Source organism: Bartonella sp. B17, from assembly GCF_053795755.1.
Genome location: NZ_CP200032.1, coordinates 230,686 through 461,371 on the forward strand (window position 1 = coordinate 230,686; position 230,686 = coordinate 461,371).

Below are 230,686 nucleotides of genomic sequence, written 5' to 3' on the forward strand. Positions count from 1 at the left end.
TTCATGGTTTATCCCATCAAGACAACTTATTGGCTACGAATATAAAGAAGGTATTCCCAAACATGCACGCACAATGATTGTTGTGCCAACTTTAATTACATCACGCGACTATATTGATGAACAAGTGCACAATCTCGAAGTACATTACCTTTCTAACCCAAAGGGTGCCATTCATTTTGCACTCATCACAGACTGGGTAGACTCTTCATTCGAAGAAACACAAGATGATCTTGATCTTTTTTACTATGCGCAAAAAAGTATTGATAAACTTAATCAACGTTATCATTGTGATGATATCCCTCTTTTTTTTCTTTTGCACCGCCGGCGTCTTTATAATCCCAGCGAAAATTGCTGGATGGGGTGGGAGCGTAAACGCGGCAAACTTCATGAGCTCAACCTGTTATTAAGAGGTGATAAAAACACCAGCTTTTATCCTCCAAATCCACATCTTCCCATGGATTGCCGCTTTGTTATGACGTTGGATTCAGACACACGCCTCACCCCAGAAAGCGTTACAAAGCTTGTTGGAAAACTTAATCATCCACTCAATTACCCTGTTGTTGATCCACAAAGTGGAAAGATTATAAGGGGCTATAGCATTTTGCAACCCCGCGTTACACCTTCTCTTACAACGGATCAAAAAACATCAATTTTACAACGAGTTTTCTCTACCAATCGTGGCATTGATCCTTATGCCTTTGCTGTTTCTGATACTTATCAAGATCTTTTAGGTGAAGGGACTTTTATTGGCAAAGGTCTTTATAACATTGATACGTTTAAACAGGCACTTGATGGAAAAATTAAAGAAAATACTGTTCTTAGCCATGATCTTTTAGAAGGAGGCTATGCACGTACTGCATTCATCAGTAGCGTAGAAATCATTGAAGATTATCCAATAGCCTATAATATTGATGTTATTCGTTATCATCGCTGGATTCGCGGTGATTGGCAATTATTGCCTTATCTCTTTTTTCACCGTCAAATTAGTTCTGTAACGCGTTGGAAAATGCAAGATAACCTACGCCGCTCTCTCACACCACTCATGTGGTTGATTGCAACAATTATAGGATGGTCTTTTTTACCGTTAAAGACAGCACTTATTTGGCAAATATTTTTGCTGCTCAGCCTCTTCATATCACCAATTTTAGGTATATTACAGGCTTTTCTTTCATTCAATGCTGATCACTCTTGGCGCGGACAATTTCAATCAATTTTGGGCAAGATTACCCTTACGCTGGCAGATATATTTCTTAAAGTCACGTTTATTGCCCATTCAGCTTATTTTATGACTGATGCAATCATCCGCGCACTCTATCGCATGACAATTTCAAAACAACATCTTCTTGAGTGGAAAACCTCAGCTGCAACAAAATCGATTCCCAACAGTCTGAGTTTTTATATCCTGACAATGTGGCCAGCGTCACTTATCGGTGTGATTGCTACCATACTACCCATATTTTTTCATACTCTTACAAGTTTTATCGCTTTGCCTTTTGGGTTGGCATGGTTTTTTTCCCCTTTGATTGCATGGATTATCAGCCAACCTTCAACATTTCAAGACACTCTTCACATATCTTCACAGGATAACAAAGCACTACGATGTATTGCACGACGGACATGGCTTTATTATGCAACTTTTGTCAATGCACAAAACAATTATTTACCACCTGATAATTTTCAAGAAGATCCAAAACCTCTTGTTGCTCAGCGCACATCCCCTACAAATATTGGAGTTTATCTTCTTTCCATTATTGCTGCTCGTGATTTTGGTTGGATTAGTGCCGAAGAAGCCATCACGCGTGTTGAATACACATTAAGCACCCTGACAAAAATGGAAAAATTCCGTGGTCACCTCTATAATTGGTATGAAACAGATACACTTAAGCCTCTCTTGCCAACTTATGTGTCAACGGTTGATTCAGGAAATCTCGCTGGTCATTTAATAACACTCTCCTCAGCCTTAAGTGAATGGGCTAAAACACCTCGCGTTTTTTTGCAAAATGATCAAGCAGCTTTATGTGATGTTAGCACTATTCTTAAAGAAGCTCTCAAAGAAATTCCAGATAATCAATGCACCTTCCATCCTTTACGCCAACAAATAGAAAAGTGCATTGCGCATTTTCACTGCAAGGCTGATGCCCTTCTCATGGAAAAATCAAATATTATCAGAAACCACAGCATTCTTGAACTTTTGCATACTGCCCATGATATCGTACGTTTAATTAATGAACTTGATCAAAAAATTCAAACATCAGAATCCGCTCATGCTCTCTCTTGGGCCAAATGCCTTGTAGAAACCTGTGAGGCTCATCACCACGATATCATTCATAATTACGACACTAAAAAACTTTGCAGACAATTAAACACATTAGCTATACAAGCTCGACAAATAGCTTTTGACATGAAATTTGATTTCTTAGAGCAACCTGAACGGCATCTCTTGTCCATTGGATATCGTGTTCAAGAAAACAAACTCGATGAAAGCTGTTATGACTTACTTGCTTCAGAAGCGCGTCTCTCAAGCCTTTTTGCAATTGCAAAGGGAGATATAAAATCCAAACATTGGTTTCACCTCGGACGATTGCTCGTTCCAATCAACTGGAAAGGTGCTCTCTTATCATGGTCTGGATCTATGTTCGAATATCTCATGCCATCTCTCGTTATGCACGAACCTTTAGGATCTATACTGGACCAAACTAATCGATTGATCATTCATCATCAAATAGAATACGCTCATAAACGGGGGTTACCATGGGGTATTTCAGAAGCTGCATTTAACGCCCGCGATCACTTAATGAATTATCAATATGCCAATTTTGGTGTTCCAAAACTTGGACTTCAACGAGGTCTCTCACGCAATACCGTTATTGCTCCCTATGCAAGTCTTTTAGCTGCTCAATACGCCCCTGCCCAAGCAGTAGCCAATTTAAAACGACTGCGTAACCTTGGAGCCTTAGGAACATACGGTTATTATGACTCTGTTGATTTTACCTCTTCGCGTGTACAAGCGGGAAAAGAATATGCCATTGTACGTAATTATTATGCGCACCATCACGGCATGTCCATTCTTGCTATTAATAATGTTCTTTTTCAAGGACGAATGCGCGATCGCTTTCACCGTGATCCGGTCATTGAAGCAGTACAATTGTTATTACAAGAAAGAGCTCCGCACCAAATTCCCATTATTCATACCAAAGTTGCTAATCCCATACGCAATAATTTCCAAAAATTTGACGATGCCCCTTTGCGCATTATCACAAACCCACTACTCAAACCACGTTCAACCCTGCTCTTATCCAATGGTTCTTATTCTACAATGTTGACAGCTAATGGTTCTGGTTACAGTCGTTGGCACGATTATACGATTACACGCTTTATTCCTGATGTAACAGAAGATCAACAAGGGACTTTGTTCTTCTTACGTGATATGCATAGTGGACATTGGTGGTCTGTAACAAGTGAGCCAACACGCGTTGTCGAAGAAGAAACAATCAGTGTTTTTACAGATGAAAAAGCTGAATATACGAAAGTGGTTGATGGCATCAAATCAACACTTGAATGTCTTATTACTTCTGAAGGTAATGGCGAAGGCAGACGTATCCAACTTATGAATACAACAAGCACAGCTCGCTTTATTGAAGTTACCTCTTATAGTGAATTAGCGCTCGCAACAATGGATATGGATTGTGCTCATCCTGTTTTTTCACGCATGTTTATAGAAACAGAAATTACTGAGGGAGGGAGAACAATTTTTGCCAAAAGACGCAAACGTTCTCCCCATGATTCTGATATCTACATTGCTCATTTCGTCACCGATACAGATAATATTATTCAAGAAACAGAAGCTGAAACAGATCGTTATCTGTTTATTGGTCGGGGTCGATCCATTCATCAACCCGCTGCATTTGACCAAAATGCACGTTTTAGTAATAGTCAAGGTTGCGTTCTTGATCCAATCATATCTGTGCGATGCCGTATAAAAATTCCAGCACATAGAAAAGTAGAACTTGTTTTTTGGACTTTTGCTGCCAATGAGAAAAAAATCCTGCATAATTGTATAAAACATTATAAACAATCTAATGTGTTCCAGCAGGAACTTTCAATGGCATGGACACGCTCGCAAGTTTCATTATATCAAAGCGGTATTCATCTTAGAGACGCTATTACTTATCAAAAATATGCAACATCATTTATTTACCCTAACCGGACGTGGCGTCTTCCTTCCGAAATATTAGCAAAAACTCTCGGAAAACAATCTGATCTTTGGCCAATGTCCATTTCAGGTGACTTTCCTATCTGTCTTCTCAGATTAGACAATGAAGGAGATGTAAGCGTATTACGCGAACTGCTTAAAGCTCATGAATATTGGCGCATACGTGGTCTAATCGTTGATCTTGTTGTTTTAAATGAGCAAGCATTTTCCTACACACAAGACACGCAATGTACTATTGAACGGATATGCGAACCTTACCGCCAACACACTAACAAAATTGATAAACACCAACATATTTTCACACTTCGGCGCGATCAAATGAACAAGCAAAGCTTTAAGACGCTTCTTGCATCAGCTCGCGTCATTCTTCATGCTCAAAATGGATCATTGTCTGAACAGCTCAAACATATTGATAATAGCGACTTTGATCTGGCAACTCGCAGTTGTCTTCAAGAATCTTATTATAAATTAAATTATAAAAAACACGACAAAAGAAAGCAAATAACAACATCAACTGAACAAGATCTCTTTGCTTCTGTTGATTTTATAAATCAACAAAAACCATCCATCCTTTCTACTAATGAAAAAGATCTAAAATATTGGAATGGTTATGGTGGTTTTAACCATTATAACCATTATGTGATACGTCTTAATGGGCACACCACAACACCACATCCATGGATCAACGTCATTGCTAACCACAACTTTGGCTTTCACGTATCTGCGGAAGGCGCAATTTTTACTTGGGCTCACAATAGTCGTGATTACCAATTAACCCCTTGGACAAACGATCCTGTTTCTAACCGTCCAGGAGAAGCGCTTTATCTTGTAGATCGTCTATCTTTAGACTGCTTCTCACCCGTTTCTGCTGTAGAATGTAACAAAGACGCTCTGTATGAGGCTTACCATGGTTTTGGATTCTCATCCTTCAAATCTACACATTCAGAAATTGAATTAGAACTCACTCATACGCTCGATCAAGAAAAACCAGTTCGCTTTTCTCGTTTCACACTCAAAAATAAAGGAAAAACACCACGCAGCTTACGTCTTTATAATTATGTTGAATGGGTTTTAGGCAATATTCGCGCAAAATATGCACCCTTCATTATTCCCTATTATGATTTTAAACGTGGTGCACATTTTATTCAAAATCCCTATCATATAGAAAAATCTCAACAAGTAGCATTTTTATCAGCATCCAAAATGCCAACTAGCACCACCACCGATCGCACAGAATTCATCGGTTCAACAGGAACCGTTACACATCCATATGCTATTCGTAAAGCTGGTGTACTTTCAAATAGAGTTGAAGCGGGATGCGATCCCTGCTCTGCATTTACCTATGATATTGATCTATTGCCAGGACAAACAAAAGAAATAATCTTCTATCTTGGCAGCGCTGAAAACATGCAAAAAGCTAAAAAATTGCTAGATCAAGCACGTACAAATGATTTTGAGGTTCTGTTAGCAAAACAAAAACAGCAATGGAATGATTTCGTTTCCCCATTTCAAGTCAAAACGCCCGACCCTTCTTTTGACATTATGGTGAATCATTGGCTTCCTTACCAAATCTATGCATGCCGCATGATAGCACGTGCAGCTTTTTACCAAGCCAGTGGTGCATTTGGCTTCCGCGACCAATTGCAAGATAGCTTATCATTGTTATTGCTAAAACCACAGCTTGCACGTGAACAATTGCTAAACGCTGCGACCCATCAATTTCCTGAAGGCGATGTGCAACATTGGTGGCTTCCTGACACCAATGCCGGTGTTCGTACACAAATTTCTGATGATATCGTCTGGCTTGCATACGGAACAGCTCTTTATGTCAATGCCACTGGTGACCACGCATTTCTTGACACCCCAATTGCTTTTATTGAAGGAGCATCTCTCAACATAGGACAACATGATGCTTATTTTCAACCCACACAATCTTCAAAAACTGCAACACTTTATGAACATTGTGCTTTAGCTTTAGATCTTGCCATTAAACGCTGCGGGCCGCATGGGCTTCCACTTATTTTAGGTGGCGATTGGAATGATGGCATGAATTTAGTAGGCATTAAAGGAAAAGGTGAAAGCATTTGGTTAGGGTGGTTTCTTGGCACTACATTACAGGCATTCATCCCTCTTGCAAAAAAACGTAATGACGACAGCCATGTAGAAACATGGAGTACACATTTTAAACATTTAACCAAAGCGCTAGAAAAAAATGGTTGGGATGGCGCTTGGTATCGACGTGGTTATTTTGATGATGGAACTCCCCTTGGCTCTAAAATAAATGATGAATGCCAAATTGATACCATTGTGCAATCTTGGGCTGTTATTTCTAAAATGGCATCACCTCAACGCCAAAAACAAGCAATGAATTCAATGTTTGAGCATCTGTATGATGAAAAAAGCGGCCTTATACGTCTTTTTTGGCCACCTTTTGATAAAAGTACTCTAGAACCTGGTTATATAAAAGGTTACCCTCCAGGAGTACGAGAAAATGGCGGTCAGTACACTCATGGCGCCATCTGGAATATTTTAGCGCTTGCTGAAATGGATGAAAGAGATAAAGCGTATGCTTTATTTTCTATGATTAATCCAATTACCCATGGACAAAATCCTGAAATTTATCGTGTTGAACCTTATGTAATGACTGCAGACATCTATGCAACTAAATCACGCCGTGGGCAAGGTGGTTGGACATGGTACACAGGCTCAGCAGGCTGGTTCTATCATGCCGCAACACAAGCTATTCTTGGAATTCATCGTCAAGCCAATCAAATATTTTTACATCCAAACTTGCCCTCTTGTTGGCCCGAATATGAAGTGAAAATGAAATTTTATAACGCTGTTTACACGATTAAAGTCAAATGGGGATCTCAAAATATGCTCAGTGTTGATGGTAAAGAGTATGTAGAAATGGATACAGGTATAGAATTAAAAAAAACAGGAAATCATGAAATCATACGTACTCTTAATTCTAAAAACAGAAAAAATAACAAGATTTTTTATTCTTGCTCAAAATCATAAAGCTGTTATATCCTTCGTGCTCTCTATTGTAATTAAGTTTAGTGCATCATAAACTTAAATTTTACTTAGCTGAAAGAAAAAAGATCATGGATCATACGGATCTTGCTAAACGTGTCTATAATCACACTTGGAAACTTGATCCAATTATTCGTTCACTTCTCGACACAGATTTTTATAAGCTTCTTATGGTACAGATGATTTGGGGACTTTACCCAAATGTAAATGTCACCTTTTCTCTCATAAATCGCACTAAAAAAATACATCTTACCGATGATATTGACGAGGGTGAGCTGCGCGATCAACTTGATCACGCTCTTAGTTTGCGCTTTACAAAAAAAGAAATGATCTGGCTTGCCGGTAACACATTTTATGGACGTAAACAAATTTTTGAACCAGATTTTCTTCATTGGCTTGAAAATTTTCAACTACCAGAATATGAACTAACCTGCAAAGATGGCCAATATATCCTTCATTTTCATGGTCCATGGACTCACAGCTCGATGTGGGAAATCCCTGCTCTTGCCATTATAAGTGAACTACGTTCACGTGCTGCTATGAAAAATATGGGGCGTTTTGCACTTGATGTGCTTTATGCCCGTGCTAAAGCAAAAATGTGGAGTAAAGTTGAACGTCTCAAAAAGTTACCTGATATTAAAATATCTGACTTTGGTACAAGACGTCGACATTCTTTTTTATGGCAACGTTGGTGTGTAGAAGCATTAAAAGAAGGCATCGGCAATTCTTTTATGGGAACTTCTAACGTCCTACTCGCCATGGATACAGATTTAGAAGCTCTGGGTACAAATGCACATGAATTACCCATGGTCATTGCGGCTCTCACAAATAATGATGAGGAATTACGCAATGCTCCCTATCAAGTCTTGCAAAATTGGAACCGTTATTATGGTGGAAATCTTTTAATTGTTTTGCCTGATACTTTTGGTACAGAAACATTTTTACGCAATGCACCAGATTGGGTAGCTGATTGGACAGGTTTCAGACCTGATAGTGCTCCTCCTATTGAAGGTGGAGAACGCATTATTAAGTGGTGGAAAGACAAAGGAAAAGACCCACGTGAAAAATTATTAGTCTTTTCTGATGCGCTTGATATCAATACGATTGAAAAAACCTATCGCCACTTTCATGATAAAGTACGTATGAGTTTTGGCTGGGGAACAGATTTAACTAACGATTTCTTAGGCTGCGCACCCCGAGAAATTGCGGCTTTTAATACTATTTCTCTCGTTTGTAAAGTTACACATGCCAATGGCAGACCCGCTGTAAAGCTTTCAGATAATCCTGAAAAAACTATTGGTGACCCACAAGAAGTGCAATACTATTTAAATTTTTTTGGTAACGAAAAACGCACTAGTAAATTTGTAAAAACTTGATCATTAGTTAGCTTATAAAAACAAATAGCCATAACATCGGTAACTAATCGATATTAACAAGTAAATAGCATCTTTAAACCCATAGAAATAACAATCTCTATATAAATTATCATTTTTAAAAATATTTACACATAATATTTTTTACTAAGAACATTGCCTCACAAGTATATTATTTTATTTAAGAAACTTGCAATCTTATAACATTTTAAAAAAATTTATCTGCACCTCTATAAATGCTATCATAAAAATTTGAAGCAAAATTTCTCTACCAATAGAATAACTCCAACAAATCAGCAAAAATAAAAAGAGCACTCAGTCAATAAAAACTTTTATTTTTATCATTACGAAGATGGACGTGTCATAATATAAATGACAATCAAAAGCAAAATAGCCGCACTCAATAAGGTAAACCACAAAGGGGGGTATATAATCACCCAAAACGACAAGAAGCCACCAGTCATGCTCACTACCACAAAAATTTTAACAAATATTGGAATAGCCCTCTTTTCTTTCCATTTCTTAATAAATGCACCGAAGATGCGATGATTATTCAACCAATTGTGAAAATATGGAGAGGAACGAGAAAAGCACCATGAAGCGACTAATAGGAAAGGAATGGTTGGTATAATAGGCAAAATTATCCCGATAATACCCAATACAATCATTATCCAACCCACAACAGAATAGCAAATACGCAAAAAGTGAGGTGTGTTAAAATCTTTTTTCATCCTCTAGCGCTATTTTCCTTTACGAAAGTTCACTATATATCACACTGCTTTTTATATACTTTAGCACACAACTACCAGCAAATATTACTTGGATTAATAAGTGCATTTTCTATGATGAATTCTCCCAAAATATAGAACAGCTTACAAAATATGATGGACATTTCGAAGTTTTCAAGTAATCAGAGAAAATTCTTCAAAAAAACCAAAATAAAAAGGCTGAAGAATAAATTAATGCAACTCTTTAACTATAAATATAGTTTTAAAGGAGGAAAGAAAATACTGCATTTATTTGCTAGAAATTAAAAGATTTCTGTTTAGTGTACATCCTTTTTAATTCAAGTAAGAATAAGAAATAATATACAAAAAATGCATTTCTGATATGCATAAGTTTTTCATACTCAAATCTCTTGAATTGTGGTTTGGCGAAAAAAACTTGATATAAAAATAGTAATAAAGATAAGTGTTAAAATCAACACAATCGTGGAAGCAGAATCAGAACCAATAAATAAGCTTAGATAAATTCCTAAAAAACCAGAAAAAGCTGCAACCAGTACGGCGATCACCAACATTAAAGAAAATCGCTTAGTAACAAGATAAGCAATCGCTCCTGGTGCTATCAGTAAAGAAATAACCAAAACAATACCAACAGCTTTTAAAGCAGCCACAATAGTAAGAGAAATCATCGTTAAAAGAGTATAATGGAGCACTGATATTTGCAACCCTATTGCGCGACCCTGAACTGAATCAAAAATATACAGCATAAAATCACGCCATTTAGCTCCTAAAATAAAGGTAACGACAACAGCAATTATCGCTGTTTGCGTAATATCAAGCCAATTAACGCCCAAAAGATTACCGAATAAAATGTGATTCAAATCTAAGTTACTATAAATAGCCGTTGCTAAAACAAGTCCTAGACCGAACATAGATGAAAAAACAACACCCATCACTGTATCCTGTTTGATACGGCTATTGTTTCCTAAAAAACCCGTTATGGTAGCACAAATCATACCTGCAACAAAAGCACCAAAAGCAATCAAAGCCATCGTAACATTAGCTGGACGAACATACTGAAACCAAGCAAATGGTAAAGAAGTCAAAAATGTTATCACCCATGGCGTTGCCATATAACCAACAACTACTCCAGGAAAAACCGCATGAGAAATTGCATCGCCTAAAAGCGCCCATCCTTTCAAAATAAGAAAACAAGAAAGCATCGCCATTGGAACAGAAAGGATTATGACAATAACCATGCCTTTAAGCATAAAAGAAAACTGAAAAGGAAGTAGTAAATTATCAATCATGATACCACCGCACCTTTTTTTGCTGCTTTTATACGTAAGCGCGCAACAATAAAGCCGTACTTAGGAGCAAAAATAAAGGCCATAATAAATAAAAATGCTTGAAACAATACAACAATACCGCCAGTTTGTGCATTCAAAAAATAACTTACATAAACACCAAATACACTTGTAAATGTTCCAATCACAACTGCAATAACCAAAATATTTACAAAACGGTCACTTAAAAAATAAGCTGTTGCCCCTGGCGTTACGACGAGACAAATAACCAAAAAAGCTCCAACTGTCTGCATAGCAGCAACAGTACAAGCAGCAAGTAATGTAAAGAAGAGAATCTTTAAAAACTTTACGTTTAATCCAATGGCACGTGCATGTGTCTCATCAAATAAAGAAACGAGTAAATCTTTCCATTTTAAAAGCAATATAAGCAAAGAAAAAAAACTAATAAAAGCTAATTGTAAAATATCTAATGAACTAACTGCTAAAATATTTCCCAAAACAATCGTATCAATATTAACAGCCATCGGCTTTAAGGATTTAAGAAACAATCCAAAAGCAAAAAAGGAAGAAAAAATTAAACCAATAATGGTATCTTCTTTAAGTTTTGTTCGGTTATTTAAAAAAAGCATCGCTGCCGCAGCGAGCCCACCAGAAAAAAAAGCGCCAAGCGAAAAAGGCAACCCTAAAAGGTAAGCTCCCGCTACCCCAGGCACAATTGAATGAGAGAGTGCATCACCAATCAATGACCAACCTTTCAACATCAAAAAAGCAGAAAGAAAGGCACAAACACACCCAACTAATCCTGAAACCCACATCGCATTAACCATATATTGGTAACTCAGCGGTTCAAGCAACCAAGAAATCATGCAATGTTCTCCACTCTTTGAATATTTTCAAGTGCAACAGATTGTTTCCCCTTGGTGAAAATATCATTTTTTTTTTACGGCTTGAAGATCAAAAATATGATGATGCAAAGCACCACCAAAAGTTTTTTCAAGATTTTGTTGTGTAAAAACGACTTCTGTTAAACCAGAAGCTAAAACGGTCCCTTTTATTAAAACCGTATGATCACAAAATTCACGAACAGAACCTAAATTATGGGTAGAAACCAATATTACAGCACCCTCTTCACGCAAATCTTGCAATAAAGCAATGATTTTATCTTCTGTTGTAACATCAACCCCAGTAAATGGCTCATCTAATAAAATAGCTTTTGCTTGCTGTGCAAGAGCACGCGCTAGGAAAACACGCTTTTTTTGCCCTCCTGAGAGTTCACCAATTTGGCGTTTGGCAAAAGACAACATATCAACACGTTCCAATGCAATACGAACAGCTTCATAATCGCAAGCCCGTGCATAGCGAAAAAAATTCATGTGACCATATCGCCCCATCAAAACAACATCTTCCACAAGAACAGGAAAGTTCCAATCGACATCCTCACTTTGAGGAACATAAGCAATAAGGTTTTGTTTTAAAGCCACGTCAACTGGCAAATCAAAAACGCGAATTTTTCCTTTTGAAGGACGTACAAATCCCATAATAGCTTTAAATAATGTTGATTTGCCTGAACCATTTACACCAACTAAAGCCGTAATGGAACCTGTTGGGCTGTTAAAATTCACTTCACGCAAAGCTGTGTATCCATTACGATAAGTTACCGTTACCCCTTGGGCAAATATTCCGGTTCCAATCATTACTTCTTCATCCCATCTAATAAAGCATTCGTAATCCGTGCACTTGTAACGCGTAATAAATCAATGTACGTTGGGACTTCACCATTTTTCTCACTTAGGGAATCAACATAAAGAACGCCACCATATTTAGCTCCTGTTTCTTTTGCTACCTGCTTCGCAGGTGCTGGAGAAATAGTGCTCTCAGAAAAAACTGCATGGATATTATATTTGCGAACTATATCAATAACATGTTTAACTTGCTGTGGTGTTCCCTGCTGATCAGCATTAATTGGCCATAAATAAAGTTCTTTCAAATTAAAATCACGAGCCAGATAACTGAATGCGCCTTCACTGGTCACAAGCCAGCACTTATCCTCTGGCAAGACTTCCAATTCAGCTTTAATTGGATCAATCATTGCGCGAATCTTCTGTTTATAAATTTCAGCATTTTCTTTATATATAGCAGCATGTTCAGGATCATATTTTACAAAAGCATCGCGAATATTATCAACGTAAATTAAAGCTGAAGTCGGTGACATCCATGCGTGTGGATTCGGCTTTCCACTATAAGGCCCCTCACCAATTTTAATTGGTATAATACCTTCTGAAATGACAACACTTGGAACATCTTTGATATTTTGAAAAAATTTTTCAAACCAAAGCTCTAATTCTAACCCATTCCATAATATGAGGTTTGCTCCTTGTGCACGCATAAGATCTCTAGGTGTAGGCTGATATTCATGAATTTCAGCACCTGGTTTAGTGATAGATTCCACATCAGCAACATCACCTGCTACATTGCGCGCCATATCAGCAATGACAGTAAAAGTTGTAACAGCTTTAAACTTGCCAGCACCCAAAGCAAAATTGGATGTAAAAAAAATAGCACTTCCCAAAATTATAGAAAAAAACGTTTTTACGTTCATAACTTCTCTCTTTATTGCCAATGATTTGCATTACTATTTAGCAATAACAGTTATCTTTCATCTTTGCAACGAAGGATTTTTACAAAAAAATTACTTTAAAATATTCTTTCTCGCCATTAACAAAAACTAATTTTTAAGAAGCGCATGTTTGGCATGAATGTTTATTTTGCGTAGCTTTATAAATCTTGAATATAAAATAGGGGAACACTTTTGAGTGCTCCCACTGCGTATAAATAATTCTATAAGAAAGAGTGATACTCAACAGCGCAAACATGCGCCCGTTGCTTTAGTGACATTTTTTATGACCTTCAAAGCAAGATTTTCTAAATCTTCATCAGTCAAAGTTCTCTCAATAGGCTGAATAGAAATCTCAACTGCAATAGATTTTTTATTTTCGCCAAGCATTGAATCTTCAAAAAGATCAAAAACCTGTACTGAGTGAATAAATTTCTTATCAGCTTCCCTAGCAGCGCGAACAATAAGAGAAGAAGCGACCGTTTTATCAACTATAAATGCAAAATCACGATGCACCATTTGAAAAGGCGATAACTTCAAAGGAGAGCGGCTTTTCGTTGCCTTTTTTTTAGACATTGGAATCTGATCAAGAAAAATTTCAAAACCGCACAAAGAGCCGTTGACATCTAATTTCTCTAATGTAGCAGGATGAAAAACACCAAAAAAACCAAGAATTACTTTTGACCCAAGCTTCATGACTCCTGAACGACCAGGGTGATACCAATCCGGTGCTCCAGCCTCAATTTGAATTTTGTTTATATCTATACCGCACGCTTCTAAAACAGCCAATGCATCTGCTTTAGCATCAAAAACATCAACTGCTGCCGCATTACCATTCCAAAATCGTCCTGCCCCTTCAAATCGTTCTGTTCCACGACGAACACCACCAGCAACACGTTGCTGTTTATCAGGTGTATCTCCTTCATAGATGCTGGCAACCTCAAACAAAGCAAGATCTGGAAAACCACGATCAGCATTTCGCTGCGCCGCCACAAGCAAACTAGGTAAAAGAGAAGGACGCATCACTGACATATCAATAGCAATAGGATTTACCAATTTAAGCTCTTCTTGGCCACCTCCAAAAGCAAGCGCCTGACTTTCAGAAATAAAGGACCACGTTACAGCCTCTTTCATACCGCGGTGTGCTAAAGCTAAACGAGCAATACGTGAGCGCATCTGCGAACATGCTAAAGCTTGACCTTTAGCTTCTGCAAAATTTTCCAATGGAATGGGCTCAATTTTATCCAGCCCGTAAATCCTCATCACTTCTTCTACTAAATCAGCTTTACCGAAAATATCAAGGCGCCATGTTGGCACATTAACCGTAACTATATCTCCTTCCTCTTCAATGTGAAATCCAAGGTGCGTTAAAATAGCAATGACTCGCTCACGTTCTATTTCCAAATGTGTTAAACGCTTAATTTCAGAAAAAGGAAAGGTGATATGTTTAATTTCTGGCTGCTGATAACCAACAATCTTCGTCTTTGATACTTCACCACCACAAAAACGTAAGACTAATTCTGTGGCAACATCAAGCCCTGTTTCCATAAAAGCCGGATCAACACCCCGTTCAAATCGATAACGTGCATCACTTACAAGCCCCAACACGCGCCCCGTCTGTGCAATACTACGTGCATCCCAAAGCGCTGACTCAATGAGAACACGACGTGTTGTTTCATCACAGCCCGTTCTCTCACCACCCATAATACCAGCAATCGAAACAACACCCTCATCATCCGCAAGAACACAATCTTTAACGCTCAAATTATAAACTTTTCCGTTAAGCGCCTGCAGCTGTTCACCTTCACGTCCACGACGCACTATTAAATCCCCTTTAATCTTATCCGCATCAAAAACATGAAGAGGACGACCAAGATCAAAACTCATGTAATTCGTCATATCAACCAGCGCATTAATTGGTCTCAAACCAATGGCACTCAAACGCTGCTGCATCCATTGTGGCGACGCATCATTTTGAACATTGCGAACTTCACGCCAAGCAAAGCCTAAACATAATGATGTATCTTGTGAAAAATCTAAAGAAACATTTACCGGCGTTTCAAAGGAAGCCGCAAATTGTGGCACTGACAATTCTTTTAATCGCCCAATTCCAGTGGCTGCAAGATCACGTGCAATACCGCGAACACCAGTGCAATCAGAACGATTGGGAGTCAGACCAACGTCAATGATTGGATCATCTAAACCTGCATAAACTGAAAACAAACCTCCAATAGGCACATCTTCTGGGAGCTCAATAATCCCATCATGCTCATCCGATAATTCAAGCTCAGCTTGTGAGCACATCATTCCAAAACTTTCAACACCACGGATTTTGCCTACAGATAATGTCACATCAAGTCCAGGTATATAAGTGCCAGGCAATGCAAGAACACCAATAAGCCCAATACGTGCATTTGGTGCTCCACAGACAACTTGCATAGGCATACCAGACCCTATATCTACAGACAAAATCTGGAGTTTATCTGCATCAGGATGTTTAATTGCTGTTAAAATTTTTGCAATTACAAACCCTTTTAAAGAAGAACGGTCATCAACATTTTCAACCTCAAGACCAATAGCCGTTAGTTTATCGCAAATTTCATTTAAAGACGCATCCGTCTCTAAGTGATCTTTCAACCAAGACAATGTAAATTTCATTTTAAAACCTCACATGAAAGCTATGAAAAGATCACACATTTCTTAAACCAGAAAAAAAGGCAGGCATATCAAAGCAGCGAAAGCCATAATGATCTAACCAACGGAGATCAGCATCAAAAAACGCCCGTAGATCAGGCATACCGTACTTCAACATAGCAATACGATCAATGCCCATTCCCCACGCAAAGCCCTGATATTCATCAGGATCTAAGCCAACATTCTTTAATACATTAGGATGCACCATTCCGCATCCTAAGATTTCTAGCCAATCCTGTCCTTCCCCGAACTTTACTTCTGAACCAGAACGATCACATTGAATATCCACTTCCATCGATGGTTCGGTAAAAGGAAAAAACGAGGGGCGAAAACGCATCTTCACAGAAGAAACTTCAAAAAAAGCTTTACAAAAAGTCTCATGAAGCCACATCATATGCGCAACAGTTGAGGTTTTATCAATCACAAGACCTTCCACTTGATGAAACATTGGTGAATGAGTCGCATCTGAATCCATACGGTAAGTTTTTCCAGGAATAATGATACGTATCGGTGGTTGTTGCTTTTCCATTGTACGAATTTGTACAGGTGATGTGTGAGTGCGCAATAACTTCCGTTCTTGTGTTTTATCAGCATTAAAAAAGAAGGTATCATGCATTTCGCGAGCTGGATGGCCTTCAGGAAAATTCAATGCAGTAAAATTATAATAATCTGTCTCAATATCTGGTCCCTCTGCAATAGAAAAACCCATATTTGTATAAATAGCTATAATTTCCTCAATCACTTGTGAAATAGGATGAATGCGCCCCCTTTCAACAGGAGAAGAACGAACAGGTAAAGTTACATCAACTGTTTCGCTAGAAAGGCGTGCATCCATTGCTTGACGCTTAAGAAAATCGCGCTTTTTCGCCCATAATTCTAAAACACGATTTTTTAATCCATTAAGAACTGGCCCTACTTTTTGGCGTTCTTCAGCGTTCATCTTTCCTAATGCTTTTAATTTTTCAGAGATACTGCCTTTTTTGCCTAATGCTGCAACACGCACTGTTTCAAGTGCCTGCTCATCACTTGCTGCTTCCAAAGCTAAACAAATTTCTTGTTCCAGATGCTCAATATCGCTCATATTTTTGCCTATTTTTTTAATAAAAAAACCCCGCACTAGCTAAAGAACCAGTACGGGATCCTGAATAAATAAATGCTTTAAGAGGACGTTACTGGCTTACTTGACAGCGCCTTCAAAAGCATTAGGCGTTGTGTCCTTTAAATACTCCAAAGCCTTCTTTGCGGAAGCTACTAAAGCAGAAAATGCCGCAGCTTCATGAATTGCTATGTCTGAAAGAACCTTGCGATCAACCTCAATACCAGCTTTTGATAAGCCATCAATAAAGCGTCCATAAGTTAAACCTTCTGCCCGAACAGCCGCATTAATTCTTTGAATCCACAAAGCACGGAATGTGCGTTTTCTATTTTTGCGATCACGATAAGCATACTGCTTTGAGCGATCAACTGCTGCTTTAGCTGCACGAATAGTATTTTTACGTCGACCGTAAAAACCTGCAGCTTGTTTCAAAACTTTTTTATGCTTAGCGTGCGCTGTAACACCTCTTTTTACGCGAGCCATATGATATTCTCCTCAAAATCAAAAACGCGAAGCTTAAAGGCCATTCGGCAAATAACAATGGATGATTTTTTTAGCATCTGATTCCGTCAAAACCATTGTTCCACGAGCATCACGAATAAATTTATTGGAACGCTTAATCATACCATGACGTTTGCCTGCAGCAGTTGCTTTAACACGGCCTGATGCAGTGATTTTGAACCGCTTTTTAGCGGATGATTTGGTCTTCATTTTGGGCATTTTGCTACTCCACATCTAAAAAATCGATCAAGCTGACCAAAGCTTGAACAAGCACCTGAACGGCCACGGCATGCCCTGCCGGGCGGCTCCAATGACATTTTCATAAGTCACTATACAAAAAATAGCAAGGCTACATCAAAAAAAAATCGGAGCCCCATTGCCTTGAACTTCCACTAAAGGTGCTGGAACTGCATTTGTTTTGATTTCTGCTTTACATAAATCGGCAATAATACATTGCATACATTGCGCTTTGCGTGCTTGGCAAATATAGCGCCCATGCAAAATAAGCCAATGATGCGCATAACGAAGATAACGGATAGGTATAATTTTCAGCAACTTTTTTTCAACAATCTCTGGTGTTTTTCCAGGTGCTAAACCAATACGATTACCAAGGCGAAAAATATGTGTATCCACCGCCATCGTTGGTTGTCCAAAAGCAATATTCAAAACAACGTTAGCAGTTTTACGCCCTACTCCAGGAAGTGCCATAAGCGCTTCACGATTATCAGGCACTTGACCACCATATTGATCAACTAAAACGCCGCAAAGCGCATAAACATTACGCGCTTTTGCACGCCAAAGACCAATTGTACGAATATGGCGTGCAATTTCTTCTTCTCCTAATGCAACCATTTTTTCCGGTTTATCAGCAAGACGAAATAATTCTTCTGTCGCTTTATTAACACTAACATCTGTAGCTTGTGCTGAAAGAATAACCGCAACCAAAAGAGTAAATACATTTGTGTAGACAAGATCACTTTTGGGATGAGGGCGTTGAACAGAAAAACGACGAAATATTTCTGCAATTTCATCTTCCTTATACAATATTTCAGCAGTTTTTCTCGCTTTTGGAAATTTTATTATTTTTTGAGTCATCAAGCTCTCTCATCTTTTCCCTTGAAGTTTCCCTTGAAGTTACCACTCACGCTCGCCATATGAGAGGAACGCAGCAAACACTTTTTTAGAGTTTAATAGTAGCCGCTTTGAAGAGGAGATTCACAATGGCACATGTGACGCCTTTCTCCAACCCCCTTCTTTTAGGATTTGAAACCGTGGAGAAAACATTGCGACGTATCGGTAAAGCGGATGAAGCCTACCCAGCCTATAATATTGAGCGTTTACACAAAAATGATGATGGAAACCATATGCGTGTTACTTTAGCCGTTGCTGGATTTAAAGTTGATAACCTCAATATTTTGCTAGACGACAACCAACTTATCATTCATGGTAAGCAAACAGACAATCAAAATCATCAATATTTATATCGCGGTATAGCTGCACGTCAATTTCAACGTATCTTTGTTCTCGCTGAGGGGATGCAGGTCATAAACGCCGAATTGAAAAATGGTCTCTTATCGATTAACCTGCATCAACCAAAACCTAAAAAACAGACAAAGCAGATTCCGATTAAAGTCAGCAGTAGTAAGTGATACAAAGTTAGGACATAAAGGAACAACAAAATGGGAGAACATAAACAAAATGTATTGTTACAAGATGCGACTCATTCTGATGCAAGACAAATTGCTTATTTAAAGAAGGTTTGCACAGATGACCTCGCTAAAAATTTTCCAGATCTTCCACCAATGACCCCAGGCATTACTATATGGGCTCTCTTTGGTGAAACGGGCTATCCAATCATTTTATCCGATGAACGTTCTGTCGCCCTTGCAGGAGCCAGTGAGCATGAGATACAAATTGTTACTCTGCACTAGATTTTTTTTATAAAAATAGTGTCTCCACCCCTGTAGGTTTTGTCAATTTAGCTTAATAAAGTAAAGGAGCCCTTTGTTTTAGAGAGATTGAAAAAAATGCTAACTTTAAGAAATTGTAATTATTTTCAAATAGGAAATCGCTTACTCTTAGCCTTAAGCTATTCTTGTTATGTACTATAAATCTTTTCGAACAATAGCGCTTGTTTTTTTCTCTTTCAACAAGACAATTCTTCACTTATCGGCGCTATTTGATAGATTTTGTTGTGGATCCTTTATGCTAAACTTTTTAACTATTGAGTCAATTTTAAAATCAATCTAATGATTCTGGTCATATATTCTTACAATTCTCCCTAACGCCGCCCACATGCTTTTAATTGCTGCTCATAATGTTTAGACATTATGGCCATGCGCTCTGCCGCCTTCAAAACTGTTGTAGTTGCATAACCTTTACTACGTGCATAAGCACCATGTCCCATATGGTAATTTAAATACAGGTTATACGCATCATCAGGCCTAACACCATTACGTTGAACACTTTGGCGATGATACCAAGCAACAAAATCAACGGCATCTTTAAAATTGGAACGCCGTGCAAAAGACCTTCCTGAAGAGCGTATATACATTGCCCACGTATCATCAAGTGCTTGAGGATAACCATAAGCCGTAGATGGACGCTTCCATGGAATAAAACCAAGTAATTTTTTGCGTGGAGGACGTGCATTATGACGAAAGCTAGATTCCATATTAATGGTAGCAAGAATGATAGGCATAGGAATCCCATAACGCATTTCTGCTTTTTTAGAAGCCTCCCTCCAATTGTTAAAAAAACCATCTTTTTGAGCTAAAATAGCGCAAGCATTGTTTGTATATAGGGGCGGTTTTGTTGCACATCCTCCCAGAAAAAATACCAATGCTCCTAAAGATAAAAAGCGCTGCATATTTTTTATCCCTCTTAAATTTTGAAAATTAAGTGAAATATAGATATCAAAAAAATCTTCCAACAAATAAAAAATATAACCACATTCTATTATACAGAAAGTTTTGCTTTACTCTTCATCTATTAAACGTAATTTTTGCGACTGAGCAGGAATTGACTGCGGCATGGAGTCATTTTCTTTTAATTCAAAAGCTTCAATGCGACCAGCCCGTTTCATAATTTTAGAGGATGATATCAAAACTGCATCAATATCTTCACCAACTTTGTAAAAATGCTTCTGCAAAGCGCGAACACGCGTATCCATTCGTCCAAAATCTTCCATCAATTTTGCTACTTCTGACTGAATCAAATGCGCTTGTTCGCGCATTTTTGCGTCTTTCATAATAGTTTGTACAACCTGAACAGATAACATCAATAGAGACGGAGAAACAATAATTACATGCACCCGATTAGCCTTTTGTACCAATTGCTCAAAATCTTCATAGATTGTTGCAAAAATCGATTCCGATGGCACAAAAAGAAAAGCAGTGTCATGCGTTTCTCCGGGAATTAAATATTTTTGCGCAATATCACGAACATGCGCCTCCATATCAGTGCGAAATTTACGCTCTGCTTCTTGGCGTTCTTGAGATGATGATGCTTTACGCATCGCATTCCAAGCTTCTAAAGGGAATTTAGCATCAATAACAAGAGAAGGTGCTTTATTAGGCATATGAATGAGGCAATCTGGTCGCTTTCCATTTGAAAGAGTTGCTTGAAAAACATAAGAATTAGCTGGTAAAGCATCAGCAATAATTGCTTCCATGCGTCCCTGACCAAAAGTTCCACGCGTCTGTTTATTGCTTAAGATTGCCTGCAGCTGAACAACTTGCCCTGTAAGCGACTGAATATTATTTTGCGCAGCATCTATCACCGCTAATCGTTCTTGCAAACGAGTCAAATTGTCATGAGTTGATTTGGTTTGTACCTGAAGAGTTTGTCCTAAATTGGTTGTCATTACATTGAGCTGTTCACGAATAGACTGATTAAGCTCAGCCTGTCTTTGACCAAAAATTTCAGCCATTGCTTGCATACGTCCTTGCATTTCAGCTTGTGTTTTCAACAATGCTGCCATTTGCGTTTGCGCTTCACAAGCACGTTCAACACTTTCACTTTCCAAAAGTATTCTTTTTCGATAATAATATATCAGTATAAAAATAAAAAATACCAAACAAATGAGTAAGCACAAAGTCATCAATTTAGAAAAAGACTCACCAAAGAGCGTAAAAAAAAACGAATCAAACATAAAAGAATAATATAACTATCTTATCGTAAAAAAGCGCAAAAATCTGTTATTCAATATTGACCCATAACAAACCATTGATTAACTTATACTTATGTCAATTAGATCTTTAGTTACCTTACCTGATCCAGTTTTACGAAAACTATCCGAACCTATAGAGCGTGTCGATTCGGCAATTCAGAAGCTTGCCGATGATATGTTAGACACTATGTATGATGCTGAAGGTATCGGCCTTGCTGCTATTCAAGTTGGAATCCCCTTACGTATGTTAGTCATAGATATCTCGAGAGATGATACTACAAAAAATCCACTTGTCATCATCAATCCAGAAATTTTATGGTTTTCAGATGAACGAAATATCTATAAAGAAGGATGTCTTTCTATTCCTGACTATTATGCAGAAGTCGAACGTCCCAAACGCATCCGTGTTCGCTATAATGATTGTCAAGGGAAACAAAGAGAAATTGAAGCAGATCATCTTTTAGCGACTTGCTTACAGCACGAAATTGATCATCTAAATGGCTGTCTTTTTGTTGATCACATTTCGAAGATAAAGCGCGATATGGTGATACGAAAATTTAAAAAACGATCAAGAGAAAAAAAAGCACAGGAAACAATTTTGTAATGGCATTACGGTTAAGTTTTATGGGAACGCCTGATTTTTCTGTTCCCATGTTACATGCTTTATTGGATGCTGGTCATGATATTGTCGCTGTTTACAGCCAACCTCCTCGCCCAGCAGGACGTCGTGGTTTAAAATTGATCCCTTCACCTATTCAAAATGCTGCAAAAGAAAAATCTATTCCTGTATTTACACCCCAAACACTTAAAACAGCTAAAGAGCAAGAGCGATTTGCAGCGCTTTCCGTTGATGCCGCTATTGTTGTCGCCTATGGATTGATTTTACCGAAAGCTATTCTTGAAACACCGCGTTTTGGTTGTTTTAATGCTCATGCTTCATTATTACCGCGCTGGCGTGGCGCTGCACCTATTCAGCGGGCAATTATGGCTGGTGATAAGCAAACAGGTATAATGATCATGAAAATGGATGAAGGACTTGATACAGGGCCAATCGCTTTATCTCGATCCACCTCTATCACTGACAACATGACAACTCATGAACTTTCAGATAAGCTTTCACATATAGGAGCAGAACTTATTGTAGAAGCTTTATCAGCTCTTGAGAAAGACCAACTTACATTAACACCACAATCATTGGATGGGGTAACTTATGCCTCAAAAATAAAAAAAGAAGAAACGCAAATTGATTGGACAAAATCAGCAGAATTGATTCATAAACATATTTGTGCCCTCTCTCCTTCTCCTAGTTGCTGGTGCGAAATGACTATAGGAGGAAAACGGCAACGCGTAAAAATTCTCAAAAGTCGTTTAGCAACTGGCCCTTCTCTTGAAATTGGTCGGATAGAACCAAATAGCTTGATTATTCATTGCGGACAGGGACGCCTTGAAATAACCCACCTCCAAAGATCAGGTGGAAAAGTCCTTGATAGCACAACATTTTTGCATGGATCTCATATTTCTGCAGTTTTTTGATATGCCACGTTTTAAACTTACTATTGAATATGATGGATCAAATTATGCTGGCTGGCAACGTCAAGAAGGGCTTCACACCATACAAGGAGCTCTTGAACAGGCTAGTTTTTATTTCAGTGGTCAACAATTGACCATTACGACAGCCGGAAGAACTGATGCAGGAGTACATGCAACTGGACAGGTTGCTCACATTGATTTTGAAAAGAACTGGGATCCTTATACTATACGTGATGCGCTCAATGCTTACTTGCGGCAACAAGGAGAAAATATTTCGGTCTTAAATGTTCAAAATGTCCCTGACAGCTTTAATGCACGATTTTGTGCAATAAGACGTCATTATCTTTTTAAAATTCTTAATCGCCGCTCACCACCAGCTCTAAATGCCAAACGCGTGTGGTGGTTCCCTAAACCACTCAATGCAGATGCTATGCATGAAGCTGCCCAAAAACTTGTGGGACGGCATGATTTTACTACTTTCCGATCAGTTCACTGTCAAGCCAAAAGCCCTATTCGCACCCTTGAGCGTCTAGATATTTTGAGAGAAGAAGAAGAAATTTTCTTGTATGCGCAAGCCCGCTCTTTTCTTCATCATCAGATCCGCTCATTTGCAGGAAGCCTAATGGAAGTTGGAATCGGGCGTTGGACAGCTCAAGATCTTGAAGCAGCTCTTCATGCAAAAGATCGTGCCCGCTGCGGCATGGTCGCACCTCCTTCAGGACTTTATTTAACAAAAGTTGACTATTAGCTGTCTTTTAAAATGGATTTTCTAAAAAGCTGTCAAGCAAGTTTATAAAAAGAGCGAATAGCTTCAAAAGCTTCTGCTGCTGTATCAACAAATTTTACAAGTGCAACATCAGAATCAGAGATCGTACCTTGCTCAGACAAATAATCAAGGTTGATAACATTTTTCCAAAATTCCTTACCAAACATTAAAATTGGAATCTGCTTCATACATCCTGTTTGCACTAAGGTTAAAGTTTCAAACAATTCATCTAGAGTACCAAATCCTCCAGGAAAAACAACAACTGCTTTTGCTCGCATTAAAAAATGCATTTTGCGCATCCCCAAATACTGAAAATTAAAACACAAATGCGCAGTAATATAATTATTGGGTATTTGCTCATGAGGTAAAATAATATTCAAGCCAATCGTTGGTGCGCCAACATCAGCCGCACCGCGATTTCCTGCTTCCATTATCCCAGGACCTCCTCCCGTGGTAATCACAAATTCACGATATTCTGTAGTAGCAGAATAACCTGAGCATAGACGTGCAAATTCCCTTGCTTCATCATAATAATGTGACATAGCTTGCAAATTTTTCTTTTGTGTTTCGTTCTTAGCAGCCCATGCCTCTTGTTCAGATTCCGGAATGCGTGCCCCGCCAAACAAAACAACCGTTGATTGAATTCCATGTTTTTTAAAAACCATTTCTGCTTTTAAAAACTCAAGATTCATGCGTTTTGAATGCAATTCAGGGCGCATTAATTCTTTATCTATATAAGTTAAAGAACGATTTAGGGAATGCATTTGTGATGTATCAGATACTTCATTCATTTTTAGCCTTCTCTCTATGCAAAGAAGATGTAGAATCTAACTCTTTTTTTCTTTTCTTATCTTTATTTATAGCGTTTTTCCATACATCTATCCCACGCTTATCCAGTCATTTGATTGACTACATATATGCCTTCGTGTAAATCATAAATAATAATTTATGCTTTCAATTTGTTTAACGGAATGCTTTAGAATGACCAATTACACACAACCTGAAATGATTATTGAAGAAGCATTTAACAATCGTGATTCTATTAATACCACTACAAAAGGAGAAATCCGTGATAGTGTTGAACATGCTCTAGATCTTCTAGATAAAGGGAAAATTCGTATAGCCGAACGTCAAGCAGATGGACAGTGGCATGTACACCAATGGTTGAAAAAAGCTGTACTGTTGTCTTTTCGGCTCAACCCTATGCATATCATTGCTGGCGGAGCAAATGAATCATATTGGTGGGATAAAATACCTTCAAAATTTTCTGGTTGGAAAGAAGATGATTTTAAAAAAGCAAATTTCCGCTCAGTTCCTGGAGCAATTGTGCGTCATTCTGCCTATATCGCACCTAACGTCATATTAATGCCCTCTTTTATTAATCTTGGCGCTTATATCGACGAGGGAACAATGGTTGATACGTGGGCCACTGTTGGTTCCTGCGCACAAATCGGCAAGTATGTTCATCTTTCTGGTGGCGCTGGTATTGGAGGCGTTTTAGAGCCATTGCAAGCAAACCCAACAATTATTGAAGACCACTGTTTTATCGGTGCACGTTCTGAAGTCGTTGAAGGTTGCATTATCCGTGAAGGTGCAGTTCTAAGTATGGGAGTTTTTATTGGAAAATCCACGAAAATTATTGACCGTGCAACAGGTGAAGTTTTTGTAGGAGAAGTTCCCGCCTATTCAGTTGTTGTTCCAGGTTCGCTTCCTGGAAAATTATTGCCAAATGGTGAGGTTGGTCCTAGTCTGTATTGTGCTGTCATTGTTAAACGCGTTGACCAAAAAACACGGGAAACAACATCGATTAATGATCTCTTACGCGACTGAAAAATATTGTTGAAAGATCTTGCTTCATATATGTGGAAATTAAACAAAAAAAGAAAGTTTTCTTTCTTTTTTTGTTATTTATTCATTTTAAGAGCTTGGATGAAAGCTGACTGAGGAATTTCTACTTTCCCAAACTGGCGCATACGTTTTTTACCTTCTTTTTGTTTTTCCAAAAGTTTGCGCTTACGGGTAATATCACCACCATAACATTTAGCCGTCACATCTTTACGTAAAGCACGAATTGTCTCACGAGCAATAATTTTACCACCAACTGCCGCTTGAATTGGAATTTGAAACATGTGTTGAGGAATAAGATCTTTAAGTTTCTCACACATAGAGCGTCCTCGTTTTTCCGCTATACTGCGGTGCACAAGCATAGATAATGCATCAATAGGTTCTCCATTGACCAAAATAGACATTTTAACCAAATCACCTTCAGAATAGTCAATCATCTGGTAATCGAAGGAAGCATATCCTTTTGAAATTGATTTCAAACGATCATAAAAATCAAAAACAACTTCATTTAAGGGCAAGTCATACGTGACCATAGCACGTGTCCCAACATAGGATAAACCAACTTGTTGTCCACGTCGCTCTTGGCAAAGCTCTAAAATTGCACCAAGATAATTATCAGGCGTCATAATTGTTGCCCGAATCCATGGCTCTTCAATAGAACTAATCTTAACAAGATCAGGCATATCAGCAGGATTGTGCAATTCTTTAACAGAACCATCAATCATATTCATACGATAAACAACAGAAGGTGCTGTCGCAATTAAATCTAAATTAAATTCACGCTCTAAACGCTCTTGAATAATTTCAAGATGCAGAAGTCCTAAAAAACCACAGCGAAAACCAAATCCCAAAGCAGCTGATGTTTCCACTTCAAAGGAAAAACTAGCATCATTTAATCGCAATTTCCCCATGGCTGCGCGCAAATCTTCAAAATCAGCTGCATCAACTGGAAAAAGACCACAAAAAACAACGGGCTGAGCAGACCGAAAACCAGGCAAAGCTTCTTCACAAGGACGGCGCTCTTCAGTAATGGTATCCCCAACCCGTGTATCAGCAACTTCTTTAATAGAAGCAGTTATAAAGCCAATCTCTCCTGGTCCCAATTCATCAATCTGTATCATTTTAGGAGTAAACACTCCAACCCGCTCAACAGGATACTTTGCTCCTGTATCCATCATGCGAATAATTTGACCCTTTTTCAAAACACCATCAATCACTCGCACCAAAACGATAACACCAAGATAAGTATCATACCAGCTATCAACCAGCATTGCTTTTAAGGGTTTTGAAACATCACCAGTGTGCGGAGATGGCAATTGCATCACAATTGCTTCTAAAACATCCGCAACACCCAAACCTGTTTTTGCTGATATTTCTACTGCATTAGATGTCTCAATACCAATCACATCTTCAATTTGTTCTTTAACACGCTCAGGTTCAGCTGCTGGAAGGTCAACCTTATTGAGTACAACAACCAACTCATGAGAATTATCAATAGCTTGATAAACATTCGCTAATGTTTGCGCTTCTACTCCTTGGCTTGCATCTACCACTAACAATGAGCCTTCACAAGCTGCTAATGAACGCGACACCTCATAAGCAAAATCAACATGGCCAGGCGTATCAATAAGGTTGAGAATATAGGTTTCACCGTTCTTTGCTTTATAGCGCAAACGTACAGTTTGCGCTTTAATAGTAATTCCACGCTCGCGCTCAATATCCATCGAATCTAGCACTTGCTCTTTCATTTCTCGCGTCTCAAGACCGCCAGTCATTTGAATTAAACGATCAGCCAAAGTCGACTTTCCATGGTCGATATGTGCTACAATGGAAAAATTACGTATAAAATTGCGATCTATAGTCATAAAGGGCGATTTAGCAAAGAATAGCAAAAAACGCAAAGACCAATTATCATCTTCTTAAACATCTTAAAAAAAATAAAGAAAAAAGCACTCTGTAAACAACAAACCCTCTTTATTTGGCTTTAATTAGCCAAACCATGTAAAAGACCTTTTCAAATATCCAAATATTTTTTTACTTTTCTCATATTAACTCAAAGTCTCATGCTACTTTTTGATAAGATCAATAAGAATCGTCCGCAGTTTTATTTGTTAATCAAAACCTGTGTATATATGCAATTACAATGCTTTTTCTGTTTTGTATATTATAGCTTGCTTTGTCAACTTTACAAAAAACCTCAAAAGTGTCATCCCATCGATCAAAATCTTGAAGACAAGTTCCTTCCTTAAAAAACAAAACTTTCACTTTGCTCAAAGAGATCGAGACGTTGAAAATTCTGTCTTAATTTTCAGCTTTTTTACCACATATAAATTTTAAAAAATTTATATGGATATCCTCTGTTGAAAAAAAGCATCATCTAAACTGCTGTTCTTAGGGCAGCAAGCTAATCTTTTACAATTATTTTATCTTTTTTCGCCATTGTGAAGGTTGTAATTCCGCTACAATAATTCCGATTAAGATTAGCAAACCACCTAATAAAGCTAAAGGAGATAAATGTTCGCCAGCCAAACGCCCAACAATACCAGCCCATACAGGTTCACCTGCATAAATAAGTGTTGCACGCGTAGGAGAAACAGATTTTTGTGCCCAATTCATAGCTAATTGAATCACCGCACTCATGAATGCCAATCCCATACCAACACTCAACCATACCCATGAAAATTCAGGAATACTTTCTCCCGTAAGCGACATACAAGAAAATGAAAAAAAACTAGCAAAAAATAGCTGTATAATTGTAATGCGATAACTATTAACTTTACTAGCAAAAAAACTAATAAGAATAATTTCTGCAGCAATCGCTAAAGCACCCAGCAAAGTAAAAACTTCACCTTTCGAAAAATTAATTCCTCCTATCCCTTGCCCTGAAATAAATATAAGTCCAAAGAAAGCAAAAATAATACCAATCCAGCTGGTTAAACGAGGTGGTTTTTTAAAAATAATCCATTGCAATATTGGAACCATAGGCACATAAAGCGCTGTAATAAAAGCCGATTGACTGCTAATAATCGTTTGGAGTCCAGATGCTTGAAAAGCATAACCGAGAAACATTGCAAAACCAATTACCACACCAGCAAAGATCTCATAAACAGTTATACCTTTCATAGAACGCCAAAAAATCAACCCGCACATAAATGATGCAACGATAAAACGAAATCCTACAAAAAAGAGAGGACCACTATAGTGTACCGCAATACGCGTTACCAAAAATGTAATCCCCCAAAGTACTGTTGCAGAAAACAGCGCCAATTCCTGTTTACTGAATGAAGGGCATTTCAACTGTTTTACGACAGCCATAAAAATTCTATCCTCCGATTTATTTTATGTGTTTTAAGAAATGATAAGCGTTCCAACCCCTTGTTCGGTGAATAATTCAAGTAAGACAGAATGGGGAGTTTTGCCATTCAAGATAACTACACCTTCTACACCATTTCGAAGAGCATTAATACATGTTTCCACTTTTGGAATCATGCCTCCTGAAATTGTTCCATTCTTGATAAGCTTTTCAGCTTCAGAAATTGTTAATTCTTTTAAAATTTTTCCCTCTTGATCCAATACTCCAGGAACATCGGTCAAAAACAAAAGACGTTTGGCTTCTAGAGCTCCAGCAATAGCTCCAGCAAAAATATCAGCATTTATATTATAGGTTTTTCCATCACGACCTGGAGCAACAGGAGCAAGAACTGGGATCATCTCAGAACAAGCCAAAAGATCAAGCAATGTTCGATCAACTTCAACAGGCTCACCAACAAATCCTAAATCCAAAACGCGTTCAATATGCGAATCAGGATCAATTACAGTCTTATAAGCCTTTTCAGCAAAGACCATATTGCCATCCTTTCCGCAAAGCCCTATTGCCCATTCACCTTCAGCGTTGATAAGAGCAACAATTTCCTTGTTTATGGATCCAGCCAAAACCATTTCAACTACTTCAACGATCCGTTCATCGGTTACGCGCAAACCATTTTCAAACCGCGATTCAATCCCCATTTTCATTAAAATCTCAGCAATTTGAGGACCACCACCGTGAACCACAATGGGATTAATGCCTGATTGCTTCAATAGAGCAATGTCACGCGCAAATGCCCGCCCCAAATCCGGATCCCCCATAGCATGACCACCATATTTAACGACAACTGTTTCATTTTCATATTTTTGCATATAAGGTAAAGCAGACGACAAGAACGCTGCTTGTTTTTCAAAAACATCTGCAGCACCTTTTCCAATATCATCAATCAAAAGAGCCTCCTCATCATTTTTCACCATCTCTTAATGAAGTTTAGAAAAAATGAAAATAAATTTTAAAATAAGTTTCACTCTACCCATCCTCTTAAAAGTCGTCAAATTATCTTTAAACTACGACAAAAGTGACAATGAAATGAGACAAAAGCAGCATCCTTAACAATAATTGGTACCAAAAAGTGAACATTAAATAATGTCATTATCTTGTAATCTCATACGCAAAGCTTTGGCAGCAAAATTTTGAAAAATAATAATTGACGCATTTTTCATTACTGTAACCTTAACGAAGATGCGGATATATGCCAGCCGTTGATTTTTGAACGCTAAAATAAAAGTTTTTTGTCATGTCATAAATCGCAATATCAACCAGTACAAGAAACTTAAGTTGTAGATATTACTTAAACCATGATTTGAGCCTAAAAGTTCATTTTTTTCAATCAGTAAAAATCAGAAAGCACCACTTAAATGGTCTATCATATTTCACGAAAAACAAAAGCACATTAAAAACTGTAACATGATTTAACATCAAATCTTGCTAAATCGTGCATATTTTCTCAAAATAACTCACAAAACGCTGGTATTTGTTAATAGCTCTCTTCACATATGAATAAAGACATACACCATTAATCGGATAAAGAAAATTTTGCTACCAAAATTCTTCTACACCATGAACTGTATTTTTATACGCATCAATTTTCGTATTTAATCGAGTTATCTTAAACTAAGCGCAATTTGAATTTGAATAATAGACTACTGATTATAAAACGCAAAATAAGATAGATTTTTACTAATAGCAAAAGCACAAAAAATTATAGATATGTAGAATGTATTCAGATAAAATGGTACTATATACATCATAAACTCACCCGCTTCCCTGCTGCACAGAAGCGCCTTCATTAAATTTTATAAAGCATTGGGAACAAAACTTACCCATAAAGAGTTATAAAATAAAATACACGAGCTAACTGGCAACAGGAACCTGTTAAAAAGGATAGCTAATTTAAAATTAAGCTATAACGAGTAAAAATCCTTATTTTTAAAACAAAAGAAAATACTAATTACTTCAACGATTTTAATGAAATAAAAATTTCATTAAAATAATCTGTTATGTGTATCTTTCTTATACTTATTTACTAACTTTGACCGGAAATATTTTCAAAAAACTCCTTCATACGTGAAAAAAAGCCATGTGATTGTGGCGAATTTTCGTGATTTGAAAGTTTATCAAATTCTTGCAACAATTCGCGTTGCTCTTTTGTTAATTTCTGTGGTGTTTCAATAGTAATATGAATATAAAGATCACCTCTAGCTTGTTGGCGTAACATGGGCATTCCTTTGCCTTTTAAACGGAATTGGCGTCCATTTTGTGTACCTTCTGGAACCTTAACACGTGCTTTGACACCATTAAGATCAGAAACTTCAAATTCACCTCCTAAAACAGCTGTAATCATTGAAATAGGAACACGACAGTGAAGATCTGCTCCATCTCGCTGAAAAAACTCATGCGGTTTAATAGAAAGAAAAATATAAAGATCGCCATTGGGACCGCCACGAATACCAGCATCACCCTCACCAGAAAGGCGAACACGTGTACCATCTTCAATACCAGCCGGAATGTTTACGCTCAACGAACGATTTTTTTGTACACGCCTTGTACCATGACATTTTGGACATGGATCCGTAATGGTTTCACCGCGTCCATGACACACAGGACATGTGCGCTCAATGGAAAAAAAGCCCTGCGCAGCACGCACACGGCCAGACCCATGGCAAGTTCCACAAGTTTGCGGCTTAGAACCTTTTTTTGCGCCCGATCCATCGCAAAGATCACAAGTAACAGAACTTGGAATATTAATTTGCGCTGTTTTTCCTGAAAATGCCTCTTCCAAGGTCACTTCCATATTAAAGCTCAAATCTGCGCCTCGCTCACGACCATCACTGCGCTTACGGTGCCCACTATCCATGATATCGCCAAAAAAATCTTCAAAAATATCGGCGAACCCACCGCGAGCAGCAAAACCACCAAACGGATTTGCTCTATCCTGACCACTGCTTTCGAATGCCGCATGACCAAAGCGATCATAAGCAGCTCGCTTTTGAGGGTCTTTAAGAACTTCGTAAGCTTCACCAATTTCTTTAAATTTCCGTTCTGCTTCTTTATCTCCAGCATTACGATCAGGATGATATTGCATCGCCAATTTACGAAAAGCAGATTTTAGCTTTTTATCGTCACAGTCGCGGGTTACACCAAGAATTTCATAATAATCAACTTTCATCATGTATTCCTGATTCATTGTTATCCATCTTAGGACAACATTTATTTTTAATTTATGTCTTTAGCAACAAAGTTGCAACTAACCTTTCAACAATAAAGCCCTGCCTTATATTTCAAAGGCTGGGTTTTATCGATTAATCAATACATTTTGCTTACGCTATTTTTTCTTATCATTAATTTCTTCGAAATCAGCATCAACAACATCATCATTCTTTGTATCTGTTTCAGTGTTATCAGCTGTTTGTGAAGCTTCATACATAGCCTGTCCAAGCTTCATACTGACTTCTGCTAATTTCTGCATCTTTGCTGTTACCTCTTCTGTATCGGTACCATCAAGTGCAGACTTCAAGTCAGATATTGCCGTTTCAATCTGGCCTTTATCTTCAGCTGATACTTTATCACCATACTCCGTTAGAGACTTTTCCGTTGAATGGATAAGAGCTTCTGCCTGATTTCTAGCTTCAACACCTTCTCGGCGCTTTTTGTCTTCAGCCGCGTGCTCTTCTGCATCTTTAACCATTTTTTCGATGTCAGCATCACTCAAACCACCTGATGCCTGAATACGAATCTGATGTTCTTTACCAGTTCCTTTATCCTTGGCTGAAACATTCACAATACCATTCGCATCAATATCAAAAGTAACCTCAATCTGAGGCACACCACGTGGTGCAGGTGGAATACCAACAAGATCAAATTGCGCTAATAACTTGTTGTCGTTAGCCATTTCGCGTTCACCTTGGAAAACACGAATAGTCACAGCGCTCTGATTATCATCAGCCGTTGAAAAAACTTGTGACTTTTTAGTCGGAATAGTAGTATTGCGTTCAATTAAACGCGTAAAGACTCCACCCAACGTTTCAATACCCAAAGACAAAGGCGTTACATCCAAAAGTAAAACATCTTTTACATCGCCCTGCAATACGCCCCCTTGGATGGCAGCCCCCATCGCCACAACTTCATCAGGATTAACACCCTTGTGCGGATCTTTACCGAAGAAGCTTTGCACGACTTCCTGAATCTTGGGCATACGAGTCATACCACCCACTAAAACAACTTCGTCAATTTCACCAGCACTCAATCCCGCATCTTTTAGTGCAGCCTTACAAGGCTCGATAGTACGCTGAACTAAATCATCAACTAAAGATTCAAATTTTGCCCGCGTTAATTTCATCGTTAAATGTTTAGGACCCGATTGATCTGCTGTGATAAATGGCAGATTAATTTCTGTTTGTTGTGAAGAAGAAAGTTCAATCTTCGCTTTTTCTGCTGCTTCTTTTAAGCGTTGCAACGCCAATTTATCATTTTTCAGATCAATTCCTTGCTCCTTTTTGAATTCATCCACAAAATAACCTACCAAGCGCATATCAAAGTCTTCACCACCTAAAAATGTATCTCCATTGGTCGACTTAACTTCAAAAACACCATCTCCAATTTCAAGTACCGAAATATCAAATGTACCACCACCAAGATCGTAAACAGCAATAGTTTTTCCGTCTTTTTTATCTAGACCATAAGCTAAAGCAGCAGCTGTTGGCTCATTAATAATCCGCAAAACTTCAAGACCAGCAATTTTACCAGCATCTTTAGTAGCTTGGCGTTGTGCATCATTAAAGTAAGCAGGAACAGTAATAACCGCTTGCTCAACCTTTTCACCAAGATAAGATTCGGCAGTTTCTTTCATTTTTTGCAAAATCATAGCTGAAATTTGTGATGGGGAATATTTTTTACCCCCTTCTTCAACCCACGCATCGCCATTATCGCCTTTAACGATTTTGTAAGGCACAAGCGCTTTATCCTTCTCAACCGTGGGATCATCAAACCGACGCCCAATCAAACGTTTAACCGCAAAAACTGTTCCTTCAGGATTCGTAACAGCTTGTCGTTTAGCAGGCTGCCCAACAAGCCGCTCTCCTCCATCAGTAAAGGCAACAACAGAAGGCGTTGTCCGCGCTCCTTCCGAGTTTTCAATGACCTTTGCATTTTTACCGTCCATAACGGCGACACAAGAGTTAGTCGTCCCCAAATCAATACCAATTACTTTTGCCATATTATTAATCTCCATTCAGCAAGCTGTCTCAACCTTTATCAAGCATCTTTCTAAAACAGCTCCTTATAACACTCAAAGCCTGCCTTTAATTTCAAATTATAAAAACAATAAACTGAAAACCGCAACAAGCCTCGTTGCTTGGTATATAAGAACAAGCCTTTATCCCTACAAGAGAATAATTAAGAAACATTTCCAAAATACAATTTTTCTGTTAAAATGGTACCATATTTACGCACAAATATTATGCACAAATACCACACCTTCATTAAAAAAATACGGATATAACAGCGCATTTTCCTTTGATTTTTTATGACATAAAAATTTTGGTCTACAAAAATTGAAAAAATAAAGGGAATTATTGAGCACCTTCTTTGATACCTCTATTCTTAATTCCCATGATCACGTAAAGGCTTTTTAAAAATACAGCTCAAACATAACAATTTTATATCAAGACTGTTACAGCTTTTCTTAGCAAAATCTCTATGAATAGCATATTATTTGGTGTATTTTATAGGAAGAAGTGCCTCTGCATCATTTTATAATGTTAAGCCTAATCTCACAAATACTCATTTGTAAAAGGTGTTATCTGTAAACACAATCTCAGCAACTAGCCCTTTTTTCGAAAAACTTAATTTCACTACTTCTTTAGGAGCTGCATTTTGGATATATTTAGCATAACTTTTCTCTTAACCTATATACCAATAGAGATGTTTTATAAAAACAAACCTCTCCCCTCTAAATGCACTAAGATCTTAAAACTTATTTAGGCTTTTGTTCAAAATCAATAAATCTATGCATAATTCCTCTTTCGCATCTAATTAGTATCTTAGTATCATTCGGGAAATTCTCTCTTTTATTTTGAACAAAAACTTTCTAAAACAAGTAAAAGACATCAAAAAATAAATCTAGCGTAGGAGGGTTAAACAATGATAACATTTATCGCTGGAAAAATGAAAAATCTTACGTCTAAGAATTCTCATTATACACAATATTTACTTAAAAAAATTATCACAAATCTTGTGTGGGCTTTTATTTTTGCTTTCATAACTCTACCCGCAACTGCTCACCAATATAAAGTTGGTAACATAGAAATTATTGATCCTTGGACGCGTGAAACCCCTAAAGGCATAAAAGTTAGTAGCGGTTATCTCTATATTATTAATCATGGTAACACTCCAGACCGTTTAATTGCTGTTTCAGCAAACAATGTAGAGACAACCGAAATCCATTCCGTAGCAGTCGCTAACAATATTATGAAAATGAAAAAGATGCATGAGGGCATAGAAATTCCCGGAAATGGCGAAGCCACACTTAAGCCTGGTGGTAATCATATCATGTTTATGGGGATTTCAAAACCGTTTAAAAAAGGTAACAAAATCAGCGCAAAACTAACATTTGAGAAAGCTGGTACAATTGATATTTATTTTGAAGTAAGCACTCTGGGGGCAACATATCCTCCCAAATCACCCCCTTCTCAATAAGTTCTTTTATTACTACCTAGAATCGGCGTGTTAATATAGGAAGTGTGAAAAAATTTTTACACTTCCTGTTTTTATTCAGCGTTACAAAACATACTGTAAAACCATAAGGGACTCATCCCCTGCCGGATTATGCTCAATCAATTTCAGAAAAGTACAAAACCCATTCAAGATAAAGTTTATGAAACGATTTTAGCATCGCTTATTGTTTTTTGACTTAAAAGATGAATATGTTTTTATCACCTAGCTCTTTTTGATTAACTTCTTCGGTAATTTTCCAAAAACCATGATCAGACTCTGTCTCATACAAAGCGAAAAAACTTTATAAACCTAATATTTGCTGCTTTTAATAGTCAATATCAAGAGAATAAACATCCAACAAACGCTAAAAACTAAAAACATTTTACTATTTTCAATCTAGATATTCACTTTTTATACTAAACTTGCACATTATCGAATGTGGTCTTAAAATTTTTTACTTTTTATTTATTATCCCAATATCACATTTTTTGTAAATCATTTCAATAAATTAAACCTTCTTCAATGCAACTAAAGTTCATTTTGTGTCTAAAATTACATTATTTTCCTTTCTATTTAAGCAAAAAGGTAGACTTCTTAAACTTCAATGATACAGAATAAATCTGTATATTTCTTGGACATAGAAAACAGAAAACCTTAGTAAAAAACTTTAATGAAAATTCTGTTCTAAAAGAAGGGATCTTAATGCGTGCAAAAGCATTATAAAATTGCAAAGACAAAACAACTTTTAATAATGATATGAAAGGTTTTTTGCTCTGCTACAATTTGTATCATATTTGTTTTGCAAAAAAAATGTGAACTCCCATATAAATAGCGTAGGCGATTTACTGCTAGGGCAATAGAAAGGTCTGAGAAGCTATGAAGGATACTCCAACAATCACACAGACGATTGTACTTGTTGATGATGACCGCAATATTTTAACATCTTTATCTTTTGCACTTGAGACAGAAGGCTATCGGGTTGAAAGCTACACAGATGGAGCATCTGCACTCAAAGGCTTAACGCTACATCCCCCACATTTAGCTATTTTTGATATTAAAATGCCTCGAATGGATGGTATGGAGCTTTTGCGCCGACTTCGTCAAAAATCAGATATTCCAGTTATTTTTCTTACCTCTAAGGATGATGAAATTGATGAGTTGTTTGGCCTTAAAATGGGTGCAGATGATTTTATTACAAAACCTTTCTCTCAACGCCTTCTCATTGAACGCGTAAAAGCTATTTTGCGTCGTTCAAGCGCTCGGAATCAACCGCTTGCAGCAGGAGCCTCGCCCGCATCCTCTCTTAAACGTGGAGATCTTGTTATGGATCAGGAACGCCACACCTGTACATGGAAAGATAAACCTGTTATCCTAACTGTGACAGAGTTTCTGATTCTTCAAACTTTAGCACAACGGCCAGGAGTTGTAAAAAGTCGTGATGCTTTGATGGATGCTGCCTATAGTGATCAAGTATATGTAGATGATCGCACCATCGATAGTCACATTAAGCGTTTGCGTAAAAAGTTTAAACAAGTGGATGATGATTTTGCAATGATTGAAACACTTTACGGTGTAGGTTATCGTTTCCACGAAGTCTAATGCTATTTTGTCGCAAAAATTTGAACGGCGATCAAATCGATGACAAAAAATACTCAACTGGAAACTTTGCCTCCAAAAACACAAAGCACTAACCCAACAACACAGTTTTCTATGTTTGTCCATTTATACTTTCGGGCACAGCGTCTATTCAGACAATTATTTTTTTCTAGTCTTACACGCCGCATTGTCATTTTAAATCTTGCAGCCCTTGGTATTTTGGTTACAAGCATTTTATATCTTAATCAATTTCGTAATGGATTGATTGAAGCAAAAATCGAAAGTTTACGTATCCAAGGAAAAATTATCGCTGGAGCCATTGCTGCTTCTGCAACGATAGATACAGATTCTATACTCGTTGACCCAAAAAAACTTTTAGAATTACAGGTTGGAGAAAGCATTACACCAACACTTCAATCAACCGACTCTTGGGATTTTCCTATTAACCCTGAACAAGTTGCTCCACTTTTTCGGCGCCTTATTACACCCCAAATAACCAGAGCACGTATTTATGATCGTGACGCTACTTTGCTTCTTGATTCGCGTGTTCTTTATTCCAGCGGTGAAGTTTTCAGCTATGATTTACCCCCTATCAAAACTGAACAAAACCTGTGGAAACGCTTCTATTCATGGTTTTTAAAACTACTCTATGGCAATGGCATTACCCTTGATAAAAAGAAAGCAAAAAACAATGATATTGCTTACCCAGAAGTTTACCAAGCATTAAATGGGTCTACCTCTACCTCCAAACGACGAAACAGACAGGGTCAATTAATAGTTTCTGTTGCCGTACCTGTTCAGCGCTATCGTGCGGTAGTGGGTGCTCTTCTTCTTTCAACCACAGGTTCAGACATTGATAACATTGTAAAGGGCGAAAGATTGGCTATCTTTAAGATCTTTGCAGTTGTCGGTAGCGTGTTTTTGGTGCTTTCCTTATTTTTAGCTCACACGATCGCTCATCCATTGAGCAAATTGTCAGCTTCTGCCAATCGTGTACGCCGTGGAAATAATAAACGCGTGCAAATTCCTGATTTTTCCACACGCGAAGATGAAATTGGTCACCTTTCAGCTTCTATTCGTGATATGACAAACGCCCTTTACACACGCATTGAAGCCATTGAACGCTTTGCTGCTGATGTAAGCCATGAATTAAAAAATCCACTCACCTCACTACGTAGCGCTGTTGAAACGCTACCGCTGGCTAAAAATGAAGAAGCTCAGACAAAATTGTTTGAAATTATTCAACATGATATATGCCGTCTTGACCGTCTAATTACCGATATTTCTGATGCATCGCGACTAGATGCAGAGTTTGCTCGAGAAACTGCTAAGATCGTTGATATGGAACAACTTTTAGAAAATCTTGTTCCTGCTGTTAATGAAATATACCGTAAGAAGCAAACTATTGATATCAATCTTAATATTATTCCACGCCCTCATGGAAAAGCCTATACCGTATTAGGACATGAACTTCGTTTAAGCCAAGTTATTTCCAACCTTATTGAAAATGCACGCTCCTTTATTCCTCATGATAATGGTCAAATTTCTATAACGATGAAAAGTAAAACTTCAAACCTCATCTTAACTATTGAAGATAATGGTCCTGGTATTCGTTCAGAAAATATTGAGCGTATTTTTGAACGTTTTTATACTGACCGTCCAAGCGAAGATGCATTTGGACAAAACTCAGGACTAGGTCTTTCTATTAGTCGACAAATTATCGAAGCGCATAATGGAACATTAACTGCCGAAAATATTATTGACCCTGCAATCGCAAATAGTAAAATCGGCGCACGATTTATTATTGTGCTTCCTCTCGCAAAATGAACCCTTTAAAAGCGCAAAGCATGACAACAAAAAATAAAATATTGCATGCAAATTGTCTCCAAATTGAAGGCAAGGGGCTACTCATTATAGGTCCATCAGGATCAGGAAAATCAACAATCACTCTTTCTTTGCTCGACCGCGCTGAATGGTCGAAACGCGAAGCAAAACTTATTAGTGATGATTACACAATGCTTTGTGTAAAAAATCAGAAACTCTACGGACACACTCCAGAAAATTTGCAAGGTGGCATTGAAATTCGTGGCGCTGGGCTTTACACGATAGAGTTTGAAAAACAAACAGTTATCGACTGCGTTATTCTTCTTGGTTCTGGATATGAACGATTCTCAACAAATCAAACTTTTAAATTTGCTAATTTACACATTCCTCTTTTAAAACTTTCTAGTCTTCAAGAGGCAGATTGTATAGTCATTTGTCAAGCCATCGAAGCATTTCTTTTTAGAAAAAAATGGCATAAATCTGTCTAATTCTTTTCAAAAAATATAAAATTATTATTTTTGCCTTTTTTTTGAAAATTTTCCTTGGCAGTACAGTAAAGCTTTGTACAATGATGATTCTGCTCATGCGGTTAGGGCTTTGGTAACAGGAGTTTTTATAAAATGATTGGACTCGTGCTTGTAACGCACGGTAGATTGGCTGTTGAATTTCTACATGCTGTGGAACATGTTGTTGGAACGCAAGAGAAATTTGCTACAATATGTGTCTACCCTGATGATGATTTGGACCAGCGCCGAAGTGATATTGTAGCCGCAGTTTCCTCCACAGATACAGATCAGGGCGTTATTATATTAACAGACGCATTCGGTGGAACACCATCAAATATGGCTATTCCTGTTATTAAAAAAGGACATGTTGAAATGATCGCAGGTGTTAATCTGCCTATGCTCATTAAACTGATTTCTATTCGCCAACGTCCTGATGTTTCACTATCAGAAGCTTTAAAAGTAGCACAAGAAGCAGGACGTAAATATATTAATATACCCAACATGATTTTAGCGGATAATTAAACACTAATGCTTTCTAAAAACACTTCCCAACATATGCTAAGTCGCCATCTTAACATCTGTAATAAACGTGGATTGCACGCGCGAGCTTCTGCAAAATTTGCACAAATTGTTAATAAATTTAACGCCATTGTTGAAGTTGAAAAGGATGGAAAAACCGTTATTGGCTCATCAATTATGGGACTTATGATGTTAGCAGCTTCACCTGGTTGTAACGTCACTATTCACGTTTCAGGACCGGAAGCAACAGATGCTCTCGATGCTCTTGAAAAGCTCATTAAAAATAAATTTGGAGAAGAAAGTTAAAATCTTCTGCTAAGAAATATTTCTATTATCTTTATAAGATAGAAAGCTTTTTTTATAATTATTTTGATTAATTTCTTTGTTTTTTTCTTAAATTATATAATAAGCACTCATGTTCCTTATGGATATGATGTTTTTATGTTATTGATATTGCAGTCATAAATAATTGTGATAGCGGTGTTTTGAAAATATTTTTCTCTATATTAGCTTCATTTCTAACAACAAACTCGATTGTTTGTTGATCATTTAACTATTGCCATCTTAATATTAATAATCCAAAAAAGAAAACATAAAGCTTTTAACAATTATGTTAAATATTTTTGAATCTATTTTTAGAAAATATAAAAACTATTTCATTATCAAAAATCTATTCCCTGCCTTTATTTTAATAAAATACATAGATCTTCTAACCACGTTATCTTTTGCCATAAAATTTTTGCAAATGAGGTTTCTTGTTTGCATCAAAACTACTTCATTTAAATCAACAAGACTTATAAATCTAACTTTGTAACTCAGAATAGGCTTCTTTTAGACATCTTTATCTATACCATTGCTTTTTTAGTAGTATAATCGGCTACGGATCAATCTGCTGTTTTGTTTGCGATAGCGTCTTTTAATCGTAAAATCGTAAAAAAGTATCATGATGTTACGTCTGTTTAGTGCTCTTCAAATTCCTCAACAAACAACACAATCCCTCATATCGTTGCAAAATGGCTTATCTCAAGCGCGGTGGATGAACCCGCAAAATTTTCACATCACTTTGTATTTTTTTGGTGAAGTTAAATGCTCCGTAGTAGACGAGATCATTTATGCCTTTAACACAATAAAACTTTCTCCTTTTAAACTACAAACTCTTAATCTTTTACACGAACAAATACAATGTATTCGAAAACATCTAAAATTACCTCCTGATAAAAGAAAATTCACTCCGCACATCACCATTGCACAATTTCTCGACGCTAAACCTGAAGATATTTCTTCATATGTGTCTTCTCGACGTGATTTTGTACTTCCTCCCTTTGAGATTGATCATTTTGTTTTATTCTCATCTCCCTCTCTCGATGATAATGTTCCTTATATTGAGAGAGGAAGCTGGACACTCCAAGCATAAAAGAGTGTTAAAAACACCTTAAAAACTTTCTCTGATGAAATATTCTAAAATGTGAAGTTGCACATAATGTTGCAACTTCGCGCAGAAATTATTGTTAATGGTATATTATTTATGCTGGATCAGACTCAATAGAAGCTTCTTTCGCTCCTCCTTTTGCCACGCCAACTATCGCTGGACGTAAGACACGCTCACCAATAATATAACCTGCCTGAACCACTTGCTGAACAGTGTTATCTGGAACATCAGCATTGGGAATTTCGAACATAGCTTGATGAAAGTGAGGATCAAACTTTTGCCCTTCTGGATGAATTTTCTTCACTCCATGACGCTCTAACGCTGCCATCATTGCACGCTCAGTCATTTCAACTCCCTCAGCTAAGGTTTTCAGACCAGCGTCATTTTCCCGCGCACCTTCAGGAATAGCCTCCAAGGCACGGTTAAGATTATCAGAAACAGATAGCATATCGCGTGCAAAATTCGCAATTGAATAAGCTTTCGCATCAGCTACATCACGCGTAGTACGACGCCGAAGATTTTCCATCTCTGCAGCAAGACGCAAAAGCTGATCTTTCAATTCCTTATTTTCATCCTGCAAAGCAGCTAAGGGATCAGAAAGCTCATTTTCTTCTCCTGCATCTGTACACGCTTTTTCTTCATGCATTTTCAAAAATTCATCAGCAGCTTGTTTGAGTTTATTGTGGTCAGCCGGATTTTTTAAATCGCAATTTTCAAATGAAGCGTTAGTAAATTTGTTTTTTTCATCAGACATAAAAATTCCATTCCTTCATAAGATTTATTATCCTCGATATTGAAATTTTATAGACAAAAATCAAGGGATATTTGTATTTACGTGTTCTAGCGTAACAACTGCGACACTAGTTGAGCCGTATAATCGACCATAGGCACGATTCTTGCATAATTGAGCCGTGTTGGTCCAATAACCCCCAAAGCACCAATGACCCTTTGTTGTGAATCACAGTAAGGCGCTACAACTAAAGAAGAGCCAGAAAGCGAAAATAATTTATTCTCTGAACCAATAAAGATACGAACTCCTGAACCTTCATCAGTTAAATCGAGTAATTGCGCCATACTTTCACGTGTCTCAAGATCATCAAACAGGTGTCGTAACCGCTCTAAATCTTCTTTTGCTTTTACATCTTCAAGCAAATTACTCCGCCCGCGAACAATAAGATGTATTTTATGATCAGAATCTTCTCCTCCCCAAAGAGCTAACCCAGTTTCAACAAGATGATGAGATAAATCATCAAGTGCAGCTCGTGTTTCTAAACATAAGCGGGCAATTTCTCCTTTAGCTTCCCGCAACGTACGACCTTGAATATGAGCATTAAGAAAATTGGTTGCCTCTGTTAATTGTGCATGGGTAACACCTTCTGGTAATTGAACAATACGGTTTTCAACTTCACCTCGTTGAGTTACTAAAACTGCAAGAGCGTGTTCTCCATCAAGACGCACAAATTCAATGTGCTTTAATGTTCCTTCATGTTTTGTCGATAAAACTAATCCTGCCCCACGTGAAAGATCTGAAAGAACTTGACTAGCTTGAATGAGAAAATGTTCAACTGACTTTGTATGCCCTGCTTCCTTAACTTGATTTTCAATGCTTTCGCGCTCCTCTGTTGGCAAATCACCCGCTTCCATAAATGTATCAACAAAAAATCGTAAACCTGATTGTGTCGGCATTCGCCCCGCAGATACATGAGGTGCATAAATCAATCCAAGATGCTCAAGATCACTCATCACGTTACGAATCGTTGCAGGTGATAATGTTTGTTGTAAAAGCCGAGAAAGATTTCGTGATCCAACAGGTTCACCATCATTAAGATAAGCTTCAACAATATGGCGAAAAATATCACGCGAACGTTGATCAAGATATTTTAATTCATCATCAATGGGTTTATACTTCATCACAATTGTTTCACTACTTTAAAAATACTTTCTTCTTATATAATTTTTGTTAAAGTCTGGTCAAATAGTCTAAAACAGTGCAAAATATATAGCATATTTATCACCTAAAATGCCATTATCAGAAAGAAAAGTACCTCCATGCATCTCTCCAATTATGATTTTCATCAAATTTAAGAGATCTTCTTTGAACTCAATAGCAGCAAACATGCAAAAAATCGTATTTCATGAAACCTGTTAATATCCATATCATATGGTCATGTTAGTTTTAAACACAGAAAATAACTACTTCCCCTTTAATTTTTGGAGAAATCTATATGAGAAGCATAACAATCAAAAAACTCGTTATTGCCACACATAACGATGATAAATTGCGTGAAATTACCACACTGATCGCTCCTTTTGGTTTAACAACACAATCAGCAAAGGAACTTGATTTACCTGAACCAGAAGAGACAGGAACAACATTTGAAGAAAATGCCTATATCAAAGCCTTTGCAGCTGCAAAAAATACAGGGCTTCCGGCTTTATCTGATGATTCCGGCATAGAAGTAGATGCATTAGGCGGAGCACCTGGTGTTTATACAGCTAATTGGGCTCTTCAACCAGACGGCACACGTAATTTTTCAAAAGCTATGCAAAAAATAGAAGAAAAACTCCAAAGAGCCAAAGCGCACGAAAAAAGTCAACGAAAATGCCGATTTATATCAGTCATCTGTATTGCATGGCCAGATGGCTATGCAGACTATTTTCGTGGCAGTGTTGAGGGTACATTCATTTGGCCTCCACGCGGAGATAAAGGTTTTGGCTTTGATCCAATTTTTTTACCTGATGAATATGAAAATACCTTTGGTGAAATGTCAACGGAACAAAAGCATGGTTGGAAACTCGATGATAAAACACCCCTTTCGCATCGCGCACGCGCTTTTAAACTTTTGGCAGAAAGTCTTTTGGCACTCTGATGAATAAATCCTTCGGAATTTACATTCATTGGCCCTTTTGTGCTGCAAAATGCCCCTATTGTGACTTTAACTCACATGTTCGCGTAAATGGAGTTGATCAACCACGTTTTGTAACCGCCTTTGAACGCGAAATGGAAACACAATATTGTAGAATAGGTCCACGTCATGTTACGAGTATTTTTATCGGTGGGGGAACTCCCTCTCTCATGACGCCTCAGACAGTTTATGCCTTGCTGCAAGCTATTGCAAAAAAATGGACGGTCGATGATAAAGTTGAAATCACACTAGAAGCCAACCCATCCAGTGTAGAAGCAGAGCGCTTTCGCGGATACCGCACGGCAGGTGTTAATCGCTTATCCTTAGGCGTACAAGCACTCAATGACAAAGCACTACGAAAACTTGGTCGCCTCCATGATGTAAAGCAAGCTCTTTACGCTATTTCTTTAGCAAGAGAAATTTTTCCACGCCTGTCTTTTGATTTAATTTATGCCCGTCCTGAGCAAACACTAGAACAATGGAAATATGAACTTTTTCAAGCTATTGATTTAGCCGCAGACCATCTTTCTCTTTATCAACTAACTATAGAGGAAGGAACCGCCTTTAAACGACTTCACGCCGCAGGAAAGCTTATCCTTCCTGCATCAGAGCTCGCAGCAGATTTGTATCATCTTACCCAAGAAATAACTGCTATGCATGGGCTTCCTGCTTATGAGATTTCAAATCATGCAATTCCTGGTGCTGAATCAGCTCATAATCTTCTTTATTGGCGTTATCATGAATATGCAGGTTTTGGTCCAGGAGCACATGGACGCTTTATTAAACGCCCAACAAGTTATTTCTCTACCTCTTCAAAAACACCTTCATCTCAAACTAAAATCTATGAGCGTTGTGTCACAATAAATGAAAAACATCCCGAACATTGGCTCGAATTAGTAGAAACAATAGGGCATGGCTGTATTGAAACAGAACAATTAACCCAAGAGCAACAGGCAAATGAAATGCTTATCATGGGCTTGCGTCTTTCAGAAGGTTTGGATCTTACGCGTTATGAAAACTTAAGCTCCAATGGTTTACCAATGGAAAAACTTCTCGATTTACAACAACAAGGTCTAGTAGAAATGGTAGGAAACCAGCGCTTAAAAGCCACAACCACAGGACGCGTCGTTCTTGACCATATTATTAACCAATTGGCAAATTGAAATTTCTATGGCTCCCTGCCATCATAACAAAAGTAATTTGTTTTTTATGCAAAAAAATCAACAATGAAACGCTCATAAACAGAAGTAAGGCTTTCCATTGCATCGAGAGTCACACACTCATCCACCATGTGCATAGTTTGTCCTGGTAAACCAAACTCAACAACTGGACAATAATCTTTAATAAACCGCGCATCTGAAGTACCCCCCGAAGTTGAGCATTCTGGTATATTTCCTGTCACGCTTTCAATTGCATTTGACAAAGTTTTAATAAGTTGATCATTTTTAGTCAGAAAAACACCGCCCAAACCTTGTATCCATTCAAGCTGATAACAAGGTAATTGATCACAATTGTTTTTAGGCTGTACAAAAGCAAGACGTTTTTCGATTTCCTTAATAAGCGTTTCTCTCGTCCACAAATCATTGTAGCGTATATTAAAACGAATTATTGTCTGCTCTGGAATAACATTCACTGCAGAATTATCTGCATCAATGGTTGTTAATTCCAAATTACTGGGTTGAAAATTCTTTGTTCCTTGATCCAAAGGATCCTGTATCAATGCTTGAATAAGCTTACCTGCTAAAGGCAATGGATTGGCTGCGCGCTCAGGAAAAGCAACGTGACCTTGACGACCTTTAATTGTAATAATGCCAGAAATTGAACCACGGCGTCCAATTTTGATAACATCACCAACAGTTTTTACGCTCGTTGGCTCTCCGACAAGAGCTGCAGTCCATTTTTCGCCTTTTTGCTCTGCCCATTTTAAAAGTTTTACTGTCCCGTTAATTGCAGGACCTTCTTCATCACCCGTGATCAAAAAGCTTACCATTCCTTTAATAGGCCGTTTTTCAAGAACCCGAGCCAGTGCCGCAACAAAACATGCGATCGCACCCTTCATATCAACAGCGCCTCGCCCATATAATTTTCCCTGATTGATTACACCTTCAAAAGGAGGATACGTCCAATTTTCCAGTCTACCTGGTGGCACGACATCCGTGTGTCCAGCAAACATAAGATGCGGACCATCTTTCCCCATTTTTGCATAAAGATTTTCAACATCTTCCGTATTTCCATCTGTAAAAATGGGACGTTCAACACTAAACCCTACTTTTCTTAAAAACTTCTCCAAAGTTGATAAAGCACCCGCTTCATGAGGCGTAACAGAAGGACAACGAATAAGCTCCTGTAATAACTGAATAGGATCTGTAAGGATAGGCATGAGCGCTCTTTCAATTTAGACTTAAGAATTACAGAAAATTATTAAGCTTAATTATAAAGAAGATAAAGCAAAAACATTTAAGATACTCAATAAACTAAGCAAAAAAGCCAACCATGCTGAAATTTTAATAGCTTTCTCATCGTAAAACGAAGCACTCAAATCATGGAATACACAACTCTATAAAATATTGTCTTTATTCAAAGACTTTTTCATATCTCTGACCAATGTGAATGAAAATTAATCGCGTGTAGCATATAACCATTTTTCTTCAACCAAACACGGCTAGTTTTACTTTTAGGACACAGTTCTTCACAAAGAGCCCAAAATTTTGGTCCATGATTCATTTCAATAAGGTGAGCTACCTCATGAGCAACAACATATGACACAACATCCTTTGGTGCCATAACAAGACGCCAAGAAAAAGAAAGACATCCATTTGCGGAACAAGACCCCCAACGACTCTTCGTATCTTTATAAGAAATTGATCGAATTTTACACTCTACTTTACGCGCATAATATATCACCATCGGTGTTATAACAAGTGCAGCCTGTTTTTTTAAAACATCAGCAATACGTCTTGGTAAGTGTTCTAATCGTCCGTAAACGATAATTTTTGGCTCTTTTCCCATACCGCCTGCAACAATTTCAGTCACTCCGCGTCCTGCTTTATGTTTTATGGTATGCGCAACACCTAATAAAGGAATTGTCGTACCATCTTTAAGATACGGATTTTCGCGAAAAGCTTGTATGTGAGTAAGACGCGCCTCAATCCAAGACCGATGTTTTTCAATAAATTCCTGAACTGAACAGAAGCTCACCAACGGTGGTATTGTTACACAAATCCCTCGGCCACCTGCATCAATGCGCAATGTGAAACGACGAGCACGCTTGTGCTCACGCACCCGCAGAGGCACAACCCGATCAGAAAAAACAAAGCGCTGTTCATGAACCATCATGCATTTATGTCTTTATCATCAATGAATTTGGCTCTTCTCATCCTGCATTAATCCGGTCAATCAACGATCTTAAGACCGTTTCAAGACAATCCAAATCTTGCGGACGTGAAAATCTATGATCAGCATCACGCACAAGTGTCAATGTTACATCATGTAAGGGCAAATGATTAAGCAAAGTCAATGTATGCTGATAAGGTATATCTTCATCTTGCATTCCTTGCAGAATATGAATTGGACATCCAACATCAATACATCCGTTCATAACACAATTGTCTCGTCCATCTTCAATTAGCGCTTTTGTAAATGGCATCGGCTCCGCATCACCAACAGTAGGTCGTTCAATATATCCTTTTTCTTCCAAAATTTTCCATTCTGCTGGACCCAGTGCTGATTCTACCAATGTTTGCGTAAAATCAGGAGCTGGTGCAATCAATACCATACCAGCAAGCACCTTACTTTTTTGTGCGAGCATTATAGCAAGCCTTAAAGCAATCCACCCTCCCATAGAAGAACCAATTAAAATTTGAGATCCTTCACAATAGGTTTCAAAAACCGCTAAACTTTCCTTAACCCAACGAGAAATCGTTCCTTGAAAAAAATTACCCCCAGATTCTCCATGGCCAGAGTAATCAAAACGTAAACAGGACAAATCATTCTTTCGAGCAAAACTATCAATCATCATCGCCTTGCTACCCAGCATATCGGATTGGTAACCAGAAAGCCAAACCAAACCAGGAGAACCATTACCTTTGCGATGACGTACTGCAAGAGCTGTATCCTCAAACGAAAAAAATTGGCACGGAATATTTTGGTTCATTCTTTTTCCTCCATTCGATAATGTGAACCACCTTATGCGCAACATTCCATAAAAAAAATCGTTGCAACTCTTTGAAAAAAACTTAGTGAAAAATTTGTACGCAAGTAAGAAACATTTCAATTCAAGATAGGTATTTTTCAACAAATCCTTAGAAAAAATAATTGCCAACAATAACAAAATTCTATTGTTAGCAATGCTATTACACAAATTCCTTAACTGCCTGCACAAATACATAACGCGAAACGATCGATGCATGCGCTTATGGCTTCACATACTATAATACAAGCCATACCACAAAAATATATATCTTTGTCATTTATATATCTTGTCATTAATGAATTTGCCCCTTCTTACTCTGCATTTTACTTTACATTAATCTGGTCAATTAATGACTTTAACGCTGTTTCAAGACAAACTAAATCCTGTGGACGCGAAAATGAATGATCTGCATCACGAATAAGTGTCAAAGTTACATCATGCGAAGGCAAATGATCAAGCAAAGCTAATGTATGCTTATAGGGAATCTGTTCATCTTCCATTCCGTGCAAAATATGGACTGGACATCCAACATCGATACACCCTTTCATAACATAATTATTTCGTCCATCTTGAATAAAGACTTTTGAAACAGGCTTCGGCTCTACAGAACCAATTGCACCAATTGCAGGCACTCCAATATATCCTTTTTCTTCCAAAACTTCCCATTCTAATGGACCCAATAATGGATCCACAACAGTTCGCGTAAAATCAGGAGCCGGCGCAACTAATATCATGCCAGCAAGCATATTCTTTTTCTGCGCTAACATCGTAACAAGTTTTAGAGCAATCCATCCTCCCATAGAATTTCCAATGAAAATTTGTGGACCTTCGCAATAGGTTTCAATAATTGCTAAACTCTCTTCAACCCAACGTGAAATCGTTCCCTGAAGAAAATCCCCTTCAGACTCTCCGTGACCAGAGTGATCAAAACGTAAACAAGACAAATTATTTTTTTTAGCAAAAGCATCAACCATAACTGCTTTGCTACTCAACATATTAGCTCCATAACCAGTAATCCAAATCAAGCCAGGAGAAGAATTACCTTTGCGATGACGCACTGCAAGAGCTGTATCCTTAAACGAAAAAAATTGACAAGGAATCTCTTGATCCATTACTTCCCTCCCTAAAATATTCTTCTCTTTGTTGTATAAAAAAATCTTCATTACTCAAACCAAACTTAAAAAATAATCAACAAAATTGAAAAAGTACGAATTTTAGTTGTTTTTTTATGAATAAATTCTAGTTGTTTTTCTGTACATAATTATATATTAAATTCGTTATAAGTGAATCAGAATTAGGGAGCATAAGCCATTCGCAGACCGTTTAAAATGACACCTACCCAAAAAGATGGGCCACGTTCAAATCAGGATATTCGAGTTCCTCGTGTTCAGCTTATTAATGATGAGGGACAGAATCAGGGTATCGTTACAACGCAAGAAGCGCTTGCTATGGCTGCGGAACTAGGGCTTGATTTGGTTGAAATTGTACCAAACGCAGAGCCGCCTGTATGTAAAATTATCGATTTGGGTAAATTGAAGTATCAAACCCAAAAGAAAGCTGCTGAAGCACGAAAAAAACAAAAAGTCATCGAAGTCAAAGAGATTAAGATGCGCCCAAATGTTGATGTCCATGATTATGAAGTCAAACTCAGAGCTATGCATCGCTTTATAGATAATGGTGATAAAGTGAAAGTTACTTTGCGTTTTCGTGGTCGTGAGATGGCACATCAGGATCTTGGATTAAAGCTTCTTCAGCGGGTTAAGGAAGATACAAGTAGCATTGCCAAAATCGAGTCTGAGCCAAAGCTGGAAGGTCGTCAAATGATGATGGTGATAGCGCCTAAATAATTTCTAAGAAAAACTCCGAAGCACACAAAAAATAAAAATTACTGGAGTCAAAGGGATTAGTTTTTGGTATGTGACTTATTTAAAGTGAGTGCGTGAGTGTAATTTTAAGAGCACCGCAAGTAAATGTTATATTGATTTTTAAAAGTGATGAATAGTGTGCGATAATCCCGTCTCCCTATAATAGAAATAATTCTTTATTAAAAAGACTAAATGTCTCTAAGTGAAAAGTGCTTCAATCTTGCATAAAACAACGATAAAATATAGAAGCGCTTTATGGGTAAAAAACAAATTTCTTCTTTTGATAAACATCTTATTCTTCGTCTTTTACGAGAAAATTTTCATAAACATGCGTATTGGTACAGTGCAGCCATTTTTTCAATGATAGTTATTTCTTGCACAACTGCAGCTAGCGCATGGATTATGCGTGATGTTGTCAATTATATTATTGATGCGCAAAATTTTAATATGATCGTTTTGGTTTCTAGTGTCATCGCTTTAATTTTTATTCTTAAAGGCATTGCAACTTTTGCCCAAACTTATTTTCTAAGCAAAGCAGGCAATAGTATTGTTGCTGAACAACAGCGCAAGATTTATGCACGTCTTATGCAACAAGGAGTCTCTTTTTATCAAAATAATACATCATCCGATCTTCTTGTTCGCGTGACTCACAATGCTACAGCTGCCCGTAATATCATTGATATTATTATCACCACTTTTGTACGTGATCTGCTCTCTCTTAGTGGTTTATTACTTGTCATGCTTATTCAAAATTTTATGTTAATTACTATTACCTTAACAGTAGGACCACTTGCTTTTTTAGGAGTTCGAATGGCCTTAAAACGCGTTCGCGGTCTCATGGAAAAAGAACTTCTGTCACTTGGTGAAATTATCAAAATTATGCAAGAAAGCACCATTGGTATTCGGGTTATAAAGGCTTTTTCACTAGAAGAATTAATGCAAACACGTATGAATAAAGCTATTCGTGATGTTGAAAAACAAGCAAACAGTATTGCAAAACTTGAAGCTATTACAAACCCCATTATGGAAACACTTACTGGTATCGCCATTGCGGGTATTATCTGCTTTTCCGGCTATCTTGCAAGCCAACGCGCAGGTGTGCAAGGTGAATTAATGTCTTTTATTGTAGCTTTACTTCTAGCTTATGAGCCCGCAAAAAGACTAGCAAATGTACGTGTAAAAATTGAATCTGGGTTAGTTAATATCCGTACGATGTATGAAATACTTGACCATCCCCTTACGGTGACAGAATATAAAAAAGCTAAAGATCTGAATAAAACACAAGGGCCAATTCGTTTCGAACATGTTTCTTTCGCGTATAATACAGATGATCAAATGGTGTTGAAAGACATCAACCTAGAAATAGAACCTGGAAAAATGACCGCATTGGTTGGATCATCAGGTTCAGGAAAATCAACTTTTATCAACCTGATTATGCGTCTTTATGATCCAACACAAGGACGTATCTTAATCAATGGTCAAGACATTCGCTACATCACATTTCGCTCTCTTCGAAATCTCATGTCCTATGTAGAACAAGATACTTTTCTCTTCCAAGGAACTGTCAAATATAATATCGGTCTTGGAAAAGAAGGAGCTAGCGACGAAGATATTATAAAAGCAGCAAAAATAGCTAATGCCCACAATTTTATTATGGATCTGCCAAATGGGTATGACACACAAATAGGTGATAATGGTAATAATCTTTCAGGGGGACAAAAACAGCGGCTAGCTATCGCTAGAGCAATGCTTCATGATAGTGAAATCTTGATTCTTGATGAAGCAACAAGCGCATTAGATTCACACACTGAGGCACAAATTAATGAAGCTCTTCACCACATCACCAAAGGGCGCACAACCATTATAATTGCCCATCGCCTTTCAACAATTTCTCACGCTCACAAAATCATCGTAATGCAAAATGGACAGCTGGTTGAACAAGGCACTCCAAAAGAATTATTAGCAAGAAAAAACGGCTTTTACAAAAGACTTCATAATATACAATTTAAAAAGCAATAATTTTAAGTAAGTTTTATCTTACAAGTTTTACTTCTTAATAGTATCTTTCATAAAATAAGCCGACACTAGAATTCTTTTCATTCCCTATAGCACCTTTAGCTTTGAGATTACGTGAAATGTCTAAATTAATTGTTCCTTTCGTCGTTCCATCCGATTCTGCTTCAAAGCCTAAATAAATGTTATTGTGTACATAGCGTCCAATTCGTAAACCTGTATTGCCCTTTTCATCAACAGTAACATCAAGATCATCAAGTCCTATTTTAGCTCGTAGGGTGTTCAACAAAGATGTGTTAGAAGCGCCCGCAAGATCAGCCGCTGCAGTCGCAAGCTGAGCAATCTGAAAGGGAGATAATTCGCTAAGAGAGCGATTAAAAATCAAACGCGCTAAAACTTCATCCTGTGGTAAATTAGGCTGTGAGGAAAAATTAACATCAAGATTATCAATCGTTCCACTTACAGTTACTGTAACATGAATATCACCACTGTTGTGATTGGTTACAAAATGAATCGTAGGATTAAGATTACCGCTAAAGCTTGCTTGTCCTTGATCAAAATTGAGACGCTTTGAAAGGATATCAAATCGTCCACGAATCATCTGAAATTCACCAACTGGATGCACATCAGACAATGGCCCCGTCAAATTAATGCGTCCTCCCAATTCAGTATCTAAACCTCGACCACGAACAAAAAACTGATTTTGCGCAGTAATACGCATGTTTAATCGTATAATAGATGAAGATTTTTGAGAAACATCATGGCTTTTGCTGTAGCTTTTAATATCAGCACGTTCGAGCGTTTTTTTAATTGGCTTGGTCAAATTCTTATTTTGAATATCAAGAAATTTTGCATTTCGAAAATAATCTGGCACAATAATTTCAGCTTTTTCAACTTTAATATCACCCCCAATAACAAGTTCACCAAGAAAATAACCCGCCATTGTAACTTTGCCTGACAAAGTTGCAAGAATCATAGAACCATCATTATAATTGGCTTGATTGAGATTAATAATCAGATCTGTTTGCAGATTATTAGAGATACGACCTGAAGCGGAAAGAGATCCCCCATTAGACGAAAGAGCAGAAGCTTTCTCTATCAAAATGTGATCGCCATTTAACTTGCCTTCAAGCGTTATATCATTCAATCTTAAATTTGTTTGTGAATCAAAAAAGCTACCATCAGCTACAGAAAAATGTCCCATTAGCTTTGGCTGAGATAATGTACCATTTAAAGTCGTATCAATTGTTGCTGTACCCGTTGCATATGCACCACGCTTAGCCAATAATAAGTCAATAACAGAAAGAGGCATTGTCCCTTTAATATTCAATTGACTTTCTGAATTATTTAGAGAAATAGGCCCTTTTATAAAGATATCTAACTCTTTTTTTCCAGTTGCTGCCAAGCTCTCTATATGCAATATTGATTTTTTGTAAGAACCACGGGCATTCATATTTATTGGCATGGATCCTTTGTGTGTTATAATAGTCATGCTTTGACTAGAAAGATCAAAATGAGCAGAGGGATCCTTCACTGTTCCAGCAATATCGACCTTGCCCATAATCATTCCTTCAAACGCTTGTTCTCCAATAAATCCATCAGCCAAACGTGCAGATAAATTTTTCAAGTTAACGTGTAGATCAAGCTGGTTTTTATCTAAAAACACATTACCTTGTGCCTGTGCTTGTATTCCTTCCCCTTTTAAATCTGCATTTAAAGTAAGGATTTTATCGGCTGTTTTCCCTGTAGCAGAAAGTGCAAAAGGCATTATTTTTTTATCTTGAAGAGCAACAGTTGTCAGGCTTTCACCTTTTATATCATAGATCACATCAGGTTTTTTAAAATCACCACGAATCTTAATCTGCCCTGTTAAAGTACCAGAAGCTCCAAGATTGGGTTTCCAAAGATTAGCCAAAGCAACAGGAAAAGCATTCATTGTAAGGTGAAAATTGAGAGTATCGTAAAAATTACCTGCAAGAAAAACCTTACCTCCATTAACAGAAAGTCCTAATTCGCTTATCACCACCCCATCTTTATCAAAAACAATTGTAGCCTGTTTAGGTAATACCGCACGAAGATTAGATTGTTTTATATCTATGGTCTCAATCTGAACTTCTCGCTTTATACCTTCTGGAAGCCCCATTGTAATTACATGGCCAGAAAGCTGCGCATTTGTATTATTATACAACATCGCTTGAACAGTAAAAGTCGTTTGATCATTATCAAAATTAGCGCGAGCATTAAAACGATTGATCATCATAAAAGGTGTTTGAACATGTTCTGCATTGATAAAACCTTCAAATTGCGTCATGCTAAAAAGGTCAAATATGTCAGCTTCTACTGTCAACTTTTTAATTTTATTATTTGCAAAACTTAAGCGATCAACATGAGCTTTCAGATTGGCTCTTTGTTTGCCATTTTGTTCATCAAAAATAAAATCCCCTTTTAACTGTCCACTGCCTTTCTGCAAAAATAATGCAGCAAGCACTGAAATATCATCAGCATCAATATGCAAAGCTCCTTTCACAAAACCTTTAAGTGGTTGAGAAAGACTACCGATTATTTGCGCATTTCCTGCTCTAATATTGATATCCTGAAGATTTCGAATTTGCTTAGAACTCTTAAAAGAAGCAAACAAATGCAATGGTTGCTTAGCAAAAGTTCCTTCACCTTCTACAGATCCTGTTAAATAAGGAGTAATCGGTGATGTATTATCCATAAGTGCATTAATAGAAAATGCTGCATTTTGGAGTTTTTTTCCAACAAAAAATGCTTCAACAATATGGGCACGTGTATCGAACTTTATAAGATTATTGCGTCCTCTTACGGTACTTTTAATTGTAAGCGCACCGCTCATCCTCGGATCCAGCAGAATAAGATCGGGTATTTGAGCAACCAAATCCATCTTAGCGTTCTCACTTAAAAAATGTCCATCAGCATTTATGTTTACATATTGGCTTTTCAAACCAAAACGATGCAAAACTAAACCTGTCCTGCTCCAAGTAGCTCCACCTGAAAGAGTAAGGTTTCCTTTGAATAATCGATCAAAAGGCTCCATACCTATTTTCATGTCGTTAGCCATACCTGATAATTCAAGATCAAAAACGCCGCTTAATAAACCTATAGTTCCCTTGGCTTTAATGTCTGCACCACCAGAAAATGTTTGTTTACTCAAAAAGCCTAAAGGAGCTAGAGTTTGTGCTTTTAAACCAAAATCACCTTTAAAAACTAAACGATTCATTTTTCCTTTTGACCAAGCATAAAAACCTTGAGATGTAACGCTAAAATCATGAATGAGAACTGGTTTTCTCGAAATAATGTCCGTGTCTAGATGCACATGGATGGTTTGACTTACATCTTCTTTCAACGATCCCTTAGCCTTTGTAACCCCCTGAAGCTTCCCGTTAACCTGAATACCAACATGACGAGAGACTATATTATCAAGATTTTCGCTCACTCCCCCCATATCAAAAACCGCATCATGAATATGGACATTTTTATTGCTCAAGTTATGTATAATGAGCTGTCCCTTCCAAGATTTCTGCCCTTCACGACCATAATCAATTGTCAAAGCAAGATTACCCGCGCGCGTTGACGCTTCTAATACAGATGAACGATCAGATTCACTTTCCTTATCAAGAGCTATTTTTCCATCAACAAAAAACCGCCGTAAAAATTTATCTGCTGTTATTTCAGCATTGGCTACAAGATTTATAGCTTGCCCCTGAATAGTCATATGATCAAGGTGCATTACACCTTCTTTTGTCACCCTTGCTCCTGCTTCCAATATTACATCATTTTCAAAGAGACTACGATATTGAGAAGGCATCAAAGAGCCAAGCTTGCCCACAAGCTTGGTAGAAAAACTATGTCCTTCTGAAACACTAGAAAAAAGAATATTACCATTTAAAATAGTCTGATGATCAGCTTCCAAAAAAAGTGTGACAATCAAATCATCAAAATTGCCATCACCTTTAATGGTAAGGTTTAATTCAGGACATTTTTCAATGTTAAGAATATTAGCCACAATGCCATTTTGCGGTTCATAAGTAGAAATATCAATTTTGGCTGTGCGATTTTTCTTGGATACCTTTGTTAAAACAGAAAAAGAACCCTGTCCATCTAAACGATGGGCTGCTATATCGACATCAAAATCACCATTGGCCAAAATTAAATGTCCTTTTAAGGATAGATCAGCAGAAAAACCCCAAAAATCCTGTTCAAAAGCCACATGCTGCGCCGTAAGCGCATTAATAGAAACGGCAATAGGCAATTTTGGTAAAGAAAATTCCTTTGATTCAAGAAAAGATGAGCCACTACCTTGCGATTTACGTAAAAATGTAATCTGTTCCACAGAAAGCTGATTAATCTCCATACGTCCTCTTAGCAACGCTAGGCGATTCCAATCTATTTTAGCATTGGTCATCTTAAGCCAAACACCTTTTTTATCACTAATAGTGATGGCATCAATTGATATTTGAGATGACAGCATTCCGTGTACACTATGCAAACGAATTTGACGGTTTGGTGCTGAAAGTTTGCGTTCAATAAAGGAAACAAGCCATGAACTATTATCTTTTGTCACTTCACTGGACGATAAACTACTCTCCTGCGCAAAAACAAAAACGCTCATAAAAAGAAAAAAAAGCCCAAATAAGAAAGCCCATAAACGTACTATTTTTTTCATCAAAATGCTTGCCCTATACCCACATAAAAACCAATGCGAGGATCACCTTTTTCTCGACTTAAGGGAAAAGCTAAATCAACACGTAAAGGGCCAATACCTGTCATATAGCGGCCTCCAATACCAGCTCCCCATTTAATTTTTTGAGAAAAATTAAAAGACGATTTTTCTCCTACGACACCCCCATCAATAAAACTGACAAATCCTATCTTATCATTTAAAGAAAAACGTAATTCTGCTGAACCTTCAACAAGCGTACGTCCACCAACAACAGCATTATTTTCCGTTTTAATACCAATATTGCGATAAGCATAACCGCGAACAGACCCACCACCCCCCGCAAAAAAGAGCGTATCTGAAGGTACGTGTTCTTGATCACTTCCAATAATTGTACCAAGCTTTGCCCGCGCAGCAACAATGAAACGATCTTGTTCACCTAGCGCCCAATAAGAGCGACCTTCCACGGTCATTTTCGACACAAGATTTTTAAAGCACATTTCATAAAAAGGTTCAAAAGTCACTTCACTATACAAACCTTTTTTTGCATCGAATTTATTATCACGACTATCGTAAACCAAACCGCTAGGGAATCCAATTGTTGTAAAACTACGATCTCCAAAATAGAAATCACGTGAATAACCCTTAGAAATCTCTACAGCAACCTGTCCCGAGAGATCATCATTGAAGATATGTGTAATACCTAACTTTCCTTTTGCAGCTTGCGTCATATAATTGTCTAAGATATCCCGTTGTACTTTCAGTTCTGCCATAAAATCCGTATCAGGAGTGAATGTACCTGGTCTTATAAATGTGCTTGCGAAAAGATAATCAAAATTTTTAGGATCGTACGACTGCTCTTTATTGCTGCCAATGCCGCTTATTTTAGTCTCGATTTTAAGGCGTTCTGCATGACCAAAAAGATTATTATGCACCCAATAAGCTTCAAAACCCGCACCATCTAATGTTGAATAGCTACCACCAGCGCCAAAACGCCGTGGTTTACGTTCTTCTAAGACGAGTGTCAGCGGTAGAGTTCCATCAGAGTTAATTGTATTAGCTTCACGCAAATTTACAGAACGAAAAACACCAAGTCGTGCAAGTCGTTCATTCGCCTTGATTAACGCATCAGAATCATATTTCTGACCAGGTTTTAGTTTTGTCATCCATGCAATATAGTCTGAATCTACGCGTGGCTTTTTACTTACATTACGCACACTTATAGGACCATAATAAGCTTCTCGTCCAGGATCGACCGCAATCCGCGCATCAATGAGACGTGCAGCATGATCAGCAACAACCTCATGATTAATAACTTTAGCTTTAGCATAACCTTGTTGACGCCACCCTTTAATTGCCCACATTTCTGCTTTAAGAACAGTATCAGACTTAGCCACATCCCCAACCTTATAACCCAAATCTTCGATTGAAGGCATTCTATTGGTTTTATATTTCGCAAACGGAGCGACTTTATTAATACTTGCGACACTGAAAACATATTGTGGACCAGCATCAATTGTAATAACAATATTAGATCGTGCAGGGAGTGGCGTTACAGGACTCAAATCAGCAACTTCTAGACCATTAACCTTAATATTAATAACACCGCCGTAGCGTCCATCAGCATAGAGAGCAGAAAGAATTGCACGATAATCTGAACGTGCTTTAGCTAATAAGCCAGAAGAGCTGGATAACGCTTTGTTTTGATCAGCAACAAGAGAAGATACATCCTTAACTATTTTAATGCCTTCTGCTGGCGCACCTACTGGTGCAACAACCTCAATTTTATAAAACTTCTTTTTACTACTCTCACTAACATTAAAAGAAGAATTTGTCTTTTTTTGACTAAAAAGCTCAAGTGCCACAAGCGGCTGCGAAAAAGCAAAAACACAACATAAACTTATAAATACGCTACGCATAATCCCTGATTTTAACAAAATTGTTACCTGATATATCATCAAATCAGATGCCTTTAGTACACTTTACATCACTTTTTACAAACGATACCGAAAAAGGAAAGTAAATATACCTACTCCGGATATTCTACATGATCATATATCACTTTTTACTAAAATGTATAATACCATCCCCCCCTTTGTATTCACAGAAATCCTCATTATTACTATGTAATACAAACAGTCCACTTTTTTATTTTAGCACATTCACTTAGTGCATTATAAATGTTTTATTCAACTGCATGCCATCATAGTTAAATTTATGCAAATTACTGTTCAAACCTATGACCACATAACAAAAGTTTATACGTATATGGTAGAATATAGATCTCTCTATTCAAAAGACTATACAGACACTTCTTGATTTTTATGTGCAGATATGATTGTCTTTTAGCAATGAAGGGGGAAGGATAAACAATGATCGCGCGTGTCACAACTGTTGCTTTTCGCGGTCTAGACGCAATACCTGTTGATGTGCAGGTTATGGTTTCCCCTGGTAAAATAGGAATGGCAATTGTTGGATTGGCAGATAAGGCAATTGCAGAAAGCCGCGAGCGCGTGCAAGCAGCCATTCATGCTTGTGGACTTTCTATGCCTAATAAACGGATTACCATTAACCTTGCACCAGCTGATTTACCTAAAGAGGGATCACATTATGATTTGCCAATTGCTGTAGGCTTAATGCTCGCTATGGAGCTTCTTCCTTCTCAAGTAGCGCAAGATTACATCATTTTAGGCGAATTATCACTTGATGGATCTATTACAGCTGTTAATGGTGTCCTACCAGCTGCAATGACAGCTTTATCATTGGATAAAGGGCTCATTTGTCCTTATAAATGTGGACCAGAAGCGGCATGGGTAAATGCAGAGATGGATATTTTCGCACCTGAGACTCTTCTCATGATGGTCAATCATTTTAGAGGAACTCAAATTCAAAAACGTCCGCAACCACGCGAATATAAAATACAAACTGAGCTTCCAGATCTTTCCGAAATTAAAGGACAAAAAACCGCCAAACGTGCATTAGAAGTTTGCGCCGCTGGGCGACATAATCTTTTATTTGTAGGTCCTCCTGGTGCAGGAAAATCTATGTTAGCTCAACGTTTACCCTCCATTTTACCACCCCTTGATAGCTCTGAGCTTTTAGATGTTTCTTTAATTGCTTCTATCGCAGGAGAAACAGTACATAATACCATTTCAACCCACTGTCCTTTTCGTGCTCCACATCATTCAGCCTCCATGGCAGCCATGATTGGCGGTGGTCTTAAAGGACGACCAGGAGAAGTCTCTCTTGCGCATAATGGCATTTTATTTCTTGATGAATTTCCTGAATTTTCTCCGCAAGTTCTCGATTCTCTTCGCCAACCTTTAGAGAGTGGAGAATGTATTATTGCCCGTGCTAACCACCATATCAGCTATCCTGCCCGAATCCAGCTTATTGCTGCAATGAATCCTTGTCGCTGCGGTATGGCAGGCGAAAAAAACCATGTTTGCGCTAAAGGAATACGTTGTCAAATTGATTATCAGTCTCGTATTTCTGGTCCTCTTCTCGACCGAATTGATTTACGGATTGATGTTCCTGCTTTAACAGCTATGGATCTTATGCAACCAGAGCAATCAGAAAAAAGCTGCGATGTCGCAAAACGCGTTGCACGCTGCCGTGCTATTCAAATTAAACGTTTTACGACACTGGGCTTTAACCATATTCGCACAAACGGTGATTGCCCTGCTAAAATCATCGAACAAATTGCTATCCCTGATCAAAATGCCACAACATTATTACGAGATGTCAGTGAAAAAATGCACCTTTCCGCACGCGCTTATCATCGCATTCTCAAAGTCGCACGCACCATTGCTGACCTTGATGAAGCAGACCTTATTTCACGCCATCATCTTGCAGAAGCCATTTCTTATCGATTAGGAAATGAAAGATTAACCGCTCTTACCTAAAAAATATTTATTAATAAAAACTAATTGGAAAATACCGCAAATAAAGCTCTGCAAGCTTGCCATCCTCTTCTAAAGATTTCAGAGCATAATTGAGTGTAACGGCCAATTTTGCATTCTGCTTTGCAACGGCCATTTGCATTCCTTTTCCCAATAACTGTGGAGCTATATAAGCACCACCAACAAAATGACAGCAATCAGCAGATTTTGGATTATTTAACCATAAAGATAAGGCAAATCCATCATCAAAAATAAGATCAATTTTACGATCTTGTAGTGCTTTATAAAGCTCTGCTCTATCTTTAAATCCTTGCCATTTGGCTTCAGGAAAATAATTATGAAACAGCTCTTCATGAGCACTATTTAACAAAAGTCCACTGTTTAAATGTGCAAGCTTATCGCTTATTGGCTCATCAAAATTCATAAATCGAGAAGCAACAAACCGAGCAGGAAAGCGCAAATAAGTTTTAGTAAAAACAAGATCTTGACGCGTCTTTACTGTTTCTTTTAAACCAGCAATAATCACTTCTGCGTTACCATTTTTGACGTGATCTACTAGCTCTTCCCAAGGAACAACTTCTACCTCACACAATGTTTCAAGATTTAATTTTAAGCAAATAGCGCGCAATAAATCGATATTATAACCCGCAAGGCGCCCTGCTCTGTCAAGAAAATTAAAAGGAGGAAAATCAAAAGTTGTTACAAAACGCAAACGGGTTATATCTGTTGTATCAGGTTGCACTAAACGTCTATGCGAATCAAAAAAGAAAGGCAGTCTTCCAGACATTTCAGCTTTTGCCAAAGACGAAAAAAGAATCCCCCATGTAATTAATAAAACTCCAATAAAAACATTTAACATGTCTATAGGTTTATTCATTTTTAAAATCTTTTCCCCTTAATTTTTTGAAGCCAAAATGTAACTACTCTTATCAGTTACAGTCTTAATGCGCTTAGCTTAAATAGCTAGCTTTTAATAAAATAAAATGCTAAGGTTATCTTCTAAATTATTAAAAAGCTTAACAATTTCCATATATTCTCAAAATACATTCTAATTTTGTTATTCGTATCAGCTATAAGTCATAAGTTTCTTAAGTATCATTATATAACTTCATCAAAATATTCTAAAAAAATAACGCAAAAAGAGAGATTACCAGTTTATAGCGTGTAAAAATATAAATAAAATGAAGTCTCGTAAAAGTAAAAGAAATTGATTTCTCGTTTTCTCCTACAACATTAACAATTTACAAAAATTAATTTCATAAAATTAATTGTGAATATTTTTTTACATCCAAAATGCAACATAACAGTACAATATTGTTTGCGTGCACAAAAATCATCCTATCTATTGTCTACTGACAGATGTTGAATATAAATTTGATATACGGTAAACATTTAATGTTGTTATTCCATAAATAACTGGCCAAAACATAAAGCTAAAAAAGGCTGATAAAATATCGCAAATTGAACACTGAAATGGATTAACTTATGAGTGATGAAAAAACTTCACCAGTATATGGTGATGACTATGATGCCGCCTCTATCAAAGTTCTTAAAGGTCTTGATGCTGTGCGCAAACGTCCTGGTATGTATATCGGCGATACGGATGATGGCTCAGGTCTGCATCATATGGTCTACGAAGTCGTAGATAACGCTATTGATGAGGCTTTAGCTGGTCACGCCACTCTCGTAAATGTCACACTCCATGCTGATGGCTCCTGTTCCGTTCGTGATAATGGACGCGGAATCCCTACAGATATTCACCCAACAGAAGGCGTTTCAGCAGCCGAAGTCATCATGACCCAGCTTCATGCTGGTGGAAAGTTTGATCAAAATTCTTATAAAGTTTCTGGAGGACTGCACGGCGTTGGAGTCTCTGTTGTTAACGCACTATCAGTTTGGTTGCAACTACGAATCAGACGTAATGGTAAAATTCATGAAATGTCATTTACGCATGGGGTTGCTGATTTTCCCCTAAAAATTGTTGGTGATTGCAATGCAGAAAGCGGAACAGAGATCAGATTTTTACCAAGCCCTGAAACCTTTACTATGGTTAAATTTGATTTTGAAACCTTAGAACGCCGTTTACGGGAATTGGCCTTTTTGAATTCTGGTGTGCATATTCTTCTTGTTGATCAACGCCATGCAGATATTCACTCTGTTGAATTGCATTATGAAGGCGGGTTAACTGAATTTGTCAAATATATTGACCAATCAAAAAAAGCGCTACTTGATGCTCCTATTTATATTGCAAACGAAAAAGACGGGATGAGCGTTGATGTTGCTTTATGGTGGAATGATTCTTATCATGAAAAAGTTTTGTGTTTTACCAACAATATTCCTCAGCGTGATGGTGGAACCCATTTAGTAGGTTTCCGTAGTGCTTTAACGCGCCAAATTAATGGTTATGCCGAATCTTCAGGAATTGCAAAAAAGGAAAAAGTTAATCTAACCGGAGATGATTGCCGTGAAGGATTAACAGCTATTCTTTCTGTAAAAGTTCCCGACCCAAAATTTTCTTCACAAACAAAAGATAAACTAGTTTCCTCTGAAGTACGACCTGTTGTTGAAAATTTAGTAAATGAAGGACTCTCTGCATGGCTAGAAGAACATCCGAATGAAGCAAAAATTATTACAAGTAAAGTGGTAGAAGCTGCAGCAGCACGCGAAGCAGCGCGCAAAGCACGAGAGCTTACACGGCGGAAAGGTGCTCTCGATATTACGTCTTTACCAGGAAAGCTCTCTGATTGTCAGGAACGCGATCCAGCAAAATCAGAAATCTTCATTGTCGAGGGTGATTCAGCTGGTGGCTCAGCAAAAAGTGGACGTTCACGTCAAAATCAAGCAATTTTACCCCTACGTGGTAAAATTTTGAATGTTGAACGAGCGCGCTTTGACCGAATGCTCTCATCTGATATGATTGGAACACTTATCACTGCTCTTGGAACCTCCATTGGTAAAGATGAATTTTCGCCAGATAAATTACGTTATCACAAGATTATTATTATGACCGATGCGGATGTTGATGGTGCACATATTCGCACTCTGTTACTTACGTTCTTTTTTAGACAAATGCCTGAATTGATTGAGCGTGGACATCTCTATATTGCTCAACCACCCCTTTACAAAGTAACACGTGGGAAGTCTTCTCAGTATATCAAAAATGAAGTGGCATTCGAAGAATTTTTGATTGATTCTGGACTAGAAGAAACAACATTAGAATTATCAACAGGCGAAGTTCGTGCAGGTACGGATTTGCGTCAACTCACCGAAGATGCTCGTATACTACGCCAACTGTTAAATGGTCTTCATACCCGCTATAATCGCAATATTGTTGAGCAAGCAGCAATTGTTGGAGCTTTTAATCCTGAAGCCTTTGCTACACCAGAAAAAGCTCAAAAGACTGCCGATAATATAGCGCGTCGCCTCGATTTGATAGCTGACGATATGGAGCGCGGTTGGAGTGGTCAATATACATCAGAGGGCAATTTGCATTTTGAACGTATTTTTCGCGGAGTTAAAGATATTATTACTCTTGATGCAGGGCTTATAAATTCAGCTGATGCACGCCAAATTGATCGCATTTCGCAAAATTTTACAGAAATATATAATCCTCCTCCCCTTCTGCATCGCAAAGATAAATCAGAGCGCATTTTAGGACCTGTCAACTTATTAGAAAGCATTTTTACAAATGGTAAAAAAGGCATCACTTTACAACGTTATAAAGGTCTTGGAGAAATGAATGCTGAACAGCTTTGGGAAACAACCCTCAATCCTGATGCACGCGCTCTTTTACAAGTAAAAATCAATGATGCAACCGATGCAGATTCACTCTTTTCTCGTTTAATGGGTGATGAAGTTGAGCCTCGACGTGCTTTTATTCAAGATAATGCTTTAAGCGTTGCCAATCTTGATATCTAAAGGTACTCTTTCGTTTACGGCTGTATAAACGTTGCGGTTTTGTACATTACTTTTTCGTATTTGAACATTCTTTCTATACTTCATTTACGATAAAAAATAAGGAAGATCATACATATGACAGCTGAAACAGAGCGTGTAGGAACCAAAGGAGGCATGGAGCACTCTTTTGGCTTTAAAAGAGTTGATGAAGCACAAAAACAATCCATGATTGATGATGTATTCCACTCTGTTGCTGAAAGCTATGACAAGATGAATGATATTTTGTCGCTTGGGCTACACCGTGTATGGAAAAATGCCATGGTTACATGGCTCTCTCCACCAGCACTTCCCAATTGGAAAATTCTTGATGTAGCTGGAGGTACTGGTGATATTGCCTTTCGCGTTCTTAATGCTTCACACAAACAAGCCCGTGCTACAGTGCTTGATATCAATGGCTCGATGCTTAACGCTGGAAAAAAACGCGCGCAAAAAAATGGTCTCGCTTCCCTGATTAACTTTGTTGAAGCCAATGCAGAACATTTGCCTTTTGAAGATCAAAGTTTTGATGCTTACACAATTGCTTTTGGAATTCGCAATGTACCGCATATTGATAAAGCTCTAAGAGAAGCTTTTCGTGTTTTAAAACCAGGTGGACGTTTTTTATGTTTAGAGTTTTCAAATGTCGAGGTACCTCTGCTTGACAAAATTTATGATCTTTGGTCTTTTCACGTCATCCCAAAACTTGGCCAACTTATTGCAGATGATGGAGATGCTTATCGTTATTTAGTTGAGTCTATTCGAAAATTTCCAAAGCAAGATGATTTTGCCCATATAATTAATAATGCAGGTTTTTCGCGAGTATCGTATCGTAATCTCACAGGTGCAATCGCAGCGCTACATTCAGGCTGGAAGATTTAAAAATGGCGCAAATCTCCTCTTACTTCCGATTAATACGTGCAGGATGGATTTTAACACGTGAAGGTGTTTTTAGTTCTCTTCCCAGCGATCACCTTCAAGGATTTCCAGCGTTATTTCATAAAATAGCAAGCGCATTAGCGCGACGCAAAACGAAAATGAAACAACGATCTGAAAATATTTCGTATGCCATCAATAAACTCGGCCCTTCTTACATAAAGCTTGGCCAGTTTCTTGCGACGAGACCTGATATTGTCGGGCGTAATGTTGCTGAAGATTTGGCACAATTACAAGATCGTGTCCAAACATTTTCCTGTACCTCTGCTATTGCCCAAATTGAAAGTTCACTTGGCCGCTCTATCAACGACTTATTTGTAAATTTTTATCCACCTATTGCCGCCGCTTCTATTGCTCAAGTTCACCCAGCTGAATATTATGATGAAGTAGGTAATAAAAAGAAATGTGCTGTCAAAGTCATTCGTCCCAATATCAGAACACGCTTTGCCAAAGATCTTAGAAGTTTCTATCTTGTTGCTCATTTGCAAGAGCGTTATGTGCCCGCCTCTCGACGCCTGCGCCCTGTTTGTGTCGTTGATACTTTGGCACAAACTACACGAATTGAAATGGATTTACGGCTAGAAGCAGCTGCCATATCAGAAATGGCTGAAAATATTCAACATGATACAGGTTTTCGAGTCCCACAAATTGATTGGGAACGAACAGGACGCAATGTTTTAACAATGGAATGGATCGATGGCATTAGAATATCGGATATTTCCGCACTTAAAGAAGCTGGCTTTGATTTACAAGCGCTAGCCATTACGCTTATTCAATCTTTCCTTCGCCATACACTGCGTGACGGATTTTTTCATGCCGATATGCATCCTGGTAATTTATTTATAGATAAAAAAGGATGTATTGTTGCTGTCGATTTAGGAATCACAGGACGACTTAGTAAAAAAGAAAAGCATTTTCTTGCCGAAATTCTTTATGGTTTTATTACCCGCGATTATCATCGGGTGGCGCGCGCTCATTTTGAAGCGGGATATGTACCTTCTCATCACAGTATTGAAAGCTTTGCTCAAGCTAATCGTGCCATTGGTGAACCAATTCACGGACAATCAGCGCAAAGTATTTCCATGGCAAAACTGCTTACATTATTGTTTGAAGTTACGGCATTATTTGATATGCAAACGCGACCTGAGCTTTTATTACTACAAAAAACTATGGTTGTTGTAGAAGGTGTTGCCCGCACATTGGATCCAACTTTTAATATGTGGAAGGCCTCAGAACCCGTTGTGAAAGAATGGATTAGCAAAAACTTAGGCCCTGTGGGCATCGCAAAAGATTTTAGTGAAGGAGCACAAGCACTTCTTTCACTTGCACGAAAAACACCACAATTGATACAAAATTTTCAACGTATGGAAGAAGATCTTGAGCAAATGATAAAAACAGGATTTAGTCTTTCTCCCGCTACACTCAAACAACTTGCTATTGAGCAAAGTCGCACAAACCGCTATGGTCGTTATAGCCTATTTATCATTGCATTTTGTTGCGTTTGTCTAACTTTTTACCTTTTTCATCTTTTCTAATTTGCTCAATATGCTAAAAAATATTGATTATGAAATCATTGCAATCATTTTATTTTTTGGATCAATTTTATGGCCAGTATTACCATTCGTAATCTTTCACCTGAAGCTAAAGAAGCTCTACGTATACGTGCGGCAAAAAATGGTATTTCTATGGAAGAAGAGGCTCGTTGTCTTTTAAGCAATCCAGTTTCTTCAGCTATATTACCCTCCCAAGTAAGCACCATAGAAGAGCAATCATTGCAATCAAAATCTATCCTGCTTATTATTGGTGGTAGTATTGCAGCCTATAAAGCGCTTGATCTTATTCGTCGTTTGCAAGAACGTGGAGCACACTTAAATGTCATTATGACACAAGCAGCTCAAAAATTTATTACTCCCTTAGCAGCTGAAGCTTTAAGTAGAGGTAAGGTATATAGCGATTTATTTTCACGTGAAGAAGAACATGATATTGGTCATATTAGACTTGCACGTGATGCCGATTTGATTATTTTTGCACCAGCCACAGCTAACCGTATTGCAAAAATAGCTACCGGTATAGGTGATGATCTAGCCAATTGTGTACTTCTAGCTGCGCGTTGTCCAATTTTGATTGCACCAGCTATGAATCCAGCCATGTGGACACATCCTGCGACCATTCGCAATGTTGCACAATTACGCGCGGATGGCGTTCATATAATTGGACCAGAAATTGGAAAAATGGCTGAACGTGATGAGGCTGGTTGTGGGCGTATGAGTGAACCCTTAACCATTGTGGCTTCAATAGAAACTCTTTTGAGTATGCAGCAAGAAAAACCACTTTCTGGCCGTCATTTTATTGTTACTTCTGGTCCTACTCATGAACCAATTGATCCAATCCGTTATCTTGCTAATCGCTCTTCAGGCAAACAAGGTCACGCCATTGCAACAGCTCTCGCGCATTTAGGTGCTAAAGTAACGCTTATTTGTGGACCTGTTAATCTTGACGACCCACAAAGTGTAAAAACCATTCATGTTGAAACAGCATGTCAAATGCTAGAAGCCGTTCAAACAGCATTACCAGCCGATGGGGCTATTTTTGTTGCTGCCGTTTGCGATTGGCGCAGTCAAACACAATCTTTACACAAAATTAAAAAGAGCGCGAATAAAACGCCACCATTCTTTTGCATGGTCGAAAACCCTGACATTTTAGCAACAATTGGAAATGCTTCAAATCGTCCCCCACTCGTGATTGGTTTTGCTGCAGAAACATGTGATGTCATTGCCAACGCGCAAAAAAAATGTATCGAAAAAGGAGCCAATTTCATTCTTGCTAATGATGTTTCTCTTCATGTTGATGGCACAAGCGTTATGGGTGCTGATACAAATCAAGTTTATCTCATTAGCAAAGAAAACATTGAAAAGTGGTCACACATGAGTAAAAAACAAATCGCTCACAAATTAACAAACGTTATCGTATCATTTTTCTCCTCCCATATTCCCGCCCATTAAAATCAATAAGAGATTCTTTATTTCGAATAAAAATAAAAGCTCTTCAGACAATTTGATGTTATTAAAAACATCATAAGGAGTAAATTTCATCTTCAAATAAAGATAAAAGTATCTGTTGTTCATAAACAAAATAGATCGATCCAATGATAACAATTGCACCAAATGTTTTACCCAAAAGTCCATCACATGCATAACACAAAAATAACGGCGTACTCTCCCATCTAAATTCAATAAAGCTTACAAATAAAGGAGCGTACAAAATAAGTTTGATCTTTTAAAAGATCGCTTTTACTTTTCTCATTAGGGGAAAATCTTTAAAAAAATCTTGCTCTAGTATTAGCGTTTCGCTAACATAGCTCATCATATCCATTATATTCATGGAATATTATGACCTTATTCATGCTTACAATTGTTAAACTTTTTCAGATTCACATAATTGGCATTAAAAATTTACTAAATGTTGGTTTTGTACCAACAGCAAATGAAGAATTTGCTAACCAGCATCAGGAGTGGGATTTAGTATTAAAATAAAAAATACAAGTTATTGAAATAATTAACAAATTTATTGCAGAAAATGCTTTTAATTCAGATTATCGCTGCAATATGTGAAAGACAAAAAAATTAAAGGATAACGGGGTTAGAGCTTGTACATACATGGACAAAGTTATTAAATGGATCCATCTGTTTAACCAGCAAAGTGTTTCTGGCAATTTGATTTTGTATTCCTTTTAAGCATCCCAAAAGTGAATAATATTTAAAGAGAGGCTATTAAAGATGAACTGGATTACAAATTATGTTCGTCCTAAAATCAACTCCATACTGGGGCGTCGTAACATTCCAGACAATCTGTGGATCAAAGACCCCACGAGCGGTGAAATGGTATTCCATAAAGATTTAGAAATGAATCAATATGTAATGCCCACTTCTGGCTATCATATGCGCATCAGCGCCAAAAATCGTCTCATGTATTTTTTTGATGATGGCGTCTATACCCCTCTTGAAAATCCAAAAGTTGTAACAGATCCTTTAAAATTCCGTGATGAAAAGCGTTACATTGATCGGTTAAAAGATTATCGTTCCAAACTTGGGGTTGATGACAATATTTTAAGTGCGCAAGGTACCATTGAGGGATTACCAATTATCGCAACTGTTCAAGACTTCGCTTTTATGGGTGGATCACTTGGTATGGCTTCAGGAGAAGCTATCATCAAAGCTTTTCATACAGCCATTGCCAATAAATGCCCTTTGGTCTTTTTTGTCGCTTCTGGCGGAGCACGCATGCAAGAAGGAACACTTTCACTGATGCAAATGCCTCGCACAACAGTAGCAATTGAAATGATGAAAGAAGCTAAACTACCCTATATTGTAGTTCTTACCAATCCAACGACGGGTGGTGTTACAGCTTCTTACGCCATGCTCGGAGATGTCCATATTGCTGAACCTGGCGCTATGATTGGTTTTGCTGGACCGCGTGTGATTCAACAAACCATACGCGAAACCTTACCAGAAGATTTTCAAAGTAGTGAATATCTGCTTAAACATGGCATGATTGATATGGTTGTATCGCGTTTGGAAATGAAAACAACCATTGCACGACTTTTACGTTTGATGATGAAATATCCTGAAACTGTCAACCCTTCCAACCCATCCCCAACAAGCTCTCAGGCATCGCTTTCCAAAACTGAGGCTGCCTAAATTATGGAAAACAACCAAGTAAAAAGGATAATGGATGATTTCTTAAAAAATTATCCCAAAAAATTTGATCTTTCTTTAGAACGTATTTTACGCCTTTTAAAACGTCTTGGTAATCCACATTTAAAGCTTGCTCCTATTATTCACGTTGCTGGAACAAATGGCAAGGGATCTGCTTCCGCCATTTGTCGCGCTCTGTTGGAAAGCGGAGGTTACCGTGTTCATGTATATAGCTCACCTCATCTGGTATACTGGAATGAACGTTGTCGATTAGGTCAAAAAGGACAGGGAAAATTTGTCACAGATAGCCAATTAGCTGAAGTAATTCAACAAGTTATAAAAGTAAATCGTCAAGAACCAATTACAATTTTTGAAATTTTTACAGCAGCTGCCTTTATGCTATTTAGTACACATCCAGCTGATGTATTGATTTTAGAAGTTGGTTTAGGAGGACGTTTTGATTCCACAAACGTTATAGAAAAACCAGCTCTATCCCTTATTATGCCCATTGACTATGATCACGAAAACTTTCTTGGAAAGACCATTGCACAAATTGCCTTTCAAAAAGGGGGAATTATCAAACCAACAGTTCCAGTAGTCATTGGTAAACAGAATCATGATGAGACCTATCCTATTTTAACGGCCATTGCAGATAAAAATAAAGCGCCTTATTCCTTATTTGGTCAAGATTACCAAAGCTATACAGAACATGGGCGGATGGTATTTCAAAACAATCAAGGCTTAATGGATCTTCCCCTTCCTAACTTGATTGGAGCGCACCAAATTGCCAATGCTGGAGCTGCTATTGAAGCGATTTATCAAGCTGGTTTTCGACTTTCAGAACAAGCAATAAGCCATGCTCTACAAAATATTTATTGGCCAGCACGGATGCAGCACCTCACCCATGGCCATTTAGTTGATCAATTGTCTCCTGATATTGATTTATGGTTAGATGGTGGACACAATCCCGCTGCAGGAAAAGTTGTTGCAGCAGAACTTACGCGATGGAAGAAAAGATCAAACCGGCCTATTATTATGATTGCCAGCATGCTTAATACTAAAGACCCTGTTGGTTATTTTCATCCTATAGCAAACCTTGTAGATAAAGTATATACGATTTCGTTGACCAACAACAATATAAGTATTTGCCCAACGATTTTGGCTGAATCCGCTAGAAAAGTCGGACTTTCTGCCAGCCCACAAGCTAGTCTACAAGATGCTTTGCGCAAAATTAATTCAGAGCATAAAAAGGCAACTGTCCTTATTGGAGGCTCCCTCTATCTTGCAGGCGATATTTTGCGTGACAATAAAACACTACCGTGTTAAGAACTAACCATTTATAGAGCTTTAAAAGATAGACCTTTTGATTATGCAGCTTAATAGTGCACTTTATCAACATCCTAAGCTTATTACTGTTTTCGGCGGCTCTGGTTTTGTAGGACGATATGTCGTTGAAACCTTAACCAAACGTGGTTATCGCGTTCGCATCGCTGTTCGTTGTCCACAAAAAGCTTATTACATGCTACAAATAGGAGAAGTGGGACAAACTCAAATGCTTCAAACCGATGTAAAGCACCGTGCATCTGTTGCACGTGCATTACGTGGAGCAGAGGGTGCAGTGTTTCTTCCTGGTAGCTTAGCACAATCAAATCAATCAAATTTTCAAAATACACAAATCAATGGTGTAAAAAATGTTTCTGAATTAACAGCAGAAGTTGGTATCCCTCTTATCCATATGTCAACACTTGTAGCGGATGAAGATGCTTCATTTCTTTATGCACGCGTGCACTCTATGAGTGAGAAAATTGTTCATAGTAAACATCCTCAAGCAATTATTATGCGTCCATCTGTTATTTTTGGACCAGAAGATTGTTTCTTTAACACCTTAGCAAAATTGTCTTGCTTTTTACCGATCATACCTCTTTTTGGAGGTGGACAAAGTAAATTGCAACCCGTGTATGTTGGTGACATTGCTGAGTTTATTGTACGTGCTCTAGAAAAGCATGCTGCTCTTGGAACAAGCTATGATCTTGTAGGTCCACAGATTATCACATTCTCAGATGCCCTTGAGAATGTATTAAAAATTATTCACCGCAAAAAAATAATCTTACCTATGCCTCTTTTTTCCGGACTCTTTATTGGAGGTATTTTAGGAATGATTGGTAAATTACCTCTTTTGCCAAGCTTGGTAACTGCCGATCAAATACGCTTTTTGCAAGCGGATAATATTGTTTCTCAAGAAGCAATAAAGAATGGACACACTTTAGAAGGAGTAGGAATTACTCCAAGAGCAATGGCTGCTATCTTGCCAAATTATTTATGGCGCTTCCGCCCACAAGGTCAATTTTCCAGAAATTTGCCAGCTTAGTGCATATTCTTTTTAGGGCATCTTTTTTTATGTAATAAGCTGCGTTTTACTTCACAAAAAAGATAAGATCTATATTGGTGGAATTGATACGTCTAATTCTTTTTTCAAAAGTATAATCTCGTAAAAACCTTCTTTGCCAACCCATATTCTTCATAGCTTTTAAAATGTTAGCAAGCTTTGTTCATTGAATAAAATTTTACGAATCTTTTTATACCTTGCCTATAATAGTTACCACATAAGCAAATATATATCTATCATATAGATTTATGAAAATTTGAAAAAATTTTCATATAAATAGGCTTTTCTATTCTCTTGCATTTTTTTTTAATTTCTCCTACCGTCTCGGAAAATTTACTTTTAAAGGGATAAAAAATGGCAGCTCAAGATTATGTTGTCAAAGATATCGCGCTTGCTGCTTATGGCCGCAAAGAACTTGATATCGCTGAAACGGAAATGCCTGGTTTAATGGCTTGTCGTAAAGAGTTTTCTTCTAACCAACCTTTACGCGGAGCGCGCATTTCTGGTTCATTGCATATGACCATTCAGACTGCTGTTTTGATTGAAACCTTAAAAGCAATTGGCGCCGATGTACGATGGAGTTCTAGCAATATTTTTTCTACGCAAGACCACGCAGCAGCAGCTATTGCGGCTACAGGTACTCCTGTTTTCGCAGTTAAAGGTGAAACACTTGAAGAATATTGGACTTATATAGATGCAATTTTTCAATGGCCTGATGGCAACCCCTCCAATCTTATATTGGATGATGGCGCTGATGCAACAAACTACATTTTAATGGGATCTCGTGCAGAAGAAAATAAAGATATTTTGTCATATCCAAAAACAGAGGAAGAAGGATTTTTTTTCAAACAAATCCAAAAGCGTATGGATGCAACACCAGGATTTTTCACACGCCAGCGCGCAGCAATCAAAGGCATAAGTGAAGAAACCACAACGGGCATAAACCGTCTTTATCAGTTACAAAGGGAAGGACTTTTGCCTTTTCCAGCTATTAACGTCAACGATAGTGTTACGAAATCAAAATTTGACAATAAATATGGATGTAGAGAATCGTTGGTAGACGGTATCCGACGTGGAACAGATGTAATGATAGCTGGCAAAACGGCTATCATCTGCGGGTATGGTGATGTAGGTAAAGGTTCAGCAGCATCTCTTTCAGGCGCTGGAGCACGCGTTAAAATAACAGAAATTGACCCGATATGTGCTCTTCAAGCCGCTATGGATGGTTATGAAGTTGTCACTTTAGAAAATGCAGCCTCCAGTGCTGATATTATTATAACTACAACTGGCAATAAAGATGTTGTCTGCTTGGATCATATGCGACAAGTAAAAGATATGTGTATCCTTGGAAATATAGGTCATTTTGATAATGAAATTCAAGTATCAGCTCTTAGAAATTTTTCATGGACAAATATTAAACCACAAGTGGATATGATCACTTTTCCCGATGGAAAACGTATAATTTTATTATCTGAGGGACGTTTACTAAATCTTGGCAATGCTACGGGTCATCCTTCTTTTGTCATGTCAGCATCATTCACCAATCAGGTTTTAGCGCAAATTGAACTTTTTACCCATGCGGAAAATTACAAAAATGAAATCACTGTTTTGCCAAAACATCTTGATGAAAAAGTTGCACGCCTTCATCTTGATCGGCTAGGAATACAATTAAGCGTTTTATCAGAAGAACAAGCCGCCTATATTGGAGTCTCACCACAAGGCCCCTATAAACCAAATCATTACCGTTATTAAAACGTTTTCTTGAGTTAAAAGAAAAAGGAAAGCGCGTCGTGCTCAGCTTTGGTGATTATAACTCCAAAGAAAAAGCTCAAAAAATGATCCGAATCTGCATCGGTATTTTTTGTTTTTTTTTCCTTTTTTCTTCAACACACACTGTAGCTCAATCGCTGGAAATGCAACCATCTTACTTCGCTTTTTTAGATGGGTCATGGCTTATTTTAGCACTCTGTGGAGGGATTTCTTGCGCCTCACTTCTCATATGCATGATAGTTATTATGAGCGCAAAGAAATCTTCATGGCAGCGTTTTAAGATGATTCAAGCGGATTTTTCTGAAAAACTTACGTATTATGAAAGGCTTATGGAAGAAACTGCGCAGTGCCTTCTCATTTGGGAAAATCCAACATCCTTACCACGTATAGTTGGAAACATTCCTGCATTGCAAAAAACAGGAATTCACCAGAAAGATTTTCAACGTTTTGAGCTCTGGCTTGAAGAAATGTCCCTGCGAGAACTTGATTACGCATTGACTCAATTGCGTTGTAACTGTCACCCTTTTGAACTTTCTATTACCACCACAAACAATATACTGTTACAAGTTACAGGTATCATAGCAGGAACAGCAGCCATTGCACGTTTTCAAGATATCTCAAAACAGCAAAGCGAAAATGCACGTTTACAGAAAGATATCACTCGCATTCTTACCGAATTAAGAATGCAGCGCAATCTTCTTGATTGTATTCAAGAACCGGTATGGATACGAGATTGTGAAGGAAAAATCTGTTTTATTAATCGTTCCTTTAAAGAAATGACAGGCTTTAAAGAAAAGTACAATAAAATTGATGACCTTTTCAATGAAGCAACACAACGCAAGACAAATGAAACAGAAACAGTTTTTCAAGAACATGTTCACACAGTTATTAATGGAGAGAGGCGCCGTTTTCATCTCACACGTATTACAACAGCAGAAGGAATGGCAGCTTTTGCCCGTGATGATAGCGCGTATGAAAATCTTGCCCATGAAATGGGACGCGTTCTTCAAGGACATTGTGAAACGCTTGACCAAATATCAACAGCTGTAGCGATTTTTGATAAAAACCAAAAATTAAAATTTTGCAACCACGCTTTCAAAATTTTATGGCCATTGGAGAATTCTTTTCTCGAAAGTGAACCAAGTCATACATTGCTTCTTGAACGTTTGCGTGAAAAGGGACTCATTGGTGAACACCCTGATTGGCGTGCGTGGAAAGAAAAACTTTTTAAAGCCTATCAGCAATCAGAATCAAATCAACAAATTTGGAATCTTCCAGACGGGCGTACAGTGCGTGTCATTTCTAGCCCTCATCCACAAGGAGGTGTCACTTGGCTTTACGAAAATCTCACAGAAAAAGTTGATCTTGAACGACGCTATAATACATTAATTAAAATACAAGGCGAAACACTTGATAAACTTTCAGAAGGTGTGGTGGTTTTTGGTACTGATGGACGTCTGCGTTTATCAAATCCAGCCTTATCAAAATTGTTGTCTTTACCTTATAATTTGCTAGTAGAAGGTACCCACATTACACAATTACAAAGCCATTGTTTAGCCTTAACTGTGGGGGAAGAATGGAGCAAATTTACCAAATTCATTACAGGTTTTGCTGAAAATCGTGATACATCTTCAGGTCGTATGGATCTAAAAAATGGAATGATTATTGATTACACATTGGTACCACTTCCCGATGGACAGACGATGCTCACCTTTGCTAATGTTACCGACACTGTTCATGTAGCGCGTGCTCTTCAAGAAAAAAATGAAGCCTTGGAAAGTGCTGACCGTTTGCGCAATGAATTTGTTCAACATGTTTCCTATGAATTGCGTACCCCCCTCACCAATATTATTGGATTTTCAGATATTTTACGCGATCAAATTTTTGGCTCTGTCAATGAACGCCAACAGGAATATCTTGGACACATTCATTCAGAATCTGGCACTCTTTTGAATATTGTTAATGATATCCTTGACTTAGCGACCCTTGATGCTGGCATTATGGAATTGGACATAAAGCCAGTTAACATTGCAGATGCTATGGTGCAAGCAGTAGCACGTGTAGAAGAACGTCTTAATGGACGCTACATTACGCTTTTACAACAAATTTCTCCTTCCCTAAATTTCATTTCTGCTGATGCAACACGTCTGCATCAAATCTTTGTTAATATTCTTAGTAATGCCATTAATTTTGCAACAGAAGCAAGCACGATTGAATTTTGTGCTGATGAACAAAATAATAATATTATTTTTAGTGTTCATAATGAAGGATCTGATATTCCAAAAGATATTCTTGATCGAATTTTCAAACGCTTTTCTTCTCATGCTCATCATGGTGGGCGTGCAGGAGCGGGTCTTGGTCTTTCTCTTGTCAAAAGCTTCGTTGAACTTCACGGTGGGCATGTTGAAATTTTTACTGGCACTGGACAAGGAACAACAGTTAAATGCTTTTTCCCAATCCCCAAAGGAGACAAAGTTTTTTAGTCTTGCTTTTTAATCCTCACAAAACTTTTTCTCACCCATTTTGTGGAAATCTTAATGAACTTTAGTTTTTTTCTTGAAAATGAAGAAGCAACCAAGCTTTTTGCGCAAGATCTAGCTCTCGCTTTAAAGCGAGGGGATCTTGTAACGCTTCAAGGCGATCTTGGAACAGGAAAATCAACCATCGCACGGACACTCATCCGCACACTTGCCAACGATAATACATTGGATGTGCCAAGTCCAACTTTTACTCTTGTCCAAAGTTATCAACTTTCACAATTTGAAATTATTCATGCTGATCTTTATCGTCTTTCTATGGAAGAAGAAATTGATGAATTAGGGCTTCATGAAGCCCGTGAGCAAAGCATTTTACTCGTTGAATGGCCGGAAAAGGGTGCAGATCTTTTAGGTCCTGTTACCTTTGCAATCACGCTACAATATGAAGGTTTTGGGCGTCGTGTGCATCTTACGTCAGCAGAACATTCTATTGAGCACCTGCAGGATCTTTTGCAATTCGCACATTTCTAACAACTCATAAACATGGTCATGTTTACCGTCGCCTTTTAGCTTGTAATGCCTCAGCGCGTATTTATGAAATTTTAAGTGATGGGCATCATCAAGAAGTCCTTATGGATGTGCAAACCATAGAAATGACACAAAATACAGATCCTTCTTATGCAACAATGGCACATCTTGCAAAAGATATCCGTCAATTTATAGGAATTAACAAACTCATTTTAGACAATGGATTTTTTGCTCCTCATATCTTTGTTAAAGACCTTGAAAAAGATCTTTTTATGTTAGAAGATCTAAGGCGCGAAAGGCTTTTAGATAAAACTGATAATCCTCTAAAAGAGCATTACACTGCCTGTAACGAATTGCTAGCTTCCTTCCACCAAAAATCGTGGTCTTCAGAAAAGCAATTTGCAACATTTTTGCTTAAAATTCCCTCTTATGATTGCCAAGCTATACAATCAGAACTCTCTTTATTATTGCTGGATTGGTATCTTCCCTTTAAAACACAAAGAACCTTAGACCAACAACAACGTAAAGATTTTTTTACTTATTGGCAGTCCTATCTCGATAATCTGATCTAGGGAGAACAGACTTTTGTCATGCAAGACTATCACTCTCCTAATATTCTTCGGTGTGCGCAGAAAGAAGGAACTGCCCGCATTGGTCTCATTGATTTTCAAGATGGCTTAAAAGGTTCAACAGTCTACAATCTTGCCTCTTTAGCACAAGATGCACACCTGTTTATTTTACCAGCGCTCGAAACAAAAATTCTTGACAACCTATTGCAATGCACGCCATCAAGCACCACGCCTCTTTGATGAAGATGAATTACGAAAACTTTATGGCTTTGCAGGAGCGTAATGGATTCCAAAATTTTAGAAATTTTTGTACGTTTCCACAAGCGAGATAGAAAATATTCTTATCTCAAATTTTTACCCCATATGCAGAATTATCTTTCCCGTAATCTTTTTCGTCCAACTCTTGCACCTCTACAAAGCTTTTATCAAGAACTGGAGCTTCTCTCAAAAGCATAATAGATGCTTTACTATTAACTTCTGTAAGATCATCTTCACAAAGTAATCAACTTTTGCGCAATATAAATATATAGATATCTATTTCCGTTGTGTTTCTAAATCTTTAATTTTAATTCATAGATATTAGCTGCTAAAGATTATCTTAAACCCAAATCAAAAATTTCTGCATAAATCCAGCTTTTCAGTTTTTCTCTACATGAAAATTGTATACAGTAAAAAAATGCGAATAATCAAAAGGCGAGAATGTCTTCCATGCATCCCAAATGAAATCTCATGAATCATAATCCGCGTGTTTTTTCCATTTCTTTTGGAACTCCTTTTTTGTCGTATTTTGTTGATGCACTGCTTTCAGGCGCTCTTATCGATGACTTTGCGCCTAATGGGGATATCCAAACAGCTCTTGCTGACACCCTCATTTACGTTCCGACACGTCGTGCTGCCCGCGCTTTGCGCACAGCTTTTGTTGAAAGAAGTGGCAAACAATCAACCTTTTTGCCAACCATTCGCCCCTTAGGAGATTTGAATGAGGATAGCTTCCTTTTTGTTGAAAACCATACCAGCATCCTAAATCCTCCTATTGGAGAAAGTGAACGCCTTCTGCTTTTAGCACGCCTCATTCGTCCTTGGCGTGAAAATTTACCTGCCCATCTGCGTGCCATGTTTGGTACAGAGGATGTTATTATTCCTGCTCATACTGCAGATGCAATTTGGCTTGCTCAAGATTTAGCACAGTTGATGGATGAAATTGAAACAGAAGCAGCAGATTGGTCAAAACTTAAAGAAATTGCACCTGATATGATCGCAGAATGGTGGCAAATAACGCTTAATTTTCTTACTATTGTTACCCAAAGCTGGCCGCAAATTTTACAAGAAAAACAACGAAGCAATCCGACTTTATGGCGCAATACAATACTCAAAATGCACGCGGAAACCCTACACCGCACGCGACCAAATAAGCCCATTATTGCCGCTGGTGCAACCGGTTCTATTCCCGCAGTTGCACAGCTTTTAAAGGTTATTTCCTATCTGCCTAAAGGTGCCGTTGTTCTTCCAGGACTTGATCTTCATATGGATGAAGCACAATGGGATGCATTAGGCACAATAAATGCAGAAAATGCAGAAAAAACAACTTCTGATTTTTTTGATCATGCAACTAACGCTTTTAGCCATCCTCAATACCATTTAAAAAAACTTTTATCCCTCATGAAATGCCATCGTGTTCAAGTTCGCGAAATTGGCCAACACAGCTCAATGGAAAAAAAGCGTGCAGCTCTTTTATCAGAAGCACTTCGGCCTGCCTCAACAACAGATACATGGGCGCAAATTGTACGCGATGATTATGAAAGTCTTTGTGAAAATTTGTCCTTAATTGAAGCCATAAATGAGCGTGAAGAAGCCCTCGCCATTTCTGTTGCTTTACGAAATGCCATTGAAGAACCTCAAAGAACCGCAGCTCTTATTACGAATGATCGTAATTTAGCACGCCGTGTTGTGGTCGAATTACAACGATTTGGCATTGAAGCAAATGATTCAGGAGGAATACCCCTTGCACAAACACTGCCTTCAACTCTTTTACGGCTTATTTTGGAAAATGTGTTTCAACCAAATGATCCTGTTGCTTTTCTTTCCCTTCTAAAACATCCGCTCACAACACTTGGACAAAACCATCATCGCTTACGCGAAATGGTAGAAAACTTTGAACTCTTTGTTCTTCGCGGAAGCACTGGTCGTATTGATCTTTGCGCGTGTGATCAGTTTTTTGAAACATGGATGAAAACACATCTCCACAATAATTCTGACAACAACACTTCTGATCAACATAAGAGCGAAGAAGCACGCCTGCTTTGTCATCTTTTGGTCAAAGCTGTTGAACCTTTAACATCTCTCATAAAACAGCAGAAAGAATGCACCATCAATGAAGCAGCAATAGCAACTGTTGAGGTTTTTGAAAATTTTGGATGTGATGAAAACAATTCTCTTATAAGCCTTTATCAAAATGAAGCTGGACAAGCCTTATCAACTTTCTTGCGTGAATTGGTAAGTGATCAATCAGGGTTAAAATTTCATCTGCACGAATGGTCTGCTATGTTTTCAGCTCTTATAGCAACCCGTTCCGTAACGCCTCCTCCTGGAGGACATCCACGCTTATTTATCTGGGGCGCTTTGGAATCACGTCTACAAACGGTTGATACAATGATCATTGGCGGCCTTAATGAAGGATCATGGCCTATAACAACCCGTAATGATGCCTTTTTATCACGACCAATGAAAATAATGTTAACCCTTGAGCCACCAGAACATCGTATTGGTCTTTCTGCGCATGATTTTCAATGGGCCATGGGAATGAATAAAGTTGTGATGAGCCGAGCTAAACGAGTCAATCATGCTCCTTCTATCCCTTCACGTTGGCTACAACGCCTAGAAACAGTTGTAGGAAAACAGGTTTGGGAGAAAATCCGCGCACGAGGCGAAATTTTGCTTCATTGGGCAAAAACGCTTGACAATACAAATCTCATTGCTCACGTGCAGCGCCCTTGCCCTGTTCCTCCCCTTAATATGCGTCCACACCATTTTTCTGTCACTGAAATAGCAACACTGCGGTATGATCCTTACGCTATTTATGCGAAAAAAATTCTACGTCTCAAACCACTTAAAGCTCTCATTTATAATCCTTCTGCTACTGAGCGCGGAATACTTTATCATGCTATTCTTGCTGCTTTTTGCACACAAGTAAAAGATCCCAATTCTACAAATGCATTAGATGCTCTCCTGACTATTGGACGTAAAGAGTTTAATAAATTAAATTTGCCTCGCGATATTGAAGTAATCTGGTGGACTATTTTTGAAAATTTTGCCCCATTTTTCATCCAATGGGAAAAAAGTCTTGGATCCCGAGAACGACATGCCGAAGTGGCATCTAAAAAAATACCCATAGGCACAACAGGTATAACTCTTTCAGGGCGTGCTGACCGTATTGATGTTTTGCCAGAAAAAATAATTGAAATTCTTGATTTTAAAACCAATACGCCCCCCTCATCAAAACAAGTCCGTAACTTACTTTTTCCGCAGTTAGCATTAGAAACTGCTTTGTTAATGCAAGGAGCTTTCACAGATTTTCAAGATTTTACTCCATCAAATTTGTTTTACATCCCTCTTAACAAAAAAGGAGAAATAAAATCCCAATCAGTTTTTTCAGACGAAGCAATAGATAAGAGAAATACAATCAGTCTTGGTAAAAAAGCATGGGAACATCTTATTTCATTAATGGAATATTACCAAAATCCACAACAAGGCTATCTTTCACACGCCGTGCCCTTACAAAAACCATATGAAAGCGACTATGATCATTTGGCACGATTATGGGAATGGTCAAATGGTTCTCATAAGGCAGATCAATCATGACTTTTTTTTCCATTCCTGAAGCAGCTCTTGATGCACAAGCAACGGCAACTCACCCGAAAACAAACGTATGGGTTTCTGCAAATGCAGGATCTGGAAAAACACATGTTTTAAGTGAGCGCGTTATCCGTTTACTTTTAAATGGCACTCCTCCAGCACGCATTTTATGCCTTACTTATACAAAGGCAGCTGCTGCTGTTATGCAGGCGCGGATTTTTCGCACACTTTCCAGTTGGAATGAACTTAATGATGAGGAGCTCCAAGTCATTTTGACGCGTCTTGAAAATAAACCCACTAACACGCAAAAACTAACATCAGCACGCCAACTCTTTGCTCATGCTCTCGAAACACCTGGCGGCTTAAAAATTCAAACGATTCACGCATTTTGCGAATCTTTATTGCATCAATTTATGTTGGAAGCCAATATTGCTGGGCATTTTGAACTTCTTGATGATATTAATCAAAAAAAATTACTACAAGAAGCCCGCCGCCAACTTCTAATACATAATGACGCACAAACAGCTTTAAAACAACTTCTTGAAGTTATCAATGAAAGTGCTTTTGCTCAATTATTAGATGAAGCAACCCAAAAACAACATAAACTATCTCATTTTTTAGCTTTTATTCTGTCTGAAAATGGAGAAAAAGAGCTACGTGCGCTTTTTAATTTAACGCCTGATGAAACACGTCAACTGCTGTTGAAAAAAATTCAACAAACAGCTTTACTGTCTTCTCATGCTCTTAGGCACTATCAAACCTATGGCAACAAAAATGCCGAAGGTATGATTGCACAATTTTCTCAATTATCTGCCGCTTCTGATGAAACAAGCATTATCAATATTATTTCAAATATTTATTTCACAACCACAGGAAAACCACGTAACTTTGCACGTTTATCTTCTAAAAAATCAGATGAAATTTGGCCTTTTATTAAAAAGGAAATTGAAGAAAAACAAAATCAACTTTCTATTCTTTTAGATAAATATCAATGCGAAAAAGTCGTTACACTCAATATGGCTGCTTTTCAGCTTTGCTCCATTTATCTTAAAATTTATGCGAACTTAAAAAAGATCAACGGCTTGTTAGATTTCGATGATCTTATTGAACGCACACTCCACTTGTTACAGCGTAAAGGTGCAAGCCAATGGGTACAATATAAACTCGATCGTGGTCTTGATCACATTTTGCTTGACGAAGCACAAGATACAAATCCTGAGCAATGGAAAATCATTCAACTTTTAGCCGAAGAATTTTTTACAGGTCACAGTCAACGCACAAATACACGTACTCTTTTTGCTGTTGGAGATGAAAAGCAGTCTATTTATTCTTTTCAAGGTGCTGTACCAGAAAATTTTGCTACAAATGGACGAATAATTCAAAAAAAAGCGCAGCAAGTAAAACAGAAATTTGAAAAAGTACAACTGAATTATTCTTTTCGCTCTACAGCTGATATTCTAAAAAGTGTTGATCTTGTCTTTGAAACACCAGAAAATTACAAAGGACTTTCAGCAGACAACACAAAAACTGTGCACGAAGCCATTCGTGTCCATAGTCCTGGTGATGTTATTTTATGGGATACTATTTCCAAAGAAACAAATGAATTTCCTGATGATTGGCATTTAACTGTTGATCATTTAGATACACCTGAAGTCCGCTTAGCAGAAAAAATTGCTGAAACCATCACAGACTGGCTACAAAAAGGAGAAATGCTTCCAGCCAAAGGGCGCTTATTACGCGCGAGTGACATTATGATCTTGGTTCGTAAACGTGATCATTTTGTTTCTGCCCTCTCTCGTGCACTTAAGCTACGCGATATTCCCGTAGCGGGTGCTGATCGTTTACAGCTCACAAATCATATCAGTATACGTGATTTAATGGCACTTGCACGCTTTGTTTTACAACCACAAGATGATCTTTCTCTTGCTTGCATTTTAAAAAGTCCACTTTTTGCGTTTACAGAAGATGAACTTTACCAGCTTGCAGCTGAGCGTACAGGATCACTTTGGCAAAGTCTTGGTGTGCACGCACCATCGTATAAGCCATTTCAAGACGCCTTTGAGCATTTAAGCAATTACCGTGCTTTAGTTGACAAAATACCAGTTTTTGAATTTTATAGCCATATTCTTAATAATGATAAGGGGCGACAAAAAATTTTGGCTCGCTTAGGGTCTGAAGCAAACGACGTGCTTGATGCTTTTCTGGATTATACACTTACTATTCAAAAAACTGGCTTACCAGGGCTACAAGCTTTTTTAGAAACATTAAGTGCAAGTGAACCAGAAATTAAACGTGAGCTTGATCAAAATCACGAAGAAGTCCGGATCATGACTGTTCATGCTGCTAAAGGATTGGAAGCTGCAATTGTTTTTCTAATTGATCCTGGTAGTGCAATTTGGCATCCTCAGCATGCGCCCCATTTTCTTAATGTTTCTTTGTACAATACAAACTTGAGCGACCAACAGGGTTTTATTTGGTGTCCCAATGCAAAATTTAACACAAAACTTTCTGAAAAAGCGCTTTTGCATTTAAAAGAGCGCGCAGAAGAAGAATATAGACGCCTTCTTTATGTAGGGATGACACGTGCCGAAGACCGATTATTTATTTGCGGATATAGCGGCGCACGAACATCCCCTAATACATGGTTACAGTTGGTAAAAAAAGCGCTCACACCGCATGCAGTTCCTCTAGAAAGTTCTACAGAAGATATTGCAGTTTGGCGCTATTGCATCACGCCCTCTTCCACTATCCCAATAAATCAAGAGACATCTTGTGCAAACAAGAACCAAATACTCCCATCTTTGCCCAATTTTTTCTCTCATAAAGTACCAACAGAATCCCCTTTACCAAAACCATTAAAGCCTTCCATTGCTAGTCTTTCTATTGAATCTGATACTGAGCTCTTCCCTAATCAAAAACAACTCAGTATTTCACCTGTTTTAGGAGAAAAAAATACCAACAAGGCTTTTTCTATTGAATATGGAAATCTTGTGCACCGATTGCTGCAATATCTGCCCGATTGCGCTCCACAAAATCGCCAATATCATGCTCGACACTATCTCAACACCAAAGCTTCTCACTGGCATGAGAGCCAAAGAGAAGATGCGTTGCGTCACGTTTGGCAAGTTTTGGACAATCCGTATCTCAAACCTCTTTTCTCTGACCTTTCACGCGCTGAGGTTTCTTTGATGGGCATTGTAAAAATTCGTGGAAAAGAACAAGCAATTTCTGGTCAAATTGATCGTTTATATATCACGCAAAATAGTATTGTTTTTGCCGATTTTAAAACTGGAACGCCGCCTGAAGATGAAGCTTCTATCACACCATGCTATTTGCTGCAAATGGCTCTTTATCGAAAATTACTGCAAACTATTCATCCCGAAAAAGACATCCAAGCTATCCTTATTTACAGCAAAGAAGCAAAAATTTTTAAACTTAACCCTGAAAAACTCGATGCACTTCTTGGTGAAGTTGCTTTATAAATCAAGAAAACTCTTTTCCAAAAGGCTTTCTATAATTTATCTTTCAATAACTTGATATAAGTTACTATCGTACCGATGTGTAAAAGCAAAACATAAAGGATAAATCAATGACATGTATAAAAGTTAATAATAGCAATTTCGAAAGCGAAGTTCTCACTTCTCCCACCCCTGTTGTGGTTGATTTTTGGGCAGAATGGTGTGGTCCTTGCAAAATGGTTGCTCCGATTTTGGATGAAATTTCGACAGAAATGCACGCCCAAGTCAAAATTGCCAAAATAAATATTGATGAAAATCCAGAACTTGCTACCAAATATGGAGTACGCTCAATTCCAACTTTATTAATATTTAAAAATGGAACTGTTTCATCGAATATGGTTGGTGCTGCTCCTAAAGGACGCATTTCTGAATGGATTAAAAACTGTCTTCTTTAAATCTGCCCATAACGATTTTTTATAAAGAAGAGAGGTTCTTTCCTCTCTCTTTCATTTAAATTTTTTAAGAAAAATTTTCCCTCGCAAAGAAAAATATCTCTTTATTTAGAGCGTATTTGATAATCTTTAAAAGTTGCAAATTTTATTTTTGGTGCCCGTTCTGCTTCATAATTCAATGAAAAATGGTTTTCCGCTAAAAAAACTGGATCACCTTCTAGATCATGAGCAATAGAAGATCGGTGATTAGCCAAAAATTTTTGCAACTCATCTTTACTCTCTGCAAAAATCCAACGGCATATACTAAAACGCGCCGCTTCAAAGCTCACTGGCAAACCATATTCTACTTTAAGCCGTTCCCTTAAAACATCAATTTGCAAAGCGCCAATAACGCCAATAAGAGAAGGAGATCCATCATCGGGGATAAATAATTGTACCACCCCTTCTTCAGCCATTTGTTGCAAAGCCTCTTTAAGTTTTTTTGCTTTCATCGGATCGCCTAAGCAAACACGACGCAAAATTTCTGGCGCAAAATTAGGCATACCTTTAAAGAAAATATCCTCACCTTCTGTAAGTGCATCTCCAATACGCAAAATTCCATGATTTGGAATACCTACTATATCACCAGCATAGGCTTGATCTGCAATTTGACGTGAACGAGCAAAGAAAAATTGTGGTGTTGAAAGAGTCATCGGTTTTCCAGTTCGTACCAACTTTATCTTCATACCACGCTCAAGTGTTCCAGAACACACCCGAAAGAATGCAATACGATCACGATGATTGGGATCCATATTTGCTTGAATTTTAAAAACAAATCCTGTCATTTTAGATTCAGTAGCCACAACATTGCGTTGATCTGCTACCTGATCACGAGGACTTGGACCAAAATCAACTAAAGCATTGATCAAATCACGAACACCAAAATTTCGTAAAGCCGAACCGAAATAAACTGGTGTCATATGCCCTTCACGAAAAGCTTGAAGATCAAAATTTTTACAAGCAGTATGGGCAAGACTTACGCCTTCAATAAAGGAGGCGCGCTGGTTTTCAGGAAGCAAATTTGCAACCTCATCAAGTCCAGAAACTGTCTTTTGCGTTACTTCATCATCTCGTTGACGAAAACGATTATGATGAATATCAAAGGTTCCAACAAAGTTCTTTCCCGCACCAATAGGCCATGTAATTGGTGCAGTATCAAGCGCAAGCTTTTCTTCAATTTCATCTAAAATTTCTAAAGGATCACATGCTTCACGATCCATTTTGTTCACAAAAGTCACTATAGGGATGTCCCGCATTCGGCACACTTCAAAAAGCTTTAGTGTTCGAGGTTCAATTCCGCGTGCACCATCTAGTACCATAATAGCGCTATCAACAGCCGTAAGGGTGCGATAAGTATCATCCGCAAAATCCTCGTGACCTGGAGTATCTAATAAATTAAAGATGTGATTTTCGTATTCAAACGTCATCACCGATGTCACAACGGAAATACCACGATCACGTTCAATATTCATCCAGTCAGAGCGGGTTTGAATACGATCTTTTTTTGCCTTTATTTCACCAGCAAGCTGAATAGCACCACCAAACAACAAAAGTTTTTCTGTTAGCGTTGTTTTCCCCGCATCAGGGTGAGCAATGATAGCAAATGTACGACGCCGCTTTACTTCTTGCGCTCTCTTTTCCATTATTCCTCCACAGGCCGCGCAAGCGCTTCAGCAATAAGTGCACGCATTTCATTAATTCCATAAAGCGCAATAAATGACCCCAACCGTGGTCCTCGCTCTTGCCCTAAAAGAACCTCATATAACATTTGGAAAAAAACATTCGAAACACCTGGCCCCCCTTCGGGACTTTTTTTGTTATGATCCTGATAACGCTCTATTAAACGAGCAACATCAAGGAGAGCATTTTGAAGGATATTTTCATCCGCATTTTTAGGCAAACTTGCTAATTTTGCATCGATATTTGCCAATGTTGAACGCTCAACTTCATCAGGAGTTCGAAACTTTTTGTTTGGTTTTACAAAAACATCAAAATACTTAATGGCAAATTTTACCAACTGATCAAGTTCTGGATAAGTTTGCGCATTTATACCTTTAGCATAGCGAGAAATAAATCCCCAAAGCACTTGCTCATTCTCCGCGTTTGAAGCGCTTACCAAATTCAATAGCATAGCAAAGGATACCGGTAAATTAATCTGTGGAGGACAGCCATTATGGATATGCCACACAGGATTATTAAGTCGTTCTTGCCATTTCTGACGTCCATAAGCTGAAAGATGCGCATAATAATCGTCAACAGCTTTTGGAATAACATCAAAATAAAGCCGCTTTGCTGTTTTTGGCTTTAAAAACATGTAAAGCCCTAAACTCTCTGTTGGCGCATAAGTTAACCACTCATCAATGGTTAAGCCATTTCCTTTTGATTTGGAAATTTTCTGTCCCTTATCATCTAAAAAGAGCTCATAATTAAATCCCTCTGGTGGATTTCCACCGAGCACTTTGCAAATTTTAGAAGAAAGATTTGTGGAATCGATGAGATCTTTTCCCGCCATTTCATAATCGACCCCAAGTGCCTTCCAGCGCATTGCCCAATCCACTTTCCACTGGCACTTAACTTTTCCCCCTGTAACTTCGGTTTCAATAGTTTCTCCTGTTTCAGGTTCAATATAAGTTATTGTGCCTTTTTGAGCATTATAAGCAATCATTGGTACCTGTAATACCTTACCAGAAAAGGGAGAAATAGGTAAAAAAGGTGAATAAGTAGCCCGCCGTTCTTCACCCAATGTTGGCAAAACAATTGCCATCACCTTGTCATAACAGGCAAGTATTTTCATAAGTGCGTCGTCAAAACGACCAGAATTGTAATAGTCTGTGGAACTTGCAAATTCATAATCGAAACCAAAACGATCTAGAAAAGCACGCAAGCGCGCGTTATTGGCCGCCCCAAAGGAAGGATAAGCATCTCCAAAAGGATCTGGTACACGGCTGAGTGGTTGACCAAGGTATCTTGCCATTTTTTCACGATCAGGCACATTCTCAGGAACTTTACGCAAACCATCTACATCATCAGAAAAGCAAAGCAGTTTTGTTTTTATCTTGTTCTCAGTTAAAATATGAAATGCATGACGCACCATGGTCGTACGAGCAACTTCCCCAAAAGTTCCAATATGCGGCAAACCAGAAGGTCCGTAGCCTGTTTCAAATATTACAATTTCTGGATAACCTGTTTTTTCATATCGTTTGATAATTTTACGTGCCTCTTCAAATGGCCAAGCTTTTGATTGAACAGCCGCATCTCTTAATTCTGGCGTAAGGCTAAAGGCATTACATTGGTCACGCATCATTATCTTCATCCTAAAAAACAAAACTTTTTAACAACATGGTGTATGGTTATTGAATTTATTCGTCAATAATAGCAAGCAAAAAGCCCAAAATTCTTATTATCTTATCACGATATAGCTTTTGCCATCGCTATATCCGTAGCTTTTCTATTTTTCAATAAACAAATTGAATATTATGACCCGTAATTTACCCATTTTAATTATTAGCGTTTTGGTCACTATTCTTACCAATATTCCTTATTATACTTACAAGTAAGAAACTAAATCTTCTAGTATCGCGCTAAAAATAAACAAAGGGCGTATCTACTAACAAAAATCGGCTACGAAAATATTTTCATGTGTTTAAACAAAAAAGCTTGTTGTTAGCAAAATGAAGCGCAGTGTTTGTTTAACAAAAACACCACTAACATGCATGAGCATTATTGAATAAGCTAATGCTATCCTCTTGATCATCAGCACTTTAAATTTCCTTCGAAAATTTATAATTCATCTGAACAAAGCGAATTTTTGCAAAATTTATTATTTTCACATCCATAATTCTTAAATTAAACGAGAAAAACAGAAAGGAATGATAAAACTCACCCATTATCCCAAACACAAGCATCTTTTTAAAAATTAATAATTATTACAGCCACTTTATCTCGATCAGCTTTCAACAAAAAGAATATGCATATATACGTTTTCAGAAAGCAAAAATAAATGAATTTTCAAACACCTGCTCTCTAATTACAAGAATAAATTTGTATTCATAAAAAAGGTATGCACCCTACCTTCTCTACCTTTATTGAAATTTTATGCGCGTACATAAATTCAATCAAATTTGTTTAACTTTTAAAGACTTCATCATGCCACTAAGTAATAATTTTAATATCATAATTGAAAATATAAGCAAAAAACCTAAAATCTGTTTGATTACTTCTTTTTTCTGTTTTTCCTTGGACAATCATATCTACGTTTACCTCCTCGGCAATTTCAATAAGGCATTCTCAAAAAAATAGACAGACCAATTATACCTCTCTCTCCAAAGATATCCATCTTTGTAGACTGTTTATTGACTTTAAAAATTGGAAATATAAAATCACGCACAAATTTTTTACATAAATCTTAAATGTGAATTTCTTTAAATTAACATTTCAGTTTTACAAAATGCAAAATCTTCAACTCTTCCCATTAACTAACAACTGTAAAGGTTGTACTCTTGTTGTCCAGTTTACTTTTGTAATCGTGAGAACACATTTGAGCGTTCTTCGTAGTATGTTAAGATGATTTTTAATTTCTCTTTTTAACTTATTTAAAACTCTATATTGTTTGCTTTTTTTGTATAAGAAATCTAAACGAAATGAATAGGGAAAATAGGTTTTCTTTAAACAACATTAAAAGATACAAAAATAAAAAAGTGTTAATAAAATATCTTTGCGAAAAATGTGAATTTTGGAAATCTCTTGCAAAGAAGGAAGAGTTTTGTATCGTTTTGACCTGAATGGTCTATCATTATACAATTTGCTTTAGCGTCACTGGTTTTAGCTCTCATTCTAGAACCTAATATTATGTTATCAGTAGGGCATACTCATCGCACAAAACAAAAAAGCTGGAATTATATGTACTTTTGAGAGCGCAACCGATTTTGCTCTCCATTACTGCTGTAGCGCTCTTGGTTTGTCAGCACTTATTTTTGTATCACCACACGATTTTTTCTCCTTAAAGTTGCAGTTGCCTTTTATTATCTTCTGTGGATTTCTTTGCAAACACTGTATAAAAATTCTACATTTTTTCTCAAATAGACATCCTAAAAGCACTAAAGCCTTAGACGTAATTATTTTACTGATGTTGGAATTAACCTGTTAAATCCTAAAATCATTCTTTATTAATATAACTTTTTGCCAAAATTTATTGATGCTAATGGCTCGATGGCTATGCAAAAATTATTTGTTTGAGGACTTTCTTATATCCAAATTTTTCTGCCAATTACAATTTTTATGTTTTTTATAGCTGATAAGCTTGCTCAAAATCTTATGCAAAAACTCTTCTTATACCCGCTTTTATTGGTTTATTGCCAGCATTTTACAAGCTTTGCTTAACATCTCCTTATTAGCCCAAAAGTAAAACTATTGGTTGCCAACAGATTCCAGTTGCAAACGTTCAAACTTTCGTAAACGTTCTGAAGCGGATTTAAGCTGACCGCACGCTGCTAAAATATCGCGTCCGCGTGGCACTCGAATAGGCGAAGCATAACCCGCTTGATTAATTACTTCAGCAAAACGCTCAATTTGTTCCCAATCAGAACATTGGTAATTACTTCCTGGCCATGGATTAAAAGGAATTAAGTTTATCTTAGCAGGAATACCTTTAAGCAATTTAATTAGTTGCTTAGCATCATCCAAACTATCATTTACATCTTTCAGCATCACATATTCAAATGTAATTCGTCTAGCATTGGAGAGACTAGGATAATTGCGGCAAGCATCCATTAACATAGCAAGCGGATATTTTTTATTGATTGGAACAAGCATATCCCGTAGCGAATCACGAACAGCATGAAGTGAAATAGCCAACATAACCCCAATCTCTTCCCCTGTTCTTATAATTCCAGGAACGATGCCACTAGTTGAAAGGGTAATTCGACGTTTTGATAAAGAGAGCCCATCTCCATCAGAAGCAATTAATAAGGCTTTTTTAACTGCTTCAAAATTATAAAGTGGTTCCCCCATCCCCATCATAACGATATTGGTAACTTTTCGCCCCTCAACTGGAACAATTGCACCATCAGGAGTATTCTTATCAGGAAAATCACCTAAACGATCACGTGCGACCAATAATTGTGCTAAAATCTCTTCTGCTGTTAGATTGCGAACAAGCACTTGTGTTCCCGTATGACAAAAAGAACAGTTTAATGTACACCCTACCTGAGATGAAATACATAAGGTGCCACGCCCTTCTTCAGGAATATAGACGGTTTCGATTTCAACAGGCTTCCCAGCTCCATGCGCTGGAAAGCGCAAGAGCCATTTACGCGTACCATCTTTTGATATTTGTTCTCCAACAATTTCTGGACGCGCAATAGAAAAATGATCTTTAAGCATTTGCTGCATTGGCTTGGAAATATTCAGCATCTCATCAAAATTTGAAACACCACGCACATAAAGCCAATGCCAAAGTTGACGTACACGCATACGCGTTTGGCGTTCTGGCACACCAATTGTCTTTAAAGCTTCCACCATTTCATTATGTGATAAGCCAATTAAAGGTAACTTAAGCCCATCCTTCACTAAAACATTATCTGGTTTTAGTGTTTGGCACGCATCAATTGGTTTGAGATCATATGAAATGGCCATTACTTTTCGATTTATCTTACTGTTTTTTAGTTACGTGCGCCTTAATGGCATTTTTGTGCCGTATTTAACGCAGCGATCACTCCTTTTAAAGAATAAGTATAGGTGGTGTGCGTTCCTCGCTTTGAGATCGCTCTTACTGTCATGTGGTTCCCCGCACGCATAGCAGAAACAAGCTGCTTTTCTAATTCTGATGATGCTAACCAAGCTGATGAATCCTTCGTGAAAAAATCAAAGTCCTTATCTCCAACGGTCACAATAACTTTTGACCCTTCTTTAAGTGTATAACCAGCCATAAATTGTGGTTCAAATGAAACGGGTGAATTAGAACGTTTCGTAACCAAAAAGAAATTATCGCCATGATTAACTGTTGTTGGAAGCGATTCCAAAGGTATCGACAATACGTAACAAATTGTATTTTCTGGTGATTTATAAGAATAAGCTCCCCAAGCATAAAATTGATCCAGACGTTTTGGTGTCTGCGGCCACGCCATTCCAGCAGTAGCAAAAACCATTGTAAATGCAGCAATAAGAGTCTTTTTCAACATTTTCATTTAGCTCACTTCTTTTACTCTTTAAAAAGTTTTTTCATTGGCAAGGTCTAACAAAAGCTCGGTTGATGCTTAATGTTGTTGTCCCAATCTTCTCAACAAGCAAAATATTGTCGCTCAAATTAAAACAAACCTTTATATTCAATTGTGATCGTTTAATTGTTATTAAAACATGAATAATATGAATTTTTTATTCACAAATCAGATTTTTAAAAAAAATAACAACTTTGCCTTATTCCACAAAAAAAATATAAACACATTATTAATAAATTAAACGAATTTTCATCAGTAAAAAGCGTAAAATACCTTATACTCTAATAAATTGTTGCTTATCTATGCCTTAATTTCTAAAGTTATATTGTCAGAAGTTACTTTTTCGCTATTTCAAAGCAATTTTTTAAAAAATTACCAAACATTATTAGCATTACTCCCTGCCTTAACTACAATTTTATTGCTTTGATACCATTAACTCTCACTCTTCACTATTTCAAATTTCCAATTTCTAAAGCTACGCGAGCAATTCAAGCCGGTATAACCGTACTGTTTGTTATCCGACATACTGAATAATTCTCTACTCTTTTTCATTAAAAAATTTTACATACGCAAAAGATCTCTGTTTAATCGAAAATTTATAATTTTCGTTTTTTATCATCAAAACTAACTTTTTTAGTACTAGCTCTGCATAAAAAATCTGACATTAACAATAAACTTGTCCTTGAAAATTTATTTTTTTCATCATCCTTAAAGAGAATCACCCTTTATTCCTTTTGAGGGTCTAAACTGCAACGTTACTAAAAAGCAATAAGAATTCATTTTATAAAGAAATTTAATTCACGAATAGATAGCTTAAGTAAATAGGTCTAACAGCAATAATAATTAAGTTTCTTATATGAAAATAAAGATTAGCAATTAGCCCTATTCTCTATTCTTTAAAGCAGATATCTCTTTAAACGTAAATTATATCACTTCCTATCCTGCTTTCAATTCAAATACCGCAACGTAGAATATCAGAGTGTTTTTTAAGCTGCATTTGATGCTGAATTTTGAATTAATAAAGCGTAAAGCGCATTAGCATCATGCGTATTGCGCAATTTTTGAATAACATCAGAATGACGTAAAACACGTGCAATCTGTGATAAAGCTTTTAAGTGGTCTGCCCCAGCATTCTCAGGTGCTAAAAGTAAAAAAACAAGATCAATCGGCTCGTCATCGAGAGCTTCAAAATCAACTGGATTTTCAAGGCGTGCAAATATACCAATGATTCGGTTAATATCTGGCAATTTTCCATGAGGAATGGCAATGCCACCGCCTAACCCCGTTGATCCCAATTTTTCACGTTGTAAAACAATATCAAAAATTACACGCTCATCAAGACCTGTCAATTTAGCTGCTTTTTCAGCTAAAATTTGTAAAACTTGTTTTTTCGAATTCGCTCTAAGAGCCGGAATAATTGCTTCCGGCGCAATTAACTCACTCAAATTCATATTTTAATTTTCCCTTTGCATGCTCAAATTCCCACTCATAAACCAATAAAAATATAGGAACCAAAAGATCGTGATTAAATGTATCTCTTTTCAATTCACAACAGGAGATGATCCAATTCATCTCATATCACTACCAACTCAATGATAAGCAATAGTATTCAGCTTTTGATTAACAGCATAAGAAAAAAAGATATGGAGTTCTCCATAAAATTAACTTCGCTCCAAGACCAGTAATAGTTACCGTTTAAGCCCTTTCAGCCATAAAGTTAGTGCAAATACTTTGTTAGACCTTCCTCTTTTCTTTAAGTAGTTCTCATAAAGACACATAGAGACAAAGTACAACTCTTACACTTACCACATAGCTTAAGACGCAAAACTATAACATTCTAAACAGATTTTAATACGATTAATGGACATCTTTAAAATTACCCACACACTTGACCTCATATTCGCCACTCATTCATACACAACTCTTGATGCATCATGGAGCAAATAAAACACCCCCTAATACTTACAATATAGTTTATGGTGCCACAATAAAAATGTCCCAAAAGAGTATCATCTATAAATTTGTTTTAACGAAAAAATATTACCAATATTTATACACCATACAGAAACACGTGACTTCATCTCTTGTCTCGTTTATCATTCATCATAAGCTTAATCTAGTGGTATCTTTTTCATGCTGCAATAAAAAGCAAACTAAACCGAAAAGTATAACGAAACCACCTCCTCCTTATGAAGAATTTTTCTCACCAATCAGTCAAAAATCAGCCTAAAATTGTAATATAAGAGAAGTTCTGGCAGAAATAAGGTACCTTTCAGAAGTAACATGATGAAAGCAATCGTTATAGAAGGTTCATTGCATAGCCAAACTTAAGAATACTTCTTTTTCTTCACTCTTGCCCACAAATAATCAATCACACTTCTTAAATTTATTTATTTAAAGAGCCTAACACTATCCATCATGGCTTACGCATTGTATCAATATATAACTGTTCTCAGTTAAATCATAAAATACGCATCAACAATGACTATTTTTAAATCAAAATAAAATTTGTACTCGCAGAACTGTTTCTGTTAAAATTTCAATGAAAAATTAGAGAGAAAACTGATTGCCCAAGTAAATTTTGCGCACATCAGCGTTGTTGATAATATCATTAGGACAGCCGTGAATTAACACTTTCCCCGCATGAATGATATAAGCACGATCAACCAGATCCAATGTCTCACGCACATTATGATCAGTTATCAAAACACCAATACCACGTTGCGTCAAATGACGAATAAGCTGCTGAATATCAAAAATGGCAATAGGATCGATTCCTGCAAATGGCTCATCAAGTAACAGAAAACTAGGGCGAGAAGCTAAAGCGCGCGCAATCTCGAGTCGCCGACGTTCTCCTCCTGACAAGGAAATTGCAGGCATTTTTCGTAAATGCTCAATTTTAAATTCATATAAAAGTGCATCCAACTCCTCACGTCGTTTAAGCCGGTCTTTCTCGACTATTTCCAAAACAGCTTTAATATTATTTTCGACGGAGAGACCACGAAAAATAGATTCTTCTTGCGGGAGATATCCAACACCTAAACGAGCACGTCGGTACATAGGAAAATGCGTAATATCAAATCCATCAATTTTAATTGACCCTCCATCAGATTTAATGAGACCTGTAATCATATAAAAACAAGTCGTTTTTCCAGCACCATTGGGACCTAAAATACCAACAGCTTCTCCAGTACGAAGACCGAAAGAAACACCATTAACAACCTGTCTTCCTCGGTAAATTTTCATCAAATGACTGGCAATTAAGGTTCCTTTTAAACGATTTTTTGAGGCTTCATTTTCAAAATCGCACTCACCCATCTGTTTTTCTTTTTTGATTCCAAACATGAAATCTTAATGGCCACTTTTTTGACTTTGTTTTAAAATAATTGAAACGCGGCTCTTTTTTTCAGGCATATCACAACCTTCTAGTAAGGCTTTTCCGGTTTTCATATCTGCTATCAATTTGCACCCCGTTGCCACATTCTCACCATCAATTAATATAACGTTATTACCTGTTAAAACCATCATATTTGACTTTCCATCAAAAATACCTTTATCACCTGTAGCAACTTGTGTGGCTACTTTTATATAAACCTTTCCTAAAGCTTCCATTTTTTTAACACCCGTTGAACCAAGCCATGCAGGCAATACTGCTTTTGTATTGACCTGATATTTATCAACTGTTTCACGCACTCTATCATAATAGATAACCAATTTTGACGTTCGCAAAAGACGGTTACCCTGAACCACTGAAACATTTCCGTTGAAGAGCGCCATTCCCTCTTTATCACGGATCTCTAGAGAATCTGCATAAAGTTCCACCGGCTCCTTACCATTTGATAAATTAATTCCGAAATTAGCAACTTCAGCATATCCACAAACGGATCCCAATCCTAGCATTTCCATACTCAAAGCCAAGCATATACTCATCCATTTTCTGTATGATGCTTTCGGCTTCATTCTATAATTCTCAATTTTTTTTATTAACACACTGACATACTTCTTTGTCATAAAAATCGTTCAAATTTTGTATTGGTTATTATCTCATTGCTTGTCAATCACCAAATGCACCCCACCCTGGAAATACATAATTTGTCTTTTTTCTAGAATTTGCAAAGCGTTTGCTACAAGACGCAGACCTGAACGCTTAATATTGACACGTTCATTTGTACTTAATTGTCCCTCAGACAAATTAATATCTGCTGCCATAAATCGTGCAACTATTCCATCACTTGTTGTAATCGTGAATGGTTTATCTAATTGTAAACGGCCATTGATATTATCATAAATACCTCCTTGGGCATTGAGAAAAATCTGTCCATGTTGGCTTATAAATGCTTCAGCTGTGATATTTTGTAGCCCAATGACTCCAGAGCGTGTACGATCTTGATATGCTTTTTCTGCTTTGAGCCAATAGGGCTCATAAGAGCGTGTATAACCTTCTAATTTTGGATTGAGCATCGTCAACTTCATCATTCCGTCCTCTTCATTATTCAAGATTATAGTGTCAGAAGCAGCAGGAATAAAAAAGGATGTAAACCAACAAAAGGCAAGTGCCATAACCAACGCACAGAGAGGTAAAAAGATTTTTAATAAGCTAATACAGCGCGAATGACGATACGCTTTTTTAAAAATATCACTAAAAGATGATTTTGTTGAAGAGACTTCATAATAATTGTGTACGGCCATATTATCCTAATCTCTCAAATATCCCGCGTTTTTTAATCTTTATAACTTCTATAGAGGGTATTTTCAAATTTGCTTATTGCAATTTTGTTTTTTATTGGTTTTATTTTGTTTTTACTCGTTTATTATGTAGCGTGCATACATGAAATGCACATATAAAAAAATCTTTTTTTATGAAAGAGAGGTTATTTTGGTTAAATCAGAACTTGTGCAAATTATTGCTCGTCATAATCCGCATCTTTTTCAACGTGATGTGGAAAATATCGTAAATGCCATCTTTGAAGAAATTGCAACAGCACTTGCTAATGGCAATCGCGTTGAACTTCGCGGCTTTGGAGCTTTTTCTGTTAAAAGTCGCTCAGCTCGTAACGGCCGTAATCCACGAACAGGTGAAGCTGTTGCAGTTGAAGAAAAATGGATTCCTTTTTTCAAAACTGGCAAAGATTTGCGTGACAGACTTAACAAGTGAGTAAATTTATGACTATCAAACACGTCCTTTTAACAATTATTTTTGTGCCCCTCACATTTTTCTTGATCGCTCTTATCATAGCTAACCGTCAAATGGTTGTATTGACTCTTAATCCTCTCCAAACAAATCCTGAGAGTTTGACTTACCAAGCACCTTTATTTATATGGCTCTTTATTTTTTTCTGTTTTGGTGTTTTATTCAGCAACGTAATCAACAGATTTAAACACCATAAATGCATAAAAGCCCTAAAAGAGAGTGAAGCTGAACTAGAAAAATTAAAAGCATCGATCGCCAATATAATATAATAGCACTTTAGTGAAACTTTTTCTTATGTTATGTTTCAATAGTGCTAAAACTGATTTTTTCTTTATTTTAGATATTTAATGAAATTAATTAATACTATTATAGAAATTCAGTAATCCTTAAAATTTTTTAAAATACCTGTATCGTAATGTCTGCACAATTTTTTCAACCATATCAAAGCAACATGCATTTACAGGAAAGGTTGCCTCTCATTTTAGAAACAGATGCCAGTGCAGATTATGCTTTAATTGACTCTGGTAATGGAAAAAAATTGGAGCGGTATGGACATTACCGCATCATTAGACCAGAAAGTCAAGCATTGTGGAAACCGGCTTTATCACAAAAACATTGGGCAAATGTTGATGCTATTTTTACAGGAAACCGAGACGAAGAAGGTGTTGGTCGTTGGTATTTTCCCAAAAAAACTCTTGGTGAAACATGGCCACTTTCTTGGAATGGACTGTCTTTTTTAGGGCGTTTTACTTCTTTTCGACACGTAGGTGTTTTTCCTGAACAAAATGCCCATTGGCGCTCAATGGAAGAACAAATTATTAACGCTACACGTCCTATAAAATTATTAAATCTTTTTGGCTACACAGGTATCGCTTCTTTGATTGGTGCACGTGCGGGTGCAAGAGTTACCCATGTTGATGCCTCAAAAAAAGCAATCACTTGGGCAAAGGCCAACCAAGAAAGAGCAGGATTATTAGATTATCCTATTCGCTGGATTTGTGATGATGCCGTAAAATTTGTTGAACGCGAATTGCGACGTGAAAAAACCTACGATATGATTCTTCTTGATCCTCCTGCCTATGGACGTGGACCTCATGGCGAAGTTTGGCAATTGTTTGATAACTTACCGAAAATGATCACAAGCTGTCGCAAGCTTTTATCTGATAAACCTCTTGCCGTTGTGCTTACAGCCTATTCTATTCGTGCTTCTTTTTATACACTTCATACTTTAATGCGTGATGAATTTATAGATCTTGGTGGCACAATCGAATCAGGAGAACTGATCTTGCGTGAAGAAGCTGCTAAACGTACCCTTTCTACTTCTCTTTTTAGCCGATGGATTGCTTAAAATGTGCATACCCAAAACTGGTAAGGTTAAAGAAATTACCTCCCTTAACAACCCTATTATAAAAGATCTTAAAGCACTTAGCCAAAAGAAAAACCGTAATAGAGAAGGCCTTTTTATGGCAGAAGGCCTTAAGTTAGTAATTGATGCTTTAAATCTTGGATGGACAATACAGACACTCATTTTTTCCAAAAGTAAAATTGGTAATGATGCCATCGAAAATATTGCTGCACGCACTGTAGCCAATGGTGGTTTTGTCATTAAAGCTTCACAAAAAATTATGGAATCTATTACTCGCCGCGATAATCCACAAACAGTTATCGGCATTTTTAAACAACAGTGGCAATCACTTGAAATAATAACAGAACAAACCGAAGATGTTTATATTGCGCTTGATCGGGTGCGTGACCCTGGTAATCTTGGCACCATTATCCGCACCGCTGATGCGGTAGGAGCTAAAGGCGTTATTTTGATTGGCGAAACAACAGATCCTTTTTCACCTGAAACAGTACGTGCAACAATGGGATCTATTTTTTCCATACCACTTTATCGTTTTGATGAAAGTGCTTTTTTAAACTGGTCTGCACAGTTTAAAGGTATGATCATTGGCACACATCTTAAAGGATCTATCGATTATCGTACAATTGATTTCAAAAACGGCCCTATTATACTTTTAATGGGAAATGAAAAACAAGGTTTACCAGATAGTCTTACAAATCGATGTAATAAACTTGCGCGTATTCCGCAAAGTGGGCGTGCTGATTCACTTAATTTAGCAATAGCAACAGCTATTATGCTTTATGAAATTCGCCGTCCTTATTTAACACTGGAACCATGCAAAGACAGAACATGACACGTAAATCATTTCCTCTTTTTCTTATTGGTTTAATTCTTACAGTGGGATTTGATCAAGCAATAAAATATTGGGTTATACATAATATGCCCTTGGAAACAGAAATTTCACTGCTTCCTTTTCTTTCCCTTTATCATGTGCGCAATTATGGTATTGCGTTTTCGTTTTTTTCTTCTTTTCCTCAGTGGGGACTCATTGCTTCCACATTAATTATTATTGTTTTGCTTGTATGGCTATGGAACAATACCGAATACAACAAATCTTTATCGCGATTTGGTCTAACCCTTATCACTGGTGGAGCAATTGGCAATCTTATTGACCGTATCCGTTTTCACTATGTCATTGATTATATATTATTTTATATTGATGATATTTTTTATTTTGCTATTTTCAACCTTGCAGATAGTTTTATCACACTTGGCGTCATTGCTATTCTTATTGAGGAAATATATATTTGGATTAAAGCAAAACGTCACTACTAATCGTAGGTATTCTGAGTGAATTTCTTCTCTAACTTGTTATGGATATTAGTTGTGTATCAACAGTTTATTAACAATGTGTACACCTTCATACCTTTTTGGTAAGGGGAGTGTTTTTCTGTTTTCATAATGATTAAAAAACTCTGACCTCCCTTATTTTCATGCATATTCCTTTAAGGTATAAAATGAAGTTTATTTAACAAAACAATATTTCTTCACTTTTTTATGTAGATATATTTTTCAATATCTGCAGCTACTGTGAATATTTATACAAACTCTTACCACAACTTCACTCATATTTGCTTAGCTTAAATATTGAAGATAGAAAGAATTTCATATTCTAATTGTTATTTTTCCCAAGATATTACCAAATAATTAATATTTTGACTAAAATGTGTTATTCTATTACCAATTTGTAAGCTTTTCTTCTAACAAAAGTCTCTTGTAATTTTTAAATAAATCTCCATAATAAGGAGAGGTATGTTGGAATTGCGTCAGCGGTGTGTCGAACCGCTTATGTTTGTCAAGTAAAAGCTTGTGCAAAACTGTTGTCGTAAGACACAGATCCTATACCTGATGGAACATATGCTAGAGGACTTTATATTATGGCTGATTTCAAAAATTTACGTTCGGCGTCTGTTTCTCATGCCGATGCATCAATTGATCAAGGATTGCGTAGCTATATGCTTGGTGTCTATAATACGATGGCGATTGGTTTGCTTATAACAGCCGCTGCGGCTTATGCAATTGCATCGTTAGCAACAACAACGGATATGAGTCAAGCAGCTGCTCAAATTAACGGAAGTATTTATTTAACCTCATTTGGAGTAACATTTTATACATCAAAATTCTCATACATTGTTATGTTTGCACCGCTTGTAGCGATATTATTCCTCAGCTTTAAAATCAATACGCTGAGTACGAGTGCAGCCCGTAGTCTCTTTTTTGGTTATGCTACCCTCGTTGGACTCTCGCTATCCTCGATCATTTTACGCTACACTACAGAAAGTATTGTGCAAACCTTTGTCATTACCGCTGCGGCCTTTGGTGCTCTTTCACTTTATGGTTATACAACGAAGCGTGATCTCACGGCAATGGGTTCATTTTTATTTATTGGTTTGATTGGCTTAATGCTTTCCATGGTCGTTAATATCTTTCTTGGGTCAAGTGCCTTGCAATTTGCTATCTCAGTAATTGGTGTTCTCATCTTTGCTGGCTTAACAGCTTACAATACGCAGAACATTAAATTAATGTATTATGAAGGAGATGGAGATGACACTCGGGGTCGGAAGATTATTATGGGTGCGTTAAATCTCTATCTTGATTTTATCAATATGTTTGTCTTTTTGTTACAGTTTCTTGGCTCAAATCGTGATTGATTTTAATAATCATTGTTTGATTTTTAAACCTTGTTTCTTTCAAGAAACAAGGTTTTTTCGTTTTAAAAGAAAATATCTACATTTTATTCTTTTAGCATAACCATATATATACAAAATAATGAATAAACCTCATAAGCAAAAATTTCTTCGAGTTTCTACTTTTATTCAACAAAAGCTTCCGAATCCTATTTTAAGTGCCATCCACAAACATCCAAGTTATCAAACAAACATAACGAACAGAAACAATGATTATGATCTCACCATAGCTTCCTATAATGTTCATAAATGTGTAGGCGTTGATAAAATTTTTAGCCCCACTCGTGTCGTACGCGTTATTACTGAACTGCAAGTTGATATTCTTGCACTTCAAGAAGCGGATAAACGTTTTGGCGAGCGTATTGGCTTGATTGATCTCCAACTTTTAAAAGCTGAAACAGGATTGATTCCTGTACCTTTGAAAACTATGTCACCTAATGGTCATGGTTGGCATGGCAATGCTCTTTTTTTACGAAAAGGGCATATACATGACATTTTACAAATCACTCTTCCTGGTATTGAACCACGTGGTGCTGTAATTGTAGAGTTGAAAATGGAAACAGGCCTCATTCGTGTTGTTGCTGCTCATTTTGGCTTGTTGCGCCATTCTCGCAATAAGCAGACGAAAATGCTTCTTGCACTTCTACAAAAACGCCCTTCCATGCCCACGATACTCACTGGGGATTTTAATGAATGGCGCTTGGGAAAAGGTTCATCTTTAAACCATTTTTTTCCTTATTTTGATAACACACTTGGAACTGTGCCAAGTTTTCCTTCTCGCTTTCCCTTTTTGGCGCTTGATAGAATTTTTGCTTTTCCCCATCAATTAGTAACAAGCATAGAAAGTCATTATTCACCGCTTGCGCGCATTGCCTCAGATCATTTACCTATTAAAGCCTATCTTAACCTTGCCGATGCAATGGATATTATGAAAAATGAGATCGATGAAAAAGATTAATGTGCTTCATTCCAATTTTGAGCAACCATTGCTTTCACTTCAAGCGGAACTGACAAAGATAGTGCTGGCATTGTAGCATTTTCCATAACTTTTTTAACAAGAGTTATAGTTTTTTCACTTTCATCTTTTGGTACTTCAAAAATCAGTTCATCATGCACTTGCAACAACATTTTTGCTGACAATTTTTCTTTTTCTAAAGCAGCTTCCATTTGAATCATAGCACGACGAATAATATCTGCCGCCGATCCTTGAATTGGTGCATTAATAGCAGCGCGTTCACTAAAAGCACGAATTTGTGGATTCGTTGCTTTTATTTCTGGATAATGAACACGACGTCCAAAAATGGTCTCTACATAACCATTTTGGCGTGCAAATGCTTTAGTTTTTTCCATATAATCTTTAATTCCCGGAAATCTCTCAAAATAAAGTTGAATATAACGGCCTGCGTCTTGCCGCGAAAGACCTAATTGATTGGCTAATCCAAAAGCAGAAATACCATAGATAATACCAAAATTAATAGCCTTTGCACGTCGTCTTATATCTGAATGCATGCCCTCTATCGCAACTCCAAACATTTGTGATGCAGTTATAGCATGAATATCTTGACCTTTTGCAAAAGCTTCTTTTAATGCCGTGATATCAGCAATATGTGCAAGAATACGCAATTCAATTTGGCTATAGTCAGCCGATAAAAGCACATGCCCTTTTGGAGCAACAAAAGCTGTTCGGATTTTACGTCCCTCAATTGTTCGGATTGGAATATTTTGTAAATTTGGTTCTGACGATGATAATCGTCCTGTTGATGTTGTTGCTAAAGAATAATTTGTATGAATACGCCCTGTTTTTGGCGAAATATAAGAAGGCAAAGCATCTGCGTAAGTAGATTTTAATTTTGTAAGTTGACGCCAATCAATAATTTTACGCGGCAAAGCGTAACCTTCAGCAGCCAACTCCTCTAAAGTCTGCGCAGAAGTTGACCACTGTCCACTTTTGGTCTTAGCACCTCCAAGCAATCCCATTTTGCCAAAAAGGATATCACCTAATTGCTTTGGCGAAGCAAGATTAAATTTTTCACCAGCAAGCTTATAAATTTCCTCCTCTAAAATAAAAACAGCCTGTGCCAATTCTCCTGAAAGACGCGATAAAATCTGCCGATCAACAAGAACTCCACGCTCTTCCATTCTAGCAAGAACTTCTATCAGTGGTCGATCAAGACGCTCATAAACTTTTGTCATTCCTTGAGCTACAAGCTGCGGTTTTAAAACTTGCCACAGACGCAGTGTTATATCAGCATCCTCTGCTGCATAAAGAGTTGCCTGTTCCAAATCTACTTGTGCAAAAGAAGAAATTTTTTTTCCATTATATGTTAAGTCTTTGTAAGAAATCGTTTTATGCTTAAGCCAACGTTCTGATAAAGCATCCATATTATGATTTAAAGTTCCAGCATCTAAAGCATACGACAAAAGCATTGTGTCATCAAAAGAGCGCATAACGATGCCATGTTGCTTCATTATCAACCAATCATACTTTATATTCTGACCAATTTTTAACACCGATTGATTTTCTAATAACGGCTTTAAAAGTATCAAAGCTTTTTGCGTTTCAATCTGCTCAGCAATGCGCCCTTCCCCCAAAAGATCATTTTCTCCTCTAAAATGTTCAAGTGGTATGTAAGCTGCTTTTTTTGGCTGCAATGCTAATGAAAAACCAACAAGCTTTGCTTGCATAGGATCAAGTGAAGTTGTTTCAGTATCAAAAGCAAAAAAACCTTGTTCTTGTGCCTCTGATAACCATTCTTTTAAAACTGTTTCATCAAGAATAGTTATATAAGAATCTCTTGTAATTTTTTGGCTCAGAGCTTGATCTTTACGCTTTTGTGCTAATAATTGTGGAGAATTTTCAAAAAAATCACAAGGAGCTGTTATCTCAACTTTTTTAACATCGAGATCAGAACCATGCATAGAATTATCCCACTCAACATTTATATCAAGTGCATCAATGGCTGTTGCATCACACGACGTTGCTTCTGCTACACGACGCGTTAATGTCGTAAATTCCATAGCTTTAAGAAAACCAATAAGACGCGAACCATTTAGTGGTTCCAAAATAAAATCATCTAAATTATTATCTATAGGCACGTCTGTTTTAAGCCGAACTAATTCACGAGAAATTTTTACCTGCTCACTATAAGCTTGAATATTTTCACGTCGCTTTATCTGCTTAACCTCCGCAACATTCTCCAATAAAAGATCAAGAGAACCAAATTGATGCAACAATTGCGCTGCTATTTTTGGACCAATACCTGGAATGCCTGGCACATTATCTGTTGAATCTCCAGTTAAAGCTTGCAAATCAATCATTTTTTCAGGTGTAACACCCCATTTTTCTATAACTTCAGAAATACCGATATGCTTATTTTTCATTCCATCATATAAAGATACATGCGCATTTACTAATTGCATAAGATCTTTATCGGAAGAGATAATGGTTGTTTTTGCTCCAATTTTTGTTGCCAATTGTGCATAAGTAGCAATCAAATCATCCGCTTCAAATCCCTCTTTTTCAATGCAAGGTAAATTAAAAGCCTTTGTTGCTTGGCGTATCAAAGAAAATTGAGGAATGAGATCTTCAGGAGGAGCTGCCCGATTTGCTTTATATTGAGGATAAATTTGCTTACGAAATGTCTCGGATGAATAATCAAAAATAACAGCAAAATGGGTTGGAACAACACCAGTAACTGTATTACGAGCATCGCAAAGCAATTTCCATAGCATATTACAAAAACCAGCTACAGCTCCTACAGGAAGCCCATCCTTTTTACGCTTTAAAGGCGGCAAAGCATAGTAAGCACGAAAAACATAACCTGATCCATCAACCAAAAAAAGATGATCTTCCGCTTTCATGACAATTTTAATTCTCCATTTTAACCAAGAACAGTTTATTCTTAATATATTTATATATTTTTTTTATCTTAATTTTTTTATTTATCAATATGCCTCTAAAAAGCCATTTTTTTGGTTTTATAAGTTATATTTTCGTTGCGATTTATAGAGAGTACCTAGAGCTTTTCTTTGCTGTTACAGGATATAATAGCTTTCATTTTGCTCCTCCTATGATAGCTGAGGTACAAGTAACGACGGGGTCGTTGTGGTGTTCCCCTCCCCACAACGGCCGCTTTTTTTTACTCTTAAAAAGACTTATTGAGGAATTTTGAAATAGTTCCACAAAGCTTTCTTGCCTATTTTCTTGATTAAATCAGCGTGCATACTTATTTCTTGTGCACTTAGTCTTTTTGGTAAAGCTTGTGGGCGAGATTTAGCTACGTAAAGAGCGTTTTTATCATTTTTTATACCTATATCAGTGTTATTACTATCATGAAAACTCAACACACCTTGCTTCCCACCAATGAGCTCAATATAAACATCAGCAAGTATTTCTGCATCAAGTAATGCACCATGAAGTACACGATGACTATTATCAATTCCAAAACGTTTGCACAAAACATCAAGGGAATTAGGACCCGTTGGGAATTTGCGTCGTGCCATAGCCAATGTATCAAGGACATTATCAACACTAATCAGCGGCTTATTTACCCGTTTTAACTCTGCATTAAGAAAGCCAATATCAAAACTTGCATTATGTGCAATCATCGTTGCACCATTGATAAATTCTAAAAATGCATCGACAATATCACCAAAGCTTTTTTCATTCTTTAAGCGTTCATTTGTTAATCCATGAATTGCCACAACTTCATCAGGAATAATAACGCCTTGCGGGTTCAAATAAACGTGAAATCTTTCACCCGTAAGATAGCGATCGACCATTTCAACACAACCAATTTCGATTACGCGATCTTTATCTTTATCTAGGCCTGTTGTTTCCGTATCAAAAATAATTTCACGCATTATTTCAATTCTTTAGTAAATTTTCTATTGTGGAAAGAACTTGTTGTCGGGTATTCTCTAAATCTTTTCCTGTATCAATAATAAAATCTGCACGTTCTCGTTTTTTTTCATCAGGCATTTGTTTGGCATTGATAAATGCAAATTTTTTTTTATTCATATTTAGGCGCATCATTGCACGCTCTCTTTGTATTGCTGGTGAAGCAGATACAACGATTATACTGTCCACACGATCTTCACCATTTGTTTCAAAAAGAAGTGGAATCTCAAGAACAACTAGTTTTTTTCCTTGTTGGCGCGCTGTATCAATAAATTCTTTTTCTTTTTTCCGAACAAAAGGATGAATTATTTTTTCTAATATTTGTAATTTTTCACTATCATTGATCAAAATTTTGGAAAGCTTTAAACGATTAACTTTACCATTTTCAACAACACTAGGAAAAGTGCGCTCTATGAGCGATAAAGTTGGTTCACTATCATAAAGTTGGTGTACTACCTCGTCAGCACTAAAAACAGAAATACCCGCCTGTTTAAAAAAATCAGCAACTGTTGATTTTCCCATAGCGATAGATCCTGTTAGACCAATAATTTTCATCCTTTATCTTTCACCCATACCTTCTAAAATTGCTGTTCGTAGTTTCTTTGTTACCTTCGGTCTTATTCCAAACCATCGTTCAAAACCAATAACGGCCTGATGTAAGAGCATACCAAGCCCGTCAACTGTTTTTAAATCACAGACTTTTGCTTGTTGTAAGAAAGGAGTTATTAATGGAGTGTAAACAATATCTGTCACCAATGCTGTTCTCTTTACTTTATGAAAATTTAAAAAGAAAAAATCATTCTTTTTCTCATGTTTATTTTCCATTCCCACAGAGGTTGTATTAATAATCAAATCAGCTTGATAAATACTTTCACAAACATTATCCCAATCATAAACTTCAACAGGTTTTCCAAAGTACTCGGCTAAATCATCTGCTCGTTGCTTTGTACGATTAAGCAAACAAATCCGCTCAAATCCGCGTTTTTTTAAAGCATATAGAACAGCACGTGCAGCACCACCTGCACCAAAAACAAGGGCTGTTCCTCCTGCCCAGTCAGAAGAAAAATCATCAAGATTAGCACAAAAACCATAAGCATCACTATTTGTGGCACAAAGTTTATCTCCTTCATACCACAGTGTATTAGCAGCACCGATAATTGTTGCGACCTCATCTTTATAATTTGCTAAATGAAAAGCCTCTTGTTTATAGGGTAGGGTAATATTTCCCCCACAAAAACCCCTTTTTTGTATAGATTCAAGAAAACTACTAAATTTTTTAGGAGTTATTTCCTGTGCCAGATACTCGCCTTGCAAATTATACTGTTTGAGCCAAAAATTGTGAATTTTCGGAGATTTAGAATGGCTAATAGGGTAACCCACAACAAAAGCACGTGGATAAGTTGTTTTTTTACATTTTGTTATCAAATTAACCATCAATGTATCCTAGGTGACGCAGTTTACCTAATAAAGGCAATAAAGGTAAACCAATAATTGTAAAAAAGTCTCCTTCAATTTTTTCAAAAAGGTGGATTCCTTCTCCTTCAATTTGGTATACTCCCACGCTGTTTAGAACATCTTTCCCTACACGTACTAAATAGCGCTCAATAAACTCTGATGAGAGAGGACGTACCAACATATGAGCACTGAAAGATTCTACCCAAATTTCTTGACCATTTTTAAATAAAGCAACTGCACTATGAAGAAAATGTTTTTTTCCTGATAAAATAGATAAACGTTTATGTGCTTCTCTATGATTTCTAACTTTATGAAAAATTTTACCCTCTAAATCAAGTACTTGATCGCAACCAATGACCAAAGCATCAGGAAAACGATCAGAAACATTTTTTGCTTTTGCACTTGCAAGAAAACAGCTAAGTTCTTTAGGTGTTTTTGTTTCTACAGTTTTTTCTATTTCTCTTTCATCAAAAGAAGCTCCTTCAATGAGGAAATTTAAACCTGCCTTTTTCAACAATTGTGCACGATAAGAACTAAGAGATGCTAATATCAATAATGTATTATCTACCATGAGAATTTTTTTTCATTTTGCTTCACTAAATCGTGATAAAAGTTCAAATATAGCCGCAGCAGTTTCTTCAATAGAGCGTCTTGTAACATCAATAATGGGCCAACCAAAACGTTCGCAAATACGTTTTGCATAAGTTAATTCTTCAACTATACTGATGCGATCAGTGTAACTTTCAACAGCAAATCCTTCTCCTAAATTTCGATTTTTGCGAATATGCGAAATTCTTTCAGCTGAAGCAATTAAACCAACAATCAAAGAATTTCTTGCTTCAAAAAGAGCTTCTGGTAAATCAATTCCTAAGATAAGAGGAATATTAGCAGTCTTAACACCACGATTTGCTAAATAGATGCTCGTTGGTGTTTTTGAAGTTCTTGAAATTCCTACAAGTATCACATCCGCATCCGATAGACTATTCGGAGATTGTCCATCATCGTGTTCTATTGTGAAATCTAGCGCATTAATACGGCGAAAATAATCTGCGTTAAGATCATGCTGTGCACTAGCGCGTAAATTTGCTGGCATTCCAAGGTAAGACTGAAAAGCATCTAAAACAGGATGGAGTATATCAATACAGGAAATTCCTATTTTTTTACATCTTCTCTCAAAAAGCATTTTAACTTTTTCATCAATGATTGTGTAAAGAACTATACCTGGATTTTGTTGTATCTCATCAAGAGCTCTGTGCAACTGCGTTTCGTTTCGAATCATCGAATAGATATGCTCTATCGCCTGATTCATCGTATATTGTGATGCTACAGCCCTTGCAACAGAAATCAAAGTTTCTCCCGTTGCATCAGAAAGCATATGCAAATGAAAGGATTTTTTTTCTCTTGTCACAAAAATTTTAACTCCTTGTTAACAAGTGTGCGTATATACCCTTAACTTTTTTATAAAATTAAAATTTAGGAAAAATCTTGCATTATTGTACACAAAATCAATAATTCTTATAAATAAATCTCTTTTGAAAAAAAAGTGGGAATAATATCTCTAAAGCACAGTTGCACTTCGTTTTTTTTTATCTCTCTTTTGTGGATAAAACTGAGGATGAATAATGCATAAATAATAATTCACATTAAACACAGACTTAAATAAAAAAAATCTTCTCTCTTTAAAATATTTATTAATGTAAAAAGTTTTTGAAAAAAATATTTTCTATGTTTAAAATAAAAATAGTTTAGACATAATGAATTTTTTTATATATTTAATAATTTTATAGGAAGATAAATCCTATGAATGATGCTTGCAGTTTAGAAAAGTTAAGTGTACAATAAATTCATCTTAGTAAGAAGGTTTCACTCTTTAAGTCTTCCATAAACCAATTTCACAAACAATTTCCCTCTTAAATCAAAGAGCATATTTCATGCGAGAAATGAAGCTACAAGAACTTAAAAGTAAAAATCCAGTTGAACTTGTCTCTTTTGCAGAAACATTAGAAGTCGAAAATGCTTCTCTAATGCGTAAGCAAGAATTAATGTTTGCTATTTTAAAAAAACTTGCTTTGCAAGACGTAGAAATTATCGGGGAAGGTGTTGTTGAAGTTTTACAAGATGGATTTGGTTTCTTGCGATCTGCAGATGCTAATTATCTTCCCGGTCCTGATGATATTTATCTTTCTCCTTCGCAAATCCAGTCTTTTTCTTTAAAAACAGGGGATACTATTGAAGGCCCTATACGTAGCCCAAAAGAGGGAGAGCGTTATTTTGCTCTTCTTAAAATTAATACAATAAATTTCGAAAATCCTGAAAAAATTCGCTATAAAATACATTTTGATAATCTCACTCCTCTTTACTCAAATGAGCGTTTCCAAATGGAAATACAAGATCCTATGGAAAAAGATATGTCATCACGGGTAATTGATTTAATATCTCCTTTGGGAAAAGGGCAACGAGGATTAATTGTAGCACCGCCAAGAACAGGAAAAACGGTTTTATTGCAAAATATTGCTCACTCTATTACCACTAACCATCCTGAATGTTATCTCATTGTTCTTTTAATAGATGAACGACCTGAAGAAGTTACTGATATGCAGCGTTCTGTAAAAGGAGAAGTTGTGTCTTCTACTTTTGATGAACCTGCAATACGCCATGTGCAAGTCGCTGAGATGGTTATAGAAAAAGCTAAACGTTTAGTTGAATATGGACGCGATGTTGTTATTCTTCTCGATTCTATTACACGTCTTGGACGAGCCTATAATACAGTAGTTCCTTCATCCGGTAAAGTTTTGACAGGTGGTGTCGATGCAAATGCTTTGCAGCGTCCAAAACGTTTTTTTGGTGCAGCACGTAACATTGAAGAGGGTGGATCTTTAACGATTATTGCAACAGCTTTAATTGATACGGGGAGTCGTATGGATGAGGTCATTTTTGAAGAATTTAAAGGAACAGGTAATTCAGAAATTGTTCTTGACCGTAAAGTTGCTGATAAGCGTATTTTTCCTGCTATGGATATTTTAAAATCAGGAACGCGTAAGGAAGAACTTTTAGTGGCACGACAGGATTTACATAAAATTTTTGTACTTCGTCGTATTTTAGCGCCTATGAATGTAACGGATGCTATTGAATTTTTAATCGATAAATTGAAACAAACAAAAAACAATAGTGAATTTTTTGACTCAATGAATACTTAAAAATATTCAATTTTAAAATTAGGATTAATCCTGTGGATACAATCTTTGCTGTTTCAAGTGGATTGTTACCTTCAGGGGTTGCAGTCATTCGTCTTTCTGGTCCTCATGTTATAAGTGTTGTTAAAGCGCTTTGTGGTTGCTTACCTAAAGCGCGCTTTATGCATTACGGAAATCTTATTTCTCGTGATGGTAGTCTTTTAGATTCTGCTTTAACTGTTTTTTTTCCTGCTCCTAACAGTTTTACAGGAGAAGATTGTGCAGAATTTCATTTACATGGAGGAAAGGCAGTTGTTAATCGTTTTCTTGATGAATTATCTACATTTGATGGATGCCGCATTGCTGAGGCAGGTGAATTTTCACGGCGTGCATTTATGGAGGGAAAATTAGATCTTGTTCAAGCGGAAAGTCTTGCTGATTTGATAGAAGCAGAAACGGAAAGTCAGAGACGCTTAGCTATTATGGGGGCAAGTGGGCGTTTAACAGCACTTTATCGTGATTGGCGCCATAAACTTATGAAAGCGCGTGCTTTTATTGAAGCAGAACTTGATTTTTCTGATGAAGCTGATGTTCCTGATTTAATATCTGATAAAATTTGGAAAGAAGTAGGGGAACTTTGTTATTCTTTGAGAGAACATATTGCTGAAGGGGAACGTGCTAATATTTTACGTGATGGGTTAAAAATTGTCATTGCTGGTGCTCCAAATTCTGGAAAATCAAGCATTATGAATCGTCTTGCTGGAAGACCCGTCTCTATTGTAATGGAAGAAGCTGGAACAACTCGTGATGCTTTGGAAATTAGGCTAGTTCTTGGTGGTTTACCAGTTTTTTTAATGGACACTGCTGGTTTTAGAAAAACAGAAAATAAAATCGAACAATTAGGAATAGAAGTTGCTAAACAGCATATTATGGATGCTGATTTGGTTATTTTAGTTTATGATATGGGAAATTTTGAAAAAATTGATTTACCAGAAACGTCAGCTGAAATATGGCATGTAGGCAATAAGCTTGATCTTTATGAAGAAAATAAAACGCATTGGTTTCTACAATTTTCTGCATTAACAGGTTTAAATTTTGATTCTTTTATCAAAGAACTCGAATCTTTTTGCTTGCGTCGTATTTCTGAAATTGGAAATCTTGTTCCAGCACGTAAAAGGCAACTTCAATTATTAAAAGAAGCTGTTAAAGAAATTGAAGCTTCTATAAATGAGAATATTCTTGATTTAAGTTTACGTGCGGAGCATCTTCGTCGTGCAAGTGATTTTCTTGGGAAAATTACGGGAGATATAGATGTTGAAGATTTGCTTGATATTATTTTTTCAGAGTTTTGTATTGGCAAATAGTGATTCACGTGAAACATTAAAATAATTTTTTTATGGAATGAATAAAATGCAATCATATGATGTTGTTGTTATTGGTGGTGGTCATGCTGGTTGTGAAGCTGCTTCAGCTTCAGCACGTACTGGAGCGCAAACTGTACTTGTTACGCACAAAATATCAGCACTAGGGACGATGTCATGTAATCCCGCTATTGGTGGACTTGGAAAAGGGCATTTGGTTCGTGAAATAGATGCTTTAGATGGTCTTATGGGAAGAGCGGCAGATGCTGCTGGAATTCAATTTAGGCTCCTTAATCGGCGTAAAGGACCAGCTGTGAGAGGACCACGTACACAAGCTGACAGACAATTATATAAAAAAGCAATTCAAAATTTTTTACAAGAACAAAATAATCTCATTTTAATTGAGGATGAAGCTGTTGATTTGATAGTTAAAGATAATCATGTTTCAGGTGTTCTTTTAAAAAAACAAGGAGCACTTTTTTCTGGTGCGGTTGTTTTGGCTACAGGTACATTTTTAAATGGTTTTATTCATATTGGTGATAAAACGTGGTCTGCTGGACGTATGGGCGATCAATCAAGTATACAACTTGCTGAACGTCTAAAAAGTTATAATATAAATCTTAGTCGATTAAAAACAGGAACTCCTGCTCGTCTTAGCAAAAAAACAATTCGTTGGGATGCTCTTCCTAAACAGCAAGCTGATGAAAATCCAGTTCCTTTTTCTTTTTTAACAGAAAAAATTAATCAACCCCAAATTGAATGTGCAATAACACGTACAAATACACAAACACACAAAATTATACGTGAAAATATTCATAAATCTGCTTTGTATTCTGGAAATATTGAAGGGTTAGGACCGCGTTATTGTCCTTCAGTTGAAGATAAAATCATTAAATTTGGTGAACGTGATGGACATCAGATTTTTTTGGAACCAGAAGGCTTAAATGATGACACTATTTATCCAAATGGTCTTTCTACCTCTCTTCCTGAAGATGTACAAATTTCTTTATTAAAAACTATTGAAGGGTTGGAAAATGCTACAATTTTACAACCTGGTTACGCTATTGAATATGACTTTATTAATCCACAACAATTAACTAAAACTTTGGAATTACGCTCTTTACCAGGATTGTTTTTAGCGGGGCAAATTAATGGTACAACAGGGTATGAAGAAGCAGCTGCACAGGGACTTTTAGCTGGATTAAATGCTGCATATAAAGTAGGAAAATTAAACGAGATCATCATAAGTCGTTCTACTGCTTATATTGGTGTTATGATAGATGATTTAGTTACACGTGGTGTTTGTGAACCTTATAGAATGTTTACATCACGTGCTGAATTTCGCTTATCTTTACGATATGATAATGCTGATGTTCGTTTAACGCCTTTGGCACAGCAATGGGGTATTGTTAGTGAATTACGTTGGGATTCTTTTCAACAAAAGCAACAACGTCTTGATCAAGCACGATCAATGTGCAAAAAACTTTTTTTAACGCCTAATGAAGCGTCTGCTCATGGATTACTTGTCAATCACGATGGAATTCGACGTTCAGCTTACGATTTTCTCGCTTATCCTTATATAACTATAGAGCATCTTTCTCATATTTGGCCACAGCTACAATCAATTGACCCTAAAACAGTTGAAACCTTAGAAATTGAGGCTCAATATGCGGTTTATTTAGAAAAACAAGCGCAGGATATTGCCGCTCTTCAGCGAGATGAGCGTTTAGAAATTCCTTCTTCTCTTGATATTCAAGAAATTTCAGGAATTTCAAATGAAATTAAAACTAAAATTCAAAAAATATCACCACGCTCTATAGCTGACGCTCAAAAAATTGATGGTATGACACCAGCAGCATTATCACTCATTATTACTCATATTCAACGTCAACGTCGTGAAAAGGCTAAACCTGCTTAATGAATATTTCTACAGAACAAAAATATCAAGCACTTTTAAATATTATTCCTTCTGTTTCACGTGAAACCATGGAAGATTTAATACAATTTGAAACTTTAATAATGCAATGGAATAAGCATATTAATTTAGTTTCTTCTACTACAATACCAGTTTTATGGACACGCCATATTTTAGATTCTGCACAAATTTATCCTTTTCATAGTGATCTTTTCCATTGGTGTGATCTTGGATCAGGAGGAGGATTTCCTGCAATTGTTATTGCTATTTTTATGAAGGAAAAAAAAACAGGACATATTGATTTAGTTGAAAGTAATGGAAAAAAAATAGCTTTTTTACGAACAGTTATTGCTCAACTTAATCTTCCAGCTACAGTTCATTATTGTAGAATTGAAGATGTCTATCAAAAAATAAAAACACCAGATGTTATAACAGCGCGAGGATTAGCTTCTCTAGATGATCTTTTAGAGCTTATTTTTCCTTTTTTTACACAAAAAACAATAGCTCTTTTACAAAAAGGTCGGGATTATTCTATAGAAATTGCAAATGCCTCTGCCAATTGGCAATTTAATCTGATAAAGTATAAGAGTAAAATTGATGAGAATTCTGTTATTTTAGAAATTTCTCATCTTCTATCACGCAGAGGGTAAGGCAAAATGAGCGAAACACGGATTATCGCTATTGCAAACCAAAAAGGTGGTGTTGGCAAAACAACCACAGCTATTAATCTTGCAACAGCCTTAGCAGCTATAGGTGAAAATGTTCTCATTATGGATGTTGATCCACAAGGTAATGCGAGTACAGGATTGGGAATTGATCGCAATAGCCGTCCTTTATCATCTTATGATGTTTTAATTTCAGGCGTTTCAATAGAAAAAGCAGCTTTAAAAACTGCTGTGCCAAATTTATATATTGTACCTTCTACACTTGATCTTTTAGGCGTAGAAATGGAAATCGCTTCGTCACAAGATCGTATTAAACGGTTACGTAAGGCTCTTTGTGATGATTTGAAAATTGCCAATAAATTTAGTTATGTTTTAATTGATTGTCCACCATCACTTAATCTTTTAACACTAAATGCTATGGGTGCCGCAGATTCTGTTTTGGTGCCTATGCAATGTGAATTTTTAGCACTTGAAGGTTTAAGCCAATTACTTGAAACAGTAAAACAAGTACAATCTGTTCTTAATCCATCTTTAGAAATTCAAGGAATTGTTTTAACGATGTATGATGGACGTAATAACCTTTCAAATCAAGTTGTAGAAGATGTCCGCTCTTTTATGGGAGATAAAGTTTATCGTACAGTTATTCCTAGAAATGTGCGTGTGTCTGAGGCTCCATCTTTCGGTAAACCAGTTTTACTTTATGATCTCAAATGTGCTGGAAGCCAAGCTTATTTGCGCTTAGCATCAGAAGTAATCCAACGTGAAAAACAAGCAGGTGCTGCTGCTTAAAGGTATTAAAATAATTTCTGTAAAATAAATTCAAAGAGCAAAATTATGAGTGATGATTTATCAAAAAAAAGATTAGGGCGTGGGTTAGCTGCATTGATTGGAGATATTAATTTAAACAACGATCTTACACATTCATCAGACTTTGATAAATTTACAGAATCTAGAACAGCTGTTTCTGAAAAATTGGTACCTATTGAATCTATTTTGCGTAATCCGCATAATCCACGGCGTCATTTTACGGAGTTAGAGCTTGATAATTTAGCAGAATCAATTCGTCAGCATGGAATTGTTCAGCCTGTTATTGTCAGACCTTTGCGTGATTATCCAAATCAATTTGAACTAATAGCCGGTGAACGGCGATGGCGTGCTGCTCAACGAGCAAATTTAAGTAAATTGCCAGTTATTATTCGTGATGTAGATGATAAAACAGCTCTAGAGTTAGCTATTATTGAAAATGTTCAGCGTGCTGATCTTAATCCTATTGAAGAAGGCATGGGCTATGAAGCTTTGCTAAATGAACATGGATATACTCAAGCAGATTTGGCTCAAGTAATTGGTAAAAGCCGAAGTCATGTTGCTAATACACTTCGTTTATTAAAACTTCCACCAAAGGTACAGCAATTTTTAACTGATGGACAACTTTCAGCTGGCCATGCACGTTGTCTTATAACAGTTGATAATCCACAGGATTTGGCAGAAAAAGTTATTCGTGAAGGACTTTCTGTTCGCCAGACAGAAATGCTTGCGCATGAACAAGCCAATCCTAAAGTTAAAAAACGAACTCCTTTAGAAAAAAATTCGGAAACAAGATCTTTGGAAAAATTACTTGCAGATGTAATCGGAATGAAAGTGGTTATTAGGCATGGCAAAAAAGGTGGTGATTTAAAAATACATTATTCTTCATTAGAACAATTAGATGATATTTGCCGGCGTTTACAAAGCTAATCAATTCATTAAAATAGCGCGAATTCTATCAATATGTTTTTTACCAAATTTTAAGTTATTTAAAGATACAGTACTCCTTTTATCAGAAAAAATTTCTTCATCTTCAAGTTTTATTATTGCTGTTAAGGTTTCTTTAAGTGCCATGGTACCAATAACATAATCTTTGGGTGTGAGATTGTTTTTTTTCAAAATATTACTTAATTGTGGTAGACTAGAAACAAAAGCAGTAAGTCCTTCAATACTGTTGTCATTTTCAATATTTGGCGTGTTTAATTCTGGAGGTAAAGCTTCAATTTCTTTTATAACTCGTTCTATTTTTGAAAGAAAATCTTCTGTTAATGGATAATTTTCAACGATATTTTGATCTTTAATGAGTAATACAGTTGAATTATTATTCGTTTTCATTGCCATTGCTACTTGAACATGTGTTATAAGAAAAATAAAAAAAAACAAATGTAATATAGATTTAAACATGTTTAAAAATTATCCTTTCTTTTTCGAATTTCAGCGAAGACCTCTTCGTTTGTTTCTTTTTCCATTTTAAGATTCTTTCGCAAAATATTGTCATCCCAACGAAGAAAAGGATTGGTGGCTTTTTCTTGTCCTAAAGTTATAGGTAAAGTTACAGCATTTTTTGCACGCAACAAAAAAACATCTTCTACTCTTTGATGAAGTTTTTTATTGTGTGGATCAATAGTCAATGCAAAAAGAGCATTGGCTTTTGTATACTCATGACCACAATAAAGGAGTGTTTTATCAGGAAGTTGACGAAGTTTTTTTAAGGAATTAAACATTTGCTCTGGCGTTCCTTCAAAAAGACGTCCACAACCAAGCGAAAAAAGTGTATCTCCAGCAAAGAGTAAATTTTTTCGAGGAAAGTAATAGGATAATGATCCTAGTGTGTGGCCAGGTGTCGAGAGAGCTAAGAGTGGATGAGTGCCAAATAAAAATTTTTCATCAGGTTTAAGTGTTTGATCAAGATGATTAATTTTTTCTTTTTCTGCTTCTGGTCCAATAACTACGGCATTGTAAACTTGCTTTAACTCTGCCACTGCTTCTACGTGGTCATGATGGTGATGAGTCAAAAAAATTGTTTGAAGAGTCCAGTTACGGCTTTTCAGAATAGTATGAATCGCTTCACTTTCAGGTGCATCAATTGCGGCTGTGTAACCACTTTTTTTATCATGAATGAGCACACCAAAATTATCTTCTCTACAGATAAATTGCTCAATCACCATGTATTTTCTCCATAAATGGTTTGCAGAAATAAACCTATAAAATAATCTGTAGCAATAAATTCATCGATTTAAAAATCAGATTTGTTCTCTTTTGGCAAAAAATCCTTTGAATATTTTATAATAGTAGGCATTTGTGTGATGATGAATATCACTGTTATAGGCATAACGCCAAATACCTTAAAACTTGTCCAAAAATTATCACTAAAGTTGCGCCAAACAACTTCATTTAAAAGTGCAAGAAAAGTGAAAAAAAATGCCCAGCGATAAGTGAGTTTTTGCCACCCTAAATCATTAAGTTTTAAAGTAGAATCGAAAGCATAACGTAAAAGTGGTTTTTTTAAAAGTATGCCACCAAAAAGAATAAGAGCAAACATAATATTGATGATTGTTGGCTTCATTTTGATGAAAGTATCATTATGAAGCCAAAGAGTTAAAGATCCAAAAACAAGAACAAACACTCCTGAGATGAGAGGCATTACAGGAATTTTTCGCGCAATAACCCATGATATGCTTAGAGCAACAACAATTGCCACCATGAAAATAGCTGTTGCGGGGAAAATAGGTTTGTTAAAGCTTTTAAAAATTTCAATATTATTTATGAGCCATTCACCTTTATAATTGGCAATAAAAAAGACAACTAATGGTCCCATTTCCAAAAAAAATTTAAATGTTGGTGAAAGGGATGTTTTTTGATTATCGCTGATAGTTTTCAAATTGTGATTGTTATTTGAATTAGATTTAGAAAAAGATTGCTTCATGAGTGCTTACCTGTGATAGTTTCGGAAAAATCAGAAGCAGAAAAAGGCTGAAGATCCTCAATATTCTCTCCTATACCGATAAAATGAACTGGTAGTTTATATTTAGCTGCAATAGCTACAAGAATACCTCCCCGTGCAGTACCATCAAGTTTTGTCATTATTAAACCGTTAACACCAGCAATATTACGAAAAATATCCACTTGATTGAGTGCATTTTGCCCCGTGGTTGCATCAAGTGTTTGAAGAATTGTATGCGGTGCTTGTGGCGTATGTTTTTTTAGAACACGAATAATTTTTGCCAATTCGTCCATTAATTCAGTTTTATTTTGTAAGCGTCCAGCTGTATCGATGATTAACACGTCACTGTTTGCTTTTTTTGCTTTTTCATAAGCATCAAATACTAAACCAGCAGCATCTGCACCTAATTTGCTTGAAATAACAGGAGCGCCTGTGCGTTCACCCCAAATATGTAATTGTTCAATAGCTGCAGCGCGAAATGTATCACCAGCGGCTAGCATAACTTTTAATCCCCCTGCAGTTAATTTAGCTGCAAGTTTTCCGATAGTTGTTGTTTTTCCAGTGCCATTGACACCTAACAACAAAATAACGTGAGGCTTATGATTGAGATCAAGCTCTAATGGAATCGCAACAGGTTCCAGCACTTTTTTGATTTCGTTAGCGACAATGATATGAATTTCATCTGGAGATAAGTTTTTTTCGTAACGACTGGAAGCCAAAGTGTCGATAATACGTGCAGTTGTTTCTATGCCAATATCCGCCTGAATAAGAATATCTTCTAACTCTTGCAATGTATGTTCATCGAATTTTCTCTTAGAAAAGAGACCACTAATCGATTCATTTAAACGCTGTGAGGAAAGGGATAATCCTTTTTTTAGACGCCAAAACCATACGGTCTTTTGTTGTTCACCAGAAGATATAGGGAAAAGCTCTTCAGTTTTTTTTTCGTTTATTGTATTCGTGATAATTAATTTACTAGAATCTGATTCAGAAGATAAAGCTTTCTCACCATATTTTGCAGGTATTCCACTTTGTGTTCCTGTTTGCTCTTCTTTTTTAACATCTATAGAAGGCTGATTATTTTTTGCGTTTTCACCTTCGCATTTACTTTTTTCTATCATGTCCACTTTATGATGATCGAGAATTTCTTGCACTTCCCGTTCTTTAGATTTTTTAGAAAAAAGTATTTTTTTGATAAAGGATTTCGTCATAAAAATTTTCCTGCTTAAGCTGCGTTTAATTTTGGAATGACAGCAATCAGTTTATCTTCATCATGGTCAACGATAAGAGCTTGAACAATTGTTCCAGCCTTAGCACCTTTAATTTGTGCAAGAGTATAATCCTCCGTTCGCCCAATTTCATCTTTTTCAACTAGAATGATTTGTTTACTGTTTTGTAAATGAGCAAGGTGTTTTTTATAAACCTCATTACCTGCTTTGCGCAACCTTTTTGCACGCATTTTGATGATCTTACGATTAATTTGTGGCATACGTGCGGCAGGTGTTCCTTCTCTTGGACTAAAAGGAAAAACATGAAGATGTGTTAAATGACAATCATTAATTAAAGCGAGACTATTTTGGAACATTTCTTCTGTTTCTGTAGGAAAACCAGCAATTAAGTCGGCACCATAAACCATTGTAGGACGTTTTGCACGTAAATCTTGGCAAAACTGGATTGCATGTTCACGCAGATGTCGTCGTTTCATTCGTTTTAAAATCATATTATCGCCTGCTTGCAAAGATAAATGCAAATGTGGCATTATTCTTTTTTCATGAGCCAAAAGATCTATAAGCTCTTCATCTGCTTCAATAGAATCTATAGATGAAAGGCGCAACCGAGGTAGGTCAGGAACGTAATGTAAAATGGCTGAGGTTAATTTTCCTAAAGTAGTTTTTCCGGGCAGATCGTTACCGTAGCTTGTAAGGTCGACACCTGTTAAGACAATTTCTTGGATACCATTGTCTATCAATCTTTTAATTTGTTCAATAACGGCTCCCATGGGGACTGAACGTGATTGTCCGCGACCATAAGGTATAATGCAAAATGTGCAGCGATGATTGCATCCATTTTGCACTTGTACAAAGGCACGTGTGCGCTCTTCCATTGCACTAACCATATGCGGAGCAATTTTTTGCACTTCCATGATGTCATTGACACGTAATTTTTCATAACGGTTGACACCAAAATCAGGGAGTTGACGATAAGAATGAGCATGCAATTTTTCTTCATTTCCTAAAACAAGGTCTACCTCTTCCATATTGGCAAAATTTTTTGCTTCTGTTTGTGCAGCGCATCCTGTGACAATAATGCGGGCATTAGGATTTTCACGTCTTGCTTTTCGGATTGCTTGTTTTGCTTGTCGTACGGCCTCAGCAGTAACAGCACAAGTATTAAAAACAATAGCTCCATCTTTGAGTTGGTCTAGTCCAGAAGAAGCACTTTCTTTACGTATAATTTCCGATTCATAGCTATTGAGTCGACAACCAAATGTTACAATTTCTATAGCCATTAAAAGAACCCTTTTTCGTAAAGTCCTGTTAAAGGGTTTAAAAAACCACTAAATTCATATTGAATAGGACCTGTCATAATAATACGGTTATCCTTTTTATAAAAAATATTAAGTTTTCCCCCTGGTAAATTTACATCGATATTGCGTTTTGTTAATCCTCGTCTGTAGGAAGCTACTGCACTGGCACAAGCAGCACTGCCGCATGCTTTTGTTAACCCAGCTCCTCGTTCCCACGTTCTTAAATCTAAGCTTTTTTCTGATGTTACATGAGCAATGGAAATATTGCATCTTTCTGGAAAAAGAGGATCATGTTCAAGCTTTGATCCATATTTTTCCAATGGAATATTTTGAATATTTTTTTCAACAAAAAAAATTGCATGGAGATTACCGATAGATACAAGGCAAGCATCTTTTAAAGGACCAGCAGTAATTTCTACGTGATTTGTATCCGCTATTTCACGTGAAACAGGCATATCTTTTGCATTTAAATGTGGACGCCCCATGTCAACAGAAATGAGATTATCGCTTTGACGTTGACCTTCAACAATTCCAGCGGGTGTTTCTAATCGAAAGTTTTCACCTAAGTTATGATCTGTAAGCCATGCAATTACGCAACGTGTACCATTTCCGCAGGCTTTAGCCATTGAGCCATCAGAATTCCATATACCAATACTAAAGTCAGTTTTGTTTTGGGTTGATGGGTGGATAGTCATAATTTGATCAAAATATGTTTTAGGATCTGCTGCTAAGGAAAAAATTGCCTGTTGCGTGATAGAGTGTGTGCTTTCACGCATATCAATAACAATAATTTTATTTCCAAGACCGTTCATTTTGCTGAATGGTACTTTCATGAAACTTCTCTATTTTCAGTAATAACCCATACAAAATATATGACTAAAAGTTTTATAAATTTCTAGTATTTTATAAATGTAAAATTGGTAGTTAAAATTATTTTGTTCTAAATAGTCAATTTTTATTTCATTTTTTTAATTTGTTAATTTATCTTTGTAAAATGTCATATATAAATATTCATCATTTATTTGAGTAAGCTTATATTATCGTCGCAGGAAAGAGTATAAATATGACATTTTCAAAAAAATTACTTTTCATTGTACTGTCAGTTATAACTATCTTAAGTGGTTGTTCAACGCAGCGGTTTAATAATAATGGTAAAGGCGGTATTCGTGGAATTTTTTATCCTGTTCAGAATCAGAAAATGTCAACATTTGAAGTCATGGCAGATCCAGAAATACCTAATTCATTAGAATTTGAGGAAGCAGATTCTGCAATGTATGATAAAGGAGATTCTCGTAGTGATGAATTCGTTACTAATCTTGAATTGCCAAATGGTTCTGTTGATTTATTTCCTGCAAGTATTGCTGGGGTATGGAATATTTCTGGAGCTGGTAAAACTTGCCGAATTGCAACGCCACAAACAAAATTTGGTCAAGGATACCGTGCTGCTCCTTTAGGTTGTTCAGGAGTTGCTTCTAGGATAAAATCATGGGCTGTTAAAGGAAAAAAATTATATTTTTATGATAAGTCAGGGCGTACAGTTGTTGTTCTTTATTCTTCTAATCTGAATCATTTTAAGGGGATTACATTTGATAATCATCCAGTTTTTTTAAACCGTTAGTTCATATTTAGCTACTTATAAAAAAGAATATATATGCATGAAACTAGAAATTTCATTAAGGATGGTTTGAAAAAGGTTGTTTGGATGGCTTTAGTTTCAATGCGCTATAAGGAGATGGTATCCAAAGGGGAAATAAGCTTTGATCCAGCTCAATTAGCTTTAGTAGAACATTTTGATCATTTATTACAAAATTTTGATCATTTATTACAAAATATTGTGGAACAAAGCGTTTCTCGTTCGTGGACATTTTGGTGTTTCTTTAAGAAAAAACAAGCCTATACGCGTGTTTCAAAACAAAAAAGATCTGGTGGTTCTTTTCAAGGATTGTATATTTACGGTGAGGTAGGACGAGGCAAAACCATGTTGATGGATTTGTTCTTTTCTTGTTTACCACAAGGTCGTAAAAAACGCGCTCATTTTAATGATTTTATGGCTGATGTGCATGAGCGCATTAATGTTTATCGCCAAGCATCAAAACATAAAAAATCTGTGCAAAGTGATCCTATTTTGGCTGTTGCAAGAGATCTTGCACAAAAAGTGCAGGTGCTTTGTTTTGATGAATTTAGTGTAACAGATATTGCGGATGCTATGATACTGGGACGGCTTGTATCTGCTTTATTTGATCATGGGATTCTTTTTGTTGCAACTTCAAATGTTGTTCCCGATAATCTTTATTGTAATGGTTTGAATCGAGAGCTCTTTTTGCCTTTTATCCAAGTTTTAAAAGAACATGTTCGTGTTATTAATCTTGATGCAAAAACAGACTATCGTCTTGAAAAATCAAACTTGCAAGATGTGTATATAACGCCGTTGGGATCAAAAGCAAATGAACGCATGGATCAAGCATGGGCATTAGTGTTGGAGGGGCAAAAAGAAACGTCTGATGAACTTTCCATAAAAGGGCGTCTTGTCCATATTCCACGCTCTGGGACAGGTTGCGCGCGTTTTAATTATCAGGATTTATGTGCAAAGCCTCTGGCAGCGTCTGAATATTTAGCGTTAGGAGAGCGTTATCATACGATTTTTGTTGATAATGTACCAATAATGAATGACACGTGTCGCAATGAAACAAAAAGGTTTATTTTGCTCATTGATGTCCTTTATGAACGCCACATAAGATTGTTTATATCGGCGGCGGTTGAACTTGAAGACTTATATGAAGGAAGTGCTCAAACGACAGAAACATTTGAGTTTCAAAGAACAAAATCGCGTCTTTTTGAAATGCAGAGTCAAGATTATTTAAGTATTTGGGCAGAAAAATTCCTTTCGAAGAGAAAAAAATGATTATTACTTTACCTTTACGTAAACTGTAAATAGAATAACCTTTTGAATTTAAATACAGTGTAACAATTCTGTTGTATTTTGAAAAAATTCATTTTATCGGTACATAGTGATGAGTTTTTAGTCATTATTTTTGTGGAGGTTTTTGCTTTTATGAATAAAAATTTAGTGGATTTTATGCTGCCCTCCTTTTGATAACATTGTTGAGAATGAATAGGACTAAGGTCAAGTAAAAAAGTATTTAGATATCAGCGTTGGCTATCACATGTTGAATCTAACATTAGGAAAAGAAAATGGCACGAAAAAAAATAGCTCTTATTGGTTCGGGTATGATTGGTGGGACTTTAGCACATATGTTTGGGTTAAAGGAACTTGGTGATGTTGTATTGTTTGATATTGCGGAAGGAACGCCACAGGGGAAGGCTCTTGATATCGCAGAATCTTCACCAGTTATTGGCTTTGATATAAGTTTGGCAGGTGCTAATGCTTACGAGGCAATTAAAGGGGCTGATGTTATTGTTGTTACAGCAGGAGTTGCACGAAAACCTGGTATGAGCCGTGATGACCTTTTGGGTATTAATTTAAAAGTAATGGAACAAGTTGGCTCAGGGATAAAGAAATATGCACCTTCAGCATTCGTTATTTGTGTTACAAACCCTCTTGATGCAATGGTATGGGCATTGCAAAAATTTTCAGGTCTTCCAACACATAAGGTAGTTGGTATGGCTGGTGTTTTGGATTCTGCACGTTTTCGTTATTTCTTGTCTGAAGAATTTAAGGTCTCTGTTAAAGATGTGACAGCGTTTGTTTTAGGAGGGCACGGTGATTCAATGGTGCCTTTGGTACGTTATTCAACAGTTAGTGGTATTCCTTTGCCTGATCTTGTAAAAATGGGCTGGACAACACAGGAAAAGATTGATCAAATTATTCAACGTACTCGCGATGGTGGTGCAGAAATTGTCAGTTTGTTTAAAACAGGTTCTGCTTTTTATGCGCCAGCAGCTTCTGCCGTTTCTATGGCTGAAGCTTATTTGAAGGATACTAAACGTGTCGTTCCTGTGGCAGCTTATCTTTCAGGTGAATATGGGGTTCAGGATATATATGTTGGTGTTCCCGTTGTTATTGGTGCAGGCGGTGTTGAGCGGGTAATTGAAATTGATCTTGATAAAGAAGAAAGAGATGCTTTTGAAAAATCAGTAAATGCAGTGCAAAAGCTTTGTGAAGCTTGCGTTGCTATTGCGCCTAGTCTCAAATAAATTGAGTAGATTCTGTTTATTAAAACAGAGTATTTAACGTGTTATAAAAATTTAAGGATCAATTAAGTGATCCGTAAAAGAAAAGGACAAATTAATGAATATCCATGAATATCAGGCTAAACGTCTGCTTCATGAATATGGAGCGCCAATTGCAAATGGTGTTGCTGTTTATTCTGTGGAGCAAGCTGAAGAATGGGCAAAAAAATTGCCTGGGCCGCTTTATGTGGTTAAAAGCCAGATTCATGCTGGTGGTCGTGGTAAAGGAAAATTTAAAGAGCTTGGTTCTGATTCAAAGGGTGGTGTGCGGCTTGCAAAATCAGTTGAAGAAGTTGTTTTGAATGTAAAAGAAATGCTTGGTAAAACTTTGGTGACCAAACAAACAGGTCCAGAAGGAAAGCAGGTTAATCGTATTTATATTGAGGACGGTGCTGATATTGAGCGGGAGCTTTATCTTTCTCTTTTGGTTGATCGTACAGTCGGTCAGATTGCTTTTGTTGTTTCAACTGAAGGGGGGATGGATATTGAATCGGTAGCTGAAGAAACACCAGAAAAAATATTAACTCTTCCCATTGATCCTGTTTGTGGGGTTACTTCTGAAGATTGTACAAGACTTTGTAATGCTTTGGAGTTGCATGATAGTGCTCGGACAGATGGTGAAAAACTTTTTCCAATTCTCTATAAAGCATTTTGTGAAAAAGATATGAGCCTTCTTGAAATTAATCCGCTTATTGTAATGAAAAATGGCCGTTTGCGTGTTCTAGATGCAAAGGTTTCTTTTGATAATAATGCTTTATTTCGTCATTCAGACATTTTGGAATTGCGTGATATTTCAGAAGAAGATCCAAAAGAAATCGAGGCATCAAAATATGATCTTGCTTATGTTGCTCTTGAAGGAACTATTGGTTGCATGGTAAATGGTGCAGGTCTTGCTATGGCAACGATGGATATTATCAAGCTTTATGGAGCTGAGCCTGCAAATTTTCTTGATGTTGGGGGTGGTGCTTCAAAAGAAAAAGTGACCGCTGCTTTTAAGATTATTACTGCTGATCCAAATGTTAAAGGTATTTTGGTTAATATTTTTGGTGGTATTATGCGTTGTGATATCATCGCAGAGGGTGTTGTTGCTGCTGTTAAAGAAGTTGGTCTAAAGGTTCCTTTAGTTGTTCGTCTTGAAGGTACGAATGTTGAGCAGGGTAAAGCAATTATCAGTGATAGTGGTTTAAATGTTATTTCTGCTGATGATTTAGACGATGCTGCTCAAAAGATCATTGCGGCTGTGAAAGGAGCTTGAAACTATGTCTATTCTTATTAATCAGAATACAAAAGTTCTGGTTCAGGGGCTTACAGGAAAAACGGGGACTTTTCATACAGAACAGGCATTAGCTTACCATGGAACAAAAATGGTCGGTGGTATTAACCCCAAAAAAGGAGGTGAAGTGTGGGAGGGATCAAAAGGTGAAACTCTTCCTATTTTTGCCACTGTTGTGGAAGGTAAAGAAAAAACAGGAGCTGATGCTTCTGTTATTTATGTTCCTCCTGCAGGAGCTGCAGCAGCTATCATAGAAGCTATTGAAGCAGAGATCGGTTTAATTGTCTGTATTACAGAAGGTATACCGGTTATGGATATGGTCAAGGTAAAAGCTAAATTAGAGCAATCAAAGTCGCGCTTAATTGGTCCTAACTGTCCGGGTATTCTCACCCCTAATGAGTGTAAAATTGGTATTATGCCAGGTTCTATTTTTAGAAAAGGATCGGTTGGAGTTGTTTCACGGTCGGGAACCTTAACTTACGAAGCTGTTTACCAAACAAGTCAAGAAGGTCTGGGGCAGACAACTGCTATTGGTATTGGCGGTGATCCTGTTAAAGGTACTGAATTTATTGATGTATTGGAAATGTTTTTGGCTGACGATGAAACAAAATCTATCGTTATGATCGGTGAAATTGGCGGTTCTGCTGAAGAAGATGCAGCGCAATTTCTCAAAGATGAAGCAAAAAAAGGCCGAAAAAAGCCAGTGGTTGGTTTTATTGCTGGTCGTACAGCTCCTGCAGGACGTACGATGGGTCATGCTGGTGCGGTTATTTCTGGTGGTAAAGGTGGGGCAGAAGATAAAATCGCTGCAATGGAATCTGCAGGTATTCATGTGTCTCCTTCACCATCAAAAATAGGCAAAACCTTAATATCGGTTTTAGATGGATAAGAGAAAATTTTATCTGGATGAGGATACATCTCTTATCCAGATGAAATATCGGGTATAGAATAAAAACTTTTTGCAGTTTTCCGGCCCTCATTTGCCTTGCTGCACTTAAAGGTCGAGAGAAATATAGAAGGAGACGGAACGGATGTTCCGGAGAAATATATGGCAAGGCAGGGCGATATAAATAGTCTTTTTGCACAAACGTCATTTCTGTACGGTGGAAATGCGGATTATATAGATCAACTTTATGCAGAATATGAAAAAAACCCCACAAATGTTGATTCACAGTGGCGTGCTTTTTTTGAAACTCTTCAAGATGATAAAGAAGATGTTCTTAAAAATGCTGGAGGAGCAACATGGCAACGTGATCATTGGCCGCTAAAGGCAAATGGAGAATTAGTTTCTGCTCTTGATGGTGATTGGTCTGCTCTTGAAAAACATGTCTATAATAAATTAAAGGAAAAAGCAGCAACCAGTGCCGCAAAAAAAGAAAGAGTTTCTAGCCAACAAGATATTATTCAAGCAACACGTGATTCTGTTCACGCTTTCATGATGATCCGCGCGTTTAGAACACGTGGACATCTTCATGCGCAGCTTGATCCTCTTCAATTAGTACAGAAACGAGAAGATTATAAAGAATTATCTCCAGAAGCTTACGGCTTTACGTCTGCTGATTATGAACGTCCCATTTTTATTGATAATGTTTTAGGGATGGAATACGCAACTATTCCGCAAATGCTTGAGATCCTCAATCGTACCTATTGTTCAACAATCGGTCTGGAATATATGCATATTTCTGATCCTGCTCAAAAAGCATGGCTTCAAGAACGTATTGAAAGAATAGATAAAAAAGCTGTTTTTACGCAAAAAGATAAGAAAGCTATTCTCAGCAAGCTTATTGAGGCAGAAGGATTCGAGCAATTTTTAGATACAAAATATAAAGGAACAAAGCGTTTTGGTATTGATGGTGGTGAAGCACTGATTCCTGCTCTTGAACAGATTATTCAATGTGGTAGCAGTCTGGGTGTGCAGGAAGTTGTTTTAGGAATGGCGCATCGTGGTCGTTTAAACGTTCTTTCACAAGTTCTTGCTAAGCCACATCGAGCGATCTTTCATGAATTTAAGGGCGGGTCTTATAAACCTGATGATGTAGAAGGGTCTGGTGACGTAAAATATCATTTAGGAACTTCAGCTGATCTTGAATTTGATGGTAATAAGGTTCATTTATCACTTCTTGCTAATCCATCTCACCTTGAAATTGTTGATCCAGTTGTTATTGGAAAAGCACGTGCAAAACAAGATAAGCTTATGGGACCTACGCGTACAGACGTTATTCCATTAAGCGAACGTTCAAAAGTCTTACCTTTGCTTATTCATGGTGATGCTGCTTTTGCAGGACAGGGGGTTATTCAAGAGACTTTTGGTCTTTCAGGCTTAAAAGGTTACCGTGTTGCTGGTTCTATTCACGTTATTGTTAATAATCAGATTGGGTTTACAACGGATCCGCGTTTTTCCCGTTCTTCTCCTTATCCATCTGATGTGGCAAAAATGATCGATGCACCGATCTTTCATGTGAATGGTGATGATCCTGAGGCTGTTGTTTTTGTTGCGAAAATAGCGACTGAATTTCGTCAAATTTTCCATAAGCCAGTGGTAATTGATATGTTCTGTTATCGCCGTTATGGACATAATGAAGGTGATGAACCTTCCTTTACACAGCCGCTTATGTACAAAGCTATCCGTAATCACAAAACCACTCTTCAGCTTTATGGAAACCAGTTGATTACAGAGGGCGTGGTTTCTTTAGAAGAGATTGAGCAGAAAAAAAATCTATGGCGCGATAAACTTGAAACTGAATTGGAAGCAAGTGCTTCTTATAAACCCAATAAGGCTGACTGGCTTGATGGGAGCTGGACTGGCCTTAAAGCTTCAAGTAGCGTTGATGATCAATATTGTGGGGTGACTGGTGTTAGGTTAAAAACTTTAAAGGAAATTGGTCAAAAACTTGTCGAAATTCCACAAAATTTTCATGTTCACAAAACAATTCAGCGTTTTTTAAACAATCGTGCTAAAATTTTTGAGACGGGAGAAGGCATTGATTGGGCAACGGCTGAAGCTTTAGCTTTTGGTTCACTTTGTTTAGAGGGAGTTCCAGTTCGTCTTTCTGGTGAGGATGTGGAACGTGGAACTTTCTCGCAACGTCATTCAGTTCTTTATGATCAAGAAAACGAAGTGCGTTATATTCCTTTAAACAATTTGCAAGAAGGACAAGCAATATATGAAGTTGTAAATTCTATGCTTTCTGAGGAAGCTGTCCTTGGTTTTGAGTATGGATATTCACTTGCTGAACCGCGTAGCTTGACACTTTGGGAAGCACAATTTGGTGATTTTGCTAATGGTGCGCAAGTTATTTTTGATCAGTTTATTTCATCTGCAGAGCGTAAATGGCTTCGCATGTCTGGCCTTGTTTGCTTGTTACCTCATGGTTTTGAGGGCCAAGGGCCGGAACATTCTTCTGCACGTTTAGAGCGTTATCTGCAATTATGCGCGGAGGATAATATGCAGGTTGCTAATTGTACAACTCCTGCAAATTATTTTCACATTTTGCGTCGGCAAATTAAGCGTGATTTTCGTAAACCGTTAATTTTGATGACGCCAAAATCACTTTTGCGTCATAAGCGCGCTGTTTCTTCCTTAAGTGAAATGGGAGAAGAAACCAGATTTCATCGCTTGCTGCTTGATGATGCAGAATATCTAAAAAATTCTGTTATTAAATTGCAGAAAGATAACAAAATTCGCCGTGTCGTTCTTTGTACTGGTAAGGTTTATTATGATCTTTATGAAGAACGTGAAAAAAGAGGAATTGATGATATTTATTTGCTTCGTGTTGAACAGCTTTATCCTTTCCCAGCAAAAGCTTTAGTGAATGTGTTGTCGCGCTTTTTACAGGCAGAAATTATATGGTGCCAAGAAGAGCCAAAAAATATGGGAGCTTGGTCGTTTATTGAACCTTATTTAGAATGGGTTTTATCTCATATCAATGCAAAATATTCGCGTGCACGCTATGTAGGGCGGCCTGCGAGTGCATCACCGGCTACTGGGTTGATGGTGAAACATCTTGAACAACTTGCCGCGTTTCTTGAAGACGCGTTAGGTTCTTAATTTATTGCTACTCTGGTGTATGGAAGAATATTATGACTACTGAAATTCGTGTTCCTACTTTAGGCGAATCGGTTACTGAGGCCACAATTGGCAAATGGTTTAAAAAGCTTGGTGAAGTTGTGGCTGTGGATGAACCTTTGGTTGAATTAGAAACTGATAAGGTAACAGTTGAGGTTCCTTCTCCTGTTGCAGGGAAATTATCTGAAATCATTGCAAAGGAAGGTGATACGGTTGAAGTGAATGCTCTTTTAGGGGTTGTTGAAGCTGGAGCTGTTGGTACTTCCCAATCACTTTCATTTTCTGCTGCACCTGTTCAAGAAGCTTCATCTAAAGTGGAACAACCCTCTTTGAGCAGTAAAATGCCTCCAGCTCCTTCAGCTGCAAAATTAATGGCTGAAAATAATATCGAAAAAAGTGATGTTGCAGGCTCTGGAAAGCGTGGACAAATCCTTAAAGAGGATATCCTTAATGTGTTATCACAAAAAATAACAGTATCTGCTTCTGATACCCCTGCTCCTACAGTTTCTCAGGCTGCACCTATTCATGAAATGCGTGAAGAGCGGGTTCGTATGACTAAGCTGCGTCAAACTATTGCTCGTCGTCTTAAAGATGCACAAAACACAGCGGCAATGTTAACTACATTTAATGAGGTTGATATGTCTGCAGTAATGGATTTGCGCAAGCGTTATAAAGATCTCTTTGAAAAGAAACATGGTGTTAAGCTTGGATTTATGGGGTTTTTTACAAAGGCTGTTTGCCATGCATTAAAAGAACTGCCTGCTGTTAATGCAGAAATTAATGGGACAGATATTATTTACAAAAATTATGTCAATGCTGGAATTGCTGTTGGAACTGATAAGGGGCTTGTTGTTCCAGTGGTTCGTGATGCAGATCAGATGTCACTCGCAGAGATTGAAAAAGAAATTGGTCGTTTAGGCCGTCTTGCTCGAGATGGAAAATTAGCGGTTTCTGATATGCAAGGGGGAACTTTTACCATTACTAATGGAGGGGTTTATGGGTCATTAATGTCGACGCCGATTTTGAATGCACCTCAGTCTGGTATTTTGGGAATGCACGCGATTAAAGAGCGTGCAGTGGTTGTTGAAGGACAAATTGTAATCCGACCTATGATGTATTTGGCGCTTTCTTATGATCACCGTATTGTAGATGGACAAGAAGCTGTAACTTTCCTTGTGCGTGTTAAGGAGAGCTTAGAAGATCCGGAACGTCTTGTTCTTGACTTGTAAAAGTGCAATTTTCAGGATGAAAGGAAAAATGAATGTCTTATGATGTGGTTGTGATCGGTGCAGGTCCAGGTGGTTATGTAACAGCAATAAAAGCGGCGCAATTGGGGCTTAAAACAGCGATCATTGAAAAGCGTGCGACATTAGGTGGTACATGCCTTAATGTTGGTTGCATTCCTTCTAAAGCATTATTACACGTTTCGGAAATATTTGCTGAAACGCAGCACGGTTTTGAAACGCTTGGTGTTTCTGTTTCTAAACCTAAACTTAATCTTGAGCAAATGATGGCACATAAAAAAGCTGTCGTTACAGCAAATACGAGTGGTATTTCTTTTTTAATGAAAAAAAATAAAGTTGACACTTTTTTTGGTACAGCTAAAATTTTAGGCGTAGGTCAAATTGAAGTCACTCTCAAGGATGGTCGTCAACAAACGATTACAACAAAAGATATTGTTATTGCTACAGGTTCAGAGAGTGCTGGTATTCCGAGCGTGAATGTTACAATTGATGAAAAAGTTATTGTATCTTCTACAGGGGCGCTTGCACTTGAGAAAGTGCCTGCACGCATGATTGTTGTTGGAGCTGGTGTTATCGGTTCAGAGCTTGGTGCAGTTTGGAGCCGTTTAGGTGCTAAAGTTACTATTATTGAATATCTTAATAAAATTTTAGGATCAATGGATGGTGAAGTTTCACGACAATTTCAAAAATTAATGGAAAAGCAAGGGATTAAATATAAAATGGGTGCGAAGGTAACAGCTGTTACTCGATCTGATTCAACTGCTCAAGTGACTTTTGAATCTGTTAAAGATGGTTCACCTGAAACTCTAGAAGCTGATGTTGTGTTAATTGCCACTGGTCGCTATCCATATACGGATGGTCTCGGTTTGGTAGAGGCTGGTATTCAGTTAGATGAACGTGGATTTATTGCGATCGATTCGAACTGGCAAACCAGTATTCCAAGAATTTACGCGATTGGTGATGTCGTTAAAGGGCCAATGTTAGCGCATAAGGCTGAAGATGAGGGTGTTGCTGTGGCTGAAATTTTGGCAGGTCAAAAAGGACATGTTAATTTTGATGTTATTCCTAGCGTTGTTTATACACAGCCAGAAATTGCCAGTGTTGGCAAGACAGAAGAAGAGCTTAAAGCTGCTGGAATTGGTTATAATGTTGGAAAATTTCCTTTAATGGCTAATGGTCGTGCGCGTGCGATGCAAAAGAGTGAGGGGTTTGTTAAAATCCTTGCTGATAAGAAGACAGATCGCGTTTTGGGTGGACATATCCTTGGATTTGGTGCTGGTGAAATGATTCATGAAATCGCAGTTTTGATGGAATTTGGTGGTTCATCAGAAGATTTGGGGCGTTGTTGCCATGCGCATCCTACTTTATCAGAAGCTGTGCGGGAAGCCGCTTTAGCAGCATTTGCCAAACCACTTCATATCTAGATATTTAGGAAGTTAAAAAAAGAAGCTCCATAATTTTCTTGAATAATTATGGAGCATGTCTCGCTTTATTTTATTTTGATGATTGTGTTTTTTTAAAAAAAAGTGCCTTTCTTAAGAGGCGTTTTTTTATATTTATCGTATAAATAAAGAATGAACTTAGAATTCTAATTTTTTATCTTCTTGTTGTTCTCTTATAAATGTAGAAAGTCCCATACGATCGAGGTATTTTAGGAAAGGGTGTGGTGGTAATTCTTCTACATTGACCATGGTTTTAACGTCCCATTCTCCAGTAGCAATAAGAATGGCAGCAGCTGCTGCTGGTACACCGGCTGTATAAGAAATTCCTTGTGAACCGGTCTCATTAAAAGCTTGTTTGTGGTCGGATATATTATAGATAAAAACTTCTCTTGGTTTGCCATCTTTTTCGCCTTTAACAAGATCTCCAATACAGGTTTTTCCTGTATAATCAGGTGCTAAAGAAGCAGGATCAGGCAAGACAGCTTTCACGACTTTCAAAGGGACAACTTCTTGACCTTCTGCTGTTTTAATGGGCTGTTCTGATAAAAGTCCAAGATTTCTTAAAACGGTAAAAACAGTTATATAGCGTTCACTAAATCCCATCCAGAAACGGATGTTTTGAACATCTAAATTTTTAGATAATGAATGGATCTCATCATGCCCTGACATGTAGGCTTTTTGTTTTCCAACAACAGGCAGATCCCATTCATGGCCGATTTCAAACATTTGATTAGAAGTCCATTTTTTATTTTGCCAAGACCACACCTGCCCTGTAAATTCTCTAAAATTAATTTCTGGATCAAAATTGGTAGCAAACCAGCGCCCATGGTTTCCAGCATTAATATCAATGATATCAATATCGGTAATTGTATCAAAATAATCATCACGCGCTAATGCTGCATAAGCATTAACAACACCAGGATCAAAGCCTGCTCCTAAAATAGCGGTTATACCAGCTTTTTCACATTCTTGACGTCGAGGCCATTCATAATTACCATACCAAGGAGGGGTTTCACAAATTTTCAAAGGGTCTTCATGAATTGCTGTATCGATATAAGCGCATTTTGCTTCAATACAAGCTGAGAGAATAGACATATTAAGAAAAGCGGAGCCAACATTAATAACGATTTCGCATTTGTTTTTTTGGATCAGTTGTACAGTTTCTACAATATTCATTGCGTTGAGTGTATGGCTTTTGATAATGCCCTCCACTTTCATTGCTTGTTTGTCTTTAATTGATGCGATGATTGCTTCACATTTTTTTATTGTGCGTGAAGCGATATGAATCTCACCAAGAATATCGTTGTTTTGGGCGCATTTATGCGCAACGACTTGTGCAACACCTCCAGCACCAATAATGAGAACATTTTTTTTCATTTTGAGGTTATCTCCTTATTAACATTACCGCATGATGGTCTTCTGCACGCTATTTGGATTACGAAAGGCTTGTTTTATAATCATTATAGCTAAATTGACGCTGAATTGTTAAAGTTCCATTACATTCTCTGATGACAATGGCAGGCATTGCAACGCCATTAAACCAATTTTTTTTAACCATTGTATAGCCTGCTGCATCTTGAAAAGATAATCTATCACCTATTTTAAGAGGCTCAGGAAACAAAAATGTTCCAAAAATATCGCCTGCAAGACAAGATTTTCCACAAACCATAATTTCATGGGAACCCTGATTAGGTTCTAGTTTAGCATTTTCGCGATAAATTAAAAGATCAAGCATATGGGCTTCTATTGAGCTATCAACGATGGCAAGTTTTTTTTCATTATACAATGTATCAAGAACACTTACCTCTAGGGTTGCACTTTTGGTGATAGCGGCTTCTCCTGGTTCTAGAAAAACAGTAACACCATGGGTTTTTGAGAAATCTTTTAAGCGTTTTGCAAAAATTTCTAGAGGATAATTTTCAGCTGTAAAATGGATTCCGCCACCAAGACTTATCCAATCGACCGCTGAGAAGAGTTCTGCAAATTTTTCTTCCATGTGACTAAGCATTTTATTAAAAAGATTAAAGTCAGCATTTTCACAATTATTGTGGATCATTAAACCGTTAATGAGGGGCAAAACTTCTTTAATTGCGCTTTGATTGGTTTCACCTAAGCGGCTAAAAGGTCGAGAGGGATTTGCAAGGTCAAAATTTGATGCACTTATCCTTGGATTTAATCTTAAACCCCGTTGAATAGTTTTTGTAGCATTGGAAAAACGCTGAAGTTGTTGGATTGAATTAAAAATGATTTTATCTGCATAGCTACAGGCTTCGTCAATTTCATCATCCGACCAAGCAACAGAATAAGCATGGGTTTCTTTGCCAAAATTTTCTTTTCCTAAGCGCAGTTCATATAGGGATGATGATGTTGTTCCATCCATGTATTGGGACATTAAATCAAAAAGACCCCATGTGGCAAAGCACTTCAAAGCCAGCAAAATTTTTGCTTCCGACATTTCTCGTAAGCGAGAGATGATTTCCATATTCCTTATAAGCTTAGATTTATCGATAAGATAATAGGGAGTTTTAATCATTATTTATCCATTCTTTTTTGAAGGATCTTATTCTTGAAGCTAACGTTTAGTACATGGAGTAACAGAATGTCTCAAGCGAAAAAAATCCTAAAAAAGAATCTATTTTTTTAGCAAGGCAGAGTCTGTTTGTAATTTAATTGTGATTTAATTGTCTACGGATTTATCGATGCTTATGATGAAGAGTTTTTATTATATTTTGGTTATTTTGCTTGTTGGAAGTTTTTTTGCAATAATAGCCAATATTACGGGTTTTGCAAAAAAAAATGATACTGAGGTTAAGGTATCTCATCAATCTTCTGTTCAGGAAAATTCTGTTCCTTTGATTGTTACGGGACGTAGAGAGCTTAATGGATTTAAAGGATATCGCCATTACCGTCGTGGTTTTCGTAAATATAGTGATAATTGGTGGTATCCTGAAATAGCGTTCGCTACATTGCCAAATTTAAATGCAAAAAATGTGTCATTAAAAGCAGTACCAGCTTTCAGGAAGGAGCTTTCATTTTTTTCTTTAGAGAAAAAAGAGCCATGGATGCTTAAACAACATATTGATTCTTGTATGGCGCGTTATCGTTCTTACAATAAAGCTGATAATAGCTATCAGCCTTTTCAGGGATCTCGCAAGCAGTGTTTTTCTCGTTTTTTTAAGGGGTAAAAGACATTAAAGATACAAAATTTTTTTAGGTACTTTGTGTGTGTATAGAGTTTTCATTCATGCAATGGTTGTGGTATGAAAATTTTATATACTTTTAAGTTTCATTAAATTTTATTATAATGAGTGTGAAATTTGCAGTTAGTGCAGCATAAGAGGAATGATGGTAATAAAAATTTTCATTTTGTTTATGACAAAATGTTAAGAGCAGGGTGGAGTTTAAAGAATGGCAACATGGGAAGCAACGTTAATATTGCTGGTTTTGCTTCCCTTTGGTGGGAGTGTTGTTGTTAGTTTTTTTCGTTCGACTGCAAAAAATCATGAAGCGTGGTTTTCTGGAATTATTGCACTTATAGGTCTTCTTTTTACAATAATGCTTTATCCAGCGGTTCGCGGAAACCGTGTGGTGCGTTTGGATCTTTTTTGGCTTCCTGAGTGGGGAAGTAATTTGATTCTCCGCATAGATGGTTTATCGTGGCTTTTTTGTCTTCTAATTACAGGGATTGGGCTGCTTGTTGTCGTTTATGCGCGTTACTACATGGATCCAGCAGATTCTATACCACGGTTCTTTTCTTTTTTTCTTGCCTTTATGGGATCAATGACAGGAGTCGTCTTATCAGGTAATCTTATTTTTTTGGTTATTTTCTGGGAATTAACCAGCATTTTTTCTTTTTTATTAATAGGTTATTGGTATCATAATGCGAGTGCGCGTGAGGGCGCGCGTATGGCTTTGACGATTACGGGCTTTGGCGGTTTTGCTCTTTTTATAGGGGTTTTATTGATTGGCCATATTGTTGGCAGTTTTGATTTAGATAAGGTATTGCAGTCTGGGGATCTGATCCGGTCAAGTTCTCTTTATAAGCCTGTTCTTATCTGTATTTTGTTGGGGGGATTAACAAAGAGCGCGCAGTTCCCGTTTCATTTTTGGCTGCCCAATGCGATGGCTGCTCCAACGCCTGTATCGGCTTATTTACATTCGGCAACAATGGTAAAAGCAGGATTATTCTTGCTTGTTCGCTTATGGCCAGTTTTATCTGGAACAGAATTTTGGTTTTGGCTGGTTGGTTTTTCAGGATTGTCCACACTCCTTCTTGGTGCTTATTTTTCCATGTTTCAGCAAGACTTGAAAGGGCTGCTTGCTTACTCAACCATTAGTCATCTTGGATTGATTACGACTCTTTTGAGTCTTGATAGCCAACTTGCATGTGTTGCGGCAATTTTTCATATGGCCAATCATGCGACTTTTAAAGCTTCTTTGTTTATGGCAGCTGGTATTATTGATCATGAAACAGGAACACGTGATATGCGTAAGCTGACGGGACTTTTTCGTTTTATGCCGATTACGGGGACGCTGGCTTTAGTAGCCAGTGCAGCGATGGCTGGTGTCCCTTTGCTGAATGGTTTTTTGTCAAAAGAGATGTTTTTTGCTGAAGCGGTTGAAACGCATATGGAATCATGGCTGGATTGGATTGCGCCTTATGTGGCAACGTTGGCTAGCTTGTTTAGTGTAACCTATTCTGTACGTTTTATTCATGGTGTTTTTTTAGGGCCTAAACCTGTTGATTTGCCTAAAATCCCACATGAGCCTCCGCATTTTATGCGTTTTCCAATGGAACTTTTGGTGTTTATTTGTTTAGCTGTTGGTATTTTTCCCAGTTTAACAATAGGGCCTATTTTAGATAATGCAGCCATGTCTGTTTTAGGATCAATAACATTTTCTTATAGTTTGGCTGTTTGGCATGGGTTTAATACGCCATTAATGATGAGTTTGACTGCTTTATTAGGAGGCGTATTACTTTATGTTGTTGCGCATCGTTATTTTTTATCTTGTGATGATGGAGCACCTTTTTTTCGTCATTTGAAAAAAACGCGTATTTTTGAACAAGTGCTCGTGATTATTTCTTGGAAATGGGCACGCGCAGTGGAATCTTTTTTATCAACACGTCGTTTGCAAACACAATTGCACTGGATTTTTTTTGTTTGTTTTGCATTCGTTGGTTTTTTACTTTGGCGCGATGGTTTAGTTTCGGCTGGCGTCTCACAGTTTTTTCCGCTTGATATTCCTTTTTTTATGTTGTGGTTAGTTGGCGGATTATGCGCGCTTTCAGTTGCTTGCAAAGCAAAGTTTCACCGCTTTATATCATTAATGTTGTTGGGGGGTGCTGGTTTGATGACTTGCGCAACCTTTTTATGGCTTTCTGCGCCTGATTTAGCAATAACACAGTTGGTTGTTGAAATTGTAACAGCAGTTTTATTGCTTCTTGGTTTGCGGTGGTTGCCTAAACGTCTGCATGACACTTCTCCAAGATCTGTAACACTTTTCGTGTGTTTGCGTCGTATGCGTGATTTTTTCATAGCCCTTATTGGGGGAGGGAGCATAGCATGGCTATCCTTTGCAGTAATGACACGTCCTCAAGGTACAACAATTTCTGATTTTTTTCTGACACATGCTTATTCTGATGCTGGTGGTCAAAATGTTGTGAATGTACTTTTGGTTGATTTTCGTAGTTTTGATACACTGGGAGAAATTGTAGTTTTGGGTGTAGTTTCACTCACTGTTTTTGCTCTTTTACGACGGTTTCGCCCTGCTCCTGAAAGTATTGATGCGCCTCTTCAGAAACGACTATCAGTGGTTTTTGATATGTTACAGCCTGATAAGGATAGAGAAGATAGAGTGTCGGATTATTTAACTGTTCCTTCTACTATTATGCGTTGGCTTTTTCCAGTTATTATCGCTTTTGCTGTTTATTTATTTATGCGAGGGCATGATCTTCCAGGGGGTGGATTTGCTGGTGGTGTGACTTTGGCTATAGGATTTATTTTGCAGTATCTTGCGCGCGATATTCGATGGGTGGAAAGTCATTTGCGAGTTCTACCTTTGCGTTGGATAGGCTGTGGCTTATTATTATCGTTAATAACAGGGATGGGTTCTTGGTTTTGTAAGTATCCTTTTTTAACCTCTTTTTTTCAATATATTCAACTGCCGTTGATTGGAAAGGTTCCCATAGCATCTGCATTTTTGTTTGATTTTGGTGTGTTTTCTTTGGTTTTTGGAGCAACTGTTCTCATTTTAATCGCACTGGCGCATCAATCAATCCGTAGTTATCGAATTGGTAAGAAACCTAGTGCAAAAGAGAAGGAGGATTAATGGAAATTATTCTCTCGCTTGGTATTGGTGTTCTTATTGGATCGGGCATTTGGCTTCTTTTGCGCCCACGAACTTTTCAGGTTATTCTTGGTTTGTCTTTGATTTCTTACGGTGTCAATCTTTTTATATTCTCTATGAGCAGACCACGCAGCAATACTGCACCCATTGTTGATCCTTCCACAGTGATCAATATTGCTAATTACGTTGATCCTCTTCCTCAATCTTTAGTTTTGACAGCGATTGTGATTAATTTCGCAACGACAGCTTTATTTCTGGTTATTCTTTTAGTTTCACGCGGTTTAACAGGTTCAGATCACGTTGATGGGCGTGAGGTGCAGTGATGGAAGTTGGCGTGTATCATTTCTTGATTTTGCCTATTCTTTTGCCGTTAGGTACTGGAACGATCCTTCTGTTTTGTGATGAACGCCGTTCAAAGCTTAAATCATTGATAAGCATTTTTTCTACGGGATTGTCAGTTGCTATTGCCGCTTTATTGGTTATGCGTACTCTTGAAGTTGCACCAACTGCGGATGTTTATCGTCTTGGAAATTGGCCAGCTCCCTTTGGGATTGTTTTAGTTCTTGATCGTTTAAGCGCTATGATGCTTTTACTTTCCAGCTTGTTAATCATGGCTGCGTTGGTTTTTGCGCATGCACATTGGTGTAAAGCTGGTTCTCACTTTCAGTCATTAATGCAATTTTTTATGGTGGGAATAAATGGTGCTTTTTTAACGGGTGATTTATTTAATTTATTTGTATTTTTTGAAATTATGCTAACGGCTTCTTATGGGCTTGCTCTGCATGGTTCTGGTCAGTTGCGCGTGCGTGCAGGATTACATTATGTCGTGGTTAATCTTGTTGCTTCGTTGCTTTTTTTAATTGGCATGGCACTTATTTATGGAATCGTTGGTACTCTTAATATGGCCGATTTGGCTGTTAAAATAAAACAGATAGCCGCTCAGGATATTATTCTATTCGAAATTGGTGCTGCACTTTTAGGTATCACTTTTTTGCTTAAAGCAGGTATGTGGCCACTTAATTTGTGGTTGATGCCAACTTACAGTGCGGCAGCAGCGCCTGTTGGAGCTTCTTTTGCAATTTTAAGCAAGGTAGGTATTTATATTATTTTACGTTTAACGTTGCTATGGTTTGGTCCTGAAGGAGGACATTTCAGCTATTTTGGTCATATGATTTTGTTTTATGGGGGACTTGCTACTATGATTTTTGGTTTTGTCGGTGTATTGGCTAGCCAAATTTTAATACGTTTAGTCGCTTATAGCGTTCTTGTCTCTTCTGGTATATTATTGATGGCGGTTGGGATTAGCAATACAGCACTAACAGCAGGTGCTCTCTTTTATATTGTTTCCTCAACTTTAGCACTTGGAGCCTTTTTCCTTTTAGTGGAGCTAGTTGAACGCAGCCAAGATGTGGCTGCTAACGTTTTGGCTGTTACAATGGAAGTATACGGTGACGATGAAGAGGAGGAAGAAGATGAAGTTGGAACCTACTTGCCAGTAACCTTGGCGATTTTAGGAGCTTGCTTTGGTGTGTGTGGTATTTTAATTATTGGACTTCCTCCTTTTTCTGGTTTTGTTGCTAAATTTATGATGTTCATGGCAATTTTAAACCACAGTAAAGAGAATGTTTCTGTCTCTATATTGATTTTACATGACTGGCTTTTTTTGATTGTTGTTACCATGGCTGGTCTTGCAGCTTTGATTGCCATGACAAGAATTGGTATTCGAACTTTTTGGGTTTCTCTTGAAGTTAAGGTTCCACGTGTTCAAGTAATAGAATTTGCACCTATTGCTGTTCTCCTTGTTTTGTGCTTTCTCACGACAATTATAGCTGCTCCCGTTAGCCATTACATGTTTGAAACTGCTAAAATTTTACATAATCCTCAGAATTATATTGGGAGCGTTTTAACAGATTTTTCTCTCAAGAGTACGGAAATGAATCGATGAGTTATTTTTGCCCTCACCCTTTTTTTAGCGGTGCAATTGTTTTTATGTGGCTGATCTTAAATGGTTTTAGCTTAGGACAATTGCTTTTAGGAAGTGTGGTTGCTTTGTGTGGTGGCTGGATGATGCGACTTCTTGAGCAGGAAAAGGTCATTATTAAAAATTGGAGTGCGGTTTTTCGTCTCATCATGCGAGTATTTATAGATTCTATTACCTCAAATATTTCGGTGGCTTGGTTTGTTTTAACAAAAAGATCTCAAGAGAAGCTGTCTGGTTTTATTGTAGTACCACTTTTGCTAGAGAGCCACACCGCCTTGGCTGTTTTAGCGTGTATCCTTTCGGCAACTCCAGGGACAGTTTGGATTGCCTATAATAGCAAAAATGGTGAACTTTTGCTTCATGTATTAAATTTGAAAGATGGATGTGATTACAAAAAGTTGATTAAACAACGGTATGAACAATTACTTTTGGAGATTTTCTAATGAGTATGGTGATTCTTTATTGGGGACTTTTCTTTGCACAAACTTTTTTAAGTTTAGCGATGATTCTTGCACTCTTTCGGTTGATTCGTGGTCCACGGGCGCAAGATCGAATTGTTGCTTTGGACGCTCTTTATATAATCACTATTCTTTTGTTTCTTACATTTGATATCCGTTCAGGAACAACTATTTACTTTGTAGCGGCTCTCATTATTGGACTTCTTGGTCCTGTTTCAAGCGTTGCTTTGGCGAAATTTTTAATGCGTGGGGAAATTATTGAATGAAGGGTGATATATCGCTTGTTGTTGCGATTGCTATTACTGTTTTCTTAATATTGGGGTCGGGTCTTACACTGATCGCAATGATAGGATTAGTGCGTTTTTCAAATTTTTATGAGCGTTTGCATATGCCTTCTATAGGTACAAGTTGGGGTGCTGGGTGCATCCTTATTTCTTCGTTTCTTTATTCAACCTTTGTGGATGATTGTTTTGTTTTTCATGAAATCTTATTGATGATTTTTTTGTTTGTAGCAGCACCTATAGCCTCTATGTTACTATCACAAGCGACAGCCTGTCGACATCATTTAGAAGGTCAATTAGAAGAAAAGCCACTGGTTCTTTTATCACATAAAAGGGAAGAAAAACGATCCATACCGGAAGAAACTTCATGCAATGAGAACCAGTGCGATCTTTAATGTGTAAGAGTTTATTTTATTTTTGTTCTTTTTCTTCTACACAAAGGATAGGCTTTTTTTCTTCTGGATCATTAATAAGGTCGTAAAATGTAGCTTCATTTTTACTGACCCACCAAACATATTGGGCTCCTGCATATTTTGTTCCAGAAGCGGCAATGACATTGGTACCAACAATGCGATCATCTTTCCATTTGAAGTCAACTAACGAAATATTATCAGCATTAAGATACGTTGCTTCAATGCGCTCTGTACCTGTTCCAGTATTGCACTGATAGGCAACAGTTTCTTTTGTTGGTTCATCTGGTACTTCAATAACTAAAGAGCCAGCAAAGGCACTCATTGAGCCAAAGAGTGATAGACTTGAAGCGGTAAAAAACCGTAAAATAAAAGAAGTTTTTTTCATGACATTTCCTTAATTATCTAGAATAACAACGTCGACTCTTCCTTACAGAGGATAGGCTTTTTTTCTTCTGGATCATCAATAAGGTCGTAAAGTGTAACGTCGTGTAGGGTCTTCCACAAGATATAATGAGATCCTGCGTATTTTGTTCCCTTCGCAGTTATGACCTTGGAGGCAATGACGCGATCATTTTTCCATTTGAAGTCAACTAACGAAATACTATCAGCATCAAGATACGTTGCTTCAATGCGCTCTGTACCTGTTCCAATATCGCATTGATAGGAAAAAACTTCTGTTGTTGGTTCTGGATTATCTGGTACTTCAAGAGTCAAAGAGTTCGCGAAGGCGTTGGTTATGCCAAAGAGCGATAAGCTTAAAGCGGTAAAAAATCCTAAAACGAGAGGAGGTTTTTTCATAGTGCTTCCTTATTGTTAAAGAGTGATGCAGAAAAATAATTCATTAATGCGATGGTGTCTACGGCAGGATTCGAACCTGCGACCCCAGGATTCATACCACTTCGATTTTCACCGCCAGCTTTATAAGCTGTTTGTGGTCTGGACTGTCTCTTCACCTTGAAGCTTGTGCTTTTTAGGTGCTGTCCGTTCAGTCTCTACACCTTCCTCCCGTCTAACAAGAGGCTTGGCTCGGGATTGGCATATAGTTTCCCATGAAGCTTTCCCCGAATTTGAACAGATTCACTTTGAGAATTTCTCCTTAAGGTGCCCAATTTTTCAGGAATCCTGTGCTCTATCCTACTGAGCTACGCAGACATAATCACGTTTACTCCTTTAATATAAGTGTAAAAACGAATCAATTATATTCAATATGAATTAACCAATTTTAGCTAGTTTTTGTTTTAAAAAATTAAAAATTGCATCTGCTGAAACATTTTTTGCAATAAATGATTGACCAAGTCCGCGTGTTAAAATGAAGGTTAAACTGTCTTGTGAGACTTTTTTATCTTGGGCAATAAAAGTCATCAGCGTTTCAGCGTTCGGTAATTGGCTAGGGATATCTTTTAGCTGCGTGGGCAGCCCTATGGTTTTTAAGTGTGCTTCGATGCGTTGTGTAAGTGTGGGATCTATTAAATTTAATTGAGCAGAGAATTGGTGGGCTAAAATCATTCCAATTGCAACAGCTTCACCGTGGATTAAGCGGCTTGAGTCATAGGCGGTTGCTGTTTCAAGCATATGTCCAAATGTGTGTCCGAGATTTAATAATGCACGTTCTCCTGTTTCATATTCATCACGTGCTACAATGTCGGCTTTAAATTGGCATGAGCGAACAATGGCTTCTGTTCGTATTGTGCCATTAGAAAAAATTTTTTTCCCATTTTTTTCAAGCCATTCAAAAAAATCAGGCTGGTTAATGAGACCGTATTTGACAATTTCTGCATATCCAGCGCGAAATTCGCGTAATGGCAGTGTATCAAGAATACAAGTGTCAGCAATAACGCATTGCGGTTGGTAAAAAGTACCAATAAGATTTTTACCATATTGACTATTGATTCCAGTTTTTCCGCCAACAGAGGAGTCAATTTGCGCAAGAAGCGTTGTGGGCACCTGAATGAAGTTCATACCTCGGCGTATGATGCTTGCGGCAAACCCTCCCAGATCACCAATGACACCGCCACCAAAAGCAATAATGCAGTCACCTCTTTCTAGACGCGCAGCAAGAATTTTATCGATTACTGTTTGCAGGGTTGAAAATGATTTTGATTGTTCTCCTGCTGCCACAACGATTGGAACAACATGTATTTTATTTTTTGTTAATTCTGCTTGAAATTTCTCTAAATGGAGAGAAGAAACATTTGTATCTGTAATAATGGCTAAGCGCGTTTGATCAAGATTTTGTTTATTAAGAGAGCGCTTAATCTGTGAAGCAGCTCGTGTAATCAAATCTGGGCCAATGATGATATCGTAACAGTGCTTATCCAATTTAACAGTGACGGTTTGAGCTTGCATGCTTGCTATTCCTATCGTTGATTTCTGTGCATAAATAGTGCTGCACAGACTTTATGACATTTTGTACTACGGCATGACAATTTCTTTTATGACTGTTAATAGTTAAGTTTGCTTTTGCATAAATAGGGTATCGTTGTTCCATGAGTTTTTGCATAGTTTCTTTAGGGTTTTCTGTTTGCAGCAGTGGTCGTGTTGAGTTTTGCGAAACACGTTGCATGAGAATATTAAGATCTGTTTTAAGCCATATGGATATAGCATTTTCGTGAATGACTTTCCGAATGTCTTCATTTATGTAGGCACCGCCGCCTGTTGCTAAAACAAGAGGACTCTTTTTTATGACGTTTAGGATAACACGTTGCTCAAGAGCGCGAAATTCTGGTTCTCCATAATTTCGAAAAAGTTCAGTGATTGTCATTTGTGCTGCTTTTTCAATTTCTCTATCAGAATCGTAAAAAGGTAAATTGAGCATAGTCGCGACGTGTTTTCCGATTGTTGATTTGCCTGCTCCCATAAGGCCTACAAAGACAAGTGCTCGTTTATCAAGGGATGATAGGAGCTGTTTTTTTATTTCAGCCATCGGGATATGTTGAGGTTGATTACTTTGCATGTGTTTATTTCGGCATTTAATTTGCTTAAAGTCAATTCCTGTTAATCTTTATAAGGTATGATAAAAGTAGGGTATTTTTTGTAGAGTTTATTGCCTTATGCCAACATTAACCAGATTTTTGATGATTCTTTTCATTTTGTTTGCTGTTCTTTTCAGTATAATGGTACTTCTTGTAGTTTTTGTTGAGCCGAGAACAGCAGATATGTATATTAGTGTTCCCCTCGATTCACAGAGTCTTTCTTTAAGCGGAAATCAATGAAAAGTGACCTTGTGATAGACCGTTTTCTTGAAATGATGAGTGCTGAACGAGGAGCTTCTGCTCATACGCTTGCAGCTTATCAACATGATTTGCAGTGGGCGCAAGATGCGCTTTATTCGCATTCAGTTTCGCTCTTTTCTGCGCAAAAAGAAGATCTCATTGGTCTTTTATCACTTATGCATACTCTTGGTTTTGCTGCGTCTTCGCAAGCACGTCGTTTATCGACATTGCGTCAGTTTTACCAATTTCTTTATTCGGAAGGATTGAGAGAAGATGATCCCTCCAATGATATTGAGACATTTCATCGAGGGCGCTCTTTGCCGAAAATCATAAGTGAGGATGCGGTAATAAAATTGCTTGATTTTGCGCAATTTGAAGTTAATCAAGCAGATTATGGGTCTAAGAATTATTTTCGTGCATTGCGTCGTCAAGTATTCATTGAGATGCTTTATGCAACAGGACTGCGCATTAGTGAGTTGGTAAGTCTTCCAGTGCAGGCTGTTCGAAAAGAAGAATATTGTATTTTGGTTCGCGGTAAGGGCAAAAAAGAGCGAATGGTGCTCTTATCAAAAAAAGCACAAGAAGTCTTGTCCAAGTGGTTAATATTACGTGATCAGGGAAACGATGCGACAAGTTTTTATCTTTTTCCTGCTCACTCTAAAACAGGATATGTTGCGCGCCAAGTTGTTGCACAGGAATTAAAAAGCCTTGCTAAAAGAGGTGGAATAAAGGCTGATTGTTTTTCTCCCCATGTGTTGCGCCACGCTTTTGCTAGCCATCTTTTGCAAAATGGTGCTGATTTGCGTGCGGTTCAACATTTATTAGGTCATTCTGATATTTCTACTACTCAAATTTACACACATATATTGGAAAAAGGACTTTATCGTTTAGTCAATGAGCATCATCCACTTGTCGATGAGAAAAAGGCTGAGTAAAAGAGAGGATGTTTTGAAAAATATTTTATAAAGTGAATTAATAAATCTATAAGACACACCAAATAAGTTGGGTACAATGCATAATTATCTTGATTTTGAAAAGCCGGTTGCTGATCTTGATGGACAGATTCTTGAACTAAAAAAGATTTCTCAGGAAGAAAATAGTCTTGATATGAGCGAAGAGATTGCACGTCTTGAAATGCGTTCTCAGACGGCGTTGCGCGATATTTATAAAAAATTATCACCATGGCAAAAAACACAGGTAGCTCGTCATCCTGATCGCCCCCATTTTATGGATTATTCTGCGCGATTATTAAGTGATGTCACACCTTTAGCAGGTGATCGGAAATTTGCTGAAGATGAAGCTATTCAAGCAGGCTTTGCAAGATTTAAAGGTGAAGCAGTTGCATATATAGGTCAAGAAAAAGGCTATGATATGCAAACACGTTTACGCTATAATTTTGGCTCTGCACGTCCAGAAGGGTATCGCAAAGCTGCACGCATCATGGAAATGGCTGATCGTTTTGGTCTGCCATTACTGACTTTTGTTGATACAGCAGGTGCTTATCCTGGTGTAAGTGCTGAAGAACGTGGGCAAGCAGAGGCAATTGCGCAATCAACCGCAGCAACTTTACGCTTAAAAGTTCCCGTTGTTTCGATCATTATTGGAGAAGGTGGTTCAGGAGGGGCAATAGCAATTGCTGCAGCCAATAAAGTTTATATGTTAGAGCATGCAATTTATTCTGTTATTTCACCGGAAGGAGCAGCTTCTATTTTATGGCATGACGCAGCCCGCGCGAAGGATGCTGCAATGAATATGCACATTACTGCACAAGATCTGTATAAATTAAAGGTTATTGATGGAATTATTCCAGAGCCTTTGGGAGGTGCGCATCGAGGGAAAGAGGCTGTGATTGATGCAGCCGGTAATATTATTTCAGCGGCTCTAAAATCTATGTCTGGAAAAGATGGTGAAGTTATTAAACAAGAACGTTGGGAAAAATACCTTCAGATTGGTCGATCCTTAGCATAATACGCTTTTTGTAGGCATATAGATTGGAGTTTTTTCAATGATATTAAGCAGGTTTTTTGCAGCATGTACTTTGTTTGCAATTGGATCGCTGACTGCGTGTGGGATGAAATTGCCCTCTTCTGTTCAGACTAAAGCTGAGCAGCCGCTACCAAAAAAAATTCAAAATAAAATGGTTCTGTATGATGTTGATAAATATGCACCGATTATGATGCGTTTTTTTAAGGAAGAAAATATGGCGGAAATTTGGAAGCAAAACCGTCAAGGAACCTTTGTGCTTATAGCTAGCTACGGTATTTGTAAATGGTCAGGTGAGCTTGGACCTAAATATCAGGAAGGGGATTTTCAAACACCAGAGGGTTTTTATACCGTTAACGCAAGCCAAATGAATCCTTATTCAAAGTATTATCTTTCCTTTGATATAGGTTTTCCTAACCTTTATGATCAGGCGAATGGTCGTACAGGAAGCTATATTATGGTTCATGGTTCTTGTTTTTCTGCAGGTTGTTATTCCATGAGTGATAAAAATATGGCACAGATTTATGCTTTTGCACGGGATGCTTTTAGAGGTGGTCAGAGAGAATTTCAGTTGCAGGCTTTTCCTTTTCGGATGACCGTTGATAATATGGAACGCCATCGTAACAGCCCGCACTATCAATTTTGGGTCATGCTTAAAGAAGGTTATGATTTCTTTGAAAAAAATCGTAAGCCTCCCAAAATTGTTGTTTTTGAAAGAAATTATGTTTTCAATCATGATACAAATCAAATTTCAGCTTCTGTAACACGATGAGTATAATTTTACTGTAAAATGCAAATATTTTTGTCTATTTCAGAATGCGATGTTCTTCCATAAATAAAGTGTTAATGCTTGGGTGATGGGACACAGGGTAGAGCATATCTAGGATTTCACTATATAAGTTTCGTTAAAATTACGTATTTAAGCTTGGAGGAAAAATTAAAATTTCATCCCTGGGATGGATAACGGGTTATTTAATATGGCAGCTTTATCTGCGGTGTCTATTGCTGGTTTGTTTAAAAAAGCATCAAAGAGCTTTTGTATTTCTTCTTTTCTAACTCCATCGGCAATGATGACAAAACGGGTTTGTGTGATTCCTTTTGGCCATGCTGCAAGTTTTATTGGTGGATGAAAAAATGTCTGTACGCCGTGCAATACAAGTGGGCGATGTGGGGCATCACGCAGCGCGATAATTGCTTTGATACGTAATAATTTTGTACCATAGAGATTTTTTAGGGTATCTAAAAAAGCTTCTAAGGTAGCGAAATCAAGGAGATCATAACAGTCGAGTGAAAAGGCATGAATGCTTCTGTGGTGATTATACGTATGTGGAGTGATTGTGAGCCATTGTTTGAGTTCTGTATTTTCTCCTTTTTCACTCCATAGAGTTTTATTTATTAATGCATTTGAACAGCAATGATCAGAATGGACGTCGATGATTTGTGCTGTAGGATTAATCGCTTTGAGTGCGCTGATAAACGTATCTGAAACCATTTTTGAATCAATGAGGTCTGTTTTGGTGAGGATAATTTTATCAGCGAATGCCAGCTGTTTTTGTATTTCAGGGTATTTTTCCAATATGGAAAGTTTGCTTAATGTATCAAATGTTGCAATGACAGCATCGATGGATAAGGATTGACTTAAGAAAGGGTGGCTCAAAAGAGCTTGTAAAATTGGAGCTGGATCGGCTAACCCTGTTGTTTCAATAACAATACGATTGAGTTGTTTGAGGTGTCCTTTATGCGTGCGATTCATCAAATCTACCAATGTATCGATGAGATCACTACGCAAGTTACAGCATAAGCAACCATTGGCGAGTTCGATGATTCCTTCTGTTGTTTTTTCAACAAGAAGGTGGTCAACACTTATTTTACCAAATTCATTGATGATGATAGCGCTATCAGTCAAAAGAGGATCTTGCAACATACGGTTAAGCAATGTTGTTTTGCCAGAGCCTAAAAAACCAGTAATAAGAGTGATGGGAATGCGTGTTGTTTTTATATTCATTATTGGCTGTGGCCTGCGGCCTTTATCATAGAATGGTTTGCTTGTTGTTTATGCGGAATGTTGGGTTTTTTCAGCGGTTTTACTTTGATTTTATGCGCTGGTGGTTGGCTAATGAGTCGTACTTGTAAAGGGAGAGCAGGAGCAGGTGAAGCTGTGATTAAAGGTGAGGTGAGGATAATATTTCCTTTATTGTCATAAGAATCTACATGTATTCTTACGGCTTCAGAGTTGCATGTTTGTTGTCTCATGTCAGTTGCTTGTGCTATTTTCGTGCCGTAAGGTTCTAGTGTTGCCAATGTTAATTGTAATGATCCTTGGTTTGAAAAGCCTGTTTCAAGAAGTTCTGCAGCTTTTTTTTCTCTTTCGCTCATATTATTTGCCCCTAAAATGACAGCAACAATCGTGCGTCCATTACGGGTTGCTGAGGCAGCAAGGTTGAAACCAGAGGCACAAATAAAGCCTGTTTTCATGCCATCTATTCCATCAAAACGACCAATGAGGTTGTTTGAATTGGGATGGATTTTTCGTTCATCACCAAAATCAATGGCTGGAATAGAAAAATAATGGGCATATTGAGGAAATTCTCGACGAATTTGGACTGCTAAAAGAGCGATATCGCGTGCTGTAGAGTAATTATGAGGATTGGGAAGTCCGCTTGCATTAGCAAAATGCGTTCCAAACATGCCTAGGCGTTGTGCTTCGTCATTCATTCTTTTTACAAATGCTTCTTGCGAACCAGCAACTGCTTCACTCATGGCAATGGCTAAATCATTTGTGGATTTAACTAGAGTGATACTCAATGCTGTATCAAGTGTGAGGATGGAACCCGCTTTATAGCCTGAACGGTAATGGGGGGCTTTGACCGCATATTCGCTGATAATAACGTGCTTGTCAGGTAAAATTTCTCCTGTGCTCATGGCGCGAAAAATAACATAAGCGGTCATTAATTTTGTTAAGGAGGCAGGGTACCAACGTTCAAAAGCTTGGTTATGTTCTAAGATGCGTCCAGTTGCAACATCGACAGAAATAAAAGGATGAGACAGAGCGAGGCTGCTTATCAAACTCAAAATAAAAGAGAAAAACAGATTATGGAAAAGGTGCCGCATCAAGAAGATCCAATTATTTTTTATGAGTAATTTAGAATTGCTTTAATGTATCACACAATAACTTTTAGTCCATATGGTGAGAGAATGGAGATTAATGATATACGCATTCATTTTCAATGATAACCGAGAGTTTGTAATCTTTCTATTGCAGAGGGAGGCATAGGGGGAGAAGTGGAATCTTGTGCCGCTAGCATGAGCAAGTCATCGCAAGCTGTTTCCGTCTTTTGTATGAGTTTGTTTAGGAAATCATGTTTATTCAAACCAGCTTCGATGGGAGGAAGAATACGAACACGAATTGTTCCTGGGTAACGACGAAAATTATTGCGCGGCCAATATAGACCAGCATTGTGGGCAATGGGAACAACGGGAAGTTTCAGTTCATTATAGAGGGCGATAATTCCTGGTTTATAATCTGGTTCTTGGCCAGGAAGTCGACGTGTTCCTTCTGGAAAGATTAAAATTTGGCGTCCTTGTTTTACTTTTTGTTTTGCTTCTTGTACTATGGTTTTAAGGGCTTTAATGGGAGTTGTTCTATTAATCGGAATGATTTGTGTTTTTGCCATATACCAGCCAAAAAGGGGGATCCATGTTAATTCACGTTTTAAAATGAGAACAGGATCATCAAAGTAAGGTACAAGACTAAATGTTTCCCATGCAGATTGGTGTTTTGGAGCAATGATGTAAGCTCCACTTGGTAAATTTTCTATGCCTTCAATTTCATAATTAGTACCAGCAATATATTTTTGTAAAAATAATGTAACACGTGCCCACGTTTTAGGAACAATCCATGCTTTTTTGCGTGGCATAAGAAAATAGAAAGGTGCATAAAGAATCATTTGTACGAAGGTTGTTGTATAAAAAGCGAATGTAAAAAGAAGAGAACGCAAAATAAGCACTGTAATATGGTTCCGTTTTGTATTTGCAAGAGAGGTTTGTGTATAATGCAATTTACAAGAAAAACATACCTTATTTACACATTTTCAAATATTTTAAAATCCTAAAGGGCAAGAGACTGATGGCATCACAAGTTTGCAAAGACAAATTTTTTATTCCACGGATTTTATCTATTGCAGGGACTGATCCTTCAGGTGGGGCTGGAATGCCGGCAGATTTAAAGACTTTTTCAGCAATGAAAACCTATGGTATGAGTGTGGTTACTGCTGTTGTTGCGCAAAATACACAAGGGGTACGGGCTTTTCACGCATTAGATGCATCTTTTGTTGCCGATCAAATTGATTCGGTTTTTGAAGATATTCATGTTGATGCAGTTAAAATTGGTATGATAGCAAATGCTCAAATTGCTCAGATTATTGCAGAGCGTTTAGCGTATCATAAAACGCGTTTTATTGTTTTTGACCCAGTTGTGGTAGCAAAAAGTGGAGATGTCCTTTTAAAGCCTGATGCGATTGAAGTCATTCGTGATGTTCTTGTTCCTATGTCAACGCTGATTACGCCTAATTTGCCTGAAGCGGCTATGTTATTGGAATGTGAAGTGCAATGGTCATTAAATGCTATGTATAAATATGGTCCACAGCTTTTGGCACTTGGTTGTGGTGCAGTTTTATTAAAGGGTGGGCATTTAAACACTCTTTCTCGCGCAAAAGGGGTTAATTATGACTATTCCAGTCCTGACATTTATTGTGATTGTGAGGGAGTTGTGACATTTGAATCTTCCCGTTTTGCAACCACTAATGATCATGGTACAGGTTGCACCATTTCAGCTGCAATTGCAGCGCTTTTGCCGACAGAGCCTTTGGTTTGTGCGGTAAAAAAAGCAAAAAACTATCTTAACAGGACTTTAGCGGCTTCAAGCATTTTGCAAGTCGGAAAGGGGCGTGGTCCAGTCCATCATTTTTGTGAGTTATGGAATGAGAAATAGAAAAGACAAATCTTCAAAGAGAAAGTTTGTTTTTTAAAGAGTGAAATTGCACTAATGTAGTTTGACAGTATGTTTTGCACTAAGTGGGAAGAGGTGGGATTAGTTAGGAATACGTGGTAATTTGTTGTTTTTATGTACAATTTTTACCATTAAATGCGCGTTTTGTCAAAATGGATTTTGACACCTAAAATTGCCAAAAAGAGCGAAAAATCACAAAAATTGCACTTTTTCAGCAAAAAGAGAATGAGGCTTTGAAAAGTCTTTGAAAATCCTTTGAAGATTTTAAAAAAGTCTTTGAAAGTCCAGAAAACCGCCTTTGAAAGACCTTTGAAAAAAATCAGACAACGTATGAAGTTAGCTTTAAAATTGGTCAAAAATGACGAAAAAAGCAAAAAAGATTTCCATATATGCGTGGAAATCTCAAAAATAAGAGCATAAAATGTTATTTATCAATATATTATATGAATTTTTTAATGTAAAAAGATTTCCACTTTCATTTTTCATTTTAGAGTGACATTAAGCCGTATTTTGTGTAGTTTCTAGATGTGCTTTTTGAGTTTCAATTTGCCGTTTTAAGTGCAGTTTTAAAAGTGGCAAAATAAGCTCAACTTCTTCCATATCATTGATGTTTTGAACGAGCTCTTGCAGTTTTCCATAAAGTTCCGCCGCGATTTCCGCTATATCTTCAGGGGGGAGTTTTATTTTTGCATCACGATAGGTCGTATAGGCTATGCGAGCAAGCTTTTTCATAAGGCCAGAAGGAAGGATAGGAGCTTTAAAACCGGCTGCTTGTGCCTTTGTCATGTCCATAAACATCTCACCTTCACCCGTAACGAGCCAATCTAATGAAACACCGCATATTTCTTTATATTTAGATAGAGCAGAGGCTGTAGGTTCGCTTATACCTGTTTCATAAGTTCCTATAGATCCAGCGGTTATACCAAGATGATTCGCAAATTGTTTGCGTTCTGCGAATCCAAGGACGCGTCGCACTTCACGAAAGCGTTTCGCTAATTCAGTTTTTGGTTCTGCTTCTGGACGTGCCAAAAAAATTACCTCAAAATCAATATATTTATTGACTAAATCATTATATTGATTTATGTCTCTAATTACCGCCCGATATTAAGGGCAGCTATTCTACAGATAAACCCACAAAAGACGGATGTTGCAGCATCCGTTTAAGCAGGAGCGAAAGTTATGACCATCACCCAAGTATGGGATCGCCATAGTATTTTAGCCGAGCTACGCCGTCGGAATATGACCTTAGCGGAACTCGCAAAAGCTTACAAAATACCGTCTTCCAGTGTCCAACACATTTGGAAACGGTCTAATGAGAAAGCTGAACGTGCTATTGCCGATTTTATCGGCTTGCCCGTTGAGCAAATTTTTGCCGACCGCTACCCCAAAAGTCGCAATCGCATTTTCAAAGCAGCAAAACATTCCAACACAGATTCCATAGCCCATTCCACATTGCGTAATAACGCTGCTTAAAATTGGTTACAAGGATGTGTGGTTCAAACGCATTTCCTATAACCTTTAGATACCATAAGACAAAAAGGTTTATCAATGTCTAAAGATCAATACAAAATAGATAAGAAAAATTGGTGTTCTGCAAAAGATAAGATCCTCAACCCTTACTCAGAAGTTGAGCGATTAGAAACGATGCTTGCTTGCTGTTATAAGGTTGTGCAAAGCAGTTTTCGCCATTTACCTGTACGCTATATTATTGACCCGCCACATCATTTGTTTGATGCAATGTTAGCACGGCAGATTGCCATTCATCTTTTCCATTATCAGTTTGGGGTGCCACGGCGGCGTATTGTGGCACTACAAGAGCGGCAACGGACCTCTATTTCTTTATCTCTCCAAGTCATTAATCGCCGTTTAGCAGAGCCTGTTTTTGCTAAAGCTTATCACAAATGGGCAAAGCGCGTGAAGGATTTGTTTTTACAAGAGATCAGAAAGGCGGCAGCGTAATGGCACAGTTTCAAACCCTTAATCTTGATCTTATTGTTGTGCCAGATCGTATTCGCCCTGTGGATGATGAGCATGCCAAGGCCATTGCGCAATCGATGGCGCGAGAGGGGCTGATGAATCCGATTACTGTCCGTCACACCCCCAACGCTAAAGGGGGCAATTATACCCTTATTGCTGGTGCGCATCGCTTACGCGCTGCTAAGATTTTAGATTACGATCAAATTGACGCCATTGTGGTGCAGGCTGATAAAGAGAATGCTGCACTCTTAGAGGTTGCGGAGAATCTTTTTCGCAATGAGTTATCGGTGATAGACCGTGCATTGTTTGTCCAGACTTACCGTGAATTATGGGAAAAGAAGTATGGAGAGATTCAACGTGGCGGTGACCACGGTAATCAATATACAAAGGACAAAGTGGCAAAGGGGCAAGTTGCCCCTTTGCCAAAGGATGGTGCAGATTTAGAGCAATTAGTGCAACTTGCACCTATTGCTCAAATAGAGGGGGAAGATGGCAAGAGGAGAACTTTATCTTTTGCTAAACATGTGGCGGATCGCATTGGTTTCTCTCAAGATGTTGTAAAACGGCTTAACCGCATTGCCCTGCATTTACAGCCAGAATTGCGGTCTATTTTGCGTGGTACGACGTTGGCAGATAATCAAGCACAATTGCTAAAGTTGGCGAAGATGGAACCTTCAGCCCAACGGAAAGTGGCGGTTGCTTTACAACAGGTTGAGGGTGATTTACGGCGGGCTTTTGATTTGGTCAATGGCATTAATACGCCGCCTCACATCAATGAGCAGGAACGGATTTTTACGCAATTATTAGGCATTTGGCAAAGAGCGGATGCTCAGACACGTGCACGTTTTTGTGATTATCTTGATGGGCAGTCGGTAGAGGTGCACGCATGAAAGCGCCCAATCCGCAACAGCTTGATTTTTTTCAAAAGCCGGTTTTTCCTTGTCGCGAGCCGGTTGCCCAGATTGATTTAGAGCGATTTCGCTCACGCATGAAACGTGCGATGGCTAAAGCTTTGCGTGAATGCCCGTTTGAACGGAGTGTGATTGCTGAGCGCATGGCCCATTATTTGGGGATTGGCTGTTTAAGCAAGGCGAGTTTGGATGCTTATGTTGCTGAAAGTAAGCAGGTGGATATTTCTTTACCACGCTTTAAGGCTTTTGTTCGCGCTACGGGAGCGTTTTGGCTGTGGGATGAGGTTGTGAGTGAAGATGGTTTGTTATTATTGCAAGGTGATGAAGCCCGGTTAGCAGAGATTGCGAGGCTCCAGCAAGAGCAACGGGAGATTGCCGCGCAGTTAAAAGCCATGCGTGCTACGCCTGTGAAGATTAAGCGGGGGCAGTTATGAAGGAATGGTTTAGCATTGCAGAATTGGCTGCATTAGCCCTGCCAGAGTTGCCATCTACATATAAAAGTCTTGAAAATCATGGCCGTACATACTGGCGAAAGAATTCAGCTTTTTCAAGGAAAGTAGGGAGCAAAACCAAGCCGGTTTGGGAATACCACATCTCTTTATTGCCTGAGAGAGCTCGAGTGGCATTGTTGATCCAGCAAGGTGAGATGAGCGTTTCTTCAACAACGGAACAAAATGCGCAAAAAGAAGACATTTGGGTGCGCTATGAGGGACTTTCGAAGGCACATAAAAGCCGCTGTGAAGAGCGTTTGAAGGCGCTTTGTTTTATGGATGATTTAATCACAGCTGGTGTAGGTGTGCATGATGCGGCAACCAGCACTGGGGTCAAATTTGGCATAAGCCGCAGGTCACTTTTTAATTGGCGTGAGAGGATAGAAGGTTATGGTCGCAGTGATTGGTTGGCAGCATTAGCACCCACTTGCGGTGAGGATAATTCTTCACAGTTTGCAGTCTGTCATGAGGCAGCTTGGGAGGTTTTATGTTCGGATTATTTACGTTCTTCTAAGCCGGCTTTTTCGGTCTGTTATCGGCGGATGGTTGCGGTTGCACAAGAAAAAGGTTGGGTGCCCATTCCTTCTGAGCGGGCTTTACGGCGTCGTTTTAACAAAGAAATTTCAAAAGCGGTTGTGACATTAGCGCGTGATGGTGAAGAAAAGGCAAAGAAACTGTATCCTGCCCAACGACGTGATCGCTCGAGCCTTCATGCTCTGCAAGCAGTGAATATGGATGGGCATAAATTAGATGTTTTTGTTCAAGTTCCTTGGGCAGAAAAAGCTGTTCGACTTTATTTGATAGCCATTCAAGATCTTTATTCGGGTAAGATTTTATCGTGGCGTTTGTCAGATGCTGAGACTTGGGAAATTGTTCGTTTGGTTATTGGTGATATGGTTTCTGCTTATGGAATACCAGAGCGTATGACCTTGGATAATGGTCGCGCCTTTACCAGCAAATGGATTTCGGGGGGGTGTGCAAAACCGTTTTCGCTTTAAAATTAAACCAGATGATCCGCAAGGTCTTTTGACAACATTGGGTGTTCAACTGCAATGGACAACGCCTTATAGCGGGCAATCCAAGCCAATTGAGCGAGCGTGGCGTGATTTAGCTGAAGCTATTTCCAAACATCCTTTCTGTGCGGGTGCTTATACGGGAAATAAACCTGATGCTAAGCCTGAGGATTATGGGCGGCGTGCGATAGGGTTTGAGGAATTCAAAGGGCATGTTGAAACACAAATTGTAAGGCATAATGCGCAAAAGGGGCGCAAAGCGGTCAATTGTGCGGGGCGGAGTTTTGATGTCACATTTGAAGAAAGTTTACAGGCCGATGGCACGATTATACGTCAAGCGACAGAAGCACAACGGGCTTTATGGCTTTTGACATCAGAGGCACTTCGCACGCAAAAAGGGACGGGGGAGATTCATTTTTATGGCAATCGTTATTGGTCGCAGGCACTTAATCAGCATGCGGGTCAAAAAGTGATTGTCCGTTTTGATCCAGATAATTTGCATCAGGATTTGCGGGTTTATGACCTGAAGAACCGTTTAATTTGTATTGCGTCTTGTCTTTCTGATGTTGGTTTTTACGATCAGCAGGCAGCCCGTTTAAATGGACGCTTGCGCAAAGAGTATGTGAAGGCTGTTAAAGCAGAAAAACAGCTGGCTGCTAAACTTGCTCCCGATCAGCTTGCAGATGTTTATCGTCAGGTTGAACGAAAGGACGATGATTTAAAGGTTGTGCCTAAAATAAAGCCAAAGGTTAGCCGATTGGTTCAAAGCAATGTGGGCAATTTAGCGGTTAAAGTGAATGATGAGGCTTTAGAGACAGAAGAATTTAGCCATCACTTACATCAAGCTTTAAGGCGGCTTTCATCGCAAAGCGAGAAGCCGGAAGTAATCAAGTTTCCCAGACGATAGGAAAGGAGAAGAGCAGGGGATTTTAGAGAGAGCCGATGAGTATTGCGTACGGCTGGAGAGTAACCAGAAAAACAAGAAAAAAGGGACAGGTTTGCAGCCCTGCCCTTTCAACGTCTAAAATCAATAGAGGGGATTATAGATGACGTACGCAAAAAATGCAACAGTTGAAAAAACATCTTGGGCGCGACCCAAAAATCAGCCTAGTGAATCAGCTCAGAATCGTAATAGTGACGATATTGCACTATGGAATGAGCTTGTTGATGCGGTTCAAGCATTGGCTCTTACGAATGATTGGTCAAAAGCGGAAGTAGCGCGGCGCATTGGTATGCCTGATGGTACATTTTCGCAATGGTATTCTGGCAATTATGCAGGACAATTGGGCAAGCAAAATGCGAAGGTTCAACAATGGGTGGATGCTTTAAAAGAGACGGCAGGGCTTTTGGAACTGATTCCTGAAAAGCCAGCGTTTAAGAAAAACCGTATTGCCAATGAAATTATCGACACTTTAACGCTTGCTCAAAGCACGGGTGATATGGTGATGATTACACTTGATGCAGGCAATGGTAAGACGGAAACTTGCCGCTATTATCGTGCCACCCGTCCCCATGTTTATTTGGTAACAGCAAGTCCACATACACGCAGTGTTCATGGTATTTTGAACGATATGGCAGCGGAATTGGATGTAATAGAATATAATCCAACGCGCTTAACACGTGCCATTGGCAAAAAATTAGAGCGTGTGGGAGGCGGTACATTACTGATTGTTGATGAAGCGCAAAATTTAACCGATGAAGCGATTAATCAGCTGCGTCATTTTGTTGATATTAATGGCACTGGTTTGGCTTTAGTTGGAAATGATGAAATTTCAGGGCGTTTAGTCCATCGTCAAAATGGCCCATCTTATGCACAAATTAAAAGCCGTTTAGCAATGCATCTTAAACGCCGTAAGCCCTATAGTGAAGATATTGCAGCACGTATTTGTGATTGGGGAATTGAAGATACAGCAGCCATAAAGTTTCTCACAGGGATTGGCTTAAAGGCTGGAGCTTTTCGTCAGATTGACAAAACCATGATGTTGGCACGTATGGCAGCCCTTGGTGATGGGAGTGATGTGATGCTTAAACATGTCAAAGCTGCATGGAAAAACCGCGATGTGGAGGAATTGGCATGACCCCCATAAGCAATAAAGAATTATCCGATACACTTGCTGGTCTTTATGACGATTATAAGCGCGGCTTTGATATTGGAGAGCAGCTTAAGTTGTGCGTAGATTTGGTTTTATCGCTTGAGTTGGAACTGAGTATTTACCGTTTAAGTGAGGCCGATGCGGTTTTAGAACGGGAAGTCACAAAAGCTTTACCTCGTTGTAAAGTTCCCCATTCCAAAACGGACGAGATTGATACAGTGATTTATATGGATTTTGGAGGACGTAAAGAATGAAAAATGATCCTTATATGGTTGGAGATTGCTTGACGGCTTTGCGTTCTGCTTTGCGCAAACATGAAACAAAAGGTCTTTTTCTGAGCGTGAAAGATATACAAGAATTAAATGAATATTTGCGTCGATTGGTGAGACATAATCGCGTTTTAGGTCATGAACTTTTGCGGTGTCGTTGGCAACTAAAAGCTGGATATACAAGCCTATCAAGCACTGTTTTGCCTTTTCGCCGTTTTCAGGAAAACAAGGAAAAAACTTATGATGAATAAACAGATTGAACTTGAAGGTACGCATTATATGAAAGATGCAAAAGGAGCTTTGGTGCCAGTCGATATGATCCGTCCTGCGGATTTGTTGGAAGATGAAACGGTGCGAAAAATTATGACTTTTGCTAAAGATTTGTCGGCACAAATTGCTCGTTTTAATAGCCATACAATTACAGATTTAAGTGATTTTGATAACCTTCTTGCGCAAGAGTACGGCGTTCAACGACGTGGCAAAAAGGGCAATTGTACTTACACGAGTTTTGATGGTTTACAACGCATTAGAGTACAAGTGCAGGAAACTGTTGATTTTGGTCCGCAGTTGCAAATTGCCAAAAATCTTCTTGATGAATGTTTAAATGAATGGGCAGCTGATGCGCGTCCTGAAATTCGGGCTATTATCACTCGTGCTTTTAATACTGATAAAGAAGGTAAAGTGAATCGGAGTGAAGTTTTTATGCTGTTACGTTTGGATATTGGTGATCCACGATGGCAGGAAGCCATGCGTGCTATCCGTGAAGCCATCCGTGTTACCACAAGCAAAGAATATGTACGTTTTTATGAGCGCGACACATTGGAAAGTCCTTGGCGCCCTATAACCATTGATATGGCAAGGACGTGAGGAAATTGTGCAATGTCTTTCGCGGTTCTTCATATGGGAAAACGGGCTTTAGGTTTGGATGATGCGACCTATCGGGCGATGTTATTTCGCCTGACGGGGAAGCAATCAGCAAAAGATTTGAGCCCTTCAGATTATCGCTTAGTTGTCAATGAAATGAAAGCACATGGCTTTCAGCCCAAGGTCAGGTTGTTAGAGGGTAGATATGCCAAAAAGCTTCAGGCGTTATGGATTGCTGGATGGAACCTTGGCATAATCCGTGATCGTTCAGACAAGGCTTTGATTGCTTTTGTGAAAAGGCAAACAGGAATTGATCATATTCGTTTTTTGCAAAATGCAGATGATGCAATGAGAGCTATTGAGGCGTTAAAAAGTTGGTTGAGCCGTGAAGGTGGAGTTGACTGGACACAAAAAAGCACACAAAATTCATGGCAAAAAATGCCAAGATATCTCATTTTGTGTGCACAATGGAAACGCATAAACCCTGATGCTGTATTTGATTTGGAGACCTTTCATCAAGCAATTATAGCCCTTAGCCATAAATCCCTTGCAATGATGGATTCCTACGATTTCATGAAAGTAATGAATGCTTGGGGTAGGGAGATACGCAAAAGAAGTTAAAACAAGGAATAACCATTTATGCAGGGTAAGTCTTATTACCATTTGCCCCTTATTATACGTGAAATAACCAATGTCGCTGGCATCGAGGCGGCGTGGAATATGGTGCGGGCTTTTGGTGGAAGACAAGTTTATATTCCTGGTCGTATTGAAAATGCTGAATGGTTGATTGAAATTGTTGGATTTGAGGAAGCTGTCCAATTAATCAATCATTTTTGTTGTAATGGTGCAGGTATGCGCCTTCTTATTCCCCTTTGTAAAAATGTATTACGGCGACAAAAAATGCTGAAAGCGCTCCAAAAAGGTTGGTCTGTAGATGACGCTGCTGCTGTTTCTGGCATGCACGTGCGCACGGCTCATCGCTTAAGGAAAAAAATGCTTTCTTCAAGTTCACAAGCTTTAGATCCACAAGGGTCATTATTTCCAGAGCTTCAGGAATATTGAACGTAAAGATCTTTTACTGACAATGTCAGACTTATATCCTTAGGGAGAAAACCAATAAATTGAGAATGGATTTTAATTCATTCAATGGTTTGTTATGGTTTCAATAGATGTTTCTTTTCTCTACAATCTTGTGCCTGCATTTACACATCATGCGCACCAAGAGTATATTATTACTGAAATGGCACAAACGCTGCCTGATGGTTTTTCTTATGCTGATATAACGACACCATTACGCGCTGCGCATTTTTTAAGCCAATGTGCCCATGAAAGTGATGGCTTTTTGACTTTATGCGAGTATGCATCTGGACGCGCTTATGAGGGGCGGAAGGATTTAGGTAATATTAAACCCGGTGATGGTGTGCGCTTTAAGGGGCGTGGTCTTATTCAATTAACAGGGCGGAACAATTATCGCCGTTTTACAGAATTTTGGCGTTTAGCGGATGCCCAAGCGTTTGATTGTGAAACTTTCCCAGAAGCAGTAGAAGAATTCCCTGCAGCTCTTTGGTCTGCCATTTGGTTTTGGCATACCAAACGCTTGAATAAGTTGGCAGATAAAGATGATATTGTGGGAATTACCAAAGCGATTAATGGTGGCAAAAATCATCTTGCTCAACGAATAACTTATTTAAACCGAGCAAAAAAACTTTTGGGGCTTAAAATTGGATGCGAGGTGAAGGTATGAGACCCTCTTATCGCGGTTCCAAAAACTACTTATGGTGGTCATTTTGGTTTGCTTGGATTGTTGTTTTTTCATTGATTGCAGGTAGTTTGCGGGGTGTACCGCACATCGTTGATATGGCAACCATTGCTATTCCCTCGATGGTGGCCATTATCGTTGGTAATTTAAGTGTGCATCGCGGTTTTGGCTCTTTAGATTTTTTTAACACTAAGCGTTCTGGTACAGGCAAGAGCCAAAAACAGGGGACGATAGCGGTTGGTCTACGGAGTGGTAAGCGCAATGCCTAGTCCAGTTTTAAAATTATCGTTTAAGATACTTTTTGTTACGATTACGGTTTTAGCGGCATTTATTTTTATAAAAAGTGAAATTTTAAAAGCAGAAAAAGCCCGTGATCTGTATTGGCAGTTTGAAATTGCCAAGGCATCGGCAAAAGCACAGCTTGAACAAAATCGACAAAGACAAGTAGCGCAAGCAGCTGAGCGTCGTGCACAAACGGCGATTTCAGCCTTGGAGCAAGAGCTTATAAAAATGGAGAAAGAAAATGTGGTATTGCCAATTACTCCTTGTGGTATTGGGGTTGAGCGTGTGCGCTTGCTCAACACCCAAGCTAGTCAATAATCTTTCTTATCACTATTTATCTGTTGAAGTTCCCCCTTCCGCTCAAGTGGCTTGTCTCCCCCCGCATTTATTGCCAGAGCGTGATTTAAATGCACAGGAAGTGGTGCGTTATTGGAGTCGTGATCGTGCCGCTTTATTGGTCTGCGAAAAGCGTCGAAATGCCGTGGTCAAAGCGGTTTTAAGAGGTAGGGGGTAAAGAGGATGAATCTAGATATAAGCGTTGCGAATGGTTGGTTGTCGTTGCTTTTATCGATTGCTGCGATTTTAGGCGTTTTGAAAGCTTATTTTTCTTCCGGTGCTAAAGAAATGCTGAAAGAAATCATTGTCCTTAAAGAACGTGTACAAAAGTTAGAAACAGAGATGGATTTTTTACCTGATCGCGATGCGATGCAAAGGTTGGAAGTGAATATGGAACGCTTGAATGGTCGTCTTAATACCCTTTCTGCACAGTTGCAACCAGTAGCGGCGATTGGAGAGCGTTTGCAAGAATTTTTACTGGAGAATGCAAAAAAATGAAAGCAGATATGGATAAGATCATCCGTGAAGAAGCACGACTGATTATTTTAAAAGGGCTTTTTTGTGAACGCAGTGAAACCTTATCAAGTGCGATGATTGAGCGGCTTTTATATAGTTATGGCATTAGGCGTGATCGTGATTTTGTGCATAATGAATTAACGTGGATGGAAGATCAAGGGGCTGTTACGCTCAGGCAAGTAGGCTCAGTTTTGATTGCAGCTTTAACGGAACGTGGGGCGCGTCATTTAGACCGTAGCTTTTCTATTGAAGGTATTAAACGCCCAAAACGCTCATCAAGAAGATACGAGGTGAAGGATGCGCAGGGTCGGACGTGGGCGTTTAACAGCGATTGATTTATTACCCCAAGCGTGTGATCAAATTATTGCTGAAGCTGCTGAGGCTTTAAATGGGCGTGAAAAGACGCAAATGGCTATTTATGGTGAGTTTAAAGCGGCTTTAACGTCTTTAAAAAAAGAAACGGGTTTAACATTTTCTATCCCTTCTTTTTCAAGTTTTAATCGTTATTCTTTGCGCTTAGCTGTAATGTCACGGCGTTTAGAACAGACAAGAGAAATTGCGGCCAGCCTTTCCCAGCGTTTTGATGCGAAAGCTTCTGACAATATCACTTTATTGGCGGCGGCAGCCATTAAGGAGCTTATTTTTTCTACTTTAAGCAGTGGTAAAAGCCTTTCGCCAAAAGCTGCACAAGAGTTGGCCAATGCCTTAAAAGGGGTGTTAGCAGCGGAGCATTTGTCAACCACTAGACGGCAAAAATTGGAAAAAGATTTTGCTACCCAAGCAAGTAAAGCAGTTGATGTGGCAGCGGCAACGGTGGGTCTTTCCAAAGAAAAGGCGCGTGCTATTCGTGAGCAAGTGTTGGGAATAAAAAATGCCTGAGCAGTTTTCCTCGAAGAATCATCCTGCTGATTATCATGGCACCTTTGACACTTGGCAGACAAGTGCTTTTCCTCAAGAACAAGATCCTTTAGCTGAGGGCGTTTTGATGGCGCATCAACGCGCATGGATTGAAGATAAATCACCGCTAAAGTTGGTTGAAAAAGGTCGGCGCACCGGAATGACTTTTGCGGAAGCTTTGGATGATACGCTCATTGCCGCAGCTACGCGTGAGGCAGGTGGTGATAATGTTTTTTACATTGGAGATACCAAAGAAAAGGGTCGTGAATTTATTGGCTATGTGAGCAACTTTGCCAAAGCAATCACCAACAATTCTGGTGATGTGGAGGAGTTTTTATTTTCAGATCAAAAAGCGGATGGTTCAACCAAATATATCTCTGCTTACCGTGTACGTTTTGCTTCAGGTTTTCGGATTGAAGCTCTCTCTAGCCGTCCTGAAAATATTCGTGGATTACAGGGCATTGTGGTGGTTGATGAGGCAGCATTTCACCAAGATGTACGGGCTGTTTTGGATGCGGTTAATGCTTTGCTGATTTGGGGAGGAAAGATCCGTGTTATCTCAACACACAATGGCGTGTTAAATCCTTTCAATGAATTAATAGGTGAGGCACGAGCGGGTAAAGTTCCTTTTTCGGTACATTGTTATCCTTTTGTTGAAGCCGTTAAAAATGGCTTGTTTAAACGGGTTTGTGCCATAAAGGGAGATGTGTGGAGTGCTGCTGCTGAACAAAAATGGGAGCAGAAAATCCGTGCTTCTTATGGGGTGCGTTTGGCTGCGATGCATCAAGAATTGGATGCAATCCCAGCAGATCAGGAAGGGGCAGCTTTAACGCGCTTACAGATTGAAAATTGTTGCGCGCCAGATATTGCGGTGATGCGTTGGGCTTGTGTAGATCATTTTAAAAATCAATCAGATTCTCAGCGTAGTCAAGCAGCTCGTACATGGTGTGAAGGGCATTTAAAGCCCCTTAATGCTCTCCTTGATCGACGGCGTCAACATGCTTTTGGTGTTGATTTTGCTCGTTCTGGAGACGCAACATCGATTGTTGTTTTGGAAATTGGGCAGGATTTGGTGCGTCGTGTACGGTTTATAGTGGAATTACGCAATACGCCGTTTGATCAACAAAGAGAGATTTTGTTTTATGTGGTTAATGGTTTACCGCGTTTGTTGGGTGGCGCTTTAGATGCACGTGGTAATGGGGCTTATTTAGCTGAAAAAGCCGCGCAGCGTTATGGTGCTTGCGTACAGGAAGTTCAATTGTCGCAAAGTTGGTATGGTAAAGAAATGCCTGCCTATTTAGAGGCTTTTAGTGATGGCACCATTGTTTTGCCGCGCGATAGCGATATTGTCGCCGATCATCAGGCACTTGCTTATGTCAATGGTATTATAAAAATTCCCGATAACCATCGTTTTAAAGGCAGTGATGGTTTTATGCGCCATGGTGATAGCGCTATTGCTTGTGCTTTGGCTTATTTTGCTAGCCGTCAAACCTCTGAGATTTATGGTTATACGCCTGTAACGGCAGCTTATAGTTGGAATGAAAGCCCCTTATTTTTAAAAACAAGACCAAAGATATATTGATGGGATGATGATATGGCAAAACTTGTAGATCAATGGGGTAGAGCGCTTAACATTAAAGGATTAGAGCGTGAAGTGGCAGCTCCTACCATTGGCGGTCTTCGTGATGTGTGGTCACAAACTATTGTGAGTGGTCTAACGCCTGTTCAACTTGCTGATATTTTACAACAAGCAGCCCAAGGGTATCCAGAACAATTTTTCCAGCTTGCTGATGATATGGAAGAGCGTGATTTGCACTATCGTGCTGTCCTTGGTATGCGTAAAAATGCTCTCACAGGGGTTGAACCTAGCGTGATTGCAGCAAGCAATAGTGTTGTAGACAAAAAAATTGCTGATGCTGTTCGGGAAGTGATTACCGCTCCTACTTTTGTCGATGATTATGTGACAGATTTATTAGACGCTCTAGGGAAAGGTTATGCGATTGTTGAAACTTTGTGGGATAAAAGTGCTAAAGAATGGTGGCCTATTGCTTGGAAATGGCGTGATCAGCGATTTTTTCAGTTGGATCGACGTGACGGTTTTGGTTTACGCTTAAAAGAAGAGGCTGATCAAAATGGAGGGAAGCTTCCTGCTTATAAATTTTCTATTCACCGACCAAAATTGAAAAGTGGTTTGCCAATCCGCACGGGGCTTGCACGGCTTGCGGCGTGGGCTTTTTTATTTAAATCTTATACGTTGAAAGATTGGATGGCATTTTTAGAAGTTTACGGTATGCCTTTGCGCGTGGGAAAATATGGAGCAAGCTCTTCTCTAGAGGAGAGGCGGGTTTTAATTCAAGCGGTGTGCGATCTCTCCAGTGATGCGGCAGCTATTATCCCAAAAGAAATGGAGATTGAATTTGTTGAAGCCGCAGGAGGCAGTGGCAATGCCGTTTTTGCAGCTAAGGCTGAATATCTAGATAGGCAAATTTCTAAGGGCGTTTTGGGACAAACAATGACAACGGATGATGGTGCGTCTTTTTCTCAAGCACGCATTCATGAAAATGTGCGTCATGATATTGCTCGCGCTGACGCTCGCCAATTGGCATTGACTGCTAACCGTGATTTGATCGTGCCCTTTGTTGATATTAACTTTGGTTGCCAAGAACGCTACCCTCTTGTTTATTGGCCAATTTCTGAAAATGAAGATATCAAAGCTATTAGCGATGCTTTAGAAAAACTTGTTCCCCTTGGATTATCTGTTGGTACTCAAGAAGTGCGTAATAAAATTGGCTTTTCGCAACCAACAAAAGAGGAAGATGTTTTAAAGGCTCCTGAGAGTGCTTCTTATAATGAGACAAGACAAGAGGATGTTGCGGTAAAACAGAAGACGCCTCTTTGTATCGATTGTGGGGGTGTTGTTGATATTTCTGTGACAAGAAAAGAGCAGGGTGGGGAAGATAAGGGCGGTGAGAGCTCTTATGATGAATTGGAGCAGCTTTCTCAAGTGGCTTTAAGTGACTGGGAAGAAGATTTAGAACCCCTTTTAGAGCCCTTTAAAAAGCTTGTGAGAGAGGCTAAAAGTTATGAGGATATCCTCAAAGGATTAGATGAATTGCTTGGCGAAATGGATCATTACGCTTTAGCAAGTCGGTTGGCAAAAGTGCAAATGATTGCGCGTGGACTTGGGCATCATGGCTGAGGAACTTTTTAAAACTGCTCCCAAAGAGGTCACGCGTTATTTTGAAGCCAAGGCACTTGTTCCAAGCTTTGATTGGCGTGATGTGGCACCAGAAGAACATGCTTTTTCCTTTACGGTGGCAAAATCGGTGGGTTATGACATTTTGGATGACTTAAAAACAGCTGTTGGCGAGGCAATAAAACAGCAACTTCCTTTGCAGGACTTTCAAAAAAATCTGATGCCGATTTTACAGGAAAAGGGTTGGTGGGGTAAAAAATTAGCTATTGATCCGAAAACTGGTGAAAAGAGCGTGGTGCAATTGGGGTGTCCACGACGCTTAGAGACGATCTATTGGGCCAATACCATGAGTGCGCATGCGGCAGGCGAGTGGGAGCGTACGCAAAATAATAAAGAATTTTTGCCCTATCTTACCTATGCTTTATCGAGTTCAGAGCATAAACGCTTAGAACATGAACGCTGGGTTGGTTTTACTGCGCCTGTTGACGATCCAGTTTGGGATTGGCTTTATCCTCCTAATGGTTGGCGGTGTAAATGTAGTGTGCGACAGATAAGCCGTTATGAGGCAGAGAATTTAGGATATGAGGAGGATGCACCGCCACCTCATGTAGAAAAGCGAGATTGGCGCAATAAACGAACAGGAAAAACTGAAAGAATCCCAGAGGGTATTGACCCTGGTTGGCACTCCAATCCTGGGAAGCACCGAGCGCAAAATTTAAGTACTTTTTTGAGCGATAAAATTTCAACCATGGCGAAAAATCGCCAACGCATTGCCATTGAAGATATTGTCGGCTCACCTCTTTTGGCAGCAATGTTTGAAGAGCGCCTGCCGCATGGGTTTATTCCCATTGCACCGATGACGCAAAAAGTACGGGAAGTTTTTGCAGCGGAAAGTTCGCTTGTTCGTTTATCATCGGAGAGTGTGAAACATATCTTATTGGATCATCAAGCCCGTGATCTTACACTTGATGATTTTCGTGCTGCCATTAAAACACTCACATCTCCCTATGGCATTATAAGACGAAAAAATACGCAGGGAATTATCTTTTTTGGTGAAAGTAACGGTATATGGTGGCGTTCTGCGGTTAAATGGGTGGCTAGCAAGCAAGAATGGTGGCTTACATCGTTGCATAAAAAAAAGCTCAAGGAAATTGAGCGATTATTAGATGCCGCCGAAAAAAAAGACGAACGATTATTATAGAGATACAAAAACAATAATGAGAGGATATAAGAAGGCGTGGAGGGCGGTCAACTCCCCGCAGATCCGATAAAATCGTTCTGGCAAAACTGGCTCACGCCTGAGTAACAATATAATATTTAAAAAGGAAAAAAGCAATTTTTTTAAAAATGGCTTGAGAGGCGGTTTTTCTGTGAGGTGATAGAATTACCCATATGAATTTATAATGGCGCTCTATCGCCTTTGAAGTGCCTTTGAAAACGATTTTATAAGAAGGTTTGGCACGGTATTTTATCTTAAAAGTGATAACACGTAAAAAGATGTTTTTTGGTCGTGCTGTTTTTACTGACAATGTCAGACTTATAGCGTGGACTGATTTCGTGCATTTATTGCCTATGATAATTGTAAAGCAATAGGCAATGATGGAACAAGAATTTCATAAAGAGCAAAACGATCATAGTGCTTGGTTGATAGACCTTTGCCAAGACATCTCAATCAAAAAGGCGCCTGAATGGGTACAACTTTTACCTAAAGCCCCTCATGTTAAGGCGCGTGATGGACGAGAATGGTACTATAACCCTCAAAAAATTTTAGAAGCTTTTGCTTCCAATAAAGGTCCCCTTGCTATTGATTATGAGCATGGGCAGCATTACCGCGCACGAAATGGTTTAGAAGCACCTGCTAGCGGTTGGATTGAAAAATTAGAGGAACGTGATGGTGCAATTTGGGGACAGGTTAAATGGACGAGTGCTGCAACACATAAAATTATCACCCAAGAATATCGTTACCTTTCCCCTGAGTTTAGGCATTCCAAGAATGGAGAGATTTTGGGATTAGCTGGCGCGGGGCTCGTGAATCGTCCCGCCCTTGTCATGACAGCTTTGAGCCGTCAACAATCTTTAACAACCCCGACGGAGAAAAACATGGATTTTACAGCTATTGCCAGTGCTCTATCATTGGCAGAAGATGCCATGCCTGATGAAATTTTGGCGGCTATTGCTACGCGTGAAAAGGAACGGGTAGCACTGACCAGCCAATTAACAGATATGCGCAATCACTTAACGCTTTTACAAGCAGAACAAAAAAACACTGCCATTGATAGCCTTTTAGATAAGGCCATTGAAGAGGGAAAGATTTTGCCTGCTGTTCGCGGGGAATATCGTGCGCTGTGTGCTCTTGAAGGGGGAATGGAGCATTTTCAAGCTTTGGTTGATAAATTGCCGGCTCTGGCATCAACAAGCTCATTAGAGTCCTCTGCTTTGGTACAAGAGCAAAAGCGTGCACCAGAAGATATTGCCCTTGCGGCACGCCAATATCAGCAAGAACAGGCGCAAAAAGGGTGTGTAATCACGATTAGCCAAGCTGTTGATTATATTTGTGAACAAAAGGAGAGCCAATCATGAGTACAACGATTTTAATTAAATCTTTTCACGTCAGTGATGTGATCTCGCCTTATTGCATTGTTGCGGCGCGCACTGATGGAATGGTTGCAACAGCTTCTGGTAAGACAGATAAACTCTTAGGCAGTGCTGGTTCTTTAGGAGCAAAAGCTGGTGACATGATTGATGTTGGCCAATGCGGCTGGGCAGAAGTGATCTGTGGGGGCAATGTTTCTTTTGGCGATTTTTTAACATCCGATCCAAAGGGGCGCGCTATTAAGGCTGAAGCAGCGGATCGCACCATTGGCGTTGCGATGAGTGACGGCTCGGCTGGTGATGTTATTTCTTTTAAAATTCTTTGAATTGGAGCCTATGATGAACAGACCATTTCCTATCGATCCTACGTTAACCGCCATAGCTATTGGTTATCACAATCCTGCGGGTTCTCTTATCGGTGATAAAGTTTTGCCACGCGTTTCTGTTTTAAATGAAGTTTTTAAATATAGTGAATTTCCGTTAGCGGAAAATTTTACAGTTCCTGAACTTGAGATTGGCCGTAAAGGGCGCCCAAATGTAGTAGAATTTTCAGCATTTGAGCGTGAAGCCAGTGTTAAAGATTATGGGCTTGATGATTTAATTCCCAATTCAGATATTGAAGCAGCGGCGCGCGCACGGGCAGAAAAACGAAGTCGTTATAACCCAGAAAAAACGGCTGTGGAAGGACTTGCTAATTTGCTAGAATTAGGGCGTGAAGTGCGTGTTGCGGAACTTGTGCAAAATAGTAAAAATTATGCACCAGAGCGGGTTATCGATCTTAAGGGAGAAGAGAAGTTTAGCGACTATGATAAATCGGATCCTTATGCCGTTTTAGATGAGGCAATGGATAAAAGTTTGGTTTATACGCCCAATACCATTGTCATGGGTAAAATTGTTTGGTCAAAACTCAAACGCCATCCCAAAATCATTAAAGCCATTAAAGGTGGTGGCACTGCCGATGGTTTTGTCACTAAGGCACAGTTTGCTGATCTCATGGAAATTCATCCAGAGCGTTTGTTGATTGGTGAATCGCAGGTGAATTTGGCTCGTAAAGGGCGTGCAGCGCGATTGGCGCGCGTTTGGGGTAACAAGATTGCGCTGCTTTATATTGATCCAACCAAGCAACAGGCTGATGGATCTGTGATTAGCTGGGGCTTTAGTGCTCAACTAGGCGAGCGTTTATCAGGAGTGATCCATGACCCAGATATTGGCTTGTCGGGTGGTAAACGGGTTCGTGTAGGGGAACGCGTGTGTGAATTGGTCGCGGCAAAAGATGCCGGAGTCTTGTTGCAAGAGGTTGTTTAAGGAAAGCTCTTAACACATGGCTTATGCAAACAAAAGATTGATTGAAGAGTTATGGGGCAATGAGTTCTTGACCAATTTGTGTGGGGAGAGCGAGAATCCAGATCAGGCAATTGCTCGTGCTTTAGAACAGGCAAGTGGTGAGATTGATGTTCATTTGTCCCACCGCTATCAAGTGCCGATCGCAGGTCAACCTGCGGCTTTAAGCATGATTAGCGTTAATATTGCCGTTTATAATTTGGCTATTCGCCATACGGAGTTAACCACCACAATTGAAGATCGTTATAAACAAGCGGTTGATCTCCTCAAACGCATTGCAGAAGGCAAAGCAGGTTTAGGCGCTGATGAGCCTAAAGTTATGAGTGAAGATGGGCCTGTTCGTTATGGTGCTTTTTTTCATGCTAAGCCGCGTGTTATGGGGCGATAAATGAGTATTTCAACCTCTATTGAGATTCAGGAAACAGGGCTTAAAGCGGCTTTATCGTTTTTACAAAAAAATGCTTCTGTCTCTATGGGAACTTTAGCACAAGGAGTTGGTCGCTTAATTCAAGAAAGTACGCGGCGGCGTCTTCAAAGTGAAAAAACTTCTCCTCAAGGAGTAAAATGGAAAAGCAATCACGCCAACACATCGATTCTTTTTGCTAGCGGAGCGTTATCACGCTCCATTGATATGGTAGCATCACCAGAGAAAGTGGTTGTGGGAAGTGGATTGGTTTATGCTCGTATTCATCAACTTGGTGGGGTCATTCGTCCCAAAAATGGCAAAACTCTTCGCTTTTCTCTTGCGAGCAGCACAGCACATCGCTTTGTCTCAGTGCATCATGTAACGATGCCTGCGCGCCCTTATTTAGGACTTTCAAAACAAAATAAAATTGAAATTGTTAAAGCAGCAAAAGATTGGCTGCAGAGGACTTATTCATGACCAAAGTCATCGATACTGCGGGACGTATCAATCAATTTCGTCAATCCGTAAAAAATACTTTTCAGAACGCTTTACCCAATATACGTGACTGCAGCTGTCAATTTGGTCGTTTTAATTTGGAAGAACTCGAAACACAGATGCTTGTTGCCCCAGCAATACGCATTGCTGTTTTAGCAAGTCGATTTACTTCTGTGGAAAGTGGGCAGCAAAGTGCAGCTCTCCATTTAGGTGCTTTTGTTGTTACTACGGGAAAAGAGCGTGATAGCCAAAGTTGGCTGTTAGCAGAAGCCATTGCAGTTCTTTGTCATAGTGGGCAGTTGTGGGGATTGACGGGTTTAACTGCACCCCGTGAGGTGCAGATTGAACCTGTTATTTCAGCGGCTATTAAGCAACGTGGTGTGGCTATTAGTGTCGTTGAATGGCATCAAGATTTGCATCGTTTGGGAGAAAATATTTTTTGCGATGAAGGAGCAAAGCAGCTCAAAAGTGGGCTCATCTCTTTAGAAAATGAGGCTCATGATGAATGATGCTTATCTCCTGAGTCACACTTTTCGGCAAATTATGAAGCGTCTTGATGCGCTTGAACGCTGTCTTGCCAACCAGCACATGATTGGGCGTGTTGCAGAAGTTGATGGCCATAGAGTGCGGGTGAAAATTTCACCTATCGGTGCTGATGGGCAAGTGGTTTTGTCGCCTTGGCTACAAGCTCAAGAAGCGGCAGGTGCTGTTTCAAGCAATACGCCGCTGAACATTGGAGATCCGGTTCGGTTGTTTAACCCTCATGGTGAAATTAGCTCTGCTTCTTTGGTGGTGCGCGATAGTTATAGCGATAATGCGCCCAATCCTGCACGACATCCACAAGAGTTTGCACTGTGTTATGCAGGTGGAGCACTACGCATAACAAAGGATGAGCTTATTCTTTCTCATGGTGAAAACAAAATACATTTACGTGCTGAAGGGATTAAAATTTGTCATCAATCGACCCGTCTTGAACTTACGGATAGCGTACAAATTAAAGCAAAAGATTTACAACACAATCAAATATCTGTTGGGGCAAACCACAAACATGGTGGCGTAAAAATCGGCCCTTCGACAACATCTTATCCCATTTAAAGGAGCTTATGATGAGCCAAAAAATCTATGTTATTTTAACCAATGCAGATTTTGTAGCAGGCAGTCGTTCATTGGGCAAAGGCGAGGAGATTTGTTTAAGCGATGAAGCGGCTAAATACCCGTTGCTTCTTGGTCAAATTGCCGAAAAATCCCCCTTAGTAGTTTCTTCAGGAAAGGCGACCAAAGGCGCTTAAGTCATGCGTTGTGGGATTAGTGAAAAGGATGGGTCTTTATTGTATGGTTGGGATCACTGCCAACAATCCATCCGTAAATGTTTGACGACGAGGATTGGGTCACGCGTTTTGCGTCGCCATTATGGTTGTGATGTTCCTGCATTCCAAGATGCCAATGCAGATCCTGCCACGATTATGCAGCTTTATCAATCAATCGTTCAAGCTTTGGATGATCCTGAATGTGGAGAGCCTGGATTTTCTTTACAAAGGATTGATCTGACAAAGGCAACGCGTGAGGGTACATTTCACTTTGTTTTAAGGGGTATTTTTTATCCCGACGGTCATTTAGGCGATTGGTCGCATAAGGAGCCAGTGACAGTCAATTTAGAGGTTCGCCATGACGAATTTTGAAGATTTGCCCCTTCCAAAAGTGATTGAAGAGCTTTCTGTTGAGGATATTTTGAAGCAAAAAAGTGCGCGTTTAACAAAGCTTTTTGCCGCTCATAATATGCCTTATAATGTAGAAAAAACCGCGTATGATCCAACAGTTATTCAATTACAAGCGGCTGCTTATGAAGAGCTTTTATTGCGTCAACGGATAAATGAAGTTGCGCGGGATAATTTATTAAGTTTTGCGCGAGAAACAAGCTTAGATCATTTGGGCGATTTTCATGGAGTGGAACGCCTTTTGGATGAAGATGATGAACGTTATCGTCGCCGTATTCGCTTGAATAGACAAGGACATTCAACAGGTGGTACAGCTCCACGTTATCAATATTTTGCTTTATCATGCGATATTCGTGTCAAAGACGCTTTTGTTTATCGTTTGAATAAAAGCCCAGTCATTTATGTTGCTCTCTTTAGTGATAGTCCGTCAGGTATAGCTGATGATGCTTTAATAGCTAAAGTACAGGCTGCTCTTGATGACAAAAACGTTAAAATGACTAATGACCATATCTTAGTGAAAAGTGCGGTGAAGCGGATTATAGATGTTACTGCCGATATTTGGCTTTTGCCAAATTTTGCTCCGCTTGTTTTGGAAAGAGCAAGTAAAAATTTAAGGGAAGAATGGACGCAAACTCAAAAGCTTGGACGGGATCTTTCTTTGAGTTGGATTATAAGCCGTCTCATGGTTGACGGCGTTCATCACGTAACCTTAGCACAACCATTAGCGGATATTCTGATAGCGCCTGATGAGGCTATCGCTTTAGGAGATATCAATCTTTATGAGCGGAGGCATGCTTATTAATGTTTCAGTTGCCTCTTCCACCTAATTCGAGTTTATTTGAGCGTTGCTTAGCAGAAGCGATGGCATTTGATCCACAGGTAAAAAATGCCATAGAAGAAATCGTACGTGCTAAATTCGTAATACGTCCACCTTCTTGGTTGCCTTATTTAGTCGATGAATATGGTTTACAAGAGTTAGAACCTTATTTTTTAAACCGTTATGATCTTATCGACCAAGGACTTGAATGGCAGCAGGTACGAGGCTCATTAGCAGCCATTGATATGGGGCTGGCATGGCTAGAACTTTCAGCGCATTTTACCCCAGCATGGTCAAGGCGCGTGTGGTGGAATTCTTTTCAGCTTGATTTTGACAGCTTACCTGAACAAAGCCAACTTGAAACAATTTTGGCGATTACAAACCTGTCTAAAAGTTTGCGTTCTGATTTTCGACGTGCCACCCATGGTTATAGCGTTGGGGCTGTTGAAGGTAACATGTCAAGGCTCGACAATGCACTGCTTGATCGCGAGAGCGGCGTGCGCATGGTGCCAAGTAATACGCTGTTTTCTTTTGGGCAAGAGGTAGAGGTCAATCACACTCTATGTCAAGCAGAGGGCAAACTTATTGGCAATTGGATAGATGATATTGATGAAGAGATCAGTTGGGAAAAGCTTCATTATTCATGGGAGGGTGCGAACTTTCCTTGGGTATCCGTTAAACGGCATGAGCGTGATGTCTTGTTGGCGGAATGGTTTCGAAATCAAATCCTTTATCTTGTTTTGAGAGATGAAGAGAATGTTGTCATTGGCATTCGCAGGTGCAACATTGTCCAGCCTGTGGAACAGGCATTAGATGGAGTTTACAGCTATTCAGGCGAGAGATTGAAGCCCTCAACAACCGGCACAATGGTCTTAATGGCTGCTCGGACAGATTTTCATGATGTTGATGGTAAGCAGGCAGCTTCTGTTTCTGTTTTAGTGGGGGCTACTCCAGCAAAAGATGTGCCTTTGGGAAAGCTGTGGCTTAGAGCAGATGAACTTACTGGTGGTGTTGAGATACTCAAAACTTCCCTCAATATTCTTTTACGTGCCGATGTTCGGGAACAATTTAATATTTTACTGGAGTTTTAACATGCAACATGAAAGTGGTTTGCCATCCGCAATCGATAGGTCTGTGGGCAGAAATGAACAACAAAGTGTTGTGTTTTATGGAGAGCGTTCTTTTCTTCAAAGCGGCGAGTTGAACGAGATGCAAACAATCATCAGAGGGCGTCATGATCGCTTAGGACGATTGGTGGCAAAAGAAGGTGATCGCATTGAGCGTGCTGATGCTTTTGTAAACAAAGACAGCCAAACTGTTACTTTAACGGATGGTAAGATTTTTATTGCAGGGGATATTTTTCCAGTCTCAGGAGCTGTTTTAGAGAATGTTTCCATGGTTGGTCGCATTGAAATCGGTGTGAAACTGCAAAAGCAGTGGATCACACATGAGGATGATCCCCAGTTGTTGGGTCAAGTTGCGGGAACATTGGCAGAAGGTGAACCAGGGGCAGCACGCGAGACCGTCAAGCTGGTCTGGGCACTTAAAGAGGATCCTCAAGAAGGGGCTTTTTTCCCTGTTTATGTGCTGCAAGATGGCATTTTGATTGATCAAAAATCGCCATCACTGCTTGAGCCGGCGATGCAAGCCATTGCAACCTACGATCGCGCCCATGGACACTATATTGTCAGGGGTTGCCGCGTAACAGCTTTGGGCAAAAAGGAACAAAGCCAAGTTTTCAGTATTCAAGAAGGGGAAGCCAATATTAGTGGTTTTAAACGCAAGCGTCTTGCGGCTTTGAGATACGAGGAACTGGAAGATTTTTCTGAAGGGGTTGTTCCAAGTGAAACGCATATTTTTTCGCCAAAGCAAGGGGAAACAAGTTTTACCTTTAAACCCTATTACTTTCCTGTTGCCACCATTCATTCTCTTTTGCTGACCAAAGAAAAAACTGTGAATGTAACACGGGGTGCAGTGGCTTCAGGACGTGATGGCGTGCCTGATAAAAGTATCACGTCGTTTCTTAAAGTCATCCAAGAGAATAAGGAGTTTAAAGAAGGCACTGATTTTAAAAAAACCGGTGACACGATCGATTGGGGGCTGGCTGGTGATGAGCCTCTTCCGGGAAGTGTTTACACCGTAACCTACCACTATCGTTCACCAATTACCGCTGATAAAGTCACCGCGCAAGAAATCACTGTCTCAGATGGTGCACAAGGGGGTGATATCATTGTCAGTTATACGTATAAATTACCCCGCATTGATCGGATTGGTCTAAATACGCAAGGCACAGTGGTTTATATCAAAGGGGTTTCAGCTGATGATCCTATGGCACCTAGTGTTCCTGATGATGTGTTGTCTTTAGCGACGATCACCAATAATTGGATGGATGTGCCCGTTGTCAAAAATGACGGCACCCGGGTTGCTCCTTATGATGAGATGTGGCGCTATTTTCAGCGTGTTCTCTCCCTTGACCGTCTCATGCAGTTAGAGCGGATTAAAAGCAATGTTGATGCAAAAGAGCCTGTTGCAAAAAAAGGAATGTTTGTCGATCCTTTCCTTGATGACTCTTACAGAGATGAGGGATTTTCGCAAACAGGTGCCATTGGGTATGGCATTTTACAGCTTGCCATTGAGCCAACATTTTACACTGCTCCTTTACACTCTCCTGTCACCCTTGATTGGGACAATGAAGTCATCATTGCACAAGAATTGAGGACGGCTTGCGAAAAAATCAATCCTTATCAAAATTTTGCACCACTTCCCGGTAGGCTCACCCTGAACCCCGCTACAGATTTTTGGCATGTACAGCGCACCGATTGGCTTTCAAGTGTGACCAATCAATTGAATGTGGGTTGGCATCGTGGCAGCACTATCCGAACAACAGAAACAAAAGATGAATTGGTCAATGCCCACCAAGAGCAAATAGAATTCTTAAGACCAATTGACCTTGGCTTTAAAATTGAAGGTTTTGGCAAAGGAGAAATCTTGGAAAGCTTGACCTTTGATGGCGTCAATGTTTTGCCAAAGAGTCGTCTCGTTGCTGATGCCAAGGGAACCCTTGAAGGGACATTGAAGATTCCTGAAAACATTACTGCAGGAACAAAAAATGTTGTGGCGCGGGGCAAAGGGGGAACAACTGCAACGGGTCTTTTTACAGGGCAAGGCGTGATTGATGTCCAAGTCATGCGGCGGACAACAACGGTGCGGATATGGACACAATTTGATCCGCAAGCGCAAGTGTTCATCCCCGATGAAACACGGCAAATAACCGGTGTTGATTTTTACCTTTGTAAAATTGGTGATCCCGCGCATGATTTGGTGATTGATTTAGTGACGACAGAAAATGGCACTCCTACAGCTGATATTCAAGCGCAAACATTTTATTCCATGAACGAGGCAAAGACAGGTTGGGTGGGGGCACGCTATGATATACCATTGACAGTGTCTAATGATCGCTTAACAGCGTTTGTCATTAAGACCGATGACGGTAATCACTCTATTGCTTTAGCCAAACTTGGAGATTTTGACGAAGAAAAGCAAAGAGTTGTCTCAAGCCACCCTTATGTAACGGGTCCGCGTTTTTCTTCTGTTAATGCGCGAAGCTGGACAGCCCATCAAGATGAGGCCTTAACCTTTCGTGTGTTAGCAGCACGTTATACACAAACAGAAAAAGTTGTCGATTTAGGAGAGTTCGATCTTGTTGATTGCTCAGATTTACAAGTGCGGGCAGCAATAGAATTGCCTTCCAGTGATTGTTCTGTTGTGTTTGAGATTGAAAGAAACAATGGCACAGTCTACCAGCTTCTCCCGTTTCAATTACTCAGTTTAACAGAATATATCAGCGAAAAAGTTCAACTCCGTGCTGTTCTCAAGGGGACTGAAAAGCTCTCGCCTGTGTTATTTGCTCCAGTTCAATTGATTGCCGGAAAAATTAACAAGCAAGCCACCTATGTTACTCGCGCTTTTGCTTTTGGTGAAAGATCAAAGCTCACCAGTTATATCAAAAGCTTTTTGCCGGGTGGTTCATCCTTCAGCATGGATATTCAATTCGATGATGGTGCTTTTGTTCCGTTGAAGTTGGAGGAGACAGAGCAACTTGCTGAACCGCTTTGGGTGGAGCGAAAATTTATCAGTGATAACAAAACAGCCAAACAAGCACGGTTGAAATTAACACTTACGGGTAGCCCTGCAGCGCGCTCGATGGTGCGTGATTTTGGTGCAGGCATACTGTAATTGGAGAAAAAGATGGCAAAAACAAAAAAGTTAGAGATGGAATTGCCTCAAGAAGGTCGTTTTATCAGTTCTGAATTTCCAATTTTGCGTGAAAACCTCACAAAAATTGACCAAGCCATTGCGGATATTGAAGAACAAGCAAACGAAAAAGCACCTTTACAACATATACATATGATAAGCGATGTTACAGGTCTTGAGACAGCTCTCAAAGACAAGATGCCTGCGGACAAAACCTTTACTTTTGCTGATTTGAGCGATGTAGAGGGCGCACAAGATGCGGCTAATAATTATGTTCTCTACAAGTCAAGCAATAATCATTTTACCTTTGGCAGTGCGATCTCGTTGTTAGGTGCTCATCAGCATAAGACTGAAGATATTGTTGGGCTTGATGACTTTAGAGCCAAGATTAATGAAGATCTGACAAGCTATGGTCGTTTAGCGACTCCCAATGAATGGCACAATTACAATAAATTTAACAACAAAGTGACCATTAGTGGTATCTTAGAACTGTTGGGCAATTCATCCTTGAACCTCACTCATAATGGTGAAGTGGTCATCAGTTTAAGTGCAACAGGAAGCACATTGAAAGGACCACTCAAAGTGGATGGTGATTTTGTCTGTACAAAACCAGAAGCAGATGCCCTCAAGCAAGAAATAAAAAAAATCAACAATGCTTTGACTGATAAACTCATTAATTGGTCTGCGCTTGCTGATGCTGAATTTCTGTATAGGCAAGATGGAAAAATTCAATGGCCAGATTGGGTGACAGATCAAACCAAAGTTGAGATTCAAGCATGGGGTGGCGGCGGTAGTGGTGGTGGAGCTGATACTCCATGTTTGGGTGGAGGAGGTGGAGGAGGCGGTTGTACAGTGTGGTATGGCTATAAAATTAGTTTAACTGGTCATGAGGATATCACAATTGGTTTAGGGGGAAGTTCTGTGGCATCGCGCGGTGCGGTTGGCAATTCTGGAAGAACAACAGTCATTGGAAAGGATTTTCTTACTGCTACAGGAGGACGTGGGGGTGGTGGTGCTCGTTATTCCAACTCATCCAACTACTCTACAGGACGTGGTGGTGTTGGAGGCATTGGTGGAAACTTTGGTTTGGCAACCGACGAGCACCTAGGAATTGCCAAAGGGGGAAATGGCTACAATGGGGCTAGTGGAGGCTATAGAAGTGTAAGTGGTTATGGGGGGGATGCTGGAGGTGATACATCAAGAGGCGGATCTGGAGGAGTAGGATATGGTACTTATACTTCAGGAAAAGGAGGACGTGGTTTTGGGGGTGGCGGAGCTGGTGCTCATGCGGATTCTTCTTTAAGTGGTGCTGGAGCTGATGGCGCTGTCCTCATAAGATTGTGGAAAGAGTGAATGGATGCACGATTAAGCAAAGATATGGCACGGTTAAGCTGACGGCTCTTAATATTATGGAGCTTAAAGTATGATGAAGCTTAAAGGCTTGTATTCTTCTTTTAAAGTCTTGTTTATAGAGTTTGAAAAGCCTTTTTAAAAGTTTTTTACTGACAATGTCAGGCTTATGCTATTCGTGCGTTTATGGTTATTTTCTCTTCATTGATTTGGAGAGCAAAATGGCAGAAGAATTTAATCATGGTATACGTATTCTTGAGGCAGGCGAAGATTCTCGGCCTTTGACAACATTCGATCAAACCGCCATTGGTGTTGTTGTAACGGCACCTGATGCCGATGCACAAACTTATCCGCTCAACGAGCCTGTGCTTCTTTTTACTCATGAAGGGGATAAAATCAAAAAGCTTGGACAAAAAGGGACAGCGCTTGATGTAATTAACGCTGTGTGTGCGCAAGGGATAGAGGCTAAAATTATTCTCGTGCGTGTGGAAGAAAAGTCCAAAATTTCTGAGACACAGACTGCAATGATTGGCTCAAACACTGCTTTGACTGGTGTGCATGCCTTAGCGCATGCGCGTGGTCATTTAGGGGTTGAGCCTGGAATTTTACTAGCACCAGCTTATAGTGCTGGACGGGTTGATAATGCCAAAAACCCTGTAGCTGATGCGCTTGAACAAGTTGCTGAAAAGCTGCAAGCAATTGCGATTTTTGATACAGGCGGCAAAAACACTGAAGAAAGTCTTGCTTTTCGTGCTGATTTTTCCTCACGTTTTTGTTACCTGATTGATCCGTTTGTCCGTGTTGCAGATCATGATGGTGGTTTGAGTATTAAACCTGCAAGTCCTTTTGCAGCAGCCATGTTTCTCAAACGAGATAAGCAAAAGGGAGGTGTTTTTTGGTCGCCTTCCAACCAAGATGTCAAAGGCATTTTAGGAACAGCACGGCCTATTAGCTATTTTGATGGCGAAATTGATCATGAGGCAAACCGCCTTAATCAAGCTGATATTGCAACCTTTATTCCTGCACGGCTTAGCCAAAATGCGCAAGGGCAGCTTGCGGCTAATGGACGCATTTTATGGGGCAATCATACCACATCCAGTGATCCACTTTGGCGCTTTGTCAATGTCGTGCGAACGCGTGCAGCCATTGAAAAAACCATTATTAATAGTTTCCGCCCTTGGGCAAATGATGAGAACCTTACAGGCCAACATGTTCTTGCCATTACCCGCAGTCTCACGCAGTTTTTAGATGATATGATTGCCCGTGGAGCACTTTTGGGAGGACGTGTTTGGTTTGACCGCGATTTAAATTCGAACAGCAATTTACAATTAGGAAAGTTACGAGTGGAATTTGATGCGGAGGAAGTCCCTCCTTTAGAAGATTTAAGTTTTGGCAGTCGCCGCAATAGCGCTTATTTTAATCGATTGGCTGAAGATATCCAAAACAAGATGACCTATCAATTTGGCGATAATATTGACATTTATCGCAATGCAGCAAGGAAGACAGCATGACTTTGAGAATTGTTCGCGGTTTTACATTGATTGTCGATGATGATACCAATCTTCATTTAGACCTTGAAACATTAAAACTCCCCACTTTAGAAGAAATCACAGAAACTTATCAGCCTGGTGGTTCTGATATGCAGATTGATGTTGGGGGTCTTGGGGTTAAAGCTTTTGGCTTGCAAATGAAAATTCGCAGCCACACCCCAGAAGTTATTGGCATCTTTGGAGGTGCCCCTGGAGTTCGTCATAAATTCACCGGCAAAAAATATGTGGTTTCTGAAGAAGATGGGCGCGAGCATGAACATTCCATCGATGTTACAGGGCGTTTAGTCAAGGTCGATAGCGAAGGTCTGTCTGGTGGGAAAGCGACCGGTTATGATTGCGAGATTAAAAATATTTGGGATTATACCGAATATTGGGACAGTACTGTCCTTCATCGTTTTTCTTTTAAGCGGGGCGGTTGGCTTGTGCGTAACGGTCAAGAGATTGGCTCTCGCCGACGTTCTATTCTCAATTTGTAAGGTTTATCATGATACGTTTACAGACAGAAATCGAAGTGACATTGCAGGTTCCCATCCTTTATTTGGACAGTGATGGCAAGGAAGCGACACGCAATAAACTGATCTTTTATCGCCCTAATTTTAAACAAGCCAAACAACTCGCAGTGCTTATTGGGCCGCAGTTAACAGAACTGCTACTTCCTGAGCTTGGAGGCAAAAAAACAACGCTTACCAACGATACCCTCATAGCTAAGCTTTCTGAAGTTTTACTCACCCATGAGGCAACAGAAGGGATTACAGCTTTGTTAGCCGATATGTCGCGTGAATCTGTCGAACTCATTAATCGTGTTGATATTGTCGATGTTATAGCGATGTTTAAGGCATTTTTTGCTTTTTTTCCGGAACGCCAATCCCTTATGCAGGACAATTTGGAGCAGAATTAGCTCTTCATTTTCGATGGTCTCCCTCGGAAATCAATCAGATGGATTGGCTGGATGTTGTTTCTTATCGCCATGAGTTAGCACGCCTCAAACAAGAGGAGTACACAAATCATATGTCAGGAACGATGCTGTAATGGATGTTTCCCTTGTTGTGCGTTTTGTTAATCATCTGCAAGAGGGGATAGCCTCTGCCAAGCGCGATCTTAAAGCATTCAGTTCAGATGTTGCACGGTTTCAAAAGGAGACGCAACAGAGTTTTAAAAATTGGTTTTCAAGTGATCATATTCACGAAGCGACGAAAAATGCGGAAGTCGCTTTTAGTCATGCGCGTGGGCGTATGGTGGGTGCTATCGCCCAAACAGCAACATTGGTTGCTCCCCTTTATAAAGCTATGCAATTTGACCAGTCTATGAAAGGATTGGAAAAGGTTCTTGATGCACCCCTTCACCGATTGGTCGAATTGCGTCGATTTGCACTAGAGACTTCAACCAAAATCCCTTTAGCGGCACGTGAAATTTTAGAACTGATGACCAGTGCTAGCCAAGCAGGGATTGGTGAACAGGATTTGGAAGCTTTTAGCGTTTATGCTGCAAAAGCTGCCGTGGCATTTGATATGTCAGGGGATCAAATTGGTGAGCGCTTTGCTAAGTTGCGTAACGTTTTCCAATTGGATCAGAGAGGCATTGAAGATTTAGGCGATGCCATCAATCATCTCTCCAATCATATGGCGGCAAAAGCTAGTGAAGTTTCCGATTTTACCAATCGTGCCACCGGTGCGGCAACCATGTTTAAACTCACAGCACGTGAAACCGCGGCTTTTGGTACGGCAATGATTTCTGCTGGTATTGTTCCAGAAAGCGCTGCGCGTGGTTTTAACGCAATCAGTGCACGCATTCAGGCAGGTGGTAAGCATATTGAAGATGCTTTTACTCATATAGGTCTCTCACGTCAAAAGTTCATGGAAGATTTGGATAAAGATGCAACCGGTACCTTAGTTCGCTTTTTTCATGTCTTAGGTCAATCAGAAAAGGGTATGCGTTCTCTCATTGCCATTGCTGGACGTGACTTTACCGGCGATTTTGCTAAATTGGTTGGTAATCCGGAACTATTAGAGCAAGCTTTAAAATTTATTGAAGATCCAAAAGTCTTTAAAGGGTCTGTAGAACAAGAAGCCGATAAACAAGCAACAGGAGCCATCAAACAATTTGAACTTTTGCAAAACCGCATCGTGGCTTTGGGCATTACTCTTGGTGAAATACTCTTGCCCCCTGTCAATAATTTAATGGCCAGTGTTGGTACTTTTATCAACGGGCTTATGGCGTGGGCAAATGAACATCCAATTTTAACCGGTGTTATCATTAAAACCATTGCAGCCCTTATGGCTTTTAATATTACGCTACGGGTTGTTCGTTTTACGATGGCTGGAACGCGCCTTGGGCTTCTTCAATTAATCTCCTCCTTTATAAAGTTTGGGGCACTCAGTCGCGGGCTTGTAATAAATTTGCGTGCTTTAGCAACTTCAGGTCGCTTCCTTGAATTATTGAGTGCGAGTCTTGGTGGAAGCTTTGCACTGTTATCGCGCCCTGTGGTTTTATTAGGCGGTGCTTTGCGTGGGGTTATGGTTTCAGGGAGTGCCTTAGCCACAGTTTTTGGTTGGCTTGGAACAATGATTGAAGCAACTGCTGCTGGCATTGCCGCAGGCGTTGGGGCTGTTTTTACCCCGATAGGAGCTGTGATTGCCGCTGCTATAGCCGTTATTGTTGCAGCTGTTTTTTTCTTATGGAAATATTGGGATCGTTTCTCTTCCTTTGTTAAAGGTTTTGCACGGGGAATGGCGCGCGCTTTTGGTCGTGCGTTTGAAGCGATGATGCGTTTTTTTGGCGCTGATACAGCCACTATCACCAAGTGGAAAAACATTATTGCCGCTGCTTTTGATTTCTCTCAAGCTTGGCAAAAGTTCAAACAAGGACTTGGCGCTGTTGGCAGGTGGTTTGGCAATGTGTGGGATGGATTTAAACAAAGCCTTTCCAACTTTTGGCAATGGCTTGGTGGTTTTTTTGCTCAAGAAAAGCTCTCTGAGGATGCCAAAGCCGGTATGGAACAAGCAGGGGAGGACTTGGCCAATTGGATTATCGATGGCTTTAGTGCCTCCATCACGAGGTTGAGCGATTTTTTTACATCCTTGCCAAGTCGCATCAAGACATGGATTGGGCAGGTTGATTTATCGGACCTTTTCCATTTGCCAAGTTGGCTTGGGGGCAAAACAGCCATTCAGCCCATCCCACAATTTGCTGGTGCAAATAACAGACAATTTGCTGAAACAGAGACAAGAGACAAAGATAAAAGCCGTGTTTATCACAATCAAAATGTCACGGTACATGTCAATGGTGCGCGTGATCCTGTTACGACAGGGCGCGCCGTTAGTGCTGCGATTCAACGTGCACAAGCCAATGCACTCCATGGAGGGACGGAATGAATGATCCCCTTATGATGCTAGGATCCCATCAATTTTATGTCGATTGGCTCAATTTCCAATCGTTTGAAGAGGAGTTTTCAGCCACATGGGTTTCGATGGCACGTTTTGGGCGGGCGCCGAGCTTGCAGTTTACCGGCTATGGCAATGATCCTAAAACCATTCATGGTGTGTTGTTTCCAGAGGAGTTTGGCGACCGTGAAGCAATTGATGCCATCACCAAAACCATTCGAGCGGCCAAGCCTGTTCCCATGATCCGTTGGATCAGTGATTTTACCTATAGTGCTCTTTTGCATGGATCTGTCGTCATTACCAATATCCGTCAAGATCATGACTATATCAGCCGCTCTGGCCAATCTCAGCGCATTCGCTATTCCATCAGTCTTTTGCCCTTTTTTGATGGGGGAAAACCACAAGGACAATATCAGATGGGGCAATATCAATGAAGATTCCTGAAAAACGTTTGTTTGTCGAATTAGAAGATATGAGTCTTGATTTGCTTTGCTATGAGCATGCCGTTTCTGTTTTGGGGGATCGCACTCAGGTTAGAGCTTTAGAAGGGTATTTAGAAGCCACTTTATCGGCAAATCTAGGTCTTGCTCAATATGGTTATTTTTTGCCTCGTGGATTAAGCGTTGTCCTTCCTGAATTTATCCTGCTTGAGAAGAAAAGTACGGTGAAGCGCTTATGGGATTAAGACATGCACGCCCTTTCATTATGGTAAAAGTAGGGGACAAGCCCGTTCATGAGGTTTTTTACCAACGTCTTTTAACAGCAACCCTTATCGATCATGCGGGGAATGAATCCGATAATTTTGAAGCAGAGTTTGATGATAGCGGCAATGATTTAGAGGTTCCGGCCAGCAACAGTGCGCTGCAGGTGACTTTTGGCTATGAGGATAGCATCAGTGCATTTATGGGGCGTTTTGTTATCGAATCGGTCATGAGTATCGGCGGTCATGATGGAGAAATCTTGCGCATCTGTGGCAAAAGCGCTTCCATGCGTCAAGAAATCAAAGCACAAAGCAGTGAACATTTTGACAATCAAACGGTTGGGCATATTGTTGAAACATTAGCCAAGCGTCATGGTTATCAAGCAAAAGTTAGCCCAAAGTTTTACCAACAGTCTTTGTCTTATGTTGTGTGCACGGATCAATCGGTACTCGATTTTTTGACACGTCTTGCGGATCGAATGCAGGCACGTTTCTTAATCAAAGATCATAAGTTCTTGTTTTTAAGCGATGACAATTTACCGCCGCTCGAAATCCATAAGCATCACTGTTCTCACTGGGAGTTTAGAGTAGAACCACGGACACAATATGGTGTGGTTGAAGCTAGTTATTTTGATCGAGCCAAAGGGCAACAGTTACAGATCCAACATCAGACAAGTTACAAAGGTTCCACGCGGCGTTTGCGCGGTTGTTATAGCTGTAAGGAAGAGGCTCTAGCAGCAGCAGCCTCAGAAGGAGAGAGGCTTTGTCGTGCTGTGGGAAGTGGTTCGTTACTGTTAGAGGGTCAACCAGAAATCATGGCCAATCAACCTCTTTTGCTCTGTGGGTTTCGTGGGGAAATGAACGGACAATGGAAAGCCTCTATGGTGACCCATCGCTATGAAAAAGCCAGCGGCTATACCACAGAAATTATCTTAGAAGCACCAGAAAAGGAAAGGGGAAATAGCAAGCAATAGAGGCTGGGCTGGTTTCTCCAGCCAACGGGGATAAGTTAGCGACAAAACCCGTCCGATGCCAGAAAACATAACATCGCAGCCACTTCTTATCACTCAAAGCAATGAGAAGATGGCTATTATGGATGGAAGAAGTTAAGAAAGTATGGACACAATTTATTCTGAAACATTAAAATCTGTTGCTCCTGTCACACCAGCAGCTGCTTATATTGGTGGCAAAAGAAGGTTAGCCAAAACCGTTGTCAAAATCATTGAAGAGATTCCGCACAACGTTTATGCCGAACCTTTTATTGGGATGGGTGGGATTTTCTTTAGGAGAAAATTGATACCAGCTGCGGAAATCATCAATGATCGCTCAGGCGATGTAGTGAATCTTTTCCGCGTGTTGCAACGCCATTATCAGCCCTTTATAGATCTGTTAAAGTTCCAGATCAGCAGCCGTGAGGAGTTTCTACGTCTTTCACGACAAGATCCAAAGGATTTAACCGATTTGGAGCGTGCTGTTCGGTTTTTATATTTACAACGGTTGAGTTTTAGCGGCAAGGTGGTCAAGCGCACGTTTTGCGTTGAAACAAGCCGTGGTGCACGATTTAATCCTTTTAAAGTCGAAGCGTTATTAGAGCCTCTTTACCGCCGCTTGGCAGGGGTTACAATTGAAAATACAGATTGGTCAGACTTTATGCTGCGCTATGATAAGCCCAACGTTTTGTTTTACCTTGATCCGCCTTATTTTGGTGTTGAGGATTACTATGGAAAGGGCTTGTTTAAGCGGGAGGATTACCAGACGATGTCTGCGCTCCTTGCGCAATTAAAGGGCAAGTTTCTTCTCTCTTTAAATGATGTGCCAGAGATTCGGAAAACCTTTAGTCAATTCCATATAAAAGAGGTCACCACATCTTATACATGTTGCAGCTCAAATAATGCTATTGCCAAAGAACTAATCATCACAAATTGCCATTTTTAACAGAAGAAAAAAGACTCTTTGAAGGGGCTTTAAAACCCCTTTGAAGACCCTTTGAAAGCCCTTTAAAAATTCTTTGAAAAAAAATGAATTGATATAAAATTGAAAGAAAAACATTAATCGAGAAAATAATAGAAATGGCACAACACTTTCAAAAGCATCGTTTTCATTCTCTTTCTGAGACTGCATCTAAAATGCTTGACCCAGTTTTATCTAAGCGCACAGGGATCAATGTAGCTCTGATAGAGCATTGGTTACAGATTGTGGGATCCGATATCGGTGAGCACACAATGCCATTAAAAATTATTTGGAAGCATCGAGTTAATGTTGATGATCCTTTTCAACCCGCAACACTTGTTGTGGCTTGTGAAGGATTTACTGCATTGAAATTACTTCATGAAAAAGATGAATTTCTTCATAGGATTAATGGCTTTTTTGGATACATAGCTATCGATCGTATAAAAATAGAACAAAGATCTATATCTTTTCCTGATTGTTTACCAACAACCCCAGTGCCAACTGAAGAAGATAAACAATGTGTAAAAAAGATTCTTGAGGGGATTACAAATAGAAAACTGTACCAATCACTTTATGAATTTGGTTGTGCTATTTTTGCAGAAAAAAATAATACCGAAACATCATTTTTAACAGAAAATAAAGACTCTTTGAGGGGCTTTAAAAGTCCCTTTAAAGCCCCCTTGAAAATCCTTTGAAAAAAAATCAATTGGTGCAAAACGAGGTGGCAAATAGTGCAAAACGAAGTGGCAAGCTACATACACAGATTATTATAACATGGAGCGGGCGATGGGATTCGAACCCACGACCCCAACCTTGGCAAGGTTGTGCTCTACCCCTGAGCTACACCCGCTCATATATTCGAAACATTTCTACTTCAAACGCTGTCTGTATGGCGTAGGCTTATTAGAATTGCAACAAAAAAATAATATTTCAGTGTAATTTATTTTTTTAATGTTAAAAAAATGGAAAAAAGATTGGTTTTGAAAGTTTATTTTTAATAATTCGTTCTCTGTAATTATTAAAATTATTGGTAAAATAAATTTAAAAGAGTAAATTTGTGTATTGCTATTTGGATTGTTTTTGATGTCAATAGCTTTGCGAAAATAACAGAAGAGTATTATCGTAGCTGTTTTACAAATTATGTTGTATTTTATTTAAGGGTGCAGTTTGCTAAGAAGTGTTGGGATGGTACGCTTACAGAAAATAGCTATAAAGATAGTGGAAATCACAAATGCATGTTTATTAGCTACAAGACAATATTTTTACAAGTGATGCAAGCTGCACGTAAATTTGTTAGTGATAAATTTGATGTAATTGTCATGATTAGCATAATTAATATCTATAAATATTTGCAGTAGTGCAAACAATTTCCACTATTTTTGCTGCGATTTTTAATTTTGTCGGAATGAATTAATTGTTTGCATTTATCACGCTAAAAGATGCTGATTCTGTTATGAAGCTGATTGAAAAATTATTGAAGAGAAGAAATTAACCACTATTATGACAATGCATTCTATGTGTTAAGATCTTGATCATGGAAAGGGGAGGCTTATTGTCATATGAGGAAAAAGTGCTCTTCGATAACTGTTAAGAAGAATCTAAATGATTGAATGTGTATAATCTTGTAGGAGTGCTCCAAAAGATTTGTGGCGGAATTTTTGATGGTAAATTTTTAATGGACTAATGTTTTGGCTCAGAAAAAAGCGCATGAAGTTGATAACTTTTTAACACGTCTTTCGCGTTCTTTTCGTATTGTTCTCATTTATGGACCTGATCGTGGTCTTGTTTGTGAACGTGTACAGCGTTTTATTAAGCTCACGCAGATAGCAGTACAGGATCCTTTTTCTACTGTTCGGTTGGATGCGATCGAGATTGATAAAGATCCTGCGCGATTGGGAGATGAAGCACGCACGCTATCGTTTTTGGGTGGGGATCGTTTGGTATGGATATCTAATGCAGCTAATCAAAAAAACTTTCTTGCAGCACTGAAGCTTTTAATTAAAAAACCTCCAGAAACGAGTTTTGTTTTAATTGAGGCAGGGGATTTAAAAAAAGGAACAGGGCTGCGTAATATTATTGAGGCAGCACAAACAGCGATGGCTTTGCCTTGTTTTGCAGATGATATTCGTTCTCTTGACATGTTAATTGATAAGGTCTTAAAGAATTTTAATATGACTATTTCTTCGGATGCATGCAAATGGTTGCTGCATCATTTGGGAGGAGATCATCTCGTTTCGCTGAGTGAATTAGAAAAGCTTTGCCTTTACGCTTTGGAAAAAACACATATTACTCTTGAGGATGTAAAAGCTGTGGTAAGTGATGTCAGTCCGCTTTCTCAAGATGAAGTGATCGATGCTGTATTATTAGGAGATATAGCGAGCTTTGAAACCTACTTTAGCCGGCATGAAGCGACGCAAAGCGCATATTTTTTTATTTTGAATACTGCACAAAGACATTTTCAGCAATTACAGTTTTTGCGTTATCAAGTGGATGTTGAGGGTAAAAATGCTTTTACGGCAATCTCTCAAGCACAGCCACCCATTTTTTTTCAGCGGAAAAAAACCGTTGAACGTGCTCTAAAATATTGGAAAATGGAGAAAATTTTTTATGCAATGGAACGAATTCAGCATGCTGTTTTAGAAAGCCGTAAAAATCCGCTTTTGAGTGAAGCTATTACTCGTCAAGCTTTATTGGGGGTGGCAATTGTTGCACAGCGCCAAATGGGTTCTTAAAATATTTTGCTATGTTAATATTTATCCTTTTATGTAAGAATGTTGAAGATATCATTCTTATCAGTTTCCATTGTTGAGAGGAGAAGGATAACGTTAGAATTATCGTGTATCTTTTTACAAACTGCTTAGCAAAATTTTCAATATGAGAAGAGGCTATATTCATTTCCGTAGGCATATAAACGATGATGAGCAAAAAACCAACTTTTCTAAGAGTTTTATTAGAGAAATGCGCATAAAGCTGCAAGAGTTTGTTTTTAATAAGAAATATTTTTTCTTAGATTAAAATCAAGAATTTATGAAAAGGTTAGCTTTTTATCATCTATGACAATAGAGAGTATTTAACCAATGAATTGATAGTTTTTAGGGTAATGTTATATTTTTTGACAGTTTTTTAATATATTATTTCAAATAAAAACAATATATTATCGAATTTTATTTGCGATTATTGGTTGTAGCTTTACGGCTGACTATAATTTTTCAAGACGTTTAACTATTCTGTTATCAGTACAAGTATCAATCGTGGTCTTGTTATTGCTTTAAAGGTGAAAAATGCTTCATATTCGGTTTGAAAAAGTAGCACTCATTGGAATTGGTTTAATTGGTTCTTCTTTAGCAAGAATTATTAAAAAGAATGGTCTTGCCGGTCAGATAAATATCGCTACGCGCAGCCAAGAAACGTTGGAGCGAGCACGGGAATTAGAGCTTGGAGATTTTTATACAACTGACAGTGCAAAGGCTGTTGAGGGAGCAGATTTGGTAATTATTGCTGTTCCTGTTGGAGCTAGTGCAGAGGTCGCAAAAACCATTCGTGATCATTTAAAGCCTGATGCGATTGTAAGTGATGTTGGTTCTACGAAAGCGTTGATGATTGCAGAAGTGGCGCCTTTATTGCCAAAATTTGTTCATTTTATTCCTGGTCATCCTATTGCTGGAACTGAATATTCTGGGCCAGATGCTGGATTTTCTGATTTATTTGTAAACCGCTGGTGTATCTTGACACCATCTGCTGACAACGATGCTACTGCTGTAGCAAAATTAACTGCTTTTTGGGAAGCTTGTGGTGCGCGTGTTGAGAAAATGGATCCAAAACATCATGATCTTGTTTTGGCTGTTGTTTCACATTTGCCGCATTTAATTGCGTATAATATTGTTGGGACAGCAAGTGATTTAGAGAAAGTAACCGATTCAGAAGTGATTGCTTATTCAGCTTCAGGCTTTCGTGATTTTACCCGCTTGGCATCTTCTGATCCTGTTATGTGGCGGGATATTTGTTTGCATAATAAGAATGCAATTTTAGAAATGTTGAGTTGTTTTAATGAAGGTCTTGCGTATTTAGAGCGTGCGATCCATCGAGGAGATGGAGATGTGCTGTTTAATTTTTTTACGCGTACGCGAGAAGTGCGACGTAGCATTATTGCGGCTAAACAGGAAATTGATTCCCCTGATTTTGGGCGCCGTGCGATTCTTAAAAAAAATGTATAAAAAGAGTAAAATTATTTATTTTTTAACGGCGAGAGTTATTTGTAAACAATACAGTCTGTTTTTTGCTTAAACTAAACTTTAGGGGTAATGAGAAATACAGCGCTAAGATGATAAAAAATATATATTTATGTATGCAATAAGTGTTGGTTGTTTTTTATGATGATAAAAGTTGTGGTAATCGTGTACGTGACAATGTCGAGAGGCGGTTATGTTACATCCGAGCTCTTTTATAAACTGTTGATGAGATTTTTTAATCTCATTTTTAGTGGTTTTATATAAATTAGTAATGTTGGTTATATTTATTCTTACTTTTAAAATATCTAGGATTTTTGCACAGAACAGATTTTGTTTTATTTACTGAATGTAGATAGTTTTCTTAAATATGGGTTTTCAAACAAAAATTTCTTCAGAAAGTGTTAAATTTTGATACGAAATATATTGAGATATAGTTATCGTATTTTTGTCAATGCTGTGAGCCATTATTTGCGCGATAATGGGAATGCTTTCGCAAGTCATGTCGCTCTTTCGGGACTTTTATCGTTTTTTCCCTTTTTCATTTTTGGAACTTCTCTTGCCAGTTTTCTCGGGGCTTTTACTTATACGCCGCAAAAAATAAAAGCACTTGTACAATTATTGCCGGATGCGATTGCAGAGCCTTTGTCTCAGGAAATTATCAATGTTTTAACTACTCAGCGAAGAGGATTGCTAACAATTTCTGTCATTGGAGCGGCGTATTTTGCTTCTAATGGGGTGGAGGCTTTGCGTACGGCTTTGAATAAGGCTTATCGCGTTGTTGATTGTCGTAGTTTATTTTTTTGTCGTTTACAAAGTTTATTTTTCGTGATCATTGGCGCAATGGGTCTATTGGTGCTCAGCTTTTCATTAATTGTGGTGCCTTTGTTAATCCGAATAATGCGAAATCATTCTTCTTTTATTGCTGAATATATGGGCGCAATACGGTTATGGCATTATGCGATTGTATTGATTGTTCTTTTCATAAGTCTTTTAATTGTTCATAGATGGTTACCAGCTGGGCGGCGGAAGTTTATAGATATTTTGCCAGGAATTATTGTAACAATATTCCTTTGGTTTGTGGTTTCTATTGCTTTTACCCAATATCTCGCAATGTTTAATTACATTTCTACCTATGCAGGGTTGGCATCTATTATGGCTGCCATTATTCTTCTTTATATGTTGAGCGCAATTTTTATTTTTGGAGGAGAAATAAATGCGGCGATAATGTTTTATCGCGATAATTTGCAACATTCAGATGAATGAAAGAGCTTGTTATTGAGTGAAAGCCAACAGACCAATACACGAAAAAAATCTGCTATTACTTTATTTGTTGATGCCGATGCTTGTCCTGTAAAGCCTGAAATTTATCGTGTTATGAACCGTTATCAGCTCAAAACATTTATTGTGGCAAATCGTTTTTTGATCCTTCCAGATGAAGCGCTTCTTGAAAGGGTGATTGTTGCCAGAGAGCCTGATTGCGTGGATGATTGGATTGTCGAACATCTGTGTGAGGCGAGTATTGTTATCACAAGTGATATTCTTTTAGCTGCGCGCGTTGTGCAGGTGGGGGGCGCTTGTCTTTCGCCAATAGGGCGTATTTTTGACGTAAATTCGATTGGTCAAGCTCTAGCGATGCGCAATCTTATGGAAGATTTGCGAGGACAGGGTAATGTTACAGGTGGCTCCCGTCCTTTTTCTCGCAAAGACCGATCTGCTTTTTTATCGGCACTGGATTTAACTATACAGCGCTTGAAAAGGCGCGGTTATTAGGTTATTTCGCGTTTTTAATGACAGCTTGTATGAGTGCTTTTGCATCATCATTGCCCCATGGAGCGGCACCGTTAAATGAAGCAATGAGATAACCATTTTTATCGACTAAAAATGTAACAGGTAATCCTAGAGCTGGAAATTTTTTCCCAGCATTTTTAAAAATATTCATTGTTTCATCGCGGTAATATATTAAATCACTGGCATGAATATCATGCAAAAATTGTTGAATTTTTTCAGAAGAAGCTACTTTATCAACATTAATAGCTATTACATCGAAATTTTTTCCACCCATTTCACGCTTTAATTGTGCCAATTCTGGCATTTCTTTGCGGCATGGTCCGCACCAAATAGCCCACAGATTGATGAGCATTGGCTTTCCAGTAAATTCAGCAAGTCTATGGTCTTTTCCTTGAATATCCTTAAAAGAAAGTTGTCTCATATCATGGGAAGTATCAGTAAATTGCATATGGGTAAAAAAGCCTTTAGCTGCTTTTTTTATTTCCATTATTCTTTCTTCTTGCGCTTTTTCTTGTGCTGTTGTCACTGAAATAAAATGAGAAATGAAAGATACTATCTTGTCAGTGTATTTTATTGCCGCATACAAACCTAAGACAATGATTAAAGATATAATAAAGGACAGTACTTTTCTGTTTTTCTTTTTATGATTAATAAAAATTTGAGAAATCATAATTTTGTCCTTTTAATAGATGTTTCTAAGGTATAACGAATAAAAAATAAAATGAAGTTAATCCATTGTAGCAGGGGAGGGAGGCAATTAATAAATACAAAAATAGTGCACACTTCAGTAATTTTTGCTCAAAAATTTTATCAATATTATGTTGAAAGCTCAATTTTTTATACAACAATGAAATAAACGAAGTTTACGTCATAGATTGGTTATAAAGAATCGCTCCTGATTTAAAGTTTATTCATTAAAGCATAGAGCGTATCGATTTACTTTTTTATAAAATTTTGAATGTTTATGAGAATATTGAGATATGGTTTAATAAATTAAGCAATTTTGTGGTAGAGCGTTTATCTATAGTGTATTTAAAATTCTTTCGTTAAATGATTAACAGAAAGAGATCGATGTGAGTAAAGAGGGTATATGGAAATTATTTTAAAGAGTTTAATTGTTCTTTTTTGTAGTGTCATTTTGGTTGGATGTGGGCGTAAAGGCGCATTAGAATTGCCTCCTTCAACTGTGGAAAAAACTACGCAAAAGATCTTTGTTGATAAAAGCAAAACAGATAAACTTTTTATTCTCGATCGATTGATAAAATAGGGATTTTTATGCGCTTTTTTCCTTATCATCAAGGTGAGCTTTATGCTGAAGGTCTTTCTCTTGCTGCACTAGCGCAGGATGTTGGAACACCTTTTTACTGCTATTCGGCTAGTGCAATAGTTGCGCGTTTTAAAGGTTATAAAAACGCATTTTGGGATATGCCAAGTTTGATTGCTTATGCAGTTAAGGCAAATTCTAATCAGGCAGTTTTACGACTTTTAGCAGCAAATGGTGCGGGAGCTGATGTGGTTTCAGAAGGTGAGTTGCGGCGTGCACTGTCTGCTGGCATTCCTTCTGATCGTATTGTTTATTCGGGCGTTGGTAAAACAGTTAAAGAAATAGATTTTGCACTTGCGCACGATATTTATTGTTTTAATGTTGAATCAGAGCCTGAATTGGAACAGCTCTCGGCACGTGCTGTTGCACTTTCAAAAACAGCACGTATTTCATTGCGTATTAATCCAGATGTGGATGCAAAGACTCATACAAAGATTACAACGGGCAAATCTGAAAATAAATTTGGTATTCCACTATCATTAGCGGGGGATGCGTATAAAAAAGCTGCACAATTGCCAAATCTTCATGTATGTGGTGCGGATATCCATATTGGCAGTCAAATTTGTGATTTAAAGCCGTTTGAAGATGCATTTCTTATTGTGGCAGATTTTGTGCGTCAATTATGGAGTAATGGGCATGCGATTACGCATATCGATATTGGAGGAGGACTTGGTATTGCGTATGGTAATGAACAACAATTTCCGCCTTCTCTTGCTGATTATGCAGCACTTGTGAAAAAGCATATTGCACCTTTAGGGATTAATATTATCATGGAGCCTGGACGCAGTATTGTTGGTAACGCTGGTTTATTGGTGACAACTGTTGTGTATATAAAAAGAGGGGAAGGGCGGGATTTTGTTATTGTTGATGCAGCAATGAATGATTTTATGCGTCCAACACTTTATGATGCTTGGCAAGATATTGTACTTGTGAAGCAAGCAGAGATGGATGCACCACGCATGAGAGCAGATATTGTTGGTGCGGTTTGTGAAACTGGTGATTATTTAGGATTAGATCGCTGTATACCAGTTTTGGCAGCAGGGGATCTTCTCGCGGTTACTGGAGCAGGTGCTTATGGTGCAGTGATGGCTAGTACCTATAATAGCCGGCTTTTGGTGCCAGAAGTTCTCGTGCAGGATACGCGTTATGCGGTTATTCGTCCGCGTCTTGATTATGCGCAATTGATAGGCTGTGATCATATTCCAGATTGGGTTGAGTATTGTTAAATCTTTTTGGTCTTATTTTTACTAAACTTTGATGAAACAATTTATTTTTTGGAATTGTTCTTATATGAGCTTTATGATCTCAACTTACCGCTGTAAAAAAGGACAGATATTGGTCTATGAGAAATAAAAGCGTCGGAATTTTTGCAACAGTAAGGCTTTTATGTGTGCAAATTGCGGTATGGTGTATCTTAGCTTTTGAACGGATATGGCCACGGGTGTTGCCGTTTTTTCTGATTTTGAGTTTCCTTTGTTCGCTTAGTTGGTTTGGTATTTTTGGTCTTCTGAGTTATTGGCCACACTTACTATTACTTTTGTTTATACTTCTTGCTGCTGCGGGGAGTTTGCTTTTTCTTGTCAGTTTTCGCCTTCCCACTGTTAAGGATGTTATTCGCCGTGTTGAACAGGTAAATGGTCTAAAAAATCAACCTTTAAGTGTTCAAATAGATCATTTATGTCCAGAAAATGATGAAGATTTTAGTGCAGCTGTTTGGTGTGAACATCAACGTCGTATGGCGAAGCAATTGTACAACTTAAAAACAGGGTTTGCCTATCCTAACAGTGCGGCTTATGATCCTTTGGCGCTTAGAACTTTATGCATTTTATTTTGTGTGTGCTCTTTTAGTTTTTCCTTTGGCTCTTTAGGAGGGCGTTTGACAGATGCGTTCGATTTACGCCCTATAATCGACGAAACATCAATGCGGATTGATGCTTGGGTAACACCACCTGTTTATACAGGCGTTGCACCACTTTATTTAACAAAAGGCTCAGCCACACAGTTTACAGTTCCTGAAGGCAGTAATGTGGCTGTACGCGTTGTCAATGGTGCTGGCATTACAGTAAAAGCGATCTCTAAAGGAGATGCACGTGAAGTTTTGTTTTCCAAAAAAAGCGAAAAAACTGCTTTAAATGATCCAATTATTCATTTTGACACACGTTTAGAGCATTCAATGGATTTGCTTGTATCATCACGCCATAAGCAACATCAATGGTATTTGCAGGTGGTTAAGGATCAATCACCAACAATTCGTTGGTTAGAAAAACCAGGACGGGTTTTAGCTGGCTCATTAGAGCTACGTTATGAAATGGATGATGATTATGGAGTGACAAAGGCTTTTGTTGAAATAGAACCTTTTCTTGATCAGCAAAAAAGCGCTTCTTTTCTTTACAATGCGCCTGAAATAAAGCTTCTTTTGGCGCGTGGGGGAAAGGGTAAAATGCGGATGGTACAAGATGTATCAAACCATCCATGGGCTGGTTCCGAAGTTAAAATAACTTTGGTGGCAGAAGATGGTGCTGGGCAGCAAGGCCGTAGCAAAACGTTTGTCATGACGCTACCGCAACGTGTTTTTTCGAATCCTGTTGCACGTGCAGTGAGTGAATTACGTCGTTTATTGGCTCTTAATGCCTCAGCACGGGAACGTGTACTCGATATGCTTGCCGCTTTGCTTGTGCGTCCAGAAAGTGGTCTTAAGAATCTAACACATTTTCTTGCTCTACAGAGTGCGTGGACAAGGCTTTTTGTGGCACAAACAGATGATCAGTTGTGCGATGTGGTTGATTATTTATGGCAGATTGCTTTGGGTATTGAAGACAATCAACATGAATCCGTACAGAAAAATTTAAAACAAGCGCAAGCTGCTCTGCGTGATGCACTTCGCCATGGCGCTTCAGCTGCAGAAATCGAACGGCTTATGACAAATTTACGTCAAGCTATGGATGATTACATTCGCACTTTGGCTGAAAAGGCACAAGATAATAGCAGTTCTAATAAGTCCACTTTTTCTGAAAATAAATTACAAAAAAAACTGAATGCAATTGAAGAAATGGCCAAAATGGGTTCTTCTTCTGCAGCTGAACAGTTGTTGGCTGAAGTTGAGCAAATTCTCGATCATTTACAGGTTCAGAAAGGTTCTCAAGAAGAGGAAAAAAATAATAGCCAAACCTCCCAGATGAGAGAAAAAATAGATCGTCTTGGTGATTTAATACGTCGTCAGCAAGAAATCCTTAATGAGACACATCAGTTTGAAATGGCACAACGACGTGGGGAAAATATGATAAACAAGCAAAGCAAAGCTTTGAAAAAACGTCAGGCTGAATTGCAGCGCGAATTGTCAACGTTAGAAAAGGAATTGTCAGAACAAGGCTTTAATAAGAATGACGCTTTGAAAAAGGCAGAAGAAAATATGAATTCTGCAAAAGATGCTCTTGATTATGGAGACCATGAGATGTCTATACAAAATCAATTAGATGCTTTGGAAGCTTTAAGGCAAGGCGCACAGAATGTTTTAAAAGAAATGCGTGAAGTGCTCAAAAAAACAAGAAATAATCAAAATGCTACTCCTAGTATTAAAGATCCACTAGGACGTCCACTTTTTTCAAATACAGATCAAGAAGAAAAAGATGCGGTTGTGCCACAGGAAAGTGATCAAATGCGTGTGCGGCAAATTTTGGAAGAAATTCGCAAACGTCTTAGCAAAGAGCATATTCCAGAAGCAGAAGAAAATTATCTTGAAAGATTGCTTTATTTTAATTAGTCGCTTAAGTTTTTTTCTCAACAGATATCAGAAACAAGAGTTACTGGAAGCCTTTACAGGGTGCAGAGGTTAAAGGTAAATACGGATTAAAGCGCTTATCATGATATAATCATAAAAACATTCTGTGTGTTTTTTGCGGTTATGAGGGAAAAATATGAAATATTGAAGTTTTTGTCATTGCAGAAAAAAAGGCAAAAATTCATATAAGTGGGAGGTATATAAAAGTCTGTAATGCTTAGAATTTTTTTCTACACGGTATATTGAGTTGGATATAATTACGCTTAGAGATTTTTATGATTCTGCACTTGGTATGCGCGTGCAAGAGACGTTGCGTAGCCAATTAAATTTATGTTGGCCAGATCTTACTGGCAAGCGGGTTATGGGTTTTGGTTATGCAGTGCCTTATCTTTCTGTGCTGTGTCCGCGTGCACAGCAATGTTTCGCCTTTATGCCTGCTGCTCAAGGTGCTTCGCCTTGGCCTTGTACTGATAAGGTTGCGACAGCACTTGTTTTTGAAGAAGATTTGCCGCTTCCTGATGCTTCAATTGATTGCATCTTATTGGTACACGCACTTGAATATACGGAGAATTCATTTGAAACGTTAAATGAAATATGGCGTGTTCTAGTTCCCAATGGAAGTTTGGTTGTTATCGTTCCTAATCGTTCTGGATTTTGGGCGCGCAATGGCTGCACACCTTTTGGTTATGGTGAGCCTTACAGTCGACAACAAATAGCTCGTTTATTTGAAAAAACTAATTTTATTTCTGGACCAATACAAGAAATTATCCATTATATGCCTTCTTCAGGATGTGTCTCTCAGTTATTTTCATTTCTTTATGAACCATTTGCGCGTTATCTTTTATCTTATTTTGGTGGACTTTTAATATGTCAAGCTCAAAAACGTGTTTATCAGGGTTTGCCTGTGCAGCGTCGTCAGTCGCGGCGTGTTTTTATTCCTGCATTGTCGCCACAAGCGTGAGAAAGTTTTCTCTTGTCTTACTCTTATTTGACTTTACAGAAAAAATGAGAATTTCAAAACCCTTTTTGAAGCAATAACTATACGTAAAACTTAAAAATTAAGGCGATACCCGCTATAATCTATAATGAGGATTTGTACATTAGAGGGATCTTCTGTGATTTTTTTGCGCAAACGGTAGATATGAGCCTCTACTGTATGGGTAACAACACTTTTATTATAACCTCAAATTTGTTCTAATAGTTAGTGTTTCATGGCTCACAATTTGATTTCTGGTTGTGGTAGAGATATTTAAGAATTGCTGTCTCTTTTTCCGTGAAGTGAATTTTGTTGTTTTGCTGATCAACGAGAAGTTTTTGTTTAGGTTTAAAATTATAGGAGCTGATATAAAAATTGCATTATCATTTTGCTCGTATTGGCGTAGTTGGGCGCGGATTCATGCAAAAAGTGCCGCAAAGTGAAAGGGTTTTGTTACATAATCATTGGTACCTGTTTCAAAATTTAAAATGGTATCACTATTTGTATTATAATGTGTGGTCATAATAAAATGGGAGCGCGAAATCCTTGAGTGTGTAATTTTTTTACAGCGTGGAAATCGTCAAGATCAAGCAGTTCAGTATTAAAAATGACCAGATCAACATTTTTTTGAGCCACTGTGATTCCTGCTTCAGCAGTTTTTGCTTGAAAAACTTTAAATTCTTTATGTATTTGCAATTGTTTTACCAAAATAGAACGCAGATCATCGTTATCTTCTTCAACGATTAAAAGGGTATAGTTATTCATTTTTTCCTTATAATAAGATATGTTGATGCTACGACTGTTGGAGAGTAGTTTCATGAAAAATGAGATTTCATGCAAGAAAAATTGAAAAAAATCTTATAGAAAATAAACTTTTGTTTCTTCTATAACCATTCGTCTCTAAGCGGGTGGACATATGTGGGGTGTTCTATGCGCGGGTTAGAATCGTTTTTTTGTGCGTTGGGACGGACTGGTATTTCTGCCTTGAAACGCAAAGGCGATGGCGCAATACCTTTAGCACATATGCGCTGTTTAAAGAGATTTTATGAAAATTCTTATCGTCCTTTTCACGTTCCATTTTGTCTTTTTAGCGCATTCGAGTACAGGATGGTTAGTGTAATGCCAGTGGTGATGCCAGTTATAATCTTTTGGTATGTTTTCACTATTCTAGCAGTGCTGAAAAGATGCATCGTGAGGATGATCTCTATGCAATTTTGTCGTTCTTGATTGGAATATTACAGAACGGAAAATGGCAAGAGGGAGTGCTACTTTCATGCATTTAGTGCGTAAAAATATACGCCAACACAAGGATTATTGCGCTTTCTCGCCGTGATATGGGATGTCTTTTGCCACACATGAATCGACGAACAAAAATTATTGTTTTAGGTTGAAAGCATTTTCATCTTAAGATTTCCCATTAAGCAGATTTCTCTCCATTCATCTTCTGCGACCGGTTGTACCGATAAGCGGCTGGCGTTAACCAGTACCATATTTTTCAATTTTGGATTGGCTTTGATTTGTTTTAATGAAACAGGGGTCGGCATATCACATAGTGCACGGATATCCACACATTCCCAGCGTGGATCAGAGGTTGTAGAATCAGGGTGTGCTTCAGCACATATTTCTACAATGCCTACGATTTCTAATCCTATATTTGAGTGATAAAAAAAACCTTTATCACCATATTTCATGGCACGCATATTGTTACGAGCTTGATAATTGCGTACACCATCCCATTGTTCGCCACGATCACCTTTTTGCTTTTGCATGTTCCATGACCATTTATGAGGTTCTGATTTAAAAAGCCAATAAGCCATGAGATCTCCTTTTATAGACATTTGTTCCATCGTGGGCATTTGCATAGCACTATAAAGAATGATTTTGGATTTAAAATAATATAAAAGAACCCATCCTCGATCTGTTCCTTCCTTTTTTGAGAAAATAGAACTGTGCTAGAGGAATACTCAATACTCAATACTTATTGTATTTTTTTATATGTTGCGTGAAGATATTTTGCTCTAAAGCTACTTTTAGTAAAAAGAGATTCAAGTATGTGGAAGAAGCGAAAAACATAAAAAATTTAGCTCTTTTTTCTAGTTTTGTTTAGAAAATTTACCCAATATTGCTGCGTTGGAAAAATGTAAAAGGAAGAAGTGTTGCCTGAATATCCAAGTACCATAACTATAAAAAGAATAGGAGAGGTATCAAATGATAGACTCTAGGGAGCCTTAAGCGCTGATCTGTTTTTATACTTTTGTTCCACGGCGTCCTGTTCCAATTAAAGGAGTGGCTTGTTCATCCAATGGCCAACGTGAGCGAGGGGAAATATCAAAGGAGCTTGTTTCTCCTCGTGCAAACCGTTCTGCACCAGCAAAAGCAATCATTGCTGCATTATCGGTACATAAAGAGAAGGGGGGAGCTATGAATTCAAAACCATGTTTGTGTGCAAGTTCTTGCAAGGTAGACCGGATAGCTTGATTGGCTGCTACTCCACCTGAAACGACTAAAGCAGGAGGACGGTGTCCTTGATAATCAGAGAGGGGATATTGGTGGGTAAAGTGTTGCAACGCTAAACAAACGCGATCATATACTGTATCAGTAACTGCAGCTTGAAAGCTTGCCGCAATGTCAGCAACATCGCTTTCTGTGAGAGGAGCTATGGCCATTGCGGCTTGCCGAACGGCAGTTTTTAGTCCAGAAAAAGAAAAATCTAACCGTTTTTCACCCTTTAAGGGTCGTGGAAGAGGAATACGATTTTTATCACCCAATAACGCAGCTTTTTCAAGTGCTGGGCCACCAGGATAAGGAAGACCCAAGAGTTTTGCAGTTTTATCAAAAGCTTCCCCCAACGCATCATCAATTGTAGTTCCTAAACGTTGGTAATTTCCCACTCCGTGAACAAGGATTGTTTGCGTATGCCCACCTGAAACCAACAACAATAAATAAGGAAACTTCACATTATCAGTTAAGACAGCTGTTAAGGCATGTCCTTCTAAGTGATTTACGGCAATAAAAGGTTTTCCTGTTGCAAGGGACAATGCTTTCGCACTCATAACGCCTACTAAAAGTCCTCCTATCAAACCAGGACCACTTGTGACTGCAATGGCATCAATATCTTCCAGTTGTGTATTAGCTTTCTTCAATGCTTTTAAAATCAAATCATCGAGAATTTCAACATGGGCACGAGCGGCAATTTCAGGAACAACACCGCCGTAAGGTGCATGGTCATCAATTTGGCTCCAAACAATATTAGAAAGAATTCGGCTGCTTTTCTCATTGATGCGTTCAACAACAGCCGCTGCTGTTTCATCGCAGCTTGTTTCTATTCCCAACAGGCGCATTTCAGACAAAACCTTATGTTAACATTCTCTTTACGTGTGGGTATCATGGACAAGCAAAGATGCAAAGAACTTCTTCTCTTAAAATTGCTGTCTATAGAGAAAATTAATTTTAGCTTTTTTATAAGAGAGTAGATTGCAGTATAAAATGCTAATGTGTTTATAAAAGCTTGTTTATTGAAGTGTATAATTGTAAGTATGTAAAGTAAAGGATGCAGTGTTGAAAATTTTATTGTAATAGATCTTCTTGATAAGAAGAGTATAAAATGAGCTACGTTATTCGGTAAATGCTTAAATTTTAAAGCTTTTTTCATTTTGTTATTTTATTGTTAGAAAGAAGTGCGAAAAAAGTGATTAAGATGGTAGATTCTTCAAAGCTAAAAACTAAACCACAGAGAGATGATGCTTGCCGTAAAAAAACTGTGATTGAACAGGACATTGTAAGTGATGATTTAGAGAAGAAAATACAAGATTGCAGTGAATCATCGGTTGCAATAGAAAAACAGAGTAAGCAAAATACACAAAATAAACGTACATTGGGTATAAATTGGGTATTATTGCCAATTTCAGGAATTTTAGGTGGTTTTATTGCTTTGGGTTTTTGGATAGGAATACAGTGGGCGGGTTTTCTTCCCTTTTCTTTTGTAGATAGTCGTGCTGAAGGAGAGGAAGCTTTGCAGATTGCTGAAAGTGCAAAAGGGCAAGGTGAAGAAACAATGAGACAATTGAAGCATGTGCTTCAAGAGATTGATGCGTTAAAAGTAGAGTTTTCCTCCCTTTCATCACAACATGTTAAAACTCTTCAAGATGGCGAGATATTACAAGAAGAAAGCAAAAAAGCTTTTACGGCCTTAGAGAAAAAAGTACGTGATTTTGAAGAATATCTGCAAACTTTAGGTGGAGTATCAAAAGATGTAAAAACGGCTTTATCCATTGGGCAGAGTAATGCAGATAATCTTACTGCGTTAAAACAACAATTAGAGACTGTGCAGAAAGAGGTTGCCATAAAAAGTGGTGAAAAAGAAAAAATAAAGACTGCACTATTTATTGCGATCAATTCTTTGAAAAATGCCGTAGAGCGCGGCGGATCTTATATCAATGAATTGAAAACAGTACAGCAATTATCGCCTTCGATTGAGGGGTTTGATCTGTTACAAAAAACAGCCACTGTAGGTCTTCCAAATTCAGCGCAACTTTCAGCCGATTTTGCACGTGTTGCCGATGCAATCGTTGGTACACAAAATATTGTTGCACCAGATGTTTCTTTTTTTGAAAGAATTTGGGCATGGATAAAAGGTCTGATTGTTTTGCGACCAGTTGGAAATGTTGAAGGTATGACGATAGGAGCGATTGCTGCGCGGATGGAAGTTGCCATTCAAAAGGGTGATTACGAAAAAGCTTTGAGCGAATGGCAAACATTGCCTCAGAGTGCAAAAGATGTTTCGGAAGGCTTTGTTCATCAACTTGAAAAACATATTGCAGTTCATAATTTTCTTCAGCAGTTGCTAGTTGTTACGCAACAAGAAGCCTTTGAGGCACCAAAAATGTAAATAGGCTTAATATGATACGTGTTTTTATTTATAGTCTTGTTGTATGTATGCTTGGGCTGGCTTTTGGGTGGATTGCTAATCACAATGGTGTCCTTGTCGTAACATTTTTGCATTTTCGATTTTCTGTTTCATTGTTGACAGTCCTAAATGCTTTTATTTTATTGTTGGGAGTTATAGCGCTTTTATGGTGGCTTTTACGGGTTATTTTTTTCGCACCTAGTAACTTATTCAATTATTTTTATAAATGTCATCAAAAGCGCGGTTATGAAGCTCTTTCGCAGGGAATTCTTGCGGCTTTTGCTGGTGATGGTATTTTGGCGCAAAAAATGGAGGCGCGTGCTGTAAAATATCTTGTCGGTAATCATGAGTCATTGGTGAAGCTCCTAAAAGCACAAACTTTGTCTTTGCAAAATAACTCTGTTCGTGCCATTGGTCTTTACGAAGAAATGAGCAAAGAAACACCAACAAAATTAGCGGGGCTTTATGGTTTATTTCGTGAAGCTATGAATACCAAAGCTTATGAAGCAGCGCAACAATATGCAGAAGAAGCGTTGATTTTATCACCGGCACTTCCATGGGCAAATAAAGCTGTACTTGATTGGTTGAGTGCACAAGGTAAATGGGATAGAGCACTTGGTGTTTTTGAGCGGGCGCAAAAAGTTTTACCGCGCTCTGCTCGTTCAACTATAGAGCGTTATCATACACATGTTTTGCTGTTAAGCGGGCAGGCTCTTCATCTCTTTGATACGCATCTTATGGAAGCACGCACTGCCATTTTAAAAGCACATAAATTAGAACCTGATTTTGTGCCGACAACGGTTATTGCTGCCAATATTCTTTATAAATTAAATGAAACGCGTAAAGCTGATAAAATGATTATTGCAGCTTGGCAAAAAGAACCTCATCCTGATTTAGGAGCGCTTTATCTTGAACGAGAAGAGAGTGCAGTGGGACGGTTGAAAAGAGCCAAAGCGCTTGCTGCTTACAATAAAGATACATTTGAGTCGGTTTTCCTTATTGCCAAAGCTGCTTTGGATGCAGGGGAAAGAACATTAGCAAGAGAATATGCACAAAAAGCACTCAAATATCATCCGCGGGAAAGTGTTTATTTATTGTTGGCAGATATTGAAGAAGCTCAAGGGAATAATCAAGGAGCAGTGCGTCAATGGCTTTCTTTGGCACTGCGTGCTGAGCGTGATCCTGTATGGATGTGTGATGGTGCTATTTTTTCTTCTTGGTCGGCGGTTTCCCCAATAAGTGGGCGCTTGGGCTGTTTTGAATGGAAAGCACCACCCTGCAGACTTCCTCTTATATTAGAAGTTGATAATATTGTTCTGAAACAAGAGGATACAGAGGATACAGTTGAAAAAAATACTGTTGTTGAAGATAAGCTGCTTGAAGAGTTACCATCTATAAAGGATAGCTTTTTGCATAATGCTGAAACAGAGAAACAGGATGCAAAGATATTCAACCAAACCCACTTAAATGTTGATGATCCAGGAATTAAAACGGAAGAAGATCATGCATCTTCGTCGAAAGGTAAATTCCAATTATTTTAACAAAGAAGGGAGCTACAGTGGATATTTTTTACCAAAATTATTTTCTAGTGCTTAAAGCGCTAAATACAGCTTTTTTGCAAAAATGATTGCTTAGAGATGTCTTTGATACAAAATTATTGTAGTAAAAAGCGAGAAAATGGCAAATCAAGAATTGCAGTTGTTGTTCATCGTCAATCTACATATACTGGTCGTTTAGAAAAATTTTTGCAAAAAAGTGGTTTTGTTCTTGATGTTTATCATCCTATTTTGGGACAAGAACTTCCCAATACATTGCAGCATTATACTGGTGCTGTTATTATGGGAGGGTCGATGAGTGTTAATGATAAGGATGTGTATATTAGTAAGGAAATTGATTGGATTTCCTTGTTGTTGAGAGAAGATAAGCCTTTTTTAGGAATTTGTCTTGGAGCGCAAATGTTAGCGAGAAATTTAGGCGGATGTGTTGGTCCAAAAAGCGATGGAACCGTTGAAGTTGGTTGGTATCCACTCAAAGCTACTCAACAAGGCAAAGAACTTATGGATTGGCCAGAAATGGTTTACCAATTTCATGGTGAAGGCATTTATGACCTGCCTAAAGAGGTAGTGCTTTTGGCAACAGGTCATACATATCCTATACAAGCTTTTCGTTATGGAAAAAATGCATGGGGTTTACAATTCCATGCTGAATTTACGCGCGCTATGATGCGGCGTTTGATGGCGCGTTCAGCACAAAAATTGACTGAAAAAGGTGCTCAACCTGCTTTCGCACATTTAAAAGGTCGTTTAATATATGATAAAGCTTTGAGCCAGTGGTTTGAAAATGCATTACGGTATATTTTTGGTGCTCCCACTGCATTCATATAAATGCTAAAAATTCTGACTATGTTGGTCATCATTATTAGGAAAGGCAAGTTTTTATTTTGTCTATGTTTTCTCAATTGATTTCATTACGGAAACGTTTTGCTTTGGGCTATCTATTTGGTCTGATATTAGTGCTTATTTATAGTTCTATCTGGTTTTTTTTTCACGTAAAATAGAGAATAGCACTGCTGGCATACTCGTAAGTGCATCCTCACGTGATATGATGGCTATGTGTGGACATATACGTAAAAATGGTTATCCGTTACGTATTGGTGTTGTTTGTGATAAATTTCAGTTTGCTTTGCCTCCTCACGATTTTTCTTTATCAGCTGCGCGTTTAACGATTGGTGCACCGGTTTATACGCCTTATCTTGTAGAGATTAATGTCCATTCTCCTGTATCAATTGTTTTTGCTGGAAGAATTTGCGCACTGTCACGCTGGCGCAATTTGGTGATTGAAACAGAACCTTATTGGAAGACGAATAAAACATTTAAGCTTATGGCTGAGGGGATTGAAATTTCTGCCGTTGCACCTTCTCTTGAGGAGAAAAAATTTCAGAAAGCATTGAGGCTTCAGACAACAGATAAAAAAATGATGCAAGAAAGCGAAAATCAGACATCTTTTGGAAATGCTGATAATACAATTGTGCATCCGTTAGATAAAAAAATAACAGCAGAATTTGTGCGGCTTGATCTCAAGCGCGAGAAAGGTAATTTATTGGGGCATGTGACTTTCGATGGCATTGATTCTTCAGCTTTTATAAAACCTCACTTTGCCGACTTTCCTAAAATTGATGGTAATTTGAAATGGATTCTCAATGATGTGCCCGATTTGTTTAATGTAAACGATAGAGATAATTGGAAGCAACGTTTGTATGGAAAAAGTGGTGTTTTAAAGCGCGGTGAAGTAATCTTTCATACCGGTGGTGCGTTGCGTGTAAGTGGACCTTTTTCTTTTGATGATAAAGGATATTTAACAGCAAAATTTGAACTTTCTTTTGCTCAGCCAGCAGAGCTCCTTTCTACTATACAGCATTTATTTCCTATGCAAGCTAGTACTTTTCAAGCTCTATTTTTTGTTTTGGGTTCTATGCCTAAAAATGCAGATAGCCAACCTTATCTTCCCCTACTGATTACCCATGGGGTGGTAAAATTAGGTTTTTTTAAGCTTGGCCATCTTGCTCCGCTTTAAAGTCTAAAAGTTATTTTGCATTGCTTTAAACTTGAAAAGTAGTGTTTTGAAGCTGAGCAATCATACCTGCAGCAAAGGTAAAGCGAGAAATGTTAAGATCACTTTCAATAAGAGCACAAACTTTATTTGTTATATTGCAAATGTGGTCTTTTTCTGCTTCGCTCCAAGCTGCGAATGGATCCTCTTTTTCTCCATAATTTTTCAGGATTTTTGTAACGATTTGTCGCAAGCTTTCAGCAATATTTTCTTTGGCTTGGCTTAAGACCATATTATCATAATAATCAAGCATAGGTATTGTTTGACTTGCTTCATTAATGCGGTTTGCACGGATGATTTGAGTAAGTGAGAAGTAGATGTCTGCAACTTTAATAAGATCGCTCTTATTTCGTTTTGCGATTAAAGAAATATCACAAATTACTGGAGCAGCTTCTAAGAGAGCTAGTTTTTTTGCTAAATCTTTTGGTGCTCCTTCTTCATGATAATGTACCGCTTTTTCTTTAATTTTTCGATTAATATCTTTATCGTTGGAGTCCATAAGTTGTTTTTCAATAACGGTACGGGATTGCCTAATTGTTTTTACGAGTTCTTCTAATGGAACAGAAAGATCCATATTGCGCAAACCCCAATTAGTTATCTCAAAGAGTATTGAGGTGATGATTGCGTAAAATTTATTTTGAACAAGACCAGAGATCTCATTATCGAGATTGTCAATCTGGCCAGATAATTGAGGAATTTCAAATCCATCACGAAGCGCGATGAAAACGCGAATAATATTTTCAGTTTTTTGTTCTGTTGCATCTTGTAGACGACTAACAAAGGTAGATCCTCCACGATTTACAATATCATTGGCAATGAGAGTTGCAATAATATTGCGACGCAATTGGTGATTAATGATTTCTTTTTCAAAGTTTTTCTGAATTTGAGTTGGAAAATAATGCAGTAAAGTTGTGTTAAAATAGCTATCATCAACGATGGGGCTGTGAGTGATTTCTTCTTTCAGAGTTAATTTCGCGTATGCCAAAATAACAGCGAGTTCTGGGCGAACTAATCCTTGGCCTTTGGTTATTCTTTGGCGCAAAATTTGCTCATCAGGGAGAATTTCAACTCTACGATCTAAAAGTTTTTTCTGCTCTAGATCGTGCATAAAGCGTATTTGATAAGGTGAGTCAGCAATGCTTTGACTTTCAGCTAAAGAAAGAGCAAGTGGTTGTAAATAATTGTTGCGCAAAACTAATTGTTCAACTTGCGGTGTCATTTCTTTTAAAAGCGCATTGCGCGCTTCACGTGTAAGCGTTTTTTCGCGAAGTGCTTGTGCGAGAACAATTTTGATATTGACCTCAACATCAGAACAATTAACGCCTGCAGAGTTATCAATGGCATCAGTATTACATCGCCCACCGTTTAAGATATATTCAATTCGACCACGCTGTGTAACGCCGAGATTAGCACCTTCTCCGATAACTTTTGCACGGACTTGTTCACCGGTAATGCGCAGTGCATCATTGGCATGGTCACCTACTTGAGTATTGGTTTCTGTTGTTGCACGTATATAAGTACCAATGCCGCCAAACCATAAAAGGTCAACAGGTGCTTTAAGAATAGCAGAAATAATTTCAAAAGGTGTTCCTCTTTGTTTTTCAAAACCGATAGCTTGTGCTGCTTCGGGTGAGAGTGTGATGGTTTTTGCTGTGCGTGAAAAGATTCCACCACCCTTTGATAATTTTGCATGATTGTAATCTTGCCAACTTGAGCGAGGCAGTTTAAAGAGACGCATACGTTCTGCATAGCTTTCAGCCACATCTGGATTAGGGTCGATAAAGATATCGCGGTGATCAAAGGCAGCTATAAGCTTTGTTTGTTTGGAAAGTAGCATTCCATTTCCAAAAACATCACCAGACATATCGCCAACCCCGACACAAGTAAAAGGGGCTGTTTGGATATCGTGATTAAATGATTCTCGGAAATGTCTTTTAACCGCTTCCCATGCCCCTTTGGCTGTAATCCCCATGGCTTTGTGGTCATAGCCTGCTGAGCCTCCAGAAGCAAAAGCATCATCGAGCCAAAAATGATTTGCTTGACTGATTGCGTTGGCTGTATCAGAAAAGGTCGCAGTGCCTTTGTCGGCAGCGACAACAAAATAGGGGTCATCGCCATCGTGGCGGATGATATTGGAAGGTGTGCTTACTTTCCCATTCACCAAATTGTCGGTAATGGAAAGCAAGGCTGTGATAAAGTCGATATAAGCTTGTCGTGCGACTTCTACCACAACGGTTCGGTCATTGGTTTGTGGGAGATGATGAGGATAAAATCCACCTTTTGCACCGACAGGAACAATAACTGCATTTTTGACTTGTTGTGCTTTGACGAGATCGAGCACTTCAGTACGATAATCTAATGCACGGTCAGACCAACGAATTCCACCGCGGGCAATAGAACCAAAGCGTAAATGAACCCCTTCAACTTCTGGCCCATAAACGAAAATTTCTCGATAAGGACGTGGTTCGGGCAAACCTTCAATTTGGCGTGGGTTTAACTTTGTTGCTAAAATGCGCCGTGGGCTGCCATCTTGAAGAGGGGTAAAAGCATTTGTTCGTAAAGTTGCATTGATGAGATTGCGATAACGGCGTAAAATAAGGTCATCATCTAAACCAAGCACCTTTTGTAATTTTTCTTCAATGCGTTGTTGAATGATTTGTTGGTTTACTTCTCTCTCTTTTTCTGTATGGCTTTGATGGAATTTTAAATGAAACAAAGCATAAAGATCTTGGGTAATATCAGGATAAGCATTTAAAGTTTTAGCAACGCGCTCTTGTGAATAAGGAATTCCTGCTTGTTGGAGGTAACGTCCATAATGGCGTAAAATAACAATTTCACGCCAATCAAGTTGAGCTGTTTGGGTTAAAGCATTAAAGGCATCATTGTCAGCATTTTGATCCCAAACAGCTTCAAATGTTTCGGCGTGTTTTTGACCAGTTTTGTCAAGATCAATACAGAGCTGGAAAGCGCTTTCCAATTGCATATCGTGAAGATATACAGAGCCTCCGTTGCCATCTGGTAATTCAAGTGTTTGCTCGGCAACAACCCAAAACCCCATATTTTCGAGAAGTGGCACACGTTTGGAAAGAGCAAGCGTCTCATAGCGGTGAAAGATCTTGAGACAAATAGCATGTTTTTCTTTGGTATGTGTGTGATAAAAAGTAACAAAAAGCGATTTTTTATCATTAAGATTTAAAATATGCCCTGCGTCTTCAATTGCATTTTTAGCTGAAAATAGGTCACGATAGCTATTGGGAAATTGACTAGCCAAACGTATTTGTTGGTCTGTTGTTTTGCAGGTTAAAGCTGTGGCTTGAACACTGTCTTCCCAGTTTTGTGCTATAGAACGTACATTTTGTTCAAGTGTAGTGCGCTCGATAATAGGAACGCTCTGGCTGCTTTTGCGATGGATGATATAATGGACGCGTATTAGCGTGCTTTCCAAAAACAGTGGATAGGATTCAAAAAAATCACCTTTGTAGAGGCCAACAAAATATTCGCCAATTTTTTCGCGAATATTGCTGCCATATTGATCACGGGGAATATAAACAAGTATAGAAACAAAGCGTCCAAAAGAGTCAGTATGGGCGAGCACCCGTAGGCGTGGGCGTTCATCTAATTGCAGGATCAGTTTGGCATTTTCTGTCAATGTATCAACATCAGAGCGGAACATCTCATCTCTTGGATAAGTTTCTAAAACACTAACGAGTGCTTTTCCAGAATAGTCAGCACTGTCATATCCAAGGCGTTGAATAATGGCTTTAGCTTTCTCTTTTAAGAAAGGGATTTTTAAAATAGAACGTGTGTAAGCTGAGGAAGTAAACAATCCTACAATGCGTAATTCTCCACAAAGGAGTCCTTTTTTGTCAAAGATTTTAAGACCAATATAATCGAGCCAAACAGGACGGTGAATTTTTGAACGACTGTTAGCTTTTGTTACAATAAGTAGGTTATCACTTTCCATAAAGGATAAGATTTCCTGAGGAGGTTCTTGCACACGTGCATCACCAATAATACGAATAGAAGCATCGGTGAGAATACCAAGTTCAATATCGCTGGCTGTAAAAGATTTTGTAGGTTCTTGGTCTTTTATAAAACCATAGCTGCGCATGCCAAGGAAGATAAAATTATCGTCCATCAACCAATTAAGAAATTCAATGGCTTTTGCGCCTTCTTGTTTATGGCTTGATGGAAGATTTGTTTGATAGCCATGAACATGCTTTTTTACTTGCTCAAGCATAGGTTTCCAGTCTTGTACAGCAGCATTAACCTGCTCAAGAACTAAAGTAAGCTCATCTTTAAGCTTTTGTATTTGCTGTTTTTTTAACAATTCGACGTGGATTTGCATCAAGCTGATACGTTGTCCAGAGGTACAATTAATGATGGGGTGTGCAATCAAATGAATATGATTTTTGTGCTGATTGAACACGTTTAAAATGGAATCAAGAAGAAAAGGTTTGTTGTCGTTGACGAGTGTGATAACGGTTATAGGCTTGTTATCGCGGGTTAAATTTTGTTCAAAGCAGATGGTGCTTTTCCCCGCCTTATGTAGATTAAAAGCTGTCATAGCAGTGGTTGCGGCTTTTTGCAGCTCTTCATTTTCATAACAGGCAATATCTTCTTTATCGGTATGAGCAAAAAGGATTTGTTTTATTTTATCTTGATTGATTTTTGTTTCTAACGTTTGTTCTTCTAACACAATGATTGTCCCTTTTTTGCTTTTTATAGTCTCTTCTTTTTGCAAGAATAGAGTTTTCTATACTATTCTTTGTAGTGCATCATTTTGCTTTCAGCAAGGAATAGTTATTATTGGTAAAAATAAATTATTTCTTTCATTTTATAGTAATAATTTGACATTCTGAGAAAATAATATTGTGTCTATAAAAGAGCATTTTTAGTACTTTATCTTATTATATTGTCCTAAAAATATACAAAATGAAAGCAAATGTGGGGAAATAAATACAGATGACGTATCTGCCAGAAAGACTTTTAAGCGGTTACCAATCTTTTATAGAAAATCATTTTTTATACAAAGAGGAGCATTATCGCCAATTAGCGGTCGAGGGACAAAAACCTGATGTCTTAATTATTGCTTGTTGTGATTCGCGTGCTATACCAGAAATGATTTTTGATGCTAAACCAGGCGAAATTTTTGTGATACGCAATGTGGCAAACTTGGTGCCTCCATTTTCTCCTGATGATAAATATCATGCAACATCAGCTGCTATTGAATATGCGGTGCAATTTCTTGGGGTTAAGCATATTGTTGTTTTGGGTCATGCCTGCTGTGGGGGTATTAGCAGTGCTCTTAAAGGAGCGTGTAAATCTTTACAGTCGGATGATTTTATTGGACAATGGATAAATCTTTTAGCGCCAGCAGCAAAAGTCGTTGTTAGTGATAAATCGATGACTATGACAGAGCAACAGACGGCATTAGAGCGGCTTTCTATTCATGATTCTTTGAAAAATTTAGAGATATTTCCGTGGATAAAAGCGCGCAAAGATCAGGGTATTTTAACCTTGCACGGAGCTTGGTTTGATATCTCAAATGGACAGTTGTGGGCTATGAACCCAGAAACAGGCAGTTTTGTGTGCATGAAAGATGAAAACGCTCATCAGCTATAAAATACTTGCTGTCTTTGGGTTTCGTATAAAAAGTGCTATATGATAAATCTTGACAAGTTAAGGGTTTTGTAGTTTGAAGAGAGAAGAGCTTTCAGTGACAAGATTAACTTGGAGCCACCGACTGAGACCCTACTTTAAGGGTATAAAGAGATCTCAGAGGTCAACATCCGACGACGCGGTGCGTTCTCGGGTGCCATTTTGGTTTGTTTGTTATGCAGCAATGAGGTAAATGATGTTTGAATCTTTGCAAGAGCGGCTTGGTTCCATTTTATCTAATTTGACAGGACGTGGTGTTTTGTCAAATGAAGATGTCACGGCTGCGCTACGCGAAATTCGCCGCGCTTTATTAGAAGCTGATGTTGCGCTTGATGTTGCTCGCTCTTTTACCGATCGTGTTCGTGAAAAAGCTGTTGGGTCTGCAATTGTTAAATCAATTAAACCTGGACAGATGGTTGTTAAGATTGTTCATGATGAATTGGTTAATGTTCTTGGAAATGAAAGCGTTCTGAGTGATTTAAATGCTCCAGCACCTGTTGTTATCATGATGGTTGGTTTACAAGGCTCTGGAAAAACAACTACAACTGCGAAGCTTGCAAAGCGTTTTACGGACAAGCACGGTAAAAAAGTTTTAATGGCGTCATTAGATACACGCCGTCCTGCTGCACAGGAACAATTGCGTCAACTAGCAGAGCAAGAAAAACTCGCAAGTTTGCCCATTGTTGCAGGGCAGTTACCCATTGATATTACAGCTCGTGCTCTACAAGCAGCAAAATTGGGTGGTTATGATGTGCTTATTCTTGATACAGCGGGTCGTAATCATATTGATGAAGCTTTGATGCTTGAATTGAGTGAAATTAAAGCGGCTTCCCTTCCTCATGAAATTATGTTGGTTGCTGATAGTCTTACTGGTCAAGATGCTGTTCATCTTGCACGGTCTTTTGATGAGCGCGTAGGGGTTACAGGGATTATTTTAACACGCATGGATAGTGATGGTCGCGGTGGTGCGGCTCTTTCAATGCGTGCCGTTACGGGTAAGCCAATTAAAGCAATTGGAACTGGTGAAAAAATAGATGCTCTAGAAGAATTTCATCCCCGTCGTGTTGCTGATCGTATTTTAGGGATGGGCGATATTGTTTCTTTAGTTGAAAAAGCTTCCGAGGCAATGGATCATGAGAAAGCTGCGGCTTTTGCAAAAAAAATGCAGGCTGGGAAATTTGACTTAAATGATCTTGCAGAGCAATTGCAGAAAATGAAAAAACTTGGAGGTATGGGTGGCCTTATGGGGATGCTGCCAGGTTTGGGAAAGGTTAAAGAGCAGATTGCCGCTGCGGGTCTTGATGACCGTTTGTTTAACCGTCAATTGGCGATTATTTCGTCAATGACACCTGCAGAGCGTGCAAATCCAGAGATTTTAAAACATAGTCGTAAACAACGAATCGCAAAAGGATCTGGTACGAGTGCTGCTGATATTAATAAGCTTTTAAAAATGCATCGCCAAATGGCTGATATGGTAAAAGCCATGAAAGGTAACGGTAAAGGCGGCTTAATGGGAAAAATGTTTGGAGGTCTTGGTTCTAAAATGGGATTTGGTGATCCTACGGGATCTCTTAGCGGAGATTCTGGAGCTATACCCGATTTATCAGGGTTTGATCCAAAGCAACTATCAACATTACAAAAGCAAATTGAAAGTGGTAATGGAGGAAACACATTACCTGGTCTGCCAGGGCGTGGAATTACATTCCCTGGATTTTCTCAAAATACTGCTGATAGTAGGGGAAAATTTCCTCAGCATTCCAAGAAAAAATAAAATGCAAAGAGGAAAGAAAATATGATGCAGGAAAAAGTATTGAATGAATTAGCGCATTTACGATCGTCCATTGATAATTTTGATGCTGCATTGATTTATATTTTGGCAGAACGTTTTCGTTGTACGAAGGCAGTTGGATATTTAAAAGCGTGTCATGATTTGCCAATAATAGATCCTCTGCGCGAACAACATCAGGTAGCACGTTTACGTCAATTAGCTATAGAAAGTCATCTTGACCCCGATTTTGCTGAAAGATTTTTGAAATTTATTATTAAAGAAGTTGTTCGTCACCATGAAATTATTGCTGAGAAGCAGCAAAAACAAAACAAGTAAATTTAAACGAAAGTCAGAGCTGACAATAGGAGATAAAATATGGCATTGAAAATTCGTTTGTCCCGTGGAGGCTCAAAAAAGCGCCCTTATTATCATATCGTTGTTGCGGATGCACGTAGTCCGCGTGATGGGCGGTTTCTTGAGCGTGTTGGTGCATGGGATCCAATGTTGCCGAAAGATGGGTCGCGTGTAAAGCTTAACGAAGAGCGTATCAAACATTGGCTTGGGCAGGGTGCACAGCCAACAGATCGCGTTTTACGGTTTTTGGATGCTGCTGGTTTAAAAACGCGTCCAATTCGCAATAACCCACACAAAGGTGAACCTGGTAAAAAGGCACAAGAACGTATAGCTGCTGCAAAACAAGCTGCTGAAGAAGCAGCAGCTGCTACTGCAGAAAAAGAAGCATGACGCTTTCAAGCATAGTTAATAATGCTTTTAAAATTTTTATTTATACAGGATAGCTATAGTTATCTGGAGCTGTCCGCTTTTATCTGTAAAAACAGATTCTCGTTAAAGAGTGCTAATTTTTGAAAAATTAATGTGACTCTTTAGTTTAGAAGTCAATTGCTTTAAAAATCGATGGCGCGGCCTTTAATTTCCCAATCTCCATAGCGTGAAGGGTCTTTGCCGCCGCGCCCACCATTTTCAAAGGGTTTGTTTTCATTTATTTCTTGTTTACGTCTTTCTTCAGCTTCAAGGAGAGCGCGTTGTGCTTGTGGAGAAAGGGATTGTAGTTTGTGGGCAGTTGCATTTTGTTTATTTATTTTTTTATCTTTTTTGTCCATTTTATATCTCTAATTTTGTTGAAGAAGTAGAAAGAAAGTCCCATCATATAAGAACCATTATATAATACAAAATGATTATATTTTATTATGGAGTTTTTTGAACAATGAACATAATGCGCACTGCAATGCTCTTGGCTTTTATGACCGCTCTTTTTATGGCAGTTGGTTATCTTGTTGGAGGTAGCAATGGTATGGTTGTTGCGTTTTTAATGGCAGGGGCATTGAACTTTTTTTCTTATTGGAATGCGGATAAAATCGTTTTGCGCATGTATGGAGCGCGCGAAGTTGATGAACATTCCTCACCAGTTTATTATAAGATTGTAAGCGATTTAGCGCAAAAAGCCTCTCTTCCTCGACCACGAGTTTACGTTATTGATAGTGCACAGCCAAATGCTTTTGCGACGGGGCGTAATCCTTACAATGCAGCTGTTGCTGCGAGTACTGGATTATTAAAGCAATTGAGTGCAGAGGAAATTTCTGGGGTTATGGCGCATGAGTTGGCGCATATTGAACATTATGATACGTTAACAATGACACTAACTGCAACGATTGCAGGTGCGATTTCTATGCTTGGTAATTTTTTTCTATTTATGGGGAGGCAGCGTCATTCTTCAGAGCAGTCTCATGGTATTGGGGTGCTTGGGAGTGTTATTGCGCTGTTTGTGGCTCCTTTTGCAGCTATGCTGGTGCAAATGGCTATTAGCCGCACGCGTGAATATGCTGCTGATCGGCGGGGTGCTGAAATATGCGGTAATCCTTTATGGTTGGCTTCGGCGCTGGGTAAAATTGCAGGAAGTGGACATACGGTTTATAATGAGGAGGCTGAACAGAATCCAGCAACAGCGCATATGTTTATTATCAATCCTTTAAGTGGTGAGGGAGCTGATAGCCTGTTCTCTACACATCCAGCAACTGCAAATCGCATTGCAGCTCTTTATAGGCAAGCAGAAGAGATGAAAGGATCGATGATTAAAAGCTTGGAGCTGTGGGGTGAAGAGAGTAGTTTTTATGAAAAAGATAGGGATTTAAGCTATGGGGATCTAAATCATAGTGCTAAAGTTAATATCCAAAGTGATCAGGAAAAAAGCGCTTTAAAACGCATCACAAAACGCCCTTCTTGGCTTCGGTATAAAGATTCAAAGCGATCTCAATTATAAAGCTCTTACTTAAAGAATAAAAAGTATAAAGGTATTATTTTGAAACATAAAAAAGTGGGGCATACATCCGAAATAAATGTTCCGGGATTAGGCGTGAGGCGGGTATGTGTTCGTCTTTTAGGGGCGGTGCTTGATAAGCAGACGCCTCTTTCTGGTTTAACGGATAATGAGCATGGACATCCACAATATTTGGAGCTTTCGCACCGAGATCGTTTGTTGTGTCGGGCTATTTTGGGCGCGGCTTTGCGTCATCGGGGGCAGATTACGACAGCTTTATCGCGTTTTTTGATGCATCCCTTACCTCCAAAAGCGTTTTCATTGCAGCATCTTTTGCATATTAGCGTGGCACAAATTCTTTATCTTGATATTCCCGATCATGCTGCGATCGATTTAGCTGTGCGCGTAGCTAAAATTGATCCTCGTATACGCCGTTTTGCAGGGGTTGTGAATGCTCTTTTACGTAATGTTGTACGGGAGGCAGTATTTTTACGTCAACAAGCTCCTACTATTGGTGAGGTTCCATTGTGGTTTGGGCAACTTTTAGTTGCAACTTATGGAACAGAAAAGGCTGATCAAATTTTAGCAATTCAAACTCTTGAGCCACCTCTCGATTTAACTGTGAAATCCGATAATACCAGATGGGCAGAACGGCTTGGAGGTGTTGTTTTGCCCAATGGTTCAATTCGACTGAGTCGTTTGGGTTGTTCTATTTCTGATTTGCCAAGCTATGCAGAAGGTGCTTGGTGGGTTCAAGATTTTGCAGCATCCTTGCCTGCTTGTCTACTTGGAAATATTCGTGGAAAGCGAGTTGCTGATCTTTGTGCGAGCCCTGGAGGAAAAACAGCACAATTAGCTTTGCAGGGGGCTGATGTAACAGCCGTTGATATGTCTGCTAATCGTATAAAACGTTTGAAAGCAAATATGGAACGGCTTCATTTTTCAGTGCGCTATTTTGAGGGTGATATGAGAAATTTACATCCAGATCAGCCTTTTGATGCCATTCTTCTTGATGCGCCCTGTTCTTCCACAGGAACGATACGTCGTCATCCCGATATTTTATGGACAAAATCAATGGATGATATCGTTAAATTAGCAGCGCTGCAATATGATTTGCTTTTGGCAGCAATCGCTTTGGTGAAGAAAGGTGGACGTATTGTTTTCTCCAATTGTTCATTGGCAAAAGAAGAAGGTGAAGATCTTGTTGAAAAAATTTTATCGACACGTGATGACATTGTTTTAGATCCTATTTCTTTGGAAGAAATGGGTGCTATGGCACATTTACTCTCCACACGGGGAACTTTACGTACAACGCCTGCTGATTTTTGTTATGAAAATTTTGATGCTGAGAAAAAAATATTCTTAGGAATGGATGGTTTTTTTGCTGCTCGCTTCCGGAAAGTTGTTTAATTAACGGTTTATTTACTAAAATGGCCGAAATTGCGCTCGATTAAGCACATACGGAGACAAAATTGTGGCTGTTGCGGTGAAAGTTCCTCAGATAATAACGTCGGATTTAATGTATTTGATGCATCAATTTATGCGACGTTTGTGGGTGGGACCGCTATTTCCTTGGAGATTTTCGGGATTTCGTCCCCATAAGATTTTAGCACATCCTATTGATTTATATTTAGCTGATCCGTTAGTGGCACATGAGTTTTATCACGGTCGTTTTGCTTTTGCTGGTTGTGTTGCTCATTCTGGTGCTGTTTCACCTTTTTCATTAATTCCACCAACGCTAGAATGGGAAGCAGCACTCCATGATTTTCATTGGTTACGACATATGACAGCAGCTGATAGTAATTTAGCGGCGGCACATGCACGCGCTCTATTGGAAGATTGGCTTGACCATAATGGCAAAAAGGTAAAAGGGTTGCCTTGGAGTGAGCCTGTTGTGGCACGACGCTTGATCTCATGGATTTGTCATTCAAAAATGTTACTGGATAGAGCAAGCGAACGATTTGAAAAGCGTTTTTTGCGTGCACTTGGTTTCCAGTTTCGCTATTTGCGCACAATCATTTACAGTATGGAAAACAATGATAAACGCTTACAGGCAGCGGTAGCTTTGACATTTGCATCTCTTGCTTTGCCTGTTTCTGCAGCAATAAAGAAAAAAGTGCAAACCTGTCTTGTAAAGGAGCTTTCGCACCAAATTTTGCTTGATGGTGGACATATTTCGCGCAATCCTGCTATCTTGCTTAATTTATTGTTAGATTTATTATCGCTGCGTCATCTTTTTGCGTATAGTCATGAAACAGCACCGCGCATTTTAATCAATTCTGTTGAGCGTATGTTGCCAGCTTTGCGGTTTTTTATTCATGAGGATAAAACATTAGCGCACTTTAATGGAGTTGGACCTATTGCACCTGAGTGCTTATCAACAGTTTTAAAGCTTGATGAAACGGCAGGAAATCCTTTCAGCTATGCACGTTATTCAGGGTTTCAACGTTTACAGGCCAATCAAACGACGGTGCTTGCTGATACAGGAAAATTTCCACCGCGCTCTGCAGCAGAGCGTGCTTGTTCGGGGTGTTTATCTTTTGAAATGTCATCGCAAGGTAGCCGTTTTATTATCAATACGGGTGTCAATCCCTATGGGGATGAAGAGTATAGGCATTTCGGACGTGTTACTGCAGCACATTCAACGGCAACGGTTAATGATTGTTCGGTGGGTGTTTTTCGTAAAAGGAAGAAAAATAGTGCTCCCTTTTTACTTGAAGGGCCAATGGATGTTACAGTACGGCGTATAGAAGATTCAAAGAAAATTGGTTTTGTTGCCAGTCATAATGGTTATGTGCAGTCTTTTAATCTTGTTCATGAACGAGGTATTGTATTAGCAACAAATGGCGCAATGATTGAAGGGTTTGATCGCTTTTTTATGCTAAATAAAGGACAGTTAAAGAAGCATAATGAACAAAATAACGTTGCTATTCGCTTTCATCTTCATCCTTGTGTTAAGGTTAATCACGATGGAGATTCTGTACGTTTAGCGGTAGAGGGTGGGCAGATATGGTATTTTATATCGCCTGATACTGATATCTATCTTGAAGATTCAATTGACTTTGCTGGATTAACAGGTCCGCAACGCTCACAACAGATTGTTTTATATTTTCGTCCTGCATTTCAAGAAAAAGTTCGTTGGCGTTTTATCTGTCGTCAATTAAAGAGATGACTTGCTCTTTTGTGATACGAATAAAGGTGGTACCGTTCTTTGTGTGTGTTAAAAGCAAGAGATTTATCCTTTCAATGTATTTTGATAAAAGCGTGTGCTATAAGTGCATAAAGCATGTTCTGCTTAAATTTTAACTATCTTATTTCTTAGGATTTCTGTGCTATGGGTGTTGCTTTAAAAAATATCCCCACGCCTGATCTTCATCAGGTTCGTCGTGTTCTTCTTTCTGTGTCTGATAAAACAGGTTTGGTCGCGTTTGCACAAGCACTTCGCACTTACGGTGTTGAATTAATTTCTACAGGTGGAACAGCAAAAGTTTTAATGAATGCTGGTTTGCCCGTAAAAGATGTTGCCGAAATTACTGGATTTCCAGAAATAATGGATGGACGTGTCAAAACACTTCATCCTTTAATTCATGGTGCTTTATTAGGGGTAAGGCAGGATCCAAGTCACGCGGTTGCTATGGAAAAGCATGGCATTCATGGAATTGATCTTTTGGTTGTTAATCTTTATCCCTTTGAAGAAACTTTCAAATCTGGGGCTGATGAACAAACAATTATTGAAAATATTGATATCGGTGGACCAGCAATGATTCGCGCCGCAGCAAAAAATCATGCTTATACTGGTGTTGTAACAACGGTGAGCGATTATGATTTAGTTTTGAATGAATTAAAGCAGCATGGTGGGCGTTTAAGCTTTTCTATGCGACGTCAGTTAGCGATGCGTGCTTATGAGCACACCGCTGCTTATGATGCGGCAATAGCAGCGTGGTTTGCACAAGATCTAAAAATTGAAGCGCCGTCTTGGCAGAGTTTTTCTGGTCATCTTAAAAGTGTCATGCGCTATGGAGAAAATCCTCATCAACGGGCAGCACTTTATCTCAATAATGACAAACGCTTTGGCGTTGCAACAGCTCAACTTTTGCAAGGTAAGGCTCTTTCTTATAACAATATAAATGATACTGATGCGGCATTTGAACTTGTGGCAGAATTTGATCCAAAAAGAACTGCTGCTGTTGCTCTTATTAAACATGCAAATCCTTGTGGTGTCGCAGAAGGACGAAGCGTGAAAGAAGCCTATTTGAAGGCTCTTATGTGTGATGATGTTTCTGCATTTGGTGGAATTGTTGCTTTAAATCAGCCTCTTGATGAAGCATGTGCTGAAGAAATTGTGAAAATTTTCACAGAAGTGATTATCGCTCCTGATGCGACAATGACTGCACGGAAAATCATTGCACAGAAAAAAAATCTTCGTTTGTTGATTACTGGGGGGGTACCCGATCCACGTTGCGCAGGGATGGTTGTTAAAACGCTTGCAGGAGGAATTTTGGTGCAATCACGTGATAATGTAGTTGTTGATGACCTTAAACTGCAAGTGGTAACAAAGCGGGCTCCAAGCAAAAGTGAAATGCGTGATCTTCAATTTGCTTTTCGTGTGGTCAAACATGTTAAATCAAATGCTATTGTTTATGCAAAAAATAGTGCAACAGTTGGAATTGGTGCTGGCCAGATGAGTCGCGTCGATTCAGCTAAAATTGCTGCGCATAAAGCGGAGGAAAGTGCACGAAGAGCAGGTTTAACGCAATCTTCTACTAAAGGCAGCGTGGTTGCATCGGATGCATTTTTTCCTTTTGCAGATGGTTTATTAGCAGCTGTGGAGGCTGGTGCAACGGCGGTTATTCAACCAGGAGGATCAATGCGTGATGAAGAAGTCATTGCTGTTGCTGATGCTCATGGCTTAGCCATGGTTTTCACAGGTGTACGGCATTTTCGCCATTGATGGTTTGATTTTTATTAAGATGAATTTTGGGTATGACTTCCTCACGTTGCAGATGCATGTTCGTTATAAAATTATAGTGCTGACATTTTTTGTAGTTTGCTCTATGATTTTTCTCAAAAGCTGTAACATGAAGTTTGGTTAAAGAGTATCAATATTCTGTTTTCTTATCATAATTGTTGGTGCTGTTATCGTTTAACGGCAATGCATGCCTATTATCATTCTTTGAATATATGCACATAATGATTTTGCTATTAATTGTGGTGATGATTCGGTTTTGTCGCGTTGTTTGCATGAGCTTTGTTGATTTTTGGTGAGCTCTTAATGATGTGTTTATTGTCAATTATTATCTGATATTTGCTCGCTAAATTTTATTGTGGGTTAGAAGATTTTTAACGGGGCAGGGCGGTTATCTTTTTTAGGCTGTTTCTTTCAGATAAACGTGTATCAAAATATGCAATATTTTTAATAGATTGCTTGGATAATTGCTTTATTATAAAGAATGCGCTTTTTAAAGTAAAAAACACTTAAGAATCTGTTTAAAAGTTCGGAGTGTTTGTTGTATTTTTTTACTCAGTTTTTTGTAGTAGCAGAAGTATGTAGGCACCCAAAATTCCAGCAGCTAAGATAAACCACGTAATAGCGTAGGTAAGATGATTGTTGCGAAAATGTACGACAGTAAGACCTGCAATGGGAAGATCTTTTTGCGAAGCCGTTTGTTTTCTTGCATCAATGAAATAAGGCGCTACGATAGACGTAGACAGACCAAGTTTTTGCGCCATAGCGGGGAGGTTGCGTGTGTGCCACAGGTTACGATCGGGATTGTTTTTGCGTGGAAAAATACCCTCTCTTTCACTCATACGCAACAGACCTATGATTGTGGTTTGTTCTGTGTCTGTAGTAGGATCTTGGTCTGATGTATGCGATTGTTCTGCATTTTTAAAGTCATGCTGTGCGCTCATGGGGATAAAACCACGATTTATGAAAGTTAGTGTTTTATCGGCTGTTTGCAAGGGGGTCAAAACCCAGTAACCACTTGTATTTTGAGCAACGGCGATGACAAAAATACTTTTATCTTTCAGAAGTTTTCCCGTGATGACAACAGGCAGATATTCATCTTTCTCAAAAGTAACTTGCGTCCACAGATTTTGGGAAGGTGCTTCTATGGGAGGTAAATGAACACGTTCATTAGCATTGGCAATAAGATTTGTTTTCCAGCTTAATCGTTGTATTTGCCATACACCCAGCGCACTGAAGATGAGAAAGAAACAAATACAAAAAGTACCAAACAAGATAGAAGAAAAACTAATGCGTTTGTGTTTAAGCTCTGTCATAGAAAGATTTATCTTTTCCACTATTAATAATTTATTTTAGCACAGTAAGCGTTTAAAAAAAACATTTTCTACATTTCGGTTATAGGATAAGATAGGAAAATTAATCGATAAGGGAGTGCAAAAAGCTTTATAAAAGGCTTGACCTTTTATTGCCAACATCCTATTAGAAATATAAATTTCCCGATTGTGCCCGTTCAAGGTAGTATATTTTGCGATCTGCTTTCATTTTGTTTTGCTGGGGTTGGGATATAAGAGTTTTTTAGAGTTTTAAAGGTGAAGTTATGTCTCGTGCTTGCGAATTGACAGGAAAAACGGTTCAGTATGGTAATAATGTTAGCCATGCAAATAATAAAACTCGCCGTCGTTTTTTACCAAATCTTTGCAATGTGACATTGATTTCGGAAGTATTACAGCAAAGTTATCGTTTGCGTATTGCTGCAAGCGCCTTGCGTTCTGTTGAACATCGCGGTGGTCTTGATAGTTTTTTGATGAAAGCTGATGATAAGGAATTGTCACAGCGGGCGCGTTTGTTAAAACGCCAGATTGTTAAGAAAAAGGCTGAGAAAGCAGCGTAATTGCTTTTGTTTATCGCAAAAGGTGGAGTGTTGGCTCTCACTCGTTTTAGAGAGCGTGGTTTTTTGCTGTTTGATTGCTGTATTTAACTAATCTTGTTACCTAGGGTGAAAAAATGTCCTCAGCATACAATTTTTCATTAAAACAGCAAAAGAAGAGATATATTATTTTTTCTAGCTTTGCGATGTGTTTTGCTGTGACCATTTCCAATATTTTGGTTCAGTATCCTGTCTATTGGTTTGGTTTGAATGAGCTTCTGACTTATGGTGCTGTTACATATCCGATTGCTTTTCTTATTAATGACTTAACCAATCGTTTTTATGGTCCAGCTGCAGCACGGCGCGTGGTATATGCTGGTTTTTTTACTGGTTTTTTTGTTTCTTGGATATTGGCTACGCCGCGGCTTGCAATTGCTTCTAGTTTTGCATTTTTATTTGGACAATTCCTCGATATTATCGTTTTTTCTCCTTTGCGGCGTAAAACATGGTGGAAAGCGCCTTTAGCAGCTGCACTGGTTGGCTCAGCTTTGGATACGGTTTTGTTTTTTGCTCTTTCCTTTTCTAGCTTTTTTGCTTTTATTGATCAGATAACAGGTTATCCTGATAGCTCTATTTTGGAGAGTGCTATTCTTTTTGGCATTGAAGTTCCAGTTTGGCTTTCACTTGCTTTTGGTGATTTCTTTATAAAAATTATTATGAGCTTGTTCATGCTTATTCCCTATGGAACAATTCTTAGCAATTTTAAACTCCCTCTTTATCAAAGAAGCTCAAACGACAATTAGTCTTTGGTTTGTGATAAAGAATAATATTTATTTTTGTGTTTTTAAAAATAGAGAAAGTTTTGCGTTGTACTTCAGTAAGCTAGTATTTATTGTTTTAGAGACATGTTTGCTGTAGACATTTTCATATATATGCATGTTTAAATATTTAAATTGGTTTAAAAAGTTGCTGACTTAAGGAGTTTGTTCTCAAAATTTTTTATGAAGATGGCGCTTTTTATTGCTAAAGAGCTCTGCTAACTGTTCTGTTATAGCGTCAGCTAACTCTTCGGCACTCATAATTGTGACAGCGCGTTGATAATAACGTGTGACATCATGACCAATTCCAATAGCGATGAGTTCAATAGGTGAATGTTTTTGGATTTTTTGAATCACAGCGCGCAAATGTTTTTCAAGATAACCGCTAGAATTAACAGACAATGTTGAATCATCAACAGGGGCTCCGTCAGAAATAACCATGAGAATGCGACGCTGTTCACGTCGTGATAAAAGGCGCTGATGAGCCCAAATCAGTGCTTCACCATCAATATTTTCTTTCAGTAGACCTTCTTGCATCATTAGACCTAAATTGCGCCGTGCACGACGCCACGGTGTATCAGCACTTTTATAGATGATATGACATAGATCATTAAGGCGTCCAGGATTATTGGGTTTATTTTGGTTGAGCCACTTTTCGCGCGATTTTCCACCTTTCCAAGTTTTGGTGGTAAAGCCCAAAATTTCAACTTTGACGCCACAACGCTCTAAAGTTTGCGCCAAAATATCTGTGCAACTTGCCGCAACAGTAATTGGCCGTCCCCGCATTGATCCTGAATTATCAATAAGCAGTGAAACAACGGTATCTCGAAATTGGGTATTGCTTTCCATTTTGAAGGAAAGTGGTTGCATTGGATCAATAATAAGGCGTGGAAGTCGTGCTGTATCGAGATATCCTTCCTCCAGATCAAAATTCCAACTGCGATTTTGTTGTGCCATAAGGCGGCGTTGTAGGCGGTTTGCTAAGCGTCCAACAATGTTTTGAAGATGATTGATTTGCTTATCAAGATAATGACGCAAGTGATTCAGCTCGCTTTCAGAACAGAAATCGGTCACTTCTAAAATTTCATCAAATTGACGGGTAAAAATTTTATAATCAGCAAGCTCTTCCATCTCTTCCGAAATAGCAAAAATACGTTTGGATTTACTCAGTTTGTCTTGCTTAAAGTTCTCTTGCTCTTCATTGGCTTTATCATTATTATTTGCTTGTGTTGCTTGCGTTTTTCCTTCGTCTTGTATATCACTTTCTTGTTCAGTGATTGTTGGCTCTTTACTTTCAGCGTGTTTTTCGTTTTTGCTTTCTTTTTCCGCTTGGTTTTGAGGTTCACACCCGCTTTTTAATTTTTTATTGTTTTCACTATCAGAGGTTTCTTCTAGTTGAACCGTCATTTTTAGCGCAACAAGCATTTGGCGGACAATTTGTGCAAAAGCATGTTGGTTGTGCACATGACATGTAAGTTCGTTCAGCTCTGCTGCTGCTTTTTGCTCAATTGAATGGCGCCATAATTCCAATACTGCTCCAGCCTCTTTTGGGGGAGGGTGCTTTGTTATCTTTTCACGTAATAAAAGCGCAATTGCTTCTTGAATGGGAGCTTCATTCTGGGTGCTAATTCTTTGATAATGTGCTCTTTGATATTTATCGGCGAGCATGATATCAAGATTTTTTGCAATTCCTTCCATGGCTAAAGTGCCGATTGCTTCAACACGTGTTTGCTCGAGAGCATCAAAGATGGCACGCGCTTCTGGTTCTGTCGGAGCAAATTGCATGTGGATGCGACTATCATGCCATGCTTTTCGTAAAGCCATAGAATCACCTAATCCACGGGTAACGGTTATATCTTTATCAGTTGTTTGTTGTGGAAGTTCTGGCAAACGTGCGCAATTTTCGTTCAATGATGGCCTGTAATGGCCAAAGAAAACTTCAAGACTGTGTGTGCCAGCGATTGCACGGATACAAGTAGAAATGGCTTTTTTAAAAGCGTTAGCATTTAGGGTACTGTTAGGAAGAGTATTTATCAGATTTTGGTTGTTGTCATCAGCTTCTGCAGCCATGATTGACGTATCCCTTAAGGCAAAACACTGTGAATCATTGATTCGGGAAGCTCTTGTCCAAAAGCACGTTGATAAAACTCTGCAACAGTGGCACGTTCAAGTTCATCACATTTATTGAGAAAGGTTAATCGAAAAGCAAACCCAATATTTTGAAAAATTGTGGCATTCTCTGCCCAAGTAATAACGGTTCGTGGGCTCATGACTGTTGAAAGGTCGCCGTTGATAAAAGATTGGCGTACCATATCAGCAACGTGCACCATTTGTGAAATTATCTTTTTTCCTTCAGCTGTTTGAAAAGATTTGACTTTGGAACAAACAATATCAACCTCCTTATCATGAGGTAAATAATTTAATATTGTGACAATGGACCAGCGATCCATTTGAGCTTGGTTGATTTGTTGTGTGCCATGATAAAGCCCTGTTGTATCACCAAGACCAATGGTGTTTGTGGTAGCAAAAAGGCGAAATGCTGGGTGAGGGGCGATGACTCGGCTTTGATCAAGTAAGCTCAAGCGTCCAGAGGCTTCAAGGACGCGTTGGATAACAAACATAACATCAGGTCGACCTGCATCATATTCATCAAAAATAAGTGCAACATTGTTTTGATAAGCCCACGGCAAAATACCTTCTTTAAATTCAGTAATTTGCAAGCCATCTTTTATGACAATGGCGTCTTTTCCCACTAAATCAATGCGGCTGACGTGACTATCTAGGTTAATTCGGATACAAGGCCAGTTAAGGCGTGCAGCAACTTGTTCAATATGTGTTGATTTTCCCGTGCCGTGATAGCCTGAAACCATGACACGACGGTTAAATGTAAAGCCTGCTAAAATTGCTAAAGTCGTTTGTTGATCAAAAAGATAATCGGGATCTAAAT

The 230,686-nt window shown here is 38.4% G+C and carries 192 protein-coding genes, 1 tRNA gene and 5 pseudogenes (2 of these 198 running past the window's edge); 130 read left to right on the forward strand and 68 right to left on the reverse strand.

Translation table 11 applies throughout. The features are described 5' to 3' along the window. Positions 1-7,234 carry the 3' portion of a GH36-type glycosyl hydrolase domain-containing protein gene (locus V4B18_RS01115; RefSeq protein WP_455476022.1) on the forward strand. It extends 1,394 nt beyond the left edge of the window, so the window shows 7,234 of its 8,628 coding nt (coding positions 1,395-8,628); its start codon lies off the left edge, out of view; it ends in the stop codon at positions 7,232-7,234. A gap of 86 nt (positions 7,235-7,320) precedes the next feature. Then, a complete protein-coding gene (pncB, locus tag V4B18_RS01120) occupies positions 7,321-8,625 on the forward strand; it encodes a nicotinate phosphoribosyltransferase (RefSeq protein ID WP_455476023.1) in 1,305 nt (434 codons plus the stop codon). Positions 8,626-8,966: 341 nt separating this feature from the next. On the opposite strand, the gene V4B18_RS01125 is transcribed toward pncB, so the two are convergent. The 10 genes and pseudogenes from V4B18_RS01125 to nth all read right to left on the reverse strand — a co-directional run bounded on the left by V4B18_RS01125 (position 8,967) and on the right by nth (position 18,654). Beyond that, on the reverse strand, positions 8,967-9,353 hold the full coding sequence (locus tag V4B18_RS01125) for a YbaN family protein (RefSeq protein ID WP_455476024.1): 387 nt from the start codon (positions 9,351-9,353) through the stop codon (positions 8,967-8,969). A 398-nt stretch (positions 9,354-9,751) separates the two neighbouring features. Continuing rightward, positions 9,752-10,657 carry a metal ABC transporter permease gene (locus tag V4B18_RS01130; RefSeq protein WP_455476025.1) on the reverse strand — a complete coding sequence of 302 codons (906 nt, stop codon included), beginning with the start codon at positions 10,655-10,657 and terminating at the stop codon, positions 9,752-9,754. Then, entirely contained in the window at positions 10,654-11,520 is an 867-nt protein-coding gene (locus V4B18_RS01135) for a metal ABC transporter permease (protein ID WP_455476026.1), read from the reverse strand. The genes V4B18_RS01130 and V4B18_RS01135 overlap by 4 nt, the downstream gene beginning before the upstream one ends. Continuing rightward, a pseudogene (locus V4B18_RS01140) lies at positions 11,517-12,348 on the reverse strand (manganese/iron ABC transporter ATP-binding protein). Before V4B18_RS01140 ends, V4B18_RS01135 begins: the two are co-directional and overlap by 4 nt. Next, positions 12,348-13,253, reverse strand: a complete 906-nt coding sequence (locus V4B18_RS01145) for a metal ABC transporter substrate-binding protein (protein WP_455476027.1) — start codon at positions 13,251-13,253, stop codon at positions 12,348-12,350. The pseudogene V4B18_RS01140 and the gene V4B18_RS01145 overlap by 1 nt, the downstream one beginning before the upstream one ends. A gap of 258 nt (positions 13,254-13,511) precedes the next feature. Beyond that, the gene (gene pheT / locus V4B18_RS01150; protein ID WP_455476028.1) at positions 13,512-15,926 is read right to left on the reverse strand and encodes a phenylalanine--tRNA ligase subunit beta; all 2,415 of its coding nucleotides are present in this window, start codon (positions 15,924-15,926) and stop codon (positions 13,512-13,514) included. Between the two features lie 31 nt (positions 15,927-15,957). Next, positions 15,958-17,043: a phenylalanine--tRNA ligase subunit alpha gene (gene pheS, locus V4B18_RS01155; RefSeq protein ID WP_455476029.1), complete on the reverse strand. Its 1,086-nt coding sequence runs from the start codon at positions 17,041-17,043 to the stop codon at positions 15,958-15,960. Positions 17,044-17,139: 96 nt separating this feature from the next. Further along, the gene (gene rplT, locus V4B18_RS01160; RefSeq protein WP_455476030.1) at positions 17,140-17,541 is read right to left on the reverse strand and encodes a 50S ribosomal protein L20; all 402 of its coding nucleotides are present in this window, start codon (positions 17,539-17,541) and stop codon (positions 17,140-17,142) included. Positions 17,542-17,574: 33 nt separating this feature from the next. Continuing rightward, entirely contained in the window at positions 17,575-17,778 is a 204-nt protein-coding gene (gene rpmI / locus V4B18_RS01165) for a 50S ribosomal protein L35 (protein ID WP_455476031.1), read from the reverse strand. A 135-nt stretch (positions 17,779-17,913) separates the two neighbouring features. After that, positions 17,914-18,654 carry an endonuclease III gene (gene nth / locus V4B18_RS01170; RefSeq protein WP_455476032.1) on the reverse strand — a complete coding sequence of 247 codons (741 nt, stop codon included), beginning with the start codon at positions 18,652-18,654 and terminating at the stop codon, positions 17,914-17,916. Positions 18,655-18,779: 125 nt separating this feature from the next. On the opposite strand from nth, the gene V4B18_RS01175 reads away from it, so the two are divergent. Together V4B18_RS01175 and V4B18_RS01180 are read left to right on the forward strand one after the other, a co-directional pair. Further along, positions 18,780-19,208 (forward strand): Hsp20 family protein, encoded by a 429-nt coding sequence (locus tag V4B18_RS01175; protein ID WP_455476033.1) that lies wholly within the window; start codon positions 18,780-18,782, stop codon positions 19,206-19,208. A gap of 30 nt (positions 19,209-19,238) precedes the next feature. Beyond that, positions 19,239-19,490, forward strand: a complete 252-nt coding sequence (locus V4B18_RS01180) for a BQ00720 family protein (RefSeq protein WP_455476034.1) — start codon at positions 19,239-19,241, stop codon at positions 19,488-19,490. A gap of 350 nt (positions 19,491-19,840) precedes the next feature. On the opposite strand, the gene V4B18_RS01185 is transcribed toward V4B18_RS01180, so the two are convergent. Together V4B18_RS01185 and V4B18_RS01190 are read right to left on the reverse strand one after the other, a co-directional pair. Next, a complete protein-coding gene (locus V4B18_RS01185) occupies positions 19,841-20,428 on the reverse strand; it encodes a transglycosylase SLT domain-containing protein (protein WP_455476035.1) in 588 nt (195 codons plus the stop codon). A gap of 108 nt (positions 20,429-20,536) precedes the next feature. Continuing rightward, on the reverse strand, positions 20,537-21,712 hold the full coding sequence (locus V4B18_RS01190; RefSeq protein ID WP_455476036.1) for a DNA recombination protein RmuC: 1,176 nt from the start codon (positions 21,710-21,712) through the stop codon (positions 20,537-20,539). Between the two features lie 91 nt (positions 21,713-21,803). On the opposite strand from V4B18_RS01190, the gene def reads away from it, so the two are divergent. Genes def through truA form a run of 3 tightly spaced genes read left to right on the forward strand, consistent with a single transcriptional unit; the run spans position 21,804 to position 24,008 of the window. Beyond that, the gene (gene def / locus V4B18_RS01195; RefSeq protein ID WP_455476037.1) at positions 21,804-22,334 is read left to right on the forward strand and encodes a peptide deformylase; all 531 of its coding nucleotides are present in this window, start codon (positions 21,804-21,806) and stop codon (positions 22,332-22,334) included. Continuing rightward, positions 22,334-23,263 (forward strand): methionyl-tRNA formyltransferase, encoded by a 930-nt coding sequence (fmt, locus tag V4B18_RS01200; RefSeq protein ID WP_455476038.1) that lies wholly within the window; start codon positions 22,334-22,336, stop codon positions 23,261-23,263. Before def ends, fmt begins: the two co-directional genes overlap by 1 nt. 1 nt (position 23,264) lies before the next feature. Next, positions 23,265-24,008, forward strand: a complete 744-nt coding sequence (gene truA, locus V4B18_RS01205) for a tRNA pseudouridine(38-40) synthase TruA (RefSeq protein WP_455476039.1) — start codon at positions 23,265-23,267, stop codon at positions 24,006-24,008. A 32-nt stretch (positions 24,009-24,040) separates the two neighbouring features. On the opposite strand, the gene V4B18_RS01210 is transcribed toward truA, so the two are convergent. Continuing rightward, complete coding sequence (locus V4B18_RS01210) at positions 24,041-24,817, reverse strand: LOG family protein (RefSeq protein WP_455476040.1); 777 nt, start codon at positions 24,815-24,817, stop codon at positions 24,041-24,043. Between the two features lie 190 nt (positions 24,818-25,007). Here V4B18_RS01210 and dapD point away from each other — a divergent pair, with 190 nt between their 5' ends. Then, entirely contained in the window at positions 25,008-25,856 is an 849-nt protein-coding gene (gene dapD, locus V4B18_RS01215) for a 2,3,4,5-tetrahydropyridine-2,6-dicarboxylate N-succinyltransferase (protein ID WP_455476041.1), read from the forward strand. A 74-nt stretch (positions 25,857-25,930) separates the two neighbouring features. On the opposite strand, the gene lepA is transcribed toward dapD, so the two are convergent. The 5 genes from lepA to dnaK all read right to left on the reverse strand — a co-directional run bounded on the left by lepA (position 25,931) and on the right by dnaK (position 34,453). Further along, positions 25,931-27,736 (reverse strand): translation elongation factor 4, encoded by a 1,806-nt coding sequence (lepA, locus tag V4B18_RS01220; protein ID WP_455476042.1) that lies wholly within the window; start codon positions 27,734-27,736, stop codon positions 25,931-25,933. Positions 27,737-28,289: 553 nt separating this feature from the next. Then, positions 28,290-29,186 carry a DMT family transporter gene (locus V4B18_RS01225; protein WP_455476043.1) on the reverse strand — a complete coding sequence of 299 codons (897 nt, stop codon included), beginning with the start codon at positions 29,184-29,186 and terminating at the stop codon, positions 28,290-28,292. A gap of 33 nt (positions 29,187-29,219) precedes the next feature. Continuing rightward, the gene (argB, locus tag V4B18_RS01230; RefSeq protein ID WP_455476496.1) at positions 29,220-30,125 is read right to left on the reverse strand and encodes an acetylglutamate kinase; all 906 of its coding nucleotides are present in this window, start codon (positions 30,123-30,125) and stop codon (positions 29,220-29,222) included. A gap of 1,139 nt (positions 30,126-31,264) precedes the next feature. After that, the gene (gene dnaJ, locus V4B18_RS01235) at positions 31,265-32,407 is read right to left on the reverse strand and encodes a molecular chaperone DnaJ (protein ID WP_455476497.1); all 1,143 of its coding nucleotides are present in this window, start codon (positions 32,405-32,407) and stop codon (positions 31,265-31,267) included. Between the two features lie 156 nt (positions 32,408-32,563). Then, entirely contained in the window at positions 32,564-34,453 is a 1,890-nt protein-coding gene (gene dnaK / locus V4B18_RS01240) for a molecular chaperone DnaK (RefSeq protein ID WP_455476044.1), read from the reverse strand. A 926-nt stretch (positions 34,454-35,379) separates the two neighbouring features. On the opposite strand from dnaK, the gene V4B18_RS01245 reads away from it, so the two are divergent. The 7 genes from V4B18_RS01245 to V4B18_RS01275 all read left to right on the forward strand — a co-directional run bounded on the left by V4B18_RS01245 (position 35,380) and on the right by V4B18_RS01275 (position 41,811). Beyond that, entirely contained in the window at positions 35,380-35,934 is a 555-nt protein-coding gene (locus V4B18_RS01245) for a copper chaperone PCu(A)C (protein WP_455476045.1), read from the forward strand. A gap of 894 nt (positions 35,935-36,828) precedes the next feature. Next, positions 36,829-37,551, forward strand: a complete 723-nt coding sequence (locus V4B18_RS01250; RefSeq protein ID WP_455476046.1) for a response regulator transcription factor — start codon at positions 36,829-36,831, stop codon at positions 37,549-37,551. A gap of 39 nt (positions 37,552-37,590) precedes the next feature. Next, positions 37,591-39,375, forward strand: coding sequence for a stimulus-sensing domain-containing protein (locus V4B18_RS01255; RefSeq protein WP_455476047.1), 1,785 nt, complete (start codon positions 37,591-37,593; stop codon positions 39,373-39,375). 20 nt (positions 39,376-39,395) lie between these two features. Then, the gene (locus V4B18_RS01260; RefSeq protein WP_455476048.1) at positions 39,396-39,860 is read left to right on the forward strand and encodes an HPr kinase/phosphatase C-terminal domain-containing protein; all 465 of its coding nucleotides are present in this window, start codon (positions 39,396-39,398) and stop codon (positions 39,858-39,860) included. A 132-nt stretch (positions 39,861-39,992) separates the two neighbouring features. Beyond that, positions 39,993-40,400, forward strand: a complete 408-nt coding sequence (locus V4B18_RS01265; RefSeq protein WP_455476049.1) for a PTS sugar transporter subunit IIA — start codon at positions 39,993-39,995, stop codon at positions 40,398-40,400. Between the two features lie 6 nt (positions 40,401-40,406). Continuing rightward, positions 40,407-40,703: an HPr family phosphocarrier protein gene (locus V4B18_RS01270; RefSeq protein WP_455476050.1), complete on the forward strand. Its 297-nt coding sequence runs from the start codon at positions 40,407-40,409 to the stop codon at positions 40,701-40,703. 640 nt (positions 40,704-41,343) lie between these two features. Beyond that, the gene (locus tag V4B18_RS01275; RefSeq protein ID WP_455476498.1) at positions 41,344-41,811 is read left to right on the forward strand and encodes a 2'-5' RNA ligase family protein; all 468 of its coding nucleotides are present in this window, start codon (positions 41,344-41,346) and stop codon (positions 41,809-41,811) included. Between the two features lie 109 nt (positions 41,812-41,920). Here the strand turns inward: V4B18_RS01275 and grpE are convergent, their stop codons facing one another. Together grpE and hrcA are read right to left on the reverse strand one after the other, a co-directional pair. Further along, positions 41,921-42,580 (reverse strand): nucleotide exchange factor GrpE, encoded by a 660-nt coding sequence (gene grpE / locus V4B18_RS01280; RefSeq protein ID WP_455476051.1) that lies wholly within the window; start codon positions 42,578-42,580, stop codon positions 41,921-41,923. A gap of 86 nt (positions 42,581-42,666) precedes the next feature. Next, positions 42,667-43,737, reverse strand: a complete 1,071-nt coding sequence (hrcA, locus tag V4B18_RS01285) for a heat-inducible transcriptional repressor HrcA (RefSeq protein WP_455476052.1) — start codon at positions 43,735-43,737, stop codon at positions 42,667-42,669. 314 nt (positions 43,738-44,051) lie between these two features. Between hrcA and rdgB the strand changes: the two genes are divergently transcribed. Both rdgB and hemW read left to right on the forward strand, forming a co-directional pair. After that, complete coding sequence (gene rdgB, locus V4B18_RS01290) at positions 44,052-44,696, forward strand: RdgB/HAM1 family non-canonical purine NTP pyrophosphatase (RefSeq protein ID WP_455476053.1); 645 nt, start codon at positions 44,052-44,054, stop codon at positions 44,694-44,696. Next, positions 44,696-45,895 (forward strand): radical SAM family heme chaperone HemW, encoded by a 1,200-nt coding sequence (gene hemW, locus V4B18_RS01295; protein WP_455476054.1) that lies wholly within the window; start codon positions 44,696-44,698, stop codon positions 45,893-45,895. The genes rdgB and hemW overlap by 1 nt, the downstream gene beginning before the upstream one ends. 44 nt (positions 45,896-45,939) lie before the next feature. Here hemW and dapE read toward each other — a convergent pair whose 3' ends face one another. From dapE to V4B18_RS01315, 4 genes are all read right to left on the reverse strand, one after another. Continuing rightward, positions 45,940-47,112 carry a succinyl-diaminopimelate desuccinylase gene (dapE, locus tag V4B18_RS01300; RefSeq protein ID WP_455476055.1) on the reverse strand — a complete coding sequence of 391 codons (1,173 nt, stop codon included), beginning with the start codon at positions 47,110-47,112 and terminating at the stop codon, positions 45,940-45,942. A gap of 209 nt (positions 47,113-47,321) precedes the next feature. After that, positions 47,322-48,068 (reverse strand): M48 family metallopeptidase, encoded by a 747-nt coding sequence (locus V4B18_RS01305; RefSeq protein WP_455476056.1) that lies wholly within the window; start codon positions 48,066-48,068, stop codon positions 47,322-47,324. Between the two features lie 37 nt (positions 48,069-48,105). Beyond that, positions 48,106-48,885 (reverse strand): alpha/beta hydrolase, encoded by a 780-nt coding sequence (locus tag V4B18_RS01310; protein WP_455476057.1) that lies wholly within the window; start codon positions 48,883-48,885, stop codon positions 48,106-48,108. Positions 48,886-49,247: 362 nt separating this feature from the next. Continuing rightward, a complete protein-coding gene (locus tag V4B18_RS01315) occupies positions 49,248-50,036 on the reverse strand; it encodes an alpha/beta hydrolase (RefSeq protein WP_455476058.1) in 789 nt (262 codons plus the stop codon). Positions 50,037-50,252: 216 nt separating this feature from the next. Between V4B18_RS01315 and infC the strand changes: the two genes are divergently transcribed. Then, positions 50,253-50,771 (forward strand): translation initiation factor IF-3, encoded by a 519-nt coding sequence (gene infC, locus V4B18_RS01320; RefSeq protein ID WP_455476059.1) that lies wholly within the window; start codon positions 50,253-50,255, stop codon positions 50,769-50,771. Between the two features lie 273 nt (positions 50,772-51,044). After that, the gene (locus V4B18_RS01325; RefSeq protein ID WP_455476060.1) at positions 51,045-52,808 is read left to right on the forward strand and encodes an ABC transporter ATP-binding protein; all 1,764 of its coding nucleotides are present in this window, start codon (positions 51,045-51,047) and stop codon (positions 52,806-52,808) included. A 34-nt stretch (positions 52,809-52,842) separates the two neighbouring features. Here the strand turns inward: V4B18_RS01325 and V4B18_RS01330 are convergent, their stop codons facing one another. Together V4B18_RS01330 and V4B18_RS01335 are read right to left on the reverse strand one after the other, a co-directional pair. Then, positions 52,843-57,489, reverse strand: coding sequence for a translocation/assembly module TamB domain-containing protein (locus V4B18_RS01330; RefSeq protein WP_455476061.1), 4,647 nt, complete (start codon positions 57,487-57,489; stop codon positions 52,843-52,845). Further along, on the reverse strand, positions 57,489-59,441 hold the full coding sequence (locus V4B18_RS01335; protein ID WP_455476062.1) for an autotransporter assembly complex protein TamA: 1,953 nt from the start codon (positions 59,439-59,441) through the stop codon (positions 57,489-57,491). Before V4B18_RS01335 ends, V4B18_RS01330 begins: the two co-directional genes overlap by 1 nt. A gap of 414 nt (positions 59,442-59,855) precedes the next feature. Here V4B18_RS01335 and V4B18_RS01340 point away from each other — a divergent pair, with 414 nt between their 5' ends. Beyond that, positions 59,856-61,388: a YifB family Mg chelatase-like AAA ATPase gene (locus tag V4B18_RS01340; protein WP_455476063.1), complete on the forward strand. Its 1,533-nt coding sequence runs from the start codon at positions 59,856-59,858 to the stop codon at positions 61,386-61,388. Positions 61,389-61,398: 10 nt separating this feature from the next. Here the strand turns inward: V4B18_RS01340 and V4B18_RS01345 are convergent, their stop codons facing one another. After that, complete coding sequence (locus V4B18_RS01345; protein ID WP_455476064.1) at positions 61,399-62,262, reverse strand: transporter substrate-binding domain-containing protein; 864 nt, start codon at positions 62,260-62,262, stop codon at positions 61,399-61,401. Between the two features lie 608 nt (positions 62,263-62,870). Between V4B18_RS01345 and gyrB the strand changes: the two genes are divergently transcribed. From gyrB to trxA, 13 genes and pseudogenes are all read left to right on the forward strand, one after another. Continuing rightward, positions 62,871-65,303, forward strand: a complete 2,433-nt coding sequence (gene gyrB / locus V4B18_RS01350) for a DNA topoisomerase (ATP-hydrolyzing) subunit B (RefSeq protein WP_455476065.1) — start codon at positions 62,871-62,873, stop codon at positions 65,301-65,303. Between the two features lie 114 nt (positions 65,304-65,417). Continuing rightward, complete coding sequence (ubiE, locus tag V4B18_RS01355; protein ID WP_455476066.1) at positions 65,418-66,200, forward strand: bifunctional demethylmenaquinone methyltransferase/2-methoxy-6-polyprenyl-1,4-benzoquinol methylase UbiE; 783 nt, start codon at positions 65,418-65,420, stop codon at positions 66,198-66,200. A 2-nt stretch (positions 66,201-66,202) separates the two neighbouring features. Next, the gene (ubiB, locus tag V4B18_RS01360; protein ID WP_455476067.1) at positions 66,203-67,789 is read left to right on the forward strand and encodes a 2-polyprenylphenol 6-hydroxylase; all 1,587 of its coding nucleotides are present in this window, start codon (positions 66,203-66,205) and stop codon (positions 67,787-67,789) included. Between the two features lie 69 nt (positions 67,790-67,858). Further along, on the forward strand, positions 67,859-69,256 hold the full coding sequence (coaBC, locus tag V4B18_RS01365; protein WP_455476068.1) for a bifunctional phosphopantothenoylcysteine decarboxylase/phosphopantothenate--cysteine ligase CoaBC: 1,398 nt from the start codon (positions 67,859-67,861) through the stop codon (positions 69,254-69,256). Positions 69,257-70,030: 774 nt separating this feature from the next. Next, entirely contained in the window at positions 70,031-70,951 is a 921-nt protein-coding gene (gene accD, locus V4B18_RS01370; protein ID WP_455476069.1) for an acetyl-CoA carboxylase, carboxyltransferase subunit beta, read from the forward strand. Between the two features lie 3 nt (positions 70,952-70,954). Continuing rightward, on the forward strand, positions 70,955-72,274 hold the full coding sequence (locus tag V4B18_RS01375) for a bifunctional folylpolyglutamate synthase/dihydrofolate synthase (RefSeq protein ID WP_455476070.1): 1,320 nt from the start codon (positions 70,955-70,957) through the stop codon (positions 72,272-72,274). 43 nt (positions 72,275-72,317) lie between these two features. After that, complete coding sequence (locus V4B18_RS01380) at positions 72,318-73,316, forward strand: complex I NDUFA9 subunit family protein (protein WP_455476071.1); 999 nt, start codon at positions 72,318-72,320, stop codon at positions 73,314-73,316. A gap of 372 nt (positions 73,317-73,688) precedes the next feature. After that, positions 73,689-75,086: an adenosylhomocysteinase gene (ahcY, locus tag V4B18_RS01385; protein ID WP_455476072.1), complete on the forward strand. Its 1,398-nt coding sequence runs from the start codon at positions 73,689-73,691 to the stop codon at positions 75,084-75,086. A 38-nt stretch (positions 75,087-75,124) separates the two neighbouring features. Continuing rightward, the gene (locus V4B18_RS01390) at positions 75,125-77,587 is read left to right on the forward strand and encodes a PAS-domain containing protein (protein WP_455476073.1); all 2,463 of its coding nucleotides are present in this window, start codon (positions 75,125-75,127) and stop codon (positions 77,585-77,587) included. A 54-nt stretch (positions 77,588-77,641) separates the two neighbouring features. Beyond that, a pseudogene (gene tsaE / locus V4B18_RS01395) lies at positions 77,642-79,134 on the forward strand (tRNA (adenosine(37)-N6)-threonylcarbamoyltransferase complex ATPase subunit type 1 TsaE). Positions 79,135-79,407: 273 nt separating this feature from the next. After that, the gene (addB, locus tag V4B18_RS01400) at positions 79,408-82,536 is read left to right on the forward strand and encodes a double-strand break repair protein AddB (protein WP_455476074.1); all 3,129 of its coding nucleotides are present in this window, start codon (positions 79,408-79,410) and stop codon (positions 82,534-82,536) included. Beyond that, positions 82,533-86,012, forward strand: coding sequence for a double-strand break repair helicase AddA (addA, locus tag V4B18_RS01405; RefSeq protein WP_455476075.1), 3,480 nt, complete (start codon positions 82,533-82,535; stop codon positions 86,010-86,012). Before addB ends, addA begins: the two co-directional genes overlap by 4 nt. A gap of 107 nt (positions 86,013-86,119) precedes the next feature. Next, a complete protein-coding gene (gene trxA, locus V4B18_RS01410) occupies positions 86,120-86,443 on the forward strand; it encodes a thioredoxin (protein WP_455476076.1) in 324 nt (107 codons plus the stop codon). A 101-nt stretch (positions 86,444-86,544) separates the two neighbouring features. Here the strand turns inward: trxA and V4B18_RS01415 are convergent, their stop codons facing one another. The 8 genes from V4B18_RS01415 to V4B18_RS01450 all read right to left on the reverse strand — a co-directional run bounded on the left by V4B18_RS01415 (position 86,545) and on the right by V4B18_RS01450 (position 98,382). Beyond that, on the reverse strand, positions 86,545-88,122 hold the full coding sequence (locus V4B18_RS01415; protein ID WP_455476077.1) for a peptide chain release factor 3: 1,578 nt from the start codon (positions 88,120-88,122) through the stop codon (positions 86,545-86,547). Beyond that, entirely contained in the window at positions 88,122-89,783 is a 1,662-nt protein-coding gene (locus tag V4B18_RS01420; protein ID WP_455476078.1) for a lysine--tRNA ligase, read from the reverse strand. The genes V4B18_RS01415 and V4B18_RS01420 overlap by 1 nt, the downstream gene beginning before the upstream one ends. A gap of 2,102 nt (positions 89,784-91,885) precedes the next feature. Beyond that, positions 91,886-93,112, reverse strand: coding sequence for a 23S rRNA (adenine(2503)-C(2))-methyltransferase RlmN (rlmN, locus tag V4B18_RS01425; protein WP_455476079.1), 1,227 nt, complete (start codon positions 93,110-93,112; stop codon positions 91,886-91,888). Positions 93,113-93,153: 41 nt separating this feature from the next. Beyond that, positions 93,154-93,657 carry an invasion associated locus B family protein gene (locus V4B18_RS01430; RefSeq protein WP_455476499.1) on the reverse strand — a complete coding sequence of 168 codons (504 nt, stop codon included), beginning with the start codon at positions 93,655-93,657 and terminating at the stop codon, positions 93,154-93,156. Between the two features lie 1,022 nt (positions 93,658-94,679). Continuing rightward, on the reverse strand, positions 94,680-95,144 hold the full coding sequence (gene ptsN, locus V4B18_RS01435; protein WP_455476080.1) for a PTS IIA-like nitrogen regulatory protein PtsN: 465 nt from the start codon (positions 95,142-95,144) through the stop codon (positions 94,680-94,682). Positions 95,145-96,243: 1,099 nt separating this feature from the next. After that, positions 96,244-97,011, reverse strand: a complete 768-nt coding sequence (lptB, locus tag V4B18_RS01440) for an LPS export ABC transporter ATP-binding protein (protein WP_455476500.1) — start codon at positions 97,009-97,011, stop codon at positions 96,244-96,246. A gap of 33 nt (positions 97,012-97,044) precedes the next feature. Next, a complete protein-coding gene (locus V4B18_RS01445) occupies positions 97,045-97,653 on the reverse strand; it encodes an LptA/OstA family protein (protein ID WP_455476081.1) in 609 nt (202 codons plus the stop codon). An 84-nt stretch (positions 97,654-97,737) separates the two neighbouring features. Next, complete coding sequence (locus V4B18_RS01450) at positions 97,738-98,382, reverse strand: LPS export ABC transporter periplasmic protein LptC (RefSeq protein ID WP_455476082.1); 645 nt, start codon at positions 98,380-98,382, stop codon at positions 97,738-97,740. Between the two features lie 187 nt (positions 98,383-98,569). Between V4B18_RS01450 and ihfB the strand changes: the two genes are divergently transcribed. From ihfB to V4B18_RS01485, 7 genes are all read left to right on the forward strand, one after another. Then, on the forward strand, positions 98,570-98,848 hold the full coding sequence (gene ihfB, locus V4B18_RS01455) for an integration host factor subunit beta (RefSeq protein ID WP_455476083.1): 279 nt from the start codon (positions 98,570-98,572) through the stop codon (positions 98,846-98,848). Positions 98,849-98,856: 8 nt separating this feature from the next. Then, positions 98,857-99,153: a DUF1049 domain-containing protein gene (locus V4B18_RS01460; protein WP_455476084.1), complete on the forward strand. Its 297-nt coding sequence runs from the start codon at positions 98,857-98,859 to the stop codon at positions 99,151-99,153. A 146-nt stretch (positions 99,154-99,299) separates the two neighbouring features. Next, positions 99,300-100,232, forward strand: coding sequence for a class I SAM-dependent rRNA methyltransferase (locus V4B18_RS01465; RefSeq protein ID WP_455476085.1), 933 nt, complete (start codon positions 99,300-99,302; stop codon positions 100,230-100,232). 1 nt (position 100,233) lies between these two features. Further along, entirely contained in the window at positions 100,234-101,082 is an 849-nt protein-coding gene (locus V4B18_RS01470) for a TrmH family RNA methyltransferase (RefSeq protein WP_455476086.1), read from the forward strand. Continuing rightward, the gene (gene lspA / locus V4B18_RS01475; protein ID WP_455476087.1) at positions 101,079-101,564 is read left to right on the forward strand and encodes a signal peptidase II; all 486 of its coding nucleotides are present in this window, start codon (positions 101,079-101,081) and stop codon (positions 101,562-101,564) included. The genes V4B18_RS01470 and lspA overlap by 4 nt, the downstream gene beginning before the upstream one ends. 602 nt (positions 101,565-102,166) lie before the next feature. Continuing rightward, the gene (locus tag V4B18_RS01480) at positions 102,167-102,940 is read left to right on the forward strand and encodes a Bax inhibitor-1/YccA family protein (protein WP_455476088.1); all 774 of its coding nucleotides are present in this window, start codon (positions 102,167-102,169) and stop codon (positions 102,938-102,940) included. A 118-nt stretch (positions 102,941-103,058) separates the two neighbouring features. Beyond that, positions 103,059-103,934, forward strand: coding sequence for an endonuclease/exonuclease/phosphatase family protein (locus V4B18_RS01485; protein ID WP_455476089.1), 876 nt, complete (start codon positions 103,059-103,061; stop codon positions 103,932-103,934). On the opposite strand, the gene polA is transcribed toward V4B18_RS01485, so the two are convergent. The 6 genes from polA to V4B18_RS01515 all read right to left on the reverse strand — a co-directional run bounded on the left by polA (position 103,931) and on the right by V4B18_RS01515 (position 110,739). Next, positions 103,931-106,837 carry a DNA polymerase I gene (gene polA, locus V4B18_RS01490; protein WP_455476090.1) on the reverse strand — a complete coding sequence of 969 codons (2,907 nt, stop codon included), beginning with the start codon at positions 106,835-106,837 and terminating at the stop codon, positions 103,931-103,933. The genes V4B18_RS01485 and polA overlap by 4 nt on opposite strands. Positions 106,838-107,131: 294 nt before the next feature. Next, on the reverse strand, positions 107,132-107,839 hold the full coding sequence (dnaQ, locus tag V4B18_RS01495) for a DNA polymerase III subunit epsilon (protein WP_455476091.1): 708 nt from the start codon (positions 107,837-107,839) through the stop codon (positions 107,132-107,134). Positions 107,840-107,843: 4 nt separating this feature from the next. Further along, positions 107,844-108,431, reverse strand: a complete 588-nt coding sequence (gene coaE, locus V4B18_RS01500; RefSeq protein ID WP_455476092.1) for a dephospho-CoA kinase — start codon at positions 108,429-108,431, stop codon at positions 107,844-107,846. Positions 108,432-108,434: 3 nt separating this feature from the next. Continuing rightward, positions 108,435-109,310 carry a shikimate dehydrogenase gene (locus V4B18_RS01505; RefSeq protein WP_455476093.1) on the reverse strand — a complete coding sequence of 292 codons (876 nt, stop codon included), beginning with the start codon at positions 109,308-109,310 and terminating at the stop codon, positions 108,435-108,437. After that, positions 109,303-109,902, reverse strand: coding sequence for a Maf family nucleotide pyrophosphatase (locus tag V4B18_RS01510; RefSeq protein ID WP_455476094.1), 600 nt, complete (start codon positions 109,900-109,902; stop codon positions 109,303-109,305). The genes V4B18_RS01505 and V4B18_RS01510 overlap by 8 nt, the downstream gene beginning before the upstream one ends. A 12-nt stretch (positions 109,903-109,914) precedes the next feature. Then, on the reverse strand, positions 109,915-110,739 hold the full coding sequence (locus V4B18_RS01515; protein ID WP_455476095.1) for a pyruvate, water dikinase regulatory protein: 825 nt from the start codon (positions 110,737-110,739) through the stop codon (positions 109,915-109,917). Positions 110,740-111,262: 523 nt separating this feature from the next. Here V4B18_RS01515 and rho point away from each other — a divergent pair. The 6 genes from rho to V4B18_RS01545 are packed head-to-tail and all read left to right on the forward strand — an operon-like array spanning position 111,263 to position 118,179. Further along, a complete protein-coding gene (gene rho / locus V4B18_RS01520; protein WP_455476096.1) occupies positions 111,263-112,528 on the forward strand; it encodes a transcription termination factor Rho in 1,266 nt (421 codons plus the stop codon). A gap of 32 nt (positions 112,529-112,560) precedes the next feature. Further along, a complete protein-coding gene (mnmE, locus tag V4B18_RS01525; protein ID WP_455476097.1) occupies positions 112,561-113,868 on the forward strand; it encodes a tRNA uridine-5-carboxymethylaminomethyl(34) synthesis GTPase MnmE in 1,308 nt (435 codons plus the stop codon). A gap of 46 nt (positions 113,869-113,914) precedes the next feature. After that, a complete protein-coding gene (gene mnmG / locus V4B18_RS01530) occupies positions 113,915-115,783 on the forward strand; it encodes a tRNA uridine-5-carboxymethylaminomethyl(34) synthesis enzyme MnmG (RefSeq protein WP_455476098.1) in 1,869 nt (622 codons plus the stop codon). Beyond that, complete coding sequence (gene rsmG, locus V4B18_RS01535) at positions 115,783-116,430, forward strand: 16S rRNA (guanine(527)-N(7))-methyltransferase RsmG (protein WP_455476099.1); 648 nt, start codon at positions 115,783-115,785, stop codon at positions 116,428-116,430. Before mnmG ends, rsmG begins: the two co-directional genes overlap by 1 nt. 6 nt (positions 116,431-116,436) lie before the next feature. Beyond that, positions 116,437-117,234 (forward strand): ParA family protein, encoded by a 798-nt coding sequence (locus V4B18_RS01540; RefSeq protein WP_455476100.1) that lies wholly within the window; start codon positions 116,437-116,439, stop codon positions 117,232-117,234. A 45-nt stretch (positions 117,235-117,279) separates the two neighbouring features. Next, entirely contained in the window at positions 117,280-118,179 is a 900-nt protein-coding gene (locus V4B18_RS01545; RefSeq protein WP_455476101.1) for a ParB/RepB/Spo0J family partition protein, read from the forward strand. Here the strand turns inward: V4B18_RS01545 and V4B18_RS01550 are convergent, their stop codons facing one another. From V4B18_RS01550 to dapF, 6 genes are all read right to left on the reverse strand, one after another. Continuing rightward, positions 118,180-118,653 (reverse strand): hypothetical protein, encoded by a 474-nt coding sequence (locus V4B18_RS01550; protein WP_455476102.1) that lies wholly within the window; start codon positions 118,651-118,653, stop codon positions 118,180-118,182. A gap of 2 nt (positions 118,654-118,655) precedes the next feature. After that, positions 118,656-119,417, reverse strand: coding sequence for a hydroxyacylglutathione hydrolase (gene gloB / locus V4B18_RS01555; protein ID WP_455476103.1), 762 nt, complete (start codon positions 119,415-119,417; stop codon positions 118,656-118,658). A gap of 68 nt (positions 119,418-119,485) precedes the next feature. Beyond that, complete coding sequence (locus V4B18_RS01560; RefSeq protein ID WP_455476104.1) at positions 119,486-120,175, reverse strand: septation protein A; 690 nt, start codon at positions 120,173-120,175, stop codon at positions 119,486-119,488. After that, entirely contained in the window at positions 120,172-121,404 is a 1,233-nt protein-coding gene (gene ftsY, locus V4B18_RS01565) for a signal recognition particle-docking protein FtsY (RefSeq protein WP_455476105.1), read from the reverse strand. Before ftsY ends, V4B18_RS01560 begins: the two co-directional genes overlap by 4 nt. A gap of 14 nt (positions 121,405-121,418) precedes the next feature. After that, positions 121,419-122,702, reverse strand: coding sequence for a tRNA (N(6)-L-threonylcarbamoyladenosine(37)-C(2))-methylthiotransferase MtaB (gene mtaB, locus V4B18_RS01570; protein ID WP_455476106.1), 1,284 nt, complete (start codon positions 122,700-122,702; stop codon positions 121,419-121,421). Continuing rightward, positions 122,702-123,553: a diaminopimelate epimerase gene (dapF, locus tag V4B18_RS01575; RefSeq protein ID WP_455476107.1), complete on the reverse strand. Its 852-nt coding sequence runs from the start codon at positions 123,551-123,553 to the stop codon at positions 122,702-122,704. The genes mtaB and dapF overlap by 1 nt, the downstream gene beginning before the upstream one ends. A 230-nt stretch (positions 123,554-123,783) precedes the next feature. Between dapF and V4B18_RS01580 the strand changes: the two genes are divergently transcribed. From V4B18_RS01580 to lpdA, 8 genes are all read left to right on the forward strand, one after another. After that, positions 123,784-124,338 carry an AprI/Inh family metalloprotease inhibitor gene (locus tag V4B18_RS01580; protein ID WP_455476108.1) on the forward strand — a complete coding sequence of 185 codons (555 nt, stop codon included), beginning with the start codon at positions 123,784-123,786 and terminating at the stop codon, positions 124,336-124,338. 84 nt (positions 124,339-124,422) lie between these two features. Further along, on the forward strand, positions 124,423-125,622 hold the full coding sequence (gene zapE / locus V4B18_RS01585; protein ID WP_455476501.1) for a cell division protein ZapE: 1,200 nt from the start codon (positions 124,423-124,425) through the stop codon (positions 125,620-125,622). 290 nt (positions 125,623-125,912) lie between these two features. Next, the gene (gene mdh, locus V4B18_RS01590; RefSeq protein WP_455476109.1) at positions 125,913-126,875 is read left to right on the forward strand and encodes a malate dehydrogenase; all 963 of its coding nucleotides are present in this window, start codon (positions 125,913-125,915) and stop codon (positions 126,873-126,875) included. A 94-nt stretch (positions 126,876-126,969) separates the two neighbouring features. Beyond that, positions 126,970-128,166, forward strand: a complete 1,197-nt coding sequence (sucC, locus tag V4B18_RS01595) for an ADP-forming succinate--CoA ligase subunit beta (protein ID WP_455476110.1) — start codon at positions 126,970-126,972, stop codon at positions 128,164-128,166. Between the two features lie 4 nt (positions 128,167-128,170). Continuing rightward, positions 128,171-129,073, forward strand: coding sequence for a succinate--CoA ligase subunit alpha (gene sucD, locus V4B18_RS01600; RefSeq protein WP_455476111.1), 903 nt, complete (start codon positions 128,171-128,173; stop codon positions 129,071-129,073). 159 nt (positions 129,074-129,232) lie between these two features. Further along, entirely contained in the window at positions 129,233-132,232 is a 3,000-nt protein-coding gene (locus V4B18_RS01605) for a 2-oxoglutarate dehydrogenase E1 component (protein WP_455476112.1), read from the forward strand. 32 nt (positions 132,233-132,264) lie between these two features. Then, on the forward strand, positions 132,265-133,479 hold the full coding sequence (gene odhB / locus V4B18_RS01610; protein ID WP_455476113.1) for a 2-oxoglutarate dehydrogenase complex dihydrolipoyllysine-residue succinyltransferase: 1,215 nt from the start codon (positions 132,265-132,267) through the stop codon (positions 133,477-133,479). A 32-nt stretch (positions 133,480-133,511) separates the two neighbouring features. Continuing rightward, positions 133,512-134,918, forward strand: coding sequence for a dihydrolipoyl dehydrogenase (gene lpdA / locus V4B18_RS01615; RefSeq protein WP_455476114.1), 1,407 nt, complete (start codon positions 133,512-133,514; stop codon positions 134,916-134,918). Positions 134,919-135,074: 156 nt separating this feature from the next. Here the strand turns inward: lpdA and V4B18_RS01620 are convergent, their stop codons facing one another. Both V4B18_RS01620 and nspC read right to left on the reverse strand, forming a co-directional pair. Continuing rightward, the gene (locus V4B18_RS01620) at positions 135,075-136,313 is read right to left on the reverse strand and encodes a saccharopine dehydrogenase C-terminal domain-containing protein (RefSeq protein ID WP_455476115.1); all 1,239 of its coding nucleotides are present in this window, start codon (positions 136,311-136,313) and stop codon (positions 135,075-135,077) included. Between the two features lie 58 nt (positions 136,314-136,371). Continuing rightward, positions 136,372-137,469, reverse strand: coding sequence for a carboxynorspermidine decarboxylase (nspC, locus tag V4B18_RS01625; protein ID WP_455476116.1), 1,098 nt, complete (start codon positions 137,467-137,469; stop codon positions 136,372-136,374). 166 nt (positions 137,470-137,635) lie between these two features. On the opposite strand from nspC, the gene V4B18_RS01630 reads away from it, so the two are divergent. The 7 genes from V4B18_RS01630 to mnhG all read left to right on the forward strand — a co-directional run bounded on the left by V4B18_RS01630 (position 137,636) and on the right by mnhG (position 144,399). After that, positions 137,636-138,121, forward strand: coding sequence for a BA14K family protein (locus V4B18_RS01630; RefSeq protein WP_455476117.1), 486 nt, complete (start codon positions 137,636-137,638; stop codon positions 138,119-138,121). Between the two features lie 223 nt (positions 138,122-138,344). After that, complete coding sequence (locus V4B18_RS01635; RefSeq protein WP_455476118.1) at positions 138,345-141,266, forward strand: monovalent cation/H+ antiporter subunit A; 2,922 nt, start codon at positions 138,345-138,347, stop codon at positions 141,264-141,266. Further along, entirely contained in the window at positions 141,266-141,607 is a 342-nt protein-coding gene (locus V4B18_RS01640) for a Na+/H+ antiporter subunit C (protein ID WP_455476119.1), read from the forward strand. Before V4B18_RS01635 ends, V4B18_RS01640 begins: the two co-directional genes overlap by 1 nt. Next, a complete protein-coding gene (locus tag V4B18_RS01645) occupies positions 141,607-143,229 on the forward strand; it encodes a monovalent cation/H+ antiporter subunit D (protein ID WP_455476120.1) in 1,623 nt (540 codons plus the stop codon). The genes V4B18_RS01640 and V4B18_RS01645 overlap by 1 nt, the downstream gene beginning before the upstream one ends. Next, on the forward strand, positions 143,226-143,708 hold the full coding sequence (locus V4B18_RS01650; protein WP_455476121.1) for a Na+/H+ antiporter subunit E: 483 nt from the start codon (positions 143,226-143,228) through the stop codon (positions 143,706-143,708). The genes V4B18_RS01645 and V4B18_RS01650 overlap by 4 nt, the downstream gene beginning before the upstream one ends. Further along, a complete protein-coding gene (locus V4B18_RS01655; RefSeq protein WP_455476122.1) occupies positions 143,708-143,989 on the forward strand; it encodes a K+/H+ antiporter subunit F in 282 nt (93 codons plus the stop codon). Before V4B18_RS01650 ends, V4B18_RS01655 begins: the two co-directional genes overlap by 1 nt. Then, positions 143,986-144,399, forward strand: coding sequence for a monovalent cation/H(+) antiporter subunit G (gene mnhG, locus V4B18_RS01660; RefSeq protein WP_455476123.1), 414 nt, complete (start codon positions 143,986-143,988; stop codon positions 144,397-144,399). The genes V4B18_RS01655 and mnhG overlap by 4 nt, the downstream gene beginning before the upstream one ends. Positions 144,400-144,415: 16 nt before the next feature. Here the strand turns inward: mnhG and V4B18_RS01665 are convergent, their stop codons facing one another. The 5 genes from V4B18_RS01665 to V4B18_RS01685 all read right to left on the reverse strand — a co-directional run bounded on the left by V4B18_RS01665 (position 144,416) and on the right by V4B18_RS01685 (position 147,370). Then, positions 144,416-144,802 carry an MliC family protein gene (locus tag V4B18_RS01665; RefSeq protein ID WP_455476124.1) on the reverse strand — a complete coding sequence of 129 codons (387 nt, stop codon included), beginning with the start codon at positions 144,800-144,802 and terminating at the stop codon, positions 144,416-144,418. Positions 144,803-144,819: 17 nt separating this feature from the next. Then, complete coding sequence (locus V4B18_RS01670) at positions 144,820-145,215, reverse strand: MliC family protein (RefSeq protein ID WP_455476125.1); 396 nt, start codon at positions 145,213-145,215, stop codon at positions 144,820-144,822. Next, positions 145,212-145,370, reverse strand: a complete 159-nt coding sequence (locus V4B18_RS01675) for a hypothetical protein (protein WP_455476126.1) — start codon at positions 145,368-145,370, stop codon at positions 145,212-145,214. Before V4B18_RS01675 ends, V4B18_RS01670 begins: the two co-directional genes overlap by 4 nt. 259 nt (positions 145,371-145,629) lie before the next feature. After that, positions 145,630-146,763, reverse strand: a complete 1,134-nt coding sequence (gene aroB, locus V4B18_RS01680) for a 3-dehydroquinate synthase (protein WP_455476127.1) — start codon at positions 146,761-146,763, stop codon at positions 145,630-145,632. Continuing rightward, positions 146,738-147,370 carry a shikimate kinase gene (locus V4B18_RS01685; RefSeq protein WP_455476128.1) on the reverse strand — a complete coding sequence of 211 codons (633 nt, stop codon included), beginning with the start codon at positions 147,368-147,370 and terminating at the stop codon, positions 146,738-146,740. Before V4B18_RS01685 ends, aroB begins: the two co-directional genes overlap by 26 nt. A gap of 255 nt (positions 147,371-147,625) precedes the next feature. Between V4B18_RS01685 and V4B18_RS01690 the strand changes: the two genes are divergently transcribed. From V4B18_RS01690 to V4B18_RS01700, 3 genes are all read left to right on the forward strand, one after another. Beyond that, on the forward strand, positions 147,626-148,564 hold the full coding sequence (locus V4B18_RS01690; RefSeq protein WP_455476129.1) for a site-specific tyrosine recombinase XerD: 939 nt from the start codon (positions 147,626-147,628) through the stop codon (positions 148,562-148,564). Between the two features lie 76 nt (positions 148,565-148,640). Beyond that, on the forward strand, positions 148,641-149,597 hold the full coding sequence (locus V4B18_RS01695) for an acetyl-CoA carboxylase carboxyltransferase subunit alpha (RefSeq protein ID WP_455476130.1): 957 nt from the start codon (positions 148,641-148,643) through the stop codon (positions 149,595-149,597). Positions 149,598-149,634: 37 nt separating this feature from the next. After that, entirely contained in the window at positions 149,635-150,384 is a 750-nt protein-coding gene (locus V4B18_RS01700; RefSeq protein ID WP_455476131.1) for a L,D-transpeptidase family protein, read from the forward strand. Between the two features lie 165 nt (positions 150,385-150,549). Here V4B18_RS01700 and V4B18_RS01705 read toward each other — a convergent pair whose 3' ends face one another. From V4B18_RS01705 to V4B18_RS01715, 3 genes are all read right to left on the reverse strand, one after another. Further along, the gene (locus V4B18_RS01705) at positions 150,550-151,617 is read right to left on the reverse strand and encodes a CobW family GTP-binding protein (protein ID WP_455476132.1); all 1,068 of its coding nucleotides are present in this window, start codon (positions 151,615-151,617) and stop codon (positions 150,550-150,552) included. After that, entirely contained in the window at positions 151,617-152,723 is a 1,107-nt protein-coding gene (locus V4B18_RS01710; protein ID WP_455476133.1) for a D-alanyl-D-alanine carboxypeptidase family protein, read from the reverse strand. The genes V4B18_RS01705 and V4B18_RS01710 overlap by 1 nt, the downstream gene beginning before the upstream one ends. A 113-nt stretch (positions 152,724-152,836) precedes the next feature. Beyond that, positions 152,837-153,619, reverse strand: a complete 783-nt coding sequence (locus V4B18_RS01715; RefSeq protein ID WP_455476134.1) for a lysophospholipid acyltransferase family protein — start codon at positions 153,617-153,619, stop codon at positions 152,837-152,839. A 119-nt stretch (positions 153,620-153,738) separates the two neighbouring features. On the opposite strand from V4B18_RS01715, the gene thiD reads away from it, so the two are divergent. After that, complete coding sequence (thiD, locus tag V4B18_RS01720; RefSeq protein ID WP_455476135.1) at positions 153,739-154,602, forward strand: bifunctional hydroxymethylpyrimidine kinase/phosphomethylpyrimidine kinase; 864 nt, start codon at positions 153,739-153,741, stop codon at positions 154,600-154,602. Positions 154,603-155,118: 516 nt separating this feature from the next. Here thiD and V4B18_RS01725 read toward each other — a convergent pair. Beyond that, positions 155,119-155,649, reverse strand: a complete 531-nt coding sequence (locus V4B18_RS01725; protein WP_455476136.1) for a helix-turn-helix domain-containing protein — start codon at positions 155,647-155,649, stop codon at positions 155,119-155,121. Between the two features lie 150 nt (positions 155,650-155,799). Between V4B18_RS01725 and V4B18_RS01730 the strand changes: the two genes are divergently transcribed. The 43 genes and pseudogenes from V4B18_RS01730 to V4B18_RS01940 form a co-directional block, all read left to right on the forward strand. Continuing rightward, positions 155,800-156,093 (forward strand): helix-turn-helix domain-containing protein, encoded by a 294-nt coding sequence (locus V4B18_RS01730; protein ID WP_455476137.1) that lies wholly within the window; start codon positions 155,800-155,802, stop codon positions 156,091-156,093. Positions 156,094-156,168: 75 nt separating this feature from the next. Beyond that, on the forward strand, positions 156,169-156,579 hold the full coding sequence (locus tag V4B18_RS01735; RefSeq protein WP_455476138.1) for a hypothetical protein: 411 nt from the start codon (positions 156,169-156,171) through the stop codon (positions 156,577-156,579). After that, the gene (locus V4B18_RS01740) at positions 156,579-157,487 is read left to right on the forward strand and encodes a ParB/RepB/Spo0J family partition protein (RefSeq protein WP_455476139.1); all 909 of its coding nucleotides are present in this window, start codon (positions 156,579-156,581) and stop codon (positions 157,485-157,487) included. Before V4B18_RS01735 ends, V4B18_RS01740 begins: the two co-directional genes overlap by 1 nt. After that, positions 157,484-157,942 carry a hypothetical protein gene (locus V4B18_RS01745; protein WP_455476140.1) on the forward strand — a complete coding sequence of 153 codons (459 nt, stop codon included), beginning with the start codon at positions 157,484-157,486 and terminating at the stop codon, positions 157,940-157,942. The genes V4B18_RS01740 and V4B18_RS01745 overlap by 4 nt, the downstream gene beginning before the upstream one ends. After that, positions 157,939-159,919 (forward strand): annotated as a pseudogene (locus tag V4B18_RS01750) (transposase domain-containing protein). Before V4B18_RS01745 ends, V4B18_RS01750 begins: the two are co-directional and overlap by 4 nt. Positions 159,920-160,058: 139 nt before the next feature. After that, positions 160,059-161,090, forward strand: a complete 1,032-nt coding sequence (locus tag V4B18_RS01755; protein ID WP_455476141.1) for an AAA family ATPase — start codon at positions 160,059-160,061, stop codon at positions 161,088-161,090. Beyond that, positions 161,087-161,359 carry a hypothetical protein gene (locus V4B18_RS01760; protein ID WP_455476142.1) on the forward strand — a complete coding sequence of 91 codons (273 nt, stop codon included), beginning with the start codon at positions 161,087-161,089 and terminating at the stop codon, positions 161,357-161,359. The genes V4B18_RS01755 and V4B18_RS01760 overlap by 4 nt, the downstream gene beginning before the upstream one ends. Beyond that, positions 161,356-161,625, forward strand: coding sequence for a hypothetical protein (locus tag V4B18_RS01765; RefSeq protein ID WP_455476143.1), 270 nt, complete (start codon positions 161,356-161,358; stop codon positions 161,623-161,625). The genes V4B18_RS01760 and V4B18_RS01765 overlap by 4 nt, the downstream gene beginning before the upstream one ends. Beyond that, positions 161,618-162,241 carry a DUF3164 family protein gene (locus tag V4B18_RS01770; protein WP_455476502.1) on the forward strand — a complete coding sequence of 208 codons (624 nt, stop codon included), beginning with the start codon at positions 161,618-161,620 and terminating at the stop codon, positions 162,239-162,241. Before V4B18_RS01765 ends, V4B18_RS01770 begins: the two co-directional genes overlap by 8 nt. Positions 162,242-162,253: 12 nt before the next feature. Next, entirely contained in the window at positions 162,254-162,859 is a 606-nt protein-coding gene (locus tag V4B18_RS01775; RefSeq protein ID WP_455476144.1) for a regulatory protein GemA, read from the forward strand. A gap of 18 nt (positions 162,860-162,877) precedes the next feature. Then, positions 162,878-163,300 carry a helix-turn-helix domain-containing protein gene (locus V4B18_RS01780; RefSeq protein WP_455476145.1) on the forward strand — a complete coding sequence of 141 codons (423 nt, stop codon included), beginning with the start codon at positions 162,878-162,880 and terminating at the stop codon, positions 163,298-163,300. A gap of 94 nt (positions 163,301-163,394) precedes the next feature. Continuing rightward, complete coding sequence (locus V4B18_RS01785) at positions 163,395-163,982, forward strand: glycoside hydrolase family 19 protein (RefSeq protein ID WP_455476146.1); 588 nt, start codon at positions 163,395-163,397, stop codon at positions 163,980-163,982. Further along, positions 163,979-164,266 carry a hypothetical protein gene (locus V4B18_RS01790; RefSeq protein ID WP_455476147.1) on the forward strand — a complete coding sequence of 96 codons (288 nt, stop codon included), beginning with the start codon at positions 163,979-163,981 and terminating at the stop codon, positions 164,264-164,266. Before V4B18_RS01785 ends, V4B18_RS01790 begins: the two co-directional genes overlap by 4 nt. Further along, positions 164,259-164,597: a hypothetical protein gene (locus V4B18_RS01795; protein ID WP_455476148.1), complete on the forward strand. Its 339-nt coding sequence runs from the start codon at positions 164,259-164,261 to the stop codon at positions 164,595-164,597. The genes V4B18_RS01790 and V4B18_RS01795 overlap by 8 nt, the downstream gene beginning before the upstream one ends. Next, positions 164,563-164,793, forward strand: coding sequence for a hypothetical protein (locus tag V4B18_RS01800; RefSeq protein ID WP_455476149.1), 231 nt, complete (start codon positions 164,563-164,565; stop codon positions 164,791-164,793). Before V4B18_RS01795 ends, V4B18_RS01800 begins: the two co-directional genes overlap by 35 nt. Positions 164,794-164,798: 5 nt before the next feature. After that, complete coding sequence (locus tag V4B18_RS01805; protein WP_455476150.1) at positions 164,799-165,113, forward strand: DUF2730 family protein; 315 nt, start codon at positions 164,799-164,801, stop codon at positions 165,111-165,113. Continuing rightward, positions 165,110-165,466: a VpaChn25_0724 family phage protein gene (locus tag V4B18_RS01810; protein WP_455476151.1), complete on the forward strand. Its 357-nt coding sequence runs from the start codon at positions 165,110-165,112 to the stop codon at positions 165,464-165,466. Before V4B18_RS01805 ends, V4B18_RS01810 begins: the two co-directional genes overlap by 4 nt. Then, positions 165,429-166,010 carry a phage protein Gp27 family protein gene (locus V4B18_RS01815; protein WP_455476152.1) on the forward strand — a complete coding sequence of 194 codons (582 nt, stop codon included), beginning with the start codon at positions 165,429-165,431 and terminating at the stop codon, positions 166,008-166,010. The genes V4B18_RS01810 and V4B18_RS01815 overlap by 38 nt, the downstream gene beginning before the upstream one ends. Then, on the forward strand, positions 166,003-167,610 hold the full coding sequence (locus V4B18_RS01820) for a hypothetical protein (protein ID WP_455476153.1): 1,608 nt from the start codon (positions 166,003-166,005) through the stop codon (positions 167,608-167,610). Before V4B18_RS01815 ends, V4B18_RS01820 begins: the two co-directional genes overlap by 8 nt. Before the next feature lie 12 nt (positions 167,611-167,622). Further along, positions 167,623-169,227 (forward strand): DUF935 domain-containing protein, encoded by a 1,605-nt coding sequence (locus V4B18_RS01825; RefSeq protein WP_455476154.1) that lies wholly within the window; start codon positions 167,623-167,625, stop codon positions 169,225-169,227. Continuing rightward, the gene (locus tag V4B18_RS01830; RefSeq protein ID WP_455476155.1) at positions 169,220-170,425 is read left to right on the forward strand and encodes a phage head morphogenesis protein; all 1,206 of its coding nucleotides are present in this window, start codon (positions 169,220-169,222) and stop codon (positions 170,423-170,425) included. The genes V4B18_RS01825 and V4B18_RS01830 overlap by 8 nt, the downstream gene beginning before the upstream one ends. Before the next feature lie 398 nt (positions 170,426-170,823). Beyond that, positions 170,824-171,804: a phage protease gene (locus V4B18_RS01835; RefSeq protein ID WP_455476503.1), complete on the forward strand. Its 981-nt coding sequence runs from the start codon at positions 170,824-170,826 to the stop codon at positions 171,802-171,804. Further along, a complete protein-coding gene (locus V4B18_RS01840; protein WP_455476156.1) occupies positions 171,801-172,142 on the forward strand; it encodes a hypothetical protein in 342 nt (113 codons plus the stop codon). The genes V4B18_RS01835 and V4B18_RS01840 overlap by 4 nt, the downstream gene beginning before the upstream one ends. A gap of 13 nt (positions 172,143-172,155) precedes the next feature. After that, a complete protein-coding gene (locus V4B18_RS01845; RefSeq protein WP_455476157.1) occupies positions 172,156-173,121 on the forward strand; it encodes a major capsid protein in 966 nt (321 codons plus the stop codon). A 16-nt stretch (positions 173,122-173,137) separates the two neighbouring features. Then, positions 173,138-173,545: a gp436 family protein gene (locus V4B18_RS01850; protein WP_455476158.1), complete on the forward strand. Its 408-nt coding sequence runs from the start codon at positions 173,138-173,140 to the stop codon at positions 173,543-173,545. Continuing rightward, positions 173,546-174,040: a phage virion morphogenesis protein gene (locus V4B18_RS01855; RefSeq protein ID WP_455476159.1), complete on the forward strand. Its 495-nt coding sequence runs from the start codon at positions 173,546-173,548 to the stop codon at positions 174,038-174,040. Continuing rightward, entirely contained in the window at positions 174,037-174,567 is a 531-nt protein-coding gene (locus tag V4B18_RS01860) for a hypothetical protein (RefSeq protein ID WP_455476160.1), read from the forward strand. Before V4B18_RS01855 ends, V4B18_RS01860 begins: the two co-directional genes overlap by 4 nt. Beyond that, positions 174,557-175,153 carry a baseplate assembly protein gene (locus V4B18_RS01865; RefSeq protein WP_455476161.1) on the forward strand — a complete coding sequence of 199 codons (597 nt, stop codon included), beginning with the start codon at positions 174,557-174,559 and terminating at the stop codon, positions 175,151-175,153. The genes V4B18_RS01860 and V4B18_RS01865 overlap by 11 nt, the downstream gene beginning before the upstream one ends. A gap of 11 nt (positions 175,154-175,164) precedes the next feature. Then, positions 175,165-175,347, forward strand: a complete 183-nt coding sequence (locus tag V4B18_RS01870) for a hypothetical protein (RefSeq protein WP_455476162.1) — start codon at positions 175,165-175,167, stop codon at positions 175,345-175,347. 3 nt (positions 175,348-175,350) lie between these two features. Then, complete coding sequence (locus V4B18_RS01875) at positions 175,351-175,737, forward strand: GPW/gp25 family protein (protein ID WP_455476163.1); 387 nt, start codon at positions 175,351-175,353, stop codon at positions 175,735-175,737. After that, positions 175,724-176,575, forward strand: a complete 852-nt coding sequence (locus V4B18_RS01880) for a baseplate J/gp47 family protein (protein WP_455476164.1) — start codon at positions 175,724-175,726, stop codon at positions 176,573-176,575. The genes V4B18_RS01875 and V4B18_RS01880 overlap by 14 nt, the downstream gene beginning before the upstream one ends. Then, positions 176,575-177,681, forward strand: coding sequence for a phage tail protein (locus V4B18_RS01885; RefSeq protein WP_455476165.1), 1,107 nt, complete (start codon positions 176,575-176,577; stop codon positions 177,679-177,681). The genes V4B18_RS01880 and V4B18_RS01885 overlap by 1 nt, the downstream gene beginning before the upstream one ends. Before the next feature lies 1 nt (position 177,682). Further along, positions 177,683-180,826, forward strand: coding sequence for a DUF4815 domain-containing protein (locus tag V4B18_RS01890; RefSeq protein ID WP_455475514.1), 3,144 nt, complete (start codon positions 177,683-177,685; stop codon positions 180,824-180,826). A 12-nt stretch (positions 180,827-180,838) separates the two neighbouring features. Further along, on the forward strand, positions 180,839-182,197 hold the full coding sequence (locus V4B18_RS01895) for a Bgr_08870 family protein (protein ID WP_455476166.1): 1,359 nt from the start codon (positions 180,839-180,841) through the stop codon (positions 182,195-182,197). A gap of 218 nt (positions 182,198-182,415) precedes the next feature. Continuing rightward, positions 182,416-183,705 carry a phage tail sheath C-terminal domain-containing protein gene (locus V4B18_RS01900; protein ID WP_455476167.1) on the forward strand — a complete coding sequence of 430 codons (1,290 nt, stop codon included), beginning with the start codon at positions 182,416-182,418 and terminating at the stop codon, positions 183,703-183,705. Beyond that, positions 183,702-184,220, forward strand: a complete 519-nt coding sequence (locus tag V4B18_RS01905) for a phage major tail tube protein (protein ID WP_455475445.1) — start codon at positions 183,702-183,704, stop codon at positions 184,218-184,220. The genes V4B18_RS01900 and V4B18_RS01905 overlap by 4 nt, the downstream gene beginning before the upstream one ends. 8 nt (positions 184,221-184,228) lie before the next feature. After that, positions 184,229-184,642 (forward strand): hypothetical protein, encoded by a 414-nt coding sequence (locus tag V4B18_RS01910; protein WP_455475444.1) that lies wholly within the window; start codon positions 184,229-184,231, stop codon positions 184,640-184,642. 130 nt (positions 184,643-184,772) lie between these two features. Then, entirely contained in the window at positions 184,773-187,115 is a 2,343-nt protein-coding gene (locus V4B18_RS01915; protein ID WP_455476168.1) for a phage tail tape measure protein, read from the forward strand. Next, entirely contained in the window at positions 187,112-187,558 is a 447-nt protein-coding gene (locus tag V4B18_RS01920; RefSeq protein ID WP_455475442.1) for a phage tail protein, read from the forward strand. The genes V4B18_RS01915 and V4B18_RS01920 overlap by 4 nt, the downstream gene beginning before the upstream one ends. Further along, positions 187,555-187,809 carry a tail protein X gene (locus V4B18_RS01925; RefSeq protein WP_455475441.1) on the forward strand — a complete coding sequence of 85 codons (255 nt, stop codon included), beginning with the start codon at positions 187,555-187,557 and terminating at the stop codon, positions 187,807-187,809. The genes V4B18_RS01920 and V4B18_RS01925 overlap by 4 nt, the downstream gene beginning before the upstream one ends. Then, entirely contained in the window at positions 187,800-188,798 is a 999-nt protein-coding gene (locus V4B18_RS01930) for a phage late control D family protein (RefSeq protein WP_455475440.1), read from the forward strand. The genes V4B18_RS01925 and V4B18_RS01930 overlap by 10 nt, the downstream gene beginning before the upstream one ends. 142 nt (positions 188,799-188,940) lie before the next feature. Continuing rightward, complete coding sequence (locus tag V4B18_RS01935) at positions 188,941-189,759, forward strand: DNA adenine methylase (RefSeq protein ID WP_455475439.1); 819 nt, start codon at positions 188,941-188,943, stop codon at positions 189,757-189,759. Positions 189,760-189,893: 134 nt separating this feature from the next. Continuing rightward, positions 189,894-190,385, forward strand: a pseudogene (locus V4B18_RS01940) (DUF721 domain-containing protein); the annotation flags it as partial. Between the two features lie 164 nt (positions 190,386-190,549). On the opposite strand, the gene V4B18_RS01945 reads toward V4B18_RS01940, so the two are convergent. Next, positions 190,550-190,624 (reverse strand) — tRNA-Gly (locus tag V4B18_RS01945). An 838-nt stretch (positions 190,625-191,462) separates the two neighbouring features. Between V4B18_RS01945 and holA the strand changes: the two genes are divergently transcribed. The 4 genes from holA to V4B18_RS01965 all read left to right on the forward strand — a co-directional run bounded on the left by holA (position 191,463) and on the right by V4B18_RS01965 (position 195,773). Beyond that, entirely contained in the window at positions 191,463-192,506 is a 1,044-nt protein-coding gene (holA, locus tag V4B18_RS01950; RefSeq protein ID WP_455476169.1) for a DNA polymerase III subunit delta, read from the forward strand. A 549-nt stretch (positions 192,507-193,055) separates the two neighbouring features. Beyond that, positions 193,056-193,988, forward strand: a complete 933-nt coding sequence (locus tag V4B18_RS01955; RefSeq protein WP_455476170.1) for a prephenate/arogenate dehydrogenase family protein — start codon at positions 193,056-193,058, stop codon at positions 193,986-193,988. A 423-nt stretch (positions 193,989-194,411) separates the two neighbouring features. After that, entirely contained in the window at positions 194,412-195,266 is an 855-nt protein-coding gene (locus V4B18_RS01960; protein WP_455476171.1) for a YihY/virulence factor BrkB family protein, read from the forward strand. 12 nt (positions 195,267-195,278) lie between these two features. Continuing rightward, positions 195,279-195,773: a YaiI/YqxD family protein gene (locus V4B18_RS01965; protein WP_455476172.1), complete on the forward strand. Its 495-nt coding sequence runs from the start codon at positions 195,279-195,281 to the stop codon at positions 195,771-195,773. Between the two features lies 1 nt (position 195,774). On the opposite strand, the gene V4B18_RS01970 is transcribed toward V4B18_RS01965, so the two are convergent. Further along, positions 195,775-196,461, reverse strand: coding sequence for a TlpA disulfide reductase family protein (locus V4B18_RS01970; RefSeq protein WP_455476173.1), 687 nt, complete (start codon positions 196,459-196,461; stop codon positions 195,775-195,777). Between the two features lie 420 nt (positions 196,462-196,881). On the opposite strand from V4B18_RS01970, the gene lptM reads away from it, so the two are divergent. The 4 genes from lptM to V4B18_RS01990 all read left to right on the forward strand — a co-directional run bounded on the left by lptM (position 196,882) and on the right by V4B18_RS01990 (position 201,854). Next, complete coding sequence (gene lptM / locus V4B18_RS01975) at positions 196,882-197,058, forward strand: LPS translocon maturation chaperone LptM (protein ID WP_455476174.1); 177 nt, start codon at positions 196,882-196,884, stop codon at positions 197,056-197,058. Positions 197,059-197,066: 8 nt separating this feature from the next. Next, positions 197,067-198,341, forward strand: a complete 1,275-nt coding sequence (gene lysA, locus V4B18_RS01980) for a diaminopimelate decarboxylase (RefSeq protein WP_455476175.1) — start codon at positions 197,067-197,069, stop codon at positions 198,339-198,341. Between the two features lie 116 nt (positions 198,342-198,457). Continuing rightward, on the forward strand, positions 198,458-200,875 hold the full coding sequence (locus V4B18_RS01985) for a TIGR02302 family protein (RefSeq protein WP_455476176.1): 2,418 nt from the start codon (positions 198,458-198,460) through the stop codon (positions 200,873-200,875). Between the two features lie 265 nt (positions 200,876-201,140). Further along, positions 201,141-201,854 carry a methyltransferase domain-containing protein gene (locus tag V4B18_RS01990; protein ID WP_455476177.1) on the forward strand — a complete coding sequence of 238 codons (714 nt, stop codon included), beginning with the start codon at positions 201,141-201,143 and terminating at the stop codon, positions 201,852-201,854. 90 nt (positions 201,855-201,944) lie between these two features. On the opposite strand, the pseudogene V4B18_RS01995 reads toward V4B18_RS01990, so the two are convergent. The 3 genes and pseudogenes from V4B18_RS01995 to tsaD all read right to left on the reverse strand — a co-directional run bounded on the left by V4B18_RS01995 (position 201,945) and on the right by tsaD (position 205,210). Continuing rightward, a pseudogene (locus V4B18_RS01995) lies at positions 201,945-202,634 on the reverse strand (response regulator transcription factor). 617 nt (positions 202,635-203,251) lie between these two features. Continuing rightward, entirely contained in the window at positions 203,252-203,686 is a 435-nt protein-coding gene (locus tag V4B18_RS02000) for an EVE domain-containing protein (RefSeq protein WP_455476178.1), read from the reverse strand. Between the two features lie 429 nt (positions 203,687-204,115). Continuing rightward, entirely contained in the window at positions 204,116-205,210 is a 1,095-nt protein-coding gene (gene tsaD, locus V4B18_RS02005) for a tRNA (adenosine(37)-N6)-threonylcarbamoyltransferase complex transferase subunit TsaD (protein ID WP_455476179.1), read from the reverse strand. Between the two features lie 356 nt (positions 205,211-205,566). On the opposite strand from tsaD, the gene V4B18_RS02010 reads away from it, so the two are divergent. From V4B18_RS02010 to V4B18_RS02025, 4 genes are all read left to right on the forward strand, one after another. Further along, the gene (locus V4B18_RS02010) at positions 205,567-206,757 is read left to right on the forward strand and encodes a COG4223 family protein (protein ID WP_455476180.1); all 1,191 of its coding nucleotides are present in this window, start codon (positions 205,567-205,569) and stop codon (positions 206,755-206,757) included. An 11-nt stretch (positions 206,758-206,768) separates the two neighbouring features. Then, entirely contained in the window at positions 206,769-208,316 is a 1,548-nt protein-coding gene (locus V4B18_RS02015) for a heme biosynthesis HemY N-terminal domain-containing protein (RefSeq protein WP_455476181.1), read from the forward strand. Between the two features lie 96 nt (positions 208,317-208,412). Next, positions 208,413-209,159 carry a glutamine amidotransferase gene (locus tag V4B18_RS02020; RefSeq protein WP_455476182.1) on the forward strand — a complete coding sequence of 249 codons (747 nt, stop codon included), beginning with the start codon at positions 208,413-208,415 and terminating at the stop codon, positions 209,157-209,159. Positions 209,160-209,376: 217 nt separating this feature from the next. Continuing rightward, positions 209,377-210,348, forward strand: a complete 972-nt coding sequence (locus V4B18_RS02025) for a DUF2125 domain-containing protein (RefSeq protein ID WP_455476183.1) — start codon at positions 209,377-209,379, stop codon at positions 210,346-210,348. Positions 210,349-210,373: 25 nt separating this feature from the next. Here V4B18_RS02025 and V4B18_RS02030 read toward each other — a convergent pair whose 3' ends face one another. Continuing rightward, positions 210,374-215,083, reverse strand: coding sequence for an NAD-glutamate dehydrogenase (locus V4B18_RS02030; RefSeq protein ID WP_455476184.1), 4,710 nt, complete (start codon positions 215,081-215,083; stop codon positions 210,374-210,376). A 266-nt stretch (positions 215,084-215,349) separates the two neighbouring features. Between V4B18_RS02030 and V4B18_RS02035 the strand changes: the two genes are divergently transcribed. From V4B18_RS02035 to rpsP, 4 genes are all read left to right on the forward strand, one after another. After that, the gene (locus tag V4B18_RS02035; RefSeq protein WP_455476185.1) at positions 215,350-216,009 is read left to right on the forward strand and encodes a carbonic anhydrase; all 660 of its coding nucleotides are present in this window, start codon (positions 215,350-215,352) and stop codon (positions 216,007-216,009) included. A 232-nt stretch (positions 216,010-216,241) separates the two neighbouring features. Further along, positions 216,242-217,816, forward strand: a complete 1,575-nt coding sequence (ffh, locus tag V4B18_RS02040; RefSeq protein ID WP_455476504.1) for a signal recognition particle protein — start codon at positions 216,242-216,244, stop codon at positions 217,814-217,816. Positions 217,817-217,837: 21 nt separating this feature from the next. Next, complete coding sequence (locus V4B18_RS02045) at positions 217,838-218,149, forward strand: chorismate mutase (RefSeq protein ID WP_455476186.1); 312 nt, start codon at positions 217,838-217,840, stop codon at positions 218,147-218,149. A gap of 39 nt (positions 218,150-218,188) precedes the next feature. Then, the gene (rpsP, locus tag V4B18_RS02050; protein ID WP_455476187.1) at positions 218,189-218,557 is read left to right on the forward strand and encodes a 30S ribosomal protein S16; all 369 of its coding nucleotides are present in this window, start codon (positions 218,189-218,191) and stop codon (positions 218,555-218,557) included. Between the two features lie 161 nt (positions 218,558-218,718). Here rpsP and V4B18_RS02055 read toward each other — a convergent pair whose 3' ends face one another. Next, on the reverse strand, positions 218,719-218,934 hold the full coding sequence (locus V4B18_RS02055) for a DUF1674 domain-containing protein (protein ID WP_455476188.1): 216 nt from the start codon (positions 218,932-218,934) through the stop codon (positions 218,719-218,721). 104 nt (positions 218,935-219,038) lie between these two features. Here V4B18_RS02055 and htpX point away from each other — a divergent pair, with 104 nt between their 5' ends. The 4 genes from htpX to purH all read left to right on the forward strand — a co-directional run bounded on the left by htpX (position 219,039) and on the right by purH (position 225,039). Continuing rightward, entirely contained in the window at positions 219,039-220,091 is a 1,053-nt protein-coding gene (gene htpX / locus V4B18_RS02060; RefSeq protein ID WP_455476189.1) for a zinc metalloprotease HtpX, read from the forward strand. A 39-nt stretch (positions 220,092-220,130) separates the two neighbouring features. After that, positions 220,131-221,498 carry an RsmB/NOP family class I SAM-dependent RNA methyltransferase gene (locus tag V4B18_RS02065; RefSeq protein ID WP_455476190.1) on the forward strand — a complete coding sequence of 456 codons (1,368 nt, stop codon included), beginning with the start codon at positions 220,131-220,133 and terminating at the stop codon, positions 221,496-221,498. Between the two features lie 64 nt (positions 221,499-221,562). Continuing rightward, positions 221,563-223,260 carry a heparinase II/III family protein gene (locus V4B18_RS02070; RefSeq protein ID WP_455476191.1) on the forward strand — a complete coding sequence of 566 codons (1,698 nt, stop codon included), beginning with the start codon at positions 221,563-221,565 and terminating at the stop codon, positions 223,258-223,260. A gap of 162 nt (positions 223,261-223,422) precedes the next feature. Then, entirely contained in the window at positions 223,423-225,039 is a 1,617-nt protein-coding gene (purH, locus tag V4B18_RS02075; protein WP_455476192.1) for a bifunctional phosphoribosylaminoimidazolecarboxamide formyltransferase/IMP cyclohydrolase, read from the forward strand. A gap of 566 nt (positions 225,040-225,605) precedes the next feature. On the opposite strand, the gene V4B18_RS02080 is transcribed toward purH, so the two are convergent. Further along, positions 225,606-226,391 carry an SURF1 family protein gene (locus tag V4B18_RS02080; protein WP_455476193.1) on the reverse strand — a complete coding sequence of 262 codons (786 nt, stop codon included), beginning with the start codon at positions 226,389-226,391 and terminating at the stop codon, positions 225,606-225,608. A 260-nt stretch (positions 226,392-226,651) separates the two neighbouring features. Between V4B18_RS02080 and rpmB the strand changes: the two genes are divergently transcribed. Continuing rightward, positions 226,652-226,945 (forward strand): 50S ribosomal protein L28, encoded by a 294-nt coding sequence (gene rpmB, locus V4B18_RS02085; RefSeq protein ID WP_455476194.1) that lies wholly within the window; start codon positions 226,652-226,654, stop codon positions 226,943-226,945. A 113-nt stretch (positions 226,946-227,058) separates the two neighbouring features. Beyond that, positions 227,059-227,724 (forward strand): VUT family protein, encoded by a 666-nt coding sequence (locus V4B18_RS02090; RefSeq protein ID WP_455476195.1) that lies wholly within the window; start codon positions 227,059-227,061, stop codon positions 227,722-227,724. Positions 227,725-227,910: 186 nt separating this feature from the next. On the opposite strand, the gene cobT is transcribed toward V4B18_RS02090, so the two are convergent. Further along, positions 227,911-229,809 carry a cobaltochelatase subunit CobT gene (gene cobT / locus V4B18_RS02095; RefSeq protein WP_455476196.1) on the reverse strand — a complete coding sequence of 633 codons (1,899 nt, stop codon included), beginning with the start codon at positions 229,807-229,809 and terminating at the stop codon, positions 227,911-227,913. 14 nt (positions 229,810-229,823) lie between these two features. Continuing rightward, positions 229,824-230,686 carry the 3' portion of a cobaltochelatase subunit CobS gene (gene cobS, locus V4B18_RS02100; RefSeq protein WP_455476197.1) on the reverse strand. It continues 124 nt past the right edge of the window, so only the last 863 of its 987 coding nucleotides appear in the window; its start codon lies off the right edge, out of view; its stop codon occupies positions 229,824-229,826.

Coding starts and splice junctions, on each gene's coding strand:
- pncB (WP_455476023.1), top strand. CDS start 7,321: ATGGATCATACGGATCTTGCTAAACGTGTCTATAATCACACTTGGAAA.
- V4B18_RS01125 (WP_455476024.1), bottom strand. CDS start 9,353: ATGAAAAAAGATTTTAACACACCTCACTTTTTGCGTATTTGCTATTCT.
- V4B18_RS01130 (WP_455476025.1), bottom strand. CDS start 10,657: ATGATTGATAATTTACTACTTCCTTTTCAGTTTTCTTTTATGCTTAAA.
- V4B18_RS01135 (WP_455476026.1), bottom strand. CDS start 11,520: ATGATTTCTTGGTTGCTTGAACCGCTGAGTTACCAATATATGGTTAAT.
- V4B18_RS01145 (WP_455476027.1), bottom strand. CDS start 13,253: ATGAACGTAAAAACGTTTTTTTCTATAATTTTGGGAAGTGCTATTTTT.
- pheT (WP_455476028.1), bottom strand. CDS start 15,926: ATGAAATTTACATTGTCTTGGTTGAAAGATCACTTAGAGACGGATGCG.
- pheS (WP_455476029.1), bottom strand. CDS start 17,043: ATGAGCGATATTGAGCATCTGGAACAAGAAATTTGTTTAGCTTTGGAA.
- rplT (WP_455476030.1), bottom strand. CDS start 17,541: ATGGCTCGCGTAAAAAGAGGTGTTACAGCGCACGCTAAGCATAAAAAA.
- rpmI (WP_455476031.1), bottom strand. CDS start 17,778: ATGCCCAAAATGAAGACCAAATCATCCGCTAAAAAGCGGTTCAAAATC.
- nth (WP_455476032.1), bottom strand. CDS start 18,654: ATGACTCAAAAAATAATAAAATTTCCAAAAGCGAGAAAAACTGCTGAA.
- V4B18_RS01175 (WP_455476033.1), top strand. CDS start 18,780: ATGGCACATGTGACGCCTTTCTCCAACCCCCTTCTTTTAGGATTTGAA.
- V4B18_RS01180 (WP_455476034.1), top strand. CDS start 19,239: ATGGGAGAACATAAACAAAATGTATTGTTACAAGATGCGACTCATTCT.
- V4B18_RS01185 (WP_455476035.1), bottom strand. CDS start 20,428: ATGCAGCGCTTTTTATCTTTAGGAGCATTGGTATTTTTTCTGGGAGGA.
- V4B18_RS01190 (WP_455476036.1), bottom strand. CDS start 21,712: ATGTTTGATTCGTTTTTTTTTACGCTCTTTGGTGAGTCTTTTTCTAAA.
- def (WP_455476037.1), top strand. CDS start 21,804: ATGTCAATTAGATCTTTAGTTACCTTACCTGATCCAGTTTTACGAAAA.
- fmt (WP_455476038.1), top strand. CDS start 22,334: ATGGCATTACGGTTAAGTTTTATGGGAACGCCTGATTTTTCTGTTCCC.
- truA (WP_455476039.1), top strand. CDS start 23,265: ATGCCACGTTTTAAACTTACTATTGAATATGATGGATCAAATTATGCT.
- V4B18_RS01210 (WP_455476040.1), bottom strand. CDS start 24,817: ATGAATGAAGTATCTGATACATCACAAATGCATTCCCTAAATCGTTCT.
- dapD (WP_455476041.1), top strand. CDS start 25,008: ATGACCAATTACACACAACCTGAAATGATTATTGAAGAAGCATTTAAC.
- lepA (WP_455476042.1), bottom strand. CDS start 27,736: ATGACTATAGATCGCAATTTTATACGTAATTTTTCCATTGTAGCACAT.
- V4B18_RS01225 (WP_455476043.1), bottom strand. CDS start 29,186: ATGGCTGTCGTAAAACAGTTGAAATGCCCTTCATTCAGTAAACAGGAA.
- dnaJ (WP_455476497.1), bottom strand. CDS start 32,407: ATGAAAGTTGATTATTATGAAATTCTTGGTGTAACCCGCGACTGTGAC.
- dnaK (WP_455476044.1), bottom strand. CDS start 34,453: ATGGCAAAAGTAATTGGTATTGATTTGGGGACGACTAACTCTTGTGTC.
- V4B18_RS01245 (WP_455476045.1), top strand. CDS start 35,380: ATGATAACATTTATCGCTGGAAAAATGAAAAATCTTACGTCTAAGAAT.
- V4B18_RS01250 (WP_455476046.1), top strand. CDS start 36,829: ATGAAGGATACTCCAACAATCACACAGACGATTGTACTTGTTGATGAT.
- V4B18_RS01255 (WP_455476047.1), top strand. CDS start 37,591: ATGACAAAAAATACTCAACTGGAAACTTTGCCTCCAAAAACACAAAGC.
- V4B18_RS01260 (WP_455476048.1), top strand. CDS start 39,396: ATGACAACAAAAAATAAAATATTGCATGCAAATTGTCTCCAAATTGAA.
- V4B18_RS01265 (WP_455476049.1), top strand. CDS start 39,993: ATGATTGGACTCGTGCTTGTAACGCACGGTAGATTGGCTGTTGAATTT.
- V4B18_RS01270 (WP_455476050.1), top strand. CDS start 40,407: ATGCTTTCTAAAAACACTTCCCAACATATGCTAAGTCGCCATCTTAAC.
- V4B18_RS01275 (WP_455476498.1), top strand. CDS start 41,344: ATGTTACGTCTGTTTAGTGCTCTTCAAATTCCTCAACAAACAACACAA.
- grpE (WP_455476051.1), bottom strand. CDS start 42,580: ATGTCTGATGAAAAAAACAAATTTACTAACGCTTCATTTGAAAATTGC.
- hrcA (WP_455476052.1), bottom strand. CDS start 43,737: ATGAAGTATAAACCCATTGATGATGAATTAAAATATCTTGATCAACGT.
- rdgB (WP_455476053.1), top strand. CDS start 44,052: ATGAGAAGCATAACAATCAAAAAACTCGTTATTGCCACACATAACGAT.
- hemW (WP_455476054.1), top strand. CDS start 44,696: ATGAATAAATCCTTCGGAATTTACATTCATTGGCCCTTTTGTGCTGCA.
- dapE (WP_455476055.1), bottom strand. CDS start 47,112: ATGCCTATCCTTACAGATCCTATTCAGTTATTACAGGAGCTTATTCGT.
- V4B18_RS01305 (WP_455476056.1), bottom strand. CDS start 48,068: ATGATGGTTCATGAACAGCGCTTTGTTTTTTCTGATCGGGTTGTGCCT.
- V4B18_RS01310 (WP_455476057.1), bottom strand. CDS start 48,885: ATGAACCAAAATATTCCGTGCCAATTTTTTTCGTTTGAGGATACAGCT.
- V4B18_RS01315 (WP_455476058.1), bottom strand. CDS start 50,036: ATGGATCAAGAGATTCCTTGTCAATTTTTTTCGTTTAAGGATACAGCT.
- infC (WP_455476059.1), top strand. CDS start 50,253: ATGACACCTACCCAAAAAGATGGGCCACGTTCAAATCAGGATATTCGA.
- V4B18_RS01325 (WP_455476060.1), top strand. CDS start 51,045: ATGGGTAAAAAACAAATTTCTTCTTTTGATAAACATCTTATTCTTCGT.
- V4B18_RS01330 (WP_455476061.1), bottom strand. CDS start 57,489: ATGAAAAAAATAGTACGTTTATGGGCTTTCTTATTTGGGCTTTTTTTT.
- V4B18_RS01335 (WP_455476062.1), bottom strand. CDS start 59,441: ATGATATATCAGGTAACAATTTTGTTAAAATCAGGGATTATGCGTAGC.
- V4B18_RS01340 (WP_455476063.1), top strand. CDS start 59,856: ATGATCGCGCGTGTCACAACTGTTGCTTTTCGCGGTCTAGACGCAATA.
- V4B18_RS01345 (WP_455476064.1), bottom strand. CDS start 62,262: ATGAATAAACCTATAGACATGTTAAATGTTTTTATTGGAGTTTTATTA.
- gyrB (WP_455476065.1), top strand. CDS start 62,871: ATGAGTGATGAAAAAACTTCACCAGTATATGGTGATGACTATGATGCC.
- ubiE (WP_455476066.1), top strand. CDS start 65,418: ATGACAGCTGAAACAGAGCGTGTAGGAACCAAAGGAGGCATGGAGCAC.
- ubiB (WP_455476067.1), top strand. CDS start 66,203: ATGGCGCAAATCTCCTCTTACTTCCGATTAATACGTGCAGGATGGATT.
- coaBC (WP_455476068.1), top strand. CDS start 67,859: ATGGCCAGTATTACCATTCGTAATCTTTCACCTGAAGCTAAAGAAGCT.
- accD (WP_455476069.1), top strand. CDS start 70,031: ATGAACTGGATTACAAATTATGTTCGTCCTAAAATCAACTCCATACTG.
- V4B18_RS01375 (WP_455476070.1), top strand. CDS start 70,955: ATGGAAAACAACCAAGTAAAAAGGATAATGGATGATTTCTTAAAAAAT.
- V4B18_RS01380 (WP_455476071.1), top strand. CDS start 72,318: ATGCAGCTTAATAGTGCACTTTATCAACATCCTAAGCTTATTACTGTT.
- ahcY (WP_455476072.1), top strand. CDS start 73,689: ATGGCAGCTCAAGATTATGTTGTCAAAGATATCGCGCTTGCTGCTTAT.
- addB (WP_455476074.1), top strand. CDS start 79,408: ATGAATCATAATCCGCGTGTTTTTTCCATTTCTTTTGGAACTCCTTTT.
- addA (WP_455476075.1), top strand. CDS start 82,533: ATGACTTTTTTTTCCATTCCTGAAGCAGCTCTTGATGCACAAGCAACG.
- trxA (WP_455476076.1), top strand. CDS start 86,120: ATGACATGTATAAAAGTTAATAATAGCAATTTCGAAAGCGAAGTTCTC.
- V4B18_RS01415 (WP_455476077.1), bottom strand. CDS start 88,122: ATGGAAAAGAGAGCGCAAGAAGTAAAGCGGCGTCGTACATTTGCTATC.
- V4B18_RS01420 (WP_455476078.1), bottom strand. CDS start 89,783: ATGATGCGTGACCAATGTAATGCCTTTAGCCTTACGCCAGAATTAAGA.
- rlmN (WP_455476079.1), bottom strand. CDS start 93,112: ATGGCCATTTCATATGATCTCAAACCAATTGATGCGTGCCAAACACTA.
- V4B18_RS01430 (WP_455476499.1), bottom strand. CDS start 93,657: ATGTTGAAAAAGACTCTTATTGCTGCATTTACAATGGTTTTTGCTACT.
- ptsN (WP_455476080.1), bottom strand. CDS start 95,144: ATGAATTTGAGTGAGTTAATTGCGCCGGAAGCAATTATTCCGGCTCTT.
- lptB (WP_455476500.1), bottom strand. CDS start 97,011: ATGGGTGAGTGCGATTTTGAAAATGAAGCCTCAAAAAATCGTTTAAAA.
- V4B18_RS01445 (WP_455476081.1), bottom strand. CDS start 97,653: ATGAAGCCGAAAGCATCATACAGAAAATGGATGAGTATATGCTTGGCT.
- V4B18_RS01450 (WP_455476082.1), bottom strand. CDS start 98,382: ATGGCCGTACACAATTATTATGAAGTCTCTTCAACAAAATCATCTTTT.
- V4B18_RS01460 (WP_455476084.1), top strand. CDS start 98,857: ATGACTATCAAACACGTCCTTTTAACAATTATTTTTGTGCCCCTCACA.
- V4B18_RS01465 (WP_455476085.1), top strand. CDS start 99,300: ATGTCTGCACAATTTTTTCAACCATATCAAAGCAACATGCATTTACAG.
- V4B18_RS01470 (WP_455476086.1), top strand. CDS start 100,234: ATGTGCATACCCAAAACTGGTAAGGTTAAAGAAATTACCTCCCTTAAC.
- lspA (WP_455476087.1), top strand. CDS start 101,079: ATGACACGTAAATCATTTCCTCTTTTTCTTATTGGTTTAATTCTTACA.
- V4B18_RS01480 (WP_455476088.1), top strand. CDS start 102,167: ATGGCTGATTTCAAAAATTTACGTTCGGCGTCTGTTTCTCATGCCGAT.
- V4B18_RS01485 (WP_455476089.1), top strand. CDS start 103,059: ATGAATAAACCTCATAAGCAAAAATTTCTTCGAGTTTCTACTTTTATT.
- polA (WP_455476090.1), bottom strand. CDS start 106,837: ATGAAAGCGGAAGATCATCTTTTTTTGGTTGATGGATCAGGTTATGTT.
- dnaQ (WP_455476091.1), bottom strand. CDS start 107,839: ATGCGTGAAATTATTTTTGATACGGAAACAACAGGCCTAGATAAAGAT.
- coaE (WP_455476092.1), bottom strand. CDS start 108,431: ATGAAAATTATTGGTCTAACAGGATCTATCGCTATGGGAAAATCAACA.
- V4B18_RS01505 (WP_455476093.1), bottom strand. CDS start 109,310: ATGGTTAATTTGATAACAAAATGTAAAAAAACAACTTATCCACGTGCT.
- V4B18_RS01510 (WP_455476094.1), bottom strand. CDS start 109,902: ATGGTAGATAATACATTATTGATATTAGCATCTCTTAGTTCTTATCGT.
- rho (WP_455476096.1), top strand. CDS start 111,263: ATGCGAGAAATGAAGCTACAAGAACTTAAAAGTAAAAATCCAGTTGAA.
- mnmG (WP_455476098.1), top strand. CDS start 113,915: ATGCAATCATATGATGTTGTTGTTATTGGTGGTGGTCATGCTGGTTGT.
- rsmG (WP_455476099.1), top strand. CDS start 115,783: ATGAATATTTCTACAGAACAAAAATATCAAGCACTTTTAAATATTATT.
- V4B18_RS01540 (WP_455476100.1), top strand. CDS start 116,437: ATGAGCGAAACACGGATTATCGCTATTGCAAACCAAAAAGGTGGTGTT.
- V4B18_RS01545 (WP_455476101.1), top strand. CDS start 117,280: ATGAGTGATGATTTATCAAAAAAAAGATTAGGGCGTGGGTTAGCTGCA.
- V4B18_RS01550 (WP_455476102.1), bottom strand. CDS start 118,653: ATGTTTAAATCTATATTACATTTGTTTTTTTTTATTTTTCTTATAACA.
- gloB (WP_455476103.1), bottom strand. CDS start 119,417: ATGGTGATTGAGCAATTTATCTGTAGAGAAGATAATTTTGGTGTGCTC.
- V4B18_RS01560 (WP_455476104.1), bottom strand. CDS start 120,175: ATGAAGCAATCTTTTTCTAAATCTAATTCAAATAACAATCACAATTTG.
- ftsY (WP_455476105.1), bottom strand. CDS start 121,404: ATGACGAAATCCTTTATCAAAAAAATACTTTTTTCTAAAAAATCTAAA.
- mtaB (WP_455476106.1), bottom strand. CDS start 122,702: ATGGCTATAGAAATTGTAACATTTGGTTGTCGACTCAATAGCTATGAA.
- dapF (WP_455476107.1), bottom strand. CDS start 123,553: ATGAAAGTACCATTCAGCAAAATGAACGGTCTTGGAAATAAAATTATT.
- V4B18_RS01580 (WP_455476108.1), top strand. CDS start 123,784: ATGACATTTTCAAAAAAATTACTTTTCATTGTACTGTCAGTTATAACT.
- zapE (WP_455476501.1), top strand. CDS start 124,423: ATGGCTTTAGTTTCAATGCGCTATAAGGAGATGGTATCCAAAGGGGAA.
- mdh (WP_455476109.1), top strand. CDS start 125,913: ATGGCACGAAAAAAAATAGCTCTTATTGGTTCGGGTATGATTGGTGGG.
- sucC (WP_455476110.1), top strand. CDS start 126,970: ATGAATATCCATGAATATCAGGCTAAACGTCTGCTTCATGAATATGGA.
- sucD (WP_455476111.1), top strand. CDS start 128,171: ATGTCTATTCTTATTAATCAGAATACAAAAGTTCTGGTTCAGGGGCTT.
- V4B18_RS01605 (WP_455476112.1), top strand. CDS start 129,233: ATGGCAAGGCAGGGCGATATAAATAGTCTTTTTGCACAAACGTCATTT.
- odhB (WP_455476113.1), top strand. CDS start 132,265: ATGACTACTGAAATTCGTGTTCCTACTTTAGGCGAATCGGTTACTGAG.
- lpdA (WP_455476114.1), top strand. CDS start 133,512: ATGTCTTATGATGTGGTTGTGATCGGTGCAGGTCCAGGTGGTTATGTA.
- V4B18_RS01620 (WP_455476115.1), bottom strand. CDS start 136,313: ATGAAAAAAAATGTTCTCATTATTGGTGCTGGAGGTGTTGCACAAGTC.
- nspC (WP_455476116.1), bottom strand. CDS start 137,469: ATGATTAAAACTCCCTATTATCTTATCGATAAATCTAAGCTTATAAGG.
- V4B18_RS01630 (WP_455476117.1), top strand. CDS start 137,636: ATGCTTATGATGAAGAGTTTTTATTATATTTTGGTTATTTTGCTTGTT.
- V4B18_RS01635 (WP_455476118.1), top strand. CDS start 138,345: ATGGCAACATGGGAAGCAACGTTAATATTGCTGGTTTTGCTTCCCTTT.
- V4B18_RS01640 (WP_455476119.1), top strand. CDS start 141,266: ATGGAAATTATTCTCTCGCTTGGTATTGGTGTTCTTATTGGATCGGGC.
- V4B18_RS01645 (WP_455476120.1), top strand. CDS start 141,607: ATGGAAGTTGGCGTGTATCATTTCTTGATTTTGCCTATTCTTTTGCCG.
- V4B18_RS01650 (WP_455476121.1), top strand. CDS start 143,226: ATGAGTTATTTTTGCCCTCACCCTTTTTTTAGCGGTGCAATTGTTTTT.
- V4B18_RS01655 (WP_455476122.1), top strand. CDS start 143,708: ATGAGTATGGTGATTCTTTATTGGGGACTTTTCTTTGCACAAACTTTT.
- mnhG (WP_455476123.1), top strand. CDS start 143,986: ATGAAGGGTGATATATCGCTTGTTGTTGCGATTGCTATTACTGTTTTC.
- V4B18_RS01665 (WP_455476124.1), bottom strand. CDS start 144,802: ATGAAAAAAACTTCTTTTATTTTACGGTTTTTTACCGCTTCAAGTCTA.
- V4B18_RS01670 (WP_455476125.1), bottom strand. CDS start 145,215: ATGAAAAAACCTCCTCTCGTTTTAGGATTTTTTACCGCTTTAAGCTTA.
- aroB (WP_455476127.1), bottom strand. CDS start 146,763: ATGCAAGCTCAAACCGTCACTGTTAAATTGGATAAGCACTGTTACGAT.
- V4B18_RS01685 (WP_455476128.1), bottom strand. CDS start 147,370: ATGCAAAGTAATCAACCTCAACATATCCCGATGGCTGAAATAAAAAAA.
- V4B18_RS01690 (WP_455476129.1), top strand. CDS start 147,626: ATGAAAAGTGACCTTGTGATAGACCGTTTTCTTGAAATGATGAGTGCT.
- V4B18_RS01695 (WP_455476130.1), top strand. CDS start 148,641: ATGCATAATTATCTTGATTTTGAAAAGCCGGTTGCTGATCTTGATGGA.
- V4B18_RS01700 (WP_455476131.1), top strand. CDS start 149,635: ATGATATTAAGCAGGTTTTTTGCAGCATGTACTTTGTTTGCAATTGGA.
- V4B18_RS01705 (WP_455476132.1), bottom strand. CDS start 151,617: ATGAATATAAAAACAACACGCATTCCCATCACTCTTATTACTGGTTTT.
- V4B18_RS01710 (WP_455476133.1), bottom strand. CDS start 152,723: ATGCGGCACCTTTTCCATAATCTGTTTTTCTCTTTTATTTTGAGTTTG.
- thiD (WP_455476135.1), top strand. CDS start 153,739: ATGGCATCACAAGTTTGCAAAGACAAATTTTTTATTCCACGGATTTTA.
- V4B18_RS01730 (WP_455476137.1), top strand. CDS start 155,800: ATGACCATCACCCAAGTATGGGATCGCCATAGTATTTTAGCCGAGCTA.
- V4B18_RS01735 (WP_455476138.1), top strand. CDS start 156,169: ATGTCTAAAGATCAATACAAAATAGATAAGAAAAATTGGTGTTCTGCA.
- V4B18_RS01740 (WP_455476139.1), top strand. CDS start 156,579: ATGGCACAGTTTCAAACCCTTAATCTTGATCTTATTGTTGTGCCAGAT.
- V4B18_RS01745 (WP_455476140.1), top strand. CDS start 157,484: ATGAAAGCGCCCAATCCGCAACAGCTTGATTTTTTTCAAAAGCCGGTT.
- V4B18_RS01755 (WP_455476141.1), top strand. CDS start 160,059: ATGACGTACGCAAAAAATGCAACAGTTGAAAAAACATCTTGGGCGCGA.
- V4B18_RS01760 (WP_455476142.1), top strand. CDS start 161,087: ATGACCCCCATAAGCAATAAAGAATTATCCGATACACTTGCTGGTCTT.
- V4B18_RS01765 (WP_455476143.1), top strand. CDS start 161,356: ATGAAAAATGATCCTTATATGGTTGGAGATTGCTTGACGGCTTTGCGT.
- V4B18_RS01770 (WP_455476502.1), top strand. CDS start 161,618: ATGAATAAACAGATTGAACTTGAAGGTACGCATTATATGAAAGATGCA.
- V4B18_RS01775 (WP_455476144.1), top strand. CDS start 162,254: ATGTCTTTCGCGGTTCTTCATATGGGAAAACGGGCTTTAGGTTTGGAT.
- V4B18_RS01780 (WP_455476145.1), top strand. CDS start 162,878: ATGCAGGGTAAGTCTTATTACCATTTGCCCCTTATTATACGTGAAATA.
- V4B18_RS01785 (WP_455476146.1), top strand. CDS start 163,395: ATGGTTTCAATAGATGTTTCTTTTCTCTACAATCTTGTGCCTGCATTT.
- V4B18_RS01790 (WP_455476147.1), top strand. CDS start 163,979: ATGAGACCCTCTTATCGCGGTTCCAAAAACTACTTATGGTGGTCATTT.
- V4B18_RS01795 (WP_455476148.1), top strand. CDS start 164,259: ATGCCTAGTCCAGTTTTAAAATTATCGTTTAAGATACTTTTTGTTACG.
- V4B18_RS01805 (WP_455476150.1), top strand. CDS start 164,799: ATGAATCTAGATATAAGCGTTGCGAATGGTTGGTTGTCGTTGCTTTTA.
- V4B18_RS01810 (WP_455476151.1), top strand. CDS start 165,110: ATGAAAGCAGATATGGATAAGATCATCCGTGAAGAAGCACGACTGATT.
- V4B18_RS01815 (WP_455476152.1), top strand. CDS start 165,429: ATGCGCAGGGTCGGACGTGGGCGTTTAACAGCGATTGATTTATTACCC.
- V4B18_RS01820 (WP_455476153.1), top strand. CDS start 166,003: ATGCCTGAGCAGTTTTCCTCGAAGAATCATCCTGCTGATTATCATGGC.
- V4B18_RS01825 (WP_455476154.1), top strand. CDS start 167,623: ATGGCAAAACTTGTAGATCAATGGGGTAGAGCGCTTAACATTAAAGGA.
- V4B18_RS01830 (WP_455476155.1), top strand. CDS start 169,220: ATGGCTGAGGAACTTTTTAAAACTGCTCCCAAAGAGGTCACGCGTTAT.
- V4B18_RS01835 (WP_455476503.1), top strand. CDS start 170,824: ATGGAACAAGAATTTCATAAAGAGCAAAACGATCATAGTGCTTGGTTG.
- V4B18_RS01840 (WP_455476156.1), top strand. CDS start 171,801: ATGAGTACAACGATTTTAATTAAATCTTTTCACGTCAGTGATGTGATC.
- V4B18_RS01845 (WP_455476157.1), top strand. CDS start 172,156: ATGAACAGACCATTTCCTATCGATCCTACGTTAACCGCCATAGCTATT.
- V4B18_RS01850 (WP_455476158.1), top strand. CDS start 173,138: ATGGCTTATGCAAACAAAAGATTGATTGAAGAGTTATGGGGCAATGAG.
- V4B18_RS01855 (WP_455476159.1), top strand. CDS start 173,546: ATGAGTATTTCAACCTCTATTGAGATTCAGGAAACAGGGCTTAAAGCG.
- V4B18_RS01860 (WP_455476160.1), top strand. CDS start 174,037: ATGACCAAAGTCATCGATACTGCGGGACGTATCAATCAATTTCGTCAA.
- V4B18_RS01865 (WP_455476161.1), top strand. CDS start 174,557: ATGATGAATGATGCTTATCTCCTGAGTCACACTTTTCGGCAAATTATG.
- V4B18_RS01870 (WP_455476162.1), top strand. CDS start 175,165: ATGAGCCAAAAAATCTATGTTATTTTAACCAATGCAGATTTTGTAGCA.
- V4B18_RS01875 (WP_455476163.1), top strand. CDS start 175,351: ATGCGTTGTGGGATTAGTGAAAAGGATGGGTCTTTATTGTATGGTTGG.
- V4B18_RS01880 (WP_455476164.1), top strand. CDS start 175,724: ATGACGAATTTTGAAGATTTGCCCCTTCCAAAAGTGATTGAAGAGCTT.
- V4B18_RS01885 (WP_455476165.1), top strand. CDS start 176,575: ATGTTTCAGTTGCCTCTTCCACCTAATTCGAGTTTATTTGAGCGTTGC.
- V4B18_RS01890 (WP_455475514.1), top strand. CDS start 177,683: ATGCAACATGAAAGTGGTTTGCCATCCGCAATCGATAGGTCTGTGGGC.
- V4B18_RS01895 (WP_455476166.1), top strand. CDS start 180,839: ATGGCAAAAACAAAAAAGTTAGAGATGGAATTGCCTCAAGAAGGTCGT.
- V4B18_RS01900 (WP_455476167.1), top strand. CDS start 182,416: ATGGCAGAAGAATTTAATCATGGTATACGTATTCTTGAGGCAGGCGAA.
- V4B18_RS01905 (WP_455475445.1), top strand. CDS start 183,702: ATGACTTTGAGAATTGTTCGCGGTTTTACATTGATTGTCGATGATGAT.
- V4B18_RS01910 (WP_455475444.1), top strand. CDS start 184,229: ATGATACGTTTACAGACAGAAATCGAAGTGACATTGCAGGTTCCCATC.
- V4B18_RS01915 (WP_455476168.1), top strand. CDS start 184,773: ATGGATGTTTCCCTTGTTGTGCGTTTTGTTAATCATCTGCAAGAGGGG.
- V4B18_RS01920 (WP_455475442.1), top strand. CDS start 187,112: ATGAATGATCCCCTTATGATGCTAGGATCCCATCAATTTTATGTCGAT.
- V4B18_RS01925 (WP_455475441.1), top strand. CDS start 187,555: ATGAAGATTCCTGAAAAACGTTTGTTTGTCGAATTAGAAGATATGAGT.
- V4B18_RS01930 (WP_455475440.1), top strand. CDS start 187,800: ATGGGATTAAGACATGCACGCCCTTTCATTATGGTAAAAGTAGGGGAC.
- V4B18_RS01935 (WP_455475439.1), top strand. CDS start 188,941: ATGGACACAATTTATTCTGAAACATTAAAATCTGTTGCTCCTGTCACA.
- V4B18_RS01955 (WP_455476170.1), top strand. CDS start 193,056: ATGCTTCATATTCGGTTTGAAAAAGTAGCACTCATTGGAATTGGTTTA.
- V4B18_RS01970 (WP_455476173.1), bottom strand. CDS start 196,461: ATGATTTCTCAAATTTTTATTAATCATAAAAAGAAAAACAGAAAAGTA.
- lptM (WP_455476174.1), top strand. CDS start 196,882: ATGGAAATTATTTTAAAGAGTTTAATTGTTCTTTTTTGTAGTGTCATT.
- lysA (WP_455476175.1), top strand. CDS start 197,067: ATGCGCTTTTTTCCTTATCATCAAGGTGAGCTTTATGCTGAAGGTCTT.
- V4B18_RS01985 (WP_455476176.1), top strand. CDS start 198,458: ATGAGAAATAAAAGCGTCGGAATTTTTGCAACAGTAAGGCTTTTATGT.
- V4B18_RS02000 (WP_455476178.1), bottom strand. CDS start 203,686: ATGGCTTATTGGCTTTTTAAATCAGAACCTCATAAATGGTCATGGAAC.
- tsaD (WP_455476179.1), bottom strand. CDS start 205,210: ATGCGCCTGTTGGGAATAGAAACAAGCTGCGATGAAACAGCAGCGGCT.
- V4B18_RS02010 (WP_455476180.1), top strand. CDS start 205,567: ATGGTAGATTCTTCAAAGCTAAAAACTAAACCACAGAGAGATGATGCT.
- V4B18_RS02015 (WP_455476181.1), top strand. CDS start 206,769: ATGATACGTGTTTTTATTTATAGTCTTGTTGTATGTATGCTTGGGCTG.
- V4B18_RS02020 (WP_455476182.1), top strand. CDS start 208,413: ATGTCTTTGATACAAAATTATTGTAGTAAAAAGCGAGAAAATGGCAAA.
- V4B18_RS02025 (WP_455476183.1), top strand. CDS start 209,377: ATGATGGCTATGTGTGGACATATACGTAAAAATGGTTATCCGTTACGT.
- V4B18_RS02035 (WP_455476185.1), top strand. CDS start 215,350: ATGACGTATCTGCCAGAAAGACTTTTAAGCGGTTACCAATCTTTTATA.
- ffh (WP_455476504.1), top strand. CDS start 216,242: ATGTTTGAATCTTTGCAAGAGCGGCTTGGTTCCATTTTATCTAATTTG.
- V4B18_RS02045 (WP_455476186.1), top strand. CDS start 217,838: ATGATGCAGGAAAAAGTATTGAATGAATTAGCGCATTTACGATCGTCC.
- rpsP (WP_455476187.1), top strand. CDS start 218,189: ATGGCATTGAAAATTCGTTTGTCCCGTGGAGGCTCAAAAAAGCGCCCT.
- V4B18_RS02055 (WP_455476188.1), bottom strand. CDS start 218,934: ATGGACAAAAAAGATAAAAAAATAAATAAACAAAATGCAACTGCCCAC.
- htpX (WP_455476189.1), top strand. CDS start 219,039: ATGAACATAATGCGCACTGCAATGCTCTTGGCTTTTATGACCGCTCTT.
- purH (WP_455476192.1), top strand. CDS start 223,423: ATGGGTGTTGCTTTAAAAAATATCCCCACGCCTGATCTTCATCAGGTT.
- rpmB (WP_455476194.1), top strand. CDS start 226,652: ATGTCTCGTGCTTGCGAATTGACAGGAAAAACGGTTCAGTATGGTAAT.
- V4B18_RS02090 (WP_455476195.1), top strand. CDS start 227,059: ATGTCCTCAGCATACAATTTTTCATTAAAACAGCAAAAGAAGAGATAT.
- cobT (WP_455476196.1), bottom strand. CDS start 229,809: ATGGCTGCAGAAGCTGATGACAACAACCAAAATCTGATAAATACTCTT.